This window comes from Buttiauxella brennerae ATCC 51605 (assembly GCF_001654925.1).
GTDB classification, from domain to species: Bacteria; Pseudomonadota; Gammaproteobacteria; order Enterobacterales; family Enterobacteriaceae; genus Buttiauxella; species Buttiauxella brennerae.
On sequence record NZ_LXER01000040.1, the window covers coordinates 57,672 to 288,357 of the forward strand.

Annotated in this window: 224 protein-coding genes, 5 tRNA genes, 1 other RNA gene and 2 pseudogenes (2 of these 232 only partly in view); 123 read left to right on the top strand and 109 right to left on the bottom strand. The window is 51.3% G+C overall.

The window, feature by feature from the left end; genetic code table 11:
• Positions 1-3,521 carry the start of an Ig-like domain-containing protein gene (locus M975_RS20650; protein WP_083967921.1) on the bottom strand. The gene continues 9,199 nt to the left of window position 1, outside the view, so 3,521 of the gene's 12,720 nt are visible here — the first part of the coding sequence; its start codon is at positions 3,519-3,521; its stop codon lies beyond the left edge, outside the window.
• Between the two features lie 476 nt (positions 3,522-3,997).
• Positions 3,998-5,734, bottom strand: a complete 1,737-nt coding sequence (locus M975_RS20655; protein WP_245164508.1) for a sodium:solute symporter family transporter — start codon at positions 5,732-5,734, stop codon at positions 3,998-4,000.
• Between the two features lie 450 nt (positions 5,735-6,184).
• Between M975_RS20655 and yjdP the strand changes: the two genes are divergently transcribed.
• Both yjdP and M975_RS20665 read left to right on the top strand, forming a co-directional pair.
• Entirely contained in the window at positions 6,185-6,526 is a 342-nt protein-coding gene (gene yjdP / locus M975_RS20660; RefSeq protein WP_064561752.1) for a DDRRRQL repeat protein YjdP, read from the top strand.
• Between the two features lie 239 nt (positions 6,527-6,765).
• Positions 6,766-7,377 carry a hypothetical protein gene (locus tag M975_RS20665; protein ID WP_064561753.1) on the top strand — a complete coding sequence of 204 codons (612 nt, stop codon included), beginning with the start codon at positions 6,766-6,768 and terminating at the stop codon, positions 7,375-7,377.
• Here M975_RS20665 and phnP read toward each other — a convergent pair.
• The 14 genes from phnP to phnC all read right to left on the bottom strand — a co-directional run bounded on the left by phnP (position 7,361) and on the right by phnC (position 18,165).
• A complete protein-coding gene (phnP, locus tag M975_RS20670; protein ID WP_064561754.1) occupies positions 7,361-8,119 on the bottom strand; it encodes a phosphonate metabolism protein PhnP in 759 nt (252 codons plus the stop codon). The two genes, M975_RS20665 and phnP, sit on opposite strands and share 17 nt — an antisense overlap.
• Entirely contained in the window at positions 8,097-8,564 is a 468-nt protein-coding gene (phnO, locus tag M975_RS20675) for an aminoalkylphosphonate N-acetyltransferase (protein ID WP_064561755.1), read from the bottom strand. The genes phnP and phnO overlap by 23 nt, the downstream gene beginning before the upstream one ends.
• Positions 8,557-9,144, bottom strand: coding sequence for a ribose 1,5-bisphosphokinase (gene phnN, locus M975_RS20680; RefSeq protein WP_064561756.1), 588 nt, complete (start codon positions 9,142-9,144; stop codon positions 8,557-8,559). The genes phnO and phnN overlap by 8 nt, the downstream gene beginning before the upstream one ends.
• Positions 9,144-10,280, bottom strand: coding sequence for an alpha-D-ribose 1-methylphosphonate 5-triphosphate diphosphatase (phnM, locus tag M975_RS20685; protein ID WP_064561757.1), 1,137 nt, complete (start codon positions 10,278-10,280; stop codon positions 9,144-9,146). The genes phnN and phnM overlap by 1 nt, the downstream gene beginning before the upstream one ends.
• Complete coding sequence (gene phnL, locus M975_RS20690; protein WP_064515465.1) at positions 10,270-10,971, bottom strand: phosphonate C-P lyase system protein PhnL; 702 nt, start codon at positions 10,969-10,971, stop codon at positions 10,270-10,272. Before phnL ends, phnM begins: the two co-directional genes overlap by 11 nt.
• 9 nt (positions 10,972-10,980) lie before the next feature.
• Entirely contained in the window at positions 10,981-11,739 is a 759-nt protein-coding gene (gene phnK, locus M975_RS20695; RefSeq protein WP_064561758.1) for a phosphonate C-P lyase system protein PhnK, read from the bottom strand.
• Complete coding sequence (locus M975_RS20700; protein WP_064561759.1) at positions 11,736-12,584, bottom strand: alpha-D-ribose 1-methylphosphonate 5-phosphate C-P-lyase PhnJ; 849 nt, start codon at positions 12,582-12,584, stop codon at positions 11,736-11,738. Before M975_RS20700 ends, phnK begins: the two co-directional genes overlap by 4 nt.
• Positions 12,577-13,641 (bottom strand): carbon-phosphorus lyase complex subunit, encoded by a 1,065-nt coding sequence (locus M975_RS20705; RefSeq protein ID WP_064561760.1) that lies wholly within the window; start codon positions 13,639-13,641, stop codon positions 12,577-12,579. Before M975_RS20705 ends, M975_RS20700 begins: the two co-directional genes overlap by 8 nt.
• On the bottom strand, positions 13,641-14,225 hold the full coding sequence (gene phnH, locus M975_RS20710; protein ID WP_064561761.1) for a phosphonate C-P lyase system protein PhnH: 585 nt from the start codon (positions 14,223-14,225) through the stop codon (positions 13,641-13,643). The genes M975_RS20705 and phnH overlap by 1 nt, the downstream gene beginning before the upstream one ends.
• Positions 14,222-14,683: a phosphonate C-P lyase system protein PhnG gene (gene phnG / locus M975_RS20715; RefSeq protein WP_064561762.1), complete on the bottom strand. Its 462-nt coding sequence runs from the start codon at positions 14,681-14,683 to the stop codon at positions 14,222-14,224. Before phnG ends, phnH begins: the two co-directional genes overlap by 4 nt.
• Positions 14,684-15,409 (bottom strand): phosphonate metabolism transcriptional regulator PhnF, encoded by a 726-nt coding sequence (phnF, locus tag M975_RS20720; RefSeq protein ID WP_064561763.1) that lies wholly within the window; start codon positions 15,407-15,409, stop codon positions 14,684-14,686. It abuts the gene before it with no gap.
• Between the two features lie 16 nt (positions 15,410-15,425).
• Positions 15,426-16,208: a phosphonate ABC transporter, permease protein PhnE gene (gene phnE, locus M975_RS20725; protein ID WP_083967922.1), complete on the bottom strand. Its 783-nt coding sequence runs from the start codon at positions 16,206-16,208 to the stop codon at positions 15,426-15,428.
• A gap of 123 nt (positions 16,209-16,331) precedes the next feature.
• Positions 16,332-17,348, bottom strand: coding sequence for a phosphonate ABC transporter substrate-binding protein (gene phnD / locus M975_RS20730; protein ID WP_064561765.1), 1,017 nt, complete (start codon positions 17,346-17,348; stop codon positions 16,332-16,334).
• A 34-nt stretch (positions 17,349-17,382) separates the two neighbouring features.
• Positions 17,383-18,165: a phosphonate ABC transporter ATP-binding protein gene (gene phnC, locus M975_RS20735; RefSeq protein WP_064561969.1), complete on the bottom strand. Its 783-nt coding sequence runs from the start codon at positions 18,163-18,165 to the stop codon at positions 17,383-17,385.
• Positions 18,166-18,355: 190 nt separating this feature from the next.
• On the opposite strand from phnC, the gene M975_RS20740 reads away from it, so the two are divergent.
• Entirely contained in the window at positions 18,356-19,570 is a 1,215-nt protein-coding gene (locus M975_RS20740) for a phospholipase effector Tle1 domain-containing protein (protein ID WP_064561766.1), read from the top strand.
• Positions 19,571-19,622: 52 nt separating this feature from the next.
• Here M975_RS20740 and yjdN read toward each other — a convergent pair whose 3' ends face one another.
• Positions 19,623-20,060 carry a VOC family metalloprotein YjdN gene (yjdN, locus tag M975_RS20745; RefSeq protein WP_064561767.1) on the bottom strand — a complete coding sequence of 146 codons (438 nt, stop codon included), beginning with the start codon at positions 20,058-20,060 and terminating at the stop codon, positions 19,623-19,625.
• Positions 20,061-20,748: 688 nt separating this feature from the next.
• Positions 20,749-21,084 (bottom strand): zinc ribbon domain-containing protein YjdM, encoded by a 336-nt coding sequence (locus M975_RS20750; protein ID WP_064561768.1) that lies wholly within the window; start codon positions 21,082-21,084, stop codon positions 20,749-20,751.
• A 370-nt stretch (positions 21,085-21,454) separates the two neighbouring features.
• Between M975_RS20750 and M975_RS20755 the strand changes: the two genes are divergently transcribed.
• The 4 genes from M975_RS20755 to yghX all read left to right on the top strand — a co-directional run bounded on the left by M975_RS20755 (position 21,455) and on the right by yghX (position 27,057).
• Positions 21,455-23,821 carry a dynamin family protein gene (locus tag M975_RS20755; RefSeq protein WP_064561769.1) on the top strand — a complete coding sequence of 789 codons (2,367 nt, stop codon included), beginning with the start codon at positions 21,455-21,457 and terminating at the stop codon, positions 23,819-23,821.
• The gene (locus M975_RS20760) at positions 23,818-24,693 is read left to right on the top strand and encodes a diguanylate cyclase regulator RdcB family protein (protein ID WP_064561770.1); all 876 of its coding nucleotides are present in this window, start codon (positions 23,818-23,820) and stop codon (positions 24,691-24,693) included. Before M975_RS20755 ends, M975_RS20760 begins: the two co-directional genes overlap by 4 nt.
• 524 nt (positions 24,694-25,217) lie before the next feature.
• Positions 25,218-26,105, top strand: coding sequence for a DMT family transporter (locus M975_RS20765; RefSeq protein WP_064561771.1), 888 nt, complete (start codon positions 25,218-25,220; stop codon positions 26,103-26,105).
• Between the two features lie 64 nt (positions 26,106-26,169).
• Positions 26,170-27,057 carry a YghX family hydrolase gene (gene yghX / locus M975_RS20770; RefSeq protein WP_064561772.1) on the top strand — a complete coding sequence of 296 codons (888 nt, stop codon included), beginning with the start codon at positions 26,170-26,172 and terminating at the stop codon, positions 27,055-27,057.
• Positions 27,058-27,231: 174 nt separating this feature from the next.
• On the opposite strand, the gene M975_RS20775 is transcribed toward yghX, so the two are convergent.
• The 4 genes from M975_RS20775 to M975_RS20790 form a co-directional block, all read right to left on the bottom strand.
• Positions 27,232-28,197 carry a sensor domain-containing diguanylate cyclase gene (locus M975_RS20775; protein WP_064561773.1) on the bottom strand — a complete coding sequence of 322 codons (966 nt, stop codon included), beginning with the start codon at positions 28,195-28,197 and terminating at the stop codon, positions 27,232-27,234.
• A 78-nt stretch (positions 28,198-28,275) separates the two neighbouring features.
• Positions 28,276-29,187: a DMT family transporter gene (locus M975_RS20780; RefSeq protein ID WP_064561774.1), complete on the bottom strand. Its 912-nt coding sequence runs from the start codon at positions 29,185-29,187 to the stop codon at positions 28,276-28,278.
• A 25-nt stretch (positions 29,188-29,212) separates the two neighbouring features.
• Positions 29,213-30,352: an HlyD family secretion protein gene (locus M975_RS20785; RefSeq protein ID WP_064561775.1), complete on the bottom strand. Its 1,140-nt coding sequence runs from the start codon at positions 30,350-30,352 to the stop codon at positions 29,213-29,215.
• Positions 30,353-30,364: 12 nt separating this feature from the next.
• Entirely contained in the window at positions 30,365-30,697 is a 333-nt protein-coding gene (locus M975_RS20790) for a DUF3302 domain-containing protein (protein ID WP_064561776.1), read from the bottom strand.
• A 323-nt stretch (positions 30,698-31,020) separates the two neighbouring features.
• On the opposite strand from M975_RS20790, the gene M975_RS20795 reads away from it, so the two are divergent.
• From M975_RS20795 to M975_RS20805, 3 genes are all read left to right on the top strand, one after another.
• Positions 31,021-31,650: a winged helix-turn-helix transcriptional regulator gene (locus tag M975_RS20795; RefSeq protein ID WP_064561777.1), complete on the top strand. Its 630-nt coding sequence runs from the start codon at positions 31,021-31,023 to the stop codon at positions 31,648-31,650.
• 174 nt (positions 31,651-31,824) lie between these two features.
• Positions 31,825-32,880, top strand: a complete 1,056-nt coding sequence (gene ompA, locus M975_RS20800; RefSeq protein ID WP_064561778.1) for a porin OmpA — start codon at positions 31,825-31,827, stop codon at positions 32,878-32,880.
• Positions 32,881-32,988: 108 nt separating this feature from the next.
• Positions 32,989-33,540, top strand: a complete 552-nt coding sequence (locus tag M975_RS20805) for a YfaZ family outer membrane protein (RefSeq protein WP_064561779.1) — start codon at positions 32,989-32,991, stop codon at positions 33,538-33,540.
• Between the two features lie 355 nt (positions 33,541-33,895).
• Here M975_RS20805 and M975_RS20810 read toward each other — a convergent pair whose 3' ends face one another.
• Positions 33,896-34,282 (bottom strand): hypothetical protein, encoded by a 387-nt coding sequence (locus M975_RS20810; RefSeq protein ID WP_157093415.1) that lies wholly within the window; start codon positions 34,280-34,282, stop codon positions 33,896-33,898.
• A gap of 324 nt (positions 34,283-34,606) precedes the next feature.
• On the opposite strand from M975_RS20810, the gene M975_RS20820 reads away from it, so the two are divergent.
• Entirely contained in the window at positions 34,607-35,008 is a 402-nt protein-coding gene (locus M975_RS20820; protein ID WP_083967923.1) for a Spy/CpxP family protein refolding chaperone, read from the top strand.
• Positions 35,009-35,099: 91 nt separating this feature from the next.
• Here M975_RS20820 and M975_RS20825 read toward each other — a convergent pair whose 3' ends face one another.
• Positions 35,100-35,492, bottom strand: coding sequence for a hypothetical protein (locus M975_RS20825; protein ID WP_157093416.1), 393 nt, complete (start codon positions 35,490-35,492; stop codon positions 35,100-35,102).
• A 160-nt stretch (positions 35,493-35,652) separates the two neighbouring features.
• Positions 35,653-36,522 carry a glutathione-dependent disulfide-bond oxidoreductase gene (gene yghU / locus M975_RS20830; protein WP_064561783.1) on the bottom strand — a complete coding sequence of 290 codons (870 nt, stop codon included), beginning with the start codon at positions 36,520-36,522 and terminating at the stop codon, positions 35,653-35,655.
• Positions 36,523-36,716: 194 nt separating this feature from the next.
• Between yghU and M975_RS20835 the strand changes: the two genes are divergently transcribed.
• From M975_RS20835 to cspE, 4 genes are all read left to right on the top strand, one after another.
• Positions 36,717-38,582 (top strand): bifunctional sugar phosphate isomerase/epimerase/4-hydroxyphenylpyruvate dioxygenase family protein, encoded by a 1,866-nt coding sequence (locus M975_RS20835; protein ID WP_064561784.1) that lies wholly within the window; start codon positions 36,717-36,719, stop codon positions 38,580-38,582.
• A gap of 77 nt (positions 38,583-38,659) precedes the next feature.
• Positions 38,660-39,976, top strand: coding sequence for an MFS transporter (locus tag M975_RS20840; RefSeq protein WP_064561785.1), 1,317 nt, complete (start codon positions 38,660-38,662; stop codon positions 39,974-39,976).
• Positions 39,977-39,978: 2 nt separating this feature from the next.
• Positions 39,979-40,815 carry a shikimate dehydrogenase family protein gene (locus M975_RS20845; RefSeq protein ID WP_064561786.1) on the top strand — a complete coding sequence of 279 codons (837 nt, stop codon included), beginning with the start codon at positions 39,979-39,981 and terminating at the stop codon, positions 40,813-40,815.
• A 295-nt stretch (positions 40,816-41,110) separates the two neighbouring features.
• Positions 41,111-41,323 carry a transcription antiterminator/RNA stability regulator CspE gene (cspE, locus tag M975_RS20850; protein WP_064540929.1) on the top strand — a complete coding sequence of 71 codons (213 nt, stop codon included), beginning with the start codon at positions 41,111-41,113 and terminating at the stop codon, positions 41,321-41,323.
• A gap of 142 nt (positions 41,324-41,465) precedes the next feature.
• On the opposite strand, the gene M975_RS20855 is transcribed toward cspE, so the two are convergent.
• Entirely contained in the window at positions 41,466-42,560 is a 1,095-nt protein-coding gene (locus M975_RS20855) for a GGDEF domain-containing protein (protein ID WP_083967924.1), read from the bottom strand.
• Positions 42,561-42,773: 213 nt separating this feature from the next.
• Here M975_RS20855 and M975_RS20860 point away from each other — a divergent pair, with 213 nt between their 5' ends.
• The 7 genes from M975_RS20860 (at position 42,774) to M975_RS20890 (ending at position 52,473) form a co-directional block, all read left to right on the top strand.
• The gene (locus M975_RS20860) at positions 42,774-44,387 is read left to right on the top strand and encodes a mechanosensitive ion channel family protein (RefSeq protein ID WP_064561787.1); all 1,614 of its coding nucleotides are present in this window, start codon (positions 42,774-42,776) and stop codon (positions 44,385-44,387) included.
• Entirely contained in the window at positions 44,384-45,535 is a 1,152-nt protein-coding gene (locus M975_RS20865) for a BamA/TamA family outer membrane protein (protein WP_064561788.1), read from the top strand. The genes M975_RS20860 and M975_RS20865 overlap by 4 nt, the downstream gene beginning before the upstream one ends.
• Positions 45,536-45,661: 126 nt before the next feature.
• Positions 45,662-46,561, top strand: a complete 900-nt coding sequence (locus M975_RS20870) for a porin family protein (RefSeq protein WP_245164519.1) — start codon at positions 45,662-45,664, stop codon at positions 46,559-46,561.
• Positions 46,561-47,694, top strand: coding sequence for a BamA/TamA family outer membrane protein (locus M975_RS20875; protein WP_064561790.1), 1,134 nt, complete (start codon positions 46,561-46,563; stop codon positions 47,692-47,694). The genes M975_RS20870 and M975_RS20875 overlap by 1 nt, the downstream gene beginning before the upstream one ends.
• Positions 47,694-48,803 carry a DUF4056 domain-containing protein gene (locus M975_RS20880; RefSeq protein ID WP_064561791.1) on the top strand — a complete coding sequence of 370 codons (1,110 nt, stop codon included), beginning with the start codon at positions 47,694-47,696 and terminating at the stop codon, positions 48,801-48,803. Before M975_RS20875 ends, M975_RS20880 begins: the two co-directional genes overlap by 1 nt.
• 94 nt (positions 48,804-48,897) lie before the next feature.
• The gene (locus M975_RS20885) at positions 48,898-49,356 is read left to right on the top strand and encodes a GNAT family N-acetyltransferase (RefSeq protein WP_064561792.1); all 459 of its coding nucleotides are present in this window, start codon (positions 48,898-48,900) and stop codon (positions 49,354-49,356) included.
• 255 nt (positions 49,357-49,611) lie between these two features.
• A complete protein-coding gene (locus M975_RS20890; RefSeq protein WP_064561793.1) occupies positions 49,612-52,473 on the top strand; it encodes an autotransporter domain-containing protein in 2,862 nt (953 codons plus the stop codon).
• Between the two features lie 123 nt (positions 52,474-52,596).
• Here M975_RS20890 and M975_RS20895 read toward each other — a convergent pair.
• From M975_RS20895 to aspA, 6 genes are all read right to left on the bottom strand, one after another.
• Positions 52,597-52,672: transfer RNA gene (locus tag M975_RS20895), tRNA-Phe, on the bottom strand.
• A 114-nt stretch (positions 52,673-52,786) separates the two neighbouring features.
• A complete protein-coding gene (locus tag M975_RS20900; RefSeq protein ID WP_064561794.1) occupies positions 52,787-53,362 on the bottom strand; it encodes a transcriptional regulator in 576 nt (191 codons plus the stop codon).
• Between the two features lie 87 nt (positions 53,363-53,449).
• A complete protein-coding gene (locus tag M975_RS20905) occupies positions 53,450-55,240 on the bottom strand; it encodes a protein-disulfide reductase DsbD (protein ID WP_064561795.1) in 1,791 nt (596 codons plus the stop codon).
• A complete protein-coding gene (gene cutA, locus M975_RS20910; protein ID WP_034461116.1) occupies positions 55,216-55,539 on the bottom strand; it encodes a divalent cation tolerance protein CutA in 324 nt (107 codons plus the stop codon). The genes M975_RS20905 and cutA overlap by 25 nt, the downstream gene beginning before the upstream one ends.
• A 111-nt stretch (positions 55,540-55,650) precedes the next feature.
• A complete protein-coding gene (locus M975_RS20915) occupies positions 55,651-56,952 on the bottom strand; it encodes an anaerobic C4-dicarboxylate transporter (RefSeq protein WP_064561796.1) in 1,302 nt (433 codons plus the stop codon).
• A gap of 112 nt (positions 56,953-57,064) precedes the next feature.
• Entirely contained in the window at positions 57,065-58,501 is a 1,437-nt protein-coding gene (gene aspA / locus M975_RS20920; protein ID WP_064561797.1) for an aspartate ammonia-lyase, read from the bottom strand.
• Between the two features lie 371 nt (positions 58,502-58,872).
• On the opposite strand from aspA, the gene M975_RS20925 reads away from it, so the two are divergent.
• The 4 genes from M975_RS20925 to M975_RS20940 all read left to right on the top strand — a co-directional run bounded on the left by M975_RS20925 (position 58,873) and on the right by M975_RS20940 (position 61,994).
• Positions 58,873-59,358, top strand: a complete 486-nt coding sequence (locus M975_RS20925; RefSeq protein ID WP_064561798.1) for an FxsA family protein — start codon at positions 58,873-58,875, stop codon at positions 59,356-59,358.
• A 136-nt stretch (positions 59,359-59,494) separates the two neighbouring features.
• A complete protein-coding gene (locus tag M975_RS20930) occupies positions 59,495-59,788 on the top strand; it encodes a co-chaperone GroES (protein WP_034461121.1) in 294 nt (97 codons plus the stop codon).
• Between the two features lie 48 nt (positions 59,789-59,836).
• Positions 59,837-61,480, top strand: a complete 1,644-nt coding sequence (gene groL / locus M975_RS20935; RefSeq protein ID WP_064515601.1) for a chaperonin GroEL — start codon at positions 59,837-59,839, stop codon at positions 61,478-61,480.
• A 160-nt stretch (positions 61,481-61,640) separates the two neighbouring features.
• A complete protein-coding gene (locus M975_RS20940; RefSeq protein ID WP_064561799.1) occupies positions 61,641-61,994 on the top strand; it encodes a DUF4156 domain-containing protein in 354 nt (117 codons plus the stop codon).
• 155 nt (positions 61,995-62,149) lie between these two features.
• Here M975_RS20940 and epmB read toward each other — a convergent pair whose 3' ends face one another.
• Positions 62,150-63,178 (bottom strand): EF-P beta-lysylation protein EpmB, encoded by a 1,029-nt coding sequence (gene epmB, locus M975_RS20945; protein WP_064561800.1) that lies wholly within the window; start codon positions 63,176-63,178, stop codon positions 62,150-62,152.
• Positions 63,179-63,218: 40 nt separating this feature from the next.
• Between epmB and efp the strand changes: the two genes are divergently transcribed.
• The 3 genes from efp (at position 63,219) to ecnB (ending at position 64,231) form a co-directional block, all read left to right on the top strand.
• Complete coding sequence (gene efp, locus M975_RS20950; RefSeq protein WP_064515606.1) at positions 63,219-63,785, top strand: elongation factor P; 567 nt, start codon at positions 63,219-63,221, stop codon at positions 63,783-63,785.
• A gap of 62 nt (positions 63,786-63,847) precedes the next feature.
• Positions 63,848-63,982 (top strand): entericidin A/B family lipoprotein, encoded by a 135-nt coding sequence (locus M975_RS20955; protein WP_064515608.1) that lies wholly within the window; start codon positions 63,848-63,850, stop codon positions 63,980-63,982.
• Positions 63,983-64,084: 102 nt separating this feature from the next.
• A complete protein-coding gene (ecnB, locus tag M975_RS20960) occupies positions 64,085-64,231 on the top strand; it encodes a lipoprotein toxin entericidin B (RefSeq protein WP_064561801.1) in 147 nt (48 codons plus the stop codon).
• A 53-nt stretch (positions 64,232-64,284) separates the two neighbouring features.
• Here the strand turns inward: ecnB and M975_RS20965 are convergent, their stop codons facing one another.
• Positions 64,285-64,794, bottom strand: a complete 510-nt coding sequence (locus tag M975_RS20965) for a helix-turn-helix transcriptional regulator (protein ID WP_245164510.1) — start codon at positions 64,792-64,794, stop codon at positions 64,285-64,287.
• A 376-nt stretch (positions 64,795-65,170) separates the two neighbouring features.
• On the opposite strand from M975_RS20965, the gene sugE reads away from it, so the two are divergent.
• Positions 65,171-65,488 (top strand): quaternary ammonium compound efflux SMR transporter SugE, encoded by a 318-nt coding sequence (gene sugE / locus M975_RS20970; protein ID WP_064561803.1) that lies wholly within the window; start codon positions 65,171-65,173, stop codon positions 65,486-65,488.
• Here sugE and M975_RS20975 read toward each other — a convergent pair.
• From M975_RS20975 to frdA, 5 genes are all read right to left on the bottom strand, one after another.
• Positions 65,485-66,018, bottom strand: a complete 534-nt coding sequence (locus tag M975_RS20975) for a lipocalin family protein (protein ID WP_064561804.1) — start codon at positions 66,016-66,018, stop codon at positions 65,485-65,487. The genes sugE and M975_RS20975 overlap by 4 nt on opposite strands.
• Before the next feature lie 115 nt (positions 66,019-66,133).
• The gene (frdD, locus tag M975_RS20980) at positions 66,134-66,493 is read right to left on the bottom strand and encodes a fumarate reductase subunit FrdD (RefSeq protein ID WP_064561805.1); all 360 of its coding nucleotides are present in this window, start codon (positions 66,491-66,493) and stop codon (positions 66,134-66,136) included.
• Positions 66,494-66,503: 10 nt separating this feature from the next.
• Positions 66,504-66,899 (bottom strand): fumarate reductase subunit FrdC, encoded by a 396-nt coding sequence (gene frdC, locus M975_RS20985; protein WP_064561806.1) that lies wholly within the window; start codon positions 66,897-66,899, stop codon positions 66,504-66,506.
• A 10-nt stretch (positions 66,900-66,909) separates the two neighbouring features.
• Positions 66,910-67,635, bottom strand: a complete 726-nt coding sequence (locus M975_RS20990; RefSeq protein WP_374941775.1) for a succinate dehydrogenase/fumarate reductase iron-sulfur subunit — start codon at positions 67,633-67,635, stop codon at positions 66,910-66,912.
• A 4-nt stretch (positions 67,636-67,639) separates the two neighbouring features.
• Positions 67,640-69,433 carry a fumarate reductase (quinol) flavoprotein subunit gene (gene frdA / locus M975_RS20995; protein ID WP_064561808.1) on the bottom strand — a complete coding sequence of 598 codons (1,794 nt, stop codon included), beginning with the start codon at positions 69,431-69,433 and terminating at the stop codon, positions 67,640-67,642.
• A gap of 454 nt (positions 69,434-69,887) precedes the next feature.
• Between frdA and epmA the strand changes: the two genes are divergently transcribed.
• Positions 69,888-70,865, top strand: coding sequence for an elongation factor P--(R)-beta-lysine ligase (gene epmA / locus M975_RS21000; protein WP_064561809.1), 978 nt, complete (start codon positions 69,888-69,890; stop codon positions 70,863-70,865).
• A gap of 123 nt (positions 70,866-70,988) precedes the next feature.
• On the opposite strand, the gene mscM is transcribed toward epmA, so the two are convergent.
• The 3 genes from mscM to rsgA form a co-directional block, all read right to left on the bottom strand.
• Positions 70,989-74,327, bottom strand: coding sequence for a miniconductance mechanosensitive channel MscM (gene mscM / locus M975_RS21005; RefSeq protein WP_064561974.1), 3,339 nt, complete (start codon positions 74,325-74,327; stop codon positions 70,989-70,991).
• Positions 74,328-74,482: 155 nt separating this feature from the next.
• A complete protein-coding gene (gene asd / locus M975_RS21010; protein ID WP_064561810.1) occupies positions 74,483-75,430 on the bottom strand; it encodes an archaetidylserine decarboxylase in 948 nt (315 codons plus the stop codon).
• A 79-nt stretch (positions 75,431-75,509) separates the two neighbouring features.
• A complete protein-coding gene (gene rsgA / locus M975_RS21015) occupies positions 75,510-76,565 on the bottom strand; it encodes a small ribosomal subunit biogenesis GTPase RsgA (protein ID WP_064561811.1) in 1,056 nt (351 codons plus the stop codon).
• 113 nt (positions 76,566-76,678) lie between these two features.
• Between rsgA and orn the strand changes: the two genes are divergently transcribed.
• The 4 genes from orn to M975_RS21035 all read left to right on the top strand — a co-directional run bounded on the left by orn (position 76,679) and on the right by M975_RS21035 (position 77,769).
• The gene (gene orn, locus M975_RS21020; RefSeq protein WP_064561812.1) at positions 76,679-77,224 is read left to right on the top strand and encodes an oligoribonuclease; all 546 of its coding nucleotides are present in this window, start codon (positions 76,679-76,681) and stop codon (positions 77,222-77,224) included.
• A gap of 215 nt (positions 77,225-77,439) precedes the next feature.
• Positions 77,440-77,515: transfer RNA gene (locus tag M975_RS21025), tRNA-Gly, on the top strand.
• 67 nt (positions 77,516-77,582) lie between these two features.
• Positions 77,583-77,658 (top strand) — tRNA-Gly (locus M975_RS21030).
• 35 nt (positions 77,659-77,693) lie between these two features.
• Positions 77,694-77,769: transfer RNA gene (locus tag M975_RS21035), tRNA-Gly, on the top strand.
• Between the two features lie 270 nt (positions 77,770-78,039).
• On the opposite strand, the gene queG is transcribed toward M975_RS21035, so the two are convergent.
• The gene (gene queG, locus M975_RS21040) at positions 78,040-79,179 is read right to left on the bottom strand and encodes a tRNA epoxyqueuosine(34) reductase QueG (RefSeq protein ID WP_064561813.1); all 1,140 of its coding nucleotides are present in this window, start codon (positions 79,177-79,179) and stop codon (positions 78,040-78,042) included.
• Here queG and nnr point away from each other — a divergent pair.
• The 15 genes from nnr (at position 79,178) to M975_RS21115 (ending at position 97,002) form a co-directional block, all read left to right on the top strand.
• Positions 79,178-80,692 carry a bifunctional ADP-dependent NAD(P)H-hydrate dehydratase/NAD(P)H-hydrate epimerase gene (gene nnr, locus M975_RS21045; RefSeq protein ID WP_064561814.1) on the top strand — a complete coding sequence of 505 codons (1,515 nt, stop codon included), beginning with the start codon at positions 79,178-79,180 and terminating at the stop codon, positions 80,690-80,692. The genes queG and nnr overlap by 2 nt on opposite strands.
• A 2-nt stretch (positions 80,693-80,694) precedes the next feature.
• Positions 80,695-81,156: a tRNA (adenosine(37)-N6)-threonylcarbamoyltransferase complex ATPase subunit type 1 TsaE gene (gene tsaE, locus M975_RS21050; protein ID WP_064561815.1), complete on the top strand. Its 462-nt coding sequence runs from the start codon at positions 80,695-80,697 to the stop codon at positions 81,154-81,156.
• A gap of 13 nt (positions 81,157-81,169) precedes the next feature.
• Positions 81,170-82,504, top strand: a complete 1,335-nt coding sequence (gene amiB, locus M975_RS21055) for an N-acetylmuramoyl-L-alanine amidase AmiB (protein WP_064561816.1) — start codon at positions 81,170-81,172, stop codon at positions 82,502-82,504.
• 9 nt (positions 82,505-82,513) lie between these two features.
• The gene (mutL, locus tag M975_RS21060) at positions 82,514-84,412 is read left to right on the top strand and encodes a DNA mismatch repair endonuclease MutL (protein ID WP_064561817.1); all 1,899 of its coding nucleotides are present in this window, start codon (positions 82,514-82,516) and stop codon (positions 84,410-84,412) included.
• Positions 84,405-85,352, top strand: coding sequence for a tRNA (adenosine(37)-N6)-dimethylallyltransferase MiaA (miaA, locus tag M975_RS21065; RefSeq protein WP_064561818.1), 948 nt, complete (start codon positions 84,405-84,407; stop codon positions 85,350-85,352). The genes mutL and miaA overlap by 8 nt, the downstream gene beginning before the upstream one ends.
• 102 nt (positions 85,353-85,454) lie before the next feature.
• Positions 85,455-85,763 (top strand): RNA chaperone Hfq, encoded by a 309-nt coding sequence (hfq, locus tag M975_RS21070; protein ID WP_034461169.1) that lies wholly within the window; start codon positions 85,455-85,457, stop codon positions 85,761-85,763.
• A 76-nt stretch (positions 85,764-85,839) separates the two neighbouring features.
• Positions 85,840-87,120, top strand: coding sequence for a ribosome rescue GTPase HflX (gene hflX / locus M975_RS21075; protein WP_064561819.1), 1,281 nt, complete (start codon positions 85,840-85,842; stop codon positions 87,118-87,120).
• Positions 87,121-87,194: 74 nt separating this feature from the next.
• Complete coding sequence (gene hflK / locus M975_RS21080) at positions 87,195-88,445, top strand: FtsH protease activity modulator HflK (protein ID WP_064561820.1); 1,251 nt, start codon at positions 87,195-87,197, stop codon at positions 88,443-88,445.
• Positions 88,446-88,447: 2 nt separating this feature from the next.
• Positions 88,448-89,452, top strand: coding sequence for a protease modulator HflC (gene hflC / locus M975_RS21085; protein ID WP_064561821.1), 1,005 nt, complete (start codon positions 88,448-88,450; stop codon positions 89,450-89,452).
• Between the two features lie 66 nt (positions 89,453-89,518).
• Complete coding sequence (locus M975_RS21090; protein WP_064561822.1) at positions 89,519-89,716, top strand: DUF2065 domain-containing protein; 198 nt, start codon at positions 89,519-89,521, stop codon at positions 89,714-89,716.
• A 102-nt stretch (positions 89,717-89,818) separates the two neighbouring features.
• Complete coding sequence (locus M975_RS21095; protein WP_064561823.1) at positions 89,819-91,117, top strand: adenylosuccinate synthase; 1,299 nt, start codon at positions 89,819-89,821, stop codon at positions 91,115-91,117.
• A 350-nt stretch (positions 91,118-91,467) separates the two neighbouring features.
• Positions 91,468-91,893, top strand: a complete 426-nt coding sequence (gene nsrR / locus M975_RS21100; RefSeq protein WP_034461180.1) for a nitric oxide-sensing transcriptional repressor NsrR — start codon at positions 91,468-91,470, stop codon at positions 91,891-91,893.
• A gap of 39 nt (positions 91,894-91,932) precedes the next feature.
• Positions 91,933-94,410 (top strand): ribonuclease R, encoded by a 2,478-nt coding sequence (rnr, locus tag M975_RS21105; protein WP_064561824.1) that lies wholly within the window; start codon positions 91,933-91,935, stop codon positions 94,408-94,410.
• Between the two features lie 122 nt (positions 94,411-94,532).
• On the top strand, positions 94,533-95,264 hold the full coding sequence (gene rlmB, locus M975_RS21110; RefSeq protein WP_064515697.1) for a 23S rRNA (guanosine(2251)-2'-O)-methyltransferase RlmB: 732 nt from the start codon (positions 94,533-94,535) through the stop codon (positions 95,262-95,264).
• Positions 95,265-95,367: 103 nt separating this feature from the next.
• Positions 95,368-97,002 (top strand): isovaleryl-CoA dehydrogenase, encoded by a 1,635-nt coding sequence (locus M975_RS21115; RefSeq protein WP_064561825.1) that lies wholly within the window; start codon positions 95,368-95,370, stop codon positions 97,000-97,002.
• A gap of 50 nt (positions 97,003-97,052) precedes the next feature.
• Here the strand turns inward: M975_RS21115 and M975_RS21120 are convergent, their stop codons facing one another.
• Both M975_RS21120 and bsmA read right to left on the bottom strand, forming a co-directional pair.
• Positions 97,053-97,328 (bottom strand): YdgH/BhsA/McbA family protein, encoded by a 276-nt coding sequence (locus tag M975_RS21120; protein ID WP_064561826.1) that lies wholly within the window; start codon positions 97,326-97,328, stop codon positions 97,053-97,055.
• 152 nt (positions 97,329-97,480) lie between these two features.
• The gene (gene bsmA / locus M975_RS21125) at positions 97,481-97,810 is read right to left on the bottom strand and encodes a biofilm peroxide resistance protein BsmA (protein WP_064561827.1); all 330 of its coding nucleotides are present in this window, start codon (positions 97,808-97,810) and stop codon (positions 97,481-97,483) included.
• A gap of 194 nt (positions 97,811-98,004) precedes the next feature.
• On the opposite strand from bsmA, the gene yjfP reads away from it, so the two are divergent.
• Positions 98,005-98,730, top strand: coding sequence for an esterase (gene yjfP, locus M975_RS21130; protein ID WP_064561828.1), 726 nt, complete (start codon positions 98,005-98,007; stop codon positions 98,728-98,730).
• On the opposite strand, the gene ulaR is transcribed toward yjfP, so the two are convergent.
• Both ulaR and ulaG read right to left on the bottom strand, forming a co-directional pair.
• On the bottom strand, positions 98,731-99,486 hold the full coding sequence (gene ulaR / locus M975_RS21135; RefSeq protein ID WP_064561829.1) for an HTH-type transcriptional regulator UlaR: 756 nt from the start codon (positions 99,484-99,486) through the stop codon (positions 98,731-98,733). It lies immediately after the preceding gene.
• Positions 99,487-99,581: 95 nt separating this feature from the next.
• Positions 99,582-100,646, bottom strand: a complete 1,065-nt coding sequence (ulaG, locus tag M975_RS21140) for an L-ascorbate 6-phosphate lactonase (protein WP_064561830.1) — start codon at positions 100,644-100,646, stop codon at positions 99,582-99,584.
• A gap of 370 nt (positions 100,647-101,016) precedes the next feature.
• Between ulaG and ulaA the strand changes: the two genes are divergently transcribed.
• Genes ulaA through M975_RS21170 form a run of 6 tightly spaced genes read left to right on the top strand, consistent with a single transcriptional unit; the run spans position 101,017 to position 105,433 of the window.
• Positions 101,017-102,414 (top strand): PTS ascorbate transporter subunit IIC, encoded by a 1,398-nt coding sequence (ulaA, locus tag M975_RS21145; RefSeq protein WP_064561831.1) that lies wholly within the window; start codon positions 101,017-101,019, stop codon positions 102,412-102,414.
• 13 nt (positions 102,415-102,427) lie between these two features.
• Positions 102,428-102,733 carry a PTS ascorbate transporter subunit IIB gene (ulaB, locus tag M975_RS21150; protein ID WP_064561832.1) on the top strand — a complete coding sequence of 102 codons (306 nt, stop codon included), beginning with the start codon at positions 102,428-102,430 and terminating at the stop codon, positions 102,731-102,733.
• 9 nt (positions 102,734-102,742) lie between these two features.
• Positions 102,743-103,201 (top strand): PTS ascorbate transporter subunit IIA, encoded by a 459-nt coding sequence (ulaC, locus tag M975_RS21155; protein ID WP_064561833.1) that lies wholly within the window; start codon positions 102,743-102,745, stop codon positions 103,199-103,201.
• A gap of 23 nt (positions 103,202-103,224) precedes the next feature.
• Positions 103,225-103,881: a 3-keto-L-gulonate-6-phosphate decarboxylase UlaD gene (locus tag M975_RS21160; protein WP_154152019.1), complete on the top strand. Its 657-nt coding sequence runs from the start codon at positions 103,225-103,227 to the stop codon at positions 103,879-103,881.
• Between the two features lie 9 nt (positions 103,882-103,890).
• Positions 103,891-104,757 (top strand): L-ribulose-5-phosphate 3-epimerase, encoded by an 867-nt coding sequence (locus M975_RS21165; protein WP_064561834.1) that lies wholly within the window; start codon positions 103,891-103,893, stop codon positions 104,755-104,757.
• On the top strand, positions 104,744-105,433 hold the full coding sequence (locus M975_RS21170) for an L-ribulose-5-phosphate 4-epimerase (protein ID WP_064561835.1): 690 nt from the start codon (positions 104,744-104,746) through the stop codon (positions 105,431-105,433). The genes M975_RS21165 and M975_RS21170 overlap by 14 nt, the downstream gene beginning before the upstream one ends.
• Positions 105,434-105,633: 200 nt before the next feature.
• Here M975_RS21170 and M975_RS21175 read toward each other — a convergent pair whose 3' ends face one another.
• Positions 105,634-105,909 carry a YdgH/BhsA/McbA family protein gene (locus M975_RS21175; RefSeq protein WP_064561836.1) on the bottom strand — a complete coding sequence of 92 codons (276 nt, stop codon included), beginning with the start codon at positions 105,907-105,909 and terminating at the stop codon, positions 105,634-105,636.
• A 359-nt stretch (positions 105,910-106,268) separates the two neighbouring features.
• Here M975_RS21175 and rpsF point away from each other — a divergent pair, with 359 nt between their 5' ends.
• The 4 genes from rpsF to rplI are packed head-to-tail and all read left to right on the top strand — an operon-like array spanning position 106,269 to position 107,712.
• Positions 106,269-106,664, top strand: coding sequence for a 30S ribosomal protein S6 (gene rpsF, locus M975_RS21180; RefSeq protein ID WP_064515710.1), 396 nt, complete (start codon positions 106,269-106,271; stop codon positions 106,662-106,664).
• Between the two features lie 6 nt (positions 106,665-106,670).
• A complete protein-coding gene (gene priB / locus M975_RS21185) occupies positions 106,671-106,988 on the top strand; it encodes a primosomal replication protein N (protein ID WP_064561837.1) in 318 nt (105 codons plus the stop codon).
• A gap of 4 nt (positions 106,989-106,992) precedes the next feature.
• Complete coding sequence (gene rpsR, locus M975_RS21190; RefSeq protein WP_002210155.1) at positions 106,993-107,220, top strand: 30S ribosomal protein S18; 228 nt, start codon at positions 106,993-106,995, stop codon at positions 107,218-107,220.
• 39 nt (positions 107,221-107,259) lie between these two features.
• Entirely contained in the window at positions 107,260-107,712 is a 453-nt protein-coding gene (gene rplI, locus M975_RS21195) for a 50S ribosomal protein L9 (protein ID WP_064561838.1), read from the top strand.
• Positions 107,713-107,793: 81 nt separating this feature from the next.
• Here the strand turns inward: rplI and M975_RS21200 are convergent, their stop codons facing one another.
• Positions 107,794-108,390 (bottom strand): OapA family protein, encoded by a 597-nt coding sequence (locus tag M975_RS21200; protein WP_157093417.1) that lies wholly within the window; start codon positions 108,388-108,390, stop codon positions 107,794-107,796.
• A gap of 238 nt (positions 108,391-108,628) precedes the next feature.
• Between M975_RS21200 and bamJ the strand changes: the two genes are divergently transcribed.
• Both bamJ and cycA read left to right on the top strand, forming a co-directional pair.
• Positions 108,629-109,249 carry a BamJ family beta-barrel-assembly machinery protein gene (gene bamJ / locus M975_RS21205; protein WP_064515716.1) on the top strand — a complete coding sequence of 207 codons (621 nt, stop codon included), beginning with the start codon at positions 108,629-108,631 and terminating at the stop codon, positions 109,247-109,249.
• A 296-nt stretch (positions 109,250-109,545) separates the two neighbouring features.
• Positions 109,546-110,958, top strand: a complete 1,413-nt coding sequence (cycA, locus tag M975_RS21210) for a D-serine/D-alanine/glycine transporter (RefSeq protein WP_064561840.1) — start codon at positions 109,546-109,548, stop codon at positions 110,956-110,958.
• Between the two features lie 94 nt (positions 110,959-111,052).
• On the opposite strand, the gene ytfE is transcribed toward cycA, so the two are convergent.
• From ytfE to M975_RS21230, 4 genes are all read right to left on the bottom strand, one after another.
• On the bottom strand, positions 111,053-111,715 hold the full coding sequence (ytfE, locus tag M975_RS21215) for an iron-sulfur cluster repair protein YtfE (protein ID WP_064561841.1): 663 nt from the start codon (positions 111,713-111,715) through the stop codon (positions 111,053-111,055).
• An 84-nt stretch (positions 111,716-111,799) separates the two neighbouring features.
• Entirely contained in the window at positions 111,800-112,774 is a 975-nt protein-coding gene (locus M975_RS21220; RefSeq protein ID WP_064561842.1) for a DMT family transporter, read from the bottom strand.
• Between the two features lie 77 nt (positions 112,775-112,851).
• Positions 112,852-113,676 (bottom strand): AraC family transcriptional regulator, encoded by an 825-nt coding sequence (locus tag M975_RS21225; RefSeq protein WP_064561843.1) that lies wholly within the window; start codon positions 113,674-113,676, stop codon positions 112,852-112,854.
• Positions 113,677-113,836: 160 nt separating this feature from the next.
• Entirely contained in the window at positions 113,837-114,685 is an 849-nt protein-coding gene (locus tag M975_RS21230) for an SDR family oxidoreductase (RefSeq protein ID WP_064561844.1), read from the bottom strand.
• 91 nt (positions 114,686-114,776) lie between these two features.
• On the opposite strand from M975_RS21230, the gene M975_RS21235 reads away from it, so the two are divergent.
• Complete coding sequence (locus tag M975_RS21235) at positions 114,777-115,166, top strand: winged helix-turn-helix transcriptional regulator (protein ID WP_064561845.1); 390 nt, start codon at positions 114,777-114,779, stop codon at positions 115,164-115,166.
• A gap of 53 nt (positions 115,167-115,219) precedes the next feature.
• Here M975_RS21235 and M975_RS21240 read toward each other — a convergent pair whose 3' ends face one another.
• Positions 115,220-117,151, bottom strand: a complete 1,932-nt coding sequence (locus tag M975_RS21240; RefSeq protein ID WP_064561846.1) for a bifunctional 2',3'-cyclic-nucleotide 2'-phosphodiesterase/3'-nucleotidase — start codon at positions 117,149-117,151, stop codon at positions 115,220-115,222.
• 188 nt (positions 117,152-117,339) lie between these two features.
• Between M975_RS21240 and cysQ the strand changes: the two genes are divergently transcribed.
• Positions 117,340-118,083, top strand: a complete 744-nt coding sequence (cysQ, locus tag M975_RS21245) for a 3'(2'),5'-bisphosphate nucleotidase CysQ (protein ID WP_064561847.1) — start codon at positions 117,340-117,342, stop codon at positions 118,081-118,083.
• A 4-nt stretch (positions 118,084-118,087) separates the two neighbouring features.
• Here cysQ and M975_RS21250 read toward each other — a convergent pair whose 3' ends face one another.
• A complete protein-coding gene (locus M975_RS21250; RefSeq protein ID WP_064561848.1) occupies positions 118,088-118,645 on the bottom strand; it encodes a YtfJ family protein in 558 nt (185 codons plus the stop codon).
• 339 nt (positions 118,646-118,984) lie between these two features.
• On the opposite strand from M975_RS21250, the gene M975_RS21255 reads away from it, so the two are divergent.
• Positions 118,985-119,191: a DUF1107 domain-containing protein gene (locus M975_RS21255; protein ID WP_064561849.1), complete on the top strand. Its 207-nt coding sequence runs from the start codon at positions 118,985-118,987 to the stop codon at positions 119,189-119,191.
• A 185-nt stretch (positions 119,192-119,376) separates the two neighbouring features.
• Here M975_RS21255 and paeA read toward each other — a convergent pair whose 3' ends face one another.
• Complete coding sequence (paeA, locus tag M975_RS21260) at positions 119,377-120,714, bottom strand: polyamine export protein PaeA (RefSeq protein ID WP_064561850.1); 1,338 nt, start codon at positions 120,712-120,714, stop codon at positions 119,377-119,379.
• Between the two features lie 249 nt (positions 120,715-120,963).
• Between paeA and M975_RS21265 the strand changes: the two genes are divergently transcribed.
• Positions 120,964-121,290 (top strand): type II toxin-antitoxin system RelE/ParE family toxin, encoded by a 327-nt coding sequence (locus M975_RS21265; RefSeq protein WP_064561851.1) that lies wholly within the window; start codon positions 120,964-120,966, stop codon positions 121,288-121,290.
• Between the two features lie 4 nt (positions 121,291-121,294).
• A complete protein-coding gene (locus M975_RS21270) occupies positions 121,295-121,630 on the top strand; it encodes a helix-turn-helix domain-containing transcriptional regulator (RefSeq protein WP_064561852.1) in 336 nt (111 codons plus the stop codon).
• 83 nt (positions 121,631-121,713) lie between these two features.
• Here M975_RS21270 and M975_RS21275 read toward each other — a convergent pair whose 3' ends face one another.
• The 7 genes from M975_RS21275 to msrA all read right to left on the bottom strand — a co-directional run bounded on the left by M975_RS21275 (position 121,714) and on the right by msrA (position 129,054).
• On the bottom strand, positions 121,714-122,010 hold the full coding sequence (locus M975_RS21275; protein WP_064561853.1) for a type II toxin-antitoxin system RelE/ParE family toxin: 297 nt from the start codon (positions 122,008-122,010) through the stop codon (positions 121,714-121,716).
• Positions 121,997-122,263 carry a type II toxin-antitoxin system ParD family antitoxin gene (locus tag M975_RS21280; RefSeq protein WP_064561854.1) on the bottom strand — a complete coding sequence of 89 codons (267 nt, stop codon included), beginning with the start codon at positions 122,261-122,263 and terminating at the stop codon, positions 121,997-121,999. Before M975_RS21280 ends, M975_RS21275 begins: the two co-directional genes overlap by 14 nt.
• A gap of 64 nt (positions 122,264-122,327) precedes the next feature.
• Entirely contained in the window at positions 122,328-124,226 is a 1,899-nt protein-coding gene (locus M975_RS21285) for a heavy metal translocating P-type ATPase (RefSeq protein WP_064561855.1), read from the bottom strand.
• Positions 124,223-125,275 carry an SPFH domain-containing protein gene (locus tag M975_RS21290; protein WP_064561856.1) on the bottom strand — a complete coding sequence of 351 codons (1,053 nt, stop codon included), beginning with the start codon at positions 125,273-125,275 and terminating at the stop codon, positions 124,223-124,225. The genes M975_RS21285 and M975_RS21290 overlap by 4 nt, the downstream gene beginning before the upstream one ends.
• Positions 125,268-126,257, bottom strand: coding sequence for a protease modulator HflC (gene hflC, locus M975_RS21295; RefSeq protein WP_064561857.1), 990 nt, complete (start codon positions 126,255-126,257; stop codon positions 125,268-125,270). The genes M975_RS21290 and hflC (M975_RS21295) overlap by 8 nt, the downstream gene beginning before the upstream one ends.
• Positions 126,254-128,137: a protease modulator HflK gene (hflK, locus tag M975_RS21300; protein ID WP_245164512.1), complete on the bottom strand. Its 1,884-nt coding sequence runs from the start codon at positions 128,135-128,137 to the stop codon at positions 126,254-126,256. The genes hflC (M975_RS21295) and hflK (M975_RS21300) overlap by 4 nt, the downstream gene beginning before the upstream one ends.
• Positions 128,138-128,415: 278 nt before the next feature.
• Positions 128,416-129,054, bottom strand: a complete 639-nt coding sequence (gene msrA / locus M975_RS21305; protein ID WP_064561859.1) for a peptide-methionine (S)-S-oxide reductase MsrA — start codon at positions 129,052-129,054, stop codon at positions 128,416-128,418.
• A 236-nt stretch (positions 129,055-129,290) separates the two neighbouring features.
• On the opposite strand from msrA, the gene tamA reads away from it, so the two are divergent.
• The 3 genes from tamA to M975_RS21320 are packed head-to-tail and all read left to right on the top strand — an operon-like array spanning position 129,291 to position 135,144.
• On the top strand, positions 129,291-131,024 hold the full coding sequence (gene tamA, locus M975_RS21310) for an autotransporter assembly complex protein TamA (protein WP_064561860.1): 1,734 nt from the start codon (positions 129,291-129,293) through the stop codon (positions 131,022-131,024).
• The gene (tamB, locus tag M975_RS21315) at positions 131,021-134,797 is read left to right on the top strand and encodes an autotransporter assembly complex protein TamB (protein WP_064561861.1); all 3,777 of its coding nucleotides are present in this window, start codon (positions 131,021-131,023) and stop codon (positions 134,795-134,797) included. Before tamA ends, tamB begins: the two co-directional genes overlap by 4 nt.
• 2 nt (positions 134,798-134,799) lie before the next feature.
• The gene (locus M975_RS21320; RefSeq protein WP_064561862.1) at positions 134,800-135,144 is read left to right on the top strand and encodes a gamma-glutamylcyclotransferase family protein; all 345 of its coding nucleotides are present in this window, start codon (positions 134,800-134,802) and stop codon (positions 135,142-135,144) included.
• 107 nt (positions 135,145-135,251) lie between these two features.
• Here M975_RS21320 and ppa read toward each other — a convergent pair whose 3' ends face one another.
• A complete protein-coding gene (gene ppa, locus M975_RS21325) occupies positions 135,252-135,779 on the bottom strand; it encodes an inorganic diphosphatase (RefSeq protein WP_064515779.1) in 528 nt (175 codons plus the stop codon).
• Positions 135,780-136,072: 293 nt separating this feature from the next.
• Between ppa and ytfQ the strand changes: the two genes are divergently transcribed.
• The 5 genes from ytfQ to M975_RS21350 all read left to right on the top strand — a co-directional run bounded on the left by ytfQ (position 136,073) and on the right by M975_RS21350 (position 142,310).
• The gene (ytfQ, locus tag M975_RS21330) at positions 136,073-137,029 is read left to right on the top strand and encodes a galactofuranose ABC transporter, galactofuranose-binding protein YtfQ (RefSeq protein WP_064561863.1); all 957 of its coding nucleotides are present in this window, start codon (positions 136,073-136,075) and stop codon (positions 137,027-137,029) included.
• A gap of 116 nt (positions 137,030-137,145) precedes the next feature.
• Complete coding sequence (ytfR, locus tag M975_RS21335; RefSeq protein ID WP_157093418.1) at positions 137,146-138,645, top strand: galactofuranose ABC transporter, ATP-binding protein YtfR; 1,500 nt, start codon at positions 137,146-137,148, stop codon at positions 138,643-138,645.
• A gap of 10 nt (positions 138,646-138,655) precedes the next feature.
• Positions 138,656-139,687 carry a galactofuranose ABC transporter, ATP-binding protein YtfT gene (ytfT, locus tag M975_RS21340; protein WP_157093419.1) on the top strand — a complete coding sequence of 344 codons (1,032 nt, stop codon included), beginning with the start codon at positions 138,656-138,658 and terminating at the stop codon, positions 139,685-139,687.
• Positions 139,674-140,675, top strand: coding sequence for a galactofuranose ABC transporter, permease protein YjfF (gene yjfF / locus M975_RS21345; RefSeq protein ID WP_064561866.1), 1,002 nt, complete (start codon positions 139,674-139,676; stop codon positions 140,673-140,675). The genes ytfT and yjfF overlap by 14 nt, the downstream gene beginning before the upstream one ends.
• Positions 140,676-140,744: 69 nt before the next feature.
• Entirely contained in the window at positions 140,745-142,310 is a 1,566-nt protein-coding gene (locus M975_RS21350) for a methyl-accepting chemotaxis protein (RefSeq protein ID WP_064561867.1), read from the top strand.
• 158 nt (positions 142,311-142,468) lie between these two features.
• On the opposite strand, the gene fbp is transcribed toward M975_RS21350, so the two are convergent.
• Positions 142,469-143,467, bottom strand: coding sequence for a class 1 fructose-bisphosphatase (gene fbp / locus M975_RS21355; protein ID WP_064561868.1), 999 nt, complete (start codon positions 143,465-143,467; stop codon positions 142,469-142,471).
• 175 nt (positions 143,468-143,642) lie between these two features.
• Here fbp and mpl point away from each other — a divergent pair, with 175 nt between their 5' ends.
• Positions 143,643-145,013 carry a UDP-N-acetylmuramate:L-alanyl-gamma-D-glutamyl-meso-diaminopimelate ligase gene (gene mpl / locus M975_RS21360; RefSeq protein ID WP_064561869.1) on the top strand — a complete coding sequence of 457 codons (1,371 nt, stop codon included), beginning with the start codon at positions 143,643-143,645 and terminating at the stop codon, positions 145,011-145,013.
• Between the two features lie 73 nt (positions 145,014-145,086).
• Here mpl and yjgA read toward each other — a convergent pair whose 3' ends face one another.
• Positions 145,087-145,638: a ribosome biogenesis factor YjgA gene (gene yjgA, locus M975_RS21365; protein ID WP_064561870.1), complete on the bottom strand. Its 552-nt coding sequence runs from the start codon at positions 145,636-145,638 to the stop codon at positions 145,087-145,089.
• A 99-nt stretch (positions 145,639-145,737) separates the two neighbouring features.
• Here yjgA and pmbA point away from each other — a divergent pair, with 99 nt between their 5' ends.
• The 3 genes from pmbA to M975_RS21380 all read left to right on the top strand — a co-directional run bounded on the left by pmbA (position 145,738) and on the right by M975_RS21380 (position 148,217).
• Complete coding sequence (gene pmbA / locus M975_RS21370; RefSeq protein ID WP_064561871.1) at positions 145,738-147,090, top strand: metalloprotease PmbA; 1,353 nt, start codon at positions 145,738-145,740, stop codon at positions 147,088-147,090.
• Between the two features lie 89 nt (positions 147,091-147,179).
• Positions 147,180-147,566, top strand: a complete 387-nt coding sequence (cybC, locus tag M975_RS21375) for a cytochrome b562 (RefSeq protein ID WP_064561872.1) — start codon at positions 147,180-147,182, stop codon at positions 147,564-147,566.
• A 66-nt stretch (positions 147,567-147,632) separates the two neighbouring features.
• Positions 147,633-148,217: a hypothetical protein gene (locus M975_RS21380; protein ID WP_064561873.1), complete on the top strand. Its 585-nt coding sequence runs from the start codon at positions 147,633-147,635 to the stop codon at positions 148,215-148,217.
• Between the two features lie 63 nt (positions 148,218-148,280).
• Here M975_RS21380 and M975_RS21385 read toward each other — a convergent pair whose 3' ends face one another.
• Together M975_RS21385 and M975_RS21390 are read right to left on the bottom strand one after the other, a co-directional pair.
• Entirely contained in the window at positions 148,281-148,586 is a 306-nt protein-coding gene (locus tag M975_RS21385; RefSeq protein WP_064561874.1) for a type II toxin-antitoxin system RelE/ParE family toxin, read from the bottom strand.
• Complete coding sequence (locus M975_RS21390; protein WP_064561875.1) at positions 148,528-148,845, bottom strand: type II toxin-antitoxin system RelB/DinJ family antitoxin; 318 nt, start codon at positions 148,843-148,845, stop codon at positions 148,528-148,530. The genes M975_RS21385 and M975_RS21390 overlap by 59 nt, the downstream gene beginning before the upstream one ends.
• A gap of 358 nt (positions 148,846-149,203) precedes the next feature.
• Here M975_RS21390 and mdcA point away from each other — a divergent pair, with 358 nt between their 5' ends.
• From mdcA to mdcH, 8 genes are all read left to right on the top strand, one after another.
• Entirely contained in the window at positions 149,204-150,859 is a 1,656-nt protein-coding gene (gene mdcA, locus M975_RS21395; protein ID WP_064561876.1) for a malonate decarboxylase subunit alpha, read from the top strand.
• Positions 150,859-151,743: a triphosphoribosyl-dephospho-CoA synthase gene (locus M975_RS21400; protein ID WP_064561877.1), complete on the top strand. Its 885-nt coding sequence runs from the start codon at positions 150,859-150,861 to the stop codon at positions 151,741-151,743. Before mdcA ends, M975_RS21400 begins: the two co-directional genes overlap by 1 nt.
• Positions 151,744-151,752: 9 nt before the next feature.
• Entirely contained in the window at positions 151,753-152,052 is a 300-nt protein-coding gene (gene mdcC, locus M975_RS21405; protein WP_064561878.1) for a malonate decarboxylase acyl carrier protein, read from the top strand.
• Positions 152,045-152,878 carry a biotin-independent malonate decarboxylase subunit beta gene (locus M975_RS21410; protein WP_064515827.1) on the top strand — a complete coding sequence of 278 codons (834 nt, stop codon included), beginning with the start codon at positions 152,045-152,047 and terminating at the stop codon, positions 152,876-152,878. Before mdcC ends, M975_RS21410 begins: the two co-directional genes overlap by 8 nt.
• Positions 152,875-153,675, top strand: coding sequence for a biotin-independent malonate decarboxylase subunit gamma (gene mdcE, locus M975_RS21415; RefSeq protein WP_064561879.1), 801 nt, complete (start codon positions 152,875-152,877; stop codon positions 153,673-153,675). Before M975_RS21410 ends, mdcE begins: the two co-directional genes overlap by 4 nt.
• 256 nt (positions 153,676-153,931) lie before the next feature.
• Positions 153,932-154,891 (top strand): AEC family transporter, encoded by a 960-nt coding sequence (locus M975_RS21420; protein ID WP_064561880.1) that lies wholly within the window; start codon positions 153,932-153,934, stop codon positions 154,889-154,891.
• A 3-nt stretch (positions 154,892-154,894) separates the two neighbouring features.
• Positions 154,895-155,509: a malonate decarboxylase holo-ACP synthase gene (locus M975_RS21425; RefSeq protein ID WP_064561881.1), complete on the top strand. Its 615-nt coding sequence runs from the start codon at positions 154,895-154,897 to the stop codon at positions 155,507-155,509.
• Positions 155,510-155,511: 2 nt separating this feature from the next.
• A complete protein-coding gene (gene mdcH / locus M975_RS21430) occupies positions 155,512-156,420 on the top strand; it encodes a malonate decarboxylase subunit epsilon (RefSeq protein ID WP_064561882.1) in 909 nt (302 codons plus the stop codon).
• Here mdcH and M975_RS21435 read toward each other — a convergent pair.
• Positions 156,404-157,342 carry a LysR family transcriptional regulator gene (locus tag M975_RS21435; RefSeq protein ID WP_064561978.1) on the bottom strand — a complete coding sequence of 313 codons (939 nt, stop codon included), beginning with the start codon at positions 157,340-157,342 and terminating at the stop codon, positions 156,404-156,406. The genes mdcH and M975_RS21435 overlap by 17 nt on opposite strands.
• A gap of 306 nt (positions 157,343-157,648) precedes the next feature.
• On the opposite strand from M975_RS21435, the gene M975_RS21440 reads away from it, so the two are divergent.
• From M975_RS21440 to M975_RS21450, 3 genes are read left to right on the top strand one after another with little or no spacing between them, the layout of a single operon-like run.
• Complete coding sequence (locus M975_RS21440; protein ID WP_064561883.1) at positions 157,649-158,662, top strand: TRAP transporter substrate-binding protein; 1,014 nt, start codon at positions 157,649-157,651, stop codon at positions 158,660-158,662.
• Positions 158,663-158,709: 47 nt separating this feature from the next.
• Positions 158,710-159,252 carry a TRAP transporter small permease gene (locus M975_RS21445; protein ID WP_064561884.1) on the top strand — a complete coding sequence of 181 codons (543 nt, stop codon included), beginning with the start codon at positions 158,710-158,712 and terminating at the stop codon, positions 159,250-159,252.
• Positions 159,253-159,264: 12 nt separating this feature from the next.
• Positions 159,265-160,572 carry a TRAP transporter large permease gene (locus M975_RS21450; protein ID WP_064561885.1) on the top strand — a complete coding sequence of 436 codons (1,308 nt, stop codon included), beginning with the start codon at positions 159,265-159,267 and terminating at the stop codon, positions 160,570-160,572.
• 76 nt (positions 160,573-160,648) lie between these two features.
• On the opposite strand, the gene M975_RS21455 is transcribed toward M975_RS21450, so the two are convergent.
• Positions 160,649-161,314 carry a helix-turn-helix transcriptional regulator gene (locus M975_RS21455; protein WP_064561886.1) on the bottom strand — a complete coding sequence of 222 codons (666 nt, stop codon included), beginning with the start codon at positions 161,312-161,314 and terminating at the stop codon, positions 160,649-160,651.
• Between the two features lie 361 nt (positions 161,315-161,675).
• On the opposite strand from M975_RS21455, the gene M975_RS21460 reads away from it, so the two are divergent.
• From M975_RS21460 to M975_RS21485, 6 genes are all read left to right on the top strand, one after another.
• Entirely contained in the window at positions 161,676-162,326 is a 651-nt protein-coding gene (locus M975_RS21460; protein ID WP_083967925.1) for a helix-turn-helix domain-containing protein, read from the top strand.
• A 350-nt stretch (positions 162,327-162,676) separates the two neighbouring features.
• A complete protein-coding gene (locus M975_RS21465; protein ID WP_064561888.1) occupies positions 162,677-163,222 on the top strand; it encodes a fimbrial protein in 546 nt (181 codons plus the stop codon).
• A 39-nt stretch (positions 163,223-163,261) separates the two neighbouring features.
• Positions 163,262-163,828 (top strand): fimbrial protein, encoded by a 567-nt coding sequence (locus M975_RS21470; RefSeq protein WP_064561889.1) that lies wholly within the window; start codon positions 163,262-163,264, stop codon positions 163,826-163,828.
• Between the two features lie 62 nt (positions 163,829-163,890).
• Positions 163,891-164,610: a fimbrial biogenesis chaperone gene (locus M975_RS21475; protein ID WP_083967926.1), complete on the top strand. Its 720-nt coding sequence runs from the start codon at positions 163,891-163,893 to the stop codon at positions 164,608-164,610.
• Between the two features lie 24 nt (positions 164,611-164,634).
• Positions 164,635-167,145, top strand: coding sequence for a fimbria/pilus outer membrane usher protein (locus M975_RS21480; RefSeq protein WP_064561890.1), 2,511 nt, complete (start codon positions 164,635-164,637; stop codon positions 167,143-167,145).
• Position 167,146: 1 nt separating this feature from the next.
• The gene (locus M975_RS21485) at positions 167,147-168,127 is read left to right on the top strand and encodes a fimbrial protein (RefSeq protein WP_064561891.1); all 981 of its coding nucleotides are present in this window, start codon (positions 167,147-167,149) and stop codon (positions 168,125-168,127) included.
• Positions 168,128-168,173: 46 nt separating this feature from the next.
• Here the strand turns inward: M975_RS21485 and M975_RS21490 are convergent, their stop codons facing one another.
• Entirely contained in the window at positions 168,174-168,431 is a 258-nt protein-coding gene (locus M975_RS21490; RefSeq protein WP_064561892.1) for a helix-turn-helix domain-containing protein, read from the bottom strand.
• 828 nt (positions 168,432-169,259) lie between these two features.
• On the opposite strand from M975_RS21490, the gene M975_RS21495 reads away from it, so the two are divergent.
• From M975_RS21495 to M975_RS21540, 10 genes are all read left to right on the top strand, one after another.
• Entirely contained in the window at positions 169,260-169,595 is a 336-nt protein-coding gene (locus M975_RS21495; protein ID WP_064561893.1) for a glycine dehydrogenase, read from the top strand.
• Positions 169,596-169,612: 17 nt separating this feature from the next.
• Positions 169,613-169,975 carry an SFCGS family glycine-rich protein gene (locus M975_RS21500; protein ID WP_064515856.1) on the top strand — a complete coding sequence of 121 codons (363 nt, stop codon included), beginning with the start codon at positions 169,613-169,615 and terminating at the stop codon, positions 169,973-169,975.
• A 2-nt stretch (positions 169,976-169,977) separates the two neighbouring features.
• Positions 169,978-170,274 carry a DUF4312 family protein gene (locus M975_RS21505; RefSeq protein WP_064561894.1) on the top strand — a complete coding sequence of 99 codons (297 nt, stop codon included), beginning with the start codon at positions 169,978-169,980 and terminating at the stop codon, positions 170,272-170,274.
• 24 nt (positions 170,275-170,298) lie between these two features.
• Complete coding sequence (locus M975_RS21510; RefSeq protein WP_064515860.1) at positions 170,299-171,075, top strand: DUF4311 domain-containing protein; 777 nt, start codon at positions 170,299-170,301, stop codon at positions 171,073-171,075.
• 11 nt (positions 171,076-171,086) lie between these two features.
• On the top strand, positions 171,087-171,728 hold the full coding sequence (locus M975_RS21515) for a DUF4310 family protein (RefSeq protein ID WP_064515863.1): 642 nt from the start codon (positions 171,087-171,089) through the stop codon (positions 171,726-171,728).
• Between the two features lie 48 nt (positions 171,729-171,776).
• On the top strand, positions 171,777-172,910 hold the full coding sequence (locus M975_RS21520; RefSeq protein WP_064561895.1) for an amidohydrolase/deacetylase family metallohydrolase: 1,134 nt from the start codon (positions 171,777-171,779) through the stop codon (positions 172,908-172,910).
• Positions 172,894-174,012 carry a DgaE family pyridoxal phosphate-dependent ammonia lyase gene (locus M975_RS21525; protein ID WP_064561896.1) on the top strand — a complete coding sequence of 373 codons (1,119 nt, stop codon included), beginning with the start codon at positions 172,894-172,896 and terminating at the stop codon, positions 174,010-174,012. Before M975_RS21520 ends, M975_RS21525 begins: the two co-directional genes overlap by 17 nt.
• Positions 174,009-174,749: a 2-dehydro-3-deoxy-phosphogluconate aldolase gene (gene dagF / locus M975_RS21530; protein WP_064561897.1), complete on the top strand. Its 741-nt coding sequence runs from the start codon at positions 174,009-174,011 to the stop codon at positions 174,747-174,749. Before M975_RS21525 ends, dagF begins: the two co-directional genes overlap by 4 nt.
• Positions 174,750-174,861: 112 nt before the next feature.
• Positions 174,862-175,959 (top strand): lactonase family protein, encoded by a 1,098-nt coding sequence (locus tag M975_RS21535; protein ID WP_064561898.1) that lies wholly within the window; start codon positions 174,862-174,864, stop codon positions 175,957-175,959.
• Positions 175,960-176,010: 51 nt separating this feature from the next.
• Positions 176,011-177,921 (top strand): BglG family transcription antiterminator, encoded by a 1,911-nt coding sequence (locus M975_RS21540; protein ID WP_064561899.1) that lies wholly within the window; start codon positions 176,011-176,013, stop codon positions 177,919-177,921.
• 105 nt (positions 177,922-178,026) lie between these two features.
• Here M975_RS21540 and dolP read toward each other — a convergent pair whose 3' ends face one another.
• The 4 genes from dolP to M975_RS21560 are packed head-to-tail and all read right to left on the bottom strand — an operon-like array spanning position 178,027 to position 181,638.
• The gene (dolP, locus tag M975_RS21545) at positions 178,027-178,602 is read right to left on the bottom strand and encodes a division/outer membrane stress-associated lipid-binding lipoprotein (protein WP_064561900.1); all 576 of its coding nucleotides are present in this window, start codon (positions 178,600-178,602) and stop codon (positions 178,027-178,029) included.
• 9 nt (positions 178,603-178,611) lie between these two features.
• Entirely contained in the window at positions 178,612-179,202 is a 591-nt protein-coding gene (gene diaA / locus M975_RS21550; protein WP_064561901.1) for a DnaA initiator-associating protein DiaA, read from the bottom strand.
• A gap of 19 nt (positions 179,203-179,221) precedes the next feature.
• On the bottom strand, positions 179,222-179,617 hold the full coding sequence (locus M975_RS21555) for a YraN family protein (protein WP_064561902.1): 396 nt from the start codon (positions 179,615-179,617) through the stop codon (positions 179,222-179,224).
• Positions 179,575-181,638 carry a penicillin-binding protein activator gene (locus tag M975_RS21560; RefSeq protein WP_064561903.1) on the bottom strand — a complete coding sequence of 688 codons (2,064 nt, stop codon included), beginning with the start codon at positions 181,636-181,638 and terminating at the stop codon, positions 179,575-179,577. The genes M975_RS21555 and M975_RS21560 overlap by 43 nt, the downstream gene beginning before the upstream one ends.
• 62 nt (positions 181,639-181,700) lie before the next feature.
• Between M975_RS21560 and rsmI the strand changes: the two genes are divergently transcribed.
• Both rsmI and M975_RS21570 read left to right on the top strand, forming a co-directional pair.
• Entirely contained in the window at positions 181,701-182,567 is an 867-nt protein-coding gene (gene rsmI / locus M975_RS21565; protein ID WP_064561904.1) for a 16S rRNA (cytidine(1402)-2'-O)-methyltransferase, read from the top strand.
• A 142-nt stretch (positions 182,568-182,709) separates the two neighbouring features.
• Positions 182,710-183,324 (top strand): hypothetical protein, encoded by a 615-nt coding sequence (locus M975_RS21570; RefSeq protein ID WP_157093420.1) that lies wholly within the window; start codon positions 182,710-182,712, stop codon positions 183,322-183,324.
• Between the two features lie 37 nt (positions 183,325-183,361).
• Here the strand turns inward: M975_RS21570 and M975_RS22620 are convergent.
• From M975_RS22620 to kbaZ, 9 genes and pseudogenes are all read right to left on the bottom strand, one after another.
• Positions 183,362-183,622: pseudogene (locus tag M975_RS22620) on the bottom strand (enterotoxin); the annotation flags it as partial.
• Entirely contained in the window at positions 183,618-184,490 is an 873-nt protein-coding gene (gene kbaY, locus M975_RS21575; protein WP_064561906.1) for a tagatose-bisphosphate aldolase subunit KbaY, read from the bottom strand. The pseudogene M975_RS22620 and the gene kbaY, both read right to left, overlap by 5 nt.
• A gap of 12 nt (positions 184,491-184,502) precedes the next feature.
• The gene (locus tag M975_RS21580; protein WP_064561907.1) at positions 184,503-185,657 is read right to left on the bottom strand and encodes an SIS domain-containing protein; all 1,155 of its coding nucleotides are present in this window, start codon (positions 185,655-185,657) and stop codon (positions 184,503-184,505) included.
• A gap of 303 nt (positions 185,658-185,960) precedes the next feature.
• Positions 185,961-187,094 carry an N-acetylglucosamine-6-phosphate deacetylase gene (nagA, locus tag M975_RS21585; RefSeq protein ID WP_064561908.1) on the bottom strand — a complete coding sequence of 378 codons (1,134 nt, stop codon included), beginning with the start codon at positions 187,092-187,094 and terminating at the stop codon, positions 185,961-185,963.
• On the bottom strand, positions 187,091-187,525 hold the full coding sequence (agaF, locus tag M975_RS21590; protein ID WP_064561909.1) for a PTS galactosamine/N-acetylgalactosamine transporter subunit IIA: 435 nt from the start codon (positions 187,523-187,525) through the stop codon (positions 187,091-187,093). Before agaF ends, nagA begins: the two co-directional genes overlap by 4 nt.
• 29 nt (positions 187,526-187,554) lie before the next feature.
• Positions 187,555-188,430: a PTS N-acetylgalactosamine transporter subunit IID gene (gene agaE / locus M975_RS21595; RefSeq protein WP_064561910.1), complete on the bottom strand. Its 876-nt coding sequence runs from the start codon at positions 188,428-188,430 to the stop codon at positions 187,555-187,557.
• Positions 188,420-189,202, bottom strand: a complete 783-nt coding sequence (gene agaW / locus M975_RS21600; protein ID WP_064561911.1) for a PTS N-acetylgalactosamine transporter subunit IIC — start codon at positions 189,200-189,202, stop codon at positions 188,420-188,422. The genes agaE and agaW overlap by 11 nt, the downstream gene beginning before the upstream one ends.
• A gap of 10 nt (positions 189,203-189,212) precedes the next feature.
• On the bottom strand, positions 189,213-189,686 hold the full coding sequence (gene agaV / locus M975_RS21605) for a PTS N-acetylgalactosamine transporter subunit IIB (protein ID WP_064561912.1): 474 nt from the start codon (positions 189,684-189,686) through the stop codon (positions 189,213-189,215).
• A 26-nt stretch (positions 189,687-189,712) separates the two neighbouring features.
• Positions 189,713-191,005: a tagatose-bisphosphate aldolase subunit KbaZ gene (gene kbaZ, locus M975_RS21610; protein WP_064561913.1), complete on the bottom strand. Its 1,293-nt coding sequence runs from the start codon at positions 191,003-191,005 to the stop codon at positions 189,713-189,715.
• A 251-nt stretch (positions 191,006-191,256) separates the two neighbouring features.
• Here kbaZ and M975_RS21615 point away from each other — a divergent pair, with 251 nt between their 5' ends.
• Positions 191,257-192,069 carry a DeoR family transcriptional regulator gene (locus tag M975_RS21615; RefSeq protein WP_064561914.1) on the top strand — a complete coding sequence of 271 codons (813 nt, stop codon included), beginning with the start codon at positions 191,257-191,259 and terminating at the stop codon, positions 192,067-192,069.
• A gap of 103 nt (positions 192,070-192,172) precedes the next feature.
• On the opposite strand, the gene M975_RS21620 is transcribed toward M975_RS21615, so the two are convergent.
• A complete protein-coding gene (locus tag M975_RS21620) occupies positions 192,173-193,567 on the bottom strand; it encodes an MFS transporter (protein ID WP_064561915.1) in 1,395 nt (464 codons plus the stop codon).
• Between the two features lie 150 nt (positions 193,568-193,717).
• Here M975_RS21620 and M975_RS21625 point away from each other — a divergent pair, with 150 nt between their 5' ends.
• Complete coding sequence (locus M975_RS21625; RefSeq protein ID WP_083967927.1) at positions 193,718-194,713, top strand: LysR family transcriptional regulator; 996 nt, start codon at positions 193,718-193,720, stop codon at positions 194,711-194,713.
• Between the two features lie 80 nt (positions 194,714-194,793).
• Here M975_RS21625 and garD read toward each other — a convergent pair whose 3' ends face one another.
• A complete protein-coding gene (gene garD, locus M975_RS21630) occupies positions 194,794-196,365 on the bottom strand; it encodes a galactarate dehydratase (protein WP_064561916.1) in 1,572 nt (523 codons plus the stop codon).
• A 376-nt stretch (positions 196,366-196,741) separates the two neighbouring features.
• On the opposite strand from garD, the gene M975_RS21635 reads away from it, so the two are divergent.
• The 6 genes and pseudogenes from M975_RS21635 to M975_RS23465 all read left to right on the top strand — a co-directional run.
• Positions 196,742-198,073, top strand: a complete 1,332-nt coding sequence (locus M975_RS21635) for an MFS transporter (RefSeq protein WP_064561917.1) — start codon at positions 196,742-196,744, stop codon at positions 198,071-198,073.
• A gap of 37 nt (positions 198,074-198,110) precedes the next feature.
• Positions 198,111-198,881: a 2-dehydro-3-deoxyglucarate aldolase gene (gene garL, locus M975_RS21640; RefSeq protein WP_064561918.1), complete on the top strand. Its 771-nt coding sequence runs from the start codon at positions 198,111-198,113 to the stop codon at positions 198,879-198,881.
• A 27-nt stretch (positions 198,882-198,908) separates the two neighbouring features.
• The gene (gene garR, locus M975_RS21645) at positions 198,909-199,799 is read left to right on the top strand and encodes a 2-hydroxy-3-oxopropionate reductase (protein ID WP_064561919.1); all 891 of its coding nucleotides are present in this window, start codon (positions 198,909-198,911) and stop codon (positions 199,797-199,799) included.
• 59 nt (positions 199,800-199,858) lie between these two features.
• Entirely contained in the window at positions 199,859-201,004 is a 1,146-nt protein-coding gene (garK, locus tag M975_RS21650) for a glycerate 2-kinase (protein WP_064561920.1), read from the top strand.
• A gap of 79 nt (positions 201,005-201,083) precedes the next feature.
• An RNA gene (rnpB, locus tag M975_RS21655) (RNase P RNA component class A) lies at positions 201,084-201,462 on the top strand.
• 137 nt (positions 201,463-201,599) lie between these two features.
• Positions 201,600-201,730: pseudogene (locus M975_RS23465) on the top strand (AAA family ATPase); the annotation flags it as partial.
• Between the two features lie 12 nt (positions 201,731-201,742).
• On the opposite strand, the gene M975_RS23530 reads toward M975_RS23465, so the two are convergent.
• Positions 201,743-201,922 (bottom strand): hypothetical protein, encoded by a 180-nt coding sequence (locus M975_RS23530; protein WP_064561921.1) that lies wholly within the window; start codon positions 201,920-201,922, stop codon positions 201,743-201,745.
• 32 nt (positions 201,923-201,954) lie between these two features.
• Entirely contained in the window at positions 201,955-202,656 is a 702-nt protein-coding gene (locus M975_RS21665) for a pirin family protein (RefSeq protein ID WP_064561922.1), read from the bottom strand.
• A 106-nt stretch (positions 202,657-202,762) separates the two neighbouring features.
• Here M975_RS21665 and M975_RS21670 point away from each other — a divergent pair, with 106 nt between their 5' ends.
• Positions 202,763-203,653: a LysR family transcriptional regulator gene (locus M975_RS21670; protein ID WP_064561923.1), complete on the top strand. Its 891-nt coding sequence runs from the start codon at positions 202,763-202,765 to the stop codon at positions 203,651-203,653.
• A 90-nt stretch (positions 203,654-203,743) separates the two neighbouring features.
• Here M975_RS21670 and M975_RS21675 read toward each other — a convergent pair whose 3' ends face one another.
• The 11 genes from M975_RS21675 to M975_RS21725 all read right to left on the bottom strand — a co-directional run bounded on the left by M975_RS21675 (position 203,744) and on the right by M975_RS21725 (position 211,160).
• Entirely contained in the window at positions 203,744-204,127 is a 384-nt protein-coding gene (locus M975_RS21675) for a DUF805 domain-containing protein (protein ID WP_064561924.1), read from the bottom strand.
• A 94-nt stretch (positions 204,128-204,221) separates the two neighbouring features.
• A complete protein-coding gene (locus M975_RS21680) occupies positions 204,222-205,214 on the bottom strand; it encodes a glutathione S-transferase family protein (protein WP_064561925.1) in 993 nt (330 codons plus the stop codon).
• A 78-nt stretch (positions 205,215-205,292) separates the two neighbouring features.
• Positions 205,293-205,685, bottom strand: a complete 393-nt coding sequence (locus M975_RS21685) for a DoxX family protein (RefSeq protein ID WP_064515925.1) — start codon at positions 205,683-205,685, stop codon at positions 205,293-205,295.
• 209 nt (positions 205,686-205,894) lie between these two features.
• Positions 205,895-206,185, bottom strand: coding sequence for a YqjK-like family protein (locus M975_RS21690; RefSeq protein ID WP_064561926.1), 291 nt, complete (start codon positions 206,183-206,185; stop codon positions 205,895-205,897).
• Between the two features lie 2 nt (positions 206,186-206,187).
• Entirely contained in the window at positions 206,188-206,580 is a 393-nt protein-coding gene (locus tag M975_RS21695; RefSeq protein ID WP_064561927.1) for a phage holin family protein, read from the bottom strand.
• Between the two features lie 2 nt (positions 206,581-206,582).
• Positions 206,583-206,888: an ElaB/YgaM/YqjD family protein gene (locus tag M975_RS21700; protein ID WP_064561928.1), complete on the bottom strand. Its 306-nt coding sequence runs from the start codon at positions 206,886-206,888 to the stop codon at positions 206,583-206,585.
• Positions 206,889-206,976: 88 nt separating this feature from the next.
• The gene (locus M975_RS21705; RefSeq protein WP_064561929.1) at positions 206,977-207,345 is read right to left on the bottom strand and encodes a DUF1090 domain-containing protein; all 369 of its coding nucleotides are present in this window, start codon (positions 207,343-207,345) and stop codon (positions 206,977-206,979) included.
• Between the two features lie 169 nt (positions 207,346-207,514).
• Positions 207,515-207,898: an EnvZ/OmpR regulon moderator MzrA gene (mzrA, locus tag M975_RS21710; protein ID WP_157093421.1), complete on the bottom strand. Its 384-nt coding sequence runs from the start codon at positions 207,896-207,898 to the stop codon at positions 207,515-207,517.
• Positions 207,899-207,903: 5 nt separating this feature from the next.
• A complete protein-coding gene (gene yqjA, locus M975_RS21715; protein ID WP_064561931.1) occupies positions 207,904-208,566 on the bottom strand; it encodes a DedA family general envelope maintenance protein YqjA in 663 nt (220 codons plus the stop codon).
• Positions 208,567-208,959: 393 nt separating this feature from the next.
• A complete protein-coding gene (exuR, locus tag M975_RS21720) occupies positions 208,960-209,736 on the bottom strand; it encodes a transcriptional regulator ExuR (protein ID WP_064561932.1) in 777 nt (258 codons plus the stop codon).
• 128 nt (positions 209,737-209,864) lie between these two features.
• Entirely contained in the window at positions 209,865-211,160 is a 1,296-nt protein-coding gene (locus M975_RS21725) for an MFS transporter (RefSeq protein WP_064561982.1), read from the bottom strand.
• Between the two features lie 490 nt (positions 211,161-211,650).
• On the opposite strand from M975_RS21725, the gene uxaC reads away from it, so the two are divergent.
• From uxaC to M975_RS21740, 3 genes are all read left to right on the top strand, one after another.
• Positions 211,651-213,060 (top strand): glucuronate isomerase, encoded by a 1,410-nt coding sequence (uxaC, locus tag M975_RS21730; RefSeq protein WP_064561933.1) that lies wholly within the window; start codon positions 211,651-211,653, stop codon positions 213,058-213,060.
• Between the two features lie 18 nt (positions 213,061-213,078).
• The gene (locus M975_RS21735; protein WP_064561934.1) at positions 213,079-214,566 is read left to right on the top strand and encodes a UxaA family hydrolase; all 1,488 of its coding nucleotides are present in this window, start codon (positions 213,079-213,081) and stop codon (positions 214,564-214,566) included.
• An 88-nt stretch (positions 214,567-214,654) separates the two neighbouring features.
• Entirely contained in the window at positions 214,655-215,200 is a 546-nt protein-coding gene (locus M975_RS21740) for a YgjV family protein (RefSeq protein ID WP_064561935.1), read from the top strand.
• 33 nt (positions 215,201-215,233) lie between these two features.
• On the opposite strand, the gene sstT is transcribed toward M975_RS21740, so the two are convergent.
• The 3 genes from sstT to M975_RS21755 form a co-directional block, all read right to left on the bottom strand.
• Entirely contained in the window at positions 215,234-216,478 is a 1,245-nt protein-coding gene (gene sstT, locus M975_RS21745) for a serine/threonine transporter SstT (protein WP_064561936.1), read from the bottom strand.
• 265 nt (positions 216,479-216,743) lie between these two features.
• Positions 216,744-217,712, bottom strand: coding sequence for a TerC family protein (locus M975_RS21750; protein ID WP_064561937.1), 969 nt, complete (start codon positions 217,710-217,712; stop codon positions 216,744-216,746).
• A gap of 267 nt (positions 217,713-217,979) precedes the next feature.
• Positions 217,980-218,978 (bottom strand): Gfo/Idh/MocA family protein, encoded by a 999-nt coding sequence (locus M975_RS21755; protein WP_064561938.1) that lies wholly within the window; start codon positions 218,976-218,978, stop codon positions 217,980-217,982.
• Positions 218,979-219,237: 259 nt separating this feature from the next.
• Between M975_RS21755 and M975_RS21760 the strand changes: the two genes are divergently transcribed.
• Together M975_RS21760 and M975_RS21765 are read left to right on the top strand one after the other, a co-directional pair.
• Positions 219,238-219,322 (top strand) — tRNA-Leu (locus tag M975_RS21760).
• Between the two features lie 186 nt (positions 219,323-219,508).
• The gene (locus M975_RS21765; protein ID WP_064561940.1) at positions 219,509-220,768 is read left to right on the top strand and encodes a tyrosine-type recombinase/integrase; all 1,260 of its coding nucleotides are present in this window, start codon (positions 219,509-219,511) and stop codon (positions 220,766-220,768) included.
• A gap of 259 nt (positions 220,769-221,027) precedes the next feature.
• Here the strand turns inward: M975_RS21765 and qatD are convergent, their stop codons facing one another.
• The 7 genes in view from qatD to M975_RS21800 are tightly spaced (at most 56 nt apart) and all read right to left on the bottom strand, a layout consistent with a single transcriptional unit that may run on beyond the window.
• Positions 221,028-221,762 (bottom strand): Qat anti-phage system TatD family nuclease QatD, encoded by a 735-nt coding sequence (gene qatD / locus M975_RS21770; RefSeq protein WP_083967928.1) that lies wholly within the window; start codon positions 221,760-221,762, stop codon positions 221,028-221,030.
• Entirely contained in the window at positions 221,762-223,018 is a 1,257-nt protein-coding gene (gene qatC / locus M975_RS21775) for a Qat anti-phage system QueC-like protein QatC (RefSeq protein ID WP_245164515.1), read from the bottom strand. Before qatC ends, qatD begins: the two co-directional genes overlap by 1 nt.
• Positions 223,015-223,887 (bottom strand): Qat anti-phage system associated protein QatB, encoded by an 873-nt coding sequence (qatB, locus tag M975_RS21780; protein ID WP_064561946.1) that lies wholly within the window; start codon positions 223,885-223,887, stop codon positions 223,015-223,017. The genes qatC and qatB overlap by 4 nt, the downstream gene beginning before the upstream one ends.
• The gene (locus M975_RS21785) at positions 223,888-225,762 is read right to left on the bottom strand and encodes a KAP family P-loop NTPase fold protein (protein ID WP_064561948.1); all 1,875 of its coding nucleotides are present in this window, start codon (positions 225,760-225,762) and stop codon (positions 223,888-223,890) included.
• A 56-nt stretch (positions 225,763-225,818) separates the two neighbouring features.
• On the bottom strand, positions 225,819-228,953 hold the full coding sequence (locus tag M975_RS21790; RefSeq protein ID WP_064561950.1) for a type I restriction endonuclease subunit R: 3,135 nt from the start codon (positions 228,951-228,953) through the stop codon (positions 225,819-225,821).
• 34 nt (positions 228,954-228,987) lie between these two features.
• On the bottom strand, positions 228,988-230,037 hold the full coding sequence (locus tag M975_RS21795) for a hypothetical protein (RefSeq protein ID WP_157093422.1): 1,050 nt from the start codon (positions 230,035-230,037) through the stop codon (positions 228,988-228,990).
• A 4-nt stretch (positions 230,038-230,041) separates the two neighbouring features.
• Positions 230,042-230,686: the 3' portion of a restriction endonuclease subunit S gene (locus M975_RS21800; RefSeq protein WP_064561954.1), read on the bottom strand. The gene runs 663 nt beyond the window's last position; the window shows 645 of its 1,308 coding nt (coding positions 664-1,308); the start codon falls outside the window, past its right edge; the stop codon is at positions 230,042-230,044.

A 230,686-nucleotide genomic window follows, 5' to 3' on the forward strand; every position in this document is an offset into this window, starting at 1 on the left:
GATGTCTCATCGCCATTGTTCAGGTAATAAATACGGCCATTGTTGATATCCGCCTGGGTAAAGGTGGAGCCATTGCCGAGGAAGCTAAAATTCACGCCGTCGGTGGAGTACGCCAGGCGTCCGTGAGCCGGAACGGTGGAAACTGTATATTGCACCTGCTCGGGCGAGCTGTCCGGGTCGTAGGCCTGAAGTTGAGCATTGTTGAGCTGAACGTAACCGCCTTCCACCACTGTGGCCGGGTTATTGGCCGGTAGGCCGCCAATTTTATTCGGCGAGTCCGGCGGCACGGTGATATCCGGGCTGTCAGGCGTAGCCGGGATCATCGGGCCATCGTTAACGTTGGTGATGGTAATCCCCACCGTCGCGTTGACCGCAGAAGATGCACCCCAGCGATCCACCGCCGAGACAATAAAGCTGGTGCTGCGCACTTCAGAGCCGTTACTGACGAACCGCAGCCCGCTGCTGTTATCGCTTTTCAGCAAACTGGCATCGAGTTTTAGCGTACCGATATCGGCGCTGGTGATCGTCACCCAAGTCGTGCCGTTGAAATACTGTAATACGCCACCGGTTGGCAGCGACTGGAAGACAATTTTTAAGGCGTTATCACCGATCACTTCGTTATTAAGTGCGTAGTTATTACTGCCATTAATATTGGCGATGTTTTCCCACGGCGAACCGCTGTTGGCGTCATCCGGGTCGCGCAAGTTCAATTGCGAAGTGGTGATATAAACCGTTTCGCCTTCCGCCAGAACCGTGTTGGAGGAGCCTGTAATCACGGGCGCATCGTTGACCGGGGTGACGAAAATTTTAAGCTCGGGGTCCCAGGTGACCGCCATCGGGTTGCCATTGGCGTCGAGCGTGACTTGCCCGGCGGAAACCGAGAAGCGCGCATTAAACTCGAAGTTTTCGCCGCCGTCATGAACGATGCGTATCAGGCCTGCATCCAGATCGGCCTGGGTGAAAGAACCAAATGCGTTGATCGTGACCATGCCGCCATTGCCATCACTTTTCATGATGGTCAGGCCGCTTTGGCCCGCACCGACCCCGAGATAGGTATAAACAATTTCATCCGGGCTGATCCCTTGCACCACATAACTCATGCCCGGCGTGGCATCAGAAATATTTCCGGTGCCGGACAGCACCAGCGAGCCGCCTTCGTTAATCGCACCGTGCGGCGGCAGCGTGGGATTGGTGACATCCGTGCCGATGTACCCTGAACTGTTGGTGCTATCGGGAATATTCCACGGCGGGACGTTATCCGGCGTTGGGTTATTGGCGAGGCGAACCAGGCCAATGGTGAACTGGAAATGGGTTAACCGATCGGTTGCCGCTTCGCCGTCCCAAATCCCGCCCTGACGGGTAAATGTGGTGCCGTCCGGGTTCCAGCGCAGCGCGGTGGAGTGGTCAATCACGCGGAAGTTAAACACGTCGATGCCGCCCGGCTGCGCATTCAGGTATTGCACATACGCGACTTTGCCTTGAATCACGTCTTCCATCGTGAAGGTGTCGCCGCTCTTTAACAGCAGGCCGTTGAGCGTCAAATAACCGTGCGTCAGCCCGGCGGCATCCACTACAAAACTGACACGATTGGCCGGGGAATCGGTATCCAGGCTGGTGAGCATTTCAGGCGTAAGCACCACGTCCGCCGGGCCGGGTACCACATCGGCGTGCAGGGTGGAGTCGGTGTCGAGGAACGGGTCGTCGTCCACCTGTTGAATATCGAGCTTGATAATGGCATCGCTACTGGCCGTTGTGGGGGTTCCGCCACCCTGATCGGTGACGCTCACCCCGAAGGTATCTTGTGTGATCCCATCCTCGCCGTTGTTGGCATAGGTCAGCAGGTTTCTTTCGGCATAATCAATTTGCTGGCCGACCTGCACTGGCACGCCATTGAAATAAAGCGTGCCGTGCGCGGGCAGCGCGGTAATGGTTAAGGTGAGATTCCCATCCTGCGGGTCGCCTCCGCCTTCCGCCACAATGTACTGCCCGACATTCCCGGTATTGACCGCATTTTGCGGCTGGCCTTCAAACACAATACCGCTGCCGCTAATCGTTGGCGGCTGGTTTTCAGGGGCAATCTCCAGCGTGACGTTTACCGTGTCGGATTGGTCGATGGGCGTTGCGCCGTCGTTCACTCTGGCGGAAAAACCGTCGGCGGTGTTTTGCGTATCACCCATCGCGGTGTGGACATATTTCAGCGCACCGTTACGCACATCTTGCTGACTAAACACCGACCCCACGCCCAGGCGCGTACCGTTGAGCGTCAGATATCCGTATTGCGGAATCGCCGTCAGGCTGTAGACAATTTGCGAGGCGCTTTGCGCGCCAATCTGTAATTCAGGGTCGAGCGCGGCAAGCGTCGCTTCCGTAATCACGGTGCCTGACCCGTTTCTTTCCGGCACGATGAGCGTGCTGTCGGGAACAGTTACCGGGTCGTTGGCGGGCGTAATGGTGACATGCGTCACCAGCGTTGCACCGCCCGATAACGTCAACATATTAAACACCACATCGGTGGAGGCGGACTGATTGCCAAGCTCTGTATCGCTCGCGGTAAATCTCAGAGAATCGAGCCAGGCCTGAGCATTTTCCATCGGCCCGAGGTATTCGAGGAATTTCCCACGCTCGTTACCGTTGACCAAATCCCCCGCCGCGGTATTGCTTAATCTCACGGTGATGACGATGTTGGCATCATCACTCGGTGTTAGCGTCAGACCGTTAAAAGCCCCGGTTTCCGCGCCCGGATGAAGCGTTGTGGGTTCGGAAACCACGATGTCAGGTTTAGTGATGGTCAGCTCTGGCGCTTGCAATACGCCATCGTAAGCCAACTCCAGCGAGCGAGTTTCGATAACGCCAGTGTGTGATTCGAGCGTCCAGTCGGCGGCTTTTGCCGCACTGCCCGTTTCGTCACTGGAAGCTGCAACATCCGCATGGGTGTAATCCGCCATACGGGTAATCAGAACGGTATCTTTTGATGTGACGTTACAGCCATAGAGCAAAATATCGCCATCGGTAGTGAGTTTCTCGCCCAGCTTTTCTAGCTGCTGCTGATAGAGGCCGATGGTTTGATCGTTAAGTTTGTCGCTACCGAGCGTGATTTCATCGCTGGCGCCATGGCTGATGATATGAATCGCGGTGATATTTTTATCATTTTTTAGCGCGTCATTAATCTGCTCAAGGCCTGAATGCTCTGAGTCCAGAACCAGCACTCGGCTGCCTTCTGGCAACTGGCTGACCAGCGATTGCCAGTTCTGTACGTGGCTGTCGACGACATAAACTTCATGTGCAGGAGTGGCATCGGTTGGGGCCGGTGCTGCAATTGAAGCAGGCGCAGGGGCTGTCGCAGGCGGTACAAATACCGCTTTAGAAGCGTCGGGCGCGTTGTCGTGATGCTGAGCATCTAACGGATTATCCGCATGGCTTGCCGCTTCAACGACGGCTGCACCATCAAACAACTGGCGTGGTTCCAGAGCGAAACGGTGATGACGAGGGCGGGTAGGGTTATCACTTCGTTGTCTGGACATGGGGATTCACTCTGTAAGCAACGGCGGCATTACAGCAATGATACATCTGATTTACATAATATGAATGTATTAGGGGGTCTAATTACATAATATTTACGAATGTTTATAGGAGAATTCCTACAGAGTTTATCCGTGTTTTTCATGTGGTTTAGTGCGTGAGGTAAAGAGATAAAAATCAGAAGGAAAAGCTATGTTGCGGCGGGGGAATATAATAAACCACCGAGCGGCGGTTATTTCTGCTTAATAAGGACAATAAAAAGGGGATTTTTTAAGAAGCGCGTTTAATCATTGTTGATGGTAATAGCCAGATTTATAAAATCGCTCCATTTGGGTAAATAATAAACAATACTTAGATGTCACTAATGTTTACTATTAAAAATGAAATAGTTCGTTACCAACATCTGGTCACCATGCTCGTGCCAGAGAAATAAAAAAGCCACCGAAGGTTCGGTGGCTATTTAGTTGAGTGAAGTGTATTACCGCTGACTTTGCGTCGCGGGTTTAAATACCACTGTCGCGTTATCCATCTTCGCACTGCGTTTTAACGCGTATCCGACAATAAACACCGCTGTGGCGCAGGCCAGGAACAACAGGCGGCCCCACATTGGGTTTGGAATCAGCATCATCGCCGACAGACCAATTGCCATGTAGATAGTCAGATCGCCCAGTTTGTTACGCTGCATGCGGTCAACGATGTCCTGCGCGTCGTCTTCAACACACTCGGTTTCCACATCTTTAAAGAACGCATTGGTCGCTTCCACGTTAGTGTCTGCTTGCGGCTTATAGAACAGCGTACTCAGGCAGAAGAAGCCACCGGTCAGCACCAGGTGTGCAACGATTGGAATGATGGTTTTCAGTTCGCTCACTTCGCGGCCAGTCAGTTTCTCAACGCCGAACCAGGACATCACGTACTGCGGAGTAAAGATATCAACCACCATCCAGGAGACGCCCAGACCGAACACAACTGTTGCCCATGGAGCCCATGAAGGCGTTTTACGAATCAGCATACCGAAGAACAATGGCACCAGAATCGGGGATTGCAGCAGTGTTGCGACTTGCATCATCAGGTCGAACAGGCTGAGGTGTTTGAGAGAGTTAAAGAACTGCGCCATGAAGATAACCAGCAAGCCGTTAACCAGGCAGGCGATTTGTCCTGCACGCAGTTGCTCTTTATCGTTCGCTTTCCCTTTACGCACAATCGTTGCGTAGAAGCTGCGAACGAAGATGCCAGAGTTACGGTTGAGTGCTGAGTCCATGGAAGACATGGTTGCCGCGAACAGGCCTGCCATCAGCAGCCCAACGGTGCCCAGCGGCATGGCTTCACGAGCAAACACCAGGTAAACCGCATCACGTGCTTTTGCGCCCAGTTCAGGATATTGCGCACCGGCATTCGGGTAGAGAATCGCCGTTGCCCACGGTGGGATGAACCAAATCACCGCGCCAACCAGCATCATCAGCAGCGCCATCAGTGCGGCTTTGCTGGCATTTTTGGAGTCTTTTGCATTCAGGAAACGGTAGGATTCCTGCATATTGTTGATACTTTGCAGCTGCTTCACGACGAAGAACAGGAAGGTACCGACCATCAGTAACGGGTAGTTCATGTCCGGGCCAGTAAAGAAGCCAGACGGGAATTCAGTCACGATATTTGCCGGGCCACCGACTGCCCAGAGGGCAACCACCGCACAAGCTACGGAAATAACGGCAATCACCAGCGTTTGAATAAAGTCAGATGCCACCACGCCCCATGCGCCGCTCAGCATTGAAATGGCCAGAACCGCAAGGCCGGTAATCCAGATAGTGGTGATAATGTCAGCGTTAAATACGGCGGAGGCAAATACCCCGAGACCATTAAGCCACACGCCTGCGTTAATCACGCTCAGCGGGATAATCACCCAGGTAAAGAACTGCTCGTTGACCGGGCCAAAACGGCGACGTACCGCTTCAGTTGGTGTATCAACGCGCATTTGACGGAAGCGGCGAGCGAAGTAAGCCCACGCCAGAAGATAGGCAAACATGTTGCCGATAAATACGGCCAGCACCGCAAAACCATCGGTAAAGGCTTTGCCCGCCGCACCGGTGAACGTCCAGGCAGAGAACTGCGTCATAAACGCGGTTGCCCCAACCATCCACCACAACATCTTGCCACCTCCGCGGAAGTAGTCGCTGGTGCTGTTATTAGCCATTTTTTTGAATAGCAGACTAATTGCTACCATTAATAAAAAATAACCCGCTATTACTATGTAGTCGTAAGACATATGAGTGCCTCATGTCCGTATGAGTGAGTGTCAATTGGAAAGAGTAAAACATGGTATTCATATAAGTTGAAATATCGTTTCATTATTTATTTTAAATAATGGATGGCGATCATGTTTTTTGATTTTCATCGCCCTGAGTCTGAGGGTTTTCCGAATCCTTAAGATTTGTCTTGTGTGTTTTTTAAGCTAAATCAACAATATTGTCTTAAATGAAATCAAATACACCGGGAATTTCGAATTATCCGGCAGGGAAAAGTGAACGGTCTGGTTTTTTTTAGCGGGAATTAAGCTGCCCGATATAAAGCATAATTGTGAAATATATGTAGCGTGAAAATTGAGAATTCTCCGCTGTTGAGGGACTGACGTTTTTCCTATCTTCCAGAGACTCAATTCTCATGAGATGGGCTTATGAATCGTTACTCCTCCGTGCTGTTGCTCGGCACCCTGACCATGACAACAATTGCTCATGCCGATGCGTTGGATGGCCTGTTTGATAACGCCATTGTGGGGTCCATTTCGCAGGCGATTAACGATGCCTACAAGCCTGGTGACAGCAGCGACGACAATGACAACCGCCGTTGGGATGACGAAAACCAGCGCCGTAATGATGACGAGCGCCGCCAGTATGAAGACCGGCACCGCCAACTTGAAGACCGCCGCCGTCAGTTAGACGACCAGCAGCGCCAGTTGGATCAACAACGCCGCCAGCTCGAAGAAGACGAACGCCGTTTGGATGATGATTTTCGGTGATTTTGTTGAAAATCGGCGAGTGATAAAAACACACTAAATTTGCGTTTTGCGAGTTGTCTCCTGAAAACCAAAATCAAACAAAAAAACGGTGAAATCTTATTCGCTTAGTGTGTTAACTTTCCTCTTATGCTTAAATCTTTGTTACTACAAGTCCCAGTAATATCGGGAAAAAATGTAGTTTTTTTAAGCTGGCTTTAAAGGGGGAAATAAGCATACTTGGGATAAGGACTTCACAGCTAATGGCACCGAGATTGATAAGCGACGCGGATTTCAACAGAAAGCTCAACGCCCCGGATCGTAACCGGGAACACACTCAGGCATTCCTTGCAAAAGGCGTTGAACCCTTTAGCTTGCCCGGCTATGTACCTCCGGCGGGATACCGTCTGGTGATGTCGCTCGACGGTAAACAATGTCGCCTGTTAAAAGACGATATCACCGCCTATGCGGTAAAAATTGTGACCGGGAAATGTGTCGTGCCAGGTAAGCAGCACTGTACGCAGGTGATGGTATGGCGCACGTTTATGCCAGAACACCAGGAGGCATTAAACGGATTGGCAAAATTGATCTTCGCCTGGTTATTGGAAACCTATGAGATTGTGGTTTCCGATAGTGAGCAAACTGGAGATGGCCGTCGCTTTTGGGAATACCGTATTTCAGAAGCTATCGCCGATCCGCGATTTGAAGTGATGATTTGGGATGGCACAAAAGACAATGACGAATTAACGCCTATCCAAAGTACAGAGGAGTTCGTCAACAAATGGTCACCGTATGCCTGGGGAACCGATCCTGAAATTCATCAGCATCGACTGTTAGTGATCAGCAAAATTAAATCGGCTATTCCACCCGAATAACCATCCCGTCAAACCCGGCCTCAAACCCTTTGGGAAGGGCATTCTCCATCAGCCAACAATCAAACTGGTGGCTGATATGCGTGAGAACAACGCGCGGGCAGCCGATCTGTTTATTCAGTTCAATCACCGTATTTAAGTCGCAATGGTTGTTCGGCGTTTGCGCTCTCGGCTCATGGCTGCAATCAATCACGATGACATCAGGTTTATTATTGGCCAGAAACTTCAGCGTTTTCTCAGGCAACCCGGCGGTATCGCTGAGCCACGCCACACGACTGTGCGGGGTTTCAAAAAAATAGCCCAGCGTCAGTTTTGAATGGTTGAGCGGCAGCGGCGTCACGCGCAGCGCCTGCAAGGTAAACCAGACGAAGGGTTCAAGCGTGTGGCTGAAATCGAGAATGCCGGGGTGTTTAAACAGATCGTCGCAGCCTTGCTCATCGGCCGGGCCGTAAACGGGGATTTTCTCGCCCACGCCCCAGCGCAGCGGGAATAAGCCCTGCACGTGGTCCATATGGTAATGGGTGAGCAAAAATTGTTGGAATTCCCCAGGCTGCCAATGGTCCATTAAATCGGGAATGCCCGCATCCAGCAGCGTCACCGCATCGTTGAATTTCACCACCGCGCTGCAAGGTTTACGGCGATATTGCGGATGATTGCGAGCCCGCTCGCAGGCAGCACAGAAACAGCCAAAGGCGGGCACTAGCTGTGCGCCGCCGGTTCCGCTAAGGGTTAACGTCAGGCTCACTCAAACTCTCCATCGGCTTAGTAAACCGAAAATGGGTCTGCTGATAACCCTCGCGCTCATAAAAGCGGTGGGCGTCATATCGTTTGGTGCTGGTGGAAAGCTCGGTCAACTCAGCGCCAGCGAGCCGGGCGTATTCTTCGGCCCAGCTCAGCAACTTGCTGCCCACACCAAAACCACGCGCTTGTGGCATCACTACCAGTTCCTGAATTTCACCCACCCAGTTCACATGGTGCAGATGAAACTGCATATGCAAACCAATCATGCCTACTACGTCGCCGTTAATCAGTGCCAATTGGTAGCATAAGTTGTTGTCCTGCAGGTTTGCCGCAAATCCAACGTTAAATGCCTGGCGGTCAAACTGCGCCTGCTTGAGTTCGCAAATCAGCATATATACGGCATCACTATCGGCAGCGGTAGCGGGACGTAATGCAACGGGATCAGACATGGCGCGGTTCCCTGGATCGAAAATGGACGATATTGGCATTACGCTGGTCGTTGACCATGCGCATAAACGACGAGACAGATTCATCAAGACTACCGTCGTTATTGAGTATCATGCAATCGTCCAAATCTGGCGCGTAAAATGCCGCACGTTGCAGGCGCTGCTCGATTTGCTGCGCGGTTTCACGCCCACGCGCCTCAAGGCGCTGGCGCAAAACGTCGGTAGAAACATGCAGGCAAATCGGCACCAGCGCTTCGCCGTAACGCGCTCGGGCCTGCGCCAGATGCTGGCGCGAGCCGTTCACCACCACGTCGAACCCGGAATCAAGCCAGATATCCAGCTCGATGCCCACGCCATAACTTTGGTGATGCGCCTGCCAGCACAGGGCGAATAGCCCCTGTTGCTGGCGCTGAGCGAACTCCTTTTCACTCAAAGCGATATGGTTTTCACACCCGGCGTCGGCGGCGCGGGTAATGTAGCGGTGCGCCACCAGTAGTTGATTATTCTCCTGCTGGCGCAGTGCCGTCAGCAGGCTGTCTTTCCCGGAGCCGGACGGCCCCATCAACCAGACAATTTTGCTCATCAGAACACCCGTAAACCCTTGCGCCAGACGTGGCCGACGTGAATGTTTTCGCCATGCTGATGTGCCAGCACCATATCGGCCCGTTTGCCCTCTGCCAGCACGCCACGGTCAGCCAGATTTAACGCTTTGGCCGGGTTGCTCGTCACCAGCGCCACGGCTTGTGGCAGGGTGAAACTGTTCGACTCATCGTTGGCGACGCGGAAGGCGGCATCCAGCAAACTCGCCGGGTAATAGTCGGATGAGAGAATATCCAGCAGCCCCACCTGCGCCAGTTGATGCGCCGCCACGTTGCCGGAGTGCGAGCCGCCGCGCACGATATTCGGCGCACCCATCAGCACGCTCATGCCATGCTGGCGCGAAGCCTGGGCGGCTTCCAGCGTGGTCGGGAATTCGGCGATAACGCTGCCCAGATCGTGTGATTCCACAACGTGCGCCGCAGTCGCGTCATCATGGCTGGCGAGGGCGATATTCCTTGCGCGGCACTCGGCGGCAATTGCCTTGCGGTTAGGCTGCGACCAGCGTTCGGCAAGGGCCAGTTGCTCGGCTTCATAGCTGTTCATATCCGCATCGTTAAGCTGATATTTGCCCTGGTAATATTCACGATACTTCACCAGGTTTGAGAACTGACGCTGGCCTGGCGAGTGGTCCATCAATGACACCAGCGACACGCCGCCACGGTCAATTAACTGCTGAAACAGCGGCAACGTGGTGTGGTGCGGCAGTTCACAGCGCAAGTGCAGGCGGTGTTCGGCACGGTTTACGCCACGCGCCTGGCTGTCCATCACCGCGTTAATCATTTTTTCGAGGTTTTCCAGGCGGTCACCGCCGTCACGCACATCGCCCAAGGCAACGGCGTCGAGCACGGTGGTGATGCCGCTTGCTACCATTAATGCATCGTGGCTGCTCATCGCGGAATGCGCAGGCCAGTCGACTTTCGGGCGTGGGGTGAAGAATTTGTCGAGGTTGTCGGTATGCAGCTCGATAAGCCCTGGCAGCAACCAACCGCCTTCGCCGTCCATGGCTTGCGGCAACTGGCTTTGGCTGTCGGCAAAATTACGAATCACCCCATCGGCCACTTCCAGTGAGCCACTCACCACTTCATTTTCCAGCACCAGTTTGACGTTATTAATGATCATTTTTTGCCTCGACTGTCGCCATAGAATGCAGTCTGTCTGCTACCTGATTGCGTACTGCCTCATCGTGGAAGATCCCGACCACAGCGGCACCGCGGGCTTTGGCTTCCAGAATCAAATCCACCACCGCCGCACTGTTTTTTGCATCCAGCGAGGCGGTCGGTTCATCAAGCAGCAAAATCGGGTAATCGACGATAAAGCCGCGGGCGATGTTCACGCGCTGTTGCTCGCCGCCGGAAAATGTTGACGGCGCCAGATTCCACAGGCGTTCCGGCACGTTCAGGCGGGTTAATAACATGGACGCTTTGTCTTCGCAGACATCACGCGACACGCCTAAATCGAGCAGCGGCTGCATCACCACCTCTAATGCGGAAATACGCGGGATAACGCGCAAAAACTGACTGACCCAGCCGATGGTCTGGCGGCGCACCGCCAGCACGTCACGGGCCGGAGCCTGCACAATATCGAGCCATTCGTCGTTATGTTTGACCCAGATATGCCCTTCATCAGGCAAATAGTTGGCGTACAGCGAACGTAACAGTGTCGATTTCCCACTACCGGAATGGCCGTGTAGCACCACGCATTCGCCCGATTCCACTTCCAGTGAAGCATTCGCCAGTACTGGCAAACGGATACCGTGCTGATGGTGTAACACAAAGGTTTTGCTCAGGTTTTCAACCCGTAATCTGGTCATCGTGCGCACCTAATTCTGAAGGACGGAAGAAACAAGCAGTTGGGTATACGGGTGGTGCGGGTCGTCCAGCACGCGGTCAGTCAGGCCGCTTTCCACCACGTGTCCTTGCTTCATCACCAGCAGGCGGTCTGCCAGTAAACGCGCCACGCCCAAATCATGGGTGACGATCACCACGGCCAGATTCAGCTCGCGCACCAGTCCACGAAGCAGGTCGAGCAAACGCGCCTGCACGGAAACATCCAGCCCGCCGGTTGGCTCATCCATAAACACCAGTTTCGGATGCGTCACCAGGTTGCGGGCAATTTGCAGGCGCTGCTGCATGCCACCGGAAAATGTGGTTGGCAGGTCGTCGATACGCGAGGCAGGGATTTCCACCTCTTCTAACCAGCGCTCGGCGGTAGCACGAATGTCACCGTAGTGACGCGCACCGGTGGCCATTAAACGCTCGCCGATGTTGCCGCCAGCAGAAACGTGGCGGCGCAGGCCGTCCATCGCATGTTGATGAACCACGCCCCATTCGGTACGCAGCAGGCGGCGGCGTTCGCCTTCACTCATGTCATACAGCGACGAGTCCAGGTAAACCACTTCGCCGTTTTGTGGGGCAAGGCGGGCAGAAATCGACTTCAGCAACGTGGTTTTGCCAGAGCCAGATTCGCCAACAATCCCCAGCACTTCGCCAGGATAAAGCTCGAATGACACATCGCTAAAGCCTTTACCGGGTGCATAAAGGTGGGTCAGGTTATTGACGGAAAGTAACGGTCGAGTCATTTGGTCGCAGCCTCGCTGTTCTGGCGGCAGAAATCGGTATCGGAGCAGACGAACATGCGGCTGCCCGCATCGTCGAGCACCACTTCGTCAAGGTAACTGTGGTGCGAGCCGCAAATCGCGCAAGGCTCGTCCCATTCCTGGACGGTAAACGGATGGTCGTCAAAATCGAGACTTTCCACGCGGGTATACGGCGGCACCGCGTAAATGCGTTTTTCACGCCCGGCACCGAACAGTTGTAGCGCGGGCATCATGTCCATTTTCGGGTTGTCGAATTTCGGAATCGGCGACGGGTCCATCACGTAGCGCTCGTTCACTTTCACCGGGTAGGCGTAAGTGGTGGCGATGTGGCCGAAACGGGCGATGTCTTCATACAGTTTCACCTGCATCACGCCGTACTCCTCCAGCGCGTGCATGGTGCGGGTTTCGGTTTCGCGCGGTTCGATAAAGCGCAGCGGCTCAGGGATGGGCACCTGGTAAATCAGGATCTGATCTTCAGTGAGCGGCGTTTCCGGGATGCGGTGGCGCGTCTGAATCAGCGTAGCGTCGGCGGTGGATTCGGTGGTCGCCACGTTGGTGACGCGCTTGAAGAAGTTGCGAATCGACACGGCGTTGGTGGTGTCGTCTGCGCCCTGATCAATCACCTTCAGCACGTCGTTTTCGCCAATCACGCTGGCGGTGATCTGGATGCCGCCTGTGCCCCAGCCATAAGGCATCGGCATTTCGCGGCCGCCAAACGGCACCTGGTAACCCGGAATGGCGACCGCTTTCAGAATCGCGCGGCGCAGGGTGCGCTTGGTTTGTTCATCCAGATAAGCAAAGTTGTAGCCGGAGAGTGCCTTAGTCACGATGACGTTCCTTTTGCAGACGTTTAAGCAGTTCCAGTTCGGCCTGGAAATCGACGTAGTGCGGCAGTTTCAGGTGTGAGACAAACCCGGCTGCTTCGACGTTATCAGCGTGGGCCAGCACGAACTCTTCGTCCTGCGCCGGGCCTGCGATGGTTTCGTCGTAGTCCGGCGCTTGTAGGGCGCGATCAACCAGTGCCATCGCCATCGCTTTGCGTTCGCTCATGCCGAACACCAGCCCGTAGCCGCGCGTGAAGTGCGGGTCTTCATCTTCCGGGGCGACAAAGCCATTAACCATTTCGCACTCGGTTAGCAGCAATTCGCCGATGTTGACCGCAAATCCCAGCTCTTCCGGAATGATTTCCAGATCGGTATAGCCACTGCGGATTTCAGCCGCGAACGGGTGGTTGCGCCCGTAACCGCGTTGCGTGGAGTAGGCGAGTGCCAGTAAATAGCCTTCATCACCGCGCACCAGTTGTTGCAGGCGCGAGGAGCGTGAACACGGGTAAACCGGCGGCTGGCGGGTTATGTCGTCAGGTTTTTCGCCGTTATCTTCTTCCGCTTTTGCCAGCCCCTGTTTTGCCAGCAGGCTGAATACGTGCGGTGCGGCTTCGGCGTTGTCGTCAGCTTTTTTAAGCGTTGGCTTTTCACCGTTGGCAAGCAGCGTGAAATCCAGCAGACGATGGGTGTAATCGTATGTCGGGCCAAGTAACTGGCCGCCCGGCACGTCTTTATAGACGGCGGAAATTCGGCGCTCTAAGCGCATATCTGCGGTGTTGAGCGGCTCGCTCACTGCAAGGCGCGGCAGTGTGGTGCGATAAGCACGCAGCAGAAAGATGGCTTCGACCATGTCGCCGCTTGCTTGCTTGATGGCGAGTGCTGCTAGTTGGCGGTCAGCAATACCGCCTTCGGTCATAACACGATCGACCGCCAGGCCAAGCTGCTGCTCGATTTGCGCGACGCTCAGTTCAGCGAGGTTTTGCTCGCCACGGCGATTGTGTTCCTGAAGTTCGTGGGCGGCGGCTATCGCCTTCTCGCCCCCTTTGACGGCGACGTACATCAGCACACCTCCACATGAGTGGTGCGGGGGATCGCCAGCAGGCGCTCGCCACAGGTCAGAATCAGGTCGATGCCCAGCGGGAAAGGGTGCGGGCGCTCGGTGAGTTCGTGAATCACGCAGTCTGGCAACTGTGGGGCAATCATGCGTTCTTCGCGGATCCCCGCGCCGGTTAAGCGCAACATGCGGCCACCGCTCAGGCTCGGTACCTGCAAAATCAGCGTCGCGCTGGTGTCGGGGGCGACGTCTGTTCCCTGCGCCAGTGCGTTGAGCTGGTCGGCGGTAATCGCGCTGTCGGCAACGGCAAACTGCGCTTGCTCAGGCGTCAAGGAAATTGAAGAATTTGTATGGAATCGGACATTTTGCAGCGCCACATCGTTAGTCAGCGCGTCACTGATCCACACCGGGGTGTCGTTATCGGCAAGCGTCAGCAGCACGCTGGTGGAGGCGATATTCAGTGGTTTCCAGCCATGTTGCAGTGAATGGAGTGCCACGATAACGCCCGGCTCGCTCATCGCTTTTAGCAGGCGACGGAAGCTCTGTTGGGCATCCTGCACGGGCAGGTTAAAAGCGGTCATCAGGGTCATGCGTTATCTCCGCGAACCAGAGTGAAGAAGTCGACTCGGCTGCTGTTAATTTGGGTGCGGCGGGCAGCTAAACGCTGCTCGCGATTTGCGGCCAGAGGCGCAATAACAGTTTCTTGTAAAGTCTGGAATCGAACTTTTTCCTGCATCAGCGCGTCGATCACGGCACAGCGTTCGGCGTGGGCTTTGTCGCGCCCTAATAAATAGCTGTATCCGTAAGTGCCGTCGGCTAGCTGTACCACTGCGCGAGTCAGCGTGGCGTCACCGGCAAAGAAGCGTTGCCCGGTTGCGCCCATGCGCGCCTGAATTTGTGCAAGTCCGGTTTCGGCCTTGCGGATAACTTGATATTCAGGGTTGAGATTTTGTTCTGCCCAAATTGCTGCCAGTTCTTCGGGCAGGCTGTGAGCGAGCACGGCCATCCACTGCTGGCGCTGTGCGGTGTCAAAATGCGGTGCGTCCATTTAGTGCTCCATGGTGAATTCAATCATGTCGGCGCGGGTCAAACTGACGGAGTATTCCGCAGGCGAGGCGTCACCTTCATGGTGGTTGAGAGTGCGCACGCACAGCAGCGGAGACATATTCGGGATCTCCAGCAGGCGACTTTCTTTGGCCTGAGCGCGGCGTGCGCTGATGCGTGTTTGGGTGCGTGTGAGGTTGATACCGAGTTGGGTCTGAATCACGTCGTGCAGCGAACCGCTGGTGAACTGTTGCAGCGTGGGCCACCAGGCAAGTTCCGCAAAGTAATGGTCGATAAGGCACACCGAGATACCGTTAACGCGGCGCAGTGTGCGCAGGTGAATAATGTTCTCGCCTTCGGTGACGCCCAGCGCGTCTGCCACACTATTTGAGGCCGGGCGCAGCACCGCGAGTAAGCGCTCGCTGGTGGGGTGGCTTCCCTGGTCGAGCAGGTTCTGGCTAAAGCGTGCCTGCGAATTTAACGGGTAGTCGAACGGGCGCATCAGCACTAACACACCAATTCCCTGGCGGCGCTGCACCCAGCCTTTTTCAACCAGCTGGTCGATGGCGCGGCGCAGCGTGTGGCGATTGACTTCATAGCGGGCAGCCAGTTGGCTTTCAGCTGGCAGGTAGTCGCCACAGCGGTAGTTTTTACGCAGCTCAACCTCAAGCAGGGCGGCGATTTCCTGGTAACGTGTTGGGTAACTGGTCGGATGTCTGGATAAGTGCATTTTCAACAAAGCCTCGTTAAATGAAATGCTTACGTAACCGTTGCGACATGAAATCCAGCAGGCTTACCGTGACGATGATGATGACCATCAACGCGCAGGTTTGCTGGAACTGGAATCCTCGAATGGCTTCCCAAAGTGTTACGCCAATTCCGCCGGCACCTACCATGCCGACCACCGTTGCTGAACGAACGTTCGACTCAAAGCGATATAACGAGTAGGAGATAAGCAGTGGCATCACTTGCGGCAGCACGCCGTAGATAATCTCTTCAAGTTTGTTGGCACCCGTGGCGCGAATCCCTTCTACCGGGCCAGGTTCGATGGCTTCCACCGCTTCGGAAAGCAGTTTGGACAGCACGCCGGTGGTGTGAATAAACAGCGCTAATACGCCAGCGAATGGGCCGAGACCAACGGCAACCACGAATAACATCGCGAACACCATTTCGTTGATGGCGCGGCAGGCGTCCATCAGGCGGCGCATAGGTTGGTAAACCCACCATGGCACCAGGTTGTCGGCACACATCAGGCCACAAGGAATGGAAACGACGATGGACAGCGCTGTGCCCCAGACGGCGATTTGCAGCGTGACGCCCATTTCACCCAGATATTGTTGCCACTGGCTGAAATCCGGCGGGAAGAAGTCGGCGGCGAAGGTGGCCATGTTGCCCGCATCGCGGAACAGGGTCAGCGGAGCCATTTCCGCGCCTTGCCAGGAGGCAACGAGTACCGCTAACAAAATCGCCCAGGCAAGTAGCGAGAACCAGCTACGTTTGGGTGTGGCGACCTGAATGGTTTGTTGCATGGGGTGCTCCGTTGGTGTGTACATATTCGTTTTTGCCCCTCACCCCGGCCCTCTCCCCAAAGGGGCGAGGGGGAAAACCGGTCAGTCCCCTCTCCCTTTGGAAGAGGGGGAGGGGAAATGAACTTACTGAACCGCTTTATTCACATTGCTCATGGCTGAAAGCGCGGCGGTCAGACGATCCAGGTCACTAAGCTGATTCTGCAGCGCGGTAACTTTGGTTGCTTTCTCAGGCTCAGCTAACCCTTTGTTGTCCTTCACGCCTTGCATCTGTTTGAACAGCGCGAGCTGGCGAATCGGTACCAGTTGCAGGTCGCTGGACGGGCGGAACGGCGCCCAGGTCAGGCCTTTCAACACGGCGGCTTCTTCCGGCGTTTTGCCGTATGTCATAAAGAAGTCGTAGATTTTGTCTTTGGTGGCTTCGGAAAGGTTTTTACGCCACACGATCGGATCACCTGGGATCAACGGAGATTTCCAGATGACTTTCAGATCCTTGAATTTCTCAGGCGCGGTTTTCTTTAAACGATCGAGGTTTTCAGTGTTGTTAGTCGCCACATCCACTTGTTTATTTGCCACCGCCAGCGCGTTGGTTTCGTGGTTGGCATTCACTGAACGTTTAAATTCGTTCGCAGCCGCGTTGTTCTTAGCAAAAACGTAATATCCCGGGACCAGATAACCTGATGTGGAGTTCGGGTCGCCGTTGCCGAAAGTCAGCTCTTTGCGTTTCGCCAGCATGTCTTGCAGGTTGTTGATTGGGCTGTCTTTGTTAACGATAAGCACGCTCCAGTAACCTGGGGAGCCATCTGCTGCTACCGTTTGAGCGAACACCTGGCCATTGGCGCGATCCACCGCTTCCATGGCGGAAAGGTTGCCGTACCAGGCGATATCCACTTTGTTAAAGCGCATACCCTGGATGATCCCGGCGTAATCCGGTGCGAAGAAAGCATTCACTTTCACGCCCAGTTTCTTTTCCATATCTTTCAGGAACGGGTCCCACTGCGGCTTGAGGTTTTGTTGCGATTCGGTGGAGATAATGCCGAAGTTCAGGGACTTTTCTTGTTCATCCGCTTGGGCGGTACTGAACAGAGTGCTGACGCTTAGCAGGCTGGTAAAGGCGAGGGCGGCAACTTTTTTGTAGCTCATGGCAGACTGTTCCTTGAAAGAGATAACAAAGTTGTTAAGCAGCAACCGCGTCAACGCGATTCATGCTGCGATAAAGATTTCCCAGCCGTTCGTTGTCGAACGCTGAACTGCTTCCGTCGTAAAACACATGGCCCTGGCGCAGTGCGACAATGCGTTCGCAATAGCGCAGGGCGTAGTCCACCTGGTGCAGCGTCACCACAACGGTGATGCCGTCCAGACGGTTAATGTCATGCAGCGTTTCCATCACGATGCGGGCTGATTCCGGGTCAAGTGAGGCAATCGGCTCATCGGCCAGAATCACTTTCGCTTGCTGCATCAGCGCACGGGCAATAGCCACGCGCTGTTGTTGCCCACCGGACAGGGTGGACACGCGTTGATATGCAAATTGCGTCATGCCGACGCGGGTCAGCGCCTGTAACGCACGTTGCTTTTGTTCGCGGGTGAACCAGTTAAAACAGGTGCGCCAGAACGGCGTGGAGCCCAGTGCGCCAATCAGTACGTTTTCCAGCACGGTCAGGCGATTGACCAGGTTGAATTGCTGGAAGATGTAGCCTGTGTGTGCGCGGCTTTTACGAATGTCGCTTGCCAGACGGCCCGCTTTTTGAACGGTGCGGCCAAGCAATTCAACGTGGCAATCTGCTGACTTATCAGAAGTAATCAGACCGCTCAGGTGGCGTAAGAGGGTGGATTTGCCTGAACCAGACGGCCCCAGCAGAGCGACCATCTCACCTTCTTTGACATCCAAATCAACAGCATTTAACGCCTGGTGCTGGTTGAAGGTTTTGCTCAATTTGTTGACGCGAATAATTGTTTGCATCATTCAGGCTCCTTAAAAAGTTGCCTCATGGTGCCGATGAATTGTGACGATTTTGTTAAGGATAAGTTTCGATATGATGAAGAGTGAGCGGGCGCCTGGAAGTCATCAGGCTAATCAACTATTTGTCGTATTGTGACGCGCTGCGTTTTTGCTTTGATTACAGGTACCCTCTGGTATTGGGATCGCGCCAATGAGCAAGAACATTATTTTTTGTGCCGATGGCACATGGAGAGCACCGGGTGTAGAAGATCAAGTGGATGACGAAACTTCTGCCAGCAATGTGTATCAGTTATTTGTTGATTTAAAAGGCAATGTTGATCCGCAAAGTTTGTTATTAGCCAATGAGCAAGAAAAGATCCTCACCGACAGCAGCGGCAATGTGGTGCAGGTGGCTAAATACATTTACGGAATGGGCGATCCGCATAATGGCCTGGTGAAACGGCTGGCGGGGGCATTTGGTGCGGATCTGATCGTGCCGATCATTCGTGGATACACATTTATTAGCCGCCACTGGCAGCCTGGCGATCGCATCTATCTGGTGGGTTTTAGCCATGGCGCTTATACCGCGCGGGTGCTGGCGGAAATGATCATTGATCGCGGCTTATTGAACCGTGAAAAGCTGCGTTTAAATACGCGCAATAAAGAAGATGCGTGGCGCCTTGCCTCGTCCGTGTGGGCGCAATATCTCGCTCATACGCCGGATATGAGCCCCAGCCTGTTGGGTAGTGTGGTGCGCGAGTTGCCGGGGTTTTTCTGCGACAGCGTTGACCCAACGTGTATTGCGCGGCCCGCCTCTCTGGAGGCGGTGGCGGTGTGGGAAACGGTCGGGCAGATGGGCATTCCGCGATATTTTAACGACAAGCGCTACAACGTTTTCCGCTTTAACAATACAGAGCTGCATTCGCGGGTTAAATATGGGCTACAGGCGGTGGCGATTGATGAACAACGTGTCGATTTATCACCTGTGCTGTGGGATAGCCGCGATCGTATTTTGCAGGTGATGTTTCCCGGTATTCATCATGATGTGGGTGGGGGTTATATCGCCACTGAAGAAGACCGCAGTTTATCGAATGGCGCGTATTTATGGATGCATGATGCGCTTGACGATCTGGGGGTTAATCTCGCCAGCAGTTCCGTGGTCGCCGACCCGCTTGGGCCATTGCATTGCGACTGGTATCCGCCCACGCGTTATCTGCGCATTATGCCCCGCCAGCTCCCGCCGCCGGTCAGTTCATCAATGATGGTGCACCAGTCTGTAGTTGAGCGGCTCAGCGGCGGTGGCGCACTGCTTCAGCAGTCGGCAATCAATGGGGAGTGGTTCTCAGGATCTTATACGCCGCAGTCATTGCAGGAGTATTTGCACGGGCAGGGGGCGATTCCCATTAATTGGGCCATCGCCCGTTAGATGACAGGGCCGCTATGGTGGGTAAAGCAGGGCGTAGCGGCCCGAAGCGGAATTACATCGGTTTTTCGACATTCACCATCCACGGGATACCGAATTTATCGGTAAACATGCCGAAGCCTTTTGCCCAGAATGTTTCGCTCCATGGCATTGTGACCTCGCCGCCTACGGAAAGGCTGTCGAACCAACGTTTTCCTTCGTCGACATCTTTACTGGAAAGACTCAGCGCGTAGCCCGCGTGTTTGATTTTATCAGCGGACATATTGCCGTCGCTCATCATCACTTCACCGTTACCAATGCGCACATTGGCGTGCATGATTTTATCGTCCGGTATGCTAAAACCGCTGTTGCAGCCTTCAGCCGATTGGTTTGCGTCTTTCGGCATTTCGCCAAAAGTCATTTTAAATAGCAGTTCAGCACCCACCGCTTGTTTATAAAATTCAATTGCTTCTTCGCAGGTGCCGTCAAAAAAGATGTAGGGTCCGATAGACATTGTTCATTCCTCATGATGCGGAGTGCAGAATAAGTTTAGTTGGGGGGCGCGGGGCTAGCCAGGCGGGGGGAGGGATCTTATGCCTGGTACGGTGACTTTCCGTTCACCTGTACGTTATGCGATCCCACATAAATCTTTGAACGGTGAACGTGCCAAGGAGAGAACGCCCTCTCCTTGGCAATCCTGGCGCCCGGCAAGTCAATCGCCGCTGCGCGGTAAACACCGTTTTTCACCCAACATTCGCGGTCGTTCGCGACTCGCTCCCGGCGATCGCTCTCTTTCGCTGCTCCCGGCAGCTCAACCCTGACTTATGGGTAACGCCGGGGCAATTTATACCGGGAACAAGGTCAAAACCGGTTCGGCTTTTGACCTTAGCTTTTGACGTTGACCTTTGAGTCCGGCATAAATCGCCTTCGTTTTGACTGTAAGGCCGGGTCGAGCCGTCGGGAACGGCGAGAGGTTGTGATCGCCGGGAGCGAGTCACAACCGACCCTGGGACTGAAAGGAAAAACGGAGGTTTACTGCGAAGCAGCGATTTAATCGCCGGGAGCCGGGATTATCAAGGGTGCTGCGGTAGCACCCTTGATACGTTCACCGTTTCGGTAAGTACAGGGAACACTGAACGTTTAGTGAACGGAACCTTCTCTGGCTTTGCAGGAACCGCCCCTCAGGGGCAGGGGGAACGAACCTAGTTCTTCTTAACGAACTCAGACTTCAACTTCATTTGTCCAAAACCATCAATCTTACAATCAATGTTATGGTCGCCTTCTACCAGACGAATACCTTTTACTTTGGTACCAATCTTCAACATCGAAGAACTACCCTTAACCTTCAGATCTTTCACCACGGTGACATTGTCGCCATCGGCAAGCAGGTTACCGTTAGCATCTTTAACAATCAGTTGATCACCGTCTTGAGCCGGTTCAGCGTCATTCCATTCATGCGCGCATTCCGGGCAGATAAACATACCGTTGTCTTCGTAGGTGTACTCGGAATTGCATTTTGGGCAATGAGGGAGAGTCATAAATAATATCCTCAAAAATAGCGGCTTTCCGCCAAAAGTGGCGCAATTATACATTAAAACCCTGGTTTTGTCGGGACTACTGCTGTCGTGCCTTGTGTTACCAGGGGGCCAGCAATAAGAAAGTGCTATTTTAAAACGTTAATCAATTGCCAAATTCGCGACGAAAATACAGAATAAGTTTATAAAAATACGCTATGGTCTTTTTATCTGGTTATTTTGCCAGATAATTTCGTTATGAAAAAATAAGCCTGATTATAATATTATTCAATAAATGATTTCCGCACGTAATTATAATTGCCGGTACTGAATTCACACAAAATTATAAAGACTTTTAAAAATCCGGTTAATTTGATTTAAGTAAGGATTTTTTATGCACACACAAGCAATATTTGAGTTAGGGCAGGAAGCTGAGCGGTTATTACAACTTGCTTTGCAGAATCTGAATACATTAAAAACGACCTCTTTTACCACACAGCACGACACAAATTATTTTGGGCAATCGTACTCAGGAACTTCTATCCCTTCTAAGTTCTGCCCGCGTGGCATTCAGGCGCAGCAGGCGATGTTGCAAAATGAGTTACGCAAAATAACGCAGCACGAAATGGTGCTGGCGATTGTCGGTACTGTTAAAGCGGGGAAATCGACCACCATCAATGCCATCATCGGAACCGAAGTGTTGCCTAACCGCAACCGCCCAATGACAGCTTTGCCGACGCTCATTCGCCACACACCAGGCCAGCGTGAACCGGTGCTCCATTTTCCTTATGTTCAGCCGATTGATAAATTAATGACAGCGTTGCAACTGCGTTTGCAACAAACCGACAGGGAAACGCTGTCTAAACAACTGGAAATTGATCGGGATATGTTGGGCTTATTAACCCGCATAACCGAAGGGGAATCTTTCGCTAAGCATTATCTTGGTGCCCAACCTATTTTCCATTGCCTGAAAAGCCTGAATGATTTAGTGCGTTTATCAAAAGCACTGGATGTCGCTTTTCCATTTAGTGCATATGCCGCCATTGAACATGTGCCGGTTATTGAAGTGGAATTTGTCCATCTGGCAGGAATGAATGAAAGCCACGGCCAACTGACGCTATTGGATACCCCTGGGCCAAACGAGGCCGGGCAACCGCATCTGCAAAAAATGCTTCAGGAACAATTAGCGCAGGCTTCTGCCGTGCTGGCCGTAATGGATTACACCCAATTAAAATCCGTTTCTGACGAAGATGTGCGTAAAGCGATATTAGGCACCGGGGCATCTGTCCCGTTGTATGTGCTGGTGAATAAGTTCGATCAAAAAGATCGTAATGGCGACGATGAAGAACAGGTTAAGGCACTGATTTCATCGACATTGATGAAAGGTGTGATTGAGCCTGAGCATGTGTTCCCGGTGTCATCGATGTGGGGTTATCTGGCAAACCGCGCCCGTCATGAACTGGCATTACATGGCAAATTACCTGACCCGGATACCCAACGTTGGGTGCAGGATTTTGCCGATGCGGCATTAGGCCGCCGTTGGCAACATGGCGATTTGGCTGATAGCGGCATTGTGCGCCAGGCTGCGGAAATGTTGTGGGAAGACTCGCAGTTTGATGAACCGATCAAAATGGTGCTCCATGCCGCGCATGCCAATGCTTCGATGTATGCATTACGCTCGGCCTGCCAGAAATTGCTCAGCTACACGCAGGGTGCGGAAGATTACCTGAATTTTCGCAGCCACGGTCTGCAAATCGCCAGTGAGCAATTGCAGCACAATATTGCTGCGCTTGAAGATGACATGCGCCTGGCTGCTTCCAGCCAGCAATCGGCAAATGTTGTTGTGCAGAGCAATGTTAAACAAGCAGTTAGCGCGATGAGCGATTTTATTCAGCGCTATGAACAGCAGATTAACGCCAACATTCAGGATTATTTCCAGCACGGCAAAGTGCCGGAAAAACTGACTCGCCAGGCATTGGCGTTTGGTACCCAGCGCGGTTACGACTTTAATGCACAAGATGAAACGCTCAGTTTTGACGATGAAGAATCGGCACAAATTGCGCTGCATCGGATCCGTGCCTCATGCGAAATCATCCTGACCGCCGCCCAGGAAAAGATGACTGAAGAGTTAACGCATCTTTTCAGTTACCTGGAAATTGAGCTGGCAGATACGCTGCGCAGCACCTTAAAACCGATTGAGGCCCGCGTCGCACAAGGGTTATCGCAGGCGGGTTTCAGAACCAATATCAGCCTGCCAGTATTCCATGTCGGTTTATTAAACTTCAATGCCAACCAGGCCTTTAATGAACTCATCGAAGAACAAGATATTCCTGTCGCGCAGCTAAGGCGCCCGGCAGGAATGCGGGGAACGGTCGCGCGCTGGCTGAATAGTGATGGATGGGGTTGGGAAGGTTACACCGTTATGCAAAGCCGCTACGTGATTGCCTTGCAAGACGTGCAGCTCAAGTTGCGCCAGCACGTAGCTCATTTTCTTTTGCAGCTGAATCAGAGCATGGCCGCACAAATCGAAATTGCGGTGTCCGAGGGCATGATGGCGTTCTTTGCTGATTTTGCCCAGGCGCTGGAAACGATACGCGTGAACCTGCAACAAAGCCTCACGGCTCGCCAGCAAAACGAAGATGCGGTAAGCGCTTTGCGCCTGCAACTCCAGCAGTGCGTGCGAATCACGCGCTACATCCAGGAAGATACCCGCATGCTGCGGGATGATATCCAGACGTTATTTACGGTAGAACAGCTATGAGCAGTGCATCAGCAAGTATTCAGACTCGCGCTTTGGAATGTGTGGCAGAAAAGTTTGTCGTCGATTTTGCAAAAATCAGTGGTGTGACACGTGAGCCGTGGCGCAGCCAACAAAGCAAAGCGTTTTACCGGCGTCTGACCGGCGAATTTATCGGCCACAGCCAGTTACAGAAATCGTCCATGGACGAGATGTTTGTCGAAGCCCCGGAAGTCACGCTGGCGATGCTCGGGCAACTATGCCAACGCGTGGCGAAAAAGCACCGGGCGATGGTGAAGGTTTACGAAAGCGTGTCGGCAATGGCAGCCGTTTCTTCACGCGTCGCGCAAGGCTCAGTCGAAACTCGCCAGCAACTTGTTCAGGTACAGCAACAGCTGGCACAGCGCGTCGGCAAACTGGAAATCCAATTAAACGGCACCGACCTGATGCATCTGGGCATCGTGCATTGCGAACAAGTTTTTGCCCGCTGGCAGGCCGGCAACTATTTTTCCTTTTCACCCGCCGGGCGCTGCTATGTGGCCTTGCAGGAGTTGTACTGGGGAGCATTTGGCGATGCGATTCGCTTCGGAACGGCAGCTCAGGTAAATGGGTTAATTGAACAGGCACGCGCTTTGGCCATCAGCCACTTAGCGCATGATGTGAATGCATCGGCTCGCACCCGCCATTATTACTATGAATGGCTGATTTTCCCCTCAACGCCGGGAATGATGGAAAGCAAAGAAGCCCTGGCGTGGCTCGGCGACGATTGCGATAGTGAGCACCAACCGGTGAGTTTTTCTACCACCCAAACACATCAGGGCGTATCACTCGGCATGCCGCGTATTTGCTCGGCAATGCGTCTGGGAAGTGCCATGGTGGATGAAATATTTATTTAGGCAACAAAAGCGGAGTACGACGTCCGCTACACGGGGGCGGGTATCAGCACGGGCGTGTGAGATAAAAGGGCTGGAAGAAGCCCGCAAAGCGCACCCTGATTTTAGTACTAAAGAGCTGTACGACGCGAAAGAATACAAAGATACCCAGAATACGGCACAGGCAGCGATATCCAGCAGGGTATTAGTGCCGTCACGATGGCGTTGCAGCCTCTTCTCAACAGTAAAGCTCGCGTAGCTCAATAATTCTTATTTCAAACGCATTCCCCCAACAACCAATCATGAAATGCTTTCACCTCTGGCCGCTGTAATGACTGCGCGGAACTCACCACATAATAAGACCCGTTGATTGGTCGCCTTGCTGCAACTCAAGCTATTTAGGGCATTCGCTATTCACAGGGGAATAAACGAGCAATTTTTTATATTTAACGGATAATGGTCGATTCTGAAACGACAGTTTAATTTTTGTTAGGGGAAGGGACGTGAGCAATAACGTTTCACGGTTTACTAATAAGAAAATCGCATGGATGGGGGCCGCTTTTTGTTGCCTGTTATGGGGAAGTGCTTACCCGGCAATTAAAAATGGCTATGAAATTTTTCAGATAGCGACGGACGACCTGCCGGGCAAAATTGTCTTTGCCGGGTATCGGTTTGTGATTGCAGGCCTGCTGTTGCTGGCGTTTGCTTTGCTGCAAGGTAAAGCGATTGCGCGTTTATCCCGCCAGCAGTTTTCACAACTCGCGGTATTAGGCGTGACGCAAACCGCGATTCAGTACATCTTCTTTTATATTGGCCTTGCTTATACCACCGGTGTAAAAGGCTCAATCATGAATGCCACTGGCACCTTCTTTAGTGTTCTGCTGGCGCACTTTATCTATCAAAACGATAAGCTCAGCATCAATAAAGTGGTGGGCTGCGTGCTGGGTTTTGCCGGTGTGATGGTGGTGAACTTCAACAGCCAGTTGATGGATTTTAGTTTTAGCTGGATGGGCGACGGCTTCGTGGTCCTGGCGGCGTTTATTCTTTCTGCCGCGTCGCTGTACGGCAAGCGTATTTCGCAAACCATGGACCCGACAATCATGACCGGCTGGCAACTGGCTATCGGCGGTGTGGTGCTGACAGTTGGCGGCTATGCATGTGGTGGCCGACTGGCGTTTCATGGTCTGGAGTCGGTGGCGATTCTGGGTTATCTGGCGCTGTTATCTTCTGTGGCGTTTGCCCTGTGGAGCATGCTACTCAAACATAACCGTGTGGGCATGATTGCGCCGTTTAACTTCCTGATTCCGGTGTCGGGCGCGGTGTTATCGGCTATTTTCTTGCAAGAAAGCATTCTTGAATGGCGCTATGCGCTGGCGTTAGTGCTGGTGTGCTTCGGCATCTGGCGCGTGAACGTGGTTAAGTCGCGCTTAAATTAGACCAGGCAAAAAGAGAAAATGCAGGCCATTATTTATCCATCTTTTATCGATAAAGGGCCTGCAAATGACCAGACTTACCGCTAAAGATTTCCCCCCTGAATTACTCGAATACTTCGACTTCTACGTACACGGCAAAATCAGCAAGCGCGAGTTTCTCGATCTGGCGGGGAAGTTTGTCGTCGGCGGGCTGTCGGCTGTGGCGCTTGGCACTTTACTGACGCCGAATTATGCCTTTGCGCAGCAGGTAGAATTTACCGACCCGGATATTGTGGCGGAATATATTCAATACCCCAGCCCGCAGGGGCATGGCGAGGTACGGGCCTACATGGTGCGCCCGGCAAAAGCGGCGGGAAAAGTACCGGGTGTGGTGGTGGTGCATGAAAACCGGGGGCTGAATCCGTACATTGAAGATGTCGCCCGGCGTGTTGCCAAAGCGGGTTTTATTGCGCTGGCGCCTGACGGTTTAAGCTCGGTCGGCGGTTACCCCGGCAATGATGAAAAGGGGCGCGAGCTGCAATCTCAAGTCGACCCGACCAAACTGATGAATGATTTCTTTGCCGCTATTGAGTTCCTGATGCATCACGATGCGGTCACTGGAAAAGTCGGTATAACCGGTTTTTGCTACGGCGGTGGTGTCGCCAATGCGGCAGCGGTCGCATATCCCGAACTTGCTGCTGCGGTGCCGTTCTACGGGCGTCAGCCAAAAACAGAAGATGTACCGCGTATCAAAGCGCCTTTATTGCTGCATTACGGTGAGCTGGATTCCCGAATAAACGAAGGCTGGGCTGCGTATGAAGCGGCGCTCAAAGCCAATAATAAAGTTTACCAGGGGTATATTTATCCTGGGGTGAATCACGGTTTCCACAATGATTCAACGCCGCGTTATGACAAGGCAGCGGCAGATCTTGCGTGGCAGCGGACGATTGATTGGTTTAATCAGTATTTGATATAGGGGGGCTTTGCAGTCTCATCTATACATTTCGCTTTGGTCACCTGTCAGGGCGAGATCTGTAAGATGAGCATTTTTTCCGTTCACCGTTTCGGTGGCTATAGAAATCACTGAACGTTTAGTGAACGGAACCTTCTCCGGATCGGCAGGAACTGCCCCCTACGGGAAAAAAGGGGATTAACTCTGAATCAACACCATCGCCCCCAGCGCAACACCATTTTTACCCGTGCGTTTAATCAAATACATCGACTCATCGGCACGAATGATCGCATCGCTAAAATTGTCGTTGGCCCAGGACTCATTCACGCCAATAGATGCGCCGACGCGAGCCGCACCGTTACTCAACTCAAATGGCGTAATGGCCGCATCCAGACAACGCCTGGCAATGCTACTTATCTCCGGGTTATCCAGCGTCCATGGCATCAACAAGATAAATTCATCCCCACCGATACGGCCGATGGTGACCTCTGGCGGGCATGCCTGATGCAGACGCTGGCTTAACTGCAACAGCACTTCGTCACCGCTGCGATGGCCCAGTGTGTCATTCACGTTTTTGAAATCATCAAGGTCGATAAAGGCAACCGACAGTGAGCCGAGTTTTTTTAGCAAATCGAACTGCGCATGTAGCGCGTGGCGGTTGGCAAGGCCGGTGAGGGGGTCGTGGTTGGCGAGTTTCGCCAGTTGCTGCTCGTACTGCTTCTCTTTGGTCATGTCGATGTGGGTGCCGGTCACTTTCAGCGGTATCCCGTCATCGCTGCGTTCGGTTACGCGGCCCCGGTCCAGCACCCAGGTAACGGTGCCATTTTTGGCCTGCATGCGATGCAGCGCTTCATAAAATGGGGTTTTACCTTCGAGATGATTATAAAACGCGGCCAACACCATTTCCCGATCTTCAGGGTGCAGATGCTCACGCCACACATCAAAATGAGCGCTTAATTCTTTGGGCTGGAAACCCAGCATAGAACCCCAACGGCGATTGAAAATAACCAATTTTCCGCTGCTGACATCTAACTGCCATAAACACAAACCGGTCCCGTCCAACGCTGCACTGAGCTTATTACGCGAGTCATGCGCAATTCTCTTGAGCCGGGCATTGTGCTTTTTGAGGTTTTGGATCTGCTGCCTGAGAATTTCTTCTGACATTGACCATATTTATGAATAAATAATATTCATTTTTAACAGCTATTAATCAGTTGTAAATATGGCAGAAGAAATTTCGTGTTAATCCAGCAGCCGTTTCGGTGATGAGGCCATTTTTCTTTTCTCTACAGGGATTAAAGACAAGAACACGCCGCAGAGCATTACCGCGAGCAAAATCCACGAGGTTGGAGAAAATACACGGCCCATTACCAGGCATTCCAGAATGACCGCAATCACCGGAAAACAGATAAAAACCAACGAGGTATTAAACGTCGAAATGCGTTTTTGCAGTGAGAAATAACACAGGATCCCAAAGACGCTGGCCACAATACCCAGATAGACAATTGAAGAGAATGACAGCCAGGTAATGTTTTCAACTTCCGGTTTCTCGACGATGATGCCGGTAAGCGTCAGCAGTAAACCCGCAGCCAGGCAAGGCAGGGCGTTAAAGGTGAAAAGTGACACCTGGCAGCTGCGTTTTTTGCACTGAACATACATAAAAGCATGCATGGTGACGGCGACCAGTACGGCGAATGCGCCTTTCCAGTTATTACCCAATGTGGTTCTCGACTCTTCCTGCAACAGATAAAACAGCGCCAGTATCGCCAACAATGCACCGATTAGCTGCATTAGGCTTGTGGGCGCATTGAGCACCACAATAGAAATCAGCAGTACGGCGACGGGCATTCCGGCGAAGATGATTGCCGCCGTGCTGGCATTGACGTACTGCTCGCCATAAATCACCAGCGTGAAGGGCAGGCAGAAGCAGAACAGGAAGACACAGAACTGGAAAAACCGGTGCCCGGACGGGAATAACAACGATGATCGCGTGATGTGTAACAGCCACAGCAGCAGTGGTGCTGCGCTTAAAAAGCGCAGCCCGGTGGCAAATATCGGAGGCATGCTGACCAACGCAAATTTCATCGCAAGCCAGGTTGTTCCCCACGTCAGAATAACGATGGCGAAAAGAACGAACATTTTTGTTTTCTGCATGGGGTGACTCCTTTTTTACCTTAAATTAATGGTCGATATAGAGATAGTGCGTCCAGCTGGTCATACGCAGCAGGATTTTACGCATAATGGCAACATGCTCGAGATAACCGGAATACACGGCAACCTGGCCCATGGTTCCGGCGGGTAGCCGTTCAACATCGGCGATATTGTTCAGCTCAATTTCTGCATAAATACCGTCAAGTTTCGGGTCCAGACTCAGGCCTTGCAAATGACCTTGCGCCTGGTAGCTGCTGTTTGCGATAGCCGGCAGGATTTGCTTCACTTTCCCTTTCACGACGCTGCCTGGTAGACCATTAAATACCACTTCGGCTTCATCGCCTGCGGTTAAACGCAGGGCCGAGTTTTGGCGGAACACGGCATAAACACTGGTTTTCTGGGCGGGAACGAACACCATGACCGGGCGCAGCGGTAGCGGGCGCACGAACATGCCGGGTTTCAGGAACAGTTGGGTTGCGTAGCCATCACTTGGGGCGCGAACTACTGTCTTCGCCAGGAAGTATTCAGCTTCTTTAAGATTGGCTTTCAGGCGATACACGCCGGCATTTTCACCGTTAACCAGTGCATTCAACTGTGCCGTCGTTTGGTCCCTTTTCGCCAGCGATGAGCGCCACTGCGCTTGCGACGCCAGATAAGTTTGCTGTGCACGCACCACTTCCTGGTCGGTAAATGGGCTTTTCATTCGGTCTGTGCTGCCGTTGCGGTAACGGTCGGCATCTTTCATGGCTAAGTCACGCTGAGCTTTGGCCTGCGCGATATCGGCGTTTTCAGAAGCCAGACGTGCCTGGAGCATTTCGACATTTTGCTCGGCACTTTCAATCTCTGCTTTTATCGACTCAACTTTGGCTTCATACGCCGTTGGGTCGATGCGGAACAGGAAATCCCCTTTTTTCAATTCCTTATTGGCGTTGGCGGTCACTTCCACCACGACACCTTCGACTTCAGGGATAATAGGTAACGTGACGGTTACCATCTGCGCGCGTTCGGTATAAGGGTGGTTATAATTCATTAATAACAGCAATGAACCAATGATGATGACCCCACCCAACACGGCGGTAGGCACACTCCATTTATTTAATGGAATTTTAAAGAATTTAAATATACCAAAGCAGATCGCGGTATAAGTAAGGATAAGTAATAAATCCACAATGAATCCTGCTTAATTATTCGGTTGCTGATGACTGGCTTTTATTTTTTCGTGCTGAGTTTCCAGTTGTGCAAGTCTTTCTCGTAGTGCTTCCATTTCGTTATTTTTGACATTAAAGCCCCAGCCCCGGTCTTCGCGATATAACATCGCCCAGATCCACAGGAATGGCCACAGGACATGCAAAGTGAATAAACTGACCCAACCCGCAGCATGAATGGCATCCTGGTGGGGGTGGTTACGATGCACTGCTATTTCATAGGGGATGTCGTGTACAACAATAACGCCGTAAAAGAGTGTCAGTGCCACAAAAATAAGTACGCCTAAGGCAAAATAATCGAGAAACATAGCTGGGTGCCCCCGTGACAAAATGTTCGGGAACACTAATGAGAAGGTGCGGATGGCACCACTTTTATTTTGTTTAAAAATAAATTATCTCTCAATTTTCAATTGCACAAAGACATAATAATGTGCAAGAGAAAACGTAAAAAATTACACTTCTTTGCAACCTGGAAATAGTTGTAAGAATGTTGGTAAATATTGTTTTAGTTTTAAAGGCTATGGTTGTTTCTACTGGCTAAACATCGCAAGGTGTAGCACCCCTGCTAGATCTTTGGCGTGGTATATACTTCAAGGAACCTGCGCATTAGTGAGCCATTTCAGGAAAAAACATGACTATACCTCCTCCTTCTCGTCCGGAAGCCTCAATCCAGAATCTGATTACTGCTCTCGAACCCTATGGCACACCGATGGAGGTCATTCCTCGTAAACGCATAAACTGGGAGTATAAAGATGTCCCTCAGTTTTATGTCTTCAAAAGTGGTGAGCTTTCTGTGCTGCGCGCAACGGATGGCCTGGTTATCACCACGGTCTATGACCAGAATCTGTTCGGTATTGCCGAGAGTATCCACCCCTTGCGCAGCCATATTTTGCGAGCAGAAACTGAATGCACCATGCTGCGTCTTGATGCAAGCCTTGCGCATGAATTAATCACTCAGAAAGAGCTGTGGAAAGATATTTCGTTTATCCTTGCCTACTACACCACCTACCTTTTCTATCGGGATTCGCTGGTGGTGCAACAACGCACGTATTCTATTATTCGCAGCCACCTGATGGAGATGATTCGCCTGCCAGAAGAGTCACGATTAAGGACATCTATTCTTGATTATATCCAGGAAAGAACTCATTTATCCCGCAGCAGTATTTTGAATGTCATGTTCGCGTTAAAGAATGGCGGTTACATTGATATTAAGCGTGGTGGCTATTTGCTCGAAGTGATCAATCTGCCAGAGAAATTCTGATGCAAGGCTTAACATTCAAAGGAATAGATGTGTCGCGGTGAAAATTCCCCCTATCGTTTTTTCATTTAAAAATAAACAAAAATCAAATTCCCTCTGCCAGGAACTCTGCATACCATCCGTCGCTGGAATATAAAACCACTGAGTAATCTCTCAGCAGCGATTTCAAGGATTATTATGAAAAAGACTCTTATTGCGTTAATCGTAGTTAATGCCTTCGCAGTAACGAATGCTAATGCCGCAGCCGACACCAATACCTGGTACGGCGGTGCGAAGTTAGGATGGTCACATTATTTTGACGCCAACGGTGGCAATAATTCTAATGGTAATCTGAATAACGCCACTGAATTTGACACCAGCAATGATAGCGTCGGCGGTGGCGTATTTGGCGGTTATCAAATTCTTCCGTGGCTGGCTGTTGAAGGGGGTTACGACTATCTCGGCAATATGCAGGCGCAAGGTAACAACGGTGTTTCCGGTACCAAAATGGGCGCTCAGGGTTTACAACTTTCGATGAAAGCCAGCTACGCATTTAACGACCGCTGGGATGTTTACGGCCGTGCGGGTGCGATGGCATATCGTGCCGAAACTCAACAAGATGACCAGAGCAAATTTGAAACGGGCCTGCGCCCGTTGGCCGCTGTCGGTACTGAGTATGAGTTTAATGACAACTGGGCAGGCCGCGTGGAATACCAGTGGGTGAGCAATGTCGGTAACACGAACCAGATTGGTATGAGTGCTGATTCCAGTACGGTAACCGCCGGTGTGGTTTATCGTTTTGGTCAGAATGCCGCCGCGCCAGTTGCAGCAGAACCTGCTCCAGCCGAAGTTCCGGTAGAACCACAGCGTTTCAACCTCAAATCTGACGTCATGTTTGGCTTTAACTCCGCAACACTTTCTCCTGAAGGGGAAGCAGCGGTACGTGATCTCTACAATCGCCCGGAAATTCAGGCTGCTAAAGAAAAAACCACCATGGTGATTGGCTTTAGCGACCGTCTGGGCTCCGCGAATTACAACCTCGAACTTTCCACACAACGTGCGCAAGCGGTGGCCGATGAGCTGGTTCGTTTAGGGATGCCTGCACAAAATGTCCAGGCTGAAGGCCGTGGTTCAAGCGAGCCTGTGACCGGGGCAACCTGTGATGCGGTGCAAGAGCGTAATGAATTGATCAACTGCCTGGCGCCGGATCGCCGTGTCGTTGTTGAAATAGCAGGTGTCGCAGTACAACCATAAGTGTCTGTGTAGCATAAAAAAATAGCAGTGGTGTCCGTTTTGCCCGATGCATTGTGCCTGTCGGGCTTTTTTTTGGTTTGGAAACCCCGAGTACAAATGAGGAAAGTGATGAAACTTTTAAAAGTGGCTTATCTGATTGGTGCGACGCTTGTCGCGAGTTCGGCAACTGTGGCAAATGCGGTCACATTTCATGGCGAGGCGGGTTCTAAATGGACCAATCTTGGTGTGAGTTTTGGCGCAAATGAACCTGGTTTTACCTTTAGCGGGAACTGGGCGCACAACGATAATGACGGTGATATTGCAAGCCTTGGGATGGGCTGGAATATTCCGCTGGGTTCGGTGCTGGTGACGCTGGGTGGTAAAACACTGTATCTCAATCCAGATGATAACGATGAAGGCTATGCTGTTGCCGTCGGCGGCGGGGCACAACTCCCACTTGGCGAGCATTTTGCCCTGTTTGGCGACGCGTATTTTTCGCCTGATTCGCTCTCCAGCGGTGTGAAGCAATATGGCGAAGCGAATGCCGGTATTCGCTGGAAAGTTAACCCAACATTTTCAGTGGAAGGCGGCTACCGTTATGTCGGCATGGAAGGGAAAGATGGTCATAGCGACAATATCTTAGCCGACGGCGGTTATGCCGGAGTGAATTTCACTTTCTGATAAATTTATTTTTGTATATGAATAGAATTGCCGGGCAATGCTTTGCACATTACAATTATTACGTTGATGCATCAAGTCTCATTGATTTTATCAATCCCGAGTGATTCAATTCTTTAATATTGTTTGCACACGTTATTGTGACAATACAATATGCCCGCCTGTCCGGCGGGTATTTTTTTATCTGATAAGTAGAGTTTATTTTTAAATGAAATGGCGATTGAATGCCAGGGTGAATAACACTATCCTGTTTATAGCCAATAAGGACGTTGGCGATGTAAGCATTAAACAAATAGTCAGCAATCAGTAGCCACACTATGGCAACATAGTGTGGCTTTCTGTTTTTTATTTTATTGCTTTAGATGGGTTTGCGTAACAGATAAGTTCCACGCGCGGCTCTCATATAGAAATAAGCCAGGAATAAATCGATGACCATGACACTGGCAAAGTGGTAACGTCCTGATGCTAATAATATTAATTTATGCACCGTGAAATAAACCACCATCAACAGAGCGCCGAGATGGCTCTTGAGGAAAATCAACCCGCTGAGCACGGCAATCACTAAAAACTCATCTGGGGTCTGTATGTATCTCAGATTGATATAACTGCTGTATTCATTAAACGTCACTGCAAGTAGCGTGTAAAACATTGAGCCTACTCCGACCTGCCATCCCTGACGAATTTGCCTCTCTGCATGCTGCCTGTATGCGTTCGGTTCAGTCCGGGCGTATTTTTGTTTTTTCATTTGGCCAGCGTGCAGTTGCGATATAAAGGTAAGCGAATAGGTTGATTATCGGAAGCAATAACAACAGTGAAACCCAGGGTTTCAACCCGGTGCGCCTGACAATCATCCACTGTAAAAAGATAAATATAAATAACGTTATAATTTCTGTTGTGAGCATCGCAAACTCCAGGTGATAGATGAGCGCCATTATAATAAATATCATTAACATTCAATAAATTGGTTTGTTTAAAAATAAACGAGTAATGATTATCAATGGCACTGTGGCTGCGTTAATAATGTTGGTGTTCAGCTGTTGTTAATACTTATTATTTCTAAGGGTATAGAGTGAAGAAATCAATTAAAATTGCCATGATGGTCACGGTCCTGACTTTTTCCGGTATGGCAGGGGCATCTAATTCTACAGACACGCTGCCGCAGGATACGTTAGCGAAACAATTAAATCTCACCCCGGAGCAAATGAAGACAGTCAAAATTCTGCGCGAAGATGCACAAAAAGAGATCAGTAAAATTAATACCGATGCTTTAACGCAAGATGCGATTGTGAATATGTTCCATTCAGGCGTATGGAATGATAATGATGCTAAGAAGCAGCTCAATGCTATCGGTGAGATTCAGAGTAAGGTGCGCTACCAGCGTGCAAAATATCTGTTTAATGTTAGCCGTGTGCTCACCACCGAACAAAAGCAGCAATTACAGCAGATGCTGATTGAGAAACAGCTTTTTTGATGGTTGAGTCGTGAATATCGGATGGCGCTTCGTTTATCTTTTCAACAGAAAAATGTAGCGGGTGGATTAGCGTAAGCATCCACCCATTATTTTATGAGGTTTTTTCGGTAATCGGCTTTAATGCTTTGTTAATCTTCACCAGACCATCTTTATTATTATCCTTCAGATAGATATTGTTCAGCTCATCAAATTCTTCGAGGCGTGTCAGCGCCTGAAAAACGTTATCAATACCGTAGCGGTTATCAAACACATCAACGCTTCTGAGATGGTCGACGCGTGCCGCTTTTATTTCTGTAGTGAGGTTGGCAATGACTTGCTGATTAGTGGAGTGCAGGCTTTTCAACTCATCAGGGCTACTGTTTGTGGCTGGAGACATCGTGCCGGGCTGGAATTCGAGGGTATTTAAAGCCTCCACGGTTTCATCCGCCGGGTTTGCACACCCAACAATAACGAAAGTGAAAATCAGGACGAATTTTTTTAACACGATATTTCCTTGCAGTTTGCTGACTGAATAATTCAGACGGCAACTTACCTGCAACGGTTATCCTGGAACCATCTTTAGTTTGTTTAATTTTAAATTTTTATGCCCGCAATACTTCACGTTACAGAAGGTCTGCAACCCGGAGTATTGAGGGCACAGTGGTCTACGACTTCGCCAGTTTATCTTCAGTACGCAGGTCGAAGTCCGAGGCATCGTGACGTTCGTGCAACTGCTCAGACGGCTCACCGAAGGTGCGGTTCACAATGCGCCCACGTTTCACCGCCGGGCGGCTTGCCACTTCATCGGCCCAGCGCACAAAGTTTTTGTACGAAGTGAGGTCGAGGAATTCAGCCGCGTTATACAGCCCACCTTTTGCCAGGCTGCCGTACCACGGCCAGATGGCGATGTCCGCAATCGTATATTCATCACCCGCAATAAAGCGATGCGTCGCCAGCTGCCTGTCGAGTACGTCTAACTGGCGCTTGGTTTCCATGGCGAAACGGTTGATCGCGTACTCAATTTTCATTGGCGCGTAATTGAAGAAATGGCCGAAACCGCCGCCGAGGTACGGTGCAGAACCTTGCAGCCAGAACAGCCAGTTCAAAGTCTCGGTGCGTGCGGCGAGATCTTTTGGCAGGAAATGGCCGAACTTTTCTGCCAGATAAAGCAGGATTGCGCCGGATTCAAACACGCGAACCGGTGGTGTCACCGAATGGTCCATGAGTGCCGGGATTTTCGAGTTCGGGTTCACGTCGACAAAGCCGCTTGAGAACTGATCCCCTTCACCGATACGAATCAGATGCGCATCGTATTCAGCTTCGCTTACGCCCAGAGCCAGCAGCTCCTCAAGCAGAATAGTGACCTTCTGCCCGTTCGGCGTGCCGAGGGAATAAAGCTGCAACGGGTGCTTGCCAATCGGCAGCGTACGTTCGTGAGTCGGCCCTGCAATCGGGCGGTTGATGTTGGCAAATGTGCCGCCTTCGCCTTTCTGCCACGTCCAGACTTTTGGGGGCTGATAGTTATTTTCTGACATGTTGTGTCTGCCTTTTAATTGCCAGTAGAGAGACTGGAAAGTGTAACCCCTCTTTGTTTTGTTCGGTAATCGCCCGCTATTTTTTTTAACTTTCAGAGGTGTGATCTGGGGTAACAATAAATTAACTATAAATTTGCAATATGAACCAAATGATACAACATTAACCGACTTATCCCGACAGACCAGGAGCCAACATGCAGCGTTCAATTGCAACCGTATCTATCTCTGGCACGTTGCCTGAAAAACTGGCCGCAATTTCGGCTGCTGGTTTTGACGGTGTAGAAATCTTTGAAAATGATCTTCTTTATTACCCAGGCACGCCCGCTGATGTGCGCAAAATGGCGGCGGATTTGGGACTGACGATTACCTTATTTCAGCCATTCCGCGATTTCGAAGGGGCATCGCGCCCGCAGTTTGCCATTAACCTGGAACGTGCGCGGCGCAAGTTCGCTCTGATGCATGAGCTTGGGTGCAACACCATGTTGCTGTGTAGCAACGTGGCACCTGATTGCTCGCCGAATCTCGATTTGCAAGTCAGTGACCTGGCGCATCTGGCTGAACTGGCGCAGCGTAATGAAATTACGGTCGGCTATGAAGCGCTGGCCTGGGGCACGCATGTGAACCGTTATCGCCAGGCGTGGGAGCGGGTAAAACAGGTCAACAGCCCGGCGCTGGGGCTGGTGCTCGACAGTTTCCATGTGCTTTCGCTTGGCGATCAGTTGATCAATCTCGACGATATCCCGCTTGATAAAATCACTTTCCTGCAACTGGCCGATGCACCCTTGATGAAAATGGATGTGCTCGAGTGGAGCCGCCATTTCCGCTGCTTCCCTGGGCAAGGCGAATTGCCGGTGGTTGAGTTTACTCGCTTGCTGACGCAGAAAGGTTACCGTGGCCCGTGGTCGCTGGAGATTTTCAACGACAGTTTCCGCGCCACGCCGAATGCACCAACGGCAAAAGACGGTTATCGCTCTTTATTGTGGCTGGAAGAACAGACCTGGAATAGCCATCCGCAAATCGACGCTGAGCTGTTCCATAGCGCGCCGCAGGGCAGTTATCAGGGCATCGAATTTTTAGAGTTTGCCACTGATGCGCAGGACGCAGTCGCTCTGGGTGAAGCGCTGCAACCGCTGGGGTTTGCTCATGCTGGTGAGCACCGCTCGAAAGATGTTTCGCTGTGGCGCAATGGTGGCGTGAACGTGATTATCAACCACCAGGCGCACAGTTGGGCAGACGAATTTCACCGCCGCCACGGTGTTTCACTTTGCGCTATGGCGTGGCGAGTCAAAGGGGCGGCGAACGTTTTGCAACGCGCGCAGGATTACGGTTACCCGATATGGCATGAAGAACACGGCCCGGACGAGCGAGCACTGGCGGCAATTTGCGCCCCGGACGGCAGCTTAATTTATCTGATTGAAGCGCCAGAAGACGGCGAGCGCGATATTTATCAGTCAGATTTTAACCTCGCAGATTCCACACCCAAAGGCCCGCTGCGCGGGATTGACCACCTGGCGTTAGGCTTAGTTGAAGGCAGCCGCGATAACTGGATTATGTTCTTCCGTGCGGTGTTTGGCTTTGAGCTGGACAACGAACTGAGCGTGCCCGACCCGTATGGCCTGGTCAGAAGCCAGGTGATGCACAGCCCGTGTCACTCGATTCGCCTGCCGCTGAATATGTCACACAGTCTGGACACGCAAATCGCGCGCTCGGTCGCGAGCTATCAGGGCACCGGCCTACAACACGCGGCGTTTGCCTGTGACGATTTACCGGCAACGGTAGAGACCCTGCAATCTCAGGGGCTGAAATTGCTACCGATTCCGGCAAACTATTATGATGATTTGCTGGCGCGTTACGGAGCAAACAACGCGTTATTACAAGGGCTTGAGCGGCTGGATATCCTTTATGAACGCGATGCGCGTCAGCAGGAGTTCCTGCATGCCTACACCCCTCCATTCCGACCCGATCGATTCTTCTTTGAATTGGTCGAACGGCGGGGTGATTATCAACAATATGGCGCCACCAACGCGGCCGTGCGCCTGGCGGCGATGCAAACGCGTTAACTCGATATATAACAATAAATGAACCTTAAGGTTCGATTAAGGCACCTGTAACCTACAAAATAATAGAGGACACAACCATGGCGAGTTATGGCCAGGGCGATATCGCCGCCCCGAAAACTGGTGTTGTAAAACGAACCCGTACCCGAATGGTGATCCTGACCCTTCTGGCTATCGGGACCATGATTAACTACCTCGACCGTACGGTTCTGGGTATTGCCGCGCCTCAATTGAGCACCGACCTTGGCATTGGTGCGGCAACCATGGGCATTGTGTTCTCGGCGTTTGCCTGGACATATGCAGCAATGCAAATCCCCGGTGGCATCTTCCTTGACCGCTTCGGCAATAAAGTCACCTATGCCCTGGCGCTGTTTTTCTGGTCGGCGTTTACATTATTCCACGGTTTAACGGTCGGCCTGAAAACCTTGCTGCTATGCCGCTTAGGATTGGGGATCAGTGAAGCGCCATGCTTCCCGGTAAATAGCCGAGTGGTGGGGAAATGGTTCCCGCAGCATGAACGTGCACGTGCCACGGCGGTGTATACCGTTGGGGAGTACATCGGCCTGGCCGCGTTTGCGCCGGTACTGTTCTTTATTATGGAAACCTTTGGCTGGCGTGCGCTGTTTATTACCGTAGGCGTGGCAGGCATTTTGTTTGTGCTGGTGTGGTGGCGTTTTTATCACGAGCCGCACGAGTCGAAAACGGCGAACCGGCTTGAGCTGGAATATATCGGTCATGACCTGAAAGAAGCTGAACCTGAGCCGAAGATGAACTTTAGCTGGGCGAACGTCGCAAAACTGATTAAGTGCCGCCAGATCCTTGGTGCAGGTATTGGCCAGTTTGCCGGGAACACGACGTTGGTCTTTTTCCTGACCTGGTTCCCGACATATCTCGCCACCGAACGCCATATGCCGTGGCTGAAAGTGGGCTTCTTCGCCATTCTGCCGTTTCTGGCCGCAGCCGTGGGGGTGATGTTTGGTGGTTGGGTGTCTGACCAAATTCTTAAACGCACCGGATCGGTGAACATCGCCCGTAAATTGCCGATTATCACCGGTCTGCTGATGGCGAGCCTGATTATTTCGGCAAACTGGATGCCAACGGATGCGCTGGTGATTACGGTGATGTCGGTCGCGTTCTTCGGCCAGGGCATGGTAGGGCTGGGCTGGACGTTAATTTCAGACATGGCGCCAAAGAACCTCGCGGGCCTGACCGGTGGTTTATTTAACTTCTGCTCAAACCTCGCTTCTATTATCACGCCGCTTATCATCGGCTTTATTGTCGCTGCGACCGGTAACTTCTTCTACGCGCTGTTGTATATCGGCGGTGCTGCACTGCTGGGTGTGTTCGCGTATGTCTTTATTCTTGGCGACATCAAACGTATTGAGCTGGCGGAGTAATCATGGATATCAGTGGGAATACCCGTTTAATCGCCCATCTGGGCTACCCGACCGCCACGTTTAAAGCGCCGATGATTTACAACCCGTGGTTTGATTCACAAGGCATTGATATCAAAGTGGTGCCGATGGGGGTAAAAGCCGAAGACTACGCGCAGCTGATACCTTCTTTATTTCGTATGACTAATATTATTGGCGCGTTAGTGACGATGCCGCACAAAGTTTCGACCTGCGAGTTAGTCCATAGCCTTAGCCCAACCGCACAAATTGCCGGAGCCTGTAACGCTATACGCCTTGAGCCGGATGGCACATTGCGTGGCGATATGTTTGATGGCGATGGATTTGTGCGTGGCGTGTTGCGCAAAGGTGTTCAGGTTGAAGGGGCGCGAGCCCTGGTGGTGGGCAGCGGTGGGGTGGGATCGGCTATTGCCGCTTCACTGGCCGCAGCGGGTATTGATACGCTGGCGTTGTTTGATAAGCGGGCCGACAGCTGCGAAGAATTGGCAAAACGCCTGCGCCGCCATTATCCGGCGCTCAGGGTGCTGACGGGGGTGCGCAACCCGAAAGACTTTTCCATTGTGGTGAACGCAACGCCACTTGGTATGAATTCCAGCGACGAATTACCTTTGGACGTCTTCGCAATTACGCCCGGAAGTTTCGTCGGAGAGGTGGTAATGAAGAACGAAATCACGCCATTTTTACATGCAGCAACGCAAAGAGACTGCCAGATACAACCTGGAACAGATATGTTGTTCGAAATGATACCGGCATATATGGCGTTTTTTGGCCTGCCAGAAGTCACGCCAGAAATGCTGCGTAATGTTGCGAAAATAGATTATTAACAATAAGTTAGGTGTTAGTGGCTAAAGGTGTTTTACCCCCTCTAAGCGAAGCGCTAAAAGGGGGAGGCTCGAGCTCCGGACCTAAAGACGGCTAAAATAATCCTTGTCATTCATCGCCTAAGCATGAGTTAATACGCCATCGGTTTGACGTACAGACCTTTAAAGCAACCTAGTAAAGCAGTCCTTCAAGAGTCATCCCTGGATACCCTTTGTCGTGTGCTCCTCTACCGCTTCATAAAATCTGTAAAGCATACCAAATCGCCGTAAGGCACACTTAATTCAAAAGGTAATACACATGTCTAACAAAATGACTGGTCTGGTAAAATGGTTCAACGCTGATAAAGGTTTCGGCTTCATCACTCCTGATGACGGTTCTAAAGACCTGTTTGTACACTTCTCTGCAATCCAGAACGAAGGTTACAAATCTCTTGATGAAGGCCAGAAAGTTTCCTTCACCATCGAGAACGGCGCTAAAGGCCCAGCAGCTGGTAACGTAACTAGCCTGTAAGGTTAGCGTTAACTAAGCTCTAAAAATTTTAAAACCCGCTTCGGCGGGTTTTTTCGTTTCTGCGGTTGCTGATTTGCAGCATGGGTTGCCGGAGCAGTTTTCCCGGCGTCAATGCTTAGCCGTGAATCCCCATCCCCCCGCTTTAATAACACACGCGGTTGCGGCCACTTTTCTTGGCGTTATAAAGCTCTTTGTCAGCCTGTTCGACCAATGCTTCCAGCGTCATTCCTTCGTGCCATTGCGCAATACCCTGGCTTATCGTCAGCGTTGATGAGATAGCCGACCCTTTATGGCTGATATTGGCGTGGGCAATGTTTTGCTGGATCCTCTGGCTGATGGCTTTGGCCTGCGAAATGCTGTCGCACACGGTCAAAACAACAAACTCTTCACCCCCAAAACGAAATGCGCTGTCGGTTTCTTTACGCAGAGATTGTTCGATGCAGTGGGAAACTTTGATCAGGCATTTGTCCCCGGCAACATGGCCATAAATGTCGTTGTACTGTTTGAAATAATCGATATCCATAACAATCATAAACAGCTTTTTCTTGTTTCCAGCCAGGTCATTGACGCACTCTTCAAAAAAACGTGTCAGGCTCAGGCGGTTAAATAACCCGGTCAATGCATCGTAATGCGCTTGCTGTACCAGCTTTTTTATCAGCAGGTTTTTTTCATATTCGCTGCGCTGAACACGCTGATACCACTCAAGCAGAATGTAACGTGCAGAATAGATAACCAACAGCATGATGATGACGCCGCAAAACTGCGCCACGCTGAATTTTTCCAGAACGAAGAATTCGACATACATCCACGATAAAATTAGCGGGACTGAGAACAGCAGCAACAGCCGCCCTGAAATGTAGAAGGTGATCGTCGCCGGTAATAATACCGACACGGTCAGCATCAGCGTCATCAGCGGGTTTTGGTAATAAAACGTGAAATTTAAAAACAAAATTGACCACAATATTCCAAAGGTTAATACCACATAAGGAAGTACCCTGTGATAGAAACCATCATTAATATTCTTCTTTATTTTTAGCGTGATAATAAGATTGATGACGGATAGGGTAATGATGCCGCCACACAGTAATTGTAATGCCAGCGGCAGCGTATCAATATCACTGCGATCGGCGCTGCGTAATAATAGCCAGAAACAATATATTATATTCAGAGACAAAAACCACATATAGCCTTTGGTGCTGGTAATGACGTTTTCGCCAGTGCTGTGATTAATGTCCACGAATAGCGCTCCTTTAATAAGTTTATTAAATGATACCGTGCCCGAACGGGCTATGCCACCTTTCAAACCCGTACCTGCCAACCCTTTAACATCACTCCACTTTTCTTGAATATGCTTGATGCTGGTCTATGCTCAAATCAGAAAGTTGTCGGAATTGAATTTCTTCGTGTGATTGAAAAATAAAACAAAATTTATTCTTCCTGGGTGAAAATTATGATTAGGTCGTTGCTGTTCCTTCTTGCATGGATATCTCTGACGACCGCTTGTGGGCTGCAAGCCGCTGAGCCAAGGCAACTTCCTTCCGAACAGGACAAAGCACGCACGGTTTATATTTTTCACCATCCCATTGTCATGTTGCAGGCAAAGTTTGGCCTCACCACGCCCGAAGAGCGCGTGCTGCGCATTCGCCAGACTCTGCGCTCCCTGAATGAAGACGACATTCGCCAACCGGTGCAAGTCACGGCCATCACACGCTATAACCAACACGGCCGCTTATTCACCCTCAACGGTAAAGTGTTGATGCTACTGACCGAAGGTGATTTAGATGAGGGTGATGACCTGACACTTGATCAGGCTGCGCAACGCGTGCTGGCCCGCTTTGATGAACAACGCAATTCATTAAAAGATCAGTACTCCTCGTCATATCTTGCCACCGCCGCGGTAAAAACTCTGGCTGGTACGCTCGCGTTGGGGCTGCTGTTTTATGGCGCGTTCAAATCCTGGAAAAAGGTGAAGCAATATTTCGATGCCAGAGTCAGCCGCAAGAAAGGGCTGATTCCTGCGAAATGGCGCGAATTTTTGGGTGCCATTGAAAGTTATCTCTACGGCTTGTTGATGGTCCTTTTGGGCATTGCAGCGTTTTATGTCTGGCTAAGCTGGATCTTCCGTTTATTCCCGTGGACGCGGGTGTGGGGCGAATCGCTCGGTGACTGGTCGATTAATGTTGCCCAGAAAATTGCGTTATCAATTGTTTCTGCTTTCCCCGGTTTATTGATTGTGCTGATTATCTTTTTAATCACCGCATTTATTCTCAAGCTGCTGAAAATTCTGCTCACCCGCGTTGAGGCCCGAAAAATGATGGTGCCGGGTCTGCACCCTGAAACGGTGGGGGCGACGCGTAAACTCATCTCCGTGATGGTCTGGTTATTTGCGCTTTCTGCGGCTTACCCGTTCCTGCCGGGAGCTAACTCGGTTGCGTTTAAGGGCATTAGCGTGTTCTTCGGTTTGATGTTAACGCTTGGCTCGGCGGGGGTGATGAACCACGCGATGAGCGGGCTGGTGCTGACTTATTCCCGCGCACTGCGCAAAGGGGATGTGATTCGTATTGGCGACAACGAAGGGCTGGTGAACGAAGTCGGTATGCTCGCAACCAAAATCCTCACCCGTGAAAACTACATCGTCACTGTGCCTAACGCCGTGGTGGTCAGCGGCAAAATCACCAACCTGAGCGCACAGAACCCAGGCGGCGGCGTCAACCTGACAACCAGCGTCACCATCGGCTATGACACCCCGTGGCGGCAAGTCCACGCGATGCTGGAGCTGGCGGCTAAGCGTACACAGGGCATTGAGCCGAATACGCCCCCTCTGGTGCGCCAGCTCAATCTGATGGACTGGTACATCGCTTACGAGTTGCAGGTCAGATTGCGGCCTGGCGAATCGCTGGCCGGCGTGAAAAGCGAATTGCACAGCCATATTCAGGATGTGTTCAACGAATTTAACGTACAGATCATGTCGCCGAACTTCGTGAACCAACCGGAAGGCGCCGTGATGGTGACGCCGGAAAACTGGTTTGCCGCACCGGCTGCTCAGCCAGAGAAGCCATTGTGAAACGGCCTGGCTATTGGCTGGCACTTCTTTGTAGCCTGGGGTTATCACAGCCATGGGTCGCCAGCGCCAGCGGGCTGTTCGATGATTCGGACGGCATGCTTGATATGAGCGAATACCTCAGTGAAAACCGTTACGGCTTTTTGCCGGTTCCGGTAGTCATTACTGAACCTGCGATAGGTTACGGCGGCGGCCTGTTTGGTCTTTTCTTGCATGACACCGCAGACAGTGAAGCCGGGAAAAATCATCCGGGTGGAAAAACTATCCCACCCGCCGTGACGGCTTTGGGTGGTGGTGCCACACAAAACGGTACCTGGTTTGTCGGCGGTGGCCATCGCCATACCTGGAACAATGACAGCATTCGTTATCTGGTGGCACTCGGTTATGCCGATGTAAATCTTGATATTTATTCTGGTGACATTGCAGCGTTTGATCGTGGAAAGGGCATTAGTACGCAAACCAAAGGCTACGGCGGTATGCAAAAATTGCTGTTCCGCGTAGCCGATACGCCGTTCTTTATCGGTGGCTCACAGTTTTATGCAGATACCAAAATTTCTGCGGATAACCCGGTCATTAGCCGCGCATTGCAGCATGTTTTGGGTGAGGAAAGTGCTTCTTCAGCGCTTGGGGTGATCATGGAATATGACACCACCGATAACTTTTTTTATCCGCACAATGGGCTATCTGTCACGGGGGAATACCAGTTTTATACCAGCTTCCTCGGCGGTGATTATCGCTACGATATGCTGACGCTCGACGGCAAATACTTCCAACCGCTCGGCACCGATTTCACGCTGGTGCTGGCCGGGAATTATCAGTCACTTTCAAACCATGACCAGCATCTGACGCCCATGGCGCGGCCATACATTAAGTTGCGAGGCATCTCGCAATTTCGCTATCAAGGGGATTATGTCAGCACCGTGCAAACTCAGCTGGAGTGGCAAATGACGCCGCGCTGGGTGTTGCAAGGTTTTGTCGGAGCGGGAAGTGCCAGCAAAGAGGCTGACGACCTTTACCAAAGCACCGAAGTGGCGTGGGGTGGCGGTTTCCGTTACCTGATTGCGCGCCAGTTTGGTCTGCATACCGGGATAGATGTCGCGTTTAGCGACAGTGAACAAGCGGTCTATTTCAACGTGGGGGCGGGGCTGTAAAAGGACTTTTCCGTCTTACTGAAAACGCAGGCAGACATCAAAGAGAACGCAATGAAAATAATGGAAAGGGGTGTGCAACAATGCCGGGTGATGGCCCTGCCGTTACTGTTTTTATCCGGTACGGCGATGGCTGCAACCACAGATACGGCTGCCGAGAGCAGCACGTTTCCCATCTGGGGCGATGAAGCACGCGCACGCGGATACTCGATACCGCTGCCGTTCGGCGTCAATCTCAGCTATATGAATATGCGCCAAAATGTTGATGTCGACAGCATTACCTTCTCGGGGCTGAAACTGGGCTCGCACCCGATACCCAGCGACATGTTTGCGATTGATGTCGGCCATACGCGTGAGCGCAGCAAGAGCGAAAACCTGCGCCTCGATATGTGGGTGTTTCCATTTTTGAATATTTACGGGCTGGTGGGATACACCAAAGGATCGTCGGTTTCGAATGTGTCGGTTGATGCTGATCCATCGCGCTATACCGGTGTCGACCGGATTATCGCCTCGTCGGTGCATCGCCTTAACCAAAGCGGTGACTTGCAGAATATTGATTTCACACTCGATTTTGAAGGCATGACCTACGGCACCGGGATCACTCTCGCGGGCGGCTACAAAAACTGGTTTACGTTGCTGGACACCAACTACACGCAAACGGATTTCGATATTCTGGATGGCAAAATTTCGGCCCTGACGGTATCGCCCCGCGTCGGGTATCGCTTCGATATGCCGCAAATTTCCGGGCCATCGCATTTAAGTATTTGGGTAGGCGCGATGTACCAGGATGTGCAGCAGGAGTTCAAAGGCAACCTTTCTGACCTGCATATTCCAGCCGAACTCCAGCCGCTGATTAATTCGGTGAACCAGGATGATCAAGGGCGCTTTGACGTTAAGCAGCATCTCACTTCACCGTGGAATACCTTAATTGGTGCGCAATATGAGATTACGCAGAACTTTAACGTACTAACCGAAATAGGCTTTAACGAGCGTAATAGCTTCTTCTTTGCGGGTGAATATCGATTCTGATGAATAAACCTGGCGCGCTATTTTTGGGTTTGCTTAGCCTTATGATGGCTCCGGTGACAACGGATGCCATGACTCGCGACGAGATTGATGGCTTTCTGGGGAAACTGGGGGCGGATAATCAATATGACTCGAGCAAAGGCATTAACTGGAGCGTGCTGCCAGGACCGTTTTATACCCCGGAACTGAAACTTGGCCTCGGGACTGCCATCGCGGGCGTTTATCGCGTTGATCCTAACGATCGTGTGACACAAAACTCTTCGGTGTCATTTACTGGTTTTGTCAGTACCAGCGGTGCGCTGGGGGTCGGCATGAAGAACTACACGTTTTTCAACGGCGATGAATGGCGGCTGTTTGTCGATGGATCACTGGCCAAAATCCCCACTGGTTTTTGGGGGATAGGCTACGACGCAGCACAAGGCAACGAACAAAAATACACGCAGCAATCTTTTAGCCTTCACCCGCAGATTATGCGCCAAATAGTTGATAATCTTTATGCTGGTTTGGGTTGGGACTTTTCAACCTATGATGCTGAAAATATTGATGACCCGCACCCCGGTGATAACTTTTCCCGCTATAACGTGGAAGGAAACTCACTGAGTTCAGGCGCGACGGCGACCATCAACTACGACTCGCGGGACGTGATAACTCGCCCGCGGCATGGGCAATTTTTCAGTGCCGAATACAGCCTTTTCGATCCCGCCCTTGGCTCGGATAGTCACTTCACCGTTTTGCAGCTGCAATATAACTATTACCTCCCGCTAAACGATCAGGATGTACTGGCATTTGATCTTTGGGGGCGTTTTGCGCGTGGTGATGTGCCATGGGATCGCCTGTCGCAAGCCGGGGACGATAATCGAATGCGGGGTTATTATCAGGGGCGTTATCGCGATAAAGACGTGGTCAGCACTCAACTGGAATACCGCAAAAAACTCAACTGGCGGCACGGCTATGTTTTGTGGGTCGGAGCTGGTGCTTTGGGCGATGGCCCACAGCATCTGGCAGATAACCCGCTGTTACCGACGATTGGTGCGGGCTACCGCTTTGAGGTTAAACCAGACATGAATATTCGCCTTGATCTGGGATTTGGCAAAGAGAGCACCGGATTTTACTTTCAAGTTGCAGAGGCATTTTAATGAGAATATGGATTTTCACATTACTGCTTAGCGTCTCATCGCTGAGTTTTGGTGCAGCAGATATTTTGCCTATTGAGCAGGCACGGCGCGTGTGGCCGGTTGCTCAGGAACTTACCGCCCCGGAATCTTTACGGCCTTGCTGCGCGTTTGGCTACGACCTGCAAGTGCGGGCGGTGGGCGTGCCGATTCCGGTCTACCAGATTGGCAATATTCTGACGCTCGCGACGCTTGGCAATCACCGCTACAACGACAGCGCATTAGGTGCGGTGAAGAATATCGTGGGTCTGAGCGAGGAGAAAAGCGGCCTGATTTATACCCGCCGCGGCGGCTTTATCGATATTGCCCACGTGCGGGATACCGCTGATAACACCTTCTATCTTTTCTCGCAGATTTATTCCCGACTCGGCCAGGACTGGCGGCTGTTCTACAGTGAAGAACTTGGTGTGCGCCGCGTTCAACTCCATGCCTTCACTCCACCCGCTTCAATGCCGGAACGTTATTCGATTGCTGCCTGGCTTGCGGGGCATCTCGCATTCCAGTTGGCGCAATGGCATGAAATTGCGCAGTGGTACGGCTTCCAGTCAGTTCCAGGGTTTTCTGAAGAGATCTCGGCTTTTTCGCCAGAGGATCTCTACTCCAATTTATTGGGTGCAAGGCTTGCGATAAACGCCATTTTACAGGGGCACGCAGGGTCGATTGAATCTTACGATGCGGCGATAGACAAGGGGCTGCACAACGCTCTGGTGCGGCTTGGCGCGGTCAGCGAGGCGGAAACCGCCAGAAAATTCCGCGAAGTGGACGGCGACTGGTGGAACAGTAAACGCCGGGTGCCGGACAAATTCCTGGTGCTCAACCGTAACTATGATTTGAGCGAAAACCGCTACCCGACCCCGGTGCCATTTGAAAGCGCAAAACCTTACTTCCTGGTGATGCCTGCAACCGTGGCGGGCGTGACGATAAGCCAGCTTGGTGAACTGCAAATCCACACGGGCAGCGACATGCGCGGCCTCAAAGTGCCCGAGACATTTTACCTGCCAGCGCAGTTTTCAGCGCTGGCTGAGCAGGCCAAATATGCCGACCAGATACAGCTACAGCAAATGAAGAAATGAGTTCATAAGAAAACGTTATTGGACGATCTCTCGCAAGTTCGCTTTGATGTTGCAAATATGTAATTAACTCAAAAAATTCCTCTGGAAAATGAACATGTTCACCATCAAAACTGACGATCTTTCCCATCACGCGGTACAGACATTAGTGGCTTACCATATTTCCGGCATGCTGGAACAATCGCCACCGGAAAGTAGCCATGCACTCGATGTGCAGAAGCTGCGCGACCCGGCAGTGACGTTCTGGTCGGCGTGGGAAGGGGAGCAATTAGCCGGAATTGGCGCGCTGAAAATGTTAGATGATGCACACGGTGAGCTGAAATCAATGCGCACCGCGACCGAGTTTTTGCGCCGCGGTGTGGCAAATCAGTTTTTAGTGCACATTGTGCAGGTTGCCCGCGAACGCGGCTTACAGCGCCTTAGCTTAGAAACCGGTACCCAGCCAGGCTTTACCCCTTGCTACCAACTCTATCTCAAGCATGGTTTTGTAGACTGCGAGCCGTTTGCCGATTACCAACTCGACCCGAATAGCCGTTTTATGACGTTGGTTTTGTGAGGGGTTAGCTTAAGGCTAATCAAAAGTAAAATTGAGCGTTTGGGTCAAGTACGTTATTTAAAAACTAAGCAACCTGGCGGGACATCGAATGTGTAGACATGATTCTGGTGTCCCCTTTAAGTTATTAACTTAACGATCCCTTCTTCCTCTTCTTTCTCTTTCAATAATCATTTATTTTCAATGCGATATTGAATTAATTTTCTCTGGAAATATTAATGTTGCATTTCGCTGTTATATTTTTTAATTGATCATTGAATGTTTTTCTATTTAATAATGTGTTTGATTTTTACACAGCTATTAAGTAATGTTTATTACCTACGCAAAGGTCAAGATAAATATCCAAAAATACACATTACTGAGACAATGAATATATTAAAGTTAAAAAGTGTCGCTCTATTTATTCCCCTGTTGTTAACAGCTTGTGGCGGGGGTGGTGGTGGTAGCGATTCGGGCTCTCCGCAAACAATAAATAAACCATTAATCACTCCGGCTATCAAACCAGACATACCGGCTCCGGGGCAAAGCAATAAAGTTAAAGTTGGTGTATTAGACTCCGGTGTTAATAAAAACATCAGTAATATAGCAGGTAAGGTTGCTCTTATTTTGCATTATGTCGGCCAGGGAAAAAATCTTGGCTCAGGTGAATTTACTCCCGAGGATATTACGGCGTCTTTGGCACTGGCTGATATGGATACTTCTGGACATGGTAGCTATGTCTCTCAAATCCTTGCCAGTACAGGAAGTGCTGGAACATATGTTGGTAACCAGAACGTTGAGCTTTATGAAGCCAAAACGACAGATGACCCTCTTGGCCATTCAATAATTCATGATCAACTCGCTGCAATTATGGATCTGCATGAGCATTATGGCGTCAATTTATTTAATGCCTCATGGGGGAGTTATAATCATTACGATGAAAACTCACCGATTACATCAGTATTAAAATATCTGGTTAATAGCAATGGTTTGATAGTTTTTTCTGCCGGGAATGATTTCCTTAATGAGCCATCCGCAGAAAACCTGACCCCGCTGATTGATCGCTCTATCGAAAATGGGTTAATCACGGTAGTGGGTCTCGATGGTAATAAGCAGCTCTATAGCGGGTATGACGAAAGCGGTGTACTGAAAGGCAGTAATGCATGCGGAAGGGCTGCAGCCTGGTGTCTTGCTGGCGATTATGTCGTTGGGCCACTGCTCAGCGAGAATAATAATAGTTACGTTTATTTCTACGGTACTTCTGGCGCAGCACCGCAAGTTACGGCTGCAGCGGCAAGTGTATGGCATACCTATCCCTGGATGACCGCAAAGCAGGTCAAACAAACAATATTAACGACCGCAAACTATCTGCCTGATGGTTCACAACCAGGAACACCCTATAACGCGAGCTACGGTTGGGGTGAGTTGAATGCTCTGCGTGCAGAGCATGGCCCAATGCTATTTTCTTCTCTTTTTGGCGACTTTAATGCCCAGGTTCCTGATTCGCATTATATCTTCAGTAACGATATATCCGGTGATGCTGGTCTGATTAAAAATGGCAATGGCGTTCTGGAATTGGCGGGAAATGATAGCTATACCGGAAATACGACAATAAATCAGGGTGCATTATGGGTTAGTGGCAGTATTAATAATGGCTCAGTGAATATTGCCCCGGGAGGTGTGTTAACTGGTTCAGGTTCGGTGAGAACAACTTATAACAATGGGACGATAGATTTATCTAATGGCTCACTGAAAGTGCAAGGTGACTATTCCCAGGGGCATAACGGCGTACTTAATGCTTATATTGATAATCAGCTTGATATTAGCGGTAACGCAACGCTTGATGGCGCGGTTAATTTGGTTAATCAGAATTATGTGGTTAATGGAACTTATGACATTCTGCATGCACAGAATGTTCAGGGGAAATTTAACCAGCTAAATGGCAGCAAGTTCCTGACAATTAAGCAGGTTAATTATGAATCAGATAACGTCAATCTTGAAGTGGAGCAAGTCTCTGCACAAAATGCCGTCAGCAATGGAGATTCTCAGTCAACGGCGGGCGCCAAAGCGGTAGACAGTATTTTCGCTGCTGCTAATGCCATTGCATTAAAGCAGCACAACGGTGAAGTACTGACGTTAGACGAGCAGCAATTATTAGATTATTCCGCGGGCTTACAATCTACTGGCTCAGGAGAGGCTGTTCAGCGCATTGTGGACAGCCATTCTGGCGTCATTTATTCCGAGCTGCCTTCTGTGCTGTTAGCGGAGCAAAATCGCCTGACGCAAACTGTCGTGAATCGCTTAAGTGCCATGTATGGCATGGGTCAAGCGACCCCTGGCGTATGGACTTCTCATGATTATATGAAAAACCAATACCAACCTGATGGCTGGAACCAGGTTAGCAGCACGACCAATAACACCTCTGTGGGGATGGATGGTCGTGTGAGTAATACCTTGCTGCTGGGTGGCTTCGTTAATAAAAATAATATCACTGCCAAACTGGATAGAAACGGTGGGAGTCTTGATGGGAGCCAGAATGGTATTGGCGCTTATGGGCAGTTCAACGATGGCGCGTTTTATCTGAACGGTCTGGCAAGTTACCAGCGTGGTGATGCAGACATTAAACGTCCGGTTATCGGCAATGGCACGCAAAGTAGCCAGAAGTCGAATACGGATATGAGCAGCTCAAGTCTGTATTTTGAATCAGGCTACGCATTCCATTTGCCGCATGAAGCCGATATCACCCCCTACGTCAGTGTCGAATACGATCGTTCCAATACCGATAGTATTGATGAAGGAAACCAACAGGGTGTGAGTGCCAGTGGCATGAAAGGGCGCCAGACAAGCGTAGCATTGGGCTCTCGCTTCAATTATATGGTGAACAATGAACTGCATCTGGCTGCATGGGCGCAGGCCAGCAAAATCGCTTCACGTGATATCAGCGATATGTCATTGACTACCAATATGAGCGGGCAGGAAATTTCGCTTAACTCGCCAGAGTTTGACAGAAATAGCTTCGATTACGGTTTAGATATTGATTACGTTCTTTTGAATAGCGTGCAGCTTTTTGCCGGAATGCAGAGTAGCACGGCGAATAATCAGGCTCTTTCTGCCAGCGCCGGGCTGAAATACTACTGGTAATTGTCGGAACAGTAGCAGCCGCAGGGACGCGGCGAATTATTGAACTTACGTGCAGGAATTGTGCGATGGAGAGTCCGAATCCCTAATAGCAAAAAACCCGCCATAGGCGGGTTCTTCTAAATGTGGTGCCCGGACTCGGAATCGAACCAAGGACACGGGGATTTTCAATCCCCTGCTCTACCGACTGAGCTATCCGGGCAACGGGGCGCATTAAACCGTAAAGGCCGTTGGGCGTCAACGGCTTTGTCATAAAAAAGCGGTTAAATGCGTTTAACTGGCTGCTTTTTATTCATAATGGCGAGAAAGTAATTCATCAGGTTAATGCGCCACCCTGTCGGCATTGCGCAAACCGCAGAATGTCTTCGGCCAGTTGGCGGGCGGTGACGATATCAGCCTGGCTACGTTTCACCAGTAAACGGCTCAGGCAACCTTCCAGCACCAGCTCCATTTGGTGAGCCACCATTGTTGGGTCGTCCACTTCCAGCTGCATCAGCATTTCATGAGTAAATTCCCACGCGGCTTTTTTCTGCTGATCGGCCAACTGGTGAATCGGGTGCGACGCATCAGGGTAGAAGGTACAGGCCGCAATAAACAGGCATCCCGGATAGCGTTGGTTGTTGACGCACTCGGTCAACGCTTCGTAGCGCTTCAACAGTTTTTGCTCAAGCGACAACTCTTCGTTAAGCGCTAGCTGACGGCGCCAGACATCAATTTGCTGACTCAAATAACGCAGAGCGTCGTAGAGCAGGGCTTCGCTGTTAGGCCAAAAGTTGCTTATCTCTTTTACCGGATAGTCTGCCTCTGCGGCGACCATATCCAGGGTAGTGCTGGCAATTCCTTCACGCTCAAGGACGTGTAAGGCGTGCTCTAATACTGTTTCACGTTGCACGGTTATCTCCTCCGTTGTACCCGTCATACTTCATGTTGCCTCAATACAACCTGAATTATTGAGAGTACATCCCACAATGAGTGTTGTTTACGGCGTTAGTTTCTGCAAATGCGTATGGAACGTGTCAGCATTCATAAAACCGGTTACGCGAGCTTCTGGTTGCTCGCGCCCCTGTGTATCAAAGAACAAAATCGTAGGCAGCCCCAGGACCTGTAGATGCTTTAACAGCGCCACATCTTGCGCGTTGTTGGCCGTAACATCAGCCTGCAGTAAAACAGTATCTGCCAGTTGTTGTTGCACTTTTGGGTCGCTAAAGGTGTATTTCTCAAACTCTTTACAGGCCACACACCAGTCGGCGTACAAATCGAGCATCACCGGTTTGCCTTTCGCACGGGCCAGTGCGGCGTCGAGATGCTCAACATTCGCAATCTTCGTGAAGTTGAGATGCGCCTGGCTTGCCGTAACGGTGGTACCAAACGCCCAGTCTTGCAGCGGGCGAGCACAAACCAGCGCGGCACCCAGCAGAATGATCTGCACCACGCGCATCCACGATTTCGTCGCTTGCAAGCTGGTGATAAATGCCCAGCCGAAGAACGCCACGCCAAGCAAACCCCATAACCGGATACCCCAGTTATCTCCCAGTATGCGTTCCAGCAGGAAAACTGGCAGTGCGAGGATCACAAAACCAAATGCGGTTTTGACAGTTTCCATCCACGGGCCACTTTTTGGTAGCAGGCGATTGCCGAATACGGTGATGAGCATCAGCGGCAGGCCCATGCCCAGGGCGTAAAGATACAGCGTGCCGCCGCCCAGCCACATGTTCCCGCTCTGGGCGATATACAGCAAAATGGCGCTCAGTGGTGCGGTGGTGCACGGCGAGCAAATCAGCCCGGCTAATGCGCCCATCGCGAACACGCCACCGGCGGACCCCCCTTGCTGGCGGTTGCTCATCAGCGTCAGACGCGTTTGCAGTGATGACGGGAGTTGCAGGGTGAATAACCCAAACATGGATGCCGCGAGCAGTACAAACAGTGCTGACAGGCCGATAAGCACGTAAGGGTGCTGGAGCGCTGCCTGGAATTGTAGGCCGGCTGCCGCAACCACAAGGCCCAGCGCGGTGTAGGTTAGCGCCATCCCTTGTACGTAGACAAAGGTCAGTAGCAGGGCGCGAGTAGTGGATAAGCGCTGTTTCCCGCCGAGCACGATGCCAGAGATAAGCGGGTACATCGGCAGCACGCAAGGCGTGAAGGCGATGCCGATGCCGATTAAGAATGCCCAGAGTGCGGAGAAGGGCAGTTGTGTGTCTGTACCTGTACCCCTCACCCCGGCCCTCTCCCCAGGGGAGAGGGAGGAAGGCGGTTCCGCGGTAGGCGTAGGGGAGAGGGTGGAAGGCGAGTCGGCACTGGTTTGTCCCCTATCCTGGGGGAGAGGATGAGGGCCACTCGCCTCAGCCACCACTTCACTTAGCGGCACCACACGCGTTTCAGGCGGATAACAGAACCCCGCCTCGGCGCAACCCTGATACGTCACGCTGACCGTCGCACCTTTGGCCGCGTTATGGATATTGACGGGCAGATTAAGCCGCTCGGTGTAGATCTCGGTCTTGCCGTAGAACTCGTCTTCATGCCAGGAACCTTTCGGTAACTCAAGCGGGGCGAGTTCGGCCTGCGCGGGCGTCACTTTGATCTGTTGGCGATAAAGGTAGTAGCCAGGTTTTATCTGCCAGCTCAGGTTGAGCTGCTGGCCAGATTGCTGGAAATCGAACGTAAAAGCCTGATCGACCGGCACAAACTGAGATTTGCTTTGGTTGTCGAAAAGACCTGCAAAAGCATGTGAACTGAATAGCGCTAAAATTAGCGCAAAGATGCGTAGAGCCATGAGAGGTATTCACTATCTCCGTGGGTAACTGGCAGAACCAGTAATTCAGGGGTTTGATACGGGTGATGCGATTTCAGGCAAGCCAACAGCGCCTCCTGATGCTCGATGTCGCTTTTGAGCAGCATCTGCACCTCATACTCCTGTTCCATTTTTCCTTCCCAGTAATAGAGCGATGTCGCACCGGGTAAAAGGGTCACGCAGGCCGCCAGTTTTTCAGCCAGCACAAGGGCGGCAAGTTCCTGAGCGGTTGCTTCATCTGGGGCAGTACAAAGGATGACAACAGCCTGGGTAGTCGGCATAGCTAACCTCGTATCTGGTGGATTCGCGGTTGACTATAGCATGGGGGAGTGAGAGGAGGCGTTAAACGGGCCGCAGTGCGACCCGTGTTTTAAAACATTTACAGAACCGTTTTACAGAACCATGCCGCCGACGATAAAGCCGAGGATTACGCACAACGAAATTGCGATCACGCCAGGAATCAGGAATGCGTGGTTAAACACGTACTTACCAATACGCGTTGAACCGGTGTCATCCATTTCCACAGCCGCCAATAAAGTCGGGTAGGTTGGCAGCACGAACAGTGCAGATACGGCTGCAAAAGAGGCGATAGCCGTCAGTGGGCTAACACCCAGCATCAGCGCTGCTGGCATCAGGGCTTTCGTGGTTGCCGCCTGGGAATAAAGCAAAGTAGCAGCAAAGAACAGCACCACAGCGAGTAGCCACGGGTAGCTTTTCAGTAAATCACCTGCAACAACCTGAATATCCTGAATATGGTTTTTGACGAAGGTATCACCCAGCCATGCCACACCCAGCACACAGATACAGGCACTCATCCCTGATTTAAAAGTACTGGCATTGAGGATTTCGCCCGTATCAATTTTACAGGTGATGCAAATCAGCGTGGCGATAGTCAGCATGAACACCACAATCGCTTCGTTACGCGGCAGAATTGGGTTTTGAATCAGGCCAACGGTGTCGCTGATGGCGGTGGCGTAGAACATGACCGCGACGATACCAATCAGGAATAACATCACTGAACGTTTAGCGTGTGGTTTCAGTTCAAACACGCTGGCGCCGCGCAGTTTCACTTCACCTTTGGCCAGGCGTTCCTGGTAAACCGGATCGTCTTTCAGTTCGCAGCCAAGGAAGTTACACACAATCGCAGTCAGCATAACGGCAACCAGGGTCACCGGAATACAGATGCTCAGTAAAGTCAGGTAGCTGATGCCCATTGGCTCAAGAATGCCGGAGAAGAACACCACTGCGGCAGAAATCGGTGAAGCAGTAATTGCGATTTGCGAGGCGACAACAGCAATAGACAGTGGGCGCGATGGGCGAATCCCTTGTTCTTTCGCCACTTCGGTAATCACAGGTAGCGTGGAAAAGGCGGTGTGCCCGGTTCCCGCCAGAATGGTCATAAACCAGGTCACCAACGGTGCAAGAAAAGTGATGTATTTGGGATGACGGCGTAGCAGTTTTTCTGCGAGGCTGACGAGGTAGTCCATTCCGCCCGCGACCTGCATGGCGGCTATGGCGGCAATAACGGCCATGATGATTTCAATCACATCAAACGGGATTGAGCCCGGTTTGACCTGGAAAATCAGGGTTAAAACTAATACGCCAAAACCGCCAGCAAAGCCAATGCCTATGCCGCCGAGCCTGGCACCGAGGTATATCGCTAAAAGCACGATAACGAGTTCAGCTCCAAACATGATTTCCTTCCTTGTGTGTGATGATTGATAATTGTTTGTTGTGTTTTTGTTGTAAGCGCAAATGAAAAAGGCACGTCCAATGGACGTGCCTTTTAATGACTACCAGAAAGGACTATTGTTCACTTTCATCGGTGTAACGCTTCGCTTTATAGACCGGGTGCATCAGGTTGTTGATGGAGAAAATATCGTCCAGCTCGGCTTCAGTAAGCAGCCCGCGTTCCAGAACAACTTCACGCACACTCTTACCGGTTTCCGCACAAATCTTGCCAACGATATCGCCATTGTGGTGGCCAATGAACGGGTTCAGATACGTCACGATACCGATAGAGTTGTAGACGTAGCTTTCACACACTTCTTTATTAGCAGTGATGCCGTTGATGCATTTTTCCAGCAGGTTGTAGCAAGCGTTGGTCAGGATGTGAATCGACTCGAACATCGCCTGGCCAATCACGGGTTCCATCACGTTCAACTGCAACTGGCCCGCTTCGGAAGCCATGGTGACGGTGATGTCGTTACCAATGACTTTAAAGCACACCTGGTTAACCACTTCTGGAATCACCGGGTTGACTTTGGCTGGCATGATGGAAGAGCCGGCTTGCAGCTCAGGCAGGTTGATTTCATTCAGGCCAGAACGCGGGCCGGAAGAGAGCAGGCGAAGGTCGTTACAGATCTTCGACATTTTCACTGCCAGGCGTTTGAGCGAGCTGTGAACCATGACGTATGCGCCACAGTCGGAAGTCGCTTCAATCAGGTCTTCAGCTGGAACGCATGGCAGGTTGCTGACTTCAGCCAGTTTCTGCACTGCCAGTTGCTGATAGCCTTCTGGGGTGTTCAGGCGAGTACCTATTGCGGTCGCACCCAGGTTCACTTCCAGCAGCAGTTCAGCGGTGCGCAGCAGGTTGCGGGTTTCTTCATTCAATAGCACGTTGAATGCGTGGAATTCCTGTCCCAGCGTCATGGGTACGGCGTCTTGCAGCTGAGTACGGCCCATTTTCAGGACATTTTCGAACTCAACGGCTTTGCGTTGGAAGCCGTCGCCTAACTGGTTGATAGCATCAATCAGCTTCACAATAGAGGCGTACACTGCGATGCGGAAACCGGTTGGGTAAGCGTCGTTAGTGGACTGGCATTTGTTAACGTGGTCGTTCGGGTTCAGGAACTGGTACTCACCTTTCTGGTGGCCCATCAGCTCAAGCCCAATGTTGGCGAGCACTTCGTTGGTATTCATGTTGACGGAAGTACCGGCACCGCCCTGGTAAACGTCCACCGGGAATTGGTCCATGCACTTGCCGTTATTCAGCACTTCATCACAGGCCTGGATAATGGTGTTTGCGATGCTTTTCGGAATGGTTTGCAACTCCTTGTTCGCCATTGCCGCTGCTTTCTTAACCATGACCATACCGCGCACAAATTCAGGTATGTCACTGATTTTGCTGTTGCTTATGTAGAAGTTTTCAATCGCTCTCAGAGTATGAACACCATAGTAGGCATCCGCTGGCACTTCCCTGGTACCCAACAAATCTTCTTCGATACGAATGTTATTTAACATGTGAACCTTCTTAATTAAAGCTGCCAATGATTAATCACTGCACGCACAGGATCTTTGGTCGTGCGATGAATAGACCGACGATTATGTCCATATTCGGTCTGTGTGCCGTGATGATATGCTGATGATAGCGAAAAGCAGTAATCTGGATCACTTATTAAACGTCAGCTCACATAACAATTATTAATATGTGATGCCGATCAATTGTTGAAAATTTCCAGAAAAATAATACGGCGCTTAGATTGATTTTTGGCTATAGCGTCGCCATCTCTTTGACTGTGCATAATTGCTAACCTATTTTCGCAAGTGCTTGATGGCGCTTGCTACAATTGCTCTGGTTCCGCTACAGGCTTTTCCAACTACAGGAGTGTACGGTGCGCTGGATACCGTTAATTGCCGTTTTTCTTTATGTTTACATAGAGATCTCATTGTTCATTCAGGTTGCTCACGTTATGGGAGTTTTCCTGACGCTGGTGCTGGTGATATTTACCTCAGTTATAGGTATGTCTCTGGTTCGCAATCAGGGCTTTAAAAACTTTATGCTGATGCAGCAGAAAATGGCTGCGGGTGAAAGCCCGGCCGCTGAGATGATTAAAAGCGTTTCGCTGATCATCTCTGGTTTGCTGCTGTTGTTACCTGGTTTCTTCACCGACTTCCTCGGTTTGTTGTTGTTACTGCCACCAGTGCAGAAGCACCTGACGTTAAAACTGATGCCGCATTTGCGTTTTTCACGGACTCCGGGCGGTGGTTTTAGCGCGGGAACTGGCGGTGGCACAACGTTCGACGGTGAGTATCAGCGTAAAGATGATGCACCGAAACAGCTCGACGATCGTGATAGCGACGATCGTCACAATCGTTAAAAATCTAAATTTTTTTGTTTTCCCCCCTTGAAGGGGGGAAGGCTCATCCCCATCTCTCAGGTCACCAGCCGATAACCCATTTGGGCCGGCGTTACCCAAACAATTGATACTGACTTTCTCAAAGGAGAGCTATCGCATGAGCATTCGTCCATTACATGACCGCGTTATCGTCAAACGTAAAGAAGTTGAATCTAAATCTGCGGGCGGCATCGTTCTGACCGGCAGCGCAGCTGGTAAATCAACTCGTGGCGAAATCATCGCTGTCGGTAAAGGCCGCATCCTGGAAAACGGTAACGTACAACCGCTGGACGTTAAAGTTGGCGATATCGTCATTTTCAACGATGGCTACGGCGTGAAATCTGAGAAGATCGACAATGAAGAAGTGTTGATCATGGCAGAAAGCGACATCCTGGCAATTGTTGAAGCGTAATCCGCGCAAAAACTGAACGAACATAAACGAATTTAAGGAAAGTTAAGAATGGCAGCTAAAGACGTAAAATTCGGTAATGACGCTCGTGTGAAAATGCTGCGTGGCGTTAACGTACTGGCAGATGCAGTGAAAGTTACCCTCGGTCCTAAAGGCCGTAACGTTGTTCTGGATAAATCTTTCGGTGCACCGACTATCACTAAAGATGGTGTTTCTGTCGCGCGTGAAATTGAACTGGAAGACAAGTTCGAAAACATGGGTGCGCAGATGGTTAAAGAAGTTGCCTCTAAAGCGAATGACGCTGCGGGCGACGGTACTACCACTGCAACCGTGCTGGCTCAGTCCATCATCACTGAAGGCCTGAAAGCTGTTGCTGCGGGCATGAACCCAATGGACCTGAAACGCGGTATCGATAAAGCTGTTATCGCCGCTGTTGAAGAGCTGAAAGCACTGTCTGTTCCTTGCTCTGACTCTAAAGCAATCGCTCAGGTTGGTACCATCTCTGCTAACTCCGACGAAACTGTTGGTACTCTGATTGCTGAAGCAATGGAGAAAGTGGGTAAAGAAGGCGTTATCACCGTTGAAGAAGGCACTGGCCTGCAAGACGAGCTGGACGTGGTAGAAGGTATGCAGTTTGACCGTGGCTACCTGTCTCCGTACTTCATCAACAAGCCTGAAACCGGTTCTATCGAACTGGAAAGCCCGTTCATCCTGCTGGCTGACAAAAAAATCTCCAACATCCGTGAAATGCTGCCAGTTCTGGAAGCCGTTGCGAAAGCAGGCAAACCACTGCTGATCATTGCTGAAGATGTTGAAGGCGAAGCGCTGGCGACCCTGGTGGTTAACACCATGCGTGGCATCGTGAAAGTTGCTGCTGTTAAAGCACCTGGCTTTGGCGACCGTCGTAAAGCAATGCTGCAAGACATCGCAACTCTGACTGGCGGTACCGTAATCTCTGAAGAGATCGGTATGGAGCTGGAAAAAGCGACTCTGGAAGATCTGGGTACTGCTAAACGTATCGTTATCAACAAAGACACCACGACTATCATCGATGGTAATGGTGAAGAAGACGCGATCCAGGGTCGTGTGACTCAGATTCGTAAGCAAATTGAAGAAGCAACTTCTGATTACGACCGTGAAAAACTGCAAGAACGCGTAGCTAAACTGGCTGGCGGCGTTGCAGTAATCAAAGTCGGTGCTGCTACCGAAGTTGAAATGAAAGAGAAGAAAGCACGCGTTGAAGATGCCCTGCACGCTACCCGTGCTGCGGTTGAAGAAGGTGTGGTTGCCGGTGGTGGTGTTGCGCTGATTCGCGTAGCGTCTAAACTGTCTGAACTGCGTGGCCAGAACGAAGACCAGAACGTGGGTATCAAAGTTGCACTGCGTGCAATGGAATCCCCACTGCGTCAAATCGTTCTGAACTGCGGCGAAGAGCCATCTGTTGTTGCTAACAACGTGAAAGCGGGCGACGGTAACTACGGTTACAACGCAGCAACTGAAGAATACGGCAACATGATCGACATGGGTATCCTGGATCCAACCAAAGTGACTCGTTCTGCTCTGCAGTACGCAGCTTCTGTGGCTGGCCTGATGATCACCACTGAGTGCATGATTACCGATATGCCTAAATCTGACGGCCCTGACTTAGGCGGCGCAGGTATGGGTGGTATGGGTGGCATGGGCGGCATGATGTAATTTGCCCCAACACCTGGTGTGAAGTTACACCGTGTTAAGAAAACCCTCAGGCAGAAATGCCTGAGGGTTTTTTCTTTTTGGTCGCACTCTGGTATAAGATCTCACCGGGCGATGTGAGCCCGCTACTTTTCAAGACAGAGCATTGATAACGGGGAACAACATGCGCATTAGAGTTTCAGCAGGAATGGCTGTAGCAGCGCTGCTGCTGGCAGGATGTAGCACCAGCAACGAACTTTCTGCTGGTGGGCAGGGCGTCCGTTTTGTTGAAGACAAGCCTGGTACTGAATGTCAGCTGTTAGGGAATGCAACCGGTGAGCAAAGCAACTGGTTGTCCGGGCAGCAGGGTAATGAAGGCGGTTCTATGCGCGGTGCGGCAAATGCTCTGCGTAACAATGCCGCAGCGATGGGTGGCAACGTACTGTATGGCGTGAGTAGCCCAACTCAAAACTTGTTGTCGAGCTTTGCACCGACGGCCAGCACCATGACTGGTCAGGTTTATAAGTGCCCGAATTGATTTTTGGGTGAAACCACCCTCACCCCGACCCTCTCCCTAAAAGGGCGAGGGAGAAAACCGTACATTTTCCTGCCTGTGAAAGGGCGAGGGAGAAATCGTACATTTCCCTCTCCTGGGGGAGAGGGTTAGGGTGAGGGCGAAATTCTCGAAAACGATCAACTCTGCCGTAACTGCAAATCTATCGGTGTTTTACTCGGCTCGCCGCCAATTTCACGCGCAAGCTTCGGCACCATATAACCGGAAACCAACGTCAGCAACTCACGCATAATCTCCCTGGCTTCATCGTCACTCACCATAAAATGCGCAGCCCCCTGCACTTTATCCAGCACATGCAGGTAATACGGCATCACGCCTGCATCAAACAGCGCATTGCTCAAGTCGGCGAGTGTCCGTGCGTTGTTGTTCACATCGCGCAGCAGAACACTTTGGTTAAGCAATGTGACGCCTGCCTGGCGTAAGCTCACCATCGCCACTCTGAACTCATCACCAATCTCTTGTGCATGGTTGATATGGTTTACCAGGATCACCTGCAACCGTGAGCCTGCAAGGCGTGCTACCAACGTTTCGGTAATACGTGCCGGGATGACAATGGGCAAACGGCTGTGAATGCGCAAACGCTTAATATGCGCGATGGCTTCCAGTTCGCTAATCAGCCAGTCTAACTCATGATCTTTTGCCATCAGCGGATCACCGCCGGAGAAGATAATCTCATCCAGTTCCGGGTGCTCGCTGATGTAAGAGATAGCCGCCTGCCAGTTGCGCTTATTCCCCTGATTATCGGAATAAGGGAAATGGCGACGGAAGCAATAGCGGCAGTTGACCGCACATCCGCCTTTTACCAGCAGCAGTGCCCGGTTGCGGTATTTGTGCAGCAGGCCAGGAACGACACTGTGCTGCTCTTCGAGCGGATCAGTGCTAAAGCCGGGAGCGGCAATAAATTCCTCTTTGGCGGTTAAAACCTGGCGCAGCAATGGGTCATTCGGGTTGCCTTTTTCCATGCGTTCGACAAACGCTCGCGGTACGCGCAAGGCAAAAAGTCGACGCGCATCACGTCCCGCTAACAACTCCTGGTCAGCGTCCACGTTTAAAATATGCAGCAGTTCATCCGGATCGGTTATAACATCGGCAAGTTGCGTTAACCAATCTTCTCTGCGGGGGGGATTTAGGGTTACAATGTGTGCCATTTTTTGGCTAAGCTACCAATTAACAATTTCAGAGGGCCTTATGGCGACTTATTCTAGCAACGATTTCCGTGCCGGTCTTAAAATCATGTTCGAAGGCGAACCTTACGCAGTTGAATCCAGTGAGTTCGTTAAACCAGGTAAAGGCCAGGCCTTTGCTCGCGTTAAAATGCGCCGCCTGCTGACAGGCACCCGCGTAGAAAAAACCTTCAAATCTACCGACTCCGCTGAAGGCGCAGACGTTATCGATATGAACCTGACTTACCTGTACAACGACGGTGAGTTCTACCACTTCATGAACAACGAAACTTTCGAACAGCTAGCAGCTGATGAAAAAGCCATTGGCGAAAATGCCAAGTGGATGCTGGATCAGGCCGAATGTATCGTCACCCTGTGGAACGGCCGTCCAATCGCCGTACAACCACCAAACTTTGTTGAGCTGGAAATCGTTGAAACCGATCCAGGTCTGAAAGGTGATACTGCTGGTACCGGCGGTAAGCCTGCAAAACTGTCTACTGGTGCTGTGGTTAAAGTACCTTTGTTCGTTCAGACTGGCGAAGTGATCAAAGTTGACACCCGCTCTGGCGAATACGTTTCTCGCGTTAAGTAATACGTGAAGATTTGCGGTGAGGCGCTTTTCTGCTTCACCGCAGCTTACAAAAGGCAGGGAAGATGAACCGTTTGATTAAACATTTACTTTTCATCACGTTATTAACCTCGTTTCTCGCCGGTTGTAATACCACTCGCGGTTTCGGTGAAGATCTCAAGCACCTTGGCGGCTCCATCGAACGTGCAGCAAACAAGTAATTTCCAACACTCCTAAAAATCCGCTTTTTCCTTCAGCTTGCCAATTTTTGTCTATGCTTTAACTGCTATACACAAACAATATGGTCAAAAAAGGAAACGGTCATGATTAAGAAAACTATTGCAGCGTTCTTTTCTCTCATAGTGCTTTCGACGTTACTCACCGCGTGTAATACCACCAAAGGTATGGGTGAAGATATTCAGGATGGTGGTCAGGCTATATCAGGTGCAGCAACAAAAGCACAAAATTAATGTGTCTCAGACGGTACGGTATTATTATCGTGCCGTTATTTCTTTTTCAATTATTAGTGTTGCTCAATAAATAAAGAAAAACGGTTGTTTATCCCCAGTTTCATTCGGATATTCCGTTTGTATGTATAAACCGTTTTCGTGCTAATTCCCATCATCCGCGCAATGAAATCATTGTTGGCCTCATCGGTCCATAGCTTTAATATTTTCTCCTCACGTAAAGTCAGTAGTGGAGGTTTGTAGTGCAGCGCCGAATGAAAAGGAGGGCGAGCACTTAGCTGATTCTGTATGGCGGAGTAAAGCTCTGGTAACGGTACTGATTTGCTGTAGATCGAACGTGAGCCTTGAGACAGGCAGTATTCCTCAATCTTATCGTGACGGATGCTGTTAAATAACATCAGGCGAACTGAGGCACCACAGGCCGAATAGATAGATGAAAGCTGTTGGATGTTATGCAATGTGCTGGCGAAACTGGTGAAGTCAGCAATAACAAGGTTAGGTCGCCACTCTATTATTTTTTCACGCGCTAAGAGTAAGTTATCTGTTTCAGAAATTGAAAATGCCATATTTCGATTAAGCCAGCTTTTAAAACCTTGTCTACTATAATGACAACGGTCGACTAACAATATCTTATGCATACTTACCGTTCGCGTGACTCACTATTACAGCCTTTTCTGAATGTTGGAGAAAACATTATAATATGAATAAATTGTTGGAAATGAATTGCGGATTTGCGGGTTAATTAGCAGTCATTTCGAGCCTTAGCGACATAAAACGCTTCATGAGTGTCAACTAAACGTTACTCACAGTTGCAGCAGTAATCTCTTTTCAGCACTTCTCTGTATCCCCCTGATTGTTAAAATAACGCCCTCACCAGCCTTACGGGACGACCTGTAAGCGCTTCTTGATATCCGGGGACGGCCCCATTGACTGGAGCTGTAAATGGCCTGGTTTATTCTTGTTATCGCCGGTTTATTGGAAGTTGTCTGGGCTGTCGGCCTGAAATATACCCACGGTTTTACTCGCCTGTGGCCCAGTGTCATTACGGTGGTTGCGATGGTTGTCAGCATCGCGCTGTTGTCATGGACCATGAAAACGTTGCCTACCGGTACGGCTTACGCCGTCTGGACGGGGATTGGCGCTGTGGGTGCCGCCACAACCGGGATTTTACTGTTAGGCGAATCAGCAAGCCTGGCCCGTATTGCGAGCCTGGCTTTAATTGTCGTCGGAATCATTGGCCTGAAAATCAGCACGCATTAACTGCTCGGCTGTTTAATCCACAGCAACTTCTCAACTGCAAAGCCCTGACGTGTAGCGATATCAAGCATGTTCTGTTTCACGCCAGGGCTGATGGTTGGCGTGCGTGACAATATCCACAAGTAGTCTTTATCCGGCCCGCACACCAGTGCGTGTCGGTAATCTTTATCAATGGCAATCACGTTATAACCACCATAAAACGGCCCAAAGAATGAAACTTTCAGTGCGGCCCGGCTTGGGTCGCCGGTGAAATACGCCTGGCCAACACTTTGCTGCCACATTTGCCGGTCGGGGTTAAACCCGCGGTTTATCACCCTGATACCGCCATCATCCATCGAGCTGTAAGTTGCGGTGACTTGCTCAAGGCCGCTTTCAAATTTGTGGTCAAATCGGGCAATTTCATACCACTTCCCAAGATAGCGTTTAGCGTCAAAATTATTGACTACCGTGGTTCCAGGTGGAGGTGTGGGAGAGCTACAGGCAACAACCAGAAACGCAACAGCAAGGGTGGTGATAATCGGCCAGATGCGCATAGCAAATTCCTTCTTGGGTTTTTAGCTAAGTGTAGATGGCAGCAGGAAAAAAGCGGGGCAGAGGAAGAAATAAAAAGGCCTGCACAATGGCAGGCCTTGTTGACTATCAGAGCGATTAAAGCGTGATCACACCGATAAAGGTCACAACAGTCAGAATGGCAGCCAGGCCATAGAAAACCCACTTGCCGGATGGCACATGAATTTTCAGATCGTGCATCGCGTGATGAACGCGGTGCAGCCCACACCACAGCGGCAACACAATCATCAGGAAGATGAACAGGCGACCAATCAGGCTCTGAGAAAACGCCAGCACACGGTCATAGCCTAATGCGTCGCCCGGGAAAAGACCCAGCGGCAGCATAATGCCAACCAGCAGCACGATGACAGGTGTGATGATTGCGCCCCACATGCCGCCTGCGCCAAACAGACCCCAGAATACCGGCTCGTCGGAGCGTTTTGGATTTGGATTAATCATGACGTCCCCCTTACCAGAACAGAGCAATAAACAGAATGACGACCGTGGCGACAACCGTCACCGCCCATAAGCCTTTAATCACCGGCTCAGGCCCCATTTTGTCATCTTTAATGATGATATTGGCGGCTTTAGGCGCCAGCTCAAACCAGGTTTTGGTATGCAGTAATGCAGCCGCCAGGGTGATTAAGTTGAGGATAATCACGATCGGGTTTTGCAGGAAACTCACAAACCCAGCCCAGCTCTCTGGCCCGCTTTTCAGCGAGAACAGACCGCAGATCAGCAAAATGCTGAACCAAATGGTTGGAACAGCCGTTCCTTCACGAATCATATAAAAACGATAGAAGCCCAGCTTTTGCCACCAGGTCGGCGTCATCGTCCGTACATATGGCTTACGTTTCGTAGTCATTTTGCACTCCTTAGCGTGGTTTCAGGGTGGCAATCAAAAAGTCTTTCGAACTTTCGACTTTACCCTGCTGGATGGCAGCGGCCGGATCGACGTGTTTCGGGCAGACTTCGGAGCAGTAGCCCACGAAAGTACAGCTCCAGACGCCATTCTGGCCGTTTAACTGCGCCATTCGCTCTTTCTTGCCATGGTCGCGGTTATCCAGGTTGTAACGGTGAGCAAGCGTGATTGCTGCCGGGCCAATAAACTCAGGGTTTAAACCAAACTGCGGGCATGCGGAATAACACAGGCCACAGTTGATGCAGCCTGAGAACTGATGGTATTTCGCCATCTGTGCAGGCGTTTGGGTATTTGGCCCCTGGTCTGGCGTGCGCGGGTTGCCGATAATGTACGGTTTAATCGCTTCCAGGCTTTCAATAAAGTGGGTCATATCGACCACTAAATCGCGCTCAATGGGGAAGTTAGCCAGCGCTTCAACCTTCATGCCTTTGGTGTATTCGCGCAGGAAGGTCTTACAGGCGAGTTTTGGCACTCGGTTGACCATCATGCCGCAGGAGCCGCAGATAGCCATACGGCACGACCAGCGATAGCTGAGATCGGGTGCCAGGTTGTCTTTGATGTAGCCCAACGCATCTAACAGCGAGGTTTGCTCATCGTAAGGCACGTCGTAGATTGCACTGTGCGGCTCGTTATCCGTTTCCGGGTTATAGCGCACCACTTCAATCTTCAGAGTCTTCATCGCATCAGCCATTAGACGCCTCCTTCTTCTTGTCGGCCGCTTCTGATTCCGCACCATAGACGCGTTTTGCTGGCGGCAGGGTGGTGATTTTCACATCGCTGTATTCCAGACGCGTGGTTCCATTAGCGTCACGGAAAGCGAGAGTGTGTTTCAGGAAGTTCACATCATCACGCTCGGTACAACCTTCGTCCAGACGCTGGTGCGCACCACGAGACTCTTTACGTGCCATTGCTGAGTGCGCCATACATTCCGCAACATTCAGGCCGTGGCCCAATTCGATGGTGTAGAGCAAATCAGTATTGAACACACTAGATGTGTCAGTGATGCGAACGCGTTTGAAGCGCTCTTGCAGCTCTGCCAGCTTATCCATGGTTTTCTGCATCAGTTCTGGCGTGCGGTAAATACCACAGCCTTCTTCCATCGACAGACCCATTTCATCGCGAATCTTCGACCAGTTCTCAGTGCCTTCCTGATTAACCAGTTTCTTGAGACGAGTTTCTACATCAGCCGCTTGCGCATTCAGTGCAGCATCATTGGCGGGCTGTGCTTCGTTTGCACGGCGCATCGCGTTTTCACCTGCCAGACGACCAAACACCACCAGTTCTGCCAGTGAGTTGGAACCTAAACGGTTGGCACCGTGCAGGCCAACGGAAGAACATTCGCCAACCGCGAACAGGCCTTTAATGCGGGATTCGCACTGGCTGTCGGTTTCGATACCGCCCATGGTGTAGTGCGCGGTAGGGCGAACTGGAATCGGCTCTTTCACCGGATCAACGCCGACATAGGCTTTCGACAGTTCGCAGATGAATGGCAGGCGTTCGAGCAGCTTTTTCTCGCCCAGGTGACGCAGGTCGAGATAAACCACGTCGCCACGTGGCGTCGGAACGGTGCGACCTGCGCGCCATTCGTGCCAGAAGGCTTGAGAAACTTTGTCACGCGGGCCAAGTTCCATGTACTTGTTACGCGGCTCGCCCAGCGGTGTTTCAGGCCCCATGCCGTAATCTTGCAGGTAACGATAGCCATCTTTGTTGACCAGAATACCGCCTTCACCACGGCAGCCTTCCGTCATCAGAATGCCGGAACCCGGCAGGCCGGTTGGGTGATATTGCACAAATTCCATATCACGCAACGGTACGCCGTGGCTCAACGCCATGCCCATACCATCGCCGGTCACGATGCCGCCGTTAGTGTTATAGCGATAAACACGACCCGCACCGCCGGTTGCCATGACAACGGCGTTGGCGCGGATTTGTACCAGCGTGCCTTCCATCATATTCATGGCGACCAGGCCGCGTGCAGCACCATCATCAACCAGAATATCGAGCACGAAATGCTCGTCAAAGCGCTGGATTTGTGGGAACTGTAATGAGGTCTGGAACAGGGTGTGGAGCATATGGAAGCCGGTTTTATCCGCGGCAAACCAGGTGCGCTCAATCTTCATGCCACCAAAACGACGAACGTTCACTGAACCGTCCGGGCGGCGGCTCCATGGGCAGCCCCATTGCTCAAGCTGTGTCATTTCGGTTGGACAGTTATGCACGAAGTAGTCGACGACATCCTGCTCACACAACCAGTCGCCACCGGAAACGGTGTCGTTGAAATGGTATTCGTAACTGTCGTGATCCTGCGTAACGGCAGCAGAACCCCCTTCGGCGGCCACGGTGTGGCTACGCATTGGGTAGACTTTGGAGATCAGAGCGATTTTGGCTTGTGGATTGGCTTGTGCCGCCGCGATGGCTGCTCGTAAGCCCGCTCCGCCAGCGCCTATTATGGCAAGATCGGCTTGAAAGGTTTGCACGACATTCCTCCAGATTTTAGTTATTTCGCATAGCTAATTTAACCAAAGGTAGTTCACCAATACGGCGCCAGCTATAGCGAAAGGGTTATCCCTGCTCCTTTGTAGGTAGCGGATTATAGCCGCAGGCTTTTTAAGGAAATTTGACGTGTTCGATTTTTTTGCTGTTCAGTGCAGCAATTAATTAGTAATAGTGATGAGTTACGTCACGAAATTCACATTATCAGAGCGGTTGCCGCGTATACCCGTCGCCCTTCAAAATGCAGGGGTGTTGGCTACACTCACTCACCCGAATCACTTACTTCAGTAAGCTCATCGGGATTTGCTCGTTTGCCGCCTACCTGCATCTCGAAGTTTCTCGGGTATAAATGGCGGTGAAAATTTACTGCGCAAAATTTGTCTCCAATATGCGATGCGGGTAGACTTCTCGGCCTTGTTTGAATACGGAGACTCCACCATGAGCGAAACGGCCACCTGGCAGCCGAGCGCATCCATCCCCAACCTGTTAAAACGCGCTGCGATCATGGCAGTCATTCGGCGTTTTTTTGCCGACCGCGGTGTACTGGAGGTGGAAACACCGTGCATGAGTCAGGCTACGGTAACGGACATTAATCTGTTCCCGTTTGAAACCCGTTTTGTTGGCCCAGGCCACGCTCAGGGCGTGAATTTGTACCTGATGACCAGCCCGGAATACCACATGAAACGCCTGCTGGCGGCGGGCATCGGCCCGGTATTCCAGCTGTGCCGTAGCTTCCGTAATGAAGAGATGGGCCGCCACCATAATCCAGAGTTCACTATGCTGGAGTGGTATCGCCCTTGCTACGACATGTATCGTCTGATGAATGAAGTTGATGATTTGCTGCAGCAGGTTCTGGAAACGGATGCCGCAGAAACGCTTTCATATCAGCAGGCTTTCCAGCGCCACCTGGACATTGACCCGCTTTCTGCGGACAAAACCCAATTGCGTGAAGTGGCGAGAAAGCTCGATTTAAGTAACATTGCCGATCAGGAAGAAGACCGCGACACCTTGCTGCAACTGCTTTTCAGCATGGGTGTCGAGCCGCATATTGGCAAAGACAAACCGACGTTTGTTTATCACTTCCCGGCAAGCCAGGCAGCACTGGCGCAAATCAGCACCGAAGACCACCGTGTGGCCGAGCGCTTTGAGGTTTACTTCCGAGGCATCGAACTGGCGAACGGTTTCCACGAATTGACTGACGCGCGTGAGCAGCAGCAGCGTTTCGAGCAAGATAACCGTAAACGTGCCGCTCGCGGTTTACCGCAGCAGCCGATTGATGTGAATTTGCTGGAAGCGCTGAAGGCGGGTTTGCCAGATTGTTCAGGTGTTGCGCTAGGTGTGGATCGTTTGATTATGTTGGCGTTGAAGGCTGAGAGCTTGGCTGATGTGTTGGCGTTCCCGGTCGATCGCGCATAAACCACCCTCACTCTGACCCTCTCCCTTAGGGAGAAGGTCAGTCTGGTATTATCCTTCTCCCTGAGGGCGGTACCGGTTTTCTCCTTCTACTGGGGGAGAAGGCTGGGATGAGGGCATCCTGACTTACAAACTCCCTGGCGTCCTACCTGCTTTCCCTGAAGATGTCATCGTCTTACTACTCCGTTGCCCACCCAGACTATCCAGACGCATCTGGAACGGTGGGAATGGCAGCTCGATACCGTGTTCACGGAAGCCTTGCAGAATGAGCTGATGAATTTCGTGGCGCAGCGGCATACGGTGGTTCATCTCCGCGGCGTAGATACGCAGCTCAAAAATCTGAATACCGGCTTGTAAATCAACAAGGAATGCTTCTGGTGCAGGGTTATCAATCACCAGCGAACAACGCTCTGCTGCCTGCAACAACACTTTGGTGACCTCTTCACTGTTCGCATCCGACGGGGCAGGCACCGTTAACACCACACGCGTCACCGAGTCCGACAGCGACCAGTTGATAAACTGCTCGGTGATAAACGCTTTGTTCGGCACGATTATCTCTTTGCGGTCCCAGTCGCTGATGGTGGTAGCACGTGTGTTAATCTTGGTGACGCTGCCGGTGAGATCGCGAATCGTGACGGTATCGCCAATACGAATGGGTTTTTCGAACAGAATAATCAGGCCAGAAATAAAGTTGGCGAAGATCTCCTGCAAACCAAAACCTAAACCCACACCAAGCGCTGCGACCAGCCATTGTAATTTCGACCACTCGATACCAATCATTGAGAAGCCGACCAACGTGCCGACCAGCAACAGCAGATATTTGGTGACGGTGGTTATGGCGTAACCGGTGCCGGGGGCTAAATCCAGGTGCTGCAACAGCGCGAGCTCGAGCAGTGCGGGCAGGTTTCGCACCAGCTGCATGGTGATAATCAGCACCAGAATGGCAATCAACACAGCGCCGAGCGTAATAGGCTCGAGGCTCTCAACGCCTTGCACCGTTGAGGTCACATCCCACAAGGTGATGTTTTCGAGGAAGCCAAATGCAGAATGGATCTCTGACCACAGCACAATGACCGACAACAGCGCAATCAGCATCAGAATCGAACGCACCAGGCGCAGTGACTGCACGCTGATGGTATCCAGATCGATTTCAGGCTCTTCGATGGCTTCAGCCGAGCCTTCAGTGCTGTGACTGTGTGCGGCTTCTTCTTCACCACGCGCGCGCTGGGCGAGGATCTCAGCACGGCGATGTTTGGCACGGTCAAACGCCAGACGGCGGCGCTGAATCAGCATCCAGCGACGGAAGATATGGTAAACCACCAGTAACAAGAACCAGATAGCTACCGACGTTTCAAGCCTCGCCAGCAGGGCCTGTGCGGTTGCCAGGTAACCCACTGCCGCTGCCAGAATGGCGAGCAACGGGGCCGCGAGCAACAGGTTCCACAAAATGGTGTTAGCGATGTTTTCGCTATTACCTTGTTTATCCAGATACAGCGGAATGCCTGCGCGTTTTAAACTCAAGGTCACCAGGGCCATCGCGCCGCAAATCAACATGAAACACAGTCTGCCGAGCGAGCCTGAGAACTCACGGTCATTAAGATTATCAAACATAATCAATGCCATAATCAGCGGCACAATCATGCCGATGCTCATCAGATAATAGCGCATGGCACGGGCGACACGTGGCTGCGGCCAGCCAAAATGCACGATGAACAAACCATTCGGGCGAGCAAACGTGGCACAAATCATCACGGCCCACAGCAATGGCACCGTGGCGGTCACGCCATCGCCGATAGCGACTGCGAGCGGGTACGGCCAGGCAGCTTGCAGCCCGTAGCCGAGCGTTGCCCACAATACCGGTAGAGGCAACGCCACCAGAATCGACCAGAACACGGTGCGCAAGGTTAAGCTGAAATGGTCCTGCGTGACCTTACCGACCCTGGCGCTCGATCGTTCAAGGAAGGCAGAAAAATGGCGGCGGGAGCTGACACTAAAGCCCACCAGTATTAATGCACCGAACAGAGGCAGCAGCGTTTCCTTGCTGGTGAGCATCATGATGGTGGCACTGCCAAGCTGGCTGAACGTGTCCATCGACACCAGACGACGCAAATCCTGCACAATCTCAACCGGCCAGGTGATGCCCATCGGGCTGACATCTGAGGTCCAGAACAGGTAACGGTGCGTGGCTTCGTTGACCTCTTTTAACGCATCTTCCAGTTGGCTATTCGCCACTTTCAGCTTGGTCAGTTCCAGAATCAGGTTATCGCCGCCCTGCAGCAGGGAATTGAGCAGTTCGCGCTGGGTGCGTAGTTGTGCCTCCAGGATACGGTTTTGCTCACTGGTGAGCTCCTGACCATCGTTCTGGCGGATCTGGCGTAATTGCTGCTGCTTGTTCATCAGGTCTTCATAATGCAGACGCTGTACACGCAACTGGCCAAGTTCGGTATCCAGTTGCTGTGGCTTTGGCATTTCAGGTAAACGAGCCACCTGAGCGCGTAAGGCTTCACCCAACACATTCGACACGCCAAGCCATTGTGACTGTTCGCGCAGCGTGTTGAGTGCCTGACGCACTTGCAATGTCTGGCTTGAGGCCTGGCGCTGTTGAGAGGCGACTAAGTCCATACGCTGAGCCTGTTGATTCAACGCCTGGGATAATTCGCGGTTATTTTTAAACTGGTCAACGATACCAGATGGCAGGTTGGCGCTACTTTCAGCCAGCAACTCTGTGCTTTCCAGGGCCTTTTCAGCTTCTCGCTGGCGCTGATTATTGAGCTGATTACGTAATGCCTGGAGATAAGCATCCAGTTGTTCGCTCTGTTTTTGGGCAAGCTCAGCGCGCAGGCGAGCAAGTTCCTGGCGGTTACTGGCCGACAATTGTGCCAGTTCCAGTTCATCGACCAGCGCTTTCAGGCGCGAAGATTCAGCCTGCAAAGAGATGTTTTGTGCCTGTGTTAGCGGCGTGCTGGTGGCCGGAAGGGTACCCATCCGACGTTCAACCTCGTTTAACTGACGGCGGGCATCGGTTTGCTGCTGCGGCAGTTGGCTGAGTGAGTCGGTGATTTCCCGGGTGCGTTCTTGTTCTTGCTGCGCAAGGCGGCTTTTATCCAGCAACTGGCTGCTAACTTGCAGGATTTCCTGGTTTAACGCATCGGTGCTCATAGTTTCTGGCACTTTTTGCGGTTCATCGCGCAGGTTATTTATCTGCCGACGCAAGGTGTCAGAGAGCTTGGGGAAGTTATCTATAACTTGCTGATATTGCGTCGCTCTTTCGAGAGAGACTTTTCGTTCATCAAGTGCATTGAGCGCTGCCTGAAGCGCTTCCACGGTTTCAGCACTGCCAGGTTTGTCTTTTGCAGACTTAGCTTGTTCGAGTTCCTGGGAGATTTGTTTGGCGTCGGGGGCGGTGGCGGCATACGCCGGAAGACTTAGGCACCAGGCCATCAGAAGTGTGAGTATCAGGCGCACGTAAATACCTATCTTAGTTAACCCCTTCATCCTTCAAGCCGCAGCTGCGTTGGCTGCCTTTGCTCACCCCAGTCACTTATTTATATAAGCTCCTGGGGATTCGCTCAGTTGCCGTCTTGCTGCAACTTGAATGATTTTGGGTTGAGCTTTAAGCGTTAAACGTCCGGTTTGGTTTCCTGATCGGCAGCAACTTCTGCTTCAGTAATCTCACTGACAGGCACTTCCGGCTCGCTCATCGGTTCGGTAGAAATCGCCAGTGGCTCACCAATTTTGGTGACAGACAGGCTTTGCAGTTGTTCGGCAAGGTTCACTTTACCTGGCGCGAACAAGTTGATGACCGTCGAGCCAAGTTTGAAGCGGCCCATCTCCTGGCCTTTCAGCAGCGCAACGGAGCCTTCGCTTTCACCCGCAGGCCACGTCCAGCGTTTAATCACGCCTTCACGCGGTGGCGTGATAGTGCCAGCCCAGACGGTTTCGATGCTGCCAACAATGGTGGCACCCACCAAAATTTGTGCCATCGGGCCAAACTCAGTATCGAACAGGCAGATAACACGCTCGTTACGGGCAAACAGGTTTGGCACGTTTTGCGCGGTTAAATGGTTTACGGAGAACAGGTCGCCCGGCACGTAAATCATTTCACGCAAGATACCGTTACACGGCATGTGTACACGGTGGTAATCACGTGGTGACAGATAAGTGGTAACGAAACTGCCGTTACGGAACAAATCGGCCATTAAGTAGTTACCGGCGAGCAGGGCTTCGAGGCTGTAGTTATGGCCTTTTGCCTGCAAGATTTTGTCTTCTTCAATCGGGCCCAACTGACTCACTACGCCGTCTGCTGGCATCACCAACACACTTGGGTCGGTATTGATTGGGCGAACATCGTCACGCAGTGGGCGCACGAAGAATTCATTGAAGGAGCGATAGCTGGCAGTATCCGGCTTCTGTGCTTCCTTCATGTCGACTTTGTAGTATTTCACGAACAGGTCGATAACCAGTTTGGTCAACCAGCCAGCTCGTTTGCTTGCACCCCAGCCTGCCAGGCGAGTCAGCCATAATTTAGGCAGGATGTACTGGAGCGAAAGTTTAAAGTTGTCTAACAAGATAGCCTCCTGGCTAAGTACCCGCTTTAGCGGGCATACACAAAAAGGAGCGCGATTTTAGCGATGCCCAGCTTAATTGTCAGCGGTCAGTATCGGAAAAGGTTTTACGCGATTTTACCTCGGACATGCTTTCCAGTATGCGATGGTAATTTTCGAAACGCGTTTCGGCGATTTCCCCACGCTCAACAGCTTCGCGCAGCGCGCAGCCTGGATCGTTGGTGTGGCTGCAGTCACGGTATTTGCAACGACCTAAATAGTCGTGGAATTCAGTAAACCCATGAGTGACCTGATCCGGCTCTAAGTGCCACAAACCAAATTCACGCACCCCTGGGGAGTCGATAACATCGCCGCCGCCCGGGAAGTGGTACAGGCGCGATGCCGTGGTGGTGTGCTGGCCTAAACCTGAGTTATCAGAAACGTCATTGACCAGAATCTGGACTTCTTTGAACCCGAGCAGGTTATTGAGCAGGCTCGATTTACCCACACCTGATTGCCCGGCAAAAATGCTGACGCGGCCGATCAGGGCTTCTTCAAGCTCTTTCAGGCCTTCTACTTTGTGGCTGGAAACCATCAATACGCGGTAACCAATCTTGCGGTAGATATCCATCTGTTCATTGACGAATTTCAGGCCTTCTTCGTCGAGCAGATCGGTTTTATTGAGTACCAGCAGTGGCTCGACTTCCAGGGTTTCACACGCCACCAGATAACGGTCAATAATGTTTAATGACAGCTCGGGCAGAATGGCGGAAACCACAATGATTTGGTCGATGTTGGCGGCAATGGGCTTCACACCGTCATAGAAATCTGGGCGTGTCAGGACGGTTGTGCGCTCGTGCACCGCATCAACAATGCCTTTTATGGTTACGCCTGCCGCAGCTTCTTTGGCTGGGCGCCAGACCACATTGTCGCCGGTAACCAGCGAACGGATGGTGCGGCGAATATTGCAGCGGTGAATGTCACCACCTGGTGATTCAACATCGGCATGTTGGCCGAAACGGCTAATGACGCGACCATCGCGCGGTTCGCCAAACTGAGAGTCGTCAGGATCGGCTTTCTCCACAGTCTGTTTAAGCCGACGCTGGTGGTTTGCTGAAACCCGGCGCTGCTGTCCTTTGGAGAGTTTATTTTTGCTCAATCTTACTGGCTCCTGGTCGCCCGTGGTGGGCAAAACCTCTATGATACACACTATTTTATACGAATTAACCCATCGACAAGGGTGGGCTACGCACAAGAAGGGTGGAAAATAGCATGAGTGGAAATGAAAACAATCTGATTTGGATTGATTTAGAAATGACCGGCCTGGACCCCGAGCGGGATCGCATAATTGAAATTGCCACTCTGGTTACCGATGCCAATTTGAATATCCTTGCCGAAGGGCCAACGATCGCGGTTCATCAGTCCGATGAACAACTGGCTCTGATGGATGACTGGAACGTGCGTACTCATACCGGCAGTGGGCTGGTGGAACGCGTGAAAGCAAGCACCCAGGACGACCGTGCCGCTGAACTGGCAACGCTTGAGTTCCTGAAACAGTGGGTGCCAGCGAATAGCTCCCCAATCTGTGGTAACAGTATCGGCCAGGATCGCCGTTTCCTGTTTAAGTACATGCCAGAGCTTGAAGAGTACTTCCACTATCGCTATCTGGATGTCAGCACTTTGAAAGAACTGGCTCGCCGCTGGAAGCCTGAAATTCTGCCTGGTTTCAAAAAGCAGGGCACCCACCAGGCGATGGATGATATCCGTGAGTCAGTGGCGGAACTTGCGTTCTACCGCGAGAATTTTATCAAGCTATAAGAAGTTGTTAGCCTCGGTCCTGTTTTTTTCATTAACCCGAAAAAAGGCAGGATCGAGAGATTTTCCTGATTTTCGCTGGGAAAATAATCATTTTGTCGAATTAATCAGCATTCAAACAAAAAACGCAAAAAAAATCGTTTGAGGGCTTGCGACTAAAACGATTTCTCGTATAATGCGCCTCCCGTACCGATGCAGAATTTGCAGCGATACACAGAGCGGGAATAGCTCAGTTGGTAGAGCACGACCTTGCCAAGGTCGGGGTCGCGAGTTCGAGTCTCGTTTCCCGCTCCAAATTTGATTACAGCAGTACCACCAAATTCGATGGCTTTTAAGCATCAGCTTGAAAGACGAAGAATATGCGGGAATAGCTCAGTTGGTAGAGCACGACCTTGCCAAGGTCGGGGTCGCGAGTTCGAGTCTCGTTTCCCGCTCCAAATTTGATTTGGCTTTTAAAGCCAGCACCACCCAAGCGGGAATAGCTCAGTTGGTAGAGCACGACCTTGCCAAGGTCGGGGTCGCGAGTTCGAGTCTCGTTTCCCGCTCCAAATTCTAATCTTCAGTACAAATTATCCACAACGCTAACCAGCGTCAGTGGTAGTTTTTACGTCCATGCTAAATTCTTGTAAACAGACTTATCCACAGCCTTCGTCTATTCACTTAGATCGCTAATTATTTCTTCATTTTTACAAGAAAATTTTAACTATTTGATTAATATCATTTTTTTAATATTTCAGAATGTTAAGCCGATCGCTTGCAGATTTTTTTTCGTTTGCAGGACAAGACGTTCAAATTTTTATTCACATCCTGTGGACATGTCACGCATCACGTTTTAACCCCTTTTCAATCACCCGAACCAGCCGCTGTTTTTGCGGGAGCTGGACTTCAGTTGCATTAGCGTTGCGCTTGATTAATTGTTGCGCAATCGCCCAGTCAATGTGCTCATCAAGAAGTGGGTGCTCACCTTTCCGTTGTTGCAATACCCCCAGAATCGCTTCATCCCAGGGCGCATTTCCCAATGCCACCGCAATATTTCGCAGCCAACGTAAATGGCCAATTCGACGAATAGCCGAACCTTCTGTCACGCGCAGGAAATAGTCTTCACTCCATGTGAACAACTCAGCCAGTTCCGGTGCATGCAATTTGCTGCGCGGGCTAAAGTCTTCTTCGGTGGTCAACTGGGAGAAACGGTTCCACGGGCAAATCAGCTGGCAGTCATCGCAGCCGTAAATACGGTTGCCAATAAGCGGTCTGAACTCTTCCGGTATTGAGCCTTCAAGCTCGATAGTGAGATAAGAAATGCAGCGGCGTGCGTCAACGGTGTAGGGCTCAACAATCGCGCCTGTCGGGCAGATAGTCATGCAGGCCACGCAGCGCCCACACTTTTCCTCGACAGGTTTATCAATTGGCAGCGGAATATCGACCAACAGTTCGCCGAGGAAAAAGAACGATCCTGCTTCCTGGTTGAGAATTAGTGAGTGCTTACCTGTCCAGCCGAGCCCGGCTTTATCAGCAAGTGGTCGCTCAAGAATCGGCGCTGAATCCACAAAAGGTCTAAAATTCAGCGTGGAACAATGAGACTGGATCATTTCGCCCAGTTTCTTGAGTCGATTACGCAGCAGTTTGTGGTAGTCGCGCCCAAGGGCGTAACGGCTGATATAACCAATTTTGGGATTTTTAAGCGTTGAAGCAAAGGCTGCATTAGCGGGAAGATAGTTCATCCGCACGCTAATCACGCGCAAGGTGCCGGGGAGCAATTCGTGTGGTCGGGCACGCATCATGCCATGACGAGCCATCCAGTCCATCTCGCCGTGATATTGTTTATCCAGCCATATCTGGAGCGCAGGTTCACTGGCGGTGAGATCGGTATCGGTAATTCCCACTTGCTGGAAGCCGAGTTCGATACCCCACTGCTTGATATTTTGCGCTAATTGATTGAGATCGAGGGGCTGTGACATGACGGACCTGAGCCTAAAAATAACCGCCAAAAGTATACCACATTCAGTCTGGTCCGCAGACTGGCTGCGTAACGCTGAGAAACACGCGGCAGATTACTTAGGGTTAACGCTATACGAACTGATGCAACGGGCAGGGGCTGCGGCATTTGCCCTGGCTCGTGAACTTTACCCGCAAACCCAGCACTGGCTGGTTTTGTGCGGCCATGGCAATAACGGCGGTGACGGCTATGTGGTGGCGCGGCTTGCTCAGGCGGCGGGTATTCGCGTTACATTGCTGGCAATCGAAAGTGACAAGCCTTTGCCTGAAGAAGCGGCCTGCGCACGCGACGCGTGGCTGGATGCAGCAGGTGTGATTCATGCCCTGGAACATGTCTGGGCAGACGATATCGATCTCGTGATTGACGGAGTGCTTGGCACCGGGCTTAACAGTTCTCCCCGAGATGCTGTCGCGCAGTTGATAGAAAAGTGCAATCAGCATGCGGCACCAGTCGTCGCGCTGGATATCCCTTCCGGCTTGCTTGCAGAAACGGGCGCAACGCCTGGCGCGGTGATCAACGCTTCCCATACCATCACTTTTATTGCCCTTAAGCCCGGGCTGCTGACCGGAAAAGCTCGCGATGTGGTGGGTAAACTGCATTTTCATGCTTTGGGTCTTGAAACCTGGCTGAATGGGCAGACTGCGCCGATAACTCGCGTGGACAGTGCGCAGTTAGTTGGCTGGTTACCCCCACGCAAGCCTACCTCACACAAAGGCACGAACGGGCGTTTGGTGATTATAGGTGGTGACCACGGGACTGCGGGTGCCATTCGCATGACGGGCGAGGGGGCATTACGCGCGGGAGTGGGGCTAGTTCGCGTACTGACTCGCGCAGAAAACATTGCGCCACTGCTGACTGCTCGGCCTGAATTAATGGTGCAGGAATTAACGCCGCAGTCGCTTGATGAAAGCCTTGAATGGGCCGATGTGGTGGTGATTGGCCCAGGACTTGGGCAGCAAGAGTGGGGCAAAAAAGCCCTGGAAAAAGTCGAGAACAGCCGTAAACCGATGCTCTGGGATGCAGATGCGTTGAACCTTCTGGCAATCAATCCCGATAAACGTCAGAATCGCGTCATTACGCCGCATCCTGGCGAGGCTGCCCGCCTGTTAAATTGCTCTGTATCACAAATTGAGAGTGACCGCTTACTTGCCGCTGACCGCCTGGTAAAACGTTATGGCGGAATTGTGGTCTTAAAAGGTGCCGGTACGGTTGTTGCCAGTCAAAGTGGTGAATGTGCCATTGTTGATGTGGGCAATGCTGGAATGGGCAGTGGCGGTATGGGGGATGTGCTTTCCGGTATTATCGGGGCATTGCTGGCACAGAAGCTAACCCCGTATGATGCAGCAAATGCCGGATGTGTAGCACACGGCGCGGCCGCAGATGTTCTGGCTCAGCGCTATGGAACACGCGGCATGTTAGCCAGTGATTTACTCTCGACGTTGTACCCTTTTGTTAACCCGGATTTGAATAGCTAAAAATGATTAATCGAGTTATCGCATTACCTGATGAAGCCGCGACCTTAGAACTGGGCACCTGTCTGGCAAAAGCCTGCTTAGGTGCCACTGTGATTCATCTATATGGTGACCTGGGTGCCGGGAAAACGACATTCAGCCGTGGTTTTGTGCAGGCGCTGGGTCATAAAGGGAATGTTAAAAGCCCAACCTATACGTTGGTCGAACCGTATGAACTCGGCGATTTGATGGTGTATCACTTTGATCTCTATCGCCTTGCCGATCCAGAAGAACTCGAGTTTATGGGAATTCGTGACTATTTCACCAACGATGCAATCAGTCTGGTGGAGTGGCCGCAAAAAGGTCAGGGTGTGCTGCCGGAACCGGATGTCGAAATCCACCTAAGTTACCAGGCCGAAGGGCGCGAAGCGCGTCTGAACGCAGTTTCCTCATCTGGTGAGTCGTTACTGGCGCGGTTGGCCAAATAACAAGGATGACGGGATGATCCCTCGCGTGAAAAGTTGGTTGATGGCGGTGTGTTTGTTGGTGCTGACGGCACAAACAGGCGCCGCTAATTTAGCGGATATTCAGGTATCAAATGGTGATTCACAGGCGCGAATCACTTTTAGTTTTATTGGCGATCCTGAATATGCATTTTCCCAGGATGATAAAAAAAGCGTAGCCCTGGATATTAAACAAACCGGTGTCATCAACGGGTTGCCATTGCAGTTCAGCGGTAACAACCTGGTGAAAAGCATCCGCTCCGGGCAACCGAAAGACAGCGATTCACTCCGCCTGGTGGTTGATCTGACGCAACCGGGTAAAACTCGCGCGGTAAAACAGCAGAATGGGGCAAACTACACGGTGGTGTTTACCATTAACGCCGATGTACCGCCACCACCACCACCGCCGCCGCCAGTTGTGGCTAAACGTGTGGAAGCTCCGCCAGTGACCCGTCCAGCCGATCCGGCAAGAAATCCATTTAAACCGCAAACGGTGACCGGCGCTATCAGCTCGAATACAGCAATCCATGCTGCTCGCTCGCAACACACCTCGGCGCAGTCTGAAACCGTTGTTGTGGCTATTGACGCCGGGCATGGTGGGCAAGATCCGGGGGCTATTGGTCCTGGCGGCACCAAAGAGAAAAACGTCACCATTTCTATTGCCCGTAAACTGCGTGCATTACTCAATGATGACCCGATGTTTAAAGGCGTGCTGACCCGTGATGGCGACTATTTCATTTCGGTGATGGGACGCTCGGATGTGGCGCGTAAACAGAACGCCAATCTTCTGGTTTCTATTCATGCGGATGCTGCACCAAACCGGGATGCTACCGGGGCGTCCGTTTGGGTGCTGTCAAATCGCCGGGCGAATAGCGAAATGGCGGGCTGGCTTGAGCAACATGAGAAACAATCAGAATTACTCGGCGGTGCGGGGGATGTACTGGCAAACAGCCAGGCTGACCCGTATCTGAGCCAGGCGGTACTGGATTTGCAGTTCGGCCATTCGCAGCGCGTCGGGTATGATGTTGCAACAAAAGTGCTTGCCCAAATGCAGCGAGTTGGCGCGTTACATAAACGCCGCCCTGAACACGCAAGCCTTGGGGTGTTACGTTCGCCGGATATTCCGTCTGTGTTAGTGGAAACCGGGTTTATCAGTAACAACTCGGAAGAGCGCCTGCTGGATAGCGAGGATTATCAGCAAAAAATTGCTCAGGCTATTTATCAGGGGCTGAAGGATTATTTCCAGACCCACCCGTTACAATCAGCGCCTGAAACGACTCAGACCGCACGTTCACAAGGTGTGGGTATCGATCAGGTCGCGATTACTCAATAAGGAGATTTCATGCCGATTCAGGTTCTGCCGCCGCAACTTGCCAACCAGATTGCAGCTGGCGAAGTGGTAGAGCGCCCCGCGTCGGTGGTGAAAGAGCTGGTTGAGAACAGTCTGGATGCGGGTGCCACGCGGATTGATATTGATATCGAACGCGGCGGCGCCAAACTTATTCGTATCCGTGACAATGGCTGTGGTATCAAAAAAGACGAGCTGGCGCTGGCGCTGGCCCGACATGCCACCAGTAAAATTGCCACGCTTGATGACCTTGAGGCGATTATTAGCCTCGGTTTTCGTGGTGAAGCCTTAGCAAGTATTAGCTCGGTTGCCCGTCTGACGCTAACGTCGCGCACTGAGGATCAAACTGAAGCGTGGCAGGCCTACGCCGAAGGGCGTGAGCAAGATGTGACGGTTAAACCTGCGGCACACCCCGTCGGTACCACCCTTGAAGTGTTGGACTTGTTTTACAACACACCTGCCCGCCGCAAATTCATGCGTACCGAGAAAACCGAATTCAACCACATTGACGAGATAGTCAGGCGTATCGCGCTGGCGCGCTTTGATGTGTCGATTAACCTCACGCATAACGGCAAAGTTATCCGCCAGTACCGCGCTGTCGTAGAGGGGGCCCCGCGCGAACGCCGTCTTGGGGCGATTTGCGGCATACCTTTTCTTGAACAGGCGCTGGCGATTGAGTGGCAACATGGTGATTTAGCCCTGCATGGTTGGGTGGCTGAGCCAACCGCTACGACATCCGCACTGGCAGAAATTCAATACTGTTACGTGAATGGGCGTATGATGCGTGACCGCCTGATAAACCACGCGATTCGCCAGGCATGTGAAGATAAGTTGGGCGTCGACCAACAACCAGCGTTTGTGCTTTATCTGGAAATCGATCCGCATCAGGTGGATGTCAATGTACACCCGGCCAAGCATGAAGTCCGTTTTCACCAGTCGCGTCTGGTGCATGATTTTATCTATCAGGCCGTGTTGAGCGTGCTGCAACAGCAGGCGGAAAACCGTTTGCCGCTGGAAGAAACAGCGGAGCAGCCACAAGAACGCTGGCAGCCAGAAAACCGTGTTGCCTCCGGGCGTAATCAGTTTGCAACGCCTGCGCCCGCATCAACTCCTCGCGAATCAGCACCTCGCGAACCGTCACTTCGCCGCTCTGCGTCAGCTTCTGGCGGTTATAGCGAAGCAGGCCAGGGGAAAAGCACCATGCCTTTATGGCCACATGCTGCACCGGGCTTCCAGAAAAAAGAAGGGGTGGTATACCGTGAGCTACTGAACACCCCAGAGTCTGGGGTGAAAAATCGGGCCTCTGAGCCAGAGGCTTATGAAGCCTTAGATGCTCATACACAAAGTTTTGGCCGCGTGTTGACCGTATTAGCCCCTGACCTGGCATTACTGGAGCGTGATGGCAAAATTATGCTGCTTTCGCTGACGGTCGCCGACCGTTGGTTGAAAATGACGCAGCTCGTACCCGGTGCTGAAGGCGCATGTGCTCAACCGCTGCTGATTCCTCTTCGTTTGAAAGTGACGAAGGAGGAGCATGACGTTCTGGTGAAAAATCAGCCACTTTTACTGGGAATGGGCATTGAATTTGCTGTTGAGTCGCGTCAGATAACAATTCGCTCCGTACCTTTACCTTTGCGTAAACAAAATTTACAAATCTTGATTCACGAACTGCCAGGATACCTGGCGCAGCAGACAGAGGTTAACGCGACACAGATTGCTCAATGGTTTGCTCGTCAAATGGACGGCTTTCATGAACAATGGAATCTGGCACAGGCAATTGCCTTGCTGGCTGATGTAGAGCGCCTTTGTCCGCAGCTGGTGAAATCACCACCTGGCGGTTTGTTACAACCTGTTGATTTACAATTGGCGATGAACGCCCTGAAACATGACTGAAGTTAAGCAAAACCTGCCACAGGCAATTTTTTTAATGGGGCCAACGGCCTCTGGTAAGACGGCGCTCGCGATTAATTTGCGTAAAACGTTGCCGGTAGAGTTGATAAGCGTCGATTCGGCCCTTATCTATCAAGGGATGGACATCGGTACAGCAAAGCCCACGGCGGAAGAACTTGCCCAGGCCCCGCACCGGTTACTTGATATTCTCGACCCTGCACAGGCTTATTCCGCCGCAGATTTTCGGCGCGATGCGTTAGCTGAAATGGCAGACATTACCTCAGCCGGGCGTATCCCCTTGTTAGTTGGGGGAACGATGCTCTACTTCAAGGCATTGTTAGAGGGTTTATCACCATTGCCATCCGCCGACCCTGACGTTCGGGAGCGGATAGAAAAACAGGCAGCAGAGCAAGGATGGGATGCGTTGCATCGCGAGTTAGCACAGGTTGATCCTGTCGCCGCCGCACGTATTCATCCAAATGATCCACAAAGGCTTTCCCGTGCACTGGAAGTTTTTTTCATTTCGGGTAAAACTTTAACGGAACTGACGAAAACGTCAGGAGAAGCTCTGCCTTACCAGGTGCATCAGTTCGCCATCGCCCCGGCGAGCCGTGAACTGCTCCATCAACGAATTGAGCAGCGTTTTCATCAGATGTTAGCTTCCGGATTTGAAGCTGAAGTGCGGGCTCTTTTTGCCCGCGGTGATTTGCATACGGACATGCCTTCCATTCGTTGTGTGGGTTACCGGCAGATGTGGTCTTATCTGGCGGGTGAAATTCCGCATGATGAAATGGTTTATCGTGGTATTTGCGCGACGAGACAATTGGCTAAGCGGCAAATGACCTGGTTGAGAGGTTGGGAAGGTGTTCACTGGTTAGACAGCGATAACCCGTCTCAGTCTTACAGCGATGTATTACAGGTTGTTAGTGCGAAGCATCAATGAATGTGTACAATTGAATCGTCATGGTGCGCAATATTTTACGCAGTTTTTCAGAGCCTCAGGGTTCTTGAGTTACAAACAACAAGCATATAAGGAAAAGATAGAATGGCTAAGGGGCAATCATTACAAGATCCGTTCTTGAACGCACTGCGTCGCGAACGTGTTCCAGTTTCTATTTATTTGGTGAACGGTATTAAGCTGCAAGGTCAGATTGAGTCTTTTGATCAGTTCGTGATCCTGTTGAAAAACACGGTCAGCCAGATGGTCTATAAGCACGCGATTTCAACTGTTGTTCCGTCACGTCCGGTATCTCATCACAGCAATAACACCGGTACTAGCGGTTCTGGCAGCTACCACCATGGTGGAAGTGCGCAAGGTTCTGCGCCACAACAAGATAACGAAGACGCTGAATAAGGCGTTACGTTGTTTTTCCAAGCCGGGGAACCAGGGATGCTGGGTTCCCCGCTGGTCTTTTTGAGAGGTTATACGCTTGTTTGACCGTTATGATGCCGGTGAGCAGGCGGTGCTGGTACACATCTATTTTACGCAAGACAAAAACAAAGAAGATCTGGATGAGTTTGAATCTCTGGTCTCTTCAGCTGGTGTCGAAGCGTTACAGGTGGTTACTGGTAGCCGCAAAGCTCCTCACCCGAAGTATTTTGTTGGTGAAGGTAAGGCAATTGAGATTGCCGATGCAGTGAAAGCCACTGGGGCATCGGTCATTTTATTTGATCATGCGTTGTCTCCTGCTCAGGAGCGTAACCTCGAAGCGCTGTGTGAATGTCGCGTCGTCGACAGAACCGGCCTGATTTTAGATATTTTTGCTCAACGTGCACGTACCCATGAAGGTAAGTTGCAGGTTGAACTGGCTCAGTTGCGTCATATGGCAACTCGTCTTGTGCGCGGCTGGACCCACCTTGAGCGTCAGGGAGGGGGGATTGGTTCACGAGGTCCTGGGGAAACTCAGCTCGAAACCGACCGCCGTTTACTGCGCAACCGGATTATGCAGATTCTTGGTCGCTTAGAACGAGTCGAAAAACAGCGTGAACAAGGTCGAAGATCGCGTGCCAAGGCTGATATCCCAACTGTTTCTTTGGTGGGCTATACCAACGCCGGCAAATCCACCCTGTTTAACCAAATAACAGCAGCTGACGTCTATGCTGCAGATCAGTTGTTTGCCACACTGGATCCAACGTTGCGCCGTATTAACGTTACGGATGTTGGTGAAACCATACTGGCAGACACAGTAGGTTTTATTCGTCACCTGCCACACGATTTAGTGGCGGCGTTTAAAGCAACCTTGCAGGAAACTCGTCAGGCGACACTGTTATTACATGTCATTGATGCCAGCGACCTCAGGATTGAGGAAAACATTGCCGCGGTTAATACCGTTCTCGAAGAGATTGAGGCCAATGAAATTCCTACGCTTCTGGTCATGAATAAGATAGATATGATGGATGATTTTGTTCCTCGTATCGACAGAGATGATGAAAACATGCCTATTCGGGTCTGGCTTTCTGCCCAGACCGGTGAAGGTGTTCCACTGCTTTTCCAGGCTTTGACAGAGCGTTTATCTGGTGAAATTGCGCAGCACACGCTGTGTTTGCCTCCCCAGGCTGGGCGACTTCGGAGCCGTTTTTATCAGCTTCAGGCAATAGAAAAAGAGTGGATGGAGGAAGACGGCAGTGTTGGCCTACAAATTCGTATGCCTATTGTTGACTGGCGTCGCCTCTGTAAACAAGAACCGGCACTCGCTGACTACATTGTCTAGCAAGTCAAGGGAATGTCCTGAAGACTTTTTCCCCTACGGGGGATATCACCGCACAACAAATATGGAGCATAAACATGGCGTGGAATCAGCCCGGTAATAACGGACAGGACCGCGACCCGTGGGGAAGCAGCAAACCTGGCGGCGACTCTGGGGGTAACAAAGGAGGGCGGGATCAGGGGCCACCTGATCTGGATGATATCTTCCGGAAATTAAGCAAAAAACTCGGCGGCCTGGGCGGCGGCGGTAAAAGTGGTGGTGGTTCTTCGCAACTTCCTCGTCCCCATATTGGTGGCCGCATGGTCGGTATCGTTGCTGCCGTGGCTGTCGTTATTTGGGCTGCAACCGGGTTCTATACCATTAAAGAAGCTGAACGTGGTGTGGTAACGCGTTTTGGTCAATTCAGCCATCTGGTTGAGCCGGGCCTGAACTGGAAACCAACATTCATTGATAGCGTCAGAGCGGTAAACGTTGAAGCGGTTCGCGAATTGGCGGCTTCCGGTGTGATGCTGACTTCCGATGAGAACGTGGTTCGCGTCGAGATGAACGTCCAGTACCGTGTTACCGATCCGCGTCGTTACCTGTTTAGCGTAACCAGCGCAGACGATAGCTTGCGTCAGGCAACAGACAGCGCATTGCGTGGTGTTATTGGTAAATACACCATGGATAAGATCCTCACCGAGGGTCGTACCATTATTCGTAATGATACTCAGCGCGAACTGGAAGAAACCATTCGCCCGTACAACATGGGTATCACCTTGCTGGACGTCAACTTCCAGGCTGCTCGTCCGCCGGAAGAGGTGAAGGCTGCGTTTGATGATGCGATTTCCGCACGTGAAAACGAACAGCAATATATCCGTGAAGCAGAAGCGTATACCAACGAAGTTCAGCCGCGTGCTAACGGTCAGGCGCAGCGTATCCTCGAAGAAGCGCGTGCTTATAAAACACAGACCGTGTTAGAAGCGCAGGGTGAAGTTGCCCGCTTTGCCAGATTGTTGCCGGAATACAAAGCCGCACCGGAAATTACCCGTGAGCGTTTGTATATCGAAACGATGGAAAAAGTGCTTAGCCATACCCGTAAAGTTCTGGTTAACGACAAGAGTGGCAACCTGATGGTTCTGCCACTAGATCAGATGCTCAAAGGTGGCTCACAGCCAGCAGCAAAGAGTGACAGCAGTGGCGCAAATAGCTTGTTGCGTTTGCCACCTGCATCCAGCTCAAGCAGTGGTAGCGCCAGCACACCGTCCTCTTCAAGTCGGGGCGATATCATGGATCAGCGCCGTGCCGACGCACAGCGCACTGATAACCAGCGCGTAGGGAGTGAATAACGATGCGTAAGTCAGTCATTGCTTTAATTATCATCGTGCTGGTTGTGCTGTTTACCTCGGTCTTCGTGGTACAGGAAGGCGAGCGCGGTATTACATTACGCTTTGGTAAAGTACTGCGTGATGATGAAAACAAACCGGTGGTCTATGAGCCAGGTTTGCATTTCAAAGTGCCGTTTATCGAGTCGGTTAAAACCCTTGATGCGCGTATTCAGACGATGGACAACCAGGCCGATCGCTTTGTCACCAAAGAGAAGAAAGACCTGATCGTTGATTCCTACATCAAATGGCGTATCAGTGATTTCAGCCGCTACTACCTGGCAACCGGTGGTGGTGATGTTTCTCAAGCTGAAGTGCTGTTAAAACGTAAGTTCAGTGACCGTCTGCGTTCTGAGATTGGCCGTCTTGATGTGAAAGACATCGTGACCGATTCTCGTGGCCGTCTGACTCTGGATGTCCGTGATGCGCTGAACTCAGGTTCTGCAGGTACTGATGATGAAGTCTCCACACCCGCGGCAGATGATGCAATTGCATCGGCAGCAGCGCGTGTAACGGCTGAAACCAAAGGCAAAGTGCCAGTGGTTAACCCGAACAGTATGGCGGCTCTGGGTATTGAAGTGGTCGACGTGCGTATTAAGCAGATCAACCTGCCAGCTGAAGTGTCTGAGGCAATCTACAACCGTATGCGCGCTGAGCGTGAAGCGGTTGCACGTCGCCACCGTTCACAAGGTCAGGAAGAAGCTGAGAAGCTGCGTGCTACCGCCGACTACGAAGTGACTCGTACTCTGGCAGAAGCCGAGCGTATGGGCCGAATCAGCCGTGGTGAAGGTGATGCAGAAGCTGCCAAACTGTTTGCTGACGCATTCAGCCAGGATCCAGATTTCTATGCCTTCATTCGTAGCCTGCGTGCTTATGAGGCGAGCTTCAGTTCTGGTCAGGACGTCATGGTGTTAAGCCCGGATAGCGATTTCTTCCGCTACATGAAAACACCAGCGAACAGTACACGTTAATATTCGCAAGTTATCTATCAAGAGCCGGTCTGACCGGCTCTTTTTTTATTGGTGTTAGAGGACATTATGAATTCGATTATCTGGATGGCATTAGCGCTGGTTTTAGTGCTCGAAGGACTCGGCCCGATGCTTTATCCGCGAATGTGGCGCCGTATGATTGCAGCCTTAATCCAATTACCCGATAACACGCTGCGTCGTTTTGGTGGTGGACTAGTGGTTGCAGGGGTCGTTGTCTACTACATGTTGAGTCGAACCGGCGGATGAGCCGCATTGAGGTGGACGATTACCATTTTGTATACTAAAAGGGCTGATCATCGTGGAAACCGATGGTAGAATCCTTTTTTAAGCAAACGGTGATTTTGAAAAATGGGTAACAACGTCGTCGTACTGGGCACCCAATGGGGTGACGAAGGTAAAGGAAAGATCGTAGATCTTCTGACTGAACGGGCTAAATATGTTGTGCGCTACCAGGGCGGTCACAACGCAGGCCATACTCTCGTAATCAACGGTGAAAAAACCGTTCTTCATCTTATTCCATCAGGTATTCTGCGTGATAACGTTACCAGCATCATCGGTAATGGCGTTGTGCTGTCTCCTGCTGCACTGATGAAAGAGATGAAAGAGCTGGAAGACCGTGGGATTCCGGTACGTGAGCGCCTGCTGTTATCTGAAGCATGTCCGCTGATCCTTGATTATCACGTAGCGCTGGATGTGGCTCGTGAGAAAGCGCGCGGTGCTAAAGCTATCGGTACTACCGGTCGTGGTATTGGGCCTGCATATGAAGACAAAGTGGCCCGTCGTGGCCTGCGCGTTGGCGACCTGTTCGACAAAGCCACCTTTGCCGACAAACTGAAAGAAGTTCTGGAATACCATAACTTCCAACTGGTTAACTTCTACAAAGTTGAAGCGGTTGATTACCAGAAAGTTCTGGACGATGTCATGGCAGTTGCTGACATTCTGACTAGCATGGTAGTTGATGTGTCCGATCTGCTGGATGGCGCACGTAAGCGCGGCGACTTCATCATGTTCGAAGGTGCTCAAGGCACACTGCTGGACATCGATCACGGTACCTATCCGTACGTGACCTCTTCCAACACCACCGCGGGTGGCGTGGCAACAGGTTCCGGCATTGGTCCACGTTATGTTGATTACGTTCTGGGTATTATCAAAGCGTACTCTACTCGCGTTGGCGCAGGTCCGTTCCCAACTGAACTGTTTGATGACATCGGCGAGTTCCTGTGCAAACAAGGTAACGAGTTCGGTGCAACTACCGGTCGTCGCCGTCGTACAGGCTGGCTGGACATCGTTGCTGTGCGTCGTGCAGTGCAGATTAACTCCCTGTCAGGTTTCTGCCTGACCAAGCTCGACGTTCTGGACGGCTTGAAAGAAGTTAAACTGTGCGTAGGCTACCGTATGCCAGATGGCCGTGAAGTGACTACCACTCCAATGGCTGCTGACGATTGGGAAGGTATCGAGCCAATCTACGAAACCATGCCAGGCTGGTCAGAAACCACCTTTGGCGTGAAAGAGCGTAGTGGCTTGCCACAAGCCGCGCTGGATTACATCAAGCGTATTGAAGAACTGACTGAAGTACCAGTAGACATTATTTCTACCGGTCCAGACCGTTCTGAAACCATGATTCTGCGCGATCCGTTCGACGCATAAGCATGTGATGGGGCGTGCTTAGCGCGCCCCAACTGTTTTATCCTGCCCGTTTTATCTACCTTCCCCTTTAAATAAATTAGCTGGCAACCATATGGCTGGTTTATCATCAATCTATACCGTCATACTTCAAGTTGCAGAGGTGTTGGCTGCGTACACAAATCTGAATCACTGAGTTAAGTGAGTTCACCGAGATTTGCTCCCTTGTCGCGCTACTCGGCAGAGCCTCGCCCCGTTAGGGCCAGTGTAAGCACTGTTAAAAAGGTGAAGGCCTTTTGTCCTGCAACGAGAATTATTTGGTATAGAATTCGCTGAAATACGAACAGCGTTCCCCTCCCACCCAAGAGGTTGATGTGCAGTTAACGAGTTTTACTGATTACGGTTTACGTGCTTTGATTTACATGGCGTCTTTGCCCGAAGGGAAGATGACCAGCATTTCTGAAGTGACAGAAGTGTACGGCGTGTCGCGTAATCATATGGTGAAAATCATCAATCAACTTAGTCGCGCGGGCTATGTGACAGCTGTGCGCGGCAAAAACGGTGGCATTCGCCTCGGTAAGCCTGCGCAGACAATTCGCGTAGGCGATGTGGTGCGTGAGCTGGAACCGCTATCTTTGGTGAACTGTAGCAGTGAGTTTTGTCATATTACCCCCGCATGTCGCCTGAAACAGGCACTGGCCCAGGCGGTGCAAAGCTTTCTAACAGAGCTGGATAAGCACACGCTGGCTGATTTGGTGGACCAAAACCAACCGCTCTACAAATTATTGCTGGTGGAATAAATCACGATTTCCTCAGCAAATGACAACGGAGGAACCGCAATGTCAAAAGATCCTTTTCAGGAACGAGAAGCCGAAAAATACGAAAACCCGATCCCAAGCCGGGAGTTTATTCTCGCTCATCTCTCCAAACGTGAAAAACCAGCCAATCGTGACGAACTGGCTGAAGAACTGAATATTACCGGTGAAGAACAACTTGAAGCGCTGCGTCGCCGTCTGCGAGCCATGGAACGTGATGGACAGTTGGTCTTTACTCGGCGTCAGTGCTACGCCTTACCAGAACGCCTTGATTTGCTAAAAGGCAAAGTCATTGGCCACCGCGATGGCTTTGGCTTCCTGCGCGTAGAAGGTCGTAAAGACGATCTCTACCTTTCATCTGAACAGATGAAAATGTGCATGCATGGTGACATCGTGTTGGCACAGCCACTGGGTGCCGACCGTAAAGGCCGTCGCGAAGCGCGTATTGTTCGCGTGCTGGAGCCAAGAACCGGGCAAATTGTTGGCCGCTACTTTACTGATGCAGGTATCAGTTTTGTGGTACCAGACGACAGCCGTCTGAGCTTCGACATCCTTATCCCACCAGAAGGGGTAATGGGCGCACGTATGGGCTTTGTGGTAGTGGTTGAACTGACCCAACGTCCAACTCGCCGCACCAAAGCTGTGGGTAAAATTGTTGAGCTTCTTGGCGACAACATGGGCACAGGCATGGCCGTTGATATGGCGCTGCGTACCCATGAAATCCCCTACATCTGGCCACCAGAAGTAGAAGCACAAGTTGCTTCTCTTAAAGAACAGGTGCCGGAAGAAGCCAAAGTAGGTCGCGTTGATTTGCGTGACCTGCCGCTCGTTACCATTGATGGTGAAGATGCGCGTGACTTTGATGACGCCGTATTCTGCGAGAAAAAACGTGGTGGCGGCTGGCGCTTATGGGTGGCAATTGCTGACGTGAGCTATTACGTGCGTCCACCAACGCCGCTGGATAACGAAGCGCGCAACCGTGGTACCTCAGTTTACTTCCCGTCGCAGGTTATTCCGATGCTGCCGGAAGTGCTGTCCAACGGTTTGTGTTCGCTTAACCCGCAGGTTGACCGTCTGTGTATGGTCTGCGAAATGACTATCTCTGCAACGGGTCGGCTGACTGGTTCGAAATTCTACGAAGCGGTAATGAGCTCCCATGCACGTCTGACCTACACCAAAGTGTGGCATATGTTGCAGGGTGATCAGGAGCTGCGCGAGCAGTATGCGCCGATAGTTAAGCACATCGAAGAGCTGCACAATCTGTATAAAGTGCTGGATGTTTCCCGTGCCGAGCGCGGTGGCATCTCATTCGAAAGTGAAGAGGCGAAGTTTATCTTCAATGCTGAACGCCGCATTGAGCGCGTTGAGCAGACTGTGCGTAACGATGCACACAAACTCATCGAAGAGTGCATGATACTTGCGAACATTGCAGCCGCTCGCTTTGTTGAAAAGCATAACGAACCGTCACTGTTCCGCGACCACGATCGTCCAACCAACGAAGCGATCACTTCATTCCGCTCGGTGTTGGCTGAACTGGGCCTGGAATTGCCTGGCGGGCAGAAACCTGAGCCGCGAGATTACGCAGAACTGCTGAACTCGATTGCCGATCGTCCGGATCATGAAATGCTGCAAACTATGCTGCTGCGTTCGATGAAACAGGCGGTTTACGATCCAGAAAACCGTGGGCACTTTGGCCTTGCGCTGCAATCTTATGCGCACTTTACTTCGCCGATTCGCCGTTATCCGGACTTGTTGTTACACCGTGCAATCAAGTATCTGCTGGCGAAAGAGCAGGGTCATAAGGGCAACAGCACCGAGTCTGGCGGCTGGCACTATGACATGGAAGAGATGCTGCAACTTGGCCAGCATTGTTCCATGGCTGAACGCCGTGCCGATGAAGCCACTCGCGATGTTGCTGACTGGCTGAAATGCGACTTTATGCAGGACCAGGTTGGTCAGACATTTAGTGGTATTATCGCCAGCGTCACCGGCTTCGGCTTCTTCGTTCGCCTGACGGATCTGTTCATCGACGGTCTGGTGCACGTTTCTACTCTTGATAACGACTACTACCGCTTTGACCAGGTTGGGCAACGCCTGATTGGTGAATCCGGTGGTCAGACTTATCGACTGGGTGACCGTGTAGAAGTGCGCGTTGAAGCAGTCCACATGGACGAGCGCAAGATTGATTTTGCTTTGCTCTCAAGTACTCGCGTACCTCGCGGTGCGGGTAAAACTGAGAAAGACAAAGCGAAAAGAGGCGCTAACAGCAACGGACCAAAACGTCGGCAGGGCGGTAAGCGCACTAACTTCGAGCCAGACAGCACTTTCCGTAAAGAGAAAGGGCCAACCAAGCCGAAGAAAGCGAAAGCTGACAAAAAAGTCGAGAAAGTCGAGAAAGTTGCTGAGCCGAAGGCGAAGAAACCAAAAACGCCATCGGACAAAACTCGGAAAATAGCCGCCGCCACGAAAGCCAAGCGTGCTGCAAAAAAACAACCGAGCTAACTAATAATACCTCTCACCCGAACCCGATCGGTTTTCTCCCTCTCCCAGGGGAGAGGGCCTGGGTGAGGGTGACCATATCAGCATTAACAACGGTGCATCAGCGCCTGAAATGAGTAACAGTAATGAGTGAAATGATTTACGGCATCCACGCCGTTCAGGCGCTACTTGATAACGCTCCCCAGCGTTTTCGTGAAGTCTTTATTCTGAAAGGCCGTGAAGACAAACGTCTGATGCCTTTAATTCACGCGCTGGAAGCCCAGGGTGTGCCTGTGCAGATGGCAAACCGCCAATGGCTGGATGAAAAATCTGAAGGCGCTGTGCACCAGGGCATTATTGCTCGCGTGAAGCCAGGCCGTCAGTATCAGGAAAATGATCTTCCGGATCTGCTTGCGAGCATCGACCAGCCGTTCTTGCTGATTCTCGATGGCGTTACCGATCCGCACAACCTCGGTGCCTGCCTGCGTAGCGCAGATGCTGCTGGCGTGCATGCGGTTATCGTACCGAAAGACCGCTCTGCGCAACTGAACGCGACTGCCAAGAAAGTGGCCTGTGGTGCCGCTGAGCACGTTCCGCTTATCAGTGTGACCAACCTCGCACGCACCATGCGTGTGTTGCAGGAAGCGAACGTGTGGATTGTCGGTACTGCGGGTGAAGCAGACCACACCTTGTTCCAGAGCAAAATGACCGGCCCAATGGCGCTGGTGATGGGCGCTGAAGGTGAAGGTATGCGTCGTCTGACGCGTGAGCATTGCGATGAGCTGATTAGCATCCCAATGGCCGGGACCGTTTCTTCATTGAACGTTTCCGTCGCGACCGGTATTTGCCTGTTCGAAGCGGTTCGTCAACGCAGTTAATCTTCAAAGGGGTGCATTCGCACCCCGCTTTGTGATCCCTCTCCATGCATAAGCGCCGTCACCGTCCATACTAATGGCATTGCCATTAATGGGAGGGAACACGATGCGCTGGCAAACTCATACCGTTTTTAACCAACCAATACCCCTCAACAACAGTAATCTTTTTCTCTCTGATATTTCGTTAACCGAGGCTGTCGCTCGTGAAGGTGCGGGTTGGGATGCAGAACTTCTGGCAAGTATTGGCCAGCAACTGGGTTCGGCTGAATCACTCGAACTCGGCCGCCTGGCGAATGCCCATCCTCCAGAATTACTGCGTTATGACTCCAGCGGTGAGCGGCTTGATGATGTGCGTTTTTATCCCGCCTGGCATTTGCTGATGCAGGGGTTGTGCGCCAATCGGGTACACAATTTGCCGTGGCAGGAAGATGCGCGCCAGGGCTCGTTTGTCGCCCGTGCTGCTCGCTTCGTTCAGCATGCACAGGTTGAAGCAGGCACGCTCTGCTCGATAACCATGACGTTTGGCGCGATTCCTTTACTGCAAAAACATCTGCCCAAAGAGTTTCACTCATGGCTCAAACCCATGCTCAGCGATCGCTACGATGCACATCTTGCGCCTGGGGCGCAAAAACGTGGTCTGCTGATTGGCATGGGGATGACCGAGAAACAAGGCGGTTCGGATGTGCTTAGCAACACCACACGCGCCGAACCTATCGACAAACGCGGCGCCGGCGAAATGTATCGTATCGTCGGTCACAAGTGGTTTTTCTCGGTGCCACAAAGCGATGCACATTTGATACTGGCGCAAGCGAAAGGTGGGCTTTCATGTTTCTTCCTGCCGCGATTTTTACCCGACGGGCAACGTAATCAGGTTCGGTTTGAGCGCCTTAAAGAGAAACTCGGCAACCGTTCTAACGCCAGCAGTGAAGTGGAGTTCTGTGATGCGACAGCCTGGCTTATTGGTGAAGAAGGCGAGGGGATTCGCTCAATTCTTAAAATGGGTGGCTACACGCGCTTTGACTGCGCGCTTGGCAGCCATGGTTTGATGCGCCGTGCGCTTTCCGTCGCGTTGTATCACGCCCATCAACGGCAGGCATTCGGCAAAACCCTTATCGATTTACCCATTATGCGCCAGGTTCTTGGGCGTATGGCTTTGCAACTTGAAGGCCAGACTGCGTTTGTGTTCCGTTTGGCCCGCGCCTGGGAATCACCTGGCAACCCGCATGAATTGGCGTATAGCCGCCTGTTTACCCCAGCCGCCAAGTTTAGTGTCTGCAAATCAGGAATACCGTTTGTGGCTGAAGCGATGGAAGTGCTTGGGGGAATCGGTTATTGCGAAGACAGCGACCTGCCACGTATTTACCGTGAAATGCCGGTGAACAGTATCTGGGAAGGTTCGGGCAATATCATGAGCCTCGATGTACTACGAGTTCTGGCAAAACAACCTGGTGCGATGGAGATGTTGCATGCTGAGTTTGACGAAGTGAAAGGGCAAAACCGGCATTTCGATCGCAGCTGGCGGCAGTTGCAACAGCGTTTGCAAAAACCACAAGAGGAGTGGGGTCGAGAACTCACCCGCTTACTTGCTCTGCTAGCGACAGGTACACAGGTCTTGAAGCATTTGTCTCCACCGTCAGGTGAAGCCTGGTGCCGTATGATGCTGGACTCGAGAGGGGAAAGTGTTTTACCGAATCAGGTATTGACTGACGTACTGCTGCGGGCGACGGGGCGCACAGGATAGAAACATAAAAGCCAGCGCCATAAGGGGGAGTAAAATGGCTGCTGGCTTAACTATGCATAAATAATGGCTTGTACACGCCAGCCTTCAGCAAGCTGGTTTTCCTGCATTTTGATGATGCGATAGTACGATGCACCATGTTCATCGGCTTTTAAGGCAATCACTTTTTCCACGTCCTGCACGCTACCGGCAATACCGTTTACGGAAATCATGCCGATTTCATTCAGACCCGTTACACAATCTGCGGCAACATCTTCAGCCGATTGTGCTGACGTTGTGATTAACCCTACCGACAATAACAGTGAGGTTAAGGCAAGCGATCGTTTCATAGTTAGCTCCTTTGTACTTACCCTAAATCAACAGGGCATTCCTTCGCGTAGGCGAACATCAGACCTGTCCGTTGGCTGAAGTTCATTGTGCATAACAAACGATCAATTGGCGCAAAGCTATGTAAATATCAATAAATAAGCGCAGCGCTGCATCACTTACGGTACAAAATTGCCTGGGCGTACCACTGGCCAGGTACCACAGTCTCATCGTTTAAAATGATGACGTAGTAATCCGCTTTGGCTGCAATAGCTTTCTCTTCTAACGCGCGTTCTGCGTCCATTGGAGAGCCACGCTCAAGTGCTGTCACCGTCCCTATCTTGGTTAAACCCTGCGTTTGAAAACGCTGGATTTCCTGAGGGGTTCCGGTTGCAGGCGGCGCTGGTTGTGGTGTCCCTTGCAGCACGCTACAGGCGCTGAGCGTGGTGGCAAGTAACAAAGCTGATAGCAATCGCATGATCGTTTCTCGTCTCTTAATAGCCATAGTGTAGCCCCGGTTTTTTCCTGAGAAGAGGGAATGTTCCCATTCTGTTAGCTTCCCCGCGCTTTTTAATCACTTTCGAATGAAAATCGCTAAGCAGATCTCATAGTGAAGAATAATCACTGCCCGTCAATGGCTTGCCTTGCCGAAGTTACTGGCATACAAATGAAGCCTCATCCTGATACGGAGCGAATCCAATGATAGAAATGTACACCGAACAGTTAGCAGGTATCGAAGTTCTGCATGCTGTCCCTGCCGGGAAAAAAGAGAGCACACTGCCGGTGGTTTTTTTCTATCACGGTTTTACCTCATCCAAACTGGTTTACAGCTACTTTGCGGTGGCGCTGGCACAGGCTGGAATGCGCGTGATTATGCCGGATGCTGAGCAGCATGGCGCGCGTTTCAATGGCGATGAAACATCACGCCTGTACCAATTCTGGTCGATTCTTAAAGACAACATTGATGAGTTTGCTGTGTTGCAGCAGGCTTTGTCAGAACGCTATCCTGTAGACGAGCAGCGTGTTGCCGTCGGCGGTGCTTCGATGGGAGGTATGACCGCTCTTGGAATTATGGCGCGTAACCCGCAAGTTCGCTGCGTGGCATGCCTGATGGGATCGGGATATTTTATGTCGCTCGGGCAAACTCTGTTTCCACCACGAGCGCAAGAGGCTGAATCACTCAATGCACTCGCCGAATATGACATCAGCCATCAGCTGGAAAGCATCGGTAACCGGCCACTTTTACTGTGGCACGGCGAGGAAGATGATGTTGTCCCGGCGGCTGAGACATGGCGTTTGCAGCAAGCGCTAGTTGAGAGGGGGCTGAATAAACAACTGACCTGCTTACGGGAACCAGGCGTCAAGCACCGCATTACGCCAACGGCACTGGATGCCGCCAGCCGCTTCTTTAGTGAGAACCTTTAATTACACCAGAATCACTTGCACACCCTGATCTTCAAGTTTTTTGACCACTTCAGGGTTTGCTTGCTTACCGGTAATCACTAAATCAATCTGCTCCGTGCGGCTAAAGAGCATGCCCGCGCGTTGCCCCACTTTTGAGCTATCGACCAATACTGCCAGCTTACCCACGACGCTCAGCATCTTTTGCTCTGCCATCGCCGTTAGCATATCCGTTTTATAAAGCCCTTCAGCTGTCAGCCCTTTGCCACTGGTAAACATCCAGTGCCCGGCATACAGCGAAGTCTCGTTTTCTTGCGGCCCAAGGGTAATGGAATGGCTTTTATTATATTGCCCGCCCATGATCACCACACTTTCATGATCTTCGTCGATAAGGTAATTCGCCAGCGGAAGATAGTTAGTAATGATCTGCACCGGTTTGCCACAGATCTGCTGGCCGAGTAAAAAAGCAGTCGATCCGCAGTTGATCACGACACTTTCCCCTTGTTTGACGAGCGCTGATGCAGCACTGGCAATACGGCTTTTCTCATCATGATTTTGCGCCAGATGAATGTTCATTGGCGTCCAGCGCAGGCGCTGCTGGCTAATGGCTTCGGCACCGTTACGGACTTTTTTCAGTCGGCCGTTCTCATCGAGCTTATTAATATCACGCCGTGCGGTCGCCGGAGAAATCGCCAGGCGTTCCATTACTTGTTCGACAGTCACAAACCCTGTTTGTTGAAGCAGTTCGAGTAGGATCTGGTGGCGTTGTGCTTCCGTCATGAATTTTTCCGATGAGAGATGATTTTTAAAGATGATATTTGAAATCGGATGAAATACCTAAAGGAAAAGCCGGATATTGACCCGGCTTCACAACATTACAAGAACGACTTAAACGGCAGATCCGGCTCATGAGTAAAGCAATCATCAAACCCACGTGGGTAGTGATATTCGAACTGATCTTTATCCAGCGGCCAGGTAAATTTGCCGCCAACCTGCCAGATAAATGGCTTAAAGCCATACTTCAGTCGATCTTTCTTCATATTCCATAGCACACGGATCTCTTGCGGATCGGCCTGGAAATTCGACCAGATATCATGATGGAACGGAATGACCACTTTGGTATTCAATGACTCCGCCATACGTAAAATATCGGCACTGGTCATTTTGTCGGTGATCCCGCGTGGGTTCTCGCCGTAAGAGCCGAGTGCGACATCAATCTGATGATCATTGCCATGTTTTGCGTAGTAGTTGGAATAGTGAGAATCGCCGCTGTGGTAAAGGTTGCCACCAGGGGTTTTGAACAGATAGTTGACTGCGCGTTTATCCATGCCATCAGGTAAGATACCCGCCGCTTTTTCGTCAGCAGGAAGCGTAATGAGTGCGGTACGATCGAATGCATCCAGCGCATGAATTTCAATGTCTTTCACTTTCACGACATCACCGGGTTTCATTACGATGCAACGCTCGCGCGGAACACCCCAGCCAATCCATAAATCAACGCAGGTCTGCGGCCCAATAAATGGCACATCATCGGCACAGTTCTGCATCACGGCGGCCGCCACGTTTACGTCGATATGATCGTTGTGATCGTGTGTTGAAAGTACCGCATCAATATTGCGAATAGCGAAAGGATCAAGCACGAACGGCGTGGTGCGCAGGTTGGGCTGCAATTTTTCCACCCCAGCCATGCGCTGCATCTGGTGGCCTTGTTTCATCAGCGGATTGCCATGACTTTGCTTACCGGTACCGCACCAGAAATCAACGCAGATATTCGCGCTACCCTGGGATTTCAACCAGATACCCGTACAGCCCAACCACCACATGGCGAAGGTTCCAGGGGCCACTACTTCCTGATCAATTTCTTCATTCAGCCAGCTACCCCATTCCGGGAAGGTGCTCAAAATCCAGGATTCACGGGTAATCGTCTCAACCTTACTCATCAGCCTTCTCCTTTCCATTTAGAATTTATAATCACAAACAATCAAATTATGATTGATATTGACATCAATTTTTTAAATTTAGAAGTGTTTTCTGACAGGTGATTTTGTGTGTTCCACCTTTAAACACTTATCAAATGAGGGTGTTGAAAGGGGTTTGTTTTCATATTTATATGTTTTTTATGGTTTATTTGTCTTTTCTGATTACCGGAAGTTAACCGCAATGTAATTGTGGAAAATAAATTGCGTACTTCCTCACAAATAATCATTTTCAATCTTATTGTGATTATTTTTGACAAATACAGTGAGGGCGAACATTACTTCCGCCTGTTTTGTGATCGAAACAGGGAGCGACTACCCTACGGAGAGCTTTATGGAGATCCTCTACAACGGCTTTATCATTTTCTTTAACCAGGTAATGACAAATGCCCCTTTGCTACTAGGGATTGTGACTTGTCTGGGCTATGTGCTTTTGCGCAAAAGCGTCAGCGTCATTATCAAAGGCACCATCAAAACGATTATCGGCTTTATGTTGCTGCAGGCCGGTTCCGGGATTTTGACCGGCACGTTTAAACCAGTTGTCGCGAAGATGTCCGAGGTTTATGGGATTAACGGCGCTATTTCAGATACTTATGCATCGATGATGGCGACGGTAGAAAGAATGGGCGATGCCTACAGTTGGGTGGGATACGCCGTGTTATTGGCTCTGGCACTCAATATTATTTATGTGTTGCTGCGGCGTATTACGGGGATCCGCACCATCATGCTGACTGGGCACATCATGTTCCAGCAAGCAGGCCTCATTGCAGTGTTCTTCTTTATCCTCGGCTACTCAATGTGGACGACCATCATCTGCACCGCGGTGTTGGTTTCCCTCTATTGGGGTATCACCTCCAACATGATGTTTAAACCGACACAAGCCGTGACGGAAAACAGCGGTTTTTCTATCGGCCACCAACAGCAATTCGCTTCGTGGATTGCCTACAAAATCGCGCCGTATCTGGGTAAAAAAGAGGAGAGCGTTGAAGACCTCAAATTACCGGGCTGGCTCAATATCTTCCACGACAACATCGTTTCCACCGCCATTGTTATGACGCTGTTTTTCGGTGTGATCCTCTGTTCATTCGGCATCGATGTCATGCAGGCGATGGCCGGTAAAACTCACTGGACTATCTACATTCTGCAAACCGGCTTCCAGTTCGCGGTGGCGATTTTCATCATCGTTCAGGGCGTGAGAATGTTCGTTGCGGAGCTGTCCGAAGCGTTTAACGGTATTTCACAGCGCTTAATTCCAGGGGCCGTTCTCGCCATCGACTGCGCAGCTATCTACAGCTTTGCACCAAACGCTGTGGTGTGGGGATTCATCTGGGGAACCATCGGGCAGTTGATTGCCGTCGGCATTCTTATCGCTCTCGGTTCTTCCATCATGATAATCCCGGGCTTTATCCCAATGTTCTTCTCTAACGCCACCATTGGCGTGTTTGCCAACCACTTTGGCGGCTGGCGTGCGGCGCTAAAAATCTGCCTGGTGATGGGCATGATTGAAATCTTTGGCTGTGTCTGGGCCATCAAACTCACCGGATTAAGCGCCTGGATGGGCATGGCTGACTGGTCGATTCTTGCACCGCCATTAATGCAAGGGCTGACGCTTGGCCTGTGGTTTATGGGGGTGGTTATCGTGATTGCATTGATTTACATGTTCTTCGCTGGGCGCACTCTTCGCGCCGAGGAAGATGCAGAAAAACATCTGGCAGAGTCATCTGCCCACTAAAAGGATCTGGATTATGACGGTACGAATTCTGGCGGTATGCGGTAACGGGCAGGGTAGTTCCATGATCATGAAAATGAAGGTGGATCAGTTCCTGACGCAGCAGGGCGTCAATCACTCAGTAAACAGCTGTGCGGTGGGTGAGTACAAAAGCGAACTGAGCGGTGCCGACGTCATTATCGCCTCAACGCACATTGCCGGTGAAATCACTGTGGCAGGCAATAAATATGTAGTGGGTGTGCGCAACATGCTTTCGGCTGCGGACTTTGGGCCAAAGCTGATGGAAGTGATTACTGCGCACTTCCCGCAGGATCTGAAATAGAGAGGCACCATGAAACTTCGTGACTCATTGGCTGATAACCACTCAATTTTACTTCAGGCGCAGGCGGAAACCTGGCAGGAGGCGGTCAAGCTGGGGGTTGACCTGCTGGTAAAAGCGGATGTTGTAGAGCCGCGCTATTACCAGGCGATTCTGGATGGCGTCGCACAACACGGACCTTACTTCGTGATTGCCCCTGGTCTTGCTATGCCACATGGCAGGCCAGAAGAAGGGGTAAAAAGTACCGGTTTCTCTCTGGTAACGCTGAAAACCCCGCTGGTGTTTAACCATGAAGATAACGACCCGGTGGATATTCTTATCACCATGGCCGCTGTTGATGCCACCACGCATCAGGAGGTCGGCATCATGCAGATCGTTAACCTATTTGAAGATGAAGCCAATTTTGATCGTTTACGCGCCTGTCGCACCGCGCAGGAAGTGTTGGATTTAATTGATCGCGCTACGGCGTAGGCCCACAGTTTAAGGAGCTTTTTATGTCTCATTCATTACCGATGCTGCAAGTTGCGCTAGATAACCAGACCCTATCAGATGCTTACAAAACTACGCGCCTGATCGCTGAAGAAGTCGACATTATTGAAGTAGGAACCATTCTTTGCGTGGGCGAAGGGGTGCGCGCGGTGCGTGACCTCAAAGCGCTCTATCCACATAAAATTGTACTGGCCGATGCCAAAATTGCGGATGCCGGGAAAATCCTCTCGCGGATGTGTTTCGAAGCGAATGCTGACTGGGTTACGGTGATTTGCTGCGCCGATATCAACACCACTAAAGGTGCGCTGGAAGTGGCCCGTGAATTTAACGGTGATGTGCAAATCGAGCTGACAGGTTTCTGGACGTGGGAACAAGCTCAGGAGTGGCGTGCTGCGGGTATCGAACAAGTGGTTTATCACCGTAGCCGCGATGCGCAAGCTGCGGGCGTTGCCTGGAGCGAAACTGATATTAGCGCAATCAAACGCCTGGCTAATATGGGCTTTAAAGTGACGGTTACGGGTGGTCTGGCGCTTGAAGATTTACCGCTGTTTAAAGGCATTCCGATTCATGTCTTTATCGCCGGGCGCAGCATCCGTGATGCAGCCTCGCCGGTAGACGCGGCTCGCCAGTTCAAACGTGCTATCGCCCAGCTTTGGGGATAAGGACTGCTCATGTTGAATAAGCAAGTGCCGCTGGGTATTTACGAAAAGGCGCTTCCTGCCGGAGAGTGCTGGCGGGAAAGGCTACAACTCGCTGCCAGTCTGGAGTTCGATTTTGTCGAGATGTCGATAGATGAAACTGATGAACGCCTGGCACGGCTTGACTGGAGTCGCGAACAGCGTTTTTCCCTGGTACAAGCCATTGCGGATACAGGAGTGCGCGTTCCTTCTATCTGCCTGAGTGCGCATCGCCGTTATCCACTAGGCAGTGAAGATGACGAAATTCGTAACCAAGGGCTGGAGATCATGCGTAAAGCCATCAAGTTTGCGCAAGATGTTGGCGTGCGCGTCATTCAGCTGGCGGGTTACGATGTCTATTACCAGCAAGCCAACGACGAAACCCGTCGCCGTTTCCGTGAAGGCCTGACCCAGGCTGTTGAAATGGCGAGCCGCGCCCAGGTCACTCTGGCAATGGAAATCATGGACTACCCGCTGATGAACTCCATCAGCAAAGCGATGGGTTACGCGCATTACCTGAATAACCCGTGGTTCCAGTTGTATCCGGACATCGGCAATTTATCCGCATGGGATAACGACGTGCAGATGGAACTGGAGGCAGGGCGCGGGCACATTGTGGCGGTTCACGTAAAAGACACTAAGCCCGGCGTGTTCAAAAATGTTCCCTTCGGTAGCGGTGTGGTAGCGTTTGAGGATTGCTTTGCGACCTTAAAACGCAGTGGCTACCGTGGCCCGTATTTGATTGAAATGTGGAGTGAAAAAGCAGTGGACCCGATTGCTGAAGTTATCGCTGCTCGTGATTGGGTGCTCGCTCGCATGGCAACTGCCGGTTTGCTGGAGGCTGATTATGCAGCAGCTTAAACAGCAGGTTTTTGAGGCGAATATGGCGCTTCCACGCCATGGGCTGGTGACCTTCACCTGGGGGAATGTCAGCGGTATCGACCGCGATCGGCAATGCATTGCGATTAAGCCAAGTGGCGTGGCCTATGAGCAGATGTCTGCTGACGACATGGTGATAGTCGATATGAACGGCGTGGTGATTGAAGGGAAGTACCGCCCTTCGTCTGATACCGCGACCCACCTCGCACTTTATAAGCAATATCCCGAACTCGGTGGCGTGGTTCATACCCATTCAACCCATGCCACCGCCTGGGCGCAGGCCGGGCTAAGTATTCCGGCGCTTGGCACGACGCATGCCGATTACTTTTTTGGTGATATTCGCTGCACTCGCGCATTAACTATCGACGAAGTGCAGGGCGAATATGAGCTAAATACCGGCAAAGTGATTATCGAAACCTTAGGTAGCCATCACCCTCTGCACACGCCCGGTGTCGTGGTTTATCAACATGGTCCGTTTGCATGGGGGAAAACAGCCGAAGACGCGGTGCATAACGCGGTGGTTATGGAGGAAGTGGCGCGAATGGCGTGGATTGCTCGCGGGATTAATCCGGCACTTAAACCCATCGACAGTTATTTGATGAACAAACACTTCCAGCGCAAACATGGCCCAAATGCTTATTACGGGCAGGGAAGATAAATACGCGAGATAATTGAAGTTATAGGGCGCATGGCTTTGGCCTTTTAAACCGTACTTGCGTGGGCTCCCACTCTCTTTAACTTACAGTATGAAGCGTATAAAAAAGCCCCCGCAAGCGGGGGCAAGTCAAACGTTGGCTTTCTATGTCGTTGTGGTATTCCTGGTGTTAACGCGTTACTTCATTGCCTCATTACATTCGGTTATCGATAGATGTCGGCACTGACTCGCATATTGCCGTTACTGCCGGGCTCTCTCATCAAAATACTGTGGTAGTACTTTGCATTGTGTTGGTCCGCGTCGTCCTGGATGGCGACTTCGGCCTCTTGTTCGGTGGCAAAGTTATGATTGATATAAATCACGCCTAAGCTCATAACATCGTCCATATTTTGTGCCTGACGGCCATCAATCTTGATTGCGGCAGTCGCATTTGAGCTAAGCAAAAGCGCCGCTACAAAGGCTAGAACTGTGGTTTTCATAATCCGCTCCACTACAACTTAATGTGTCAGCTGTGGTCGTCGCTCCTGTTAATAAATAGTGGCGGCCTATGACAATAAGTGTAAACCCTTAAGGTTGAATAAAAAGTGACCATTTCTGATGGTGTTGGTCAAAAATTTTAAGCTATCCAGGTCAAAGTGATACTTTTCACTGAGTTAGCGCATTGTTTGAATTTAGCCTTCATGCAAAAGAATTAATTTCCATATAACCTTGAGTTTGTTGGGCTCCGCTTGTATGATTACGCGTCAATTTTTCAGCCGCCTTTATAACCACGTTCCTTGCTTCCATGGGCCGCGGCTGACCCTGACAGGAGGCTGAATAATCCGTAAGGAGCAATTCGATGCGTCATTACGAAATCGTTTTTATGGTCCATCCTGACCAGAGCGAACAGGTTCCGGGTATGATCGAACGTTACACTACTGCAATCACTGCAGCAGAAGGTACGATCCACCGTCTGGAAGACTGGGGCCGCCGTCAACTGGCTTACCCGATCAACAAACTGCACAAAGCACACTACGTTCTGCTGAACGTTGAAGCTCCGCAGGAAGTGATCGATGAGCTGGAAACTAACTTCCGCTTCAACGACGCCGTTATCCGTAGCATGGTTATGCGTACTAAGCACGCTGTAACCGAAGCTTCACCAATGGTTAAAGCTAAAGACGAACGTCGTGATCGTCGCGATGACTTCGCTAGCGAAACTGCTGATGATGCGGATGCTGGGGATTCTGAAGAGTAATTTCCAATGACGGTCAACCGCCTGGTGTTATCTGGCACAGTGTGCAAGACGCCCCTTCGCAAGGTTAGCCCGTCAGGAATTCCTCATTGCCAGTTCGTGCTTGAGCACCGTTCTGTGCAAAAGGAAGCCGGTTTAGATCGGCAGGCGTGGTGTCGTATGCCAGTTATTATTAGCGGGCACGCACACTCAGCCATTACTCAAAGTATAACGGTCGGCACGGTACTCACAGTTCATGGTTTCATTAGTTGCCATCAGGCAAAAAATGGTCTGAACAAAGTGGTATTGCATGCCGAGCAGATTGATTTGATAGATTCTGGAGACTAGCCTAATGGCACGTTATTTCCGTCGTCGCAAGTTCTGCCGTTTCACCGCGGAAGGCGTTGTAGAGATTGATTATAAAGATATCGCTACACTGAAAAACTACATCACTGAAAGTGGTAAAATTGTCCCGAGCCGTATTACCGGTACTCGTGCAAAATACCAGCGTCAGTTGGCTCGCTGCATCAAGCGCGCTCGTTACCTTTCTTTGTTGCCATATACTGATCGTCATCAGTAATCGGCCACTGTCCATTAATGACTTTGAGAGGATAAGGTAATGCAAGTTATTCTGCTTGATAAAGTAGCAAACCTGGGTAGCCTGGGTGATCAGGTTAACGTTAAAGCGGGTTATGCTCGTAACTTCCTGGTACCACAGGGCAAAGCTGTTCCTGCTACCAAGAAAAACGTTGAATTCTTCGAAGCACGCCGTGCAGAACTGGAAGCTAAATTAGCTGACGTTCTGACTGCTGCTGAAGCTCGCGCTGCGAAGATCAACGCACTCGAAACTGTTACTATCGCGTCTAAAGCTGGCGACGAAGGTAAACTGTTCGGTTCCATTGGTACTCGCGACATCGCTGACGCTGTAACTGCAGCAGGCGTTGAAGTGGCTAAGAGCGAAGTTCGTTTACCGAACGGCGTTCTGCGTACCACTGGTGAGCACGAAGTGGACTTCCAGGTTCACAGCGATGTATTCGCTAAACTGACTGTAAACGTGGTTGCTGAAGCGTAATTTACGCGGACGTATATACGTTGAAACGCCGGCCTCGTGCCGGCGTTTTGCATTTCTGAAGCCGCTAAATCAGATCAACTGTTAGCGAGCCCGCACAAAACTGCCATCTGGCTGGCGAGTAAACAGCACCTGCTGATCGTTGCCAATATCAATCGTCAGCCCCGTCACTACGCCACTCGCATTCTGGCGAATCTGCACCATCTGCCCGGTTTGCAAAGTACTCAGGGGTTTGTTGCTGCCTTCTACTTGTGCCATAGAATAAACATCCGCTGGCGGTAAATTATGATCGCGGAACAGCTGCGCCATGGTTTGCCCTGACTCTACACGGTACGAGCGCCATTGCTGGTCAATATCGTTATTCTCATGCGGCACAGGCGCTTGCGTTTCGGCCTGGGGTTGTTCCTCAACACGTGTCGGCTCAACGGGAACGGAGTTAGCTGGCGGGTTGACTAAGTGGGCACGAATTGGGGATTGTGACTCGATAGAAAGCTGTGCGTCGCGCGTGAGTGGGCGCGTAGGCTCATCGGCTGAAGGCCACAGAAAACCAAGCACGATCACGAATGCCGCAATGATAATGCCACGGCGGTGCATGGCTGGCAGCGGGTCCATTAGCCGGAAATTATCGGGTGCATGCCAAATCCGCGCAAGCCAGGGTTTAATAGCGAATCGCATCGACAACACTCCTCATTTCCACACTATGTGCTCTGTTCATTTACCCACTCCATTATAGAACGCTAACTGTTTGATGCATTGAACAATCCCGCTTTACGTGACGCTCAGCCCCAATTTAGCATTCAATTAAACCATTGTTCCTGTTTCCTCAGCATTTGTCACCTTTGCCGCTTTTGCATTTTACCCGCCAGGATGACGCTGCTATGCTGCGGGCTTGCTTTTTAATACCATTAAAGGAAATCCCATGACGACCCCTTCTTTTGACAGCGTCGAAGCGCAAGCAAGTTACGGTATTGGTTTACAGGTAGGTCAACAACTGAGTGAATCTGGTCTGCAAGGCCTGCTGCCAGAAGCACTGGTAGCGGGTCTGCGTGATGCGCTGGAAGGGAATGCCCCGGCAGTTCCGGTTGATGTGGTTCATCGCGCACTGCGTGAAGTTCACGAACGCGCCGACGCCGTTCGCCAGGAACGCCAGAAAGAACTGGCTGTTGAAGGCGTGAAATTCCTCGAAGAAAACCTTAAGAAAGACGGCGTGAACAGCACCGAAACGGGTCTGCAATTCCGCGTTCTGACTCAAGGTACTGGTCCAATCCCAGCGCGTAAAGATCACGTTCGCGTGCACTATACCGGTAAACTGGTTGATGGCACCGTGTTCGACAGCTCAGTACAACGTGGCGAGCCAGCTGAATTCCCGGTAAGCGGCGTTATCGCTGGCTGGATTGAAGCTCTGACTCTGATGCCAGTTGGCTCAAAGTGGGAACTGACTATCCCTCATAACCTGGCTTACGGTGAGCGTGGCGCGGGTGCGTCAATTCCTCCGTACAGCACTCTGGTCTTTGAAGTTGAACTGCTGGAAATTCTGTAAGCGTTCAAACGACCCCGCTCAGGCGGGGTTTTTATTTGGCTGTTAACAAATAGAACGTGATTTTATCTGGTTAACGCTCTGTTCCTGAGTTTTTATGTGAGGTTTCTCACCTTTTAGTAGTGATTCTGCACTCAAAACAAACATTAAATTAACAAATAATTTCATTCTTAGTATTCAACCCGCCAATTCTTCCCTACTATCTGTGAGTTCCCCGGAACAACAACATCACATCCTCAATATTTTAATAAAGGCCAGTAGAGCCTGAACACAACAGACAGGTACAGGAAAAATACAACATGGTAGATCAGATAAAAGTTGCAGACGAAGCTGAGGCTCCGACTGAACAGTCGCTACGGCGTAATTTAACCAACCGCCATATTCAGCTTATCGCCATCGGCGGGGCAATCGGCACCGGCCTGTTTATGGGCTCTGGTAAGACGATTAGCCTTGCGGGCCCATCCATTATCTTCGTTTATATGATAATCGGCTTCATGCTTTTCTTCGTGATGCGTGCGATGGGCGAACTGCTGCTTTCAAACCTCGAATACAAGTCATTTAGCGATTTCGCAGCCGACCTCCTTGGCCCGTGGGCGGGGTATTTTACCGGCTGGACTTACTGGTTTTGCTGGGTGGTCACCGGCATGGCGGACGTCGTCGCGATAACCTCCTACGCGCAGTTCTGGTTCCCCGGTTTATCTGACTGGGTGGCGTCGCTCGCTGTGATTGTCTTGCTGCTGAGCCTGAATCTCGCCACGGTGAAAATGTTCGGCGAAATGGAGTTCTGGTTTGCGATGATTAAAATTGTCGCCATCGTTGCGCTGATCGTCATCGGCCTGGTGATGATTTTGACCCACTTCCATTCCCCGTCAGGTGTAGAAGCGTCTATCAACAACTTGTGGAATGACGGCGGATGGTTCCCGAAAGGTATCAGCGGTTTCTTCGCCGGCTTCCAGATAGCGGTATTTGCGTTTGTGGGTATTGAGCTGGTGGGAACGACGGCTGCCGAAACCAAAGACCCGGAAAAATCGCTGCCACGCGCCATCAACTCGATTCCGATCCGCATCATTATGTTCTACGTGTTCGCGTTGATCGTCATTATGTCCGTCACGCCATGGCGTTCCGTGGTGGCGGATAAGAGCCCGTTCGTTGAATTGTTCGTGCTGGTAGGCCTGCCTGCGGCTGCGAGTATCATCAACTTTGTGGTGCTGACTTCTGCGGCTTCTTCTGCCAACAGCGGCGTGTTCTCAACCAGCCGTATGCTATTTGGACTGGCACAAGATGGAATGGCACCGAAGGCGTTCGCCAAACTCTCTAAGCGCGCTGTACCGGCGAAGGGTTTGACCTTCTCCTGTATCTGCCTGTTGGGTGGCGTGGTGATGCTTTACGTGAACCCGAACGTGATTGCAGCGTTCACCATGATCACTACTGTGTCGGCGATTCTGTTTATGTTCGTCTGGACGATTATTCTTTGTTCATACCTGGTGTATCGCAAACAGCGTCCGCATCTGCATGAAAAATCTATCTACAAAATGCCGCTCGGCAAGTTCATGTGCTGGATGTGTATGGCGTTCTTCGTGTTTGTGATTGTGTTGCTGACGCTGGAAACTGATACCCGCCAGGCGCTGATCGTGACGCCATTGTGGTTTGTGTTGTTAGGTGTGTGCTGGATGTTTATCGGCAAGAAACGCATCGCGGAAATGCGCAAGTAACTTTTGCCCTCACCCTAACCCTCTCCCACAGGAGAGGGGACTGACCGGTTTGCTTTCCCCCTCTCCCACAGGAGAGGGCCGGGGTGAGGGTGAACTACTCCCCAGCCAAAGCCCGCGGGAATAGCACGTTATTCTCAAGACTAATGTGATTCATCAGATCATCAATCAGCTCATTAATCCCGTTATACATCGCCTTCCAGGTCGTGCAGGCTTCCGGTGGCGGCGTCACGTTATTGGTGGTGTGCTTGATAACCTCCAGCAATTCACCCGCGTCATCATGCTCGCTTTCCATCACGCTAATCGGCCCGTTCGCCTGTGCGCCCATGCCTTGTTTGATCATCGGGAACAGGATCTGTTCTTCTTTCATCATATGACTGCTCAGTTCCTGATGCAGCATGGTGAGATACTTCGCCAGCCCCTTCGGCACGTTAGGTTTATCGGCATGCACGCGCTCAACTTTGGTGGCCTGAAGAATCAGCTCAGGCAACTGCTCGCGGTGGCGGTCATGGTAGCGCACGATAATATGGTCGATGATTTCGGCCAGCGGTGCTGCTTGCCAGTCTTTCTCAACGGGTTCTTCAGCAAGCGTTGCAAGTTCTGCTTCAATCGCCTCGAGATCCAACTCTTTACGCGTTGCAGCACGCTCAAGCGTCTGCTTGCCACCGCAGCAGAAATCGAGATCCAATTTACGGAACAGCGCTGAAGCGCGCGGGATGGTTAAAGCCAGTTCACCTAAAGGTTGGTCGCGGAAGGCCATGAGCAAATACCTCGTTGTCGATAATATAAGATGCATATTAAATGCATCTTTAAGTCGGCGCTATGACTATTTCGAGGTAAGACGTTACTTATCAGCGGCGACCACCACTTCAGCGAGCGTGTTTTTCTGCGGTTTGGTTAACACAGCCATCACCACGCCGATGACCAGGCAAACTATCCCCAGCAATGTGAGAAGCGGTGGCCAACTGTGGCGCAGCATAAAGGTGTAAGCCAGGCCTGCCAGCGTTTCAAAGACAATCAGCGGGCCGACGATAACCGTGGGTAAACGTTGGCTGGCAATGTTCCAGCACAGCGCGCCGAGCCATGAACAAAACAGCGCAATGGCGAGCATCAGTGTCAAAAATACTTCCGGGCGTGGCCCAAAAGGCAGGGCAAAGTTGCTCTCGGTGTGTGACATCCACAGGCAAACGGCAATATAGCCGAGCAGTGAAAAAGGCAGGATCGCCAGGCCTTGCGCCGTCGCCCACATTAAGGGGTTTTTATCCGGATTTTCGCGCAGCCAACGAGCATTTCGCAGTGCATACCACGCCCAGCAGGCAACCGAAATAAACGCCAGACCGATACCGCTGATGTAACGCCACCAGCTAAAATCGAGCGGCCCTGAACGCAATTCGGCAGTATTCACCATCACCAGGCCTACCGCGATAATCACCAGGGCAGGGGCAAGGCGATGCCACGGGAGTTTGCCGTCGCGTTTGCTGTAGAGCAGATTGGCGAATACCGGGATCACAACGGGCAGCGTACCGATAATCATTGTGGAAATGGGCGCACCGGTGCGCTGAATGGCGCTCGCGAGACAGACGTAATAAATGAGATTACCCACGGTTGAGAGTTTAAGCGCGGTGAACCAGTCCTCGCGCTTCAATTGGCGCAGCCGTTGACGGCCAAGCCAGGCCAGAGGGAGCGCAATCAGCCCCAGCGCCAGGTAGCGCCCGGTCGACTGCATGGCCGCAGGGTAATCAGGAACAATCAATGGGCCGACGAAAATCAGCCCCCACATCAACCCTGCCAGCAGGGCATACAACACACCAGTTAACATCTTCTTCTTCCACTTAACGCTTTGCGTAGAGTGTAGGTGGTGGACTAGCGAAAATATTGTACCAGCTTGCGGTATCTCTAACGGGTGACCTGTTTCTGGTAGCGCACAGGCGTGATGCCATAACGCTGTGAAAAGGCGCGAGTCAGGTGCGCCTGGTCGGTTAACCCACTGGCTGGGGCAACTTGAGCGGCAGGCATCCCGCTGGTCAGAAGCCGTTTGGCGTGCCAAAGGCGAATCGCCATCAGCATTTGGTGAGGAGTAACGTGATAGTGCGCTTTGAACATGCGCTGAAAATGATAGGGGCTGAGCGAGGCCACTGCGGCGAGTTCGTCGAGCGTCACCGGGTGCATATAATTATCGTGCAGATAATCGCGAATTTGTTCGAAGCGGTGTGCCGATTCTTTCGGCCCGGATGGTAAGTGACGAGCGTATGGCTGAAAATTTTCGATGAGACTGAGCAACAGCCCTTGCTGCGCCAGTGAGTCATCTTCGCGCCATAGCCCATTGATCAGTTGTGAAATTCGCCCTGCACGCAGCGGGTCGTGTTTGACCACATCATTAAACGACCAGTTGCGCGAGCCGGTTATTGATTCAAGAATTTCCGGTTCGAGGTAAATCATACGGTACTGCCAGCCATCTTCGGTTGCTGCTTCGCCAGTATGCAGTTCATCAGGGTTCATCAACACTAACGAATCTGTGGAGGCGACATGCTGAACACCACGATAACGGAAGCGCTCAGCGCCCCAGGTGACCGTGCCGATACCAAAGGCTTCGTGAGTGTGCGGTTCAAAGGCGTAACGCGAAATATGGGCGTGATAAAGCTCAACGCCCGGCAGTTGCGGTAAATGCCGGAATTGGGCGTTGTCTTTTTCATCAGTGAATAACTCAGGAACGCCTTGCACTCTAATCTCCTTCATACTTCAAGTTGCAGATGCGTTGGCTACGTTTGCTAGCCCGAATCACTTACTATAGTAAGCTCATCGGGACTCACTCTCTTGCCGCCTTCCTGCAACTCGAATTATTAAGGATATAGGATCTTCAGCTTTAACGGAAAGTTAACATTTACAGCGCGGCGCGCATGCTCTCTGCAAGCGGAGTGGTTGGGCGGCCAATCAGGGCGCTTAGCTGGTGGCTGTCATCAAACAAACCACCTTTGGATGCGCCGACGTCAGAGTTTGCCAGCATTGCGGCTAACCCTTCTGGCAGGCCAGCACCCAGCAGCGCTGCTTTAAAATCAGCTTCTGGCAGGTTTTGATACACCACGGTTTTACCACTTTGCTTCGTTAGCTCTGCGGTCAATTCAGCCAGAGTCCAGCCGTGGTCGCCCGCTAATTCGTAAACCTTGCCCGCCTGGTTATCCAGTGTCATGACTTTCGCAGCGGCAGCGGCGTAATCAGCACGTGCAGCCGCCGCGATTTTGCCTTCGCCGGTGCTGCCAATAAACACGCCGTGTTGCAGAGCGGGCGGTACGCTAGCCAGATAGTTTTCGGTGTACCAGCCGTTGCGCAGCAGCACAAATGGAATGCCGGATTGTTTAAGCATTTCTTCGGTGGCGATATGCTCATCGGCAAGGCCCAGTGGCGATGAATCTGCATGCAACAGGCTGGTGTAGGCAATCAGCTTCACGCCCGCTTCTTTAGCTGCATCAATCACATTGCGATGCTGAACCGCACGCTGGCCCACTTCGCTTGAAGAGATAAGCAGCAGTTTTTCCACGCCACTGAGCGCTTGCACCAAAGCCGCTTTATCTTCATAGCTGGCAGCACGAACCTGAACGCCACGGTCTGCAAATGCCTGAATTTTTGACGGGTTACGTACGATGGCAACCAGTTGGTCAGCCGCTACAGATTTCAGTAATTCTTCAACAACGAGTTGGCCCAGTTGGCCGGAAACTCCGGTAATCGCAATCATGGTGAATCTCCTGTGGGTGTTCTGGTTAAGTTGTGCCACACTATCACTGGCACTAACTTAAAGTAAGTACGCACAAAAAGGTAAGTATGAAATGAGTGAGATTGAAACCCGCCCGCAGTCGTTAACCGAGCAAATGCGCGATGGCAATTTATTTGCCGAGCAGTGCCCGTCACGAGATGTGTTAAAGCACGTCACCAGCCGCTGGGGCGTGTTGATTCTGGTGGCCTTGCAGGGTGGGACTCACCGGTTCAGCGACCTGCGCCGTAAGATGGGCGGGGTGAGTGAAAAGATGCTCGCGCAAACGCTGCAATGGCTTGAGGCCGACGGTTTTGTAAATCGAAAATCCTACCCGGTTGTGCCGCCGCATGTGGAATACAGTTTGACGCCGCTGGGTTGTGAAGTTGCTGAGAAAGTAGCGGGGCTTGCCGACTGGATCGAGGGGAATTTGCCGAGAGTGTTAGCGTCCCGTGCGGAACGCTAACACTAGGCGGGTGGATGTCGCTAAGGCTAATCCATCCGACAAAAGAACGAAAATTACTTACCTAAATCCAACTGGTAAATCGCAAAGCCGATTTCATCCGTCCCCACATTCTTCATCGGATACTGGCCTTTCTCTTTGATAAAGGCCGCCGCTTTGTCGCCCGGTGAGGTTTCAAAGCGAATATCTAATTTCTGACTGCTGTGAATCGGCGCCAGGCGCCAGTTGTTATCAGCGGCCGGGTGGATCTCTTTGCTTGCGGTAATCCAGTTCGCCAGCACCGAGCGGTTTTCGTCTGGCGATGCAAACGCAATATGGCTGTCGCCAGTTCCGGCAAACTTACCGCCGTAGGCGCGGTAGTTATTGGTTGCGACCAGGAACGTCGCGTTCGGGTCGATTGGCTTGCCCTTGAACGTCAGCCCTTTGATACGCTCGGCTTTCGGGTTCACCATCTGGCATTCGCCGTCATAACGTGCCGGTTGTGACACATCAATCTGGTAATCCACGCCGTCGATAACATCAAAGTTATAGGTGCGGAAACCGTCCCAGTTGATCAGCGACTGGGGTTTCGTGCTGTTTACATCAATCTGGTTAAACTGCCCGGCAGAACATTCCAGCCACTCTTTGACCTCTTTCCCGCTAGCTTTCACCACCACCAGTGTGTTCGGGTAGAGATACAAATCTGCGGCGTTACGGAAGGTAAGCTGGCCTTTTTCCACTTCGACAAAACTGGCCGGGTCATTCTTACGCCCGCCAACTTTAAACGGTGCTGCAGCGGAAAGTACTGGCAGGTTCGCCAGGTCCGGGTCGCCCTGAATGTATTTTTCAACATAGGCGAGTTGGGCGTTATTCACCACCTGCACCGTCGGATCGTCTTGCACCAGCGCCAGGTAGCTATACATATTGTCTGATGATTTGCCGATTGGCTTGCTGACGAACTCGCGCGTGGCATCGTGATCGTGCTTCATCACTTCCACCAGTTTGGCATCTTCAGGCACCAGTGCTTTCTTCGCCACGCTGTCATAAATTGGGCGCGCTTGTGCTTTGCTGCTGGTGACTTTCCAACTGCCGCTATCGTTATTCAATACCAAATCGACCACGCCCAGATGGTCGCCCCACATACCAGGCATCACCGCTGGAATACCGTTCAGCGTGCCTTTCTCAAGATCAACACCTTTAATATTGGCAAAGTCTTTGCCTGGGAACACGGCGTGAGCGTGGCCAAACAAAATGGCATCCACGCCCGGAACTTTGCTGAGGTAGTAAACCGAGTTTTCAGCCATCGCATGATATGGGTCGCTGGACAGGCCGGAGTGGGCGATAACCACCACTAAATCAGCCCCTTGCTTGCGCATTTCAGGGACATAATGGCGGGCCGTTTCGGTAATATCCTGCACCGTTACTTTGCCTTCCAGATTGGTTTTATCCCACGTCATGATTTGTGGTGGCACAAAACCGATATAACCGATGCGCAGCGTCTGCTCTTTGCCGTCTTTGTCTTTCACCACGGTTTCTTTAATCACGTAAGGCGTGAACAGTGGCTTATTGGTTTTGGCATCAATAATGTTGGCATTCACATACGGGAATTTTGCCCCCGATAGTGCCATATGCAGGTAATCGAGGCCGTAGTTAAATTCGTGGTTGCCCAGGTTTCCAACGGCGTAATCCAACGTATTCAGCGCCTTATAAACCGGGTGAATATCGCCTTTTTTCAGACCTTTTGCCGCCATGTAATCGCCGAGCGGGCTACCCTGAATCAGGTCTCCGTTATCGACCAGTACGCTGTTTACCGTTTCACCGCGCGCGGCGTTGATTAAACTTGCCGTACGCACCAGTCCAAATTTTTCCGTTGAGGTATCTTTGTAGTAATCGAAATCCATCATATTGCTGTGGAGATCGCTGGTTTCCAGGATACGGAGGTCAACGGTTGCCGCATGAGCGCCGGTAGCAACCAGCATGGCAAGCATCGTTGCGCTAAACTTGATCATGATAAAAGGTCCTTTTTAGAGATAGGCCGCAAAAGGCTATGTATATAAACGTTGTTGCTGACAGATTTGTGAAGTGTGCCAGAAAAAGGGTGAAGTAAACCGGAATGGGTTCACAGATAGCGCAACCAGGCGTGATGAGATATAAGTAAAACAACAGGTTAATCGCACGACACAACATGAGGTGGAGAATGCTAGATAAAATTTGCCAACTGGCTCGGGAGGCTGGAGCTGCGATCATGCAGGTGTATGAAGGGCAAAAGCCGCTGGAGGCGACTCAAAAATCCGATGACTCACCCGTAACAGCAGCAGACATCGCGGCTCACACCATCATCCTGCAAGGGCTACAAACATTGACGCCGGAGATTCCGGTGCTCTCAGAAGAAGATCCGCAGACCTGGGAAACGCGCCAGAGCTGGGATCGTTACTGGCTGGTGGACCCGCTGGATGGCACTAAAGAGTTCCTCAAACGTAACGGGGAATTCACAGTTAACATCGCGCTTATCGAAAAAGGCAAAGCGGTACTGGGCGTAGTGTATGCGCCAGTGCTGAACGTGATGTATAGCGCAGCAGAAGGCAAAGCCTGGAAAGAAGAAAACGGCGGCGTACGTAACCAGATCCACGTACGTGATGCCCGTCCGCCGCTGGTGGTAATAAGCCGCTCGCATGGCGATGATGAGCTGAAAGAGTACCTGCACCAACTGGGCGAACACCAGACCACATCCATTGGCTCATCGCTTAAGTTTTGCCTGGTGGCAGAAGGGCAGGCGCAGCTTTATCCGCGTTTTGGGCCAACCAATATCTGGGATACCGCAGCAGGCCACGCCGTGGCAACAGCGGCAGGTGCTCACGTTCATGACTGGCAAGGCAAGTCTCTCGACTATACCCCGCGCGAGTCATTCTTAAACCCAGGCTTCCGGGTTTCTATTTACTAAGCAACTATTTACTCAACAGTTCTCGCAGCAGGCTGATCACCTGCTGCACCTCTTCCTGCGTCAACGGCCCATCTTTGGCAAACTGCACGCGACCTTGATTATCCAGCACCACAATTGCCGAACTGCCCGTCTCCAGCTGCCATGATTTCTGCGCCACGCCATTGCTATCGACGATAAATTGCGACCATGGGTATTGGGTTTTATTGCTCTCAAGGCTGCTGCGCACAAACATTCCGGTGCCCACAATCGCGTCATCGGTATTCACGATAGTGGTTGTCTGGTAGCGGTCATGCGGGAATTTTGCCGCTTTGATTGCCTCAATCAGCCCGGCATTTTTCTCTTTGGCGCTGGTACGGCCGGCAATATGCTGGAGCACTCGCACTTTTCCCACCAACTGCGCACTATTCCAGTTTTTGTAGCTAAACTTATCATTGTCGAGCATCAGTTCACCTTTATCCGTAATACCGATAGGTGAGACTCGCTGATTCTTCTCAAAGTTATGAGCAGATGCCGCTAGCGGTAGCAGCAGTAAGGCAAGCGCAAGGTTTTTGCGTAGGGACATGAGAACTCCTATCTTATTATTTGTGAAAAGTTTGCAGGTGCTCCGACCACTTCGTCGTGACGTTTTAAGCATATGTGCTGAATAGGCATCTGTCCCGCAACAACAATGCCAGATTGCGGGTGACCGCACATATCCCTGTTTTTTGAAGGCTTAAACTGAGTTTTGTTTACAATTGAAAAGAATATTCTGAGAAATTGTAATCATACGGTAAATAAGATTGTGCAAACTAGGTGTCGGTTTGTATATGGACTATAGTTTCCAGGCACCAAATTTTTCGCCTCGTTTTGTCGGACCAAATGTGGAACCGCAGGGGTGTTAACACTGCAGGAGAAAAAAAGAATGAAAATTTTCCAACGGTACAACCCGCTTCAGGTGGCGAAGTACGTGAAAATCCTGTTCCGTGGACGGTTGTACATCAAGGACGTTGGCGCTTTTGAATTTGATAAGGGCAAGATTCTTATCCCAAAAGTGAAAGATAAGCAGCATTATTCGGTTATGTCTGAAGTAAACCGCCAGGTACTGCGAATGCAGGCTGACATGGCATAAATATCCGTCATACTTCAAGCCGCAGATGCGTTGGCTCGCCCCCTCACTCCAGTCACATAAAGGATTATGCTGCTGGAAATTCGTGGGCTTCGCCACCTTTCTGCAACTCGAATTATTTAGGATATTCAATAGAAGTACCAAAAACGGCACCCGAGGGTGCCGTTAGTGTTTCTGAGTTTTGATAATTACGCGGCGTCCTGCTCTTCTGAATCAGGATGCTTTGGCGTCAACGGCGTCGGCTTATTGTCGATACGCGTCACCAGCAACTGGTCGATGCGGTAGTTATCAATATCCACCACCTCGAACTTATACCCGGAGAACTTCACCGAATCGGTGCGTTTCGGGATTTTTCGCAGCATAAACATCATAAACCCGCCGATGGTTTCGTAGTTTCCGGACTGCGGGAACTCGTCGATATCCAGCACGCGCATGACATCGTCAATCGGTGTACCGCCTTCAACCAGCCATGAGTTCTCGTCACGCGCGACGATTTGCTCTTCCATACCCTGGCCGACCAGGTCACCCATCAGCGTGGTCATCACATCATTAAGCGTGATGATGCCTACCACCAATGCATATTCGTTCATGATAACCGCGAAGTCTTCACCGGCAGTTTTAAAGCTTTCCAGCGCTTCGGATAGCGTCAGCGTATCCGGCACAATCAGCGTATTACGCAGATGCACACCGCTGTTGAGCGCCATGCTCTGGTTGCCCAGCACACGGTTCAGCAACTCTTTGGAATCAACGTAGCCGACGATATGGTCGATATCACCATTACACACCAGGAATTTGGAGTGCGGGTGTTCGGCGATTTTGTTCTTCAGGCTTTGCTCATCTTCATGCAAATCAAACCAGATGACGTTTTCACGCGACGTCATGGAAGACGGCACGGTGCGCGATTCGAGCTCAAATACGTTCTCAATCAGCTCATGTTCTTGCTTACGCAACACGCCAGCCAACGCACCGGCTTCGAACACCGCATAAACATCATCAGAAGTGATGTCGTCATTACGTACCATCGGCAGTTTGAAGATGCGGAAAATGACGTTTGCCAGGCCGTTAAAGAACCACACCAGCGGGCGGAAGATAAACAGACAGAAGCGCATCGGGTTGATGATTCGCAAAGCAACTGATTCAGGCGAAATCATACCGATGCGTTTCGGAGTGAGGTCTGCAAACAGAATGAACAGGCTGGTGACGAGCGTAAAGGAGGTGATAAAGCTCAGCTGGTCAGCCATCTCTGGCGAGAAGAAACGTTCCAGTAGCACTTTAAAGGCCGGAGAAAACGCCGCATCACCGACGATACCGCCGAGAATTGCCACAGCGTTCAGGCCAATCTGCACTACCGTAAAGAACATGCCAGGGCTTTCCTGCATCTTCAGTACGCGTTGCGCGTTAAGGTTGCCATCATCAGCCAGAAGCTTGAGTTTAATTTTACGGGAAGCCGCCAGTGAGATCTCCGAAATCGAGAAAAACGCACTGACAGAGATAAGAAGAAGTATTAATAAAATACTGTTTAACATAGTTTATCCGGCTTAGAGCCAGAGCCTCGGAAGGAAAGTTGAAAATCTAAGGGTTAGTACATTTTGACTGCCAGTCCGTGGAGGTTGGGCCAGCAATTTCAACGGGTAGTATAGCGTAAGGGTGTGTGAGGCTGCCAGAGGTCAAAATTTTGGCTGTTTTATAGGGTTATTGAGTTTATTCCATCAATTTGCCTTTTGTATCTTATAAGGTACACTTTCTACAGTTAAGAAATTCAAAGGATTGAATGAATGGCTTACACAACGAAGCGATACGTCGATAAAACGGGTCACGTTCCTTACACCGACTGGATCAATAAGCTCATCAAAAATGACTTACGTGCTGTCGCAAGGATTGATGCTCGTTTAGACCGCGCAAGTGCAGGAAATTTTGGCGACCATAAGTTTGAACGGGATGGTGTGTGGGAACTCCGGGTTGATTACGGGCCAGGCTATCGTGTGTATTACGCTCTCGAAAAGAATGAAATCATTCTTTTGTTAGTGGGGGGCGATAAGAGCACCCAAAAAACAGATCTCAATTTAGCAGTAAAATATTTACAGGATTATAAAACGAGGTAGCTGTATGACGACTAAAACCAACAAAGGGGCTGTTATAAAGGCAGCTGACCATGACAGTGCCGTTATCGACATCATCCGTGAAAATCCTGACTATGCGGAAATTTACTTACAAACTGCACTGGAAGAAATAAACGAGGAGGGTGGTGTGGCGGCTTTCCTCGTTGCTTTGCGACGTATTGTTGAAGCTCGGGGTGGTATAGGTGAAATAGCCGCTAAATCTGGGCTTTCCCGTGTAAATTTATATCGTTCACTGTCCCCGACAGGAAATCCGACAATATCTACACTCGTTGCTGTGTCACGAGCCGCGGGTGTTCGTCTTTTCCCTTTCGGCCATTCCTAAGATGAGTTGGCACTTTTCAAGCATAAACGCCCGATAAACCTATCAGGCGTTTTGTTTTTTAGCGGGCTGAGGGCTGCTAATAGCTAATTCCAGGAAAAATGGCGAGCTACATCCTGCGCATGGCTGAGTATACGAATGACCGTAATACTGGTCTGGGCGTAGAGAAAGAAAATGACGTGCTGCTCAACTGGCAGCGAACAGATACCGTCACCTAATTCGGGCCGTAATGTGCCCACGTTGTGCGCTGAAATAACACTGAAAATATCTGAAAACCGCGTGATGTAATAATCAGCTTTCGCTTCTCCGTAGCGTTCAAAGCTATATAACCAGATAGATTCAAGATCCTCTTGCGCTTTCGGTGTCAGTTCAACTGTTCGCATCCTTTGATTTCGCCTTTTCTTTCATCCGTTTTAGAAAAGTATCTTGTTCCCAGATTTGTGGGACTCCGCTGCTGATGCCTTCAGCCAGCAGGTCGCGTAACTGCTGTAATTTGGATTCTGCCTGTTTTTCCCTCAGTAGCCGTAAAGCATCTCGCAACACTTCACTTTGTGTTCGGTAATCTCCTGAATCGACTAATGAATCAATAAAGTCACGCAGTTCGTCACCGAGATCGACCGTTACTGTTCGTGCCATCAAAATCTCTCCATGTAAGACTTGTTCTTACAAATAGTATAAATTTTGCCAGCGATTATTTCCATCACCCGCTCAACTTTTCTTCAAACCTTAATATCCTTCCCGCATTCCCCAGCACCAGCAGCGTGCTCAGGTTATGCAGAATTGCGGCAATCACCGCACCTGATGCACCCAGCCAGCCAAATGCGGCGGCGGCGACAATCACCAGCGTCCAGCCCAGGCCAATCAGCACATTCACTTGCAGCGTGCGGCGGCAGAGGCGGCTTAAACGCACGCAGGTGCCGAGGCGGCGCAAGTCACCGCCAATCAACACGATATCGGCTGATGCCATGGCGATATCCGAACCGCCTGCGCCCATCGCGACGCCGACGACGCCCGCTTTAAGCGCCAGTGAATCGTTGATGCCATCGCCGACCACCATTGGCCGGAAGCCGTTGTCGATTTGCACGCTGACCTGATGCAGTTTATCGGCGGGCAATGCACCGGCGATAACATCGTTGATACCCACGTTTTTCGCGATGCGTTCTGCCACAGTCTGGCGATCGCCGGTCAGTAATAGTTGCTGATTCAGCCCCAGATCGCGCAGTTCTGCCATTGCGCTGGCTGCTTCGTCACGCAGGCTGTCGGCCAGTAAAATCCAGCCACGGAAACGCCCTGCCAGTACCAGGCCGACAATCGGCCCGTCGTGTGGCGGTTCTGCGGGTAAATCTGCCACCTGAGTGTTGAGAAGCTCATGCCTGCCAAGAAATGCTTCGCCCTCAGCGGTGGTTGCTGAAACCCCTAACCCTTGATGTTCATATACATTTTCAAGCGCAGGCCATGCGTTTTGCGGGGCGATGTTCACCAGCGCACGGCTGACCGGGTGGTTGCTGGTCGCGCCAAGGCTTGCCGCCAGTGCTGACAGCGTTTCCGGCGATTCGCCTGCTTCCGGGCGCAGTTCGTGGAGCTGGAGTTTGCCGTGCGTCAGCGTGCCGGTTTTATCGATAATCACGGCGTTCAGTTCGGCTAATTCTTCGAGGAAAGCCGCACCGCGAATCAGAATGCCGTGGCGAGCAGCAACGGTCAGCCCGGCAATCGAAGTTGCAGGCGCGGAAAGCACCAGCGCACACGGGCAGGCGGCAACCAGCACCGCTAACATCGCCTGGTTGTTCTGCGTCAAAAACCAGGTGCTGGCAGCAATCAGCAAAACCAGCAGCAGATAACGCGCCGCGTGGCGTTCCAGCATTCGGGTAATCGGCGGGCTGGCCTGTTCGGCGCTTTGCATCAGCGCAATAACCCGCCCAAGCGTCGATGTTTCCCCGGTGCGCGTGACTTCAATACGCAACCGCCCGTCGAGATTTATCGCGCCGCCATAAACATTCATGCCGGGTTTTACTTCCAGCGGCACCGATTCTCCGGTGATCGGCGCGGTATCGAGACTCGCCTGGCCTTCCAGCACGCGGCCATCGGCGGGCAATCGGTCACCTGCCCGCACTTCTACGATGTCACCAGCCACAAGTTCGTGGTTGTCGATGTCATGCAGATTACCTTCTGCGTCAAAGCGTCGTGCCCGGCTGCGGGTCAATTTGCCGAGCGCTTCAATCGCCTCTTGAGAGCCGATCACGCTGCGCTCTTCAAGGATATGGCCGACAATCATGATAAGCGGCAGCAAAGCGGCAGTCAGCAAATCCCCGGTCGCCCATGAGCCAATTAGCGCCAGTGCAACCAGTTGATCGGTAATGCCGTGCAGGCTCGGATAGCGCAGGCTGTAAAAGGCGTGGCGCAAGACCGGAATGCCGACTATCAGCGACGCAGCACCCAGTAAAATATCGGCCACCGCGACTTGTTCGGGTGCCAGCCAGCGCCACAGCAAACCAAGAATTAACGTGCCGCTGGCAACCAGCGCCAGGATCAATTGGCGGGCAATCTGGCGTTGCTCCTGGTGGCTCAGTGCGTCGCCGGGATTAACAGAGTGGGTGGTCATGGTTTCGAAGGTTCCTTTTGCCCGGCCGCCTGCAGGATCAAATTCGCATCATCCTTGGGTGAAACGGTGATAACGGATTCGGCTTGCGCCAGAATCGCCGCAATACGTTCGCGATAAACGCGCGCCAACAGGTCAGGGTCATGTGGGCTATTCGCGAGGCGGTTCACCATCGCGGTATCAGACTGTGCTTTTGCCACTCTTTCACGCGCCTGAGCCTGAGCGGTCTGGCGTATCTGGTCAGCAAGCTGAGTGGATTTCTGGCGAATTAAAGAGGCATCGGTATTGGCGGTCGCAATCGCCTGTGACGCTTGCTGGCTGGCGGTTAAAACCGCATTGAATGCGGTAACGGTGGTATCCGGCAAGGTGGACTGCACGGTAACGCGTTCAAGAGAAATGCCCAGCGAGCTGCCTGATTGCGCAAGGCGTTGCAGATTCTGTTCAACATTGTGCTGAACATCTGCCCGTAACCGCTCGCGCTGCTGTGCGACATTTAAATCACCACTCATCATCTCCGGGCGAGCAACCAGAATGGTGTCGAGATCGCGCGAGGCACAAACCGCTATTGCCGAGCGTTCAACCAGCCGGTCGAGGGCCGGGATCACGTGCTCGCCCTGCAACACATAATCCATGGGTGAATCGACACGGTAAAACACGCTGATATCCAGTTGCACCACACCGGCATCGCCAGTGAGCAGATACCCGGAACCCGCCAGCGCATCGCTGCTGGCATCGCCACGCGCATCGGCATGCCGTGCATCAAACGATCGTAGCAATGCCGTTACGTGGTGTTCGATAACCCGGTCTGGCGCAGGCACCATCACCACATCATTAATCGGCTTCGGCCAGGTCACTAACAACCCAGACTCTGCCACGCGCTGTTGTGCGCCGAAATGCAACACGACGGCGCGGCTGTCAGCGGGGATCTGGCGGATGTTAGAGAACAGCCAGGCCGCTGCCGCCAGCAGTGTCAGCCCGTAAAGTGCATAAAATGCGAGGCGTATCGACTGTGTCCACGGACCAGCAGACTTTTTTGTCTGATGCTCACTCATGGGTTTTATCCAGTTTTGGCCCTTCAACCAGCAGGCGGAACGGCGCGGCATCGGTGCGTAACACCAGGCGCGTGCTGGAGTTGACTACGCCACTGAGTGCATCAAGCTGGCGCAGCAGGCTATACAACTGAGGCGAGCTGGCGTAAGCCTTGCCATAAATTTCTGCCGCCTGTGCCTGAGACTGAGCTTCGATATCTGCCGCCTGAACCTGCGCCTGTGCTTCAACAATGCGGGCGTCACGCTCGGCTGCCGAACGTATTTCAGCGGCGGCACGTTTACCTTCTGCGGTGCGTTCAGTCGCAATGGTTTCGCGCTCGGCGCGCATCCGATCGACTGTGGCGTTAAGCGTTACCGCAGGCAGGGTCAGGCGTTCGGTTCCAACCTGCACCAAGCGAATGCCGTAGCTTTCCAATAATGGCTGGCTGATTTGCGCCTGCAAATGCGATTCAAACTGGTTTAACTGCACTTGTTTGCTGTCGGTATTCACCAGTTGCGAAAGGGTAAAACCGCTGGCGGTGGTTTCCAGCGCCGACCCCAGATAAGCGCGGATTTGCCGTGCGGCTTCGTCAGGCTGATTTTGCACCGCTCGCATAAAGCGCTGCACATGTTCTGGCGTGTTATCCACCTGCCAGACGGCAAATGACTGCACGATAATTCGCAGTCCGTCACGTGTGCCAACGTCCTGTAGCCCGCTTGATGTGGTGCGCAGACGCAAATCCACGGCGGTCGACATTTCAAACGGTGCGGGTAAACGCCACGCAAGTCCTGGGTTAAGCAGCACACGAACTGGGTTACCGAAACGGGTAATGATCAGCGATTCGCCAGAACGCACCTGCACAAGACTTGCCGCGGCGGCCAGAATCAGCACCAAAAAACCGGCACCCGCAATGCGCTTCCAGCCTCCCGACTTCGGCGCTTCAGAGGCAGTATGGTGGTTGTGATGGCAACCGCTGCTGCAACCGTGGTGATGTGAATGGCTCAACGGGAAGACTCCTGTGTCGGTTTGGAAGGCGCATTGCGCCGTGCTGCTTCGTTCAATGAGGGAAACTCGCGCAGGTCGATAGTCGGTGGCGAACCCGCGCCAATGCGGTGGTCGATAATCAACAACGGGCTATGGCCCAGTGTCTGGCGCAACTGGCTAAACCATAATTCATCCACAAAGACCTGGCCCGATTGCGCCACTGCTTGTTTCTGCGCGGCAAAACGCACCGCTGTGGCCTGTGCTTTGCTGGTCACATCGCTGGCATTCATCTGTGCCTGGTTCTGGCGAGCCGTTGCGGTGGTTTGTGCTTTTGCCGCCAGTTCTGACGCATAACCACGCTCGCGTGAAACCAGCGCCTGAGCGGAAATTTGTGCCGCCTGCACGCCGTGGAAAGCATCCGCGGCACCTGCCGGAGGGTGGATGGCCTCCACCACGGTTGAAAGCAGCTCCACGCCGCTGTGCAAAGAATCCAGTTTTTGCTGCACAGCCTGGTTAATCTGCAACGCTAATTCATTGCGCTGTTCGCCAAGTAGCTGCTCGAGCGTCAGCGAAGAAAACTGATGCACCAACACCTGATTTGCGGCGCTGCGAATCAGCTCCGCCAGATTAATGCTGTGATAGGTGGCTGCGAGCGCTGCGTCATCGGTTAGGCCAATGCGCCACATAAAACGCACATCGCTATTAATGATTTGCAGGCTTTGCTGGCTGCCACTTTGGCTGGCGATTATCTGCGCCTTATCAAAGCTATGCAGGACATCCCACAGGCGGTCGGCACTCGGCGGCGCATTGCCTTCGGCGCTTGCCGCAGGCTCGGAGGCGGCACCGGATTCTTCGCCTGCCGCCAGTTCATACACCTGGCCGTTTTCAGTCAGTATCACCTGTCCGAAAGGCCACGGCAGCCCGTAATGCAGGCCCGATGGCAACACGGCGACCGGTTTGCCAAAACGCTCATAAATGCCACGTTGGGTCGTAGAAATCTGCTGCATGCCTGTCAATAACCAGCCGCAAACCAGCATCACCGCCAGCACCGGTAAAAATGCACGACGCAGCACGGTGAATGCCCAAAGCTGGCGCAAATCAATGCCAAAGTGGTGGTGTAATTCATGCTGCAAGAACAGCAGAGGGCGCGGAGGCCAGACGAGTTGCGCTGCCAGTTGGCTTTTGGCGAGGAATGCAGGTTCGCAGTCTTCATCACCAGGCGGCGTGAACAGGGAGAACAGGCCACGGAACAGGAACTCAATGGCGACCAGAATCACCAGAACCGCCGGCAGGTTAACCAGCAGCGAGAAATTCGTCGCAGTGAAAAGCAGTGGCGGCAAGCTGAGGAATTGCACCGCGAGAGTCAGGCGCAGTAGCGGCGCAATAAATTTGGCTTCCGGCCAGGCTTCGCTAGCGATCGCGGCGAGATGGCGTTCGGCCACCAGCGTGGCAAACATCGCCGTTGCAATCACGCCAACCGCCACCCAGCGCAGGTTGTCTTCATCCAGCGGGATGTAATTTGAACCCCAGCCTGCAAAGGTGACAAACAGCACAAAGGCTGCCATCGACGCCAGCCAGACCCCGTCGCTTTTAAGCAATGCATTGATGCGGTTAACGTTGATGGGAATGAGTGCTGCCAGGCGCTGATAAACAGTTGGCGGTGGTTCAGCTTCTGCCGGGGCGGTTTCAGCCAGGGGCGGTGGCGAGAATTTCCCGGCACGCCACTGGCAAATCCGCTGCGCGTTATAGAGAGAGACAGCCAGTAAAACCAGGACTGCGGCATTGCTGCTTAATAAAGGCGTCCAGCGCGATGATGACTCAAAAATATTGGTAATCAGCGCCACAACCATCATCAGGAAAATCGGTGCGCTTAAGCCGAAAACTAATCGTGCGGTAAGCATTGCCTGGGCCTGCGCCAAAGAGTAACGCGCCTGAGATGCTAACGGTGAAGGTTCCGATGGTTCAGAAAATTGGGAGGGCTGCATGGAGTCATTATTTTCAGGCGCACGAAGTCTGCGTCATTGGGTTTGATTGTTACCATATAACATATCACAGCGGCGATTTATCCGTAAACGGAGCGCGGGTAACCGTTTGTACAAAACCCAGCTATTTTGGGTTTTTGAGGTTAAGCGGGAAATGAGCGGATAACCGAGGATGTCATCCGCTTGATAAGGTTTAATTAGCCTTGTGGTGGCAGACACACACCAATTCCACCAATGCCGCAGTACCCATACGGGTTTTTATGCAGGTATTGCTGGTGGTCATCTTCGGCATAATAGAACGGCCCGGCGTTGGCGATTTCGGTGGTGACCTGGCGGTTATCCCCGGCGAGTGCCATAGCGTCCTGGAAACGTTGTAAGCTCGCTCGTGCTGATGTGTCTTGCTCAGGCGTCAGTGGGTAAATCGCGGAGCGATATTGCGTGCCGACATCGCCGCCCTGGCGCATGCCCTGGGCCGGATCGTGGTTTTCCCAGAACACTTGCAGTAATTGTTCGTAACTCACCACTTGCGGGTCGTAAACCACGCGTACCGCTTCAGTATGCCCGGTCATTCCGCTGCACACTTCACGGTAGGTTGGGTTAGGCGAAAAGCCCCCGGCGTAACCTGCGGCGGTGCTGTAAACCCCCGGAATTTGCCAGAACATCCTTTCAACACCCCAGAAACAACCCATCGCAAAATAAGCGATTTCCATTCCTTCTGGTACATTTGTCATGGAATGCTCGTTAACCGCATGCAAAGTGGCGACAGGCATCGGGGTATTGCGACCGGGCAGCGCTTCAGACTGTGTCACGGGATGGGTTTTCTCAAATAATTTCATCAGTCATGCTCTCCCGATGTTGGCTAAATTTAACAACAACCGCCGTGCGGTTGTAACGAGGCGTGTTATTGCAGACAATAACTCCTCTGTATGAGACTACAGTACATATAAGAAATATTTGGGTTATTGTGCAGTTTTCAACCCCGGTTGTTGGGGTTTTGTTAAAAGATTTTTGTGAAAACAGCAGTAAAGGCGTTTCCTTCCAGGGGTGGAAACAAGGATATTCAGGAGAAAACGTGCCACGATTCCGTATTATTTGCTCGGCTTGCCTATGCCTGGTAAGCACGTGGGCCAGCGCTGCCAACGTGCGTTTACAGGTAGAAGGGCTCAGCGGTGAACTGCAAAAAAACGTTCGCGCTCAGCTTTCAACTATCCAGAGTGATGAAGTTACGCCTGACAGGCGTTTCCGTGCGCGTGTGGATGACGCTATCCGTAATGGATTGAAAGCACTGGGTTATTACGAACCAACGATTGATTTCGACTTACGGCCACCACCAGCCAAAGGTCGCCAGGTTTTGATTGCGAAGGTCGATCCCGGCCCGCCGGTGCTGATTGGCGGCACTGATGTGATCCTGCGCGGCGGCGCGCGTGACGATAAAGATTACCTCGCATTACTGGGCGAACGCCCGAAGATCGGCACCGTTCTTAATCATCACGATTACGACAGTTTCAAAAAAGATCTCTCCAGCATTGCGCTGCGCAAGGGCTATTTCGACAGCGAATTTACCAAAAGCCAGCTCGGTGTTTCGCTTGAGCGCCGTCAGGCATTCTGGGATATCGATTACAACAGCGGTGAGCGTTATCGCTTTGGCGCTGTGACCTTCGAAGGCTCGCAAATTCGTGAAGAATATCTACAAAATCTTGTGCCTTTTAAACAGGGCGATTATTACCAGTCGAGCGATCTGGGTGAATTAAACCGCCGTTTATCCGCGACGGGCTGGTTTAACTCCGTGGTTGTAGCGCCTGAATTCGACAAAGCCCGCAAAACGAAAGTCTTGCCCCTGCATGGCGTGGTTTCGCCGCGTACCGAAAACACCATCGAAACGGGTGTCGGGTACTCAACCGACGTAGGGCCGCGCGTAAAAGCGACGTGGAAAAAACCGTGGATGAACTCCTACGGCCACAGCCTGACCAGCAGTGTCAGTCTTTCAGCGCCAGAACAGATCGTTGATTTTAGCTACAAAATGCCGCTGCTTAAAAACCCGCTGGAGCAATATTATCTGGTGCAGGGCGGTTTTAAAGCGACTGACCTGAACGATACCAAGTCCGACTCCAGCACCCTCGCGGTTTCACGCTACTGGGATTTATCCAGCGGCTGGCAGCACGCGATTAACCTGCGCTGGAGCCTCGACCACTTTACCCAGGCAGACGTCACCAACACCACGATGCTGCTTTACCCTGGCGTGAGCCTTAACCGTACCCGTTCGCGTGGCGGTTTAATGCCAACCTGGGGCGACTCCCAACGCTACTCTATTGATATTTCCGATACCTCGTGGGGCTCGGACGTCGACTTCGGGGTATTCCAGGCTCAGCAAGTCTGGATCCGCACATTGCAGGAAAAACACCGTTTTGTGGTGCGTGGCAATGTGGGCTGGATTGAAACCAATAACTTCGACAAAGTGCCGCCAGACTTGCGCTTCTTTGCTGGTGGTGACCGCAGTATTCGCGGCTATTCCTACAAATCCATCTCCCCTGAAAACGACAAAGGCGAACTGACCGGTGCATCAAAAATGATTACCGGATCGCTGGAGTATCAATACAACGTCACCGGGAAATGGTGGGGGGCAGTGTTCGTCGATTCCGGCGAAGCGGTTAACGATATCAAACAGAGCAATTATAAAACGGGTGCGGGCTTTGGCGTGCGCTGGCAGTCACCGGTTGGGCCAATCAAACTCGATTTAGCTGTCCCGGTGGCGGATAAAGATGAGCATGGATTGCAGTTTTACATCGGTCTGGGGCCTGAACTATGAGTCGTTGGAAGAAAATAAGCCTCGCGGTGTTGGTTTTTGTGGTGCTGCTGATTGGCGCTGTCGGTTTCCTGGTGGGGACAACCACCGGGCTGCATGTGTTATTTAACGCCGCTAATCGCTGGGTGCCGGGGCTGGATATCGCAAGCGTAACCGGTGGCTGGCGTAATCTGACCATCAAAGGTCTGCGCTACCAACAGCCTGGCGTTGACGTGAACGCGGGTGAAATTAATCTGGCGGTGAAACTGGGTTGCCTGCGCGACAGCAGTTTGTGCGTGAATAACCTGTCGCTCAAAGACATTGATGTTGTTATCGACAGCAAAAAAATGCCTCCGGCCGCACCGGTTCAGGAAGAAGACACCGGCCCGCTCAATCTCACCACGCCGTATCCGATTACCCTGAGTCGTGTGGCGCTTAATAACGTCAATATTAAGATTGATAACACCACGGTTTCGGTGATGGAGTTTACCTCCGGCCTGAACTGGCAAGAACGCAACGTGACCGTTACGCCAACTAACCTCGAAGGTTTGCTGATTGCGTTGCCGAAAGTGGCCAAAGTTGCACAGGAACAGGTGGTTGAACCGAAGATCCAGAACCCGCAGCCGGAAGAGTTACCGCTGGGCGAAACGCTCAAGCAGCTGTTTGAAAAGCCTGTTCTGCCGGAAATGACGGATGTGCATTTGCCGCTGAACCTGAATATTCAGGAGTTCCGTGGGGCGAACCTGCGACTAACAGGCGACACCGATTTACTGGTCAGCAGCCTGTTGCTGAAAGTCAGCAGTATTGATGGATCTCTTAAGCTTGATGCACTGGATGTTGATTCCTCCCAAGGCCTGGTCAACGCCACAGGCAGCGCTGAATTACGCGACAAATGGCCGGTCGATTTAACCTTAAACACCACGCTGAACATCGACCCTATCAAAGGCGAAAAGGTGAAGATGAAGATCGGCGGGGAACTGCGGGATGTGCTGAAAGTCGGCATGAATCTCTCCGGCCCTGTTGATCTGGAACTCACCGCGCAAACTCAGCTGGCGCAAGCCGGCCTGCCGCTGAATCTGGAGGTCGTCAGTAAGCAGCTTTACTGGCCGTTTACCGGCAAAAAAGAGATTCAGGCCGATGATTTCAAGCTGAAATTCAGCGGCAAAATGACCGACTACAAACTGTCATTGCGCAGCGCGGTGAAAGGCGAGCAAATCCCGCCTGCGACCATCACACTGGACGCGACAGGCAACGAGCAGCAACTTCAGCTCGATAAGCTGCGTGTCGCCGCATTGCAAGGCAACACCGACCTGAAAGCGGTGCTCGACTGGAGCAAAGCCATCAGCTGGCGCGGCGAGCTGAAACTCGAAGACATCAACACGGCGAAGCAATTCCCGGACTGGCCTGCCAAACTCAACGGCCTGGTGAAAACCAGCGGCAGTTTGTATGGCGGCAGCTGGCAGGTTGATGTGCCTGAGCTGAAACTGACGGGTAATGTCAAAAATAACAAAGTGAATGTTGCCGGGAAGCTGAAAGGCAACAGTTATATGCAGTGGAATATTCCGGGGCTACATCTTGAACTGGGGCGCAACAGCGCTGACGTTAAAGGGGAATTAGGGCCAAAGGATCTGCAGCTTGATGCCACGATTGACGCGCCTGGCCTTGATAACGCTTTGCCGGGTCTGGGCGGCACCGCGAAAGGGACAATCAAAATACGCGGTGATGTGAAAGCGCCCCAGCTGCTGGCGGATCTCAGCGCGAATAATCTTCGCTGGCAGGAGCTGTCGGTTGCGCGAGTCTTGCTGAAAGGGGATGTGAAATCTACCGATCAGATTGCCGGCAACCTGGATTTGCGCGTCGAGCGAATTTCCCAGCCTGGCGTGGATATCAACCTTCTTACGCTTGCGGCTAAAGGTTCTGAAAAGCAGCACCAGCTGCAAGTGAGAATTCAGGGTGAGCCGGTTTCCGGGCAGCTTGATTTGAGCGGTAGCTTCTCTCGTGAGGAGGAGCGCTGGCGCGGCAATCTCACCAATACGCGCTTTGAAACACCGGTTGGCCCGTGGTCGCTTAACCGCGCCCTGGCGCTCGATTACCGCAATAAAGAGCAGAAGATTAATATTGGCGCACATTGCTGGACGAACCCTAATGCCGAGCTTTGTGTACCGCAGCCGATTGATGCGGGTAAAAAAGGCCGAGCACTGGTCAATCTGAACCGTTTTGACCTCGCCATGCTGAAACCCTTTATGCCGGAAGATACCCAGGCCGTGGGCACATTCACTGGCCGTGCGGATGTCAGCTGGGACAGCGAATCGGGTGGCTTGCCACAGGGTTCAGTCACGCTGCAAGGCAACGGTGTCAAAGTGACTCAGGTCGTGAACGACAGTCCGCTACTGGTGGCATTTGATACGCTCAATCTCAATGCGGATCTTAAGAATAACCAGGCGCAGCTTGGCTGGTTGATTCGTGTTGCCAACAACGGGCAGTTTGATGGCCAGGTACAAATTACCGATCCACAAGGCCGCCGTAATCTTGGCGGCAACGTGAATATGCGTAATTTTGATCTGGCGATCGCCAACTCCATCTTCTCACGCGGGGAAAAAGCCGCCGGGAAGTTAAACGCTAATCTGCGGCTGGCAGGAAATGCAGAACGGCCACAGTTGTTCGGCCAGTTGCAGCTGAACGGCGTGGATGTTGACGGCAACTTTATGCCGTTCGACATGCAGCCAAGCCAGTTGGCAATGAACTTCAACGGTATGAATTCAACGCTTGCCGGGACTGTGCGCACCAAACAAGGCGATATTGCCCTGAGCGGTGATGCGGACTGGACGCAAATCGACAACTGGCGCGCGCGCGTGGCGGCGAAGGGCAGCAAAGTGCGCATTACCGTGCCGCCGATGGTGCGCCTTGATGTGTCGCCTGATGTTGAGTTTGTCGCCACGCCAAGTCTATTTACGCTTGATGGCAGCGTCGATATTCCGTGGGCGCGTATTGTGGTGCATGAAGTGCCGGAAAGTTCAGTGGGTGTTTCCAGCGACGAAGTGATGCTGGATAAAGACCTGAAACCGGTCAAGCCGCAAACTGCCGGGATCCCAATCAACAGCAACCTGGTCATTCACGTTGGCAACAATGTGCGTCTGGATGCGTTTGGCCTGAAAGCGCGTTTGAACGGCGATCTGAAAATGGTACAGGATCGTCAGGGTCTTGGCCTTAACGGGCAGATCAACATCCCGGAAGGGCGCTTCCATGCATATGGGCAGGACTTGATTGTTCGAAAAGGTATACTGTTGTTCTCCGGTCCACCTGATCAACCTTTGCTCAATATCGAAGCGATTCGTAACCCTGAAGCGACAGAAAACGACGTTATTGCTGGCGTTCGCGTCACAGGATCGGCGGATGAACCAAAAGCTGAAATATTTTCTGATCCGGCTATGTCACAGCAAGAAGCCTTGTCCTACCTGCTTCGCGGGCAGGGTTTAGACAATACTGGCGACGATAGTAACGCAATGACTTCAATGCTTGTTGGCCTGGGGGTTGCACAAAGTGGTCAGGTTGTGGGTAAAATCGGCGAGACGTTTGGCGTAAGCAATCTGGCGCTTGATACCGCAGGGGTGGGGGATTCCTCACAAGTGGTGGTTAGTGGCTATGTTCTGCCGGGTCTCCAGGTGAAATATGGTGTGGGTATTTTTGACTCATTGGCGACACTAACACTGCGTTATCGCCTGATGCCTAAGCTGTATCTGGAAGCGGTGTCTGGTATTGATCAGGCACTTGATCTGCTTTATCAGTTCGAGTTTTAGCAATGCGAATATTTGTTTACGGCAGTTTACGACGCAAGCAAGGTAACAGCCACTGGATGACCAACGCCCAGTGGCTTGGGGATCATCATGTCGAAAATTACGCTTTATACAGCCTTGGCCATTATCCGGGCGTTGTGCCGGGTGAAGGGGCAGTGGCGGGTGAAGTGTATCGCATAGATGCTTCCACACTCTCTGAGCTTGATGCTTTACGCACCAAAGGCGGAGAGTATAAACGTCAGCTAATTCAGACTCCTTTCGGCAGCGCATGGATGTATGTGTACCAGCGTTCGGTGGAGGGGTTAACCCGCATCGAAAGCGGAGATTGGCTGGATAAAGATAGCGAGTAGTTCATTCCCAAACGGCCACTCATCTGAGTGGCCGTTTCACTTTTGCAGACGCATAAAAAAACACCGCCATCTGGCGGTGTTTTCATAAGCATTTAGCGGGGTAAGAATTACTTCTTAGCGCGCTCGAAGGAAGCAACGATTTCAGCTTTAGCTGCTGCTGCATTGTCCCAACCTTCAACTTTAACCCATTTGCCTTTCTCGAGAGCTTTGTACTGCTCGAAGAAGTGGGAGATCTGCGCTTTCAGCAGTTCTGGCAGGTCGTTCACATCTTTAATGTGATCGTATTCTTTGCTCAGTTTGGTGTGCGGAACTGCAACCAGCTTGGCATCTTCGCCCGCTTCGTCAGTCATTTTCAACACGCCAACTGGACGGCAACGAATAACAGAACCTGGTTGCAGTGGGTATGGAGTTGGAACCAGAACGTCAACCGGGTCACCGTCTAAAGACAGGGTGTGGTTGATGTAACCGTAGTTGCACGGGTAGAACATTGCGGTAGACATGAAACGGTCAACGAACAGCGCGCCAGTGTCTTTATCAACTTCATATTTGATAGGGTCAGCGTTTGCTGGGATTTCGATAACAACGTAGATGTCTTCTGGCAGATCAATACCCGCTGGGACGTTGAGTAAGCTCATGTCTTTTTCCTTTAAACTGGTGTCATTCAAGTGCCGCGTATTATAGCTAACTCGATTTAAATGTCTTCGCCTCTTTTTGCTTTCATTTCTCACCCGCCCCCGTTTCCAGAACCTTCCGACAACGGGAAAATCCATAAACATAGCCGTATTCTTTATAAAGTTGTGTAAGCGGTTACAAGGTTATGCGCGACTTGTTGGAATTGTGATGTAACTCATTCTGTTACACCACACGTCGTCTATAGTTTTTTCGACGCCCAGATTTTAACCAACAATAACCCTACGAGGATGTCCCTATGTGGAAGCGCTTACTTTTGGTCTCTGCAGTCTCCGCAGCCATGTCGTCTATGGCAATAGCTGCTCCGTTAACGGTCGGATTTTCTCAGGTAGGTTCTGAATCCGGCTGGCGTGCGGCAGAAACATCGGTTGCGAAGAGTGAAGCCGAGAAACGTGGCATCACGCTGAAAATTGCTGACGGCCAACAAAAACAAGAAAACCAGATTAAAGCCGTACGTTCATTTATCGCCCAGGGCGTAGACGCAATCTTCATTGCGCCAATCGTCGCCACGGGTTGGGAGCCTGTATTACAAGAAGCAAAAGAGGCCAAAATCCCAGTATTCCTGCTCGACCGTAATATCGATGTGAAAGATAAATCGCTGTACATGACCGTCGTCACCGCTAACAACGTGCTGGAAGGCCAGTTGATTGGTGAATGGTTGCTTAAAGAGTTGAATGGTAAGCAATGTAACGTGGTTGAACTGCAAGGCACCGTGGGCGCGAGTGTGGCAATCGATCGTAAGAAAGGCTTCGCCGACGCCATTTCTAAAGCATCCAACGTGAAAATCATTCGTTCTCAGTCTGGCGACTTTACCCGCAGCAAAGGTAAAGAAGTCATGGAAAGCTTCATCAAAGCCGAGAACAACGGCAAAAACATCTGCATGGTTTACGCGCATAACGATGACATGGTGATCGGTGCGATTCAGGCAATCAAAGAAGCGGGCCTGAAACCAGGCAAAGACATTCTGACCGGTTCCATTGATGGCGTGCCGGATATCTACAAAGCGATGATCGATGGCGAAGCCAACGCAAGCGTTGAGCTGACACCAAACATGGCAGGACCGGCGTTCGATGCACTCGAGAAGTTCAAGAAAGATGGCACCATGCCTAAAAAAGTGACCATCACTAAGTCCACTCTGTATCTCCCGGATACCGCGAAAGAAGAGCTCGAGAAGAAGAAATCGATGGGCTACTAAGCTGCTTTACCCCTCACCCTAGCCCTCTCTCCTAAAGGGAGAGGGGATTGGATCGAGTGTGGTTTGATTTTTCCCCTTCTCTCTTTTAGGGAGAGGGTTGGAGTGAGGGTTTAATCATGAGCACAAACAACCAGGAAATTCTGCGCACGGAAGGCTTATCGAAACATTTCCCAGGGGTCAAAGCGCTCGACAAAGTGGACTTCAGCCTCAATCGCGGCGAAATCATGGCGTTACTGGGTGAAAATGGAGCAGGGAAATCAACGCTTATCAAAGCCTTAACCGGCGTTTACCAGCGTGATAGCGGCAATATTTATCTCGAAGGGGAACAGATTTCCCCGAAGAATACCGCCCATGCCCAACAACTCGGCATCGGTACGGTGTATCAGGAAGTCAATCTACTGCCCAATATGTCTGTGGCGGATAACTTGTTTATCGGCCGCGAGCCGCGTCGCTTTGGGTTTATACAACGTAAAGAGATGGAAAAACGCGCCACCCGGCTGATGGAATCCTATGGGTTTTCGCTGGATGTCGCCGAGCCGCTCAACCGCTACTCCGTTGCGATGCAGCAGATCGTTGCCATTTGCCGGGCCATCGATCTTTCAGCCAAAGTGCTGATCCTCGATGAACCGACCGCTAGCCTCGACACTAAAGAAGTTGAAATGCTGTTCACCCTGATGCGCCAGCTGCGCGACCAGGGCGTGAGCCTGATCTTCGTCACCCACTTTCTCGATCAAGTTTATGAAGTCACCGATCGGATCACCGTGCTGCGCAACGGGATGTTCGTCGGCACGCGCAATACCGCCGATCTGCCGCAGATCGATCTGGTGAAAATGATGCTGGGGCGTGAGCTGGAAACTAATGCCCTGAACCGCGCGGGCCGCACGTTACTGAGCGATAAACCGGTCGCTGCGTTTAAAGATTTCGGTAAGAAAGGGGTGATCAACCCGTTTGATCTTGAAGTTCGCCCTGGAGAGATCGTCGGTCTGGCGGGTTTATTAGGATCCGGGCGCACCGAAACCGCCGAAGTGATATTTGGCATCAAGCCTGCGGACAGTGGCAATGCGTGGATCAAAGGCAAGCCGCAATCACTGCGATCGCCTCATAAAGCCTCTTCGCTGGGTATTGGTTTTTGCCCGGAGGATCGCAAAACTGACGGCATTATTGCCGCCGCTTCGGTACGTGAAAATATCATTCTGGCATTACAGGCGCAGCGCGGCTGGCTGCGGCCGATTCCGAAGCGTGAACAGTATCAGATTGCCGAACGCTTCATTCGCCAGCTGGGGATCCGTACGCCCGGCCCGGATCAACCGATCGAATTTCTTTCCGGTGGTAATCAGCAAAAAGTTCTGCTCTCGCGCTGGCTGCTGACCAAACCGCAATTCTTAATCCTCGACGAACCGACTCGAGGGATCGACGTGGGGGCGCACGCCGAAATTATCCGTTTGATCGAAACGCTGTGCGCCGATGGCCTGGCGCTGTTGGTTATCTCTTCAGAACTTGAAGAGCTGGTGGGCTATGCGGATCGCGTGATCATCATGCGTGACAGGCAGCAAGTGGCTGAGATCCCGCTCGCTGAGCTTTCCGTATCGGCAATTATGAATGCCATTGCGGCATAAGGAGTAACACGTGATGCCTCGTTCATTGCCGCAAACGGATGCCGAAAAGCCAAAACGGAATTTCCGCTGGCCGCCGGGTATTCCGCAACTGGTCGCGTTGGTGCTGGTGTTGTTAGTCGATAGCCTGGTCGCCAATCACTTCTTTGATATTGTGTTGCAAAACGGGCGGCTGTTTGGCAGCCCGATAGATATTCTCAACCGTGCGGCACCGGTCGCATTACTGGCAATCGGCATGACACTGGTGATCGCCACCGGTGGCATTGACCTTTCCGTTGGCGCGGTGATGGCGATTGCTGGCGCGACGGCGGCCACGTTAACGGTCGACGGGCACAGCCTGACGGTAGTGATCCTCGCATCACTGGGCGTGGGTGTTCTGGCCGGTCTGTGGAACGGCATTCTGGTCGCCATCCTGAAGATTCAGCCGTTTGTTGCCACGCTAATCCTGATGGTGGCCGGGCGTGGTGTGGCGCAACTTATCACCGCCGGGCAAATCGTTACTTTTGATTCACCAAACCTCTCGTATCTGGGCAGCGGTTCGCTGTTCTTCTTCCCGACGCCCGTGATTATTGTGCTGGCAACGCTGCTGGTCTTCTGGCTATTTACCCGCAAAACGGCGCTGGGCCTGTTTATCGAATCGGTCGGGATTAACATCCGTGCGGCGAAAAATGCCGGGGTAAATACCCGCCTCGTCGTGATGCTGACTTACGTTTTGAGCGGCCTGTGCGCGGCCATCGCCGGGATTATCGTCACCGCCGATATTCGTGGTGCTGATGCCAACAACGCCGGATTGTGGCTGGAACTGGACGCTATTCTGGCGGTGGTTATCGGCGGCGGTTCGCTGATGGGCGGGCGCTTTAACATCGCACTTTCCGTGATTGGCGCGCTGATTATTCAGGGGATGAATACCGGCATCCTGCTTTCCGGTTTCCCGCCTGAGCTTAACCAGGTGGTGAAAGCGGTGGTGGTGATGTGCGTGTTGATTGTTCAGTCGCCACGTTTTATTGCTCTGCTCAAAGGACTCCGTCGCCATGATCAAACGTAACTTGCCGTTGATGATTACGCTTGCGGTATTTGTGCTGGGCTATCTGTATTGCCTGACGCAATTCCCCGGTTTCGCATCAACGCGTGTGATTTGCAACATTCTGACTGATAACGCTTTTCTGGGGATTATCGCCGTTGGGATGACATTTGTGATCCTCTCCGGCGGCATCGATCTTTCCGTCGGTTCGGTGATCGCCTTTACCGGGGTGTTTCTCGCTAAAGCGATTGGCTTCTGGGGGTTATCGCCGCTGGTGGCGTTCCCGCTGGTGCTGGTGATGGGCTGCGCGTTCGGTGCATTTATGGGCTTGCTTATCGACGCGCTGAAAATCCCTGCTTTTATTATTACGCTTGCCGGGATGTTCTTCCTGCGCGGGGTCAGCTACCTGGTTTCTGAAGAGTCTATTCCGATTGACCACCCGATTTACGACACGCTTTCGAACCTCGCATGGCGCATTCCTGGCGGCGGGCGTTTGAGTGCGATGGGCTTGCTGATGCTGGCCGTGGTGGTGATTGGTATTTTCCTTGCGCACCGCACCCGCTTTGGTAACCAGGTTTATGCGATTGGCGGCAACGCAACATCGGCAAACCTGATGGGGATTTCCACCCGCAGCACTACAGTGCGCATTTATATGCTTTCAACCGGGCTTGCCACACTCGCCGGAATTGTCTTTTCGCTCTATACCTCAGCGGGTTACGCGCTGGCAGGGATGGGCGTTGAGCTGGATGCGATTGCCTCAGTGGTTATCGGCGGCACGCTGTTAAGTGGTGGCGTTGGAACGGTGCTCGGTACGCTGTTTGGTGTGGCTATCCAGGGGCTGATTCAGACCTATATCAACTTCGACGGTACGCTCAGTTCGTGGTGGACGAAAATCGCCATCGGCATTTTGCTTTTTATTTTCATCGCCCTACAGCGCGGTTTGACGGTGTTGTGGGAAAACCGCCAAAGCTCGCCAGTGAAGCGGATTAAGGTGCGCCCTGGTCAAAGCTGAATCGCTTTGCCTAAACTTTCCCCGGTGATTGTCGATAACAATTAATCGTTCTGTCACCGGGAAAAGAGCATGTTGAAAAATTTGTCTATTCGCACGGGGCTGCTGACGTTATTGGCAGTCATGACCTTCCTGTTGTTATTTGTCAGCGGCATGGGCATTTACGCCCTGCAACAAAGCTCCACTTCACTCCAGAAAATCAACAGCCTACAGGGCGAGCAGATGGTGCGCTTGTCTGATGGCTATGTCTCTTTGCTACGTGCGCGTAACGGCGCAGGGCAGGCGGTTCGCCAGATGGAAATTGGCCTGCTGGAAGACGCGACCAAATCCACCGATTACGTCGCCAGTGACGTTAGTGCGGCGCAACAGCAGCTAAAAGCGTTTATCGACAGCGGCGTAGGTGACGAAGAGGGCAATCGCCTGATTCAAAACTTATCGCAAAGTTATGCGGACTATCTCGCAAAAGGCATCAACCCGATGCTTGCCGCCCTTACCAAACAAAATCCCGATGATTATTACGACCTGCTGGAAAAGACGTTGATCCCGCTGTCGCAAAAATTTGATACTGATGTCGAGATTTTCAAACAGTGGGGCGAGGCGCGCGGCAACAGCGAAGTGGAAGCGGTGCAATTGCATAAGAAAATCGTCCTTACGCTAATTATTATCGCCGCATTGCTCACCGCCGGGATTATCGTGTTGGTGTGGCTGGCCTTGCGCCACCTGCTGCTCAAGCCGCTTAACCAGTCAATTGAGCAACTGGAGTTTGTCGCCAAAGGTGATTTAACTCAGGCGTTGCCACCTGCTGGTAACAACGAATTTGGCCGCCTGGCGGTAGCGATTACCGTGATGCGTGATTCGCTGATGGAATCGGTAAGCCGCGTGCGCGATGCCAGTTCGCAAATTGACACCGGCAGCCGTGAATTGGCAGCGGGCAACCAGAATCTCGCCCAACGCACTGAATCAACCGCCACTTCTCTTGAGCAAACGGCTGCCAGCATGGAGCAGCTCACCGCGACCGTGAAACAGAACGCCGATAACGCGGAGCAGGCACATAAGCTGGCGAAAGACGTTTCTGATACCGCCGATCGTGGCAGCGAAATGGTGTGCTACGTGATTGAAAAAATGCGCGATATCTCCAGTAGTTCCGACCGTATTGCCGACATCCTGAGCGTTATCGACGGCATCGCCTTCCAGACAAATATTCTGGCGCTGAATGCCTCGGTAGAAGCGGCACGAGCCGGTGAACAAGGGCGTGGTTTTGCTGTGGTGGCAGGTGAAGTTCGCACTCTGGCAAGCCGCAGTGCTGACGCAGCAAAAGAGATCCGCACCCTGATTTCTGACTCGCAAAACCACGTTGGCGAAGGCCGCGAACTGGCTCAGCAAGCCGGGGAAACGATGGATGAAATCGCTGAAGAAGTGATGCGCATGACCCGCCTGGTCAGTGAAATCGCCAATGCATCAAACGAACAGAGTTATGGTATCGAGCAGGTGAATATCGCGGTCAGCCAGATGGATGAAGCGGCGCAGCAGAATGCGGCATTGGTTCAGGAATCGACGGCGGCTACGCGTTCACTTGAGGAGCAGTCGCAGCATTTGGTGGCTGCGATGGCGACGTTCAGGTGCACCCGTCATACTTGAAGCCGCATCCGCGTTGGCTGCGTTCACGCACCCGAATCACTTACTCTAGTAAGCTCATCGGGATTTGCTCACTTGCCGCCTTGATGCAGTTTCAATTATTTAGGGTATGGAGCGCTATTTATCCTCTCCCGTGGGAGAGGATCGAGGGAGGGCAAAAATTATGCGTCCGGGTACTCACGAATAAAGCGTTCTACATCATCGACCATATGTTCGTTACCCACAAAGAACGGGCGGCGCTGGTGCAGGGTTTCCGGGATGATATCCAGAATACGCTCTTTGCCATCACTCGCTTTACCGCCAGCTTGTTCAGCAAGGAACGCCATTGGGTTACCTTCATACAGCAAACGCAGCTTCCCTTGCGGGTGGCTCGCGGTGCTTGGGTAGAGATAAATCCCACCTTTCAGCAGGTTGCGGTGGAAGTCAGCTACCAGAGAACCGATATAACGTGAGGTATACGGGCGTTGGGTGTTTGAATCTTCTTCCTGGCAGAACTTAATGTACTTTTTCACACCAGTCGGGAAACGGATGTAGTTCCCTTCGTTGATGGAATAGGTACTGCCGATTTCCGGGAAGCGCATACGCTCCTGGCACAGGCAGAACACGCCAAGAGAAGGATCGTAGGTGAAGGCATGAACGCCACAACCGGTGGTGTAAACCAGCATGGTTGAGGAACCGTAAACCACATAACCTGCCGCGACCTGGCGGTTGCCCGGCTGGAGGAAATCGGCTTCGGTGACTGGCGTACCGACGGGTGTGATACGGCGATAGATAGAGAAAATAGTACCGACTGACACGTTTACGTCGATGTTAGATGAGCCGTCGAGCGGGTCCATCAGCACCACATATTTGGCATGCTCCGCGCCTTCGAAAACAACAATATCATCTTCTTCTTCGGAAGCCACACCCGCCACAATCCCTCGAGCTTTAAGTGCTGCTTTCAGTTTTTCGTTCGCAAACAGGTCAAGTTTTTGCTGCACTTCGCCCTGAATGTTTTCAGCTCCGCTGGCACCCAAAATATCAACCAAACCTGCTTTGTTGATATCACGGTGGATGATTTTTGCGCCGAGCTTTATTGCCGACAACAAGGCAGTCAGTTCACCGGTTGCGTGCGAGAACTCGTGCTGCTTTTCGACAATAAATTCACCTAACGTTTTCATAACACTTTCCCTGCATCAGTCAGTTAAATAAAACGATTGCAACAATCCTAACAAACTTTCAAATAGTAGCGTACAGGTGAATCGCGCCAGCAAAATGCGGAATATCCTGAAATGCGATTTGCCACCACTCCACATACGGTTAGAATGTGCGCCAAATAATGAAAGGACAGTTTTTATGCGTATTCATATTCTGGGTATTTGCGGCACGTTCATGGGCGGCCTTGCGATGCTGGCTCGTTCACTCGGCCATCAGGTTACAGGCTCGGATGCCAACGTGTATCCGCCAATGAGCACTCTGTTAGAAGAACAGGGTATTGAATTAATTCAAGGTTACGACCCAAGTCAGCTCGATCCACAGCCGGATCTGGTGATCATCGGCAACGCCATGACACGCGGTAACCCGTGTGTTGAAGCGGTGCTCGAGAAAAGCCTCCCTTACATGTCCGGCCCGCAATGGCTGCACGATTTTGTGCTGCGCGACCGCTGGGTGCTGGCCGTGGCAGGGACGCACGGTAAAACCACCACCGCAGGTATGGCAACGTGGATTCTGGAAGCGTGTGGTTACAAGCCAGGCTTCGTGATTGGCGGCGTACCGGGTAATTTCGACGTTTCTGCGCGCCTGGGCGATAGCCCATTCTTTGTGATTGAAGCTGACGAATACGACTGTGCATTCTTCGATAAGCGTTCCAAATTCGTGCATTACTGCCCGCGCACGTTGATCCTCAATAACCTTGAGTTTGATCACGCGGACATCTTTGACGACCTGAAAGCCATTCAGAAGCAGTTCCACCACCTGGTGCGTATTGTGCCGGGGCAGGGGAAAATCATCTGGCCAGAAAACGACACCAATATTAAGCAGACGCTGGCGATGGGCTGCTGGAGTGAGCAAGAGCTGGTGGGCGAGCAAGGCCACTGGCAGGCGAAGAAGCTCAACCCTGATGCGTCTAACTGGGAAGTATTCCTCGATGGCGAGCGTGTCGGTGAAGTGCACTGGCAACTGGTGGGCGAACACAACATGCATAACGGGCTGATGGCGATTGCCGCAGCACGCCACGTAGGTGTGACACCGGCAGATGCAGCAAAAGCGCTGGACAGCTTCATCAATGCGCGTCGCCGCCTGGAATTACGTGGCGAAGCACATGGTGTGACGGTTTATGACGATTTTGCCCACCATCCAACGGCGATTCTGGCAACACTTTCGGCGTTGCGTAGCAAAGTTGGCGGCACCGCACGTATTCTCGCGGTGCTTGAGCCACGCTCTAACACCATGAAAATGGGCCTGAGCAAAGATGATCTGGCACCTTCTTTAGGTCGTGCAGACGAAGTCTTCTTGCTTCAGCCTCCACATATTCCATGGCAAGTGGTTGAAGTGGCAGAAGCCTGTATTCAGCCTGCTCACTGGAGTGCGGATGTCGACACTTTGGCGGATATGGTGGTGAAAACGGCTCAGCCTGGCGACCATATTCTGGTGATGAGCAATGGTGGTTTCGGGGGTATTCATCAGAAGCTGCTGGATGCACTGGCAAAGAAAGCTGAAAACCAGTAATCGTGCAGACATAAAAAAACCCGCAGATGCGGGTTTTTTTATGGGTGGCTAATTTCATTAAGCCACTTTCGTTTTAAGCCTGGGTTTCAGCCAGTTCGCGCAGATATGAGAAAATCTGACGATAAGATTTTGGCGGCTTATTTGCTGCCTTCTCTTTTTGTGCGTTACGAATCAGCACACGTAATTGCTGGCGGTCTGCATCCGGGTAAAGTCTTAACACTTCACTCATGGCATCATCGCCTTCCTCAACCAAACGATCGCGCAGTGCTTCCAGTTTATGGAACAGTGCCACTTGTTGGTTGTGACGGTTTTTCAGTTTATCGAGTGCTACGCGGATAGGATCCATGTCGCGCGAACGCATCATTTTGCCAATTAACTGAACCTGACGGCGACGGCCTTCTTTTTTGATTTTCTGAGCCAAATCAATCGCGGCACGCAAATCTTCATCAAGAGGGATTTTGTCGAGCGCATTTTTGCCCAACTCCATCAGTTCCATACCCAGGCGTTTTAATTCCTCGGCATCACGCTTAATTTCGCTTTTACTGACCCAGATAATCTCATCATCTTCGTCTTCATTTTCGTCATCTGGGACGTCGTCGAGCCAGTCATCGGGCTGCTTAGTCATATTTAGGCTCCTTAAAAAAAGTGGCTAATTCTACCAGTAAAGCCTGTTCACTGCGAAATTGTTCTGATCCTGTTAGACTTAAATCACTCACCTTACATTATGGCAGTAGCGATGAAAGTAAACACGCAAGTAGCACAACAACGTCAGGTTCTGGAACAAGCGGTATCTCAGGCGCTGGAATTGGCTTCCGCTCAGTCAGACGGCGCAGAAGTTGCCGTCAGTAAAACCACTGGTATCGGCGTGACCACGCGATACGGTGAGGTGGAAAACGTCGAATTTAACAGCGATGGTGCGTTAGGCATCACCGTTTATCATCAAAACCGTAAAGGTAGCGCATCCACCACCGATCTGAGCCCGGACGCCGTTGCGCGCACCGTACAGGCGGCGCTGGATATCGCCCGTTACACATCACCAGACCCGTTTGCGGGTGTGGCGGATAAAGAGTTGCTGGCTTTTGAAGCGCCGGATTTGGACCTGTTCCACCCAACGGAAATGGACGCAGACCGCGCGATTGAACTGGCAGCACGCGCTGAAAATGCATCATTGAACGTCGATAAGCGCATCAACAATACCGAAGGCGGCAGCTTCAACAGCCACTACGGCATTAAAGTTTTCGGTAACAGCAACGGTATGCTGCAAAGCTACTGTTCAACGCGCCATTCGCTTTCCAGCTGCGTTATCGCCGAAGTTAACGGTGAAATGGAGCGTGATTACGCCTATACCATTGGCCGCGCGATGGAAGATCTCGACAGCCCTGAATCAGTGGGTATCGAATGTGCTCGCCGCACGCTTGCGCGCCTGTCGCCACGCAAACTGTCTACCATGAAAGCGCCGGTTATTTTTGCCGCTGAAGCGGCGACCGGTCTGTTCGGTCACCTGGTTGGCGCGATTGCGGGTGGTTCGGTTTACCGTAAATCCACGTTCCTGCTCGATTCTCTGGGAAAACAAATCCTGCCGGAATGGCTGACCATTGAAGAGCATCCGCACCTACTCAAAGGCCTGGCCTCTACCCCATTCGATAGCGAAGGGGTTCGCACAGAACGCCGTGACATTATCAAAGACGGTGTCCTGCAACAGTGGCTGCTGACTAACTATTCCGCGCGCAAACTGGGCCTCAAGAGCACCGGCCATGCGGGTGGTATCCACAACTGGCGTATTGAAGGGCGAGGCCTGGATTTCGCGGGTATGCTCAAAGAGATGGGTACCGGCCTGGTGGTGACCGAGCTGATGGGTCAGGGCGTAAGCGGCATCACTGGCGATTACTCTCGCGGCGCATCCGGCTTCTGGGTTGAGAACGGTGAAATTCAATATCCGGTGAGCGAAATTACTATCGCCGGAAACTTGAAAGATATGTGGCGTGAAATGGTCACAATTGGTAGTGATATTGAGAAGCGCAGTAATATTCAATGTGGTTCAGTGTTGCTGCCGGAGATGAAAATCGCCGGTCAGTAGAACTACCCGTCATACTTCAAGCTGCAGGTGCAGTCAACGCACCTGCAACTCGAATTATTTAGGGTAGAAAATAATAGAGAGGTTAATTCATGCGTAAGCAATTAATTGCAATGTTGGCAGTATCGTCCGTGTTATTTACTGGCGCTGTAATGGCGAAAGATGTTGGCGATGATATGGATACCATCGCTGAAAATTACAAAACCGTGTTGAAGACCGATAACGCGGCTGAGTTAAAAACCTCACTCAATAATATGCGTACCGCCGCGTTGGATGCGCAAAAGGGCACACCACCAAAGCTCGAGAATAAAGCGGCAGATAGCGCTGAGATGAAAGATTATCGCCACGGTTTGGATTTACTGGTTGGACAGATTGACGGTGCGCTAAAACTTGCTAATGAAGGCAAAGTGAAAGAAGCGCAGGCAGCTGCGGAAGATTTTAAAACCACTCGCAATGCCTACCATAAAAAATACCGCTAAGCTCATACTGGCCCCTAACCCCTAAGGGGCCGGAACATCTCTGTTTATCTTAAAAAGGACGTCCGTATGAAACCGATCCAAACGATTCTCAAAAGTGCTGCTACCGTTTCGCTGCTGGCATTGAGTGTTTTCTCTGCAAATGCTGCGATTGTACCGGTATCCGGTGACTTCCAGGCAGACCACTTCTCGGCAAAAGTTGTTTCCGTTGATCAAAAAAACCATGTCGTGGTGCTGGAAGGGGAAGCAGGGGATAAAGTCTCTCTGAACGTTCCGCAAGAAGCCGGTACGCTGGCAAATTTAAAAGCAGGCGATACGGTTGATACCACCGTGACGCGTTCCGTTGCCATTGCATTTGATACCAATATCGATAAATCCGCGCCGACGGCGTCAACGACTAAAGGTGTTGAGAAAGCCACTAAAGAAGATCCGGAACACGAAGCTTTCCGCCAGGTTAACGTTCAGCTGAAAATTAAACATATTGATCTGAAAAAGAATGAAATCACCTTCGTAGGGCCAAAAGGTCAGGAAAAAACGGTAACCGTTGAAGACCCTAAAGTTCAGGCGAAGTTGAAAGACTTGAAAGTAAACCAAAGCGTGCGTGTGACTTATACCGACTCAATTCAAATTACTGCCCGCCCAGCTAAATCATAATAGCTAACGCGTTAATCCCTCTTTCTGTGTTCGGGAAGAGGGATTCAGTCCTACAAAAATCATTCATTCGAATAACTCAGCATGTGTACCTAAATCTGAAAAGATAACGGTCCGGCTGGATTCGTCCACGTAATACACCAGCAAATAATCACCACCGATATGAAGTTCCCGATATCTGTCATATTCGCCACTCAAACAGTGGTCGAGGTAATAAGCCGGCAAAGGGTTACGGGAGGCAACCAACCACATTGCTGCAGAAACAGCGTTCATGTCATAGCGACCCGATTTGTTGTAACGCTCCCAGGCTTTGCTAAAGGATTTTGTGTGTTTTGTCTGATACGGTTGCTTCGCTCGTTTGTTGTTCACCATTATTCAGTGCATCCATTTGCTCATTTACATCTGAAAATCCATTTTCGCCATTATGAAGGATTTCTTGCGTTTCACGCATCGCCTGAAGCAAGCGAGGGCTGGGTTTGCGATTAATGTCGAATGGTAAGCCTTCGTTTATGACCACTTGTTCTACAAAGAGGCGTAAGGCTGTGCTCATTGTTAGCCCGCAGTGCCCAAGAATTTCAGTGGCCTTTTGTTTTGTCTGACTGTCGATGCGAGTACGAATGACTGAGTCCATTGTTTCCTCCTTTGTTTGCGTGGCTTCATTGTAGCTACAAGTCAGGCTTATTCAACCAAAACAAAGCAAGTGTTATCGACAACACATCTCGTGCCTCTCGCTTATTCTACGAGTTTCTGGCGACTGACAAAGTGGCAAAGTAGTGAATTGCGGCATGTCTCGTAATCATGAATTTTCCTTGTCCGCTAGCCAATAATCCCCATTAACGCCTTCCACCTTCGTCACAAAACCGAACATCCATTGTTACTCTAAGGCTAATGATTAGTCCCCGAGCTTAATTGATGGTCGGACCTGCTGGGCGCACAATTTGACCAAGCTAAAGCAAATCAAAATGATTGGCTGAATCAGGAGGTTAATTATGTTGTCTGGGCAAACCCCAGCACGTGCCTGGAACACACGCCGCACCGAGAAACAGCGTCGTATGGCTTCCACCAACGTGCAGGGCAAGGTGCTTCCAACCGAAGGCCTTGTCGATATGCTGGAAAAACTGATCGCTCCTGGCGATCGCGTGGTGCTTGAAGGCAATAACCAAAAACAGGCGGATTTCCTTTCCCGCATGTTGGCAGAAGTTAGCCCATCCAAAGTTCACGACCTGCATATGATTATGCCGAGCGTCGGGCGCAGCGAACACCTTGATATTTTTGAAAAAGGTATCGCCCGCAAGCTCGATTTCTCCTTCTCTGGCACCCAGAGCCTGCGTATTTCGCAGCTGCTCGAAGACGGTCAGTTAGAGATTGGCGCCATTCATACCTACATCGAACTCTATTCCCGTTTGTATGTGGATCTCGCGCCGAACGTGGCGTTGATTGCCGGTTTTAAAGCTGACCGCAAAGGTAACTTGTATACCGGCGCCAGCACTGAAGACACGCCAGCACTGGTTGAAGCGGCGGCATTCCACGACGGTATTGTTATCGCTCAGGTTAACGAACTGGTTGATGACGAATGTGATTTACCGCGTGTTGATATCCCAGGCTCGTGGATTGATTACGTGGTGGTGGCTGACAAGCCGTTCTTTATTGAACCGCTGTTTACCCGCGACCCGCGTCTTATCAAGCAAGAACACATCCTGATGGCGATGATGGCGATTAAAGGCATCTATGCTGAACACCAGGTGCAATCGCTCAACCACGGTATCGGCTTTAACACCGCCGCCATCGAACTGCTGCTGCCAACCTACGGCGAACAGCTCGGTCTGAAGGGCAAAATCTGTAAACACTGGACGCTGAACCCGCACCCAACGCTTATCCCTGCTATTGAAAGCGGCTGGGTTGAAACCGTGCACTGCTTCGGTGGCGAGCTGGGTATGGAAGAGTACGTGCGTGCTCGTCCGGATGTGTTCTTTACCGGTGCTGATGGCTCGATGCGCTCCAACCGTGCGTTCTGCCAGTTAGCAGGCCAGTACGCAGTGGACATGTTCATCGGCTCCACATTGCAGGTTGATGGCTATGCCAACTCCTCAACCGTGACGCGCGGTCGTCTGTCCGGTTTCGGTGGTGCGCCAAACATGGGCCATGATCCACACGGTCGTCGCCATGCAACGGCTGCCTGGCTTGCAATGCAGGCACAACCAGATCTGATGCAGCGTGGCCGTAAGCTCGTCGTGCAGATGGTCGAAACCTTCCAGGCCGGTGTTAAGCCGACGTTTGTGGAAAAACTCGATGCGGTTGAAGTGGCTAAATCCTCCGGTATGCCTTTGGCTCCGGTGATGATTTACGGCGACGACGTGACCCACGTGCTGACCGAAGAAGGCATCGCGTATCTGTATCGTGCTGAAAGCCTGGAAGAGCGCCGCGCGATGGTTGCCTCCGTTGCGGGTATCACCGATATCGGCCTGGGTGTGGATGCGAAACGCGTCGCCGCCTTACGCCAGAGCGGCAAAGTGGTGTTCCCGGAAGATATGGGCATTCGTCGCACTGACGCAACTCGTTCCCTGCTGGCAGCCAGCAGCGTTGCGGATTTAGTCGAGTGGTCTGGCGGTCTTTATAACCCACCTGCGAAATTCCGGAGCTGGTAATGAAACTACAGCCACAAATCGGGGCAGAAGGCAGCGCGCAATGGCTTGCACGGGTTGCCACCCAAAGCCTGATTGAAGAAGCACGTTTAAGCCCGAAACCCGGTCTTGTGGACAGCCGGGGAAACGGCGCGCATCACGACTTAACGCTAAGCCTGATGGAGTGCTCTGCACACAGCCTTTCCCCGACGTTTCATGCTCTGGCATTGCAAAGCTGGCAGCGCCCGGCAGACATCGCGTTACGCCAACTCATCGGCCGCTTAGGCCGTGAAGGCGAAGCGCAAATGATGGTGGCTACAGGCGGAGTGAATACTCACCGGGGCGCTATCTGGGCACTCGGTTTGTTGGTCAGTGCTGCTGCGATGCACGGTCTTGAAGGCCGCAGTGAAGAGATTGCGGCAACTGCCGCAAAACTCGCCAGTCTGCCAGACAGTTCAGCACCAAAAGTTTTCAGTAAGGGGTTGCTCGCGACACGGCGTTATAGCGTTCCCGGTGCTCGCGAAGAAGCGCAGCTTGGCTTCCCGCACATCATGCAACTGGCGTTGCCGCAACTGCGCCGCAGCCGTTTGCAGGGGGCCACGGAACAGCAGGCTCGCCTTGATGCGCTGATGGCCATCATGACGACCCTTAGCGATACCTGCGTGCTTTCACGTGCCGGGCTTGAAGGGCTGGAAACCATGCAAAGCGGTGCGCGTAGCGTGCTGGTAGCAGGTGGCACAGCTCAGGTTGAAGGCCGTGCAGCACTTGCCTGGCTTGATGAGCAGATGCTGGCACTCAATGCCTCACCAGGTGGAGCCGCAGATTTGCTGGCCGCCACGCTGCTGATTGACCGTATCGCCTGCGACGACGCGACGCTTACCCCATTACCGCAACATTCACACTTTTAAGAGGGTGTTATGGAACACATTACATTGTCATTTCCGGCAACTCGTACCGTTAGCGGCAAAGCGCTGGCGGGTGTAGTTGGCTCCGGTGATATGGAAGTCCTGTTTACTGCGGCTCAAAGCGAGACGCTGACTATCGACATCACTACGTCTGTTGATAATAGCGAGCAACGCTGGCAGGCGCTGTTCGAACGCCTTGGCGCATTGTCCAGCCTGCCTGCCGGTCAGATGCAGATCCACGACTTTGGCGCGACGCCAGGTGTGGCTCGTATCCGCATCGAACAAGTTTTTGAAGAGGTGACTCATGCGTAACGACAGCAGCTTTATCGAACTCAAAGCGCGTGAACGTGCTCGCCTGTTGCTTGATGACGGCAGCTTCCGCGAATTGCTCGATCCGTTCGAAGGCATTGTGTCCCCGTGGTTAGAAGCTCAGGGCATCGTTGTGCAGTCAGACGACGGCATGGTTGTTGCCAAAGGCACTATCAATGGCGGCCCGGCAGTGGTGATCGCGATTGAAGGCGCTTTCCAGGGCGGCAGCATGGGCGAAGTGTCCGGCGCGAAAATGGCCGCCGCCCTTGAACTGGCAGCGGAAGATAACCGTAACGGCATTCCGACTCAGGCCGTTTTGTGCCTCGAAACCGGCGGTGTGCGCTTACAGGAAGCAAACTTAGGCCTCGCCGCGATTGCCGATATTCACGCAGCCATTGTTGACCTGCGCCGTTATACGCCGGTCATCGGCGTGGTGGCTGGCACCGTGGGTTGTTTCGGCGGGATGTCTATCGCTGCCGCACTTTGCAGCTACCTGATTGTGACGCGTGAAGCGCGCCTTGGCCTGAACGGCCCACAGGTTATCGAACAAGAAGCGGGTATCGACGAATACGATTCACGTAACCGTCCGTTTATCTGGAGCATGACCGGTGGTGAAGTTCGCTTTGAGAGCGGTCTGGTGGAAGCGCTGGTAGGTGATGGCGTTAACGCGGTTAAACAAGCGGTGAACGAAGCTCTCGCCAAAGGTGTTCCAGCTAAGCATCGTACCGATAACTATGACTGGTATCTCGATCGCCTGAACAATTTCGACACCACTAAACAGGCTGATTCCGAACAGATTAAGCAGCTTTTTGGGGAGAAACGCGCATGAGCCAGAAACTGAATCGCGCCGCCATTTGGTTGGACAAACTGACGGCAAACGCACCGCGTATGGCTGGCCTTTGCCCGTCTGTGCAAGTGGCTGATGGCGCTGTTGATGGCCAGGCTGCACGTTTTATCGCCGTCGTGCCAGATGAAAACAACCACTACCCGCGCGCGAAAGGCGGTGAAGTCGGTCTGCTCGAAGGCTGGACGCTGGCGAAAGTCGTAAGCGAAACCATCGCTGAAGATGCTGAAAAGTCAGAGAAACGCGCCATTGTGGCGGTTATCGACGTACCGAGCCAGGCTTATGGCCGTCGCGAAGAAGCGTTTGGTATCCACCAGGCATTAGCGGGTGCCGCAGCGGCCTACGCCAATGCACGTCTGGCGGGTCACCCGGTTGTTGGCCTGATTGTTGGCAAAGCAATGTCCGGTGCGTTCCTGGCACACGGCTACCAGGCTAACCGCCTGATTGCGTTCAACGATTCCGGCGTGATGATCCACGCAATGGGTAAAGAGTCTGCGGCACGCATCACCCTGCGTACCGTTGAAGCGCTGGAAAAACTGGCGGCGACCATCCCTCCGATGGCGTACGACATCAGCAACTACGAAACCCTCGGGTTGTTATCTGCGCTATTAGATATTGCGAGTCCAGAAGCGCCAGAAAGTGCCGATATGGACAAAGTGAACGCTGCGCTGGTCACGGCTGTCCGTGAAGCTCGCACCGACAACACCCTGAAAAACCGACTGAACGCGAAAAATCGCCACAGTTCGGCACTGGTTCGCGAGCGTATGCGCGCGGCCTGGTAACGATGGTTTAAAAAGACAGACCTGCCAGACGGTTTTACTCGTCATAATTCACGTTGCAGATGCGTTGGCTGCCTCGCTCACCCCCGTCACTTACTCCAGTAAGCTCCGGGGGATTCGCTGCGTTGCCGCCTTCCTGCACCGTGAATTATTTAGAGTAAACAAAAAGCATATTTATGTGCCAAATATAAAATAACCGTCTGAAAAATAATAACTATCGCGAACGTGCTTGAATTCTTTTTTAACTACAGGTGAAGTTATGACTTACGTGATCGTTCATGCTCTTGCTCCTATTTTTGTCATCATGCTGCTCGGCTTTTTCGCCGGCAAAGCGAAGATGGTCGATAACAAAAATGTTTCCCTGCTCAATATCTTTGTAATGGATTTCGCCCTGCCTGCTGCGCTGTTTAGCGCAACGGTTCAGACCCCTTGGGAAGGTATCGTTAAACAGTCACCAATGAGTGTGGTGCTGGTTCTGGCGATGTGGATCACCTACGCTGCGATTTATTTCCTGGCGACCAAAGTCTTTAAAAAATCGCCACAAGATGCGGCGGTACTGACGTTGACCGTAGCCCTGCCAAACTATGCGGCACTTGGCCTGCCAATTCTGGGTAGCGTGCTGGGTGAAGGCCCATCAACGTCGCTGTCTGTTGCGGTGTCTATCGCCTGCGGCTCCGTACTGATGACGCCGTTCTGCCTGATGATTCTGGAGCGTGAAAAAGCGCGTGCTGCTGGCGAAGCTGCCGGTTCAACACTGGCGATGCTGCCTGTTCTGATGTGGCGTTCGCTGAAAAAACCAATCGTCTGGGGCCCGTTGTTGGGTGTGATTCTGTCAGCAATCGGCATTCGTATGCCTGACTTGCTGCTGTCGTCTATCAAACCATTAGGCATGTCAGCAACGGCTGCGGCACTGTTCCTGACCGGTGTGATCCTTTCTGCCCGTAAGCTGAAAATCAACACCGTGGTTTGCACCGCGACTATCACCAAACTGCTGATTCAGCCATTCATCGCCTGGGGTATCGTGATGGCTCTGGGTCTAAGCGGCCCGATTGCTATCACCGCGATCCTGATGATTGCGCTGTCTGCGGGTTTCTTCGGCGTGGTGTTCGGCAACCGTTTCGGTGTGCAGTCCCCGGATGCAGAGGCAGTATTGCTGCTTAGCTCCGTGCTCTCTATCCTGTCGTTACCGCTGTTTATCTCTCTGACTTCAGGAATGTAAAACATGAACACACCACGCCCACACGACTTACTCTGGCTTAGCGAAAGCAACGCGCTTGAAGGTATAAGTGAAGAGTGGGTAGCAAGCCAATGGCGGCCAGCTCTACCAGTGGTGGTGCGGCGTGATGTGGAACATGAAGGGCGCATTCCGGTAGGTGTTCGTGGAATGCGCCGCGACCAGCGTGCAGCCGGTTGGGTAAATGCCGCAAAGATTAAACGCGTCGTTTCCCCTGAATCACTGGCTGCACGCGAACTCTTAGTCAAATCCCCGTTTGTTTCAATGCCGCCTGTTCAGGGCGCAATCCAGCTTGCGTTACGTGAATGGCCCTGGGTCTGGGGCATTACCGGAAGCGTGGGTTACGCGCTGGCGACGGAAGTCCCGGTCATGCACGCAGAAAGCGACCTTGATTTGCTGATTCGTTGCCCGGAACGCGTTGAACGCGAGGCGCTGCTCGAATGGCAGCAGGTTATCAGCCAGTTGTTGTGCCGTGCCGATACGCAAATCGAAACGCCGCAGGGTGCGTTTGCGCTGGCAGAATGGCTGCGTGATGGGCGCGTGTTGTTGAAAACAGGCAACGGGCCGCAGTTAGTCAGCGACCCGTGGATGCAAAAGGGATAAGCATGAAAATTCTCTTCACCTTTCCCGGGCAGGGAACGCAACGTGCTGGCATGTTGCAGGCGTTACCGCAAGATGGCGATATTTTAGCGCGAGTTCGCACGGTTTTAGGTGATGAAACCGACTCGCTTGATACCCCTGAATCTCTGAAGCATACCCGTGCAGTCCAACTCTGCTTGCTGATTGCAGGCGTTGCGTGGGCACAAGAACTTGAGAATAACGGCGTGCCACCAGATATGGTTTGCGGGCTATCCATTGGTGCTTTTCCTGCGGCGGTTGTCGCAGGGGCGTTAGGCTTTGAAGATGCGCTGCGTTTAGTGGCATTGCGTGGTGATTTAATGGAGCAGGCATACCCGCAAGGCTATGGCCTGACAGCAATCACCGGCCTGCAATTGAGCCAGGTCGAGCGGCTGGTGGAAGGTAGCGGAACGTTTATCGCTAATATTAACGCCGAGCAGCAAATCGTAATTGCCGGGCGCGATGACGAAATGGCTGCCGTGGCGCACAAAGCGCTGGCATCTGGCGCGCAAAAAGCGAAACAGCTGGCGGTTAGCGTGCCGTCGCACTGCGAATTACTGCGTGAGCCGGCACTCAAACTGCAACAGGCATTTGCTGATGTGACACTTTCGCGCCCGCGTTGTACTTACCTGAGCGGCAGCACCGCGCGCGTGCTATGGCAACCGGAACAGATCGCCGATGATCTGGCGCTAAATATGTCGCGCACCGTGCGCTGGCGCGATGCGATGATTGCCGCTAACGAACGTGATGTGCGTCTGGCAATCGAAATGCCGCCGGGAAGTGTGCTGACAGGTTTGACCCGCCAGGCATTCCGCGAAGGGGATATGTTGTGCCGTGAGCAAAGCAATGTAGCCTTGATTCAACGTCTTGCCGAGCGCGTTAAAGCGGCGCGTTAGGCGTATCTATAAACGAACGGGCGTACATGCGCCCTTCGGCGGCGAGCGCCAGCAAGTTTGGATCAAGTTCGCGGTTTCGGGCAAAGACAATCGCGATGGACTGCTGCATTTGATACGGCTCGGCAAGTTTGAGCAACTGCACCGAATTTTCATACACTTTCTTCATACGTCCCGGCATTAACGCCAGCCCCACACCCGCCTGCACCAGGCTTATCATCGAGAAAATATCGTTCACTCGCGTAACAATTTCTGGCTCAAAACCGGCAATGTGAAACGCTTCCTGGAAACCGTTGTAGGTGGCAAAACCTTCCGCGAGCGAAACAAACTTCTCATCACGATAATCACGTAAATCTGCCAGCTTGCTGGTATCGAGCGGGAAAGAAGAGGTCGCCGCGAGGAAAATATCGTCATGAAAAAGCGGGAGTACTTCAAGGCGGTTACGGTCGATTTCGCTTTCCGAAATTGAAATCAGAATCGCGTCGAGTACGCCGTCTTCGAGCATGTTGAGTAGCAATTGGTTGGAGCCCATGGTGAGGTCCATTTCCAGCTCAGGGCGACGCAGTTTCATCCCCATAATCAGGCGCGGAACGGTTTCGAGCGTCAACGAATAGAGCGTGCCGATGCGCAATCGTCCTTGCCCAACCCCCGCTGCCTGGCGCGTTTCTGCAATACCCCGCGCCATCAATGCCACCGCTTCCTGGCTGTGTTCCAGTAGAGTGTAAGCCGACGGCAGTGGCACAAGGTTGCGGCCTTTATGGATAAACAGCGGGCAGCGCACGCCTTCTTCAAGCGTATGCAACGCGCGATGGACGCTTACACCGCTAATACCGAGCGTTTCAGCGGTACGGGCGATATTCCCCTTTTCCATAAACGCCATAAAAATCTCAAGTTTACGGAAGGTGATTTCTGCGTCTATTTTCATTAATTTTCCGAATGTTTCACCCAGTAAGATTGCCATAAAGTACCCTAAAACCGCTGCTGCTTCACTGACTCAGATCTTGTCTGTGCACGCCTTATTTCTGACAGTCGCCATTTATCCTTCCGAAAATAGTTCATTAATCGTACGGTTTTTGAGCGTAAAATTCTGCAATTTTGAGACCTCATCAGCAAAACGAATCAAAATTTCTTTTTAAATAAAATAACGTTTCATTTTGTGTGGGTTTGGTGTGTAAATGATTACGAAACGGAATAGTACCGAACTGAAATCATGGATAAGGGAGTCTGAAGGATGCAGCATTTCAAACATGTTTTGCCAAAAATTTCGCTGGTTGCTACCGCTGTTGCGGCGACAATTTTACTGATCGGATGTGGAGATGACGCAGCGCCAACAGGCCCTGTAGTCCTGAAAACAGCGTTTAACCAGTCTGAAAACAATCCACAATACAAAGCGTTAGTCTCTTTCAGTGATAAACTGGAAGCGGCGACTAATGGCCGCTACAAACTTGAAATTCACCCTAACGAACTGTTAGGTGACCAGCGTGCTTCACTGGAACTGGTTCAGTCTGGCGCGATTCAGATGGCGGTCGTCGCCAACCCGCTGGTGGAAAACTTCAATAAAAACTTCTCTGTTCTGGCCATGCCGTATGTTTACGACAACCCGGATCACCAGCGCAAAGTGTTTACCTCTGGCGTGCTCGATAACTTGTTTGCTTCCACCAAAGGCACCGGTTTTGAAGTGATCACCGCGTACACAGCAGGCGCACGCAGCGTTTACACCAAAGGTGCCGCTGTCACCAGCCCGGCCGATATGCAAGGCAAAAAGATCCGCGTGATGCAATCAGACACGATGATCAAAATGCTGAGTTGCATGGGTGGAACCGGCGTGCCAATGGGCCAGGGCGAAGTTTATTCAGCGATTCAGCAGGGCGTGCTGGATGGTGCTGAAAACAACGAGATCACCTATTCCGACCTGAAGCAGTACGAAGTGGCTCCGTACTTCTCTGCAACGCGTCACGTTATGGTGGCTGACCTGTTAGTCGCCAATGAAAACTTCATCGCCAAGATGGATGAAAGCGACCGCGAGCTGTTCCGCAAACTGGCTAAAGAGAGTACCCAGACTCAGTTCGAGCTGTGGGACAAAGCCCTTGATGGCGCACGCCAAACCGCGAAAGACAACGGCGCAGTCTTTACCGAAGTGGACATCAAACCATTCCAGGAACGTTGCAAACCGCTGCAAGCAGCCATGTTGACCACCCCGGAACAAAAAGCGCTGTACGAAAAAATTCGTGAGATGGCCGAGTAATAAGGTTTGAAGTTTGGGGGATCTTCGGGTCCCCCGTGGAGATAAAAATGAAAGTTTCCCAGTCCGCCCCCTCTACCGCTGTATCCAAATCTGATTTTTATTCGCTTGTCACACGAGTAAAACAGGCCGTGGATAAAGCTGCGTCTTATCTGTGTATTCTGATTGTTGGTTTAATGACGTTGCTGGTGACCTGGCAGGTGGCGTCGCGCTATCTGTTTAATAGCCCGAGCGCGGTCAGTGAAGTGCTGGCGCGTTATTTGTTTATCTGGCTGGTGCTGATCGGTGGGGCATATGTTTTTGGTCTGCGCGAGCACATGGCTATTACGTTTATGCGCGATAAAATGCCGCGTAAATTGCGTCTTTCTCTGGAAATCGTTGGCGAGTTAGCCACTTCAGTCTTTGCATTACTGGTGCTGACTATCGGTGGTTATATCGGTATGAGCCGCCAGATGGCACAGCTCGACTCCGCATTACAAATCCCTATCGGCATTATCTACATTGCGATTCCGCTGAGCGGAGCAATGACGCTGTTCTATTGCCTGTATAACCAATATGGGCTGTTCAGAAAGTTCTCCTCGAAACAAGATTAATCAGGTGTTGATATGGATATTGCGATTGTTGTTGCCCTTGTAATGTTTAGCGGTGTGTTTATTTTACTGCTGGCGGGAACGCCAATTAGTATCAGCATCGGGATTTCATCTTTTGCCGCGATGTTACTTATATTGCCTTTCGATGGTGCGATATTAACCTCTGCACAGCGTGTGTTTGTCGGCCTCGACTCCTTTGCCTTATTAGCCATTCCTTTCTTTATATTGGCGGGGAATTTAATGAACAATGGCGGGATAGCCATTCGTTTAATTAATTGTGCAAAATTGATCAGTAACTTCCTGCCGGGGCCTCTGGCGCAAACCAACGTCGTCGCCAACATGCTGTTTGGCTCCATCAGTGGTTCAGGCGTGGCATCTGCGGCAGCGGTCGGTGGCATCATGTCGCCAATTCAGAAAAAAGAGCAGTATGACCCGGCGTTTAGTGCCGCGGTGAATATCGCTTCTGCACCAACGGGTATGCTGATCCCGCCGAGTAACTCTTTGATTGTTTACGCAACGGTTGCAGGCAGCGTGTCTATTTCTGCTCTGTTTATGGCGGGTTATGTGCCTGGCATTCTGTGGGGTTTAGGTGTGATGCTGGTAGCGGGTTTTATTGCCAAACGCCGGGGTTATGTCGCCGACCGTTCTGCGGATAAAGGAAAAACGTTACGCATTCTGTTTGATGCAATTCCAAGCCTGATGATGATTGTTGTAGTTATCGGCGGCATTCTGGGTGGCGTGTTTACCGCAACAGAAGCCTCGGCAATTGCGGTGGTTTATTCACTGGTGCTCGGCGTTATTTACCGCAATATCAAAATGGATGATTTGCCGAAGATATTTCTCGCGACCGCGAAAATGACGGCGATTGTTATTTTCATGCTGGCGGCATCGTCGATTATGTCGTGGGTCATGGCGTTTACCAAAATCCCTGCGCTGATTGCATCCGGTTTACTTTCTGCGACAGATAGCTTCATCGTTATTCTGCTGATTATGAACCTGGTATTGCTGCTGGTGGGCACCTTTATGGACCCAACGCCTGCGGTATTAATTTTCACCCCAATCTTCCTGCCAATCTGCATGCAGTTTGGCATGGACCCGGTGCATTTCGGTATCATGATGGTGTTCAACTTGTCGCTTGGCACGATAACGCCACCAGTCGGGCCAATCTTATTTACTGGCTGTAAAGTCGGGGATATTAAGATTGAGCGCGTGATTAAACCACTGCTACCATTCTTTGCTGTGATTGCGATTGTACTGATGATGGTGACCTATTTACCGGCCATCACCATGGCACTGCCACAGAGCATGGGTCTGGTGAAGTAAAAGATGGGCGTTTGAATCAAATACCTTTCATATTCTGGCGGGGTTTGCCCCGCCAGTTCGCTTTTGCTGCTTTACCTCACAATCCGCTACTGCTGAATGCTTTTCTTTTTGTACACCCAGGAAATAGACCTGCTACATTCTCAGGTAAATCAACCTTCGCCAGAAAACTTATCAGTTCATAATCTGAAATAAGATTGAATTTTTTCATTACCATATATTTATGTGACAAGACCGTTTTGCGATTGAGATTTAACTCAACGGCTATTTCCTGTATGGACTTGCCATTGAAATAGCGTCCGGCTACGTTGATCTGTTGAGGGGATAATGTGCGGTAGCGGCAGTTCTGGCAATTGTTTAGTCCAGCATCAAATGAATTATTGTTGCGTATTTCCCACTGTAGCAAAACGGTTTTTTTTATCTCGCTAAGATTTTCTGTGCGATTGATATACACCATTTTTTTTGTGCAATGTGGTAGGCGATTAGAGATGTTGTGGTTTTCTCTATCGTACAATCCTATTACCAGACTGTTTTTTTTTCGCTTTTTTAATAACGGATGGCAGATGTACCTTTCGCCAGCCTCAAGGGAGATGACAATGATATCTGCATCTTGAATTGTTTGATCGTTTAAACAATCAAAGTACCTGCTACTTATCTTAAATTGTTCCATAAGTATATGACTGAGGAACAGTTTTAATCCGTGGTTATATAACTTGTATTCACCATCAATAATGATGTTAATCATTTTTCCGCCAAAGAGAACCGTCGCGCTATTTTATAAAAGCTCAGGTGGGTTGCTGTTATTTAATGCTTGCAGATATTCAGGCGAAGTTGAATGTAATTACAATAATAGCAATCAAAATGCCAGATGGCACAAATATGAATAAACCGAGAAATCTCTGTATCAACGAGGTTGATTATGTTTGCGGGTAATATTTAATTCAATGATTTTTCGGTCCAAATTAGGACTCATTTCCGCTCGCGAGATTTTACATATTCTAGTGAATGTATCATATAATTAGCATGCTAAGGATGGTTTTTCTCAGCATGGACTAGTAAAAACCTTAATATTCATTGTGTTAAAACTATAAGCTTCAAATATCGCTATGAAAAAAAGAATTGATCCTGATTCTCTTCCCAAGAGAGCTCTGTCTAAATACACCGGAATGCTGGTAGAGAAACTGAGCCCTTATGTCGACTACAAACTCTATCCTACCGGCAGGCGTTTAGCGTTTGAGAAAGATAGTGTTCCTAAGTGTTACCTTATTAGAAGCGGGGCCGTCACTCTCCATCAGCAACCTGGTGACACTTTAATTGGTATGTTTGAAGCGCCTTCTATCAGAGGGGGAGTACAGCCCCAGGCCAATATTTTCTGTGCTAGCCTGGCACTCAGAGTCTCTATCCCTTCTGAAATAGCCGTACTGGACCACTGCCAGTTGCTGGAACTCATTGGCCAGCACGGGCTTTGGGAAATCTTCGCCATGCATCTGCAGGCTGTAACTAATGCCCTCTTTACACACACCTTGCAGTTATCACCATCCAGCTCGTTTGAGATAGTTCGCAACCAATTAATAGAGCTAATGAATGAGCCTAAGCTTTTGCGTGAAAGTTTACCTGCGGAAAAATATATACGTAGCAAAACTGGAATATCACGTAGCGGTACTATGCGCATTCTCTCTGAAATGAAAGCGGGTGGTTCTATCAAAATGGAGAATGGAATGCTTAAATCGATTGATAAAGTTTATGATATTAAATGAAATTGTACTTTAGCAAGGCTACTGACTTTTTTCATTGTCGGCATCCTTTCCTCTACCCCCGTTGATTTGATTTTTTATTAAGAGGCCAGCGAAATATAGCTCAAACAGTGCGTTAGTTTCGCCAGTCCAACCCTGGACCATTTCGCAAGTGAAAATTATTAACTTGCGTTGTAAAGTGCTCACGCAATACAACCTGACTAAAGAAATTAGTAATATTGCGGTTCATTTACAACACTCAGCCATATAAGTTTTTCTTTCGTAGTTAACTAAATGGAATGATAAATCTCAAACTCTATTAGCATGATGCTGATAAGGTTTGATATTTATTTTATATAAAAAAGGGACACAAAATGAATAATACATTTTTCAAAAAAGTGACGCTTGCATCTTTAGTTGCAGCAAGCGCTCTTGTTGGTTCTATGGCAAATGCTTCAGCAGAAGAAAACTCAAGTATCAAGGCTCTGCAAGTTTCAGGTTCTATTAGCGCTCCAGCTTGTGTAGTAGAAATGCCTTCTAACTCAGTAGATCTGGGTTCTCCTCTGATGGCTGACCTGAAAACTTCAGATCAAGCACCAGCACAGCTTTATACCCGTACTCTGCGCATTAACATCAATGAGTGTGAAACCATTAATGCAGAAATCTCTGTTATTGGTACCGCAGACTCCACAGACAGCACAATTCTGACCAATGGCGCGACAACAAATGCAGCGGCTAATGTTGGTATTGCTATGTGGAACCACGCTGACGGTGTCCAGTACAAGCTCGGCAGTGAACCAATTAAAGCAACTGCTCCAGTAAATAACCTGGATTTCGCATTAGTAAAATCTAGCGCAACTAGCACAGTGACTGCGGGCGACGTGTCTACAACCGCTCAAGTTAAAGTCACTTTCCTCTAATAGTTATTTGCTGATCAGTTTAAAAATAAGGGATTTATTATGAACAAAAAGATTTTAGCTCTTTCTTTGGCTATGGCATTTTCTGGCCTTGTGGGTATTAGCCATGCAGCACAAGAAGCAAGCGTTACTGACATTACCCTGACCGGCCAGGTTACTGATTACATTGCTTGTGAAGTGGATGCACCAGCTTCCGTGCAGTTTGATAACATCAGCATTTACGATATTGGTACTGTGGCATCAAAGAAACCTTATAAAAATAACGCTGGTGCTGTTTATGACATCATCTTGAGCAAATGTCCTGCTGGGCAGACTGTTTCTGTCACCATCATGGGTACCGCAGATGCTGAAAACAGCGATCTGATCGCACTGGATGCAGCACCTGGTAGCGCAAAACATGTAGCAATTAGCTTCTGGGACCAAAATCTACTTACCAGTGAGCATTTATTAATTGCAGCTAACACTGGCAGCTCACTGGTTCATAGCACAGAGAGCCAAGGGGGAGTTCGCATTCCTCTGTACGTTGCTCCAGCTCAAACTATTGATTCTGAAAAAGTTGTTTCTGGCACCATCAGCGCTACGACTAACGTTAAAGTTAACTTCCTTTAATTAGAAATTAGTCATCTGATGGCTGGCATTTTTGCCAGCCATTTTTATCTGTGGAATACATTATGAAATTACATTCTTTCGTCACGGCAGCTATTTTTGCACTGACCAGCCTGAGTTTTTCTTCCTATGCTACGGTTCAGCTTTCAGCAAACCGTGTTTATTATCATGCCAAAGATCCGGATATTAATCTTACGGTTAAAAATGCAGAAGACCGCGAGTACTTAGTTCAATCATGGGTTGATGCCAAAGGTAATCCACAACTTGAACAAAATGCAAAACTGCCTTTTATTGTTTCACCTCCTCTTTTCCATATGGCAAATAAAAGTGAAGCGATTGTTCAGGTGATGTATGCCGGTGACGGTTTGCCAACCGATCGTGAAAGCCTTTTGTGGTTAGATGTCAAAGCTATTCCAGCAATGACAGATGGCGAAAAGATCGTTAAAACCAAAGTCATGGTTGCGGTACTGACTCGTATTAAAGTCTTCTATCGTCCTGAGAACCTTCCAGGTAACCCGGAAGATGCTATCACCAATCTTTCCTGGAAGAGGTTGAGTAACGACACGGTAACAGTGACCAATAATTCTCCTTACTACGTTGTTATGAATAAAGTCTTAATTAATAACGAAGCGTTAAAAATATCTATTGAGGATAACAACACCGTAGTCGCCCCCCATGGCGAACAGACCTACAAAGTGAAATCTGCACCTGCTGGCGCGAAAGTTGTCTGGACCGCTATGAACGAATTTTCTGTTACTTCGCCTGAGAAAACAGCGACGCTCTAACCGTAGGTAAAACTGAAGCTTGCCATGTCGCTTATAATTGCTCGTGCCCTTATGAAACCTGCCTTAATTCGCAGTTCGTTATTTTTATCTATTTTAGCGTCAATATCTGCGGCTCAAGGGCAGGCTTATTTTGACCCAGGAATGATGCAGTCTTTGGGGGGAGCACCTGCCATTACCGATCTCAAAGCTGTATTGGCAAACCAGGTTAAAGAAGGCACTTATCGCGTTTATATTGAGGTGAATGGCAAAAAATTCGCGACGGAAGATATTCAATTCTCATTGCAAAAAGATGCGCTGGTCCCCTGTATTCCCGTTGAGATATACGCAAAAATCGGCGTTGATTCGTCTTCACATGATGTGAATATCAACCTGGACAAAGAAGAGCGTAGTTGTGTTTTACTGAGCGAAGCGGTGCCGGTTGCCACATCTTCGTTTGATTACCTGACTAAAAAATTATCGCTCTCTTTTCCGCAAACCACGCTGCGTACCTTGCTTAAAGATGAGATCCCCCCGGAGCTTTGGGATAACGGTATTGCCGCCTTGCTCATTGGTTATCAGGCGTCTGGTTCGCAAACCATCGAAAACAAACAGGATAGCTCTGCAGGTGGTGAAAATTTTGTGAATTTCAAAAATGGGCTGAATCTTGGTGCATGGCGTTTGCGCAATTTATCGACCCTCTCGCAAAGCAGTAGCTCCGGTACAGAAGTGGCAAGCCTCAGCACCTATGTTGAGCGTGCAATTCCTTCGTTAAAAAGTGAACTGGTGATGGGTGATGCCTACACCACTGGCGATCTGTTCGACAGCATTCGCATTAAAGGTGCGCAGCTGACTTCTGAAACCGAAATGATCCCAGACAGCATTAATGGTTTTTCGCCGGTGATCCGTGGCGTTGCGAATAGCAATGCAAAAGTCATTGTCCGGCAAAACAATAATATTATTTATCAAACCAATGTCGCCGCCGGCCCATTTGCTATTACGGATATGGCTCCCGTTTCATCTGGCGGATTATTAGATATCACCATTCAAGAAGCTGACGGCAGCGAAAAGCATTTTAGCCAGTCATTTTCTTCGATGTCTATTTTGCAGCGCCAGGGCTCATTAAAATATGGGCTTTCTGCCGGGAAATATTCTGAGGCAAAAATAAAGTCTGAGGAGCCTGATGTAGTCCAGGCAACAGCGGCTTATGGTTTACCCCATGGCGTGACTTTGCTCAGTGGCATACAAAATAGTAACGATTACCGAAGTTACGACCTCGGTGTGGGGCTGGATTTAGGTTTTCTCGGCGCACTCTCCGTTGATGTTGCAAAAGAAAACTCCACGCTTGTCTCGAGCCAGGAAAACCGCAGCGGGACTGCGACGCACCTTGCTTATGCTAACCATATGGATATTACCCGCAGCGATATCAACTTTAGCTACACCCAATATAGCGAAAGTTATGTTTCATTTGCTGATAACTACGGTACGGCAGATGAAAGCAAGGCACCCGAAAAACAGTTCACGTTGACGCTTAACCAGGCGCTGACTGACACCCAAACTCTGTTTATCTCTATGAACCAAACGGATTATAGAGACAGTGCAAGCTCAAAAATGTACCAGCTTGGATTTAGTACCCCGATCGGGTTATTAAATACTTCAATTACCCTGGGCCTGAACCAGGAATTTGATGAAGCAGGGAACGTCACGAATGACAAACAGATAATGGTGAACATCTCACTGCCGTTATCCATATTCAACAAAGAGGCAAAAAATTCCGCTTCATTAATGATGACTAATGACACCAAAGGGAATAGCAACCAGACATTGGGCTTAAATGGCAATATTATGGATTCCGATGTGTTCACCTATAACACGCAGTTGGGTTACAACATCAGGAAGGGCGAAGACGATGGCAGAAGTGCCAGTATTAATACCGACTATAAAGGGAGCTACGGTGAGCTTCAGGCGGGTTATAACCAGGATGAAAACCAGAAACAGTTTACTTACTCGCTTTCCGGGCAACTTATTGTGCATCGCCATGGCGCAACGATTGGCCAGTATTCGGACGGCGCGTTAGCGCTGGTAAGCGCACCTGGAGCTAAACATGTTGGGGTAAAAAATAACCTTGGTGTTTATACCGACTGGCGCGGCTATACCATCGTGCCTGAATTGTCTGCATACGATAATAATACGATTCAAATAGATGCTGACAGCGTGGGTGCCAACGTTTCATTTGAGAATATTTCAACCAACGTTATTCCCACTAAAGATGCCATCGTCCTTGCTAATTTCCCGGCGAACATTGGCCGTAAAGTCCTCTTTACTGTGACCAATGGCGGAAAAGAAATTCCCTTTGGCGCACAGGCAAGCCTCAACGACAGCGACAGAATGTTTTTCGTGGGTGAGGGTGGGCAACTGTTTATTACCGGTGCACCGGAAGAAGGTGACCTTAGTATTAGTACAGACGATAACCAGTCTTGCAAAGCGCATTACAAATTGCCGGTTGCGAGCGGGAAATTACCGATAACGATGATGAAACTAATCTGTGGGAATAGTTAAGATGCGTAGAACCTTAATAATCTTACTGCTGTCGGGGTTGGGCGTATTATTCCCCGCGCTCGCTTCAGCCTGCAATGTGCAAAGCCAATCGCGGCTTTCTATCGTGCTCAACGGATCGCTGCAAAAAGATCCTCTGCAGGCCAATGTGGGCGACACGCTGTATATGAAACGCGCCACGCTTTCCAGCCTTGCTCACCAACGCCTGGATATTAGCTGCGCCCCTTCGCAGCCGCAGGAACAGTTATCCATCAACGGTATTATGAACGGCAGCATGACGGGCGATAACGTTTACCCGACGTCGGTCGCCGGAATTGGTATTCGCCTTTCTTTATTGATTCGCCAGAAAGGAAATCACACCTCGCTGAACGCGCTGCCGGTTAACGAGCAGTTTGCGCTGGATGATAAAAGCGATTTAACCAGCGACGATGTGTTTATTAAAACCGAACTGGTCAAGACCGGCTCGATTGCGTCTTTAGGGCACATCAGCTACCAAAGTCCTTCTATATTGACGCTGACGCGATCCGCACTGCAGCAGTCTGTCAGCGTGGATTATACATTTAGCGCCACCCCTCCGGCGGGTTATTGCCGCTTCTCAGCGGCGAATGCCGCATTCAGCCTCATCCCTGTTGATGTTGCGACACTGAAAGCGCAGAAGACTGGAGAATCCACTCCGCTTGACGTTACTTATATTTGCACCGGTTCCCCGGAACACATCGAAATGACGTTTTTTGGCGTGGCAGAGGATTCTGGAAGGGGGATTTTGAAAAACACGCTGACTGCGGGTAACGCGACGGGTGTGGGTGTGCAGATCCTCTATCGCAATTTGCCTTTGGTTTTTGGCTCACCCGTGTCGCTCGACGATTTGCCGCTGGTAAATAACCAGAGTTCGATACCGCTGGCGGCGCGTTATATCGTGACTTCGCCTGAATTGAAGGCCGGGAAAGTCGACACCATTGCGACCATCAAACTTAACTTCTTGTAGACGAAAACGGTTGGGGAAACCCCAACCATTCTGGCAACCGCAGGGTTTAACGCGTTCTGTTTCTCATCGGCCGGGCAAGTTGTGCGCCTTCGCTATTAAAATAGCGGCTCGGCCAGATTTGCGCGGGCGGCAGGCCGATGGCATGCGCGATAAGCAGTTCGCCCTTGGCCCATGGGCGAGAGAGCGCATTCGCAAGAGTTGAAGATGCGAGGTTCGCTTCACGCGAAAGTGCAGCCAGCGAAGTGCCTTTCTTATGCAGCGCGGCAATAATATCGGCTTTGTGCCAGTCGGAATGTGTTGTCATTTTTTGCCTCCGCATACAGTTAATGTGCGGGAAGCCGTGAGGAAGGGCAGGAAGGTCGGGGTGTGTGAAGTTCTTTTCATTGTGCTTTTCCGTTGGTAGTTTTTAAAAGCTACCACTTAGAGCCGCAATTCTCTTTTGGTGGTAGCCCAGACAGGGATTGCAGTACCGGTACCAACGACCCGGCCTGACCGAAGTCAGCCCTGCCTGAGCCACCATTGAACGTCTAAATCTGAGAGTCTGATTTTTGACGGATGTAGCGAGGCACAACAAAGAAGAGATTAGTGCTCGTCCTTGATGTCGTTGATACTCCGGGCTGCAATTCCCGACTGCGGATGTGCCGCAGTGCACGCATAATACCGCAACGCTTAACCCACTGTCACTGATGGGTTTATGGGATTGCGAGGCTTCTTCCGGATTTGTATGAAACTCTGAAAAAATTTATAAATTCATTAACAAATCCAGAGGTTAAAGAGTAATTCGTGGGTGTTTGACTCCGCATTGCTTACGCCATCAAACCGATTTGCGCAGAGCTTCGCAGGAAGTTTTCTTTACTGGAAAATCCACCCATAACTCTTTCCAATATTTCCCCATAAACTATCCCCACATCACAATTTCGCTCAAAAACTATCACTGTCGCCAATAGATTTACCCTCGTTAATCCGTGAACCTAATCACATAAAACCAGCGAAATATCACGAACTAGCCCTTTTTTGTGGCGCATATCACTATTGAGGTTGGGATTTCCACTTCAAAGTGGAAAACAACGCGCTACAAACCTTTAACCCCCACCGATACCTTAGAGCCATATCAGTAAACGAGGTATGCAGTGTGAATAACGGAGCGGTAAAGGTTAATGACGCCGGAAGTACCGACGCCACACAACTTACGGAGCAAGTGTTGGCGTTTATCAGGACGCTGCTGGAAGGCCGGAACATCACGCCAAACGCAGTTCAGGAACAGATGCTGACATCCCACGTTCGCGCCATGGCGCACCGGTCACTGACCGGCGAACCGTTGCCAGAAGTTGAAGAAAGCCTGTTCGAGGAAATTTCTGCTGACTCTCTGGAAATGGCAAAAGCAGTCGTGGAACAGTTTGGCAATCTGCCGGTTGAAGAGGCGTGGTTGCTGTCAGTGCATTTCGAAGTCGCGAAAGACAATCTTTGAATAATCAGGAGATTCAAATGGAACAAATTACCGTAGTGATCGGCGACCGCCTGGGTAAAGGCCAGAAAGTGGCAGCAGGGATTGAGAAAGCAGGCGGCCGTGCCGTGGTTATTCCTGGTGTTGCCGCTGATATGAAACTTGGCGACGTGATGAAAGCTGAGAACGCCACATTCGGCATCTCTTTCTGTGGCAGCGGCGGCGCAGGTGCCATCACCGCGCAAACCAAACATGGCTACAAAGCCAAATACGGCATGCGTTCAGTTGAAGAGGGCGTGACTGCCATCAACGAAGGCAACAACGTGCTGGGCTTCGGCTTTATGGATAAAGAAGAACTGGGCGAGCGCTTAGTTCTGGCCTGGGCTAAGAAGTACGGTAACTAAGTATGAAAGAACACTTCTCCGAAACGGTGAGAGTGAAAGGTCGTGGCGACACGAAAGCCAAGGCCTTTGCTGATGCCCTGAATCATGTTCAGGGCTCGGTTATGAAGTCATCTCCCCACATTTTACTGCGTATTGAGCCACAGGATGTGCAGGTTGTTCAGGCGCGAGTACAGGTCAAGAAAGAGGCCTTTTTGTTCTTCTTTCTGAAACGTGAAAAACAGATGTTCAGCGTGGAGTTGGATGTTTCAGTCAACGTGACGGCGATTAATCTCGATAAAGTTGAATTCTCCACAACCTAAAAATCACACAGAAAGGACAGACAGATGTTCTTAATTATATTAATAAAATCGCTAATCATCGGCGGTCTGGTTGGCGTTGGAGTGGGCGCCGGGGCTGCACGTATGTTTCATGCGCCGACCACGCAAGGTATGGGCGCTTTTCGTACCCTCGGCGAGCTGAACTCTTGCGAAGGCGACCCGGCTTCACACTTCTCATTTGGTTTAGGTTTCTTCTTCAACGCCTGGGCGTCGTCCGTTGCGGCGGGTGCTTTTACTCAGGATGTTGACCACCGCATTATCCCACACTGGGGTGCGGCTGCGTTGATGATGAAAAATCGTAATGTTGCTGAGACCCTGCACGACCCGCGCAAAATGGCTGTCGCGTGCGGCATCATCGGCATGATTGTGGTGGCCTTCCTTAACACTACTGCGTCTGCCGTTCCCGCAGCATTACAGGTCACCGCAGTCAAAGTGCTGGTCCCTGCGGCGAACTTGCTGGTGACCATCATCATGCCAGTGATTTTCTGGCTGGCAGCGATTGATGCCGGTAAAAAATCAGGCTTCTGGGCCACTATTTTCGGTGGCTGTGCGCAACTGATTATGGGCAACGCCGTACCAGGCCTGGTGCTGGGCATCCTAATTGGTAAAGGCGTGGAAGAGAGCGGCTGGAACCACGTCACCAAAGTGATGATGGTGGCGATTATCGCGCTGTTTGTGCTGAGTGGCTTCTTCCGTGGCTTCGATATGAAGATGATCGAATCCTTCCATCTGACCGTGCCGGACTGGCTCAGTCTGATCCATAACTCGATGAGCGGAAAATAAGGGAGCCTGTGATGGAAACGAATAAAGGTTTTTGGTACGCCGACTGGTCATTCCCGATTTTCGTTGGCCTGCTTTCTTCCGGTGTGTTCGCCGGGACACACATGTATTACCTGTACGGCATTGGCGCATTTAACGAAGTGGCGTTTGTTTCCATGCTGCGTGCTGGGATTGATACCGGTGTGTATGGCGCAGTCGCCGCGTTTGGTGCCAGCTTCCTGTTTGCCCGCATCATTGAAGGTTCGCTGGTCGGGATTCTGGATATCGGCGGGGCGATTCAAACCGGCGTCGGTCTTGGCGTTCCGGCGCTGTTACTCGGCGCGGGTATTATCTTCCCGGTCGCAAACTTTGCGGCATCGCTGGTAACGGGCCTGGTGATTGGCCTGGCGATTGGTTATGTGATTATTCTGGCGCGTAAATTCACCGTCAACCAGAGCAACTCAACCTACGGCGCAGACGTCATGATGGGCGCGGGTAACGCATCCGGCCGCTTCCTGGGCCCGTTGATTATCCTCAGCGCAATGACCGCTTCTATTCCGATTGGTATTGGCTCGTTGATTGGTTCTCTGCTGTTTTATCTTTGGAATAAGCCGATTACCGGTGGCGCGATTCTTGGTGCGATGCTTTTTGGGGCATTCTTCCCGATTGCTTTGTAGCCCTTTTTGGGCGGGAAGCGTATGCCTCCCGCCAGTCAGGAGAAAACCATGTTCGATTTAATCCTGCGCAACGCATGTCTTGTGGATGACACCGTTATCGACATCGCGTTGAAGGACGGAAAAATTGCAGCACTTGGCGAAATCACAGGTGAGGCGAAAGAAGAGCGCCAGCTCAATGGCGAATATTATGTCAGTGCAGGCTGGATTGATTCCCACGTCCACTGCTACCAAAAATCCCCGATTTATCACGACGACCCTGACAGCATTGGCATAAATACTGGCGTCACGACGGTTGTTGATGCCGGGAGCACGGGTGCTGATGATATTGATGAGTTTTACGAGCTGACGCGCAAAGCCACGACGGATGTTTACGCGTTACTGAACATTTCCCGCGTTGGACTGATTGCGCAGAACGAACTGTCGGATATGGCGAATATCGACAAAATCGCCGTGCGTGACGCGGTAAAGCGCCACCCTGGTTTTATCGTCGGCATCAAAGCGCGCATGAGCAGCAGCGTCGTCGGCGTGAACGGCATTAAACCGCTGGAGCGCGCGAAAGAAATCCAGCGTGAAAACGGTGATTTGCCGCTGATGGTACACATTGGCAATAACCCGCCAGACCTCGACGAAATTGCCGATTTGCTGACAACCGGCGACATCATTACCCACTGCTACAACGGCAAACCGAACCGCATTTTGACACCTGCCGGTGAATTGCGGGCATCAATTTCAAGCGCCATTCAGCGCGGCGTGCGCCTCGATGTGGGCCACGGTTCCGCCAGTTTCAGCTTTGAAGTGGCGAAAATTGCCATCGGCAAAGGGATTTTACCGCACACCATCAGCTCCGATATTTACTGCCGTAACCGCATTAATGGCCCGGTGCATAGCCTTGGCGTGGTGATGTCTAAATTCCTCTCCATTGGTATGTCACTTCCACAAGTGATTGATTGTGTTACCGCTCATGCCGCCGATGGTTTACGCCTGGCCAGTAAAGGGCGCTTGTCCGTTGGCCTTGATGGCGACCTGACCATTTTTACTCAACGCCGCCAGCCGACGGTCTTTACCGACTCAGAAAGCCAGACTCTCCAGGGTGAACAACTGTTGGTTGCACTCGCCGCAGTTCGTGCCGGGAAGTGGTTTGTTACCGAACAAGGGAAGGAAGAACATGTCTTCGATTTATGAGAAATACAATTTAAAACAAGTCATTAATGCTTCTGGCCGCATGACGGCGCTCGGTGTTTCTACCCCGCGCCCTGAAGTGGTCGAAGCCGTGACCACCGGCATGAATCATTACTTTGAAATGAAAGACCTGGTGAACAAAACCGGGGAATACATTGCTAAATTGCTCGAAGTTGAAGGCGCGACGGTTGTCTCTTGTGCATCAGCGGGGATCGCACAATCCGTGGCGGCTGTACTGGTAAAAGACAACGCCTGGCTGATTGAAAACCTGCACGCCGCACCCCTTGAAAACAACGAGATCGTGCTGCCGAAAGGCCACAACGTGAACTTCGGCGCACCGGTTGGCACCATGGTGAATCTCGGTGGCGGCAAAGTGGTTGAAGCGGGTTATGCAAACGAATGTTCAGCTGACCAACTGGCAGCGGCGATTTCCCCGCGCACCGCCGCCATTTTGTATATCAAATCGCACCACTCGGTACAGAAAAGCATGCTTAGCGTTGAGCAGGCCGTGGTCGTGGCTCGCAAACATAACCTGCCGCTCATTGTTGATGCTGCCGCGGAAGAAGATTTGCAGTGCTACTACCGTGCGGGTGCGGATCTGGTGATTTACAGCGGCGCGAAAGCGATTGAAGGGCCAACCAGCGGCCTGGTGATTGGCAAAACGCAGTATGTTGAATGGGTAAAACTGCAAACCGGCGGTATTGGCCGCGCCATGAAAGTCGGCAAAGAGGGCATTCTCGGCCTGACCTGCGCCATCGAACACTATTTAACGGCCGCCAAAGAAAGCGGTACGCAAATGGTCGAAAAAATGACGCCGTTTATCGACAGTCTCAACACCCTTGATGGCGTGAGTGCACGTGTGGTGTGGGACGCCGCAGGCCGTGATATCGCCCGTACAGAAATTAAGTTCGATGAGGTAGTTATTGGTATCGGCACTTCGGAATTAGTGAGCGCGCTGAAACAGGGCGAGTACGCGATTTTCTTCCGTGGCTACAAAGCCAATGAAGGGATTATTGAAGCCGATGTGCGCAGCGTCAGCCCACAACAGCTAGAGATTATTTATCACTGCATTAACGCACTGGTAAGCAAGGAGAAGCAGGCATGAAATTGACCCCGAATTTTTACCGCGACCGTGTGTGCCTGAATGTGCTGGCGGGTTCGAAAGAGAACGCGAAAGAGATTTATGACGCGGCGCAAGGCCATGTGCTGGTCGGCGTGCTTTCCAAAAACTACCCGGATGTCGCCAGTGCCGTGGCGGATATGCGTGAGTACGCGGCATTGATCGAGAATGCGCTGTCCGTAGGGCTTGGCGCGGGCGACCCAAATCAGTCGGCGATGGTCAGTGAAATCTCCCGCCAGGTACAACCGCAGCATGTAAACCAGGTGTTCACTGGCGTGGGCGCAAGCCGTGCGTTGCTTGGGCAAAACGAAAGCGTGGTCAATGGCCTGGTTTCCCCAACGGGAATGGTCGGGATGGTAAAAATTTCCACCGGCCCACTGAGTTCAGCTTCTTCTGACGGCATTGTGTCTGTTGATACAGCGATTGCTTTGCTTAAAGATATGGGCGGCAGCTCAATCAAATATTTCCCGATGGGTGGCCTGAAATACCGTGATGAGTTCCGGGCTGTGGCATTGGCCTGTGCGAAGCACGATTTCTGGCTGGAACCCACCGGTGGGATCGATCTTGAAAACTACGAAGAGATCCTGAAGATCGCTCTGGACGCGGGCGTGAGTAAAATTATTCCGCATATTTACAGCTCGATTATTGATAAAGCGAGCGGCAATACGCGCCCGGATGATGTGCGTACGTTGCTGGAAATGACGAAGAAGTTGGTCGGCTAAAATTTGCCCTCACCCTAACCCTCTCCCCCAGGGAGAGGGGATTAACCGAGTCTTTTTCTCCCTCCCCTGTGGGAGAGGGCCGGGGTGAGGGCACAAACAACAAGGATCTCAAATGCCTCCAGCACAAAACCAATTCGCCTGGCTTGGCACTTATCACCCCAACGGCGAAGGGCTGTACCGCTTTCATGTCGATGCAAAAACAGGTGCGCTGAACAACAAAACCTTAGTCAGCGCATTACCGAACGCAGCGCAACTGACAGCCTCGAAAGATGGCAAAACACTGTATGTCGCCTGCGAAGTAGACACCGGCATTGTTACCGCATTCCGTGTTGGCGAAAACGGGGACCTGCAAGAACTTAACCAGGTTTCATCGGGTGGTGCAGGGGCGGTTTATCTGTCACTCACGCCAAACGAACGGCACCTGCTGGTGGCCAATTACACCAGTGGTTCTGTTGCCGTGCTACCGGTGAAAGAGGACGGTAGCCTCGCTGAAGCCTGCGATGTCAAACAGGATACGGGGCCGGTGGGGGCAGCCAAACCCGAAGCCGCAGTGGAAGGCAGTTTTGCGGTGAGCGGCCACAAAGGTCCGCACGCGCATATGATTCGCACCGATCCCAGCGGGAAATATGTGTTTACCACCGATCTTGGGCTCGACAGGATCTACCAGTATCTTTTCGATGGCACCAACGGAAAACTCACGCCAAACGATCCTCCCTATATTGATGCTTCATCGAAAGGAGCTGGACCACGCCATTTTGTGTTTACCCCGGAAGGTGATGGTTTATGGCTGATCAACGAAGAGGCGTCTACGCTGACTCACTACCAAATCGATGTAAGCAAAGGAACTTTACGCGAAGGCGAGAGCATTTCATCTTTGCCGAAAGGGTTTAAGGGCACCAGCTTTGCTGCGGGTCTGGTGCTGAGCCACGACGGAAAACAGTTGTATGTTGCTAACCGTTTGCATAACAGCATTGGGCACTTTACGGTAACCTCAAAGGGTAAATTAATTCATCAGGATGATGTCTGGACGCGCGGTGATTACCCACGCAACTTAACTCTCGACCATACTGGACAGTATCTTTACGTCATGAATCAGCGCAGCGACAACATTACTCGCTTTAATGTTGCCCAATCGAGCGGAAGACTGACCTTTGTGGAAGATTACTGTGCGGCTGGAAGCCCGTCACAGATGATCCTGACACCTGCATAGTCGTTGCTGTACCGGGCGCGGGTTGTGCCTGTTTAATGAAAGGAAACGGAAGTGAGATTCCCCAACCAACGTCTGGCCCAGCTGTTTGAGATGCTACAAAACGAGACGCTGCCCCAGGATGAACTGGCGCGGCGTTTATCTGTTTCTACCCGTACGGTGCGGGCCGATATTACCGCCCTGAATGCATTGATGGCCGCACACGGCGCGCAATTTGTTCTGAACCGGGGTGCCGGATATCAGCTCAATATTGCCGATCGGTCGCTCTATCAAGAACTGGTGCAGCAGCCATCTCGCCAGTTGCGTATTCCGCGCAACTCCCCTGATCGAGTGCATTACCTCGTGGTGCGCTTTCTGACATCGGCATTCTCTTTAAAACTCGAAGATCTGGCGGAAGAGTGGTTTGTGAGCCGCGGGACATTGCAAAGTGATATGGCCGAAGTGCGCGAATGGCTGGCTCGCTACAATCTGACGATCGAAACCCGCCCACGCCACGGCATGAAGTTGTTTGGCAGTGAAATGTCAGTGCGCGCCTGTTTGACCGATTTGCTCTGGAAACTCACTCAGGAAGACAGTGAAAACCCACTGCTGACCGAAGAGGCGCTGAACGCCGGTGTGCCAGAGCAGCTGGCGGCAGAACTGCATAACTGTTTCACGCGTTGCCGTATTCGTCTGACTGATGAAAGTGAGCAGTTTATCCGCTTGTATTGTGCTGTTGCGGTCAGGCGCATCAGTGAGGGTTACCCGCTGCCGGAGTTTAGCGCTGAAAACGTCGACGAAGCGGTGCGCGAAGCAGCCCGGCAAATCACCGAGATTATTCAGCGACTTGCCGATAAACCGCTGTCTGATGCGGAAGAGCAGTGGTTGCAGGTGCATATCGCCTCGCGCCAGGTACAAGAAGTGGCGCCGAGCGCCATCAGTGCTGACGATGATGAAGCGCTGGTGAACTATATCCTGAGCTTTATTAATACCAACTATAACTACAACTTACTGACCGATAGGCAGTTGCATGCCGATTTGCTTACGCATATCAAAACCATGATCACCCGCGTGCGCTATCAGATAAACATTCCCAACCCACTGCTTGAAAACATTAAGCAGCATTATCCGATGGCCTACGACATGACGCTTGCGGCGGTGTCGAGCTGGGGCAAATACACACCTTATGTGATTAGCGAAAACGAAATTGGTTTCCTGGTGCTGCATATTGGCGTCGGTCTGGAGAGGCATTACAACATTGGCTATCAGCGCCATCCGCGTGTGCTGCTGGTTTGCGATACCGGGAACTCAACGGTACGCATGATTCAGGCGATGCTGTTGCGTAAATATCCGCAGATTGAGGTGACGCAGATCATTTCGCTGCGGGAGTATGAACAGCTTGATGAGGTTGAGGAAGATTTTGTTATCTCCACGGCGCGCATTAGCGATAAACAAAAGCCTACCGTTGTGGTTGCCCCGTTCCCGACAGAGTACCAGCTCGAACAGCTGGGCAAACTGGTGCTGGTGGATCGCACCCGCCCGTACATGCTGGATAAATTCTTCGATGCCAGCCATTTCCGGGTCATTGATGAGCCGATGAGCCAGCAGGAGTTGTTCAGCACCCTTTGCCAGCAGCTTGAACGGGAAGGCTATGTGGCGGCCGATTTTTACCCTTCGGTGGTCGAGCGCGAGGCCATCGTCAGCACCGTATTGGGCGAGGGAATTGCGTTGCCTCACTCGCTGGGGCTGATGGCGAACAAGACCGTGGTCTACACCGTGCTTGCACCACAGGGTATTCGTTGGGGTGATGAAACAGCACATGTCATTTTCTTACTGGCAATCAGCAAAAGCGAGTACGAAGAGGCGATGGCGATTTACGATCTGTTTGTCACTTTCCTGCGCGAAAGGGCGATGCCGCGTTTGCGGGATAGTCAGAGTTTTGAGGAGTTTAAAGCGGTGGCGATGGATTGTTTGAGCCGGTTTTAACAGTAAAACCACCTTCATCCCAGCCTTCTCCCAGAGGGAGAAGGAGAAAACCGGACAATTCCCTCTCCTGGGGGAGAGGGTTAGGGTGAGGGCGTTATACCAGAACTACTTCAGAATCGTAAACGCGGTCGTCACATGCTTCACGCCACTGACTCGGCTGGCAATATCAGCCGCAGCTTTCGCTTCTCTGTCGGTCAGCAGACCCAACAAGAACACTTCGCCATTCTCAGTCGTCACTTTCACATTTGTCGATTTCACCTGGTCGCTTGCCAGCAACTGCGAACGCACTTTGGTGGTAATCCAGGTATCATTTGAAGCCGTTCCCAGTCCAATCGGTGCCATGGTACGGATTTCGTTGTACACCTCGGTGGTACCATCAACGCCAAGTGCAATTTGCTTAGCCTGAGCTGACAAATTGGCGTTTGGTGACTGGCCTACCAACAGCACTTTGCCCTGATATGCAGTCACGTTAATGCGCGTTTCTTTCTTGATTTGTTCGTCTTTGGCCAGTGCGCTATTTACGCGCAATTCCAGCGTACCATCGTCAACCTGAGTACCGACGGAGCGTGGGTCTGTCGCCGTTTTCGTGGCAACAGCCGCACTACCAACCACAGCGGCAGCAACACAACCTTGTAGCACTAGCGCAGAAATAAGGACTGCGAGTGGCTTAAATGCCTTCATCTGTACTCCTTAATCGTCCTGGTGAGGGAATAACGTATTATCAATCAGATCGCATAGGCAGTTTATCGTCAGCATATGCATTTCCTGAATGCGTGCGCTACGGTGAGAAGGGATGCGAATCTCAACATCCTGTGGCCCTAATAGCCCGGCCAATTCCCCACCATCATAGCCAGTCAGCGCAACGATAGTCATGTCACGCGTCACAGCGGCTTCTACCGCTTTGACAATATCACGACTGTTGCCGCGGGTCGAAATGGCGAGCAAAACATCACCTGTTTGACCTAACGCACGTACTTGTTTGGCATACACTTCTTCGTGTAAACGATCGTTTGCGATTGCGGTTAAGACCACATTATCAGCATTAAGTGCAATGGCAGGTAAACTCGGTCGCTCAGTTTCAAAGCGGTTGATCATGCTGGCGGCAAAATGCTGGGCGTTAGCCGCAGACGTGCCGTTGCCACAGCAAAGAATTTTATTACCGTTAAGCAGCGACTGAACCAGTGTCATTGCTGCACGGGAGATAGCATCTGGCAGAGCTTCCGCTGCGGCAATCTGGGTTTGAATACTTTCCGTGAAGCAGACTCTGATTCTTTCGAGCACGTTAGTTTACCTGGTTACTTTAAACATCTGCGGTGAACGCGTTGGTTAACCACTCTATTTCATTGCCGGTGAAGGCTAACACATCGAAACGGCAATCCACAGTATCAAAACTTCCTGATGTGCGGGCTAACCAATACGAAGCAGCATGTAACAATTTCTGTTGCTTGCGCCGGGTAACGCTTGCGGCAGCGCTACCGAAGTGGTTTGAGCGGCGGTATCGCACTTCTACGAAGACGATAACCGCGCCGTGTTTCATGATGAGGTCGATTTCTCCACCACGAGAATGCACGTTGGCGGCAATGAAGCGCAGTCCTTTGCGTTCAAGAAAGTGGCGCGCCTGTGATTCGTAGTGCGCGCCAGCTTGTTGACGGGTCAGGATGCCGGAACGATTTGACCTTGACTGAATTGCAGCCAATTTAACTTCCTGTTAATGACACAATCCTGGGTTGCAGAAAGCGTGCCGGTATTGCCATTCACCTGATAGCCAGGGACCTGGCGGATTTGAGAGAAGTGATTTGCCAGTGACCACGCGTCCACGCCCATGGCGTAAAGACGTGCCAGTGAGTAATCGTTATTTACGCTACCCAGTGCTTGCTGCATCAGCGATGGGTTGTTGCCGGCAAGCATCGGGATTTCACTGAACTGCAAACCTTCCATTTCCAGACGGAAATCCGGGCCATTCACACCCTGCGAACTGCGCGAGCTGGCATACAGTTGTGCAGGGCTGCGGCTGCCGGTGCGCATCGCTATCATCGGTTTGATCAGCGCCACTTCGTCTGGCGTTGCCACGATATAAGCCGCATCAACGCCGCCGGAGGTGCCTGCGGTAATTTGTGCGTCGGTCGGTGGTGGTGGAATCGTCAGTCCGCCAATGGTTACGCCTGCCGGCTGAGCCGGAGCTGCGTTAACCGGGGTGCCGCTTAAAGCGATACCTGAACCGCTGTTAATCCCTTGTTTTAGCTCAGCAGTTGAACCGAACTTCTGCTGTAGTACCGTGCCACCACCGAGTTTCAGCCATTCATCGGCAAAAGCTTTAGTGACGCGATCGCCAAGGGCACTGCGCGGAACCAGCAATAGCGGAGCACGGTGACCTTGCTGCCAGATATGGCCGGCTGCATCACGCGCTTCGTCTTCCGGCGACAGGGCGAAATAGCAGATATTGGCGCGGTTCTGCACGTTTTCTGGCTGATTGAGTGCCAGGATATTCAACGGGGAAGTTGTTGTCGCCAGTTGGTCAACGTTGTTTTTAAGTAGTGGGCCGACCACTATTGTTGCGCCATCTTGCTGTGCCTGAGCGAGTATCTGCGCCAGTGGCTGCGTGGTGGTGTCGTAGACTTTAACTTCCGCTGATGGATTAGCGGGAGCAGTTGTAGCGGCCGCAGGCTGTGCTTGTGGTGCAGGCGCTGCTGGCGTTGCGGCAGGCTGTTGCGTTAAATCATCAACCGATGCCGCCGCCGGGCTTGCCACCATATTAGGGTCTGTAGGTTGTGGCAACGCGGCCTGAGTGGTGTCTACAGGCTGCCCGTTGGCATCCGCAACTTGCGCTGTGGCAGTAGTTTGCGCAACCGGTGCTGAACCCATATTTTTCGCCGCTTCAAAGCCTTGCTGGATAGTGCGGCCAAATACCGCAGCCTGACCGTTTAAAGGCAGCAACAGCGCGATTTTCTCTGTAGAAGCAGGTTTGTAGTTCTGCATGTTGCTCAGCTGCGCTGGCAACGCTTTCGCACCCGGGTTTTGCGGGTAACGCGTTTGCCAGTCTTTAATCCCGGCTTTGAGCATTTCGGGATCGTTGCGGTTGTCGTTCCACACGCGCTGCAGATCCAGCCAGCCTTGCAGTGTGTTTTCGTCAGCATTAATCACCAGCGAATTCATCTGTTCCGGCGTCATTTGAGACAGAGCCTGCCACGTACCGTCGATATTTTTCTGGTGTGCAGGGCCAGTCAGCATGGGCTCTTGTGCGATGTACGCACGCAGCAGTTCAAGCGACGGGCGGTTCTGGCTTGCGTCAATGACAGCCTGGTAATAACGCGCCTGCTGGTTTTTATTGAGCGAAGAAGGATCGATTTTGCTCAGGCGCGCGCTGGCGTCGGCAAAATCCTTCTGGGCAACCTTCACCTCGGCTGCCAGCAACGTCTGCTCACGCACCTGTTCTTCATTCATCTCTTTTGGCAGTTGATTGTAGAGATCAACCGCTTGCTGAGTTTTGCCTTCTTTTAACAGCGCATGAATGGCGAGTAATTGCCAGGTGGTCTTGCTATCATCGCTACTTTGCTGCATTTGTTGCAGGTAATACGCTGAATCAGCAGTTGCCTCGCCCTGAATATGGGCAGCGGACTGGTCTGGTGCTTTAGTGGTACAGCCGGCAAAAATTAGCGCGGCCAGCATAACAGGCAGACAACGCCCGGCTTTAGAACGAATAAATTTAGACGGTACCATTCTGTATCCAGTGTAATTTTTATCTCAGTGTTCAATATTAAATCGGCAATACGGATGAAACAATGAAACAACTCGAAACGGCGGCTATTTCTGCCAGCACGCTCTACATCGTTCCGACACCCATCGGTAACCTCGGCGATATCACACAGCGGGCATTAGCCGTGTTGCAAAGCGTTGACCTGATTGCCGCCGAAGATACTCGCCATACCGGTTTGCTGCTGCAACATTTTGCGATTAATGCGCGGATGTTCGCATTGCATGATCATAATGAGCAACAAAAAGCAGAAACCCTGCTGGCAAAGCTGCAAGAAGGGCAAAGCATCGCGCTCGTGTCTGATGCAGGAACGCCATTAATTAACGATCCTGGTTACCATCTGGTGCGTGCGTGTCGCGAAGCGGGTATTCGCGTGGTGCCGCTGCCAGGCCCGTGTGCCGCGATTGCTGCATTAAGTGCTGCCGGTTTGCCTTCTGACCGCTTCTGCTACGAAGGTTTTCTTCCTGCAAAATCCAAAGGCCGTCGTGATGCACTCAAAGCCATTGAGCAAGAACCACGTACGCTCATCTTCTATGAGTCTACGCATCGCCTGCTCGATAGTTTAGACGATATATGCGCTGTGCTCGGTGAATCACGCTATGTAGTGCTGGCGCGCGAGCTGACGAAAACCTGGGAATCGATTCACGGTGCACCGATTGGTGAGCTGGCGGCCTGGGTTAAAGAAGACGAAAACCGCCGTAAGGGCGAGATGGTTTTGATTGTCGAAGGCTTCAAAGCGCCTGCGGATGATGCTCTGCCAGCCGATGCACTGCGCACTCTGGCTCTGCTGCAAACAGAACTGCCACTGAAAAAAGCGGCAGCTCTGGCGGCTGAAATTCACGGCGTGAAGAAAAATGCGCTGTATAAATATGCCTTAGAAAACAGCGAGAAATAGCGTTTTCCGAGCAGGCTCGCACTCTGTCATTACCGGTATCAGTATTGTTAGTATGGTTTAAATAAGCGATGGTAATTTGCTCATACTTTAGTCTGTTCAGGATGAGCAAATTATGCCGGTGTTGATACGTGGGGATTCGAATATGATCGTAATGCCATTGTCTTATAGCCCTGCGGTGATCGATCGCTCCTTTGAAGTCGTTGATGAAATCACCCTCGCAGGAAAGCGGTTCCTGGTCATCTTTGATAAACAAACACCGCGCGCTGCAATTGTTAAAGCTGAAATCGAGGCAATTGATGGTGTTGCGCGTCATATTGCCGTGGCAATGTTGGAACTGGCCAATCAAAAAAGTATTGGCGATAACGTCATCTCGGTTGAGCGATTTTGGGAAGAAACAGATCTGCTTCAAGTTGAGGGGGTCTGTGTGGATCGCCGCTATCAGGAGGCCGGTCTAGCTACTCGATTATATGAAGCGTTAGTGATTAACTGCGGGATCATTCTGATGAGTGATAATACGCAGTACGAAGGTGGCAAGGCGTTATGGCAAAAGATTGCACGTGAATCAAAAGTGTTGACTGTCTTTGTTCTTGATACCGATTGCGGCAGATTTTACCCGTATGACGGCACAAAAGTAATTTACGATGGCGCGAGTATTCCGGAAGATAAAATCTGGAGTATCCACCCTGAATCATCACATTTTGGTGTGGTGCTTATCGCTGAAGATAAGAGAAAAATCGACAAACTTGCTTCCAGTTAAAAACCCGCTTTCACGGGTTTTAGACAGATAACAAACCCTACTTCGTGGCAACCGGTGTGGCTTCAATGACCAGTGTTTCCAGCGGTTTCAGCGTCACAATCACAGGCTTACTGTAATCACCCAGCAGGGTGGTATTTGTGCCATAGACAGGTTTCAGCGTGAAGTGTGTTGCTTCGCCATCCGGGATTTCAAAGCTCTTCGTCAAATCCAGATAATAGCTTTGCTCTTTGTCTGACGGGTTGCGTAAGCCGAGGATAGCTTTCTCTTTGCTCCACGATGCCCAACCATAAGTTTCAAGTTTCAGTTTCAGGAATTAATTTGTTGGCAGAACCGCACACGGTGACTTTACTGCGCACCACTTCTTTCATCGCGTCCATTCCGACACGCATGTAATAACGCGGGTCGTTGCCTTCCGGGTTTTCACCGAACCATTTTTTCACGGCGTCGGCAAAGGCGATTTTTAATTCGGTCGCGACATTCACTTTGCACACGCCAAGCTCAATGGCGCGTCTGACGTATTCATCTGGCACATCGCTTGCGCCATGCAGCACCAGCGGAATATCCACGACTTCACGAATTTCAGCCAGGCGCTGGAAATCAATTTTTGGGCGTTTGGTATAAAGGCCATGCGCCGTGCCGATAGCGACCGCCAGGCTGTCGATACCGGTGAGTTCGACAAAGCGACGCGCTTCTTGCGGGTCCGTCAGGAAGGCGCTTTCTTCGTCAACGTCCATATCGTCTTCCACACCGCCGAGGCGACCTAATTCTGCCTCCACGCTGCAATCATGGCGGTGGCAAAAATCGACCACTGATTTCACCAGACGCACATTCTCGGCAAGCGGGAAGTGGCTACCATCTATCATGGCGCTACGCACCCCGGCGTTCACTTTACGGCTGATATCTGCCAGTGACTCATGGTGGTCAAGATGCAGTGCCAGCGGCATGTCATAGCTTTCGGAATAGGCTTCGCACAATGCGAAGATCTCTTCAAAAGCGATATGTTTAAAAGTGCCCGGTGTGCCCGCAAGAATCACTGGCGACTGCATCTCTTTGCAGACTTCCAGAATCGCCTGGATAGTTTCTGCGTTGTGAATATTAAACGCAGGGACGGCGTAGCCACGGGCTTGCGCATCCTGCAGAAGATATTTGGTGGAGATAATGCTCATGTTGTAATCCTCTCAGCCTTTCCACGGATGAATAACGACACCTTTCACAACACGGTTTACCGTGCCGCTTGCGGAAGGGGTATCAGGGGTAATGCCCGCTTTGACGGATTCCGTCAGCGCGAAAATCTGCGCATACATCAGGAAACAGAAAGCCTGTTCAACGTCGATGAAATCGCGGGAAGGTGGCAGCCAGATATGTGGCCCCGACTCGACTTCCGGGCAAGGTGACGAGCAGATAGCAACGACGCACAGGGCCTGTTGGTCGCGGCGCAACTCAGCCAGTAAATCAAGGTCGTACTGGCGGGTATACGGGTGGCTTGAAATCATGACCACCACGAGCGTTTCGTTGTTGATCAGTGATTTAGGGCCATGACGGAACCCGGTTGGCGAGTCATAAAATGCTGCCAGTTTTCCCGCTGTGAGTTCCAGAACTTTCAGTGCGGATTCACGCGCAACACCTTGCAAGCCGCCGCTGCCGAGGTAGACGACACGTTTGAAAGGCAAATCACCGAACACGCTTTCGCTTAAGTCACCTTGTGAAGCAATGATTTCTTCGCAGCGCTTAGCCACATCCTGGAAAGTGCTGCTGTTGATAACATCTGGTGCAAACACGGCCAGGCAGCTTGCCATCATGGTGGTGATACTGCTGGTCATGGCGAAGCCACGATCGTGCGTTTCCGGTGGCATCAGCAGCGCATGTGAATTACCGCTGGTCGCGGCGTTCTGGTACAGGCTGCCGGCTTCATTACAGGTAATGACCAAGTGATAGCACTCTTTGACGAGCTGGTTGACTAAATCGACCGCCGCCACACTTTCCGGGCTGTTGCCAGAGCGTGCAAAAGAAACCAGCAGCGTCGGTTCTTGCTCGGACAAGTAATCAAGCGGGTTGGTGACAAGGTCGGTGGTCGGTACGGCAACAAAGTTTTTCCCGGTGTGGCGCGATAGCCACGGCGTAATAATATCGCCAATAAATGCGGAGGTTCCTGCACCCGTCAGGATAATTTTTAGCGAGGTGTTTTGCAGCAAAGGATCAAGGAATGCGTTGATACTGCTACGTTGATTACCGATATTTTTTAACGATCGGATCCAGCTTTCCGGCTGTTGGCGGATCTCTTTTTCAGTCCAGGTTAATGTGCCGGAAAGACAGGCAGATTGGGTTTCGCTCATAACTCAGTCCTTAGCAGTGCAAGATCATCGGAAGTAGCACAAAGCAGTACAGGACAATCTTTCGTTTTGTTTCATTTACTCAACTTTATGCTTAAATAAAATCTATAGAAAAGAAAACGAAAGGTCAATGTAAGAAAAACAATAAAACGAAAAATGTGATCCGGAAAACGATCTATTTTAGTTATTTTATTGATTTAAATGGTTATTTTTAAATAATGTATAGTTGAGGTTATTTTAAACGAAAGGAAAAGAAAGGTCTGTCGCGGGGCTGGCGACAGACAAAAGTGAGGAGCAACGAAAGTACTACAGGGGGAGAGCCTGGCCATTAATCCAGATATTTTGAAGACCTAACTGGGAATTAAGCGCAATCATATTGGCGCGTTTTCCCACCACCAGCGAACCCAGATCGTTATCTAAACCGAGCATTTTTGCGGGGTGCAGCGACGCCATGTGAATGGCATCTTCGGCAGAAACGCCCACGTTATCCACCAGGTTTCGCACCGCGGCATCAAGCGAAAGGGTGCTTCCGGCAAGCCCGCCACTTTCGGTGCGCACAATTCCCTCGCGCATTGTTACCGGGTGGCCACAAATTGAATAATCACCATCTGGCATTCCTGCGGCGCTCATGGCATCGGTAATCAGCAGAACGCGGGGTTTCGCGCAGCGACAACAGATATTCATGACTGCAGGGTGAACGTGATGCTCGTCGGCAATCAGTTCCAGCCAGGCCCGTTTATCGCTTAAACCGGCTCCGACCATACCAGGATTACGGTGATGCAAGCCTGTCATGCCGTTAAAGCAGTGCACCAGTCCGTCGGCCCCGGCATCAAATGCCTCAAGGGTTTGCTCGTAACTGGCGGCACTGTGGCCAAGCATGACCCGTATATCCCGGCTTTTAAGATGCCTGATGGTTTCCAGCGCCGTGGGTTTTTCCGGGGCCAGCGCCACCACCCGCAAGGTGTTTTGCGACACCTCAATTAAATGGTCCAGCTCAGCGATATTCAGCTCGCGGAACAACTCTGGCGGATGAGCGCCTTTGTTCTGTGGCGTAAAGTATGGCCCTTCGAGATAACTGCCCAGCACGGTTGAACCAGGCCCGCCGTGATAAAAGCGTTCTGCGATCCGCCGCAATGCGCGTTCAATGTTGGCAAGCGGTGCCGTGACGGTGGTGGGCAGCCAGCCGCCCACACCTTCGCGTGCCTTGTGCATCGCAAGCCGTGCAAGGACGCCAGGATCGTCGTCCATCACATCAACCCCGTCACCGCCGTGAACGTGAATATCAATGTATGCGGGGCACAACAGTTCAGCATCACGGGCCATCGTTCCTGAAGGGATAGGTTCGATGGCGACAATCGTTTCGTTATCAATCCGTAACTGGTGATCGTCCAGCCAGCCTTGTTCGGTGAGAACGCGCCTGGCTCGCAGCAGCGTGGTCATATTCCTTCCTCGACCGCCTCAGCTTCGCGATAACGCCCCATTTCATCGACCAGGCTGGTTAACCCGCGATGGCCACATTCCAGCGCCTGAAGGCGGAATTCTTTACTGCTCAGACCGTCGCGTTCCAGTACCATTTCCAGAAGTAGTTGCAGGTTGATACCCGTAATGACTTCACGGCCCGGCTGTTCTAATGCCATGGTGGAAGCGACGCGGAACGGGGTGCCACCGAGCAAATCAGTTAAAAACACCAGCCCTTCACTGTCATCTAATGCGCCAATAGCCTGTTCAAATTGCGAAGTGAGCAGCGCCGTAGAAGAGGTTTCTGGAAAGTCGATGGCGATAAACTGCTCTTGCTCACCAAGAATCTGTTTCATCGCTTTTTCCAGCCCGGAGGCAAAACCACCGTGGCCACTTAAAATAATACTTAACATATTGTTTTATCTCGCTTACAGGATGCCACTTACAGGAAGTGGGCAAACTTCCCGACAACACTCAGAATGACGGTGATACCGATAAGACGCAGCGGGCTCCAGCCACGGCGCACCAGCGCATACATACATAAGGTATAAACCAGTGGCAAAAAGGCCGGCATCAGTTTATCGATAACGTCCGTTTGCAGTTTCACCACCGCATCACCCGCGGTAATTTCAAGCGTAGTGGCCAGGCGAACATAGGTGGCGACCAGCGCCCCAATCACTGTCATGCCCACAATCGATGCGGCATGTCCCACTTTGCGAGTGTTGGCTTTGATAAGCGGGATGGCGGCCACACCCATGCGGTAAGCGTAATGCGCAAGACCGAAACGCAGGCCGAGATGCACCACGTTAAACAGCACGATGAAGATAACCGCGCCGAGTATTGAACCCTGTAACGCAAGGCTTGCCCCGATACCGCCACAAATAGGCAGCAAGGTCAGCCAGAACATCGCATCGCCAATCCCGCCCAGTGGTGCGCCGACGGCAATTTTTGTGCTCTGAATACTGTTCACATCCTGCTTTGAACGCTCCATCGCCAGAATAATGCCGATAACGAAGGTCACCAGGAACGGGTGCGTGTTGAAGAACCCCATGTGGCCTTTCATGGCTCGCGCCAGGTCGCTTTTATTGGTATGGATTTTTTTGAGTGCGGGTAGCAGGCCATATAGCCAACCGGACCCCTGCATACGTTCATAGTTGAATGATGCTTGTAATAGCATGGAGCGCCATGCCACGCGATTGATGTCTTTTCTGGTTAACTCTACACCGATGCTCTGGTCTTCATAGATGTTGTCATTGCCGTTAGTCAGGGAGGTTTCCGTAACGTCTGTATCTGGCAAAGTCTGGATATTAGATGCCATCTTCAAATTCCTCTTTCTGAGCGCTGGAAGGTTGCTGTGGAGCCGGGTCTTTGCGTAAGAAATCAATTAGCGCCATTGCTAATGCGGCAGCGGCAATCGCCAACACCGGCAGTTTTAGCCAGGCAGCAGCCACAAAGCCGAGAATGAAATAGGGGATATAAATGTTTTTCATCATGATTTTCAGCAGCACGGCAAAACCGATGGCTGGCATGATGCCGCCTGCCACACCCAGGCCGTCAATTAAGCGGGTGGGTAAAACATCGATCGCGGTTTTGGCATGTTCCGCACCAAAATAGATGGGCAAAAACGCGCACAAGAAATAGAACGTGCCGAGGGCCAGAAGGGCTAGATAGTTAACGCGTTCAATGCCATCCGTATCAGCTTGTGCCGCCATTTGGTCGCAGCGGGCCATTACACCGGACATAATAGAGAACAGGAAGGTAATCCCCATTTGTACCGCAACGGCAAATGGCACTGCTACGCCGACGGCAACTTCAGGTTTCACGCCAGTGGTAATAGCAAAAGTAGTGCCGACAATGGTCCCGATAATCACGTTTGGTGGCTGCGCACCAGCCAGAGGTGCAAGCCCCATCCAGACCAGTTCCAGCGTACCGCCACACAAAATACCGGTATGAAGGTCACCCAGAATCAAGCCAACCAGCGGCCCTAATACCACAGGGCGGTGCATGTGCGTCAGGCCGTTGAACATATCCAGTCCGGCAATAAAGGCCAGAATACCCAACGCTAATGCCTGTAATAAGCTAATTTCCATAGAAAATACCTCAAAGGAGTTTGTAGAGATCCTGAGCGGATTCCGTCGGCACACCCTGAACAAAACATTCTACTCCGGCCTTTTGCAGGCCATTAAAAGCAGCAATATCCTGGTCATCCACAGAGACGGTTTTCGCGATTTGTTGTTTGCCTTCTGCGTAGTGCATGTTGCCGACGTTAATCCGCTTCACAGGCACATCGCCTTTCACTAACGTCAGGAAATCGTCCGGGTTTTTACAAACCAGCAAGATTTTCTGGCGATCGGTTGCACGGTGAATATTGTCGATAACTTTTTGCAGCGACCAGAAACGCACGGCGATCCCTTCAGCCAGAACCATCTCCATCAGGTTTTGCTGTACCGAGTCTTCTGCAACTTCATCATTGGCAACGAGGACAAGGTTTGCCCCGGCAAAACCTACCCATTGAACGCCAACCTGGCCGTGGATCAGTCGCTCATCAATGCGGCTCAATACAATGTTTGGCATGTTATTTTCCTCTTATTATTTTGGGTTTAGTTTGATGACTGTGAGCCCAGACAGGCGGCATGGTACTGGCGCAACACGTCCTGGATATGGTCGATAATCAGTTCATGAGGTGTGGCTGCAATTTTTCCTTCACGGACCTTAACGTATTGAAGTGGCAGATACTGACTGATCAATGGCAAAGGAATAGATTCACCAGCCAAATTCGCAACAAGCTTTGAATACGATTCATCAATGTCATGATCCGGCCAGTAATAACGCACTCGATCCGAGTAGCTGTAGCCGCGGGCCAGTCGGCGGTCGCTGTCATTGCCGTGATAATGGTGTTTCCAGTATTCAGGGTGTTCGAGCATCACACTTTCAAGCACTTCACGCAGTCCAGAGCATTTGTGTGCCGGGCGTAATTCACGCTCGATGGCGGCCAGTGAAAACAGCGCTTCACGCAGTGCAAAGGTCAGTGCCGGGCCGACTTTCAAAATCGCAAAGTGGTTCTGCACCAGTTGCTGTAAGGCTTGTGGCGTCTGGTAATCGGTGGAGTGCGCTTCAAACACCATGGTGTCGAAAGCTTCAATCATCTGGCTTAAGAACAGTGATTTCTCAGGTTGGTAATCAATGACCTGCGTGTGATCGAATTCGACACCTGGCTGGACAACCAGCCCGATAATGCGTGGCCACAAATCGTTCAAACCTTGTAATTCAAAAGCATGACGATGGGCTTCAAGTGTGGCTTTGGCAGCCTGTGGCGTAGTGACGGCAAGTTCCGCCAGCGTTTCGTGTGCGCCGCCAGGGACCGGCACTTCGGTGCCGATAACGTAAACCAAATCAGAAGAGCCAAATTTCTCGATGCAGGTTTGCTCGGCGATTTTGGCCAGACGGGCTGCACGCATGGCAACAAGGGAATCGGTCAGCGGAACCAGGTCATCTGCACAAGACATGCTGCAATCGAGGTGGATCTTTTTGAAACCCGCAGCGACATAGCAACGAATCAGCTCATCAGCATGATTCATGGCTTCTTCGGCGGGCAGTGTTTGCCAGCGGTTTGGGCCAAGGTGATCGCCACCCAGAATGAGTTGCTCACGTGGGAAGTGGTACTTGTCGGCCATTTGCTGCGCAAAGCCACGGAAATCTTCCGGTGTCATGCCGGTGTAGCCACCGTTCTGGTCAACCTGGTTGGATGTCGCTTCTATTAATAAGAGAGATTTTGTATCCCGCCCATGGCGCATTGCCGCTTCGAGAACCAGCGGGTGAGCAGAACAAACGGCAAAAATGCCACATCGTGAATCCTGTTTATGGTCGGCCACAAACTCGGTTAAATGTTTCACTTTCCTCTCCGTATGGGTTGGGTGTTGGCTTGTCTTTCGATTTGTTTCATTTAATAGTGGTGTATCGTGCGATAAAAACAAAACGAAAGATAATAGAATTGAGATCTGTTTCGCAAAAGAAACATAATGAAAGCATATTTGACACAATCACAAGGAATGCAGCACGCGATGTAAAGTCTTGCTTTCCGCGAAAAGAAAGGTGTTAATAGGCGAAGTGAAATGAAACGAAAGGTTTTATGAAAGGATCATTTATGAATAATACTGACGCAGCAACGGACAAGCGTGTTACAGGTACAAGTGAAAGGCGTGAGCAGATCATCCAGCGCCTTCGTCAACAAGGAAGCGTACAGGTTAATGATCTCTCATCATTCTTTGGTGTTTCGACGGTGACGATCCGTAACGATCTGGCTTTTCTTGAAAAGCAGGGTGTGGCGGTGCGTGCCTACGGCGGGGCTTTGGTTTGCGATTCGGGCACGGCAGCGGTTGAACCGACCGTTGAGGATAAAAGTTCGCTAAATACGTCGTTGAAACGCAGCATTGCGCGTGAGGCGGCAGATCTCATTAAGCCTGGCCATCGTGTCATTCTTGACTCAGGCACCACCACTTATGAGATTGCGCGCCATATGCGCAACCATAAGGAAGTGATTGCGATGACCAACGGCATAAACGTGGCCAATGCATTGCTTGAGGCCGAAGGTGTGGAATTGCTGATGACCGGAGGGCATCTGCGCCGCCAGTCGCTGTCATTCTATGGCGACCAGGCCGATCAATCACTGCAAAACTATCACTTCGACATGCTGTTCCTCGGCGTGGATGCTATTGATCTTGAGCGTGGTGTCAGCACCCATAACGAAGATGAAGCGCGTCTAAACCGCCGGATGTGTGAAGTGGCTGAACGTATTATTGTGGTCACGGATTCGAGTAAATTTAACCGCTCCAGCCTGCATAAGATCATTGATACTCAACGAATTCATATGGTTATCACCGATGCAGGTATTCCTGAAGAGAGCCTGAACGGGCTGCGTAAAGGTGGCATTGAAGTGGTTTTGGTGGGCGATGCCTGATTGTAGAAGCGGTGGATGCTTGCGCTTATCTACCCTACAACGAGGGTTCTCCCGCCAATGTGGCGGGAGAACTGGCGGGAGAAATTTGTACTGGTTTTTTCTCTTACCCTGCCGCTAATTTATATCCCCGCAAACGACTCACGCTCAGCGCAATGGCTAATACCGTTGCGATAACCGCCAGCCACAGGCTGATATGTATGGCGCTGCTCTGCGCATAAATCGTCATCATCACACCGACAAACGCGGCCCCCAGACACTGGCCAAATGTGCGCATGATTGCCAGCACGCCTGAGGCGTATCCGCTGTTTTCACGCGATGCATTGGACAGCATCTCTCTGTTGTTGGGACTCTGGAAGCAGCCAAAACCTATTCCGCAAAGCAAACTACGCAGGCAAATATCCCACGCTTGAGCGTGTTCCGGCAGCATCGCCAACAGTGCGAGACCAACGGCAAAGATACACAACCCAACGGTTGAGATGATAACTCCCGAATAACGGTCTGCCAGACGCCCGGCGTGAGGGGCCGCGAGAATTATACCGATGGGCCACGGGGTGAATAGCAGAGCTGAAACCAACGCGCTGTACCCGTAAACGCTCTGGAACAGGAACGGCAAGGCAATGAACGTGATGCCCTGGCTGACAAACGAAGCCAGTGAAGTCAGTGCCGCCAGAGAAAACCGCGAAGAGGAAAAGATATTTAGCGGAAGCAATGGCTTAGTCACTCGGCGCTGAACCCAGACGAATGTAAGGCCGCTGAGAATCGCGATGCTCGCGAAAATCACAGCTGTGGTCAGGTCGTCGTTGCCGGGGTGGGTAAAAGCATCTGCCGCCATAATCAGCGCGCCTAATGTGACGGCCGATAACAAGGCTCCTGCATAATCGAACGGTTCACGTTTTAACGCCGGGTTATTGGGCACAACACGCAGCGTAAGTATTACCGCAATAATGCCCAGTGGAACGTTGATTGCAAACAGCCACTGCCAGCTCAACGTGGAAAGAATCGTGCCCCCGAGAATCGGCGCGATGGCAGTGCTAGTGCCAATCAGCAGCGCGTTCAGGCCAAGTATTCGCCCCAGCAAGCGATTAGGGAAAACTGAGCGCAGGATTGCCGGGCCAATGCTTAATGTTGCAGCACCACCAATACCCTGCAAAACCCGCATGATAACTAACATATCCAGTGAGGATGAGAGCGCACAGCCCACCGAGGCCAGCGTGAATAAGCTAAGGCCGAAGGCAAAAATAGTGCGAAACCCGATACGGCTGGAAAGGGCGGCAAATATCGCCAGTGTCATCGCTGCGGATAACAAATAGCCATTGGAAACCCAGACTGTGGCACCCAGTGAAGCGTCCAGCGAGCGGGCGATTTGTGGCAAGGCAATGTTGATCATCGAGCCATCAAACACCGCCATGGTGGTCATGGTCATGACGGCGGCCATCGCCAGACCTCGTTCGCGGCCTGGTAACCCTTCATCGCCGGGCTGATCGGTAAATAATGCCATTTTTAAAATTCTCTATCGCGGGGAATGGCAGAAATATAGACTTGCAGAAGACATGGCGGAAGACGCAGCATTTGCATTGATTACCTGCACCAAACGCCTTATCAAAATGAAGAGTGCGCACTCATGCCCAAAACACAGGGAATTTGCTGAATGACTGACCCCGATCTGAACTTACTTATCGCCCTTGATGTGCTGCTGGCCGAAGGCAGTGTAGCGGGCGCGGCTCGTCGTTTAGGGTTAAGTGCTTCGGCGATGAGCCGCACACTAACCCGTTTGCGCACCACTACCGGTGACCCACTGTTAGTTCGCGCCGGGCGTAATATGGTGCTGACTCCTTACGCGGAAGAAATCCGCGAGCGCACGCAAAATGCCGTCTTTGAAGCCCGAGCGATACTTCGCCCTTCATCGGATGCTTTTAATCTTGCAACACTTGAGCGCAGTTTTACCCTGCGTACTAACGCCGGGTTTATCGAGATATTTGGTGCTACGTTGATTGCTGCGGTAGCCGCTGTCGCGCCTTTAGTCCAACTGCGCTTTATGCCCAAACCAGAGAAAACAGCAAAGTATCTGCGTGAAGGTTTAATTGATCTTGAGATCGGTGTACTTGGGGAGATGGGCCCAGAAATACGATTAACGGCGCTTTATCGGGATAAGTTTGTCGGCGTAGTCAGGAAAGGCCACCCGCTTGAGCAAGAGGAAGATATTACCGCCGCGAAGTATGCTGCATTGGGGCATGTGGTGGTTTCCCGCCATGAACGAGGAACAGGCCCGGTCGATACGCTACTGGCGGAGCTTAATTTAGAACGCAAGATTGCGACTATGGTTCCGGGGTTCCCTGCGGCGCTGGCGGTGGCGCAGGCATCTGATTTAGTGGCTTTAATACCATCCACTTTCTTGCTAAACCAGCCGGGGCTGAACGGTAATTCAGGGGAAGCCAGGCTTTATGTGTTTGAGCTGCCGGTGAAAACCAATGAGATTACAGTGTCGTTGATGTGGCATCCGCGCTCGGAAGCAGACCCGGCGCATCGCTGGCTACGGCAGTTAGTGTTGAAGGTTTGCCGCGAGAAAGTTCCGGGGTTAGGCAATCATTGCCGTAATAAGAATACCCAAAATAATTCGAGTTGCAGAAAGGCGGCCAAGCCGTAAGACCCCGGGAGCACAGTAAACTATGTGACCGGGGCGCACGGGTGCAGCCAACGCATCTGCAGCTTGAAGTATGATGGGTATCAGGTCACTGGCGCCGGGTTGAAAACGGCGAGCGCATTATGCAATCCCCACTGATCCGAGAACGTTTTTTTACGGCCACTCGCCACATCAAGAATAAATTTGAACAACTCCCAGCCAACATCCTCAATGGTCGCTTCGCCCGTGGCGATCGTGCCCGCGTTGATATCCATTAAGTCATACCAGCGGTTTGCCAGTGCGGTACGCGTGGCCATTTTAATCACCGGAACTGCCAGCAAACCGTAAGGTGTGCCGCGACCGGTCGTGAACACTTGCACCGTAATACCTGATGCCACTTGTTGTGTGCCGCAGACGAAGTCACTGGCAGGCGTTGCCGCGAAAATCAGGCCGCGTTTGGTTGGGCGCTGCCCTGGGGAAAGCACTTCCACAATCGCGCTTTGACCCGATTTGGCAATGGAACCAAGTGCTTTTTCCACTACGTTTGCCAGGCCGCCTTTTTTGTTACCCGGTGATGGGTTGGCGCTGCGATCGGTTTTACCCATATCAAGATACTTATCGTACCAATCCATCTCTTCGAGCAGGCGCTTGCCCACTTCTTCGTTGATGGCACGTGGGGTGAGCAGGTGAATGGCATCGCGCACTTCGGTCACTTCAGAGAACATGACGGTTGCACCACAGCGCACCAGCAGGTCAGAGGCATAACCGACCGCCGGGTTAGCCGTGACGCCTGAGAACGCATCGCTGCCGCCACATTGCATACCAACAACCAGGTCAGATGCCGGGCAAGTTTCGCGTTGGCGCTGATTCAGTTTGACCAGATGGCGCTCAGCGACGTTAAGAATGTCATCGACCATCGATTTAAAACCGACGTGGTGTTCATCTTGCAGACGCACGATGCTGGCATCGCCAACATTAATCGGCTGCACGTCATCGGTGCCTTCCAGCAGGCGCTCTGGCTGCAATTTTTCGCAACCCAAGCCCACCACCATAATCTCGCCGCCAAAGTTTGGGTTCAGGGAAATATTATGGATGGTGCGAATAGGGATGACTGCGGCAGGGGCGTTGATCGCCACGCCACAACCGTAAAGGTGATTCAGGCCCACAACACCGTCGACATTCGGGTAGCGCGGCAGCAAATCACGTTCAATAATTTTGATGACATAATCCACCACCCCGGCAACGCAATGCACGCTGGTGGTGATGCCCAGCAGGTTCTTGGTGCCGACGCTGCCGTCCGCATTGCGGTAGCCTTCGAAGGTATAACCTTCCAGTGGTGGTAATGGCTCGGGTACTTTTGTGGCTAATGGCAAAGTATGGAGCGGCGGCGCTTTTGGTAATTCCACTAATGATTCGTCAATCCAGCTACCGCGTGGAATATCACGCACCGCATAGCCAATCACTTCACCATAACGAACAATTTCGCCATGCGCCGGGATATCAACCAGTGCAGCTTTATGCCCTTGTGGGATATGTTCGATAAGTTCTAATCCATCCGGAAAACGGGTTCCCGCTTTCAGCCCATTATCATTAACAATAATAGCGACATTATCTGTCTCATGAACTTTTATATAAAAAGAACCAGGGGGTTGTTGTTTAATTTCAATATTCGACATTGCCGCTATTCTCCAGAATTTTTTCTAATCGTGACTTCTCACAAGCTAAATAAAGAATGTCAGGCCACGAGAAATAAAAATGTGACCAAGATCACTTAATATTATGAGGCTATGTACGCAAGTCAGGGCAATCAATAAAATTGTGCAATACGCCCCACAAACATGTGCATAAGTTTAACTATTTGGCATTTTAAATGCTATAAATTGTGCGGATGCCTAATGCCCGTTTGTTCTGTGCTGGCTATACTGTGTTGCGAATGACAAACACCAGGTTAATTTCAGAGAGCGGTATTATCCCCAAAATATATTCGTGAAATATCGCTTCGTATAAATAAAAAATCCTTGAATTAAGTACCCGCAACAGAGGATGTAGAAAATGATTTTGGATACGGCAGTTGAGTCTAAAAAAGGTAAGAATACGCGATACTTAATATTATTAATTATCTTTATTGTGACGACGATAAACTACGCAGATCGCGCCACACTTTCTATTGCGGGTACTGAAGTTGCTAAAGAATTACAGCTCAGTGCAATCTCAATGGGCTATATTTTCTCAGCATTTGGTTGGGCTTACCTGCTGATGCAAATCCCTGGCGGCTGGTTACTTGACCGCTACGGCTCGAAAAAAGTTTACACCTACAGTCTGTTCTTCTGGTCACTGTTTACGTTCATGCAAGGCTTTGTGGATATGGTGCCGCTGGCATATGCGGGTATCTCCATGTTCATCATGCGCTTTATGCTCGGCTTCTCTGAAGCGCCTTCGTTCCCGGCTAACGCCCGTATTGTTGCGGCCTGGTTCCCGACAAAAGAACGCGGCACTGCTTCTGCGATTTTCAACTCCGCGCAGTATTTCTCGCTGGCACTGTTCTCACCATTACTCGGCTGGCTGACCTTCGCATGGGGTTGGGAGCATGTGTTTACCGTGATGGGCGGTATCGGTTTTGTGCTGACCTTCCTGTGGGTGAAGTTTATCCACAACCCGACTGACCACCCTCGTATGTCTAAAGAGGAACTGGATTACATCACCAAAGGTGGCGCAGTGGTCGATATGGACCACAAAAAACCAGGTGCGGTGGTTCAGGGGCCAAAACTGCATTACATCAAGCAATTGCTGACTAACCGCATGATGCTGGGTGTGTTCTTTGGTCAGTACTTTATTAACACCATTACCTGGTTCTTCCTGACCTGGTTCCCGATTTACCTGGTGCAAGATAAAGGCATGTCGATTCTGAAAGTGGGTATGGTCGCTTCAATCCCGGCGCTGTGTGGCTTCGCTGGTGGTGTGTTGGGCGGCGTCTTCTCCGATTCGTTAATCAAACGCGGTTACTCGCTGACCGTTGCTCGTAAGATACCGATTGTTCTCGGAATGCTGCTGGCTTCAACCATCATTCTTTGTAACTACACCGAGAGCACTGCTCTGGTGATCACCCTGATGGCATTCGCATTCTTCGGTAAAGGTTTTGGTGCGCTGGGCTGGCCGGTTATTGCCGACACGGCACCAAAAGAGATGGTTGGCCTGTGCGGTGCGGTGTTCAACGTGTTTGGTAACGTGGCTTCTATCGTGACTCCACTGGTGATTGGTTACCTGGTTTCTGAACTTCACTCCTTCAATGCGGCGCTGATCTTCGTTGGCTGTTCGGCGCTGATGGCAATGGTTTGTTATCTGTTCGTGGTTGGCGATATTAAACGTATGGAATTGCAGAAGTAATTCTCTCAACAGATAACTGAATAAATAAGGGCAACAGATGAATACCAACGTTTTCCCAAATAAATTCAAAGCAGCACTGGCAGCAAATCAGACTCAAATTGGTTGCTGGTCCGCACTGGCAAACCCTATCAGCACAGAAGTGCTGGGTCTGGCAGGTTTCGACTGGATTGTGCTCGATGGCGAACATGCGCCAAATGACATCACGACGTTTATCCCGCAGTTGATGGCACTTAAAGGCAGCGAAAGTGCTGCGGTGGTTCGCGCTCCAACTAACGACCCGGTGATCATCAAGCGTCTGCTGGATATCGGCTTCTATAACTTCCTGATCCCATTTGTGGAAACGCAGGAAGAGGCGGTTCTGGCGGTGTCTTCAACTCGCTATCCACCTGAAGGTATTCGTGGTGTGTCCGTTTCACACCGCGCCAATATGTTCGGCACCGTGCCTGATTACTTCGCGCAATCTAACAAGAACATCTCAATACTCGTGCAAATCGAAAGCCAGCAGGGTGTTGATAACGTTGATGCGATTGCCGCGACTGACGGCGTGGACGGTATTTTTGTCGGGCCAAGTGATTTGGCGGCGGCATTAGGCCATTTGGGTAACGCTTCCCACCCGGACGTTCAGCATTGCATTCAACACATCTTTGCCCGTGCCAAAGCGCACGGTAAACCAGCCGGTATTCTGGCACCGGCTGAAGCCGATGCGCGCCGTTATATGGAATGGGGTGCGACCTTTGTCGCCGTCGGTAGCGACTTAGGTTGCTTCCGCGCGGCAACACAGAAACTGGCTGATTCTTTTAAAAAATAACCACCATTTAAAGAGAGAGACTGAATTATGACACTGAAAGTTGGGTTTATTGGCCTGGGCATCATGGGCAAACCAATGAGTAAAAACCTCATCAAAGCCGGTTATTCCCTGGTGGTTGCCGACCGTAATGCAGAGGTGATTGCTGAAGTTATCGCGGCGGGTGCAGAAACTGCAGCGACGCCAAAAGAAATTGCTGAGCAGTGTGATGTGATCATCACCATGCTGCCGAACTCCCCGCACGTTAAAGAAGTCGCGCTGGGTAAAAACGGCATTATCGAAGGTGCAAAACCGGGCACCGTCGTTATCGACATGAGTTCTATCGCACCACTGGCAAGCCGTGAAATCAGCGAAGCGCTGAAAGCGAAAGGCATCGATATGCTGGATGCGCCAGTGAGTGGTGGCGAGCCAAAAGCTATCGAAGGCACGCTGTCTGTCATGGTTGGCGGTGATAAAGCGATTTTCGACAAGTATTACGACCTGCTGAAAGCGATGGCGGGTTCTGTGGTCCATACCGGTGATATCGGTGCGGGTAACGTGACCAAACTGGCAAATCAGGTGATTGTGGCGCTGAACATTGCTGCGATGTCCGAAGCGCTGGTGCTGGCAACGAAAGCGGGCGTGAACCCGGAATTAGTCTTCCAGGCGATTCGTGGCGGCCTTGCGGGCAGCACCGTTCTGGAAGCGAAAGCGCCGATGGTCCTGGATCGCAACTTCAAGCCTGGTTTCCGTATTGATCTGCACATTAAGGATCTGGCGAACGCGCTGGATACGTCACACGGTGTCGGCGCGCAATTGCCGCTGACGGCTGCGGTGATGGAGATGATGCAAGCGCTGCGCGCAGATGGCCACGGTAATGACGACCACAGTGCAATCGCGTGCTACTACGAAAAACTGGCGAAAGTAGAAGTCAGCAAATAAAAGAGATGGGCATCCCCGGATGCCCGATTTTCTCGGCACTTTTTTGGCATGGACACATTATGAAAATCGTAATCGCACCCGACTCTTATAAAGAAAGCCTCTCAGCGGTTGATGTGGCGCAGGCCATTGAAAAAGGATTTCGCGAAATATTTCCTGATGCGGAATATATATCGGTCCCGGTTGCAGATGGCGGGGAAGGTACGGTCGATGCCATGATCAGTGCCACGCAGGGCAAGAAAATCACCACAACAGTGACCGGCCCGCTGGGCGAGCCAGTGACGGCGTACTGGGGAATGTCCGGCGATGGTAAAACTGCGTTTATCGAAATGGCCGAAGCCAGTGGGCTTTCACTGGTGCCAGTCGAGGATCGTAACCCTCTGATCACCACTTCGCATGGTACCGGAGAGCTGATTTTACGTGCTCTGGATAACGGTGCGCGCAACATTATTATCGGCATTGGTGGCAGTGCAACGAACGACGGTGGCGCGGGCATGGTTCAGGCGCTTGGTGCGAGACTGTGCGACGCTGTGGGCAAAGACATTAGCCATGGCGGCGGCAGTTTAATGAGCCTGAATAGCATTGATGTTTCAGGTCTGGATAGCCGTCTGGCAGATTGCGTGATTAATGTGGCCTGTGATGTGACCAACCCATTAATTGGCGACAACGGCGCATCGCGTATTTTCGGGCCACAAAAAGGTGCCGACGAAGCGATGATTGTTGAACTCGATGCTAACCTGGCTCATTTTGCCGATGTGATTAAAAAAGAGTTACACGTCGATGTGAAAAATGCGCCCGGTGCGGGTGCCGCAGGTGGCATGGGTGCAGCATTAATGGCGTTTCTTGGCGCGGAATTACGTAGTGGTGTAGAAATTGTGACGGAAGCGCTGCACCTTGAAGAACATATCCATGATTGCTCACTGGTGGTGACCGGTGAAGGGCGCATGGACAGCCAGAGTATTCGTGGCAAAGTGCCAGTAGGTGTGGCGGCTGTGGCGAAGAAGTACCGTAAACCGGTGATTGGAATTGCAGGGTCATTGACGACAGATGTGGCAGTCGTCCACCAATATGGCATCGACGCGGTGTTCAGCGTGCTGACCAGTATTGGTACGCTCGAAGAAGCGTTAAAAAATGCATTCGACAATATTTACCGTGCCTCGCGTAATGTTGCGGCGACGGTGGCGATGGGTATGAACATCACTCATTAATAAACTCTGAATATACCCTAAATAATTCGAGTTGCAGGTAGAGGTGACAGCGGCGGTGAAACCCTCTATACTTCGCGCCGAAGCTGACCAGACAGTCGCCGCTTCGTCGTCGTCCTTCTTCGGAAGGAGACAGGCGGAGGGGAGGAAAGTCCGGGCTCCATAGGGCAGGGTGCCAGGTAACGCCTGGGGGGGTAACCCACGACCAGTGCAACAGAGAGCAAACCGCCGATGGCCCACGCAAGTGGGATCAGGTAAGGGTGAAAGGGTGCGGTAAGAGCGCACCGCGCGGCTGGTAACAGTCCGTGGCACGGTAAACTCCACCCGGAGCAAGGCCAAATAGGGGTTCACAAGGTACGGCCCGTACTGAACCCGGGTAGGCTGCTTGAGCCAGTGAGCGATTGCTGGCCTAGATGAATGACTGTCCACGACAGAACCCGGCTTATCGGTCAGCTTCAACCATTCAGGAACGCCCCGCACAGTGTAAATTGTGCGGGGCGTTTTGTTTTATACAACTCTCTCCCTGGGGGAGAGGGTTGGGGTGAGGGCAAACAATTACTATAATCGACACCCAATCTCAGCCGGACTCCACACCGACATGATCAAATCCATCTTCATCGACAACTACCGCTCGGTGCGCAAACTCTTCATCGATCTGGGAAGGCCGAACGTGGTTTTTGGTCCGAATGGCTGCGGGAAGTCGAACATCTAAAAGCGATTCATTTAATCCACGGCGGAGTGTCAGAGAGTGGCTTCTTCTTCGGCCAGGCGCACACCAGCTTCGCTGACAATCGCTTCCAGCTCGGTCAGCATTTCATCGTAACTCAGTTCAGTTTCAAGGGACGTTGCCACAACAGTGGTTGCAACGGCCGCAGGAACGGTTTTTTTATCGTGTCGTTTCGCTGTTGATTTCTTACTCACACATCACTCCTGTATTACGCAATCTGCACTGGTCAGACCGGTAAATCTATCAGCAATGCGCGCAAGGGTGTATCAGCAACCAGCGTAATGTTAGCTTCGTCACGGATAAATGCGCCGTCGCCACAGGTAAGCCCTTCTTTTTCCTCAGCCGAGGTCACGGCGTGAACCGTGCCGTGAATGGACTGCAAATAAGCACGTGGGCCATGTAACTGGAAACTCAATTGCTGGCCTTTCTCCAGTTCAATTTGATGGATCCATACTTGTTGGCGCAGTTGCAGGCTCTCTTTACTGCCATCGGGTGATGCCAGTAATTGCTGTGGCTGGTCGGTAAGCATGATTTTCTGTACCAGTGAGTTTTCACGTTCCGGGCAGGCATCCAGCCACAGTTGCATGCGTGTCAGCGAGTTATCTTTGCTGAGGTTGTGCTCGCTGTAACTGAGCCCCGGCTGCGTGGACAGCAGCAGCGCTTCACCGGCTTTTGCCTGAACATGGTTACCTTCACTGTCGCGGTATTCCGCTTCACCTTCCAGAATCAAATTCAGAATGTCGACCTTCGGATATGTACGCGGCTGGAATGACGCGCCTGGCGCTAACACTTCCTGGTTGAGAACGCGCAACGAAGCATAGCCCAGCAATTTCGGGTCGAAATAGTGACCGAAAGAGAACGTATAGCGAGCCTGCAGCCATCCGTAGTCCGCTTTCCCGCATTGTTTGGCAGTTCTTGGCGTAATCATAATTAATTGACCTCTTTTTACACTCCACTCATGGTAAAGCTCTGGACGAAGCATTGTTAGCTAGTTAATCTGCTTGGTATGTTCAAATTTCCTGAATGAGAACGAGATGGCAAAAGAGAGAGCATTGACGCTGGAAGCATTGCGGGTCATGGACGCAATTGACCGACGTGGGAGTTTCGCCGCCGCCGCTGATGAGCTGGGGCGAGTGCCGTCGGCACTGAGTTACACCATGCAGAAGCTTGAAGAAGAACTGGATGTCGTGCTGTTTGACCGTTCAGGACATCGTACAAAATTTACTAATGTTGGGCGGATGTTACTCGAGCGCGGGCGAGTTTTGCTCGAAGCGGCTGAAAAACTCACGACCGATGCTGAAGCGCTGGCACGCGGCTGGGAAACGCATCTGACTATCGTCACTGAGGCGCTGGTGCCCACGGCGAAACTGTATCCGCTGGTGGAAAAACTTGCGGATAAAGCAGACACGCAGCTGTCGATTATTACCGAAGTGTTGGCCGGTTCGTGGGAGCGTTTAGAGCAGGGGCGGGCAGATATCGTGATTGCGCCGGATATGCATTTCCGTTCGTCTTCAGAGATTAACTCGCGCAAGCTTTATAAGGTGATGAGCGTTTACGTTGCCGCGCCAGATCACCCGATTCACAATGAACCAGAGCCACTTTCAGAAGTGACGCGCGTGAAGTATCGCGGGATTGCCGTCGCCGATACCGCGCGTGAACGCCCGGTGTTAACCGTGCAATTGCTGGATAAACAGCCGCGCCTTACAGTGAGCAGCATGGAAGATAAACGCCAGGCGCTATTGGCGGGGTTGGGTGTTGCGACGATGCCTTACCCGTTGGTGGAGCAGGATATTGCTGAAGGGCGACTGCGCGTGGTCAGCCCTGAATATACCAATGAAATTGATATTATTATGGCCTGGCGGCGCGATAGCATGGGCGAGGCGAAAGCCTGGTGTTTGCGTGAGATCCCGAAATATTTGAAGTAGTTGCTATGCCCTCACCCAGCCCTCTCCCCCAGGAGAGGGAGAAAACCGGACAATTCCCTCTCCCTTAGGGAGAGGGTGAGGGACAAAGCATTACTCGCTGACTAAACGGGCATCCATCGCTTTCGGATCAATACCAAATTTATTCGGGCCAGGCGTACCGTTCTGGCAGTTAAATGCCAGAATGATTAGCCAGCCTACAATCGGAATGAGCAACAATAACAGCCACCAGGCTGAACGATCTGTGTCGTGCAAGCGGCGGAACTGTACCGCCCAGTAAGGCAGGAAGATGAATACACCGTAAATGGTGGTAAGCGCCCCTTCATCTCCCGCAATCCGCAGGCCCAGCATCTTGTCCAGAATACTCAGCACCCCGGTCAGCACCAGGTTCACAAGAATGAACATCCAGTATTCTTTGCGGCGTGCACGGCCACTAAATCCAACGTAATTTCTTAAAACTTTGAAATACCAATCCATATGTAGCCTGCCTTAAGTAGTCATCAATCTCTTGATCTATTTCAAGAATAGCTGCGAATGGATTTCACGTAAATCATAGCCTCAGTGAATTTAATCAACCTTTGTTAAACCGTTCTTCTCGTCCATGCGGTTCGTTTAAATCCTGAGCCGGGCCGACAGAGATAATTCCGGTAGGGTTAATGGTTTTGTGGCTGCGATAGTAGTGGTTGCGGATATGGGCGAAATCGACGGTTTCGGCAATGCCTGGCATTTGGTAGATATCGCGCAGGAACCCGTACAGATTCAGGTAATCGCTAATGCGGTGTTTGTCGCATTTGAAGTGGGTGACGTAGACCGGGTCGAAGCGCACCAGTGTCGTCCACAGGCGAATATCAGCTTCGGTCAGTTGATCGCCGGTTAAGTAGCGATGCTGGCCAAGGATTTGCTCAACGCGAGCCAGCGACTCAAAGACTTTCGTCACCGCATCATCGTAGGCTTCCTGAGAGGTGGCAAAACCTGCTTTATACACGCCGTTGTTGATGGAGTCGTAAATCCAACCATTGAGCTCATCAATCTTGCTGCGCAGCGGTGTCGGGTAATAGTCGCCCGCCCGCGCACCTTGCGCATCAAACGCGGTATTGAGCATACGAATGATTTCGGCCGACTCGTTACTGACGATGGTCTGCGTTTTTTTGTCCCACAACACAGGCACGGTGACGCGCCCGGTGTAATCCGGATCGGCTTGCAAATAGAGCTGGTAGAGATATTCGTGCTGGTATAAGCCATCGCCAGTCGCATTTGGGAAGTCATCACCAAACGTCCAGCCATCTTGCAGCATAAGTGGGTGAACCACGGAAACGGAAATTAAGGACTCAAGGCCTTTTAACGCACGCATGATGAGTGCGCGGTGCGCCCAAGGGCAGGCGAGGGAGACATAAAGATGATAGCGATCTTTCTCGGCGGCAAAGCCACCTTTGCCCGTTGGACCCGGTTCGCCATCAGCAGTCAGCCAGTTACGAAATGCTGACTCTGAACGTTTGAAGTTGCCACCGGTCGATTTGGTGTCATACCAGACATCGTGCCAGACGCCGTCGATTAGCTGTCCCATGTTGATTCCTCTGTGGTCTTTAAAAACAAAAAAGCGAAGGGATTAACCTTCGCTTTTAGCAAAACTAAGTATAGAGCCTTACCAGTTTTTCTTCAGGATGCGGTCGATGCTGTATGCACCTGGTCCGAAGATAGCCAGCAACAGGTAACCACCTGCGATGGTGAAGTTTTTCATAAACATGGTTGAGTTCATGCCCTGGCTGAAATCACCGTGGAACAAGAACGCAGTCAGAATCGTGAACACCGCAGTGATAATCGCTGTGGTACGAGTAAAGAAACCGAACAGAATCGCCAGGCCGCCACCAAACTCAAGCAGAATGGTCAGAGGCAACAAGAACCCCGGAACGCCCATCGCTTCCATGTATTGTTGAGTACCGGCATAACCATTAATTTTGCCCCAGCCTGCAACGATGAACAGGATCGGCATCAAAACACGAGCTAACAGTACACCAGCATCATCTAATTTTTTCATTTTACTCTCCAGCGAATTTCTATTGGGTGCTATCAGCCCAGGGATGTTTGTCTTTGCAATTTCCGGTAGTTACCGTTGCTTGCGGTTGATGGAGAGGATAATAGACGGGACGTTACGTGATTGTTAGCAAGGAAAACTGTCGATGTTTTTCAAATTACTTGAGCAATAGCAGAAATAACAACGCCGCCTGGATTAGGCGGCGTTAAGAATTAATGCGATTGCTGCTGTACCGTGTTGCGGATAAGGCGCCAGGCGCTCCAGGCACCAAACCCACGCCTTGCCCAGCGCATCAGGAAGCTGGGGTGGCGCACGGTCCACACTGCCATCACGCTGCTGGCGATTAACGCATAGCTGCGTAAGCTCAGTAACGTGTTCCAGCCGCGGTCATACGCACCTGTTGCTTCCAGCCAGTCACGCCGGGTTGCACTGACATCCAGCCGTTGTTGCTGAATTTGGCTGAGTAGAAATGCTTTGCGCTTATCAAGCTCACGTTTGCTCATGGCTAGTCATCTTCCAGCAGTGCACGGTCGTTTTCGAGCTCACGGCGGGTATGGCGCAGCAGTGTGGACTGGCGAGACTTCCGCAGAGTCCAGATACCACCGATTAAAGCCAGTCCCAGTAAGACGACGGTCGTTGCGATCATAGCGTTCAGGCGATATTGCGGTTCAACCGCCCAGAACACCAGCACCACCAGACTCATTAACCCGAACGCAGCAAACAGCATGGTTAAGCCAAGCATCAGTAGCAGTTGAACGAGGTGTGCCTTCTCCTCTTCCAGTTCCACTACGGCAAGGCGCAAACGCGTTTCCACCATCCCAACGATGATGGTGACGAGGCGCTGACCAATGCCGAGGACGCTTTTGCCCGGCCCTTGAGGTTGATGGGATTCAGGCATAATTAGCGACGTGTCAGTAGAACGCCGAGCACGACACCAATCGCCGCCCCAATACCCACACCCGTCCACGGGTTCTCACGGACATAATCATCGGCTTTTGCCGCGGCTTCACGGGTTTGTTTAGCAATAACGTCACCGGTGTCGCCCAGGCGAACACGGCTTTCTTTCAGTGCTTTTTCAGCTTTGCCGCGTAGTTTTTCAAGTTCAGTCTGAGACTTATCCTTCGATGCACTCAGCACCTCTTCAAGGGTATCTGCCAGGGATTTCAACTCAGCGCGCAAATGTTCTGATGTAGTATCTTTTGACATAGTTCTCTCCAGGTGTTTGAGGTCAATCCTTGCCCATCCTGTTTCGGGTTGCAGGTTTTAGCCGCAAGACGAAATTTTAGGGGGTGTCTTAGTAATCACGGGCCTGCAACGTTTTCAGCTCATGTTCAGCTTCAGACAGTTTTTGCTCCCGCTTGGAAATTTTTTCAGCGTCGCCTTTATCGCGCGCTTCTTGAAGATCGGCTTTGCGCTCGGTGATTTCAGCTTTCTGTTCGTTAATTTTTTTCTGATGAGCTGCACGCAGGCTGCTGTCGGTGCAATTGGCACGAACTTCTTTCAATGCTTTGTTAAGTCCATCGACACGGTTTTTATTCTGGTGCTTCTCCGCATAGCCAATTTCACGTTGAATATCTTGCTCTTTTTCGCTGCACAGCGAGCTCGCATGTGCCACAGAAGTCAAAGATAACAAGGCAAGAGCCAGTACGGTACGGTAATTCATGTTTACAACCTTCCATTGTGAATGTGCATTTAGCCGCGAGGTTAAGGTCACACAAAATCCAGAAATTCTATGAATATGATGATTTGTAGCCGTTTAAGTAAAAACAAGCATAGACAGAAATTGAGTAAAAACCCAATCCACATTAACAAATTAGGATTTCTGGAAAGGGTTAACCGATGCGGATATTTTCGTTGAGTACACGCGTAAGCCAGGTGCTGGCGCTATCATCTTCTTCTTGTTGAGCGATGACATAGCCATGCGGCAGTGTTTTATACAACACGGCTTTAGCGGCTTCACTTTGCGCACTCGAATCAAATTTTATCAATAAAGAATTGTTGTCCGGGGTAATGCTTTTAAAGCGAATACCGTTGGCATCAAGGTGGTGCCAGACATAAAAACCATCAGGCATGCTGATGCCTTGCTGGCTGGAACGAATCTCCAGCGTGGACTCAGTCCGCTGCATTCCAGACCAGATAAGGACGCTTGCCACCGCAAGCGCGCCAACTAACATCGTGGCCTTAAGGCCACGAAAAATGTGTGTTTTCATCGTCATCCCTCTTAACTGCGGTTTCCGTATTTCTTACGCCAAAGCACAATCAACGAACCGATCAGGCCAATTACCAGCAACACGACTGGTAGTAGCATCAGGCAGGACATCAATGCATCTTCATATTTCAGGAATACCGGCGTTTTGCCGAGCAGGTATCCTAGCGAGGTGAGAATTAATACCCATAACAGGCCGCTCATCCAGTTGAAGAACTGGAAGCGAGCATTGTTCAGACCAGATAAACCAGCAATAGTTGGTAACAGGGTACGAACAAAAGCAATAAATCGACCAATCAACAACGCTGACAAGCCATGTTTATGGAACAGGTTGTGCGCTCGCTGGTGATAATGTGCCGGAAGGTGCGAAAGCCAGTTCTGCACGATTCGCGTGTTGCCAAGCCAGCGCCCTTGAATATAACTGAGCCAACAACCGAGGCTTGCGGCTGTTGTGAGTAACAGTAGTGTTTCCGGGAAACCCATGGCCCCTTTGGCAATCAGCACGCCGACCAAAACTAACAGACTATCGCCCGGCAGGAAGGCTGCCGGCAGCAGACCGTTTTCAAGGAATAGAATCATGAATAACACGAAGTAAAGCATGCCAATCATTCCTGGATTGGCGAGCGTTTCAAAATCCTGGCTCCACAGAGCGTTCAACAGTTGTGATAAAAGTTCCATTCAGTGTTCCTGGCACATCGGTTAAGACCGCTGATCAATGTCAGATAGGTAGAGTGCGGCTTTGTTATACCCCTCATACTTCAAATTGCATGTACGTTGGCTTTCCTGCGACTCGAATTATTTTGGGTATATGCCTTGTTGTAGTTGCCGCCTACAATCCACGGCTTGATGCCTGTTCGCGCCACAGCTCCGTGTGAATGCGCCAGGCAGGTGAATAGCAACGCTAGCACCGACTGTGAAATTGCATCTAATTGTAACAAAGCTCTGTCTAATGCGTCACAGTATTTGTGCTTTGTTGAGGATTGATTTTGATGAGTCGCAGAGGGGCTGGCGAGGGTATTTACAAACGCTGACACTATTGGTTGGTTTGCTTACCCTCGCGCGGGAAAATGACTATTTTTGACCGTTTGCCGCTGTATCGAGATGAATGACCGGATTATCGGCAAATAAGTAGCGGTCTGCGTTGAACTCGAAGTCATCGCTGGTTGCATCAAACAGCATCTGTTTGGTGTTTTCGAGGTGCTGCCACATTGCCACTTTTGCTGCATGCGGGTCTTTACGAATCAGCGCCTTAAGGATTTGGTCGTGATCTTCACACCAGTTGTCTACGGTGCGCTTATCAATATGTTCGTGAAGTTTTTTCCAGTACGGGTTGTGGATACGTTGGCTCCACATTTTTTCTACGATGGCAGCAAGGGCGCTATTTTGTGAGGCCAGCGCGACTTGAGTGTGGAAATGAAGGTCCCACTCGGAATCACGGAAACTTTCCTCGTTACGCGCCATTTCCTGAATTTCCATCAGTTTGACGATATCTTGCTTGGTCACCTGAGTGGCCGCAAATTCCGCGATATTACTTTCAATCAACTGGCGGGCTTGCAGCAGCTCAAACGGCCCAAAACTTGCGAACTCAAATTGTTCATCAGGCAGATTGGTGTATTTCGCCTGGTTCGCAATAACGTGGATGCCGGAGCCTTTGCGTACTTCGACGTAGCCTTCCACTTCCAGCATGATAATTGCTTCACGAACCACAGTGCGGCTCACGTTCTTTTCTTCAGCAATAAAGCGCTCTGCCGGGAGTTTTTCCCCGACCAGATAAACACCGTTTTCGATGCGTTGTTTAAGTTCAGCGGCTAATTGCTGATAAAGACGACGTGGTTCCATAACTTCCATCTGTAGCTCCGGGAAAGACCCTGCGGGTAACCTTATTTGTTATACCACTTTTCAAACTTCGGCTCCACATTGTAGATACACAAAAGCCGCCTGAGCGGCGGCTTTTGTTATGCAGATTGAGACACCGATTAAGCTAACGCTTGCTTCGGTTTTTGCGAGTCGTCAATCTCACTGATGGGTTTGTTTTGCAGCACGGTCCAGATAACGATAGCGCCAAGGATATCGAACACAGCCAGCGCAGCGAACAGTGGGCTGAAGCCTAAAGTATCAGCCAGTGCGCCAACAACCAGAGCAAACATGGTGCTCGCGGTCCAGGCTGCCATACCGGTCAAGCCATTCGCCGTTGCCACTTCGTTACGACCGAACACGTCAGAAGACAGAGTGATCAGTGCGCCAGACAGTGACTGGTGAGCAAAGCCGCCAACACACAGCAGAGCGATTGCAACGTACGGGCTGGTGAACAGGCCGATAGTACCTGGAGCAATCATCAGAATCGCACCCATGGTCACAACCAGTTTACGAGAAACAATCAGGTTCACACCGAATACGCGCTGGAACATAGGTGGCAGGTAGCCGCCAACGATACAACCCAGGTCAGCAAACAGCATTGGCAACCATGCAAACATCGCAATGTGTTTCAGGTCAAAGCCGTAGACTTTAAACATGAACAATGGGATCCAGGCGTTGAAAGTACCCCAGGCTGGTTCAGCAAGGAAACGTGGCAGAGCAATACCCCAGAACTGGCGGTTCTGCAGGATTTTCCAGGCGCTCATTTTTTTGCTGTTGTTAGTCTGGTGATGCGCTTCCTGGCCACCGATGATGTACTCACGTTCTTCTTCAGAAAGACGTTTCTGGTCACGTGGGTGTTTGTAGAAAATCAACCAGCACATCGCCCATGCAAAGCTCAGCACACCGGAGATGATGAAAGCCATCTGCCAGCTGTGCATCACAATCGCCCAGACCACTAATGGTGGAGCAATCATGCCGCCGATAGAGGAGCCGACGTTGAAGTAACCCACGGCAATAGAACGCTCTTTAGCCGGGAACCATTCGCTACTGGCTTTCAGGCCAGCTGGAATCATAGCCGCTTCAGCAGCACCCACTGCGCCACGAGCGATTGCCAGGCCACCCCAGCTCCCTGCCAGTGCAGTTGCACCACAGAAAATTGCCCATGCGACTGCAAAGAATGCGTAGCCCACTTTGGTACCCAAAACATCAAGCGCGTAACCTGCAACAGGCTGCATGATGGTGTAGCAAGCTGAGTAGGCAGCGATAATGTAGGAGTACTGCTGAGTGGAAATATGCAGCTCTGCCATCAAAGTTGGTGCAGCAGCCGCAATCGTATTACGTGTCAGATAACCCAGTATGGTACCCATGGTTACCAGGGCTATCATGTACCAGCGCAAGCCTTGAATCTTTCGCATTTTGAATTTCATCCCGTCTTATAAACAACCGCACATCATGCGGTCGTACGTCCGGCACTGCTGCCAGAGCGTTTGATCTATTAAGGGGTTCATATCCGGGGGTATTACCCAGTACGACCCGTACCTTGCCATATTTAAAAAATTGCCTGTGACAATTCCGGTTTCCGTACCGTGATGCGCTGTTATTGATGTCAGCGTCTGAAGTAAATCCATTACGACTGTATTGCGACGGCAGAAAGATAACTTGTCATACAGCTTCAAAAGTTGAGTGATATCACAAAAGTGTCGATCAGCTCACTCCAAGGGGGTAGGGGCTTGCAGGCCAGAACTGGCGCGGGATACGGCTTTGTTTTAAACACAATATTAACAATAAAAGTGTGGTTTTTGTGGTGTGCATCACAAAAATCCACTCGGACTCCAGAAATTGGTGTGATAACTTTATTTGCATTATGCGCAAGCATCGAACTGCTATGAACAGAGGAACCCTACAATGGCCCAGTTTATGACTGAAGATTTTCTGCTTGATACCGAATTTGCCCGCCGTTTGTATCATGAGTTTGCAGCCGACCAGCCTATTTTCGACTATCACTGCCACTTACAACCACAACAAGTTGCTGAAGATTACCGCTTCAAAAACCTGTATGACATCTGGTTAAAAGGTGATCACTACAAGTGGCGTGGAATGCGTGCTAACGGTGTGGAAGAGCGTTTGTGTACTGGTGATGCGTCTGACCGCGAGAAGTTCGATGCCTGGGCTGCAACTGTTCCGCACACTATCGGTAACCCGCTGTACCACTGGACTCACCTCGAACTGCGTCGTCCATTCGGTATCACTGGCAAACTGTTGTCTCCAACAACTGCTGATGAAATCTGGAACGAATGTAATGAACTGCTGGCTCAGGACAACTTCTCTGCTCGCGGTATCATGAAGCAGATGAACGTGAAAATGGTCGGTACGACTGATGACCCAATCGACGATCTGCGTTTCCACCGCCAAATTGCTCTGGACGCGTTTGAAACCAAAGTGCTGCCAAGCTGGCGCCCGGACAAAGCGTTCAACATTGAGCAAGGCACTTTCGTTGAATACATGGGCAAACTGGCTGAAGTGTCTGATACCGACATTCGCCGTTTCAGCGACCTGCAAACTGCACTGAGCAAGCGTCTGGACCACTTCGCAGCACACGGCTGTAAAGTATCCGACCACGCATTAGACGTTGTTCTGTTTGCAGAAGCAGACGAAGCGACTCTGGATGGCATCCTGGCGCGTCGTCTTTCCGGTGCGGCTCCAACTGAACACGAAACTGCACAGTTCAAAACTGCGGTTCTGGTTTGGCTGGCGGCTGAATACACCCGTCGCGGCTGGGTTCAGCAGTACCACATCGGTGCACTGCGTAACAACAACCTGCGTCAGTTCAAACTGCTGGGGCCGGATGTGGGCTTTGACTCCATCAATGACCGCCCGGTCGCGGAAGAGCTGTCTCGCCTGCTGAGCAAGCAAAACGAAAACAACGAACTGCCAAAAACTATCCTGTATTGCCTGAACCCACGCGATAACGAAGTGTTGGGCACCATGATTGGCAACTTCCAGGGCGAAGGTATGCCTGGAAAAATGCAGTTTGGTTCCGGTTGGTGGTTCAACGACCAGAAAGATGGCATGGAGCGTCAAATGACGCAGCTGGCGCAATTGGGTCTGTTAAGCCGCTTTGTGGGCATGCTGACTGACAGCCGTAGCTTCCTGTCATACACCCGCCACGAATACTTCCGTCGCATCCTGTGCCAGATGATTGGCCGTTGGGTGGAAGCGGGCGAAGCGCCAGCAGACATCAAACTGCTGGGCAGCATGGTAGAAAACATCTGCTTTAACAACGCCCGAGACTACTTTGGCATTGAACTGAACTAATCAGGCTCTGAGGTTGATATGCAATACATTAAGATCCATACGCAAGATAACGTCGCTGTTGCGTTAGTGGACCTGGCTGAAGGTGAAGTGGTAACCGTTGAAGGTGTAGAGGTGACTCTGCGCCAGCCGGTGCTTCGTGGCCATAAATTTGCGCTGGTTACCATTGCGCAAGGTGAGAACGTCGTTAAATACGGTTTGCCGATTGGCCATGCTTTGGCGACGATTGAAGCCGGGGAGCACATTCACTCACACAATGCGCGTACGAATCTGAACGATCTGGATGAGTATAGCTATCAACCTGATTTCCAGTCTCTGGCAAGCCAGGCTGCAGACCGCGATGTGAGCGTTTACCGCCGTGAAAACGGCTCGGTAGGCGTGCGTAATGAGTTGTGGATCCTGCCAACCGTGGGCTGTGTAAACGGCATCGCGCGTCAGATCCAAAACCGTTTCCTGAAACAGAATCACGACGCCGAAGATATTGACGGCGTGTTCCTGTTCAGCCATCCGTTCGGTTGTTCACAGCTGGGTGAAGATCACGTTAACACCCGCACCATGCTGCAAAACATGGTGCATCACCCAAATGCGGGTGCGGTGCTGGTGATTGGCCTGGGTTGTGAAAACAACCAGGTGAGTGCCTTCCGTGAAACGCTGGGTGAGTACGATGAATCCCGCGTGAAGTTTATGGTTTGCCAGCAGCAAGACGATGAAGTTGAAGCCGGCCTTGAGCAACTGCAAGAGCTTTACGAAGTCATGCGTCACGACAAACGTGAACCCGGTAAAATCAGTGAACTGAAGTTCGGCCTTGAGTGTGGCGGTTCCGATGGCCTGTCTGGCATCACCGCGAACCCAATGCTGGGCCGTTTCTCTGACTTTATGGTGGCTAACGGCGGCACCACAGTGCTGACCGAAGTACCAGAAATGTTTGGTGCGGAACGCATTCTGATGAGCCATTGCCGCGATGAAGCAACGTTTGAAAAAACCGTCACCATGGTGAACGACTTCAAACAGTACTTCATCGAACACAACCAGCCGATCTACGAGAACCCATCACCAGGGAACAAAGCTGGCGGTATCACGACGCTCGAAGAAAAATCCCTCGGCTGTACGCAAAAAGCCGGTGAGAGCGAAGTTGTTGATGTCCTGCGTTATGGCGAGCGCCTGAAAACGCCTGGCCTGAACCTGTTAAGCGCACCGGGTAACGATGCGGTTGCGACCAGTGCACTGGCTGGCGCAGGTTGCCATATGGTGCTGTTCAGCACCGGTCGCGGCACACCATACGGCGGTTTTGTACCAACAGTTAAAATCGCAACTAACAGTGAACTGGCAACTAAAAAGCCACACTGGATTGATTTTGACGCAGGCAAACTGCTGCACGGCACGGATATGAACACGCTGCTGACCGAATTTATCGACACCATTGTTGATATCGCGAACGGCAAAAAGACCTGTAACGAACGTAATGATTTCCGCGAATTAGCCATCTTTAAGAGCGGCGTTACGTTGTAAATAGCGTCTCAGGTGCTACCATGAAACGGCATTTTGATATTCGAAATGCCGTTTTTTTTCGCCTCGTTTTTACTCACAAGGATTTGTCATGACCGCGTATTGGGTTGCCCAGGGCGTCGGGGTTCTCGCCTTTGTGGTTGGTATTACCACGTTCATTAACCGCGATGAGCGGCGCTTCAAGCTACAACTGGCGGGTTACAGCGCCATCATCGGTATTCACTTCTTCTTGATGGGCGCCAGCCCGGCAGGCATGAGTGCTGAACTCAACGCAATCCGTACCGTTATCTCCCTGCGTACGCGGAGCCTATGGGTGATGAGCATTTTTATTGTGTTAACGCTGGGTTTGGGTCTGGCTAAATTTAACCATGCGATGGAATTACTGCCGATTGCCGGAACCGTAGCCAGTACCTGGGCATTATTCCGCTGCAAAGGGCTGACCACTCGCTGTGTGATGTGGTGCTCCACGGCTTGTTGGGTAACACATAATTTCTGGCTAGGGTCGATTGGCGGAACGTTAATCGAAGGGAGTTTTCTGGTGATGAACGGACTGAATATCATTCGTTTCTGGCGGATGCAACGGCGGGGCATTGACCCGTTTAAGGTCGAAAAAGAGGTCCAGCAACAAGAGGGATAACTCCCCGCCACGAAGGGCAGGGAGCTTTGAGCATTAACCGCGTAACGGATTATTGTCTGCCAGACGTGCATCTTCTGCCTGGCAAGCCGCTGCGGTAAACAGCACGTCGGTAGAGGAGTTCAGTGCGGTTTCGCAAGAATCCTGCAACACGCCGATGATAAAGCCGACTGCAACCACCTGCATGGCAATCTCATTCGGGATGCCAAACATGCCGCATGCCAGTGGAATCAGCAGCAGCGAACCACCTGCCACACCAGAAGCTCCGCAAGCACACAACGACGCCACCACACTCAGCAGCAGTGCGGTAGGCAAATCAACCGGCACGCCCAGAGTATTCACCGCAGCCAGTGTCAGCACGGTAATGGTGATTGCTGCACCTGCCATGTTGATGGTTGCGCCCAACGGGATGGAAACCGAGTAAGTATCGCGATCCAGATTCAGCTTCTCACACAGCGCCATGTTCACCGGAATGTTAGCCGCAGAACTACGGGTGAAGAAAGCAGTTACGCCGCTCTCACGCAGGCAAGCGAACACCAGTGGGTACGGGTTGCGACGGATTTTTACGAACACCAGCAGTGGGTTGATGACAAGCGCCACGCCGAACATACAGCCAACCAAAACCAGCAGCAGTTGTGCATAGCTCCATAGCGTTTCGAAGCCCGTTGTTGCAAGCGTTGATGCCACCAGACCGAAAATACCGATTGGGGCGAAGCGAATCACGACACGAACGATGAAGGTCACCGCATCAGAAACATCGTTAATCAGGTTTTTAGTGCTTTCATTACCGTGGCGCAGAGCAAAGCCCAGGCCCACAGCCCACACCAGAATCCCGATGTAGTTTGCATTCAGCAGCGCATGAATTGGGTTAGCAACCATGCTCAACAGCAAGTCGCGCAGAACTTCCACAATGCCTGACGGTGGCGTGATATCGGTCGCGCCGGTCACCAGATGCAAGGTAGAAGGGAACACGAAACTCACGACCACGGCGGTTAACGCGGCGGTGAATGTTCCCAGAAGATAAAGCACCAGAATCGGGCGGATGCTGGTTTTCTGGCCGTGCTTATGGTTCGCGATAGATGCCATCACCAGCATCAGAACCAGAACCGGTGCGACAGCTTTCAGTGCCCCAACGAATAATGTCCCGAGCAGACCGACGGCGATTGCCGCAGGTTTTGAAATTGCCGCCAGTGCGATGCCCAGCACCAGTCCTATCAGAATTTGTTTGACCAGACTGCCTTGTGCCAGGCGTTTAAGAATACCTGGAGATTGTGTAGCCATAAATAACCTTCCTGTGTTGTATGTCGTCCCATCCTGTGTCTGTACTCTGAGGTACTTTTCTGACCGGATGTAAAGAAATGTGTTTGCCTGGTCGAGTATAAGGAAATGTCGCAGGGTAGTAAGTAGTAATCACTGATTATTTCGGTGCAGGCTAGATTTTATAACTAAATATTAACAAATATGTGACATTAGCAACACTTCGTACAGTTGGCGCTATAAAAAGAAAAACCCCGCCATAGACGGGGTTCTCTCATTCCGGGAAGGGTTACTTCGCCAGGTTTTTCTGATCGTTACGGTAATTCACGATAGCGTTGATAATTAACGTTAACGCCAGAATACCGCCAACCACGCCCAGCGAAATCGCGATCGGGATATGGTAGAAATCGACAATCATCATCTTCACGCCGATAAACACCAGGATAATCGACAGGCCGTACTTCAACATGGAGAAGCGCTCAGCCACGCCAGCCAGCAAGAAGTACATCGCACGCAAGCCAAGGATTGCAAACAGGTTCGAAGTCAGCACGATGAACGGGTCAGTCGTTACCGCGAAGATAGCCGGAATACTGTCGACTGCGAAAATCACGTCGCTCAGCTCAACCAGAATCAGCACCAGCAGCAATGGCGTGGCGAACAAAATACCGTTCTTACGAATAAAGAAGTGCTCGCCTTCGATTTTATCCGTCATGCGCAGGTGGCTACGGATCCAGCGCACCAGCGGTTTGTCGCCAATGCCGCCTTCATCTTCTTTCGCCAGTGCCATCTTGATACCGGTGAACAGTAAGAACGCGCCAAAGACATACAGCAGCCATTCGAACTGAGAAATTAGCCAACTACCCGCGAAGATCATAACGGTACGCAGCACGATCGCGCCCAGTACACCGTAAACCAGCACACGGCGTTGCAACGCAGCAGGTACAGCAAAGTAGCTGAACAGCATCAGCCAGACGAAGACGTTATCCACCGCCAGCGCTTTTTCAATCAGATAACCGGTGAGGAAGGCGAGAGCTTGTGTATCCGCCACTTCACGGCCAGATGTTCCGGTGAGATACCACCAGAAGGCTGCGTTAAACAGCAGCGAAAGCGAAACCCAGACCAGGGACCAGACGGCCGCCTGCTTCATGGACATGGTGTGCGAGCCTTTACGCCCCTGAAGAAGGAGGTCGATAGCCAGCATGATGACGACCACGACGGCAAAACCGCCCCACAGTAATGGAGTGCCGACACTATTCATAAAATTATTCCTATAAAAACAAAAACGGCCAACGTCGGAAGACGCCAGCCGCTAATGCTTGCAACAGGGATCTCGCCTTCCGGCAAGGTCTCACTTACAACACGGAATGGTTTTTTGTATAAAAAGCCATTCGTATTGCTCGGTAACCGGGTGTTTGCACACCGTAATGACGATTAACCGACAATGAAGTTACTCCCCTTTGCGGGTAACAAAATATTACGATTGCTACAATCAGTCAACATCATGCCACCCCGCTTTTACACACCTTTACGCCGGTAGCTGCGAAGAGACATCATCCGCCGGGAATTTCACACCTGTCTGAGCGCGAATCTCGGTGCTCAGCGCCGCAATTGAGCGCGATGTGATTAAACCTGGATGATTGACTTCGTTACTGGTGACCAAACGCGCAAAGACTTCGGCTTCATAAAGCATAGTATTGATATGCTGTGGAAGCGTGAGATCTTGCGGTTTTCCGCCACGAGGAATAAAGGTGATGCGCTGGCATTCAGAGATCTTCTCAATCACCAAAGAGCCGGCTTCGCCCTGAATCTCGCTTGGTATAGTTGAATCGCTGACTTTTGAGTGCAGCAAGTTCACATCAAAATCGCCGTAATTCATCTGCACTGAACCGTGCGCATCGACACCACTTTCCAGCAGACTTGCTGTCGCGTGAACCGAATACGGTTCGCCCCACAGTGCAACCGCCGAGGCCAGCGTGTAAAAACCGATATCCATAATCGAGCCGTTCGAAAACGCCGGATTAAAGGTATTAGGGTTTTCGCCATCGAGATAACGCTGATAGCGCGAGGAATACTGGCAATAGTTGAGCAGCACTTTGCGGATCTTGCCGACTTTCGGCAATGCCTGTTGCAGCGCGATAAAGTTTGGCAGGCTGGCAGTTTTAAATGCCTCGAACAGCACCACCTGGTTTTCACGTGCGCAGGCAATCGCTGCTTCCACTTCACGCAAATTAGACGCTAGGGGCTTTTCGCAAATTACATGCTTTTTATGACTTAAAAACAGCAGCGTTTGTGGCGAATGCAGGGAATTAGGGCTGGCGATGTATACCGCATCAATGGCGTCACTCTTCGCCATCGCATCCAGATCGGTAAAGAGATGTTCCACCAGATAGTCATTGGCGAAGGTTTGCGCCTGTTCCAGCGAGCGGGAGTAGACCGCGGTGAGTTTATATTTGCCACTCTCGTGGGCAGCATCGACGAACTGACGGGTGATCCAGTTAGTTCCAATAACAGCGAGGCGTATCATAAACGGGTACTATCTCCGAAGGCTGATTATCCTGAAAGACTATCATGATGCCTGGGGAAAACCAGTGGTGGGAGTTGGAGATTTTGTAGTTATTTAGCTGTTGTGATTGGGTCAATTTATCGCTCTGGGTGGCTTCAAACGCACAACAGATTGAAGATTCGTTGTTTTTTTCAGCACTCAGCACGTAGAAGGTTGAATGGGGCTTGCAAGGTGATGAGCTACAGGTATAATCCACAACGTTTTCCGCATACCTCTTCGTGCCGAAGTGGCGAAATCGGTAGACGCAGTTGATTCAAAATCAACCGCCGCAAGGCGTGCCGGTTCGATTCCGGCCTTCGGCACCATATGTATGTAAATAGACCTCAACTGAGGTCTTTTTTTATGTCTAAAATCCAGCATTTACCTACCTTTCTCGCTATATTAACTCTCTCAAGGTCAACCGACTTCAACGTACATCTACCAACACATGTTGGTACAGATGATGGTATTTCCGGTTCGATAATGCTTGTACCAACAGGGAGGGGATAAGCATGGCTCTAACAGATATCAAAGTCAGAACAGCCAAACCAACGGATAAGCAATATAAGCTGACCGATGGCAACGGTATGCATCTTCTCGTCCACCCAAATGGTTCAAGATACTGGCGTCTTCAGTACCGCTTTGGCGGAAAGCAAAAAATGCTGGCTTTAGGGGTTTACCCTGACGTATCTCTTGCTGATGCCAGAGCTCGTCGCGATGAAGCTCGTAAGCTTTTGGCAAACAGCATCGATCCGGGAGACAAAAAGAAAAATGATAAAGTTGAACAGGAAGATGCGCGTACTTTTGAGGAGCTAGCTGTTGAGTGGCATGCCACAAATAAAAAGTGGTCGGAAGAACATAGCCGACGAGTGCTGAAAAGCTTAGAGGACAACCTCTTTCAGACAATTGGGACAAGAAATATCAAGGATCTGAGTACTCGAGATTTGCTTGTTCCAATAAAAGTAGTAGAAGCAACGGGGCGTTTAGAAGTGGCTTCGCGTCTTGAGCAACGTACAAATGCTATTATGCGTTACGCTGTGCAAAGTGGTTATATTGACTACAATCCCGCCCAAGAGATGGCTGGAGCGATTGCTACGGCGAAAAGGCAACATCGGGCAGCTTTGGAACTCAAACGTATCCCTGAGTTACTCCACTGCATTGATCGCTACACCGGTCGACCGCTAACACGTTTGGCTGTGGAGCTAACGCTATTGGTCTTTATACGTTCCAGTGAACTGCGTTTTGCGCGCTGGTCAGAGATCGATTTTGAAACATCTATGTGGACGATTCCAGCCGAGCGAGAAGCTATTGAAGGAGTAAAGCACTCGCAGCGTGGCTCAAAAATGCGTATGCCCCATCTGGTACCGCTTTCCCGACAGGCATTAAATATCTTGGAGCAGATAAAGACGTTCAGTGGTGATCATGAACTGATTTTTATTGGTGATCATAATCCTCGCAAACCGATGAGTGAAAACACGGTGAACAAATCTTTGCGAGTTATGGGATATGACACACAGGTTGAAGTTTGCGGCCATGGTTTCAGGACAATGGCGTGTAGTTCATTGATTGAGTCTGGATTGTGGTCGAGGGATGCAGTTGAGCGGCAGATGAGCCATATGGAGCGTAACTCTGTGCGTGCGGCTTATATTCATAAAGCCGAGCATCTTGATGAGCGCAGGCTGATGTTGCAGTGGTGGGCTGATTTTCTGGATGCTAATCGGGAAAGGGTAGTGAGTCCCTTTGATTTTGCGAAGATTAATTTGGGGAAATAGGCAGGGCGGTAGCCCCGCTAAGTCAAACTGACTTAGTAAAGCATAGTTATAAAATAAAAAGACATCCAGCCGTCAGAATGGCTGGATGTCTTTTTATTAAATGATGTTGATGGCGATCTACAGTATGTAATTTCGATTATATTGATCCTGTACATAAGTTTGCGTTATTACGTCACCTGACGCCAAAGCCGTGTCATACCTACTAGGGTTTACCCAGTTGATTTGTCAATTGGGGATGTGCGAAAAGGCAGTAGACAAGCTAGATCCTTAGCAGCCCCATTAGACGTAAGCCATTTGATTTTAGCAAAAACGAAGCTTCATCTTGCGATATATTCCATATCTCGGCGAGTTTAATAGCCACAGTATTTGCCTCCCATGGCATTACATGGACACCATCTATCTTCGCGAATGGACCATCACTCTCTGGGACCACTTGTTCACGTGGCATTAGTGCTGCCAGCTTTCGTCCATTAGCAGATTTCATCATCGTTGGCCCAACACTGAACCAACAACCGGCATCGATTGCACGTCGAAGCACGGAAGGAGAATCGGTGAACCAGTGAAGAACCGCTGTGCCAAACCCTGGGTTCGCTTCAAGAATATCTAAAACCTCCTTGGCGGCCCCCCGAGAATGAATGCTGAGAACTCGCCCTCCGAATCCTGCGCATTTCTCAACAATGGCTTTAAATATATTCTTTTGAAGTTCAAAGTAAGGCCTGTATCGTGCCGAACCATCCAGACCAACCTCGCCAATGGCAGTGCAATTCTCCATTTGTGATAGCAGCATTTCCAGTTCGATGTATTTTTTATCTGCTATCTCAGGGTGAAGACCTGGGGAAATCAAACATTTCTGAGTGGTGGCTAGTACTTTTGAAGTTGCTGCGTATGCTCTTGGGCTCGTTGTCACTAGCCAGACAAATTCAGTTCGCTGCAAAGCTTCGATGTAGACTTTCTTGGCATTCGGATAGAGATCTAAGTGGCAGTGGAAATCCATCAAATTATACCGTCCTTTCGGAGCAATGTAGCCAATTCAGCTAAACCCTGTTCAGCAACTTGACGATAATGAGGGCGATCCGCAGCTGACGCAAAGGCTAGTGTGGCTCCTAGGAAGGCATCAATCCCTTTCTTTTCGGCGGCGAGTACTGCACAAGCCACTGCCATTGGATCGTCCGCATTTGCTTTGCCTGCCACCGACAGATTTGTGAATTTATATCTTGTCGTATCAGAAATGCCCCAGCGCTGAATTGCAGCTTTACGAACCATACATGGCACGCATCGACCGCAGTGTGTTCGGTTGTAGGTACGGAAACGACCACAACTTGTCGAATCACATGCAAATCTTGTTAGCAGAGTTTGATCTGCACACTGTGCCAACATTTCTCCCTTCGTCATGAACCGATAGGGCATACACAATTGGGCATTGACGCCAACGGCATCAAGTAATTTTTGAAGGAAAGTCATGAACTGTGGATGTGTTGTTCTTGTGCTGAGACTAGCCATCCTTCCTGGAAGCAATGGAGGATTGATACTTATGAATCCATTTTCTGGTACCAAGATATCTGCCCGTTTGACTGACAGCAATGAAGTAGCGAGCACTGCAAGACCATAGAACGCCATGGAGCGTGCTCTGGTCGAAGTTTCTTTTTTACCACTGAAAACGACTTTATGACTCCACTGCTGATGCCAATCGCCCCCACCCAGTGCATTAGCATAGGCAACTTGTCGAGCAGAATCTTCAAAAGCAAGTTGTGACACAAAAATTGGCCTGCGCCCTGCAGTTGTAGCATCTATACCACCTATCAGGCTATCGAGGCCTCCAGAAAGTAAGGACACACAATCTCGGTCGCATTTCCGGAGCTTGCCTTTTGGTGGAGGTGGACCACCAGGCAAGAAGTGCAGTGTCCAAAAGTCACCAGAAAGAACTCGGAGCATTTCCTCAGCAATAGCTTTATTTGCTTCCCAAGGGGCTGGATCATTGAGTGTAATATATAGTTCAATTTGGCGAGTCCAACCATCCGCACTATTTTTGCGAATAACAGCAACATCTGATGCATAAACAGCAAAACAAAAAAGCATGAAATCCCACACTGGGATCGATGGGGCATAGCCAGCACTCTCTAGCTTACGCAGCCAACCAGAGGCAATACGTCCAACGTCGGGTCGTGATGATGCCTCTAGGAAGGTGAATGCACGAGTGCCTACTGGCACATTTTGGGGTAGCGAATTGATACTTGAGCAAAGAATTTTCATGATTCAGAGAACACCGTAAGGGCGTCTTGTAACGCCGAAGTCGCAATTTCTCGCATGGAATGTGAAGTACTGCCAGAACGTACCTTTCCCATCGATTTGTTAACAACAACCATAATGTAGTCAAGCACTTGTGCTAATCGCTGTTGTATGACACTGGGTACATATTTTAGCTTTTCAAAAACCCTTCCGAGTTCAAGTTGAACCCGGTTGTAAACATCGTACGCCACTGTGAATGCCATTACATTGGCAATCTGGTCATCCCCAAGATTGAAGATATCAGCAGTGGGATCTACTTCATAAAGATGAGAGATGGCCTGATTCATTGCATGCTTGGCTGACTCTTCGTCAACACTTCCACCCGTGGGCAGCAGCTTTTGTACAACTTCTAGTGCAGTATCATGGGCAGATAGATTTCTCTGTTTTACCGAAGCAACCCACGCATCGATATCAGGGTCGGTCCCATCTCGGGCTGTTGCCAGAAAGCCCCCTAATGAAGCAGAAGCTATAGCACTAGTGCGCATACGACTCGCCGCTTTTATTGATCCGCCCATACCTTTTTTAATGAAACTCGAAATACCTCGCCGTAAATCAGATCCACTACCAGATTGCACGAAACCCGTGAGAGCTCTTCGTGCTTCCTGATAACGCCCCGCTGGTGCTGCCGCCGGACTTTCTACATGCTGCGTTGTAGTGTTGTCATTCTCCGAGTCACTTTCATTTGCACCATCAGAGCCATCTTCGGGAGCTGGATTTGGTGATATAGGTTTGTCTGCATGGCTAGAGTCAATGCCAGTTTCAGCATCATCTAGCCATGGTGGATCAAATGATGCGCCAGAACCGGCTCCTGCGCTTGAGGTCGACGTACCCATTTATTTCTTCCTTGCATTTTCAATTGCACGTTTAACAGGTTTCGGAATCTGTTCGTCCCGTTCCCACTTAGATAAAACATCTTTCGCCCAGCTACACTCTGTCAAAGCTGAAACCAAGCCTGGGGCGAGCTGAGAAATAGGTGCCTGACTAATGAGTGCAGCGGCTCGAGCCCCGGTACTTGGGTGAATATGAGACACCTCGATAAGCATCAAGACCTCTTCGGCCTTTTGCCATAAACGGTTTGGTCGCCTAATTTCCCAGGCGCGAGCCATGGCAAGACCAGACTGCAGTTCACCAGCATCCATTATTTGCTGTTTTAATGCTTCGTTCGAATTTCGGGCTGCCACCAACGCATCACGTAATGCTTTACCTGCTACGTTCAGATCATCGGCACCAAAATCCCTAACGGTGCTATCTCTACTGAGGTGCAATATAGGTCGCATATCCATATCACCAAGCAGAGGTTTTAGCTGCAGCCACTCACGAACAAACTCTTTATCTCCAAATAGGGTGGGGAGCGTATTATCCGGGTCTTTAGCAGCCATCTCTGCGTCATGAAGAATGCTGACTCTTCCTTCGTTTTCGGCCGAAACCTTTTCTGCCAATGCATTCGCCGTAGCTTCGTCACACCGCTCGAGCAAATGCCACTTAGCCAGAATTTGTACATCCACATCAATGCCTTGTGGTTTAGCTAATGTCTTACGCAAAAACACTGTATTAAGAAATCGCTTAATCAGTCGTGGGTTGGCCTGGACTGTACTTGCACTAAAAAGTAATGGAGCCAACCTCTCAGCCAGCCCCATTAGGTCGAGCAACTCAGCATCCTCCTGTTCCACCAGCGTTTCGAGGAATGCAAGATCAACGGTTTTTCCCGTCCAAGTTTCTCGTAGTCGAGCTTCTACGCTGAGTTTAGCGTTCTCAAAACTCTCGGTTTCCAGCTGTCCGCTGCGGTGAGCACGTTCCAAAAATAGCAACGCGGTATATGCTTTAGTCTCGTTAGCGCCCAGTCTTGGTACTCTCAATGGAACTTGAATTAACTTGTCAAAATAATTGGTTGCGATATCGTCATCCAAACCAGTACCAGCAAAGTGGACACGGACGGCTCCACGAATAAACACATCGTCCGCGGCGATGACGAATGCACTTCGACGCAGAAACAGCAGCAACCGAATAGCCTCGAGCGTTGAAATAGCCGTCTTAGGTAGGCATCGATCAAGGTCATCGACAAAGACTACCAACGTGATATTCAGCTCGACGAGTAGCTCTTCCAAGGCTTCCCGAAAGGATTGTATTTCTTTTGGCAGCGAAACGGGTTTAGCTTCGTTCAAGAGTCCTTTGGTAGCTTCTGATGCATCTTTGGCGACTGCGATGCCTTCATTAAGTGATTCATTCTGCAATGCACCTTTTCCAGCCTCGACAACTTTTCCAATAAGACCGACCGGAACCCCTGTGATCAAGGTGGCTGCAACTTCTCCACCCAGTTGGGCCAACCGTAGAAAATTAATGCGCTTGACGAGGGATTTTGCCTTACCTAAAAGTCCACTATTCTGAGCGACTACAGCCTCAAGTACTGCATCTCCAACCGTCTGTAGCAGCGCAGTACGTGCATCTTCAAAGCCTTGGTAAAGCCATGGATTGAAAGTTATCACTACATGTTTTGGTCGTTCCTCAGAGGCAATTCCCATTCCGACAGTCTGTTCCAGCGATAACTCAGATGCGATCATCCGTACAAGTGACGATTTTCCTGCGCCCCAGCCTCCCGAGATCCCAATCGAGATTGGCTCCCCACCGGTATCTTGAATGAGCCCCGCACATGCTTTTGCTACTAGGCGAAAATTAACGTAATCAACGGTTGTCTCATTGTCATGCCACATTGACTTTCCTATTATTTCTTTATTCGTCAATCACTAGAACTGCCATATTAGGCAGATCATCCACGTGAAACCGACCACCCTGATGACAAAGCCTCAGCCTGTTGAAGTACTGTTTGTACGGCTGTTTCCTGAAGATCTGGTGGATAACCATACTTACGGAGAATACGCTTCACCAGCACTCGCATTCGAGCGCGTGCAGACTCGCGATGAGCCCAGTCAACGGACACGTTTTCACGCAGGCTCATTAGCAACTCATGAGCAATGAGTTTCAGTTTATCGTCACCCATAACTTGAATGGCGTCCTCGTTGTCAGCCAATGCGTCGTAGAAGGCAATCTCATCCTCAGACAAACCTTGTTCTTCACCCCGTTGGCGAGACGCACGGATGTCCTTGGCTAGCTTGATTAGTTCCTGCAGCACTTCGGCAGTGGTGATAGCATTGGCGTGGTATCGTGCCACCGAATCTTCCAGTCGCTCCGAGAAAGCTTTGGTCTGTACCACGTTGGCCTTGCTACGTGAGCGAATTCCATCGTTGAGCAGTTTACGCAGGGCTTCCAACGCAAGATTCTTCTTCTCCATCTGCTGTACTTCAGCGAGAAACTCGTCGGAGAGGATGGAAATATCCGGACTCTTAATACCCGCAGCAGCAAGTATGTCCACGATCTCGGTCGAGACAACAGCTCGGCTGACGATCTGTTGGATCGCCAATTCGCGCTCTTGCTGCGTCGCACCTGAACCATTACTACTTTTGACTAGAGCGGCACGTATTGCCTGGAAGAAACCGACTTCCTCCCGGATTTCTCGGGCCTCGTCGGATGCTGATGCCAAAGCGAATGCCTTGGACAGGGCTAGCACTGCATCCTGGTATCGACGATGCGCATTCTTCTTACCCTCTTTGGTGTTCTCTTTCGCCGCCAACTTTTGTTGCAGGTCGAGAATCCACTCTATGGCACCTGCCATCATCACAAGGCGTTCTTGTGGAGTGCCTGCCATCGCGGAGGCGTAGTCGTAACCGTGGTACATGTCCCGTACGACCTCGTACTTCTCAATCATCACCGAGATGGCCTGCGCTTCGTCAACGCCTGTGTTTTCCTGATCGTTCCGGGAATATTGCTGCAGGGCCGACTTCAAGTTTTGTGCGATGCCGATGTAATCGACGATTAGTCCTGCAGGCTTGTCGCGGAACACCCGATTCACGCGCGCAATTGCCTGCATCAACCCGTGGCCTTGCATTTGTTTATCCACGTACATGGTGTGCATGCACGGCGCATCAAAGCCGGTCAGCCACATATCCCGCACGATCACTAGCTTGAGTTGATCTTTGGGATCACGGGCTCGCTTGGCCAGCAGATCACGTCGGGCCTTGTTGCCTATGTGCTGTTGCCATGCCTGCGGATCGCTCGCCGCACCCGTCATTACAATCTTGACCGCGCCTGCGTTGTCATCAGTGCTGTGCCAGTCTGGGCGCAGTTTGACGATCTCGTCGTATAGCTTGACGCAGATGCGCCGGCTCATACACACCACCATCGCCTTGCCATTGAGTGCGGCCACGCGATCCTCAAAGTGGGTAACCATGTCCTTGGCAACTAAATTAAGGCGTTTATCACTGCCAACTAGTGCTTCAACCGTTGACCATTTCTTCTTTAAGCGCTCCTGGTCGGCTTCTGAGTCCTCCTCAGTCAATTCATTGACCTCTACGTCGATCTTCGGTTTCTCATCCTCGTCGAGTTCGATTCGCGCCAGACGGGATTCATAGTAGATCGGTACGGTCGCGCCATCCTCGACTGCCCTGCTGATGTCGTAAATATCGATATAGTTGCCGAATACCGCTGGGGTGTTTACATCACCTGCTTCTATAGGTGTACCGGTAAAACCGATGAAGGATGCATTAGGGAGGGCATCGCGCATGTACTTGGCAAATCCATAGGAGATTTCGCCAGTCTTCACGTCTACCTTGGCCTTGAAGCCATATTGGCTTCGGTGCGCTTCATCTGCGATGACCACCACGTTGCGCCGAGTGGTAAGTGGCTCCTCAATCTCGCCAAATTTTTGCAAAGTCGTGAAGATAACGCCACCTGATGCTCGGCTTAAAACTTTCTGCAGATCTTCGCGGCTCTCGGCTTGAATTGGCGTCTGTCGGATCAGATCACGGCACATCGAGAAAGTAGAGAAGAGCTGGTCGTCGAGATCGTTGCGGTCGGTTAGTACTACTAGCGTTGGGTTGGCCATGGCCGGATGCTTGACGAGTTGCCCTGCGTAGAATGCCATCAGCAGGCTTTTGCCGGAGCCTTGGGTGTGCCAGATGACACCAGCACGATGATTACCCTCTGGCGAGGATGCATTCACAGTGCTGTTGACCGCGTGTCGTACTGCGTGGAACTGGTGGTATCCTGCAATGATTTTGGCGAGCCCTGCTCCGGTTTCGGCAAAGACGGTGAAATCGCGTATTAAGGCCAGTAATCGTCGCTGTTCGAACACACCCTCGATTAATGTTGAAAGTTCTGGAGCTCCCTTTGGTGCAATATCCACGCCGTCGGTGGTGCGCCATGGCATGAAACGCTCAAGATCTGCCGACAACGATCCCACTCGGGCTGCAATGCCGTCCGATGTAACCAGGAGTGCGTTGGTGTTGAATAGAGAAGGAATTTCCTGCTTGTAGGTCTGGAGTTGGTTGAATGCCCCTAACAGATGCGCTCCGGCATTACCTGGTGCTTTTAGTTCGATTACACCTATTGGTAATCCGTTCACGAACACCACCACATCGGGCCGCCGCTTGTTCTCTCCATTGATCACCATGAACTGACTCACTGCCAACCAATCGTTCTTCTCCGGGTGCTCGAAGTCGATGAGTGCAATCTTGCACGCAGTCAGCGTGCCGTCGTCGGCGTAGTACTCAACATCCACACCTTCCGTTATCAATTTGTGGATACGGCGGTTTTCCTCGAGAAGAGATGGTAGTTCGGACTGCATCATGCGGCGCACAGCATCTTGGTGCGCCTCTAATGGCAAGCCAGGGTTCAGGCGTGCAACGGCATCCTCGAACCGACTCTTGAGCACGACCTCATTGTGACTTTCGCGTTCCGGTCGGCGTCCGTCAGGGCCGATGTCGTCCTCGCGTTCGATGCTGTAACCAAGAACGTGCATCTGCTCCAGTAGTGCTTGTTCTACGGCGGCTTCAGATAGAAATGCCATTATTGCTCTCCTGCTATTTTGGGCTTGTACATTTCTATTCCTCTTCTAATCCAAACAGACCACGCAGTTCGTTTATTTCTATCGCAAAGTTATTTCGATCTTCTTCATGGCGTACGGCTTCACCAATAATTTCGTATTCAAGCCGCCGATTAGGTGCTTCACCACGCGTCTTTCTGAAAATACAAAGACGAGTCGTATGGCCAACGCCATCCTCGCGAAAGCAAATCATCGGACGAAGACCGAAAATAAGTCCGTCTGCAATTACAAGCATCTGCCCAGGACGAAAATATTTCTCGGCGGAATCTAGCATTTGCTGATGGCTAATCTTGATGTTCTGGATTGTTCTTGTGGAGCTATGCCCTCTAAATATTTCACATCTTAGAGTTGTTCCATCAACCTGACTTAAATACCGAACAATCTGAATGTCTTCTAGGCCATCAAGGTCTGCAAGAACTTCCACTACATCTACATATGCATCGCTGATCCAATTTCGCGCCTGCGCCTCAGACTGCGCCGCGCTATGAGAGAAAGCATTCCTAGATTGGTTGAGCTCCTTCATCGCAGCAAGTGTTGCTGCCGGTGAAATTTTTGCGACTGAGGGATAAATACCTTCAGCACTCAGCTGGTTAGTGATCCTCTCGATGTTCTCAAGTCTTTTTGCGATACTATCAGTGAACAAATCCTTAAATTTCAGCGGATCTGCGACCTGAATATTTCTATGGCGGCATTCCGCTACGGCTAGCGCATGAAGGATATCGATTACCGACTCCCAAGTATCTCGAAGAAGGTGTAGACGTTGCAGATCACTCTCGTATCCATTTTCAAATCGGTAGAAATAGTAAGCAATCGGAGATGGGAATTGATTGCATACGGATTCTTTTATTCCTTCTTCACGCTGTTGTGTAAAGTCCGAAAATGCAGCTTCATAAGTGTCTGGACTCATAGTGAAAAGAACAAAACTTGGTCTCGGTTGATAACCAAGAATGTCGAGTATTCCGTCTGCTTGTTCTGAGTACTGCTCATCTAACCATTCGTTGTACGACGGACAGGCTTCATAATTGTTTGGATCAAGCTGAAGATTCATCCAGTCAAACTCCGACTTTGCATTCGGCATCCGGAATGTGTAACTCGCCGGAGATGAGTTTGGGCAACAAAGTATCACGCAGTTGGGCGAGCGTTGCGATTGCCTCCGCGTTCTTTTTGATGCTCATGAATACGGGCGTGACAACATGCGAGAAAGCACCCCACACAGCTTCATGCTTAGGTACTGTAAGCTTGAACCCAGCCACTGAGTCAGCCTGAACACGTTGCCGACCGGAGGTGCCGGTCATGCTTCGGATGGCTTGCTCCCGAAAAGCCGCATCGCGTGCTAATAAATACCCGAATTCCGGTGGCACTGGAGCCTTGGGACGCATCACGATGTATTCAGTAGAGCCCCAACCCACAGTGTTATCCGGCAAACACTGAACGAAAGCCGTTTTGCCATTTTCCAGACAAGGTGTAATTCGGGCTAGTAGGGTGTCGCCATTGCGAAACCGCATACCACTGCCGAACGGCCGCAATACCGGCGGCTCAGGCCAGCTTCCAGACGTCGGCAATGCAGCCATCTCGATGTAGGGCGCCTTCGTCCCTTTCCGCAATGGCAAAGAGGGATTGAACTCCACGAGTCGGCTCGCTGGTACGCTTTCCCATCCCTCCGGTATCTCCCCCAACGCCGAATCAACGAGCCGGTC

Bases quoted from the DNA above. Each gene is read 5' to 3' on its own strand.
- paeA (WP_064561850.1), bottom strand. From the start codon at position 120,714: ATGTTAAACAGTATTTTATTAATACTTCTTCTTATCTCTGTCAGTGCG.
- M975_RS21690 (WP_064561926.1), bottom strand. From the start codon at position 206,185: ATGAGCAAACGTGAGCTTGATAAGCGCAAAGCATTTCTACTCAGCCAA.
- M975_RS20805 (WP_064561779.1), top strand. From the start codon at position 32,989: ATGAAACTTTTAAAAGTGGCTTATCTGATTGGTGCGACGCTTGTCGCG.
- M975_RS21620 (WP_064561915.1), bottom strand. From the start codon at position 193,567: ATGGCATTATTTACCGATCAGCCCGGCGATGAAGGGTTACCAGGCCGC.
- M975_RS21465 (WP_064561888.1), top strand. From the start codon at position 162,677: ATGAATAATACATTTTTCAAAAAAGTGACGCTTGCATCTTTAGTTGCA.
- pmbA (WP_064561871.1), top strand. From the start codon at position 145,738: ATGGCAGTAGCGATGAAAGTAAACACGCAAGTAGCACAACAACGTCAG.
- yjfP (WP_064561828.1), top strand. From the start codon at position 98,005: ATGATAGAAATGTACACCGAACAGTTAGCAGGTATCGAAGTTCTGCAT.
- M975_RS21285 (WP_064561855.1), bottom strand. From the start codon at position 124,226: ATGACCACCCACTCTGTTAATCCCGGCGACGCACTGAGCCACCAGGAG.
- M975_RS21525 (WP_064561896.1), top strand. From the start codon at position 172,894: ATGTCTTCGATTTATGAGAAATACAATTTAAAACAAGTCATTAATGCT.
- exuR (WP_064561932.1), bottom strand. From the start codon at position 209,736: ATGGAAGTTATGGAACCACGTCGTCTTTATCAGCAATTAGCCGCTGAA.
- M975_RS21535 (WP_064561898.1), top strand. From the start codon at position 174,862: ATGCCTCCAGCACAAAACCAATTCGCCTGGCTTGGCACTTATCACCCC.
- M975_RS21510 (WP_064515860.1), top strand. From the start codon at position 170,299: ATGTTCTTAATTATATTAATAAAATCGCTAATCATCGGCGGTCTGGTT.
- yghU (WP_064561783.1), bottom strand. From the start codon at position 36,522: ATGTCAGAAAATAACTATCAGCCCCCAAAAGTCTGGACGTGGCAGAAA.
- M975_RS21735 (WP_064561934.1), top strand. From the start codon at position 213,079: ATGCAATACATTAAGATCCATACGCAAGATAACGTCGCTGTTGCGTTA.
- efp (WP_064515606.1), top strand. From the start codon at position 63,219: ATGGCGACTTATTCTAGCAACGATTTCCGTGCCGGTCTTAAAATCATG.
- M975_RS21490 (WP_064561892.1), bottom strand. From the start codon at position 168,431: ATGACAACACATTCCGACTGGCACAAAGCCGATATTATTGCCGCGCTG.
- M975_RS20870 (WP_245164519.1), top strand. From the start codon at position 45,662: ATGGCTGCAACCACAGATACGGCTGCCGAGAGCAGCACGTTTCCCATC.
- M975_RS20940 (WP_064561799.1), top strand. From the start codon at position 61,641: ATGCGCATTAGAGTTTCAGCAGGAATGGCTGTAGCAGCGCTGCTGCTG.
- M975_RS21290 (WP_064561856.1), bottom strand. From the start codon at position 125,275: ATGAGTGAGCATCAGACAAAAAAGTCTGCTGGTCCGTGGACACAGTCG.
- M975_RS20775 (WP_064561773.1), bottom strand. From the start codon at position 28,197: ATGTCAGAAGAAATTCTCAGGCAGCAGATCCAAAACCTCAAAAAGCAC.
- queG (WP_064561813.1), bottom strand. From the start codon at position 79,179: ATGTCACAGCCCCTCGATCTCAATCAATTAGCGCAAAATATCAAGCAG.
- qatD (WP_083967928.1), bottom strand. From the start codon at position 221,762: ATGGATTTCCACTGCCACTTAGATCTCTATCCGAATGCCAAGAAAGTC.
- orn (WP_064561812.1), top strand. From the start codon at position 76,679: ATGAGTGGAAATGAAAACAATCTGATTTGGATTGATTTAGAAATGACC.
- rpsR (WP_002210155.1), top strand. From the start codon at position 106,993: ATGGCACGTTATTTCCGTCGTCGCAAGTTCTGCCGTTTCACCGCGGAA.
- yjdN (WP_064561767.1), bottom strand. From the start codon at position 20,060: ATGTCTATCGGACCCTACATCTTTTTTGACGGCACCTGCGAAGAAGCA.
- phnF (WP_064561763.1), bottom strand. From the start codon at position 15,409: ATGCACTTATCCAGACATCCGACCAGTTACCCAACACGTTACCAGGAA.
- M975_RS21175 (WP_064561836.1), bottom strand. From the start codon at position 105,909: ATGAAAACCACAGTTCTAGCCTTTGTAGCGGCGCTTTTGCTTAGCTCA.
- M975_RS20760 (WP_064561770.1), top strand. From the start codon at position 23,818: ATGAGCAGTGCATCAGCAAGTATTCAGACTCGCGCTTTGGAATGTGTG.
- amiB (WP_064561816.1), top strand. From the start codon at position 81,170: ATGATCCCTCGCGTGAAAAGTTGGTTGATGGCGGTGTGTTTGTTGGTG.
- miaA (WP_064561818.1), top strand. From the start codon at position 84,405: ATGACTGAAGTTAAGCAAAACCTGCCACAGGCAATTTTTTTAATGGGG.
- M975_RS21445 (WP_064561884.1), top strand. From the start codon at position 158,710: ATGAAAGTTTCCCAGTCCGCCCCCTCTACCGCTGTATCCAAATCTGAT.
- M975_RS21460 (WP_083967925.1), top strand. From the start codon at position 161,676: ATGAAAAAAAGAATTGATCCTGATTCTCTTCCCAAGAGAGCTCTGTCT.
- M975_RS21500 (WP_064515856.1), top strand. From the start codon at position 169,613: ATGGAACAAATTACCGTAGTGATCGGCGACCGCCTGGGTAAAGGCCAG.
- ulaA (WP_064561831.1), top strand. From the start codon at position 101,017: ATGGAGATCCTCTACAACGGCTTTATCATTTTCTTTAACCAGGTAATG.
- garL (WP_064561918.1), top strand. From the start codon at position 198,111: ATGAATACCAACGTTTTCCCAAATAAATTCAAAGCAGCACTGGCAGCA.
- hflK (WP_064561820.1), top strand. From the start codon at position 87,195: ATGGCGTGGAATCAGCCCGGTAATAACGGACAGGACCGCGACCCGTGG.
- M975_RS21675 (WP_064561924.1), bottom strand. From the start codon at position 204,127: ATGGATTGGTATTTCAAAGTTTTAAGAAATTACGTTGGATTTAGTGGC.
- bsmA (WP_064561827.1), bottom strand. From the start codon at position 97,810: ATGGCTATTAAGAGACGAGAAACGATCATGCGATTGCTATCAGCTTTG.
- M975_RS21740 (WP_064561935.1), top strand. From the start codon at position 214,655: ATGACCGCGTATTGGGTTGCCCAGGGCGTCGGGGTTCTCGCCTTTGTG.
- M975_RS21785 (WP_064561948.1), bottom strand. From the start codon at position 225,762: ATGTGGCATGACAATGAGACAACCGTTGATTACGTTAATTTTCGCCTA.
- garD (WP_064561916.1), bottom strand. From the start codon at position 196,365: ATGTCGAATATTGAAATTAAACAACAACCCCCTGGTTCTTTTTATATA.
- M975_RS21255 (WP_064561849.1), top strand. From the start codon at position 118,985: ATGAAAATTTTCCAACGGTACAACCCGCTTCAGGTGGCGAAGTACGTG.
- mzrA (WP_157093421.1), bottom strand. From the start codon at position 207,898: ATGACGATGAAAACACACATTTTTCGTGGCCTTAAGGCCACGATGTTA.
- phnE (WP_083967922.1), bottom strand. From the start codon at position 16,208: ATGCAACAAACCATTCAGGTCGCCACACCCAAACGTAGCTGGTTCTCG.
- M975_RS21670 (WP_064561923.1), top strand. From the start codon at position 202,763: ATGGCAAAAGAGAGAGCATTGACGCTGGAAGCATTGCGGGTCATGGAC.
- agaV (WP_064561912.1), bottom strand. From the start codon at position 189,686: ATGCCAAACATTGTATTGAGCCGCATTGATGAGCGACTGATCCACGGC.
- yjfF (WP_064561866.1), top strand. From the start codon at position 139,674: ATGATCAAACGTAACTTGCCGTTGATGATTACGCTTGCGGTATTTGTG.
- mdcE (WP_064561879.1), top strand. From the start codon at position 152,875: ATGAGCCAGAAACTGAATCGCGCCGCCATTTGGTTGGACAAACTGACG.
- M975_RS21700 (WP_064561928.1), bottom strand. From the start codon at position 206,888: ATGTCAAAAGATACTACATCAGAACATTTGCGCGCTGAGTTGAAATCC.
- M975_RS20655 (WP_245164508.1), bottom strand. From the start codon at position 5,734: ATGGTAGCAATTAGTCTGCTATTCAAAAAAATGGCTAATAACAGCACC.
- M975_RS21485 (WP_064561891.1), top strand. From the start codon at position 167,147: ATGCGTAGAACCTTAATAATCTTACTGCTGTCGGGGTTGGGCGTATTA.
- M975_RS21705 (WP_064561929.1), bottom strand. From the start codon at position 207,345: ATGAATTACCGTACCGTACTGGCTCTTGCCTTGTTATCTTTGACTTCT.
- M975_RS21635 (WP_064561917.1), top strand. From the start codon at position 196,742: ATGATTTTGGATACGGCAGTTGAGTCTAAAAAAGGTAAGAATACGCGA.
- M975_RS21090 (WP_064561822.1), top strand. From the start codon at position 89,519: ATGAATTCGATTATCTGGATGGCATTAGCGCTGGTTTTAGTGCTCGAA.
- M975_RS21580 (WP_064561907.1), bottom strand. From the start codon at position 185,657: ATGAGCGAAACCCAATCTGCCTGTCTTTCCGGCACATTAACCTGGACT.
- rpsF (WP_064515710.1), top strand. From the start codon at position 106,269: ATGCGTCATTACGAAATCGTTTTTATGGTCCATCCTGACCAGAGCGAA.
- M975_RS21665 (WP_064561922.1), bottom strand. From the start codon at position 202,656: ATGATTACGCCAAGAACTGCCAAACAATGCGGGAAAGCGGACTACGGA.
- agaF (WP_064561909.1), bottom strand. From the start codon at position 187,525: ATGTTAAGTATTATTTTAAGTGGCCACGGTGGTTTTGCCTCCGGGCTG.
- ppa (WP_064515779.1), bottom strand. From the start codon at position 135,779: ATGAGCTTACTCAACGTCCCAGCGGGTATTGATCTGCCAGAAGACATC.
- M975_RS21275 (WP_064561853.1), bottom strand. From the start codon at position 122,010: ATGCGAACAGTTGAACTGACACCGAAAGCGCAAGAGGATCTTGAATCT.
- cybC (WP_064561872.1), top strand. From the start codon at position 147,180: ATGCGTAAGCAATTAATTGCAATGTTGGCAGTATCGTCCGTGTTATTT.
- mutL (WP_064561817.1), top strand. From the start codon at position 82,514: ATGCCGATTCAGGTTCTGCCGCCGCAACTTGCCAACCAGATTGCAGCT.
- garK (WP_064561920.1), top strand. From the start codon at position 199,859: ATGAAAATCGTAATCGCACCCGACTCTTATAAAGAAAGCCTCTCAGCG.
- msrA (WP_064561859.1), bottom strand. From the start codon at position 129,054: ATGAAATTATTTGAGAAAACCCATCCCGTGACACAGTCTGAAGCGCTG.
- M975_RS21120 (WP_064561826.1), bottom strand. From the start codon at position 97,328: ATGAAACGATCGCTTGCCTTAACCTCACTGTTATTGTCGGTAGGGTTA.
- dolP (WP_064561900.1), bottom strand. From the start codon at position 178,602: ATGAAGGCATTTAAGCCACTCGCAGTCCTTATTTCTGCGCTAGTGCTA.
- phnO (WP_064561755.1), bottom strand. From the start codon at position 8,564: ATGTCTGATCCCGTTGCATTACGTCCCGCTACCGCTGCCGATAGTGAT.
- M975_RS20885 (WP_064561792.1), top strand. From the start codon at position 48,898: ATGTTCACCATCAAAACTGACGATCTTTCCCATCACGCGGTACAGACA.
- M975_RS21165 (WP_064561834.1), top strand. From the start codon at position 103,891: ATGTTGAATAAGCAAGTGCCGCTGGGTATTTACGAAAAGGCGCTTCCT.
- M975_RS20845 (WP_064561786.1), top strand. From the start codon at position 39,979: ATGGATATCAGTGGGAATACCCGTTTAATCGCCCATCTGGGCTACCCG.
- mdcA (WP_064561876.1), top strand. From the start codon at position 149,204: ATGTTGTCTGGGCAAACCCCAGCACGTGCCTGGAACACACGCCGCACC.
- M975_RS20835 (WP_064561784.1), top strand. From the start codon at position 36,717: ATGCAGCGTTCAATTGCAACCGTATCTATCTCTGGCACGTTGCCTGAA.
- rplI (WP_064561838.1), top strand. From the start codon at position 107,260: ATGCAAGTTATTCTGCTTGATAAAGTAGCAAACCTGGGTAGCCTGGGT.
- M975_RS21450 (WP_064561885.1), top strand. From the start codon at position 159,265: ATGGATATTGCGATTGTTGTTGCCCTTGTAATGTTTAGCGGTGTGTTT.
- ytfQ (WP_064561863.1), top strand. From the start codon at position 136,073: ATGTGGAAGCGCTTACTTTTGGTCTCTGCAGTCTCCGCAGCCATGTCG.
- uxaC (WP_064561933.1), top strand. From the start codon at position 211,651: ATGGCCCAGTTTATGACTGAAGATTTTCTGCTTGATACCGAATTTGCC.
- M975_RS20905 (WP_064561795.1), bottom strand. From the start codon at position 55,240: ATGGCTCTACGCATCTTTGCGCTAATTTTAGCGCTATTCAGTTCACAT.
- M975_RS21750 (WP_064561937.1), bottom strand. From the start codon at position 217,712: ATGAATAGTGTCGGCACTCCATTACTGTGGGGCGGTTTTGCCGTCGTG.
- M975_RS20790 (WP_064561776.1), bottom strand. From the start codon at position 30,697: ATGTTTCTCGATTATTTTGCCTTAGGCGTACTTATTTTTGTGGCACTG.
- M975_RS21455 (WP_064561886.1), bottom strand. From the start codon at position 161,314: ATGATTAACATCATTATTGATGGTGAATACAAGTTATATAACCACGGA.
- M975_RS20875 (WP_064561790.1), top strand. From the start codon at position 46,561: ATGAATAAACCTGGCGCGCTATTTTTGGGTTTGCTTAGCCTTATGATG.
- M975_RS21765 (WP_064561940.1), top strand. From the start codon at position 219,509: ATGGCTCTAACAGATATCAAAGTCAGAACAGCCAAACCAACGGATAAG.
- mdcH (WP_064561882.1), top strand. From the start codon at position 155,512: ATGAAAATTCTCTTCACCTTTCCCGGGCAGGGAACGCAACGTGCTGGC.
- frdC (WP_064561806.1), bottom strand. From the start codon at position 66,899: ATGACTACGAAACGTAAGCCATATGTACGGACGATGACGCCGACCTGG.
- tsaE (WP_064561815.1), top strand. From the start codon at position 80,695: ATGATTAATCGAGTTATCGCATTACCTGATGAAGCCGCGACCTTAGAA.
- ulaC (WP_064561833.1), top strand. From the start codon at position 102,743: ATGAAACTTCGTGACTCATTGGCTGATAACCACTCAATTTTACTTCAG.
- epmB (WP_064561800.1), bottom strand. From the start codon at position 63,178: ATGGCACACATTGTAACCCTAAATCCCCCCCGCAGAGAAGATTGGTTA.
- M975_RS21425 (WP_064561881.1), top strand. From the start codon at position 154,895: ATGAACACACCACGCCCACACGACTTACTCTGGCTTAGCGAAAGCAAC.
- hflC (WP_064561821.1), top strand. From the start codon at position 88,448: ATGCGTAAGTCAGTCATTGCTTTAATTATCATCGTGCTGGTTGTGCTG.
- phnL (WP_064515465.1), bottom strand. From the start codon at position 10,971: ATGACCAGATTACGGGTTGAAAACCTGAGCAAAACCTTTGTGTTACAC.
- M975_RS21265 (WP_064561851.1), top strand. From the start codon at position 120,964: ATGGCTTACACAACGAAGCGATACGTCGATAAAACGGGTCACGTTCCT.
- phnM (WP_064561757.1), bottom strand. From the start codon at position 10,280: ATGATCATTAATAACGTCAAACTGGTGCTGGAAAATGAAGTGGTGAGT.
- M975_RS21790 (WP_064561950.1), bottom strand. From the start codon at position 228,953: ATGGCATTTCTATCTGAAGCCGCCGTAGAACAAGCACTACTGGAGCAG.
- M975_RS21685 (WP_064515925.1), bottom strand. From the start codon at position 205,685: ATGAAAAAATTAGATGATGCTGGTGTACTGTTAGCTCGTGTTTTGATG.
- M975_RS21625 (WP_083967927.1), top strand. From the start codon at position 193,718: ATGACTGACCCCGATCTGAACTTACTTATCGCCCTTGATGTGCTGCTG.
- M975_RS20780 (WP_064561774.1), bottom strand. From the start codon at position 29,187: ATGCAGAAAACAAAAATGTTCGTTCTTTTCGCCATCGTTATTCTGACG.
- kbaY (WP_064561906.1), bottom strand. From the start codon at position 184,490: ATGAGCATTATCTCCACCAAATATCTTCTGCAGGATGCGCAAGCCCGT.
- M975_RS20665 (WP_064561753.1), top strand. From the start codon at position 6,766: ATGGCACCGAGATTGATAAGCGACGCGGATTTCAACAGAAAGCTCAAC.
- M975_RS21320 (WP_064561862.1), top strand. From the start codon at position 134,800: ATGCGAATATTTGTTTACGGCAGTTTACGACGCAAGCAAGGTAACAGC.
- M975_RS21435 (WP_064561978.1), bottom strand. From the start codon at position 157,342: ATGAAAATAGACGCAGAAATCACCTTCCGTAAACTTGAGATTTTTATG.
- M975_RS20975 (WP_064561804.1), bottom strand. From the start codon at position 66,018: ATGCGCATCTGGCCGATTATCACCACCCTTGCTGTTGCGTTTCTGGTT.
- M975_RS20840 (WP_064561785.1), top strand. From the start codon at position 38,660: ATGGCGAGTTATGGCCAGGGCGATATCGCCGCCCCGAAAACTGGTGTT.
- agaW (WP_064561911.1), bottom strand. From the start codon at position 189,202: ATGGAAATTAGCTTATTACAGGCATTAGCGTTGGGTATTCTGGCCTTT.
- ytfE (WP_064561841.1), bottom strand. From the start codon at position 111,715: ATGGCCTTCCGCGACCAACCTTTAGGTGAACTGGCTTTAACCATCCCG.
- M975_RS21440 (WP_064561883.1), top strand. From the start codon at position 157,649: ATGCAGCATTTCAAACATGTTTTGCCAAAAATTTCGCTGGTTGCTACC.
- M975_RS21570 (WP_157093420.1), top strand. From the start codon at position 182,710: ATGATCGTAATGCCATTGTCTTATAGCCCTGCGGTGATCGATCGCTCC.
- M975_RS21170 (WP_064561835.1), top strand. From the start codon at position 104,744: ATGCAGCAGCTTAAACAGCAGGTTTTTGAGGCGAATATGGCGCTTCCA.
- M975_RS20890 (WP_064561793.1), top strand. From the start codon at position 49,612: ATGTTTTTCTATTTAATAATGTGTTTGATTTTTACACAGCTATTAAGT.
- frdD (WP_064561805.1), bottom strand. From the start codon at position 66,493: ATGATTAATCCAAATCCAAAACGCTCCGACGAGCCGGTATTCTGGGGT.
- hfq (WP_034461169.1), top strand. From the start codon at position 85,455: ATGGCTAAGGGGCAATCATTACAAGATCCGTTCTTGAACGCACTGCGT.
- qatC (WP_245164515.1), bottom strand. From the start codon at position 223,018: ATGAAAATTCTTTGCTCAAGTATCAATTCGCTACCCCAAAATGTGCCA.
- M975_RS21270 (WP_064561852.1), top strand. From the start codon at position 121,295: ATGACGACTAAAACCAACAAAGGGGCTGTTATAAAGGCAGCTGACCAT.
- M975_RS21115 (WP_064561825.1), top strand. From the start codon at position 95,368: ATGCGCTGGCAAACTCATACCGTTTTTAACCAACCAATACCCCTCAAC.
- tamB (WP_064561861.1), top strand. From the start codon at position 131,021: ATGAGTCGTTGGAAGAAAATAAGCCTCGCGGTGTTGGTTTTTGTGGTG.
- M975_RS20880 (WP_064561791.1), top strand. From the start codon at position 47,694: ATGAGAATATGGATTTTCACATTACTGCTTAGCGTCTCATCGCTGAGT.
- cycA (WP_064561840.1), top strand. From the start codon at position 109,546: ATGGTAGATCAGATAAAAGTTGCAGACGAAGCTGAGGCTCCGACTGAA.
- yjdP (WP_064561752.1), top strand. From the start codon at position 6,185: ATGAATCGTTACTCCTCCGTGCTGTTGCTCGGCACCCTGACCATGACA.
- M975_RS20930 (WP_034461121.1), top strand. From the start codon at position 59,495: ATGAGCATTCGTCCATTACATGACCGCGTTATCGTCAAACGTAAAGAA.
- M975_RS21350 (WP_064561867.1), top strand. From the start codon at position 140,745: ATGTTGAAAAATTTGTCTATTCGCACGGGGCTGCTGACGTTATTGGCA.
- M975_RS21680 (WP_064561925.1), bottom strand. From the start codon at position 205,214: ATGGGACAGCTAATCGACGGCGTCTGGCACGATGTCTGGTATGACACC.
- M975_RS21515 (WP_064515863.1), top strand. From the start codon at position 171,087: ATGGAAACGAATAAAGGTTTTTGGTACGCCGACTGGTCATTCCCGATT.
- ompA (WP_064561778.1), top strand. From the start codon at position 31,825: ATGAAAAAGACTCTTATTGCGTTAATCGTAGTTAATGCCTTCGCAGTA.
- rlmB (WP_064515697.1), top strand. From the start codon at position 94,533: ATGAGTGAAATGATTTACGGCATCCACGCCGTTCAGGCGCTACTTGAT.
- M975_RS21755 (WP_064561938.1), bottom strand. From the start codon at position 218,978: ATGATACGCCTCGCTGTTATTGGAACTAACTGGATCACCCGTCAGTTC.
- M975_RS21380 (WP_064561873.1), top strand. From the start codon at position 147,633: ATGAAACCGATCCAAACGATTCTCAAAAGTGCTGCTACCGTTTCGCTG.
- M975_RS21220 (WP_064561842.1), bottom strand. From the start codon at position 112,774: ATGTTAACTGGTGTGTTGTATGCCCTGCTGGCAGGGTTGATGTGGGGG.
- sstT (WP_064561936.1), bottom strand. From the start codon at position 216,478: ATGGCTACACAATCTCCAGGTATTCTTAAACGCCTGGCACAAGGCAGT.
- M975_RS21520 (WP_064561895.1), top strand. From the start codon at position 171,777: ATGTTCGATTTAATCCTGCGCAACGCATGTCTTGTGGATGACACCGTT.
- cutA (WP_034461116.1), bottom strand. From the start codon at position 55,539: ATGCCGACTACCCAGGCTGTTGTCATCCTTTGTACTGCCCCAGATGAA.
- mdcC (WP_064561878.1), top strand. From the start codon at position 151,753: ATGGAACACATTACATTGTCATTTCCGGCAACTCGTACCGTTAGCGGC.
- M975_RS21095 (WP_064561823.1), top strand. From the start codon at position 89,819: ATGGGTAACAACGTCGTCGTACTGGGCACCCAATGGGGTGACGAAGGT.
- ecnB (WP_064561801.1), top strand. From the start codon at position 64,085: ATGATTAAGAAAACTATTGCAGCGTTCTTTTCTCTCATAGTGCTTTCG.
- priB (WP_064561837.1), top strand. From the start codon at position 106,671: ATGACGGTCAACCGCCTGGTGTTATCTGGCACAGTGTGCAAGACGCCC.
- yjgA (WP_064561870.1), bottom strand. From the start codon at position 145,638: ATGACTAAGCAGCCCGATGACTGGCTCGACGACGTCCCAGATGACGAA.
- M975_RS21470 (WP_064561889.1), top strand. From the start codon at position 163,262: ATGAACAAAAAGATTTTAGCTCTTTCTTTGGCTATGGCATTTTCTGGC.
- M975_RS21475 (WP_083967926.1), top strand. From the start codon at position 163,891: ATGAAATTACATTCTTTCGTCACGGCAGCTATTTTTGCACTGACCAGC.
- M975_RS21615 (WP_064561914.1), top strand. From the start codon at position 191,257: ATGAATAATACTGACGCAGCAACGGACAAGCGTGTTACAGGTACAAGT.
- M975_RS21385 (WP_064561874.1), bottom strand. From the start codon at position 148,586: ATGGTGAACAACAAACGAGCGAAGCAACCGTATCAGACAAAACACACA.
- groL (WP_064515601.1), top strand. From the start codon at position 59,837: ATGGCAGCTAAAGACGTAAAATTCGGTAATGACGCTCGTGTGAAAATG.
- M975_RS20765 (WP_064561771.1), top strand. From the start codon at position 25,218: ATGGGGGCCGCTTTTTGTTGCCTGTTATGGGGAAGTGCTTACCCGGCA.
- M975_RS21410 (WP_064515827.1), top strand. From the start codon at position 152,045: ATGCGTAACGACAGCAGCTTTATCGAACTCAAAGCGCGTGAACGTGCT.
- M975_RS20810 (WP_157093415.1), bottom strand. From the start codon at position 34,282: ATGAAAAAACAAAAATACGCCCGGACTGAACCGAACGCATACAGGCAG.
- dagF (WP_064561897.1), top strand. From the start codon at position 174,009: ATGAAATTGACCCCGAATTTTTACCGCGACCGTGTGTGCCTGAATGTG.
- ulaB (WP_064561832.1), top strand. From the start codon at position 102,428: ATGACGGTACGAATTCTGGCGGTATGCGGTAACGGGCAGGGTAGTTCC.
- yghX (WP_064561772.1), top strand. From the start codon at position 26,170: ATGACCAGACTTACCGCTAAAGATTTCCCCCCTGAATTACTCGAATAC.
- M975_RS20795 (WP_064561777.1), top strand. From the start codon at position 31,021: ATGACTATACCTCCTCCTTCTCGTCCGGAAGCCTCAATCCAGAATCTG.
- yqjA (WP_064561931.1), bottom strand. From the start codon at position 208,566: ATGGAACTTTTATCACAACTGTTGAACGCTCTGTGGAGCCAGGATTTT.
- agaE (WP_064561910.1), bottom strand. From the start codon at position 188,430: ATGGCATCTAATATCCAGACTTTGCCAGATACAGACGTTACGGAAACC.
- M975_RS21480 (WP_064561890.1), top strand. From the start codon at position 164,635: ATGTCGCTTATAATTGCTCGTGCCCTTATGAAACCTGCCTTAATTCGC.
- rnr (WP_064561824.1), top strand. From the start codon at position 91,933: ATGTCAAAAGATCCTTTTCAGGAACGAGAAGCCGAAAAATACGAAAAC.
- aspA (WP_064561797.1), bottom strand. From the start codon at position 58,501: ATGTTAAATAACATTCGTATCGAAGAAGATTTGTTGGGTACCAGGGAA.
- ulaG (WP_064561830.1), bottom strand. From the start codon at position 100,646: ATGAGTAAGGTTGAGACGATTACCCGTGAATCCTGGATTTTGAGCACC.
- M975_RS21795 (WP_157093422.1), bottom strand. From the start codon at position 230,037: ATGAATCTTCAGCTTGATCCAAACAATTATGAAGCCTGTCCGTCGTAC.
- M975_RS21250 (WP_064561848.1), bottom strand. From the start codon at position 118,645: ATGTCCCTACGCAAAAACCTTGCGCTTGCCTTACTGCTGCTACCGCTA.
- M975_RS21390 (WP_064561875.1), bottom strand. From the start codon at position 148,845: ATGGACTCAGTCATTCGTACTCGCATCGACAGTCAGACAAAACAAAAG.
- garR (WP_064561919.1), top strand. From the start codon at position 198,909: ATGACACTGAAAGTTGGGTTTATTGGCCTGGGCATCATGGGCAAACCA.
- bamJ (WP_064515716.1), top strand. From the start codon at position 108,629: ATGACGACCCCTTCTTTTGACAGCGTCGAAGCGCAAGCAAGTTACGGT.
- M975_RS20860 (WP_064561787.1), top strand. From the start codon at position 42,774: ATGATTAGGTCGTTGCTGTTCCTTCTTGCATGGATATCTCTGACGACC.
- M975_RS21240 (WP_064561846.1), bottom strand. From the start codon at position 117,151: ATGATCAAGTTTAGCGCAACGATGCTTGCCATGCTGGTTGCTACCGGC.
- phnC (WP_064561969.1), bottom strand. From the start codon at position 18,165: ATGCAAACAATTATTCGCGTCAACAAATTGAGCAAAACCTTCAACCAG.
- ytfR (WP_157093418.1), top strand. From the start codon at position 137,146: ATGAGCACAAACAACCAGGAAATTCTGCGCACGGAAGGCTTATCGAAA.
- M975_RS20740 (WP_064561766.1), top strand. From the start codon at position 18,356: ATGAGCAAGAACATTATTTTTTGTGCCGATGGCACATGGAGAGCACCG.
- phnD (WP_064561765.1), bottom strand. From the start codon at position 17,348: ATGAGCTACAAAAAAGTTGCCGCCCTCGCCTTTACCAGCCTGCTAAGC.
- M975_RS20755 (WP_064561769.1), top strand. From the start codon at position 21,455: ATGCACACACAAGCAATATTTGAGTTAGGGCAGGAAGCTGAGCGGTTA.
- M975_RS21725 (WP_064561982.1), bottom strand. From the start codon at position 211,160: ATGCGAAAGATTCAAGGCTTGCGCTGGTACATGATAGCCCTGGTAACC.
- epmA (WP_064561809.1), top strand. From the start codon at position 69,888: ATGAGCGAAACGGCCACCTGGCAGCCGAGCGCATCCATCCCCAACCTG.
- M975_RS20990 (WP_374941775.1), bottom strand. From the start codon at position 67,635: ATGAAGACTCTGAAGATTGAAGTGGTGCGCTATAACCCGGAAACGGAT.
- M975_RS21505 (WP_064561894.1), top strand. From the start codon at position 169,978: ATGAAAGAACACTTCTCCGAAACGGTGAGAGTGAAAGGTCGTGGCGAC.
- nagA (WP_064561908.1), bottom strand. From the start codon at position 187,094: ATGACCACGCTGCTGCGAGCCAGGCGCGTTCTCACCGAACAAGGCTGG.
- phnG (WP_064561762.1), bottom strand. From the start codon at position 14,683: ATGGACGCACCGCATTTTGACACCGCACAGCGCCAGCAGTGGATGGCC.
- mpl (WP_064561869.1), top strand. From the start codon at position 143,643: ATGCGTATTCATATTCTGGGTATTTGCGGCACGTTCATGGGCGGCCTT.
- M975_RS20915 (WP_064561796.1), bottom strand. From the start codon at position 56,952: ATGTTTGGAGCTGAACTCGTTATCGTGCTTTTAGCGATATACCTCGGT.
- M975_RS20705 (WP_064561760.1), bottom strand. From the start codon at position 13,641: ATGTACGTCGCCGTCAAAGGGGGCGAGAAGGCGATAGCCGCCGCCCAC.
- qatB (WP_064561946.1), bottom strand. From the start codon at position 223,887: ATGGGTACGTCGACCTCAAGCGCAGGAGCCGGTTCTGGCGCATCATTT.
- cysQ (WP_064561847.1), top strand. From the start codon at position 117,340: ATGCTAGATAAAATTTGCCAACTGGCTCGGGAGGCTGGAGCTGCGATC.
- M975_RS21420 (WP_064561880.1), top strand. From the start codon at position 153,932: ATGACTTACGTGATCGTTCATGCTCTTGCTCCTATTTTTGTCATCATG.
- M975_RS20750 (WP_064561768.1), bottom strand. From the start codon at position 21,084: ATGACTCTCCCTCATTGCCCAAAATGCAATTCCGAGTACACCTACGAA.
- rsmI (WP_064561904.1), top strand. From the start codon at position 181,701: ATGAAACAACTCGAAACGGCGGCTATTTCTGCCAGCACGCTCTACATC.
- phnH (WP_064561761.1), bottom strand. From the start codon at position 14,225: ATGACCCTGATGACCGCTTTTAACCTGCCCGTGCAGGATGCCCAACAG.
- sugE (WP_064561803.1), top strand. From the start codon at position 65,171: ATGGCCTGGTTTATTCTTGTTATCGCCGGTTTATTGGAAGTTGTCTGG.
- nnr (WP_064561814.1), top strand. From the start codon at position 79,178: ATGACGGACCTGAGCCTAAAAATAACCGCCAAAAGTATACCACATTCA.
- M975_RS21280 (WP_064561854.1), bottom strand. From the start codon at position 122,263: ATGGCACGAACAGTAACGGTCGATCTCGGTGACGAACTGCGTGACTTT.
- phnK (WP_064561758.1), bottom strand. From the start codon at position 11,739: ATGACTCGACCGTTACTTTCCGTCAATAACCTGACCCACCTTTATGCA.
- M975_RS21235 (WP_064561845.1), top strand. From the start codon at position 114,777: ATGAGTGAGATTGAAACCCGCCCGCAGTCGTTAACCGAGCAAATGCGC.
- M975_RS21230 (WP_064561844.1), bottom strand. From the start codon at position 114,685: ATGATTGCGATTACCGGAGTTTCCGGCCAACTGGGCCAACTCGTTGTT.
- M975_RS21160 (WP_154152019.1), top strand. From the start codon at position 103,225: ATGTCTCATTCATTACCGATGCTGCAAGTTGCGCTAGATAACCAGACC.
- phnN (WP_064561756.1), bottom strand. From the start codon at position 9,144: ATGAGCAAAATTGTCTGGTTGATGGGGCCGTCCGGCTCCGGGAAAGAC.
- cspE (WP_064540929.1), top strand. From the start codon at position 41,111: ATGTCTAACAAAATGACTGGTCTGGTAAAATGGTTCAACGCTGATAAA.
- M975_RS20965 (WP_245164510.1), bottom strand. From the start codon at position 64,794: ATGGCATTTTCAATTTCTGAAACAGATAACTTACTCTTAGCGCGTGAA.
- M975_RS20955 (WP_064515608.1), top strand. From the start codon at position 63,848: ATGAACCGTTTGATTAAACATTTACTTTTCATCACGTTATTAACCTCG.
- M975_RS21560 (WP_064561903.1), bottom strand. From the start codon at position 181,638: ATGGTACCGTCTAAATTTATTCGTTCTAAAGCCGGGCGTTGTCTGCCT.
- ulaR (WP_064561829.1), bottom strand. From the start codon at position 99,486: ATGACGGAAGCACAACGCCACCAGATCCTACTCGAACTGCTTCAACAA.
- M975_RS21695 (WP_064561927.1), bottom strand. From the start codon at position 206,580: ATGCCTGAATCCCATCAACCTCAAGGGCCGGGCAAAAGCGTCCTCGGC.
- hflK (WP_245164512.1), bottom strand. From the start codon at position 128,137: ATGCTTACCGCACGATTAGTTTTCGGCTTAAGCGCACCGATTTTCCTG.
- M975_RS21400 (WP_064561877.1), top strand. From the start codon at position 150,859: ATGAAACTACAGCCACAAATCGGGGCAGAAGGCAGCGCGCAATGGCTT.
- fbp (WP_064561868.1), bottom strand. From the start codon at position 143,467: ATGAAAACGTTAGGTGAATTTATTGTCGAAAAGCAGCACGAGTTCTCG.